This is a genomic window from Zunongwangia endophytica (assembly GCF_030409505.1).
GTDB classification, from domain to species: Bacteria; Bacteroidota; Bacteroidia; order Flavobacteriales; family Flavobacteriaceae; genus Zunongwangia; species Zunongwangia endophytica.
The window spans coordinates 3,056,959-3,287,644 of record NZ_JAUFPZ010000002.1 but is presented as its reverse complement, the minus strand read 5'-3'; the positions used below and the strand labels follow the sequence as shown (position 1 = coordinate 3,287,644).

The window sequence follows — 230,686 nt, the reverse complement described above, 5'->3', positions numbered from 1 at the left end:
GAATCTTTAAAGGCCTTGGGGAAGCTGTATATCTGCGGAATCTCTTATTAGTTGCAACTTTTCTGGGTTTTACCCCGGCATTGTTAATTTCAGATTACTTCGGGCTGAAATTATACGCTATTTGGATCGCATTTTTAGTTTGGATGCTGATAAGAAGTGTAGGACTAGTTATTAAATTCCGAAGAAAATACTTAAATAAAGAGGTCTAATTTAAGCTATTTTGCTTTCAACATTTTGCGCTAAAGGCATTTTGAATGTAAAACAAGTCTCTCCATTTTCAGATTCCATATCCAGAGAACCATTATGTGCCTTTGCAATTTCTGAAGCAATATAAAGTCCTAAGCCAAGTCCATTTTCGTTGCTTTGTGCCTTGCTTTTAAAAAATGGCTTAAACAAATCTGCTCGATAGTCTTCAGGAATTGTTTTTCCCTGATTAATCACCGATAAACTAAATTCACTTTCAGTATTAGAAACAATTACCTGGATGGTTTCTTCTAACGTTCCATGTTTAATGGCGTTGCTCAATAAATTTGAAAATAATTGGGAAATCCGACTGCTGTCACAATTAACCGTTTCGGTAATTGATATTGCGGTAGTAATCTTATTTTCTTTATTCAGCGCTCTAAATTCTTCGACTACTTCACGAATTTCTTTTTCAAGCTTAGTGTTATTTTTAGAGCGGTTTAAATTGATACCATCTCCCAAATTTCCTTTTGCAAAATCCAAAAGATTATCAATTAGACTCTGCATCCGGTAAGACGTCGATTTAATAATTTCTGCTTGTTTCTTGGAGGCTTCCGGTAGATTTGCACTTAACAGCATATCGGCACAAATTCGTGCCGTTCCTACAGGATTTCTTAGATCATGCCCTAAGATAGCGATAAAAGTTTCTCTTAACTCAGCTACTTCTCGCTGTTTCTGTAGTTGTTTACTAGCATTTTGTAATTTTTGAACCGACTCTAAATGAAAAGAAATTAACTCAGCATACTGCTCAAACATTCCTTTTATATGCTCGTTATTCAATTTTGCAGGATTGGGATCTAGAGCACATAAGGTCCCAAAGAAAGATCCATCCCTAAGAAATATAGGATACGAAATATAGCTTTTAAAGCCATATTGCTTTGGTGTGTGATGATTTTTAAATATAAAATTATTCTCGACATCATCGATTATCACAGGAATGTGATGTTCTCGAATTTCGTTACAAATTGTAGAACCCACTTCCAACTCATCACCTGGTCGTAAACCAAACTCAATATCATCTTTAGAAACGGCAGTAATCCAACGATCTTCGGTAACTCTAGCTACAGCAACAAACTTCATTTTACAGGTGCTGCTAATTACATTTAGCAATGAGTGAATTCCGGGAATCTCGTTTACATCCTCAATATCCTTCTTAAGATTTAGTGCTAGTTCTTCGCTCATAAAATAATTGCTATGCCGAAATTTACAAAATTGATTAACGTATCTGCAAATATGGGAACTCTTTTATTAACTAAAGGTTCACTTGTATTTACTTTAAGAATCTTTAATTTTGAAAAAACACGTAATATGACCACGACAAGAGCAAACGGAAGCCTATTTTCTAAAGCTGAAAATGGTATAGGAATTATCGAATTTGGACATCCCGCAAGTAATAGTTTTCCCGGTGTGCTTTTAGATCGTTTGGAAAAAGCAATTTTAGATTTTTCTGAAAATGCTGAAGTAAAAGTGATCATTCTTAAGTCTGAAGGTGAAAAAGCCTTTTGCGCCGGCGCTTCTTTTGATGAATTAATGGCAGTTGAAAATATGGAACAGGGCAAAGTGTTTTTTTCTGGTTTCGCGAAGGTTTTAAATGTGATGCGTAACTGCAAAAAATTAATTATCGGTCGCATTCAGGGTAAAACAGTAGGCGGTGGCGTTGGATTAATTGCTGCCTGTGATTATGCTATGGCTACAGAAGCAGCAGCCATCAAACTTTCTGAACTAAGTATTGGTATAGGCCCGTTTGTAATCGCTCCCGCCATAGAACGAAAAATAGGTGTAGACGGGCTGGCTGAACTTAGTCTTGCAGCACACGAGTGGAAAACGGCATATTGGGCAAAAGATAAAGGTCTTTATGGTCGAGTTTTTGAAACCATAAAAGATTTAGATAAGGAAATTGAGATATTTGCTGAAAAATTAGCATCTTACAATCCCAATGCCCTACTCGAAATGAAAAAGCTTTTGTGGAAAGGTACAGAGAACTGGTCGACCATCTTAATAGAGAATGCTGCTATTAGTGGAGAATTGGTGTTATCTGACTTTACCAGAAACGCACTCTCTAAATTTAAAAATTAGGAATGACACTTTTATCATTAGACACTTTGGGCGATAAAGCAGAAATGCTGGGGTATTATACCGCTTATTTTCTCATAAATGCAATACCGTTTTTCATAATTGTCCTTATAGGATATTTCGCATTTAAATTTTTTAAAAAGAAAAAACTACACCGTGAATCACGCCAGTGAGTAAGACATAGGAATTCAGTTTAATAATCATTAGTTACTAATTATTCCAATCCTGGTCATTGGCTTTATAACTTTCAAAGTCTATCATAAAATAAGTAAAAATCTAAATCATGAAGTTAGTTAGTAAAGATCCTACAGTACAATCCGGTTATGAACTTGGTTACGAAATAGGAGCATTTTTAGGTAATATCACACCTTACATCTTAATATTGCTAGCACTCTACTTCGTTTATAAATATTTTTTAAAATATCGAAGAAACTAAAATTCCTTTTGTCCTCACAAATTACCTGAAAAGATGAGAAAGTCATTACTCATTTTATTTTCGATAATGCTATTCTCTGATTGTGCCAAGGAAGATGAAGAGGATGTGACACTCCCTTTTGAATTAGATTTTGTGGGAAAAGTTAGCGGTTGCGGTGACTTTTCAATAATCCAGAAACTAGACTCGCTAAATCCTGATATTACCTTAAGCATCGCCGGGACAGGTAGAAAGGAATTAAATTTAACTACTGCTAAAACAACTTTTTCTTTACCAGATAGTGATCTCATTTGTAATATTAATATTCATGAAAGATCAATTGCAAGTAATTTTTGCAATGATGTTCCCTTAGAAATTCCTAAGCTTATTAGTCAATGGCAAGTTATTTCGGGCAACATAACACTTTCTGTATACGATATTGAAGAGACATAATTTGAAACATATTACAAAATGCAAATCTTGCTTGAAGATGTTGTGTTCCAAAAAAATGGTAGCGAAGAACGCAGAGAAATTTCGAGATTAGCCATAGACGATATTGGTCTTGGTTTCTTACCAGGCTAAATCTATCGATTATTTTTTTAAAGAACTAAACAAGATTTTTTTAAGCCGAAGCTTATCTAAAAATTACCATTTTATTGGCTATTCGAAAATTGCAATTCTCTACATTTATTTAAAATTGAAAGATGCTATTGCAACAACCTGAATTACCTAAAGATAAACCTGCATCCGAAACTCAGCAATATGGTTTTGAGCTTTCGGATTTTATCGCGGAAAATATTTGGTATCTGGTAATCTTGATTGTGATTGTAGCGCTTGTCATTTTCGATCAAAAACGTAGGAGAAAACGTAGAAAATAATGCAAAGCACTCTCCCTGAACATGAGGAAACTTTTGAATTCCTAAGCTTTCTTAGTGGTTATGGATTTTGGATGATTTTAGCGATCATTCTGGTTATTCTTGTATGCTATAAAAAGTTTAGAAAATAGCAATTAAACCTTCTATACTAAAATTAAGCGCGTTTTTTTAGAATATTAACTGCTAGTAAAAACTGCGTTAGGGATTGCAATGAAAATCGTTTGGCGCGAGAGCAGCCAAATATTGTAATGCAAAGCCCGGCCGAAGGCAACGCCCATATAAACGATATTCGCTAAAAAATTATCTTGTTTTTAACCAACCTGTAATGCTTAAGCGTTCAGAATTTTTTACTTCTTTGACTTCGTGTTCCAGCACCTGACTTTCGAAAATCACCATTCTTCCCGGCAATGGATAGATAATTTCTTCGCTACCGTCCTCTTTGTAAATTACCAGCTCGCCACCATTAGCATTTTCCCAACTATCATCGTTCAAATAGCTCACAATAGAAAGTTTGCGGCGAGAATCGTTCTGAAAAGTATCGAGATGCCGCTTGTAAAAGGTGCCTTTTGGATACACCGCATAATGAAATTCTTTATGCAGAATGCCCATAAAACAGGTTCTGTTTAGATAATAAACAAGATTCGTAATTTTACGGAAGAAAATATTTTCGGTTTCTCCAGCTTCTGCCTCGTTCATCCAAAGAATAAAATCACCCCGAATAGCTTTTTCGATGAGTTCGTTAATTCGATTTCCGATAGCCGATTTTTTGAACTGATCTTCTTCGTACTTGGCTAGTAAAGCCCTTCTAAGTTGGTTGATTTCTTCTGTATCAAAAAAATCGTCAATAATACTATATTGCTTTTCAAGTAGATCATCAATGATCTGCTCGTATTGCTGATTTACTTTAAAATCAAGCTGCTCAAAAAGTTCTTCTACCAATTCTAATTTTATAAAAACCGAGCTAAATTAGTCTATTTTTAGATACGAAGTTTGAAAATGTGTCAATTTGACAATTTGAAAATGTGTTAATACGATGATATGCTATTATCTAACGACTCTAGCCAACTCAAATGGGTCATTATTTCGAGTATTTTTTACTAAGGACACCAAACAAAAAATAGATCTGAATATTCCCCCTTCGGGGGTTAGGGGGATCTCAAAACTTCTCCCAATCTTTCCAAACCGGTTCGATTCCGTTTTTCAGTAACATTTCAGCAATCACTTCGGTGCTGCGCTCGTCTGAAATTTCGAATTGTTTTAAAGATTGTTTTTCCACTACATAACCACCGGGGTTGGTTTTCGATTCGGCGCTCATTGAGGTAATGCCTAAATGTGCAATATGATCGCGAAATTTTTCTTCTTCGCGAGTAGAGATCGACAATTCTACGTCTTCATCTAAAATTCGGTAGGCGCAAATCAACTGCAATAAATCAGGATCGGTCATTTCGACTTTAGGTTCTAATCCGCCGCTAAAAGGTCGTAACCTTGGAAAAGAGATAGAATACTTGGTTTTCCAATAAGTTTTCTGAAGATATTTAAGATGAAGCGCAGTAAAAAAACTATCGGCTCGCCAATCTTCTAAACCGAACAACGCACCAAGTCCTATTTTATGAATTCCGGCTCTACCTAATCTATCTGGAGTTTCTAAACGATAATCGAAATTCGATTTCTTTCCTTTTGGATGATGCGTTTTGTAAGTTTCCCGATGATAGGTCTCCTGATACACTAAAGTAGCGTACAAACCATCATTATCCAATCGCTCGTATTCATCTTGATCGAGCGGTTGTACTTCTATAGAAATATTCGCAAAATGTGGTTTTAATAACCGAATTGCATTGCTCAAATAATCAACTCCTACCGTGCTATTAGCTTCTCCTGTTACCAACAAAATATGCTGATACCCTTTATTTTTTAGAAATTCGGCTTCTTTTAAAATTTCAGCATCAGTTAAGGTTCGGCGCGGAATCTTATTGGTTAAACTAAAACCGCAATAGGTACAAATATTTTGGCACTCATTACTGAGATACATTGGCGCATACATTTGCATCGTATTCCCAAAACGCTTCTTGGTTCTAAGTTTGCTTTTGATTGCCATCTGTTCCAAATAAGGTTTGGCTGCCGGAGAAATTAGTGCCTTAAAATCTTCAAGATCGGGTTTAGCTGCGCTTAAGGCTTGCTCTACATCTATTGCTGTTTTTTGCTGAATACTTTCTAAAACGAGATCCCAATTGTATTCATCTAAAACTGTTTTAAAACTACTCATATAAAAATTGTGTTAGTGGACTACTCGCTTCAGCAAGTTGACCGGTTTCAGCAAGTTTTGCTTCGTAAGCCATTCGCCCAGATTCTACCGCCATTTTAAATGCTTTTGCCATTTGTACAGGATTTTTAGAAACCGCGATTGCCGTGTTTACCAGTACTGCATCTGCTCCCATTTCCATCGCAAAAGCAGCGTGAGAAGGAGCACCTATACCAGCATCTACAATAACCGGAACATTGCTTTGCTCGATAATAATTTCTAAGAAATCGAAGGTTTTTAATCCTTTATTGGTTCCTATAGGTGCGCCTAAAGGCATCACGCACTGTGCGCCAACATCTTCCAGGCGTTTGCACAAAACCGGATCGGCGTGTATATAAGGCATCACCACAAAACCTAATTTCACCAATTCTTCACAAGCTTTCAAGGTTTCTATCGCATCGGGCAATAAGTACTTAGGATCGGGGTGAATTTCGACTTTTACCCAATTGGTTTCTAATGCTTCCCGCGCCATTTGTGCCGCAAAAACTGCTTCTTTAGCATCTCGAACTCCAGAGGTATTTGGCAATAAACTTAAGTTTTCGTGCGACAAGTTGGTAATCATATCATCTTCTGTATTGCCAGCTTCTACTCTTTTGAGCGCAACGGTAACCAACTCACTTTCTGAAGCCAAAACCGCTTCCCGCATTAGTTTTGAATTACTGAATTTACCCGTTCCCGTAAATAACCGAGAATCGAAGGTTTTATCTGCTATTTTTAGTTTTTCCATTTTTAGATTTTTAGCTGTCAGCTTTTAGCCTTCAGCGATTAGCCATTTGAATTTAGTATTTAAGGATGCTAGGGTTCGTCGTTCCGGACTTGCTCCGGAATCCCACCCTAGAAAATGTGAAATACTGAATCAAGTTCAGCATGACGCGAGAAATAAAACGAGTTGAAATTTCACGAGAAATTTTCATCAGGGCACTTTTTTATTCATTCAACATTTAACATTCAAAATAATTTCTCATCTGTTTTCTCAAATCTCATATCTAAGATCTAACAGCAAAACGATTTCACTTCCATTGATGTTCTTTTCTTTTTTTAATTGCCGAAAAAAGAAACAAAAAAGTCTAGGCTTACGAACCTTGCTCTGAATTGTATGTTCGGAAGCTAAATTTTAGGAACTCACCCGATATCCATCGGGTTCAAACAGCCTAAAATTTAAACGCTCCTTTCACTACCATTTCTGCGAACAATCTTCGATAGGCCGTAATCTCTATCATTCAACTTTTAAAATCATTTTGCCTTGATTCCTGATTCGATCCAATTCATTTTAAAATCAGCACATTAGCAAATCATCAAATTGTCTATTTTCTATTGTCTAAATTCTAACCTCTACCACATCATCGTATTTTCTCAAGTCTAACTTCTAACATAAAAGCGATTTAAAATCTGCTGAATTTCTTGGTCTGGTTTTTCCGAATGCGTTAATAAACCAGAAACGGCGATTCCGTTTAATCCAATTTTTTGAAGTTTTTCGATATCGTTAAATACAATTCCGCCAATGGCAATAATCGGAACAGTTTTTTGATGCTCTGAATATCGCTTCAATACATCTTGATAACCTGAAAAACCTAACACAGGGCTCAGTTTCTTTTTAGTTGACGTAAACCTCAACGGCCCCAAACCAATATAATCGACTCCGTTTTGAAGATGATCCAAACAATGTTGCAACGTATTTGCGGTACCGCCAATAATTTTATCTTCTCCTAAAATTCGGCGCGCTTCTAAAACATCAATATCTTCCTGACCCAAATGAACGCCATCGGCATTACAGGTTTTTGCAACTTCTACGTGATCGTTTATAATCAGTTTTGCTTGATAAGCTGAGCACATTTCTCGAGCAGCAATTGCGGTTTCCAATACTTTTTTTGCTGAAGTTTCTTTTAAGCGTAACTGAATCCAATTTCCGCCGGCCTGTAACACACGCTCTATATTTTCTAAATGTGCTTTAGTATTTTCTCCCTGAGAGATGTAATGCAAGCAAGAAATTTCTTGTTGCAAACCGACTGAATTTTTAGTTGAAAACTGATTCATATTCTTGCTGAATTTTAATAAAACTATTTGTTGGGTTTTCCTGCATCCAAACCGCTCCAAGCACGGCAGCGCCGCTAAATCCCTTCTGCTTAATTGCTGAAATCTTTTCTGAATCAATACCACCAAGCGCAATCACTTTTTGCTGAAGTTCATTTACCTGAAACTTTTTACCCGGATAAGCTGCTTTTGAAATCGAGTTAAACACCGGACTTAAGAAACAGTAATCAAAAATGATAGATTCTGAAAGCATTTCTTTTTGATGCACCGATGTACTTACTGTAAATTTCTTTTGCTGAAAAGAGTTCACATAATCTTCTATATTTTCAGCTAAATTGGTTCTGAAATATTCTGTTAGATGAATACCTTTTAAATCAAATTCCTGCGCTAATTTATGATGCTGATGCAATACCATTTTAGAACGATGTTGAGGATCAAACTTTTCTAGCCACGTTTTTAGCGCTTCAAAAGAAACATTAGGCTTACGAATATGAAGAACTTCTAAACCTTCATCAAGCATAGATTTCAGTTGAAATTCTTCATTTTCGATAAACTTTTCCGTAGAAATTACAATCAGCATTATTTCAAATTAAATTTTGATATTCTTATGTTGTACTATTTATTAGTTCCGTCATTCCGCCCCGATAGCTACCGGGAGATCCGGAATCTCATACCGCATTTAAAAACATCATCAGGATGAGACCCTGAGTCAAGTTCAGGGTGACGCCCATATTTTATAATTACTAACTATTTAATTATTAAGTGATTATAAATAAACTTCGCTTCCTTTTTTCTTAAACTCTTCCGATTTTTCTTCCATTCCTTTGATAATGGCTTCTTCGCTGTCGAGTCCGTTTTCCTTGGCGTAATTCCGCACATCTTGTGTAATTTTCATCGAGCAGAAATTAGGACCACACATCGAACAGAAATGAGCCACTTTTGCATTATCTGAAGGTAAGGTCTCATCGTGATACGCTCTGGCAGTATCTGGATCTAGCGCTAAATTGAATTGATCTTCCCAACGGAATTCGAATCTTGCTTTACTCATCGCATCATCACGATGTTGCGCTCCCGGATGTCCTTTCGCTAAATCTGCGGCATGGGCAGCAATTTTATATGTAATTACACCTTCTTTTACATCTTCTTTATTAGGTAAGCCTAAATGTTCTTTTGGTGTTACGTAACACAACATCGCGCAACCGTACCAACCAATCATTGCAGCGCCAATTCCACTGGTAATATGGTCGTAACCCGGCGCAATATCTGTGGTTAATGGTCCAAGTGTGTAAAATGGAGCTTCGCCACATTCTTCCAACTGCTTATCCATATTTTCTTTAATCATATGCATTGGGATATGCCCTGGACCTTCGATAAAGCATTGTATGTCGTGCTTCCAAGCGATTTTGGTTAGTTCGCCAAGGGTTTCTAATTCGGCAAACTGTGCATAATCATTTGCATCTGCAATACTACCGGGACGTAATCCATCGCCGAGAGAGAAAGCGACATCGTAGGCTTTCGTGATTTCACAAATATCCTCAAAGTGCGTATATAAAAAACTTTCTTGATGATGCGCTAAACACCATTTTGCCATAATTGATCCTCCTCGAGAAACGATTCCTGTAACTCGTTTTGCGGTATGTGGTATATATTTTAAACGAACCCCGGCGTGAATGGTAAAATAATCTACCCCTTGTTCTGCTTGTTCAATTAAGGTATCTCTAAAAATTTCCCAGGTAAGATTTTCTGCTTTTCCGTTTACTTTTTCTAAGGCCTGGTAAATAGGAACCGTACCAATAGGCACGGGAGAATTCCGAAGAATCCATTCTCGGGTTTCATGAATGTTTTTTCCGGTAGAAAGATCCATTATGGTATCGGCTCCCCAACGGCAAGCCCAAACTGCTTTTTCTACTTCTTCTTCAATAGAAGAACTTACGGCAGAATTCCCAATATTGGCATTGATTTTCACCAGGAAATTTCGACCTACAATCATCGGTTCACTTTCAGGGTGATTAATATTACTTGGTATAATCGCACGTCCTTTAGCGACTTCTTCTCGAACAAATTCTGGTGTAATTACTTTTGGAATACTGGCTCCAAAACTTTCGCCCGGATGTTGCTGAGTAATTTGATTGATTTCCTGAAGTTTCTGATTTTCACGAATAGCAATAAATTCCATTTCAGGAGTAATTATTCCTTTACGTGCATAATGCATTTGGGTAACATTTTGTCCCGGTTTTGCTTTTAAAGGTTTCCGAATTCTTTTAAACCGAAGTTCATCTAACTTTTCATTCTCTTCTCGCTCTCTTCCATATTCTGAAGAAAGTCCACTCAATTGCTCTACATCTTCCCTACCTGAAATCCATTGCTGACGGATGGGTTTTAAACCCTGACGCACATCAATTTCAATATTGGGATCGGTAAAAGGGCCACTGGTGTCGTAGACCAAAACAGAATCGTTAGCAGTTTTGGTACCGTTAAATTTATCGACGGTATCTTCAAGGTTAATTTTTCGCATTGGGACATTTACATTTTCATGCAGTTGTCCTTTTACATAAATTTTTTCTGAATTTGGGAAAGGCGCTCTACTGATGGCTTCTTCCCTCGGTAATTGGTTAGGTTTCATGCTTTACGGGTTATAGTTGATATTTGTTAATTTGATTGCTATAATCTGTAAATCAACCACCTTGCGTAGCACGAATCACCAAGACCTTATTACCTTCTTCCAATAGCGTATGTTCCCACTTTAGTTTAGAAATAATTTCGTTGTTGATCGCAACAGCAACTCCCGAAGCTTGAATATTCAATTGCTCCAAAAGCTCAAGAAGTTTTACGGGTTCTTTAAAAGAATGATTTTGGTTGTTGACGTTTACAGTTATCATATCGTTTCGATTTTAATAGCCGTAAACCAAAGAGGATAGTCTTTGAAGAAAAGTAATATTGTATAAAATTCACCCCTATTTTAGATAAACTAGATACAAAATTTTCTAACTTTTCCCTTCGCAGATGCTAATCTGAATCAGGTTCAAAGGGTTTGTCTCAGCCAAAATCAATTGGCACCCCTAAAGTTTACTCTCTCAAAGTTAAATGAAATAATCCGAATTAAAAAAATGCTAAAGGCTTATTATTCTATTTTGAATACACTTTTAATACCTTTGCACTAAAATTTCCCGAAAAGTTTCCGAAGCAATTTTTCATAATTTCAGCTTTAAAAATTTTAGGGAAAACCAAATTATATACGGCAGACTTAAAATTTCGGTATGGCAAAAATCAGGATTACCAAACAATTTTCTTTTGAAACAGGACACGCACTTTATGGCTACGACGGTAAATGTCGCAACGTCCATGGCCATAGTTACAAACTTAGTGTAACCGTTATTGGAGAACCAATTAGCGATACTGATAATGTGAAGTACGGAATGGTAATCGATTTTGGCGACTTAAAAAAGATCGTAAAGTCAGAAATTGTAGACCAGTTTGATCATGCCACAGTTTTCAATAAAAATACACCACATATAGAACTGGCGAAAGAATTAAAAGATCGTGGTCATCACGTGATTTTAGTAGAATATCAACCCACCAGTGAAAATATGGTAATCGATTTTTCTCAAAAAATAAGCAAACACTTACCAGATCATATTAAACTACATTCGTTAAAACTTCAGGAGACTGAAACTAGTTTCGCCGAGTGGTACGCTAGCGATAATTAGGGCGTTCCCCTGTCGGGTCGGGCTATACGCTCTATCTTTTTTATTTGCATTTTAAATATGTTCTTAACATTTAGAGATGCGGACTGGCAAATAAAAAAGGATGCCGCTACTATCCCTAACGCAAAACATCTTTGTAGAAATAAGTATATTAGATTTATATTTCATCGTATGCAACTTCCTAACGGTAAAAAAGTTTACTTCTCTAGTGATAATCATTTAGGTGCTCCCACCAAAGAAGCCAGCAAAGTACGCGAAGCGATATTCGTTAAATGGCTGGATGAAATTAAAGAAGATGCAGCGGCTATTTTTTTACTAGGCGATCTATTCGATTTTTGGTTTGAATATAAACATGCTGTACCAAAAGGATTTGTTCGGGTTTTAGGGAAACTCGCTGAAATTAAAGATAGTGGGATTCCGATTTATTTTTTCGTTGGAAACCACGATTTATGGATGGAAAATTATTTTGAAGAAGAACTTAATATTCCAACTTTCCGAAAACCACAGGAGTTTGAATTCAACCAAAAGACATTCTTAATTGGTCATGGTGACGGACTTGGCCCTGGTGACAAAGGCTATAAACGCATGAAAAAAGTGTTTACCAATCCGTTTTCAAAATGGCTTTACCGATGGTTACATCCTGATATCGGCGTGCCGCTTGCGCAGTATTTTTCAGTAAAAAATAAACTGATTTCTGGAGACGATGATGCTAAATTCTTAGGAGAAGATAATGAGTGGTTGGTGCAATATTGCAAGCGAAAACTCGAAACAAAACATTACGATTACTTCCTTTTCGGCCATCGCCATTTACCAATGGAAATTAAACTGAAAGAAGATTCAAAATACATTAACACTGGCGATTGGATTAATTTCTACACCTACGCAGAATTTGATGGAAATGAATTGTATTTAAAAAAACATCCCGTTAACGGTTAATAGTTTACAGAAAAGAGCTTTCGGCTATCAATATTCAGCAAAAAAATAGACGCTAAAATCATAGAATCTTGACTCTTGATTCCTGACTGCCGAGTTCAACTCATATTCAGCATTTAAAATTCAACATCCAAACAACTAGATTATAACATCTAACAGCAAAGCGGTCTAAAATCTTATCTCTCAACTCTAACCATCAGATGCTGAAACAGTACGCCGGACGGACTGTAGTGCATAAACAGTTATCAAAAAAAATCAATCCAAAAATGATCAAAATCGATATTTTGAAAACTAATTCTACTCATCAGGATGAGATGCTGAAACAAGTTCAGCATGACGGTAATGCAGGTTTATAATTCAAAATAAATTCTTGAATCTATTTTCTTCAGTCTATATTCTAAAATCTCATATCTCAGTTCTAACTGCTAATTTCTCGAGACAAGCTCTACATAATTATGAAGTTTCATTTTAAAAATCGTTCCTTCTACCAGATCGCAGATTTCATTGAGTTCGAAAGCATTTACAACAAAATCCATTTTTTTGAGCGGAGATTTTAGTAAGATTTTACGCTCACATAATTCAGAATGAGGGCACTGCTTACAGTTTGTTTTATTATTCTTTGCTACTCTGATATTTTTGGAAAACACATTCACTTCTTCAGGAGAAAGATAAAAACCCATATCCTTAAATACGAGTTGAATTCGTTTTTCACCAGCATTAGCAATTCCGCTTTTCCACTTAAAAGAAATCCCGGTATTATTATGATAAATAATGTCGACGTCCTCCATACTTTGAGTGCATTTATCTCAAATATAAGAATATTATTTAAAATCAGTCTAAATAGTTATGAGTTTTGTTTGCTTTTGCTAAAGTCTTTAGTCAAAAGTTTACATTATTTCTTTAGCGTTTTCCTTTGAATAAGAAACATCTTTCGGGAATTTTCGTCATCCCGGACGGAGATCCGGGATCTCATTATGCTTAGGTTTTCGGTTGAAAAAATTTCAGTTGAAAAATGACGAATTTGAGTTAGCTCTAAGCCTTTTGTTTCATCTGAAATTTTTAGTATTATTCTGATGAGATACTGAAACAAGTTCAGCATGACGGTGGCGCAGGTTTACAATTCAGCATTTATATTCAAAATAATTAGAAGTGAATTGTTCTGCTTCTTGACTCATGATTCTTTTCTCCCGAATCCAAATCAAAATTCACAATTCACAATTCAAAATAAATCCTTGAATCTCTTTTCTCTAGTCTAGATTCTAAGATCTAACAGCAAGGCGATCTAAAATCTCAATTCAAGCTTCTAAACTTCTTTTAAATCCTTCAACTTCAATTGTAAAGAAACATTACCATTCCATTCATTTTCATCTACAGAATATACTGCGCTAAACGGCTTTTTATTTTGAATGCAGTCGATTTTTTTTCCGAGGTTAAAACCAATCACATTGAAGGAAGATTTATTATCCACTTGTGATACCCGGCATTTTAAATGCGCTTCTTCATTCCCTACACATTTTCCAAAACCAGAATCAGTTAAATTTCTAGACATAAAAACCGGAGACATATTGCCGGGACCAAAAGGCGCAAATTGTTTCAGGATTCTCCAGAATTTCGGTGTGATTTCATCTAATTCTATTTCAGCATCTATAGAAATTTCAGGAGTCAGTAATTTTCTATCGATAGTTTCAGTAACCACCTCTTCAAACTTTCTTTTAAAGTTATCGTATTCTTCTTCTTTGATCGTTAAACCCGCAGCATACATGTGTCCGCCAAATTGTTCGATGTGTTCCTGGCAGGCTTCCAAAGCATTGTAAACATCAAATCCTTTTACCGATCGTGCTGAAGCTGCCAGCTTATCGCCACTTTTTGTAAATACTAAGGTGGGGCGATAATAGGTTTCGGTAAGTCGGCTTGCTACGATTCCTATCACGCCTTTATGCCAATGTTCCGCATAAACTACCGTACTTAATCGTTCCTGCTCTTTTAATTCTTCAATTTGATCTAAAGCTTCTGCTGTAATCGCTTTGTCGGTATCTTTTCGGGTAGAATTGTGCGATTCTATTTCCGAAGCAAAATGTTCTGCCTGGGTTTCATCTTCTTCTGTAAGCAACTCCACCGCATGTAGACCGTGTTTCATTCTTCCGGCGGCATTAATTCTTGGTGCCACTACAAAAACCACATCGGTGATGGTGATGACTTCTTTTTTAATCTGACTCAAAATTGCTTTGAAACCAGCTCTCGGCGCTACGTTAATTACATGCAAACCATGGTACGCTAAAATTCGATTTTCTCCGGTAATAGGTACAATATCGGCACCAATAGCGGTGGCGACCAAATCCAGATACGGCAATAATGCCTGTATGGTATCGCCTCGTTTTGATGCCATTGCCTGGATCAATTTGAAACCAACACCGCAACCGCATAATTCTTTGTAAGGATAATCGCAATCCTCTCGTTTTGGATCGAGCACAGCAACCGCTTCAGGGATTTTCGCCCCAGGACGGTGGTGATCGCAAATCACAAAATCAATTCCTTTTTCCTTGGCGTAAGCGACTTTATCGATGGCTTTTATCCCGCAATCCAAAGCGATAATTAAACTGATATCATTATCGGCCGCAAAATCGATTCCCATATAAGAAACTCCGTAACCTTCTGCATAACGATCTGGAATATAAGTAGCTACATTAGGATACAATGTTTTTAGATACGAAGACATCAAAGCTACGCTGGTCGTACCGTCTACATCATAATCGCCATATACCATTATATTTTCACCTTCGGCTAAAGCTTGTTCTATCCTGGCCACCGCTTTATCCATATCTTTCATCAAATAGGGATCATGCAGATCGGCAAGTCTTGGACGAAAGAACTTTTTAGCTTCTTCGAAACTTGTAATATCACGTTGTGCAAGCAATCGGGCAACAGGTTTCCCAACGCCAAGTGATTGCATCAAGGTGTTTACAGTTTCAGGATTAGGATTTGGTTTTATGGTCCAGCGCGTATTCATCAGCATTTATCTATTCACAAAATTCGGTTTCCACATGAAGGTTTCACGGGTAAAAAATAGGGACTTAAAATCTCCAATTTCGCTTCAAAAATACGAAAAGATCTTACTTTTTAGGCTGTAAAGCTTCGGTATTAAAGGCAATCCCGCTCCAACCGCTCTTCATAAAATTCCGAATGTTTTGATGTCCCTCTCCTTCAGGATGTTTCAGAACATCGTCAAAATAATGTTTTCCAAAAAGCGCCAAAGTAGTTTCTTCATTTAAATCCTTCAGCAATCCTAAAGCGAAAATTTTACAGCTTCCGTTATTGCTTCCGGCTTCATTATAAACCGCTCCATTTTTAAAGGCAGCTGGCGTAAATTGATAATATTCATCAATTAAAGCTATAGTTTGATCGAAATTGGAGGTTTTTGGATTCGATTTTACCTGTTCTAAATATTCCTGAAGATTCATATTTCGATTTTTGGTTGCGTGTTTAATTGACTACTAAAATAAAAGTTCCCGATTTAATTTGTTACTTTTCGACACTCAAATTTTTCAGAATGAAGAGCGTTAAAGGCCAACTTGTTGATATCGAAAACCGCCGAATTTTCCCTGCGGAAGTTATCATAGAAAATAAGAAGATTGTCGAAATTAAAGAATCTCAGCATAACGAAAGACAGTTTATAATGCCGGGATTTATCGATGCGCATATTCATATTGAAAGTTCGATGTTAGTACCGTCTGAATTTGCAAAAGTCGCTACCATTCATGGAACGGTCGCTACGGTTTCAGACCCACACGAAATTGCCAATGTGCTGGGAATTGATGGCGTAAATTTTATGATTGAAAATGGTAAAAAAGTGCCATTAAAATTTCATTTTGGTGCTCCAAGTTGTGTTCCTGCAACTGCTTTTGAAACCGCTGGTGCAACAATTAATGCAGAAGCGATTAAAGAGTTGATGCAATCTCCAGACATTTTTTACCTGGCGGAAATGATGAATTATCCCGGAGTTTTACATGATGACCCTGAAGTACTTGAAAAGATCAAATGGGCGCAGCATTTTAATAAACCGGTAGATGGGCATGCTCCCGGATTGCTAGGAAAAGATGCAGAAAAATATATAAATTCAGGAATTAGCACAGATCACGAGTGTTTTACTTACGAGGAAGCTGCAGAAAAACTTGCCTTGGGAATGAAAATTTTGGTACGTGAAGGTAGCGCTGCTAAAAATTTTGAAGCACTTATCGACCTATTGCCGGAGCATTATGAACATATGATGTTTTGTTCTGATGATAAACATCCCGACGATTTGGTTTTAGGCCATATTAATCAGCTTTGCCAGCGTGCGGTAGCTAAAGGAATCGATGTTTTTAAAGTTTTACAGGCGGCTTGTATAAATCCTGTTAAACATTATAATTTGAACGTTGGTTTGCTGAAAGAAGGAGATGCAGCCGACTTTATTTTAGTGGAAAACCTGACCGATTTTAATGTTCTAAAAACGTATATCGACGGAAAAATTGTAGCCGAAAATGGCCATTCTGATATCGCTTCAGTTCATTTTTCTACACCCAATAATTTTAATATTTCTGAAAAGAATAGTGAAGATTTTAAGCTGAAAACAGACGCTGAAGATGTGAGAGTGATTGAAGCATTAGATGGCGAATTGATTTCTAATGAAATTGAAGCAAAAGCGATTTTAAAAGATGGCTCACTTTCTTCGAATATCGATGATGATATTTTAAAAATTTCTGTCGTAAATCGTTACGAAGATAAAGCGCCTTCAGTTGCATTCATCAAAAATTTTGGATTAAAAAAAGGCGCAATTGCCAGCTCAGTTGGGCACGATTCTCACAATATTATTGTGGTTGGAACTTCAGATGAAGAAATTTGTAATGCGGTGAACCTTATCATCAAAAATAAAGGCGGAATTTGTGCTGTAAATGGCGAAAATCAAAAATCACTACCGCTACCAGTAGCCGGAATCATAAGCGATAAAGATGGTTGGGAAACAGGAAAATTATATGAAGAGATAGACCAAATGGCTAAGGATTTAGGAAGCTCCCTAAAAGCTCCTTTTATGACCTTGTCCTTTATGGCTTTGCTCGTCATACCAGATCTTAAGTTATCAGATAAAGGTTTATTTAGCGGAAAGAAATTTGAGTTTGTCGGAGTAAATTTTTGAACTTTTTAGCGTTCAGCTATCAGCTTATCATATTCTAAATTCAATTTTTGAAGTTTTTCAATATTAAACTTTTCTCCTAGTTTTAACTGACTGTGAAAACCTCAAATAATTAAACTTTTCAGCTACTTTTTTCAATATCCAGCCTTAATTTTTTAAAATTATTAGCTGTTAGGTATTGATATATCATTTTAGACTCACCCTTTAATTTGCTAGTGAAAAGCAAATAAAATTACTATTACATCAACAATTTTCGAGATTGCTTTTAGTCTGTTCTCTTATTTCTACAAGCGAAGCCTTCTAGCATCTATTTGATAGTATTATCAAATCATCCTTCAAATATTAAAATATTCATAAATAAAAAGAATTTTATTTATAATCTGTAACATTCTAGATTTTCGCGCGTCTTTTAGGTAAACAATATTATCAATCATTAAAATCATTCATCATGAGAAAATCAACGTTTACCTTAGCCTTAGCTTTAGTACTTAATTTCGGATTCGCTAATGCAGCTGCAATCGACATCGATCCAAAAGACCCAGCAAAATTTTCTATCGAAAGTTTAGCCGCAACAAACTTAAATTCTTTTTGTAAAGCAATCGTTTCCGGAAATTACGATATGGTAGAACAACTTATCGAATTAGGAGAAGACATTAATCAAAAGTCTTTAGGAAGAACTCCCGCGATGTACGCAGCTCGTTATAATAAAGCTGAAATTTTATCGCTTTTAATTGAAAAAGGAGCAGATATCTCTTTAAAATCTGATAAAGAAAATAAGACAGCCGCAGAACTTGCAGAACTGTCTAATGCAAAGGACTCTATGAAAGTTCTAAAAGAGTTAGAGAAATAATTATATTATTTTGAATTAAGCCTGAAGTGCTATTCTATAAAAGAATAGCACTTTTTTTTATAAAATCTCCTGAACTATTTTTTGAACTTCGGGAATCATACTTTCTTCGAACCATGGATTCTTCATTCGCCAAAATCGATTGACTGGCGAAGGGTGCGGCAAAGGTAAATACTCTGGCATAAACTCTTCGAAATTAGCTACTTTTTGCGTTAGATTTTTATGCTTCGACTTGGGTAAGTAGTATTTGCTCGCATAAGAACCTATTAGAATTTTCAGCTTTACATTTTCCAACTTTTCAAATACCTGATGATGCCAAAGTGGAGCACATTCTTTTCTTGGTGGCAAATCTCCTGTTTTGCCTTTTCCGGGATAGCAAAAACCCATAGGTAAAACGGCAAAATTGGACGGATTGTAAAAGGTTTTTTCATCTACTCCCAACCAATCTCTTAGCTTTTTACCACTTTGGTCGTTCCATGCAACACCCGACTGATGAACGACTCTTCCTGGCGCCTGACTAATTAATATGATTTTAGATCCCTCGACCGCTTCAATAATTGGGCGAGGTCCTAAAGGCAAATGCTCTTTACAAACCGTACAGCTGCGTATTTCATTTAATAAATCCTGCATTATTTTTTGCCGGCTACAATGATTACGATTTCCCCTTTTGGTGGTTTTTGAGTATAATGTTTCAAAACCTCTTCCGCAGTACCTCTTATAGTTTCTTCGTGAAGTTTTGTAATTTCTCTGGAAACAGAAACCTGCCGATCGGCACCAAAATATTCAGAAAAATGATTGAGTGTTTTAATTAATTTGTGCGGAGATTCGTAGAAAATCATGGTTCTAGTTTCTTCTGCCAAAATCTTTAATCGCGTTTGCCGCCCTTTTTTGACTGGTAAAAACCCTTCGAATATAAACTTATCATTAGGCAAACCACTATTAACCAATGCTGGCACAAAAGCTGTAGCCCCGGGAAGACAATCGACTTCTATCCCTGCTTCAACACAAGCACGAGTTAATAAAAACCCGGGGTCTGAAATTGCCGGTGTTCCCGCATCGCTTATTAAAGCAAAAGTTTCGCCGGCTTGCAATCTTGCTACTAAGTTTTCTACTGTCTTATGCTCATTATGCATATGGTGACTATGCATGGGTGTAGAAATATCAAAATGCTTTAAAAGCTTACCACTATTTCGGGTATCCTCTGCAAGAATTAAATCTACTTCTTTTAAAACCCTGATGGCTCTAAAAGTAATGTCTTCAAGATTTCCTATTGGAGTGGGAACCAAAAAAAGTTTTCCCATAAATTACTGTTGAAATTTGTTTGCTATTACCTGTACAAATCGATCTTCGTACTGTTCTTTTCCTTCCCAATTATTATAGTCTGGCTTTACCACCATCTGAATAAATTTATAAGCTTCGGTAAAATCGCTAAATGTATTTAACTGGGATAACACTCGGTTATAATCTGCAGCATCACCATTAAAAAGATGTTTGATATAGGCCAACCGATCATTAAGACCAATACTAATTCCGCTTTTTAAGCGATCGTTTATCGATTTTGGACGATTTGATCCTTGTTTATTATTCAGCGGCTCAAAATCTGGAAGATTATCATAATCTACTCCTATTTGTCTAAAATCACCGGCGTCAGATTCTTCTGGTTTTTCAGGTTCAACCTCATCAAATAATTTCGGCTCTTCTTGCTTAGGTTTTGGAGTTTCTTCAGGTTCTGGCTTAGCACTTTTCTCTTCTTCCTTTGGTTCAAATACTGGTGGTTCAGCAAAATGCTCTTCAGGAATTTCTGGTGCTATTGGAGTTTCTGGTTCCTCAGGTTTAACTTCTGGTTCTGTGGTCTTTTCAGATGTTGGCCAATTGGGATCTGGATGCTCCTCTAATTCAGGTTTTATATTAGACCAGTCTTCGTTAATTGCCTGCATTAAGCGATCCAAACCTTCGGTTTCTGGTGGCATCTGGGCAACGATATCTTTAATTTTTTCCGTAGCAGGTTCGGTTATAGCATCGCTATCATTAAACTCTGTCCCGTCTGGCACATAGTAGTTGCCTTCTCTATTTGTAGTTTGTGATTGCGTTCTTGAAGCTTGCGGTTTTGAGGGAGCAGAAGTATCATCGGCATAACTTACTGTTGCTACAGGAGCCTGCTGCTCTTTAGGTTGATCCTCCTCTAAATTCGAAAATGTAAATTGTAATATTGTAAGTTTTTCATAAAGAACTTTAGCCTCCTGCTTCAGCTGATCCACATGCTTTTCTGCATCTCCATCAAGTATGTTTTGTGCCAGCTTTTTCAATTCAGCTTCTATTTTCTTCTTCATAACTTTAGTGATTAGCCCTACTTACAGGGTTGGATTTTTAATAAATTTGTTCCACCTTTATAGATAAAGAGGTTGTTTCCCATTTCGATCTGAAAATTACAAAATGTTTCTCGAAAATACAGTAAATCACGAAGAGCAATTTGGCTGGATAGAGGTTATTTGCGGTAGTATGTTCTCCGGAAAGACCGAGGAACTAATCCGTCGCCTTAAGCGAGCCCAATTTGCAAAACAAAAAGTAGAAATCTTTAAACCGGCGATCGATACTCGATACGACGAGGAAATGGTTGTCTCTCATGATGCTAACGAAATTAGATCTACACCTGTTCCATCTGCTTCTAACATAAGGTTACTTGCAGATGGTTGCGAAGTTGTAGGAATCGATGAAGCTCAGTTTTTTGATGATGAGATTGTAACGGTTTGTAACGATCTTGCGAACCGCGGAATTCGCGTGGTGGTAGCAGGTCTAGATATGGATTTTAAAGGAAATCCATTTGGCCCAATGCCTAACCTTATGGCCACTGCAGAATATGTAACTAAAGTCCACGCTGTTTGCACCCGCACCGGAAATCTTGCACAATATAGTTTTAGAAAAGCGGTTAGTGATGATTTAGTTTTTCTTGGTGAAACCGAAGAATATGAGCCGTTAAGTAGAGCTGCGTATTACCGAGCAATGAAGAATGAAAAAATTAGAAAACTTGAAGTGAAGGAAGCGGAAGAAGTTAAGCCCAATTTAAAAGAAAAAAATGCCTAAAGCTCAGGAGACTATTCTTGAAATCGATCTAAATTCTTTAGAACATAATTACCAATATTTAAGATCTAAAATTACGCCAGGTATAAAAATGCTTGGTGTGGTAAAAGCTTTTGCCTACGGAAGCGATTCGGTTGCTATTGCGAAGAGATTGGAAAAAATTGGTGTCGATCATTTTGCGGTAGCTTATACCAAAGAAGGAGAAACCATTAGAGTTGGTGGAATCACAAAGCCGGTATTGGTGCTTCACCCGCAAACGCATAGTTTCAAAACATTAATTGATCATTGTCTTACGCCCAGTTTATATAGTTTACATATTCTAAAAGAATTTATTGTTACAGCAGAAAAGCTTAATCTTGAAGATTATGCTGTCCATATAAATATAAATACAGGTTTAAATCGTCTTGGTTTTGATCCCGCGGATATAGATGAAGTTATTTCAGTTTTCCAAAATACTTCAGCCATAAAACTGGTAGGTATGTATTCTCACCTTGCGGCAAGCGAGGATATGGCTTTAAGAGATTTTACAAAATCTCAGATTGTAAATTTTATAGCCACTTCAGAAAAAATAATTGCAGCTTTTGATCACAAAATTATACGACATCTCTGCAATACTTCCGGAATTCTAAATTACCCTGAAGCTAGCTTCGATATGGTTAGAAGTGGCATAGGTCTTTATGGCTACGGTAATTCTACCAAGCATGATTCTAATCTAAAACCTGTTGCTACACTCAAAACAATTATTTCTCAAATTCATCGTATTAAAGAAGGGGAAAGCGTTGGGTACAATCGTGGTTACATTGCCAAAAGAGATACCACAACGGCAACCTTACCGCTTGGCCATGCCGACGGCATTAGCAGGATCTATGGCAAAGAGAAAACTTCAGTTTTAATTAATGGTAAAGAAGCGCCAATTATTGGTAATGTATGTATGGATATGCTGATGGTCGATGTAACTGATATCAATTGCAAAGAAGGCGATGAAGCAATTTTCTTCGGAAAAGAAAGAAGCGCTGAAAAATTTGCGAATAAAGCTGGCACTATTTCTTACGAGCTCGTAACCGCTATCTCCCAGAGAGTTAAAAGACACATAATAGAATAAATTCTTATTTATTTTTTCTGTAATATCGTAATACCTAAAACTATAATAATGAGTTTGTATTCCGATTTTAAGAAATTTATAATGAAGGGGGATATCGTTGCATTGGCTACAGCCGTTGTAATTGGTGCTGCTTTTAAAACCATTGTAGATTCTGTTGTTAAAGATGTAATTACCCCAATTATTGGCGTACTTACGGGAGGTAGAGATTTTACAAGAAAGTTTATTGCTCTAGACGGGCAAACCTACGCTAATTTGGATGCTGCAAGAGAAGCTAAAGCTGCAGTACTCACTTATGGTAATCTTATCCAGGCGATTATAAATTTTCTAATCGTTGCAATTTTCATATTTTTGTTTTTAAGAGCTTACGAAAAAACAAAGATAAAAGAAGATCCAAAACCTGTTGCTGCTCCAAAAGGGCCTTCACAGGAAGAGCTTTTAGCCCAAATTAGGGACGAATTGAAAAAACAAAACGGTACTACTCCTCAGTAGTATTTCAACAATAAGTGCACCGCTATACTGCACATTTTAAGTAGCAATATGTATAATCAAACCCCTCTATTTAAGAGGGGTCTTTTTTTTAACAAAAACTACAAATACGTTTAAAAACTTCATTTAACCTTAAAAAATTATCGTAATAGATCGATAGATCCCAACAGCTATGATACATTTGTAATAACATCTTAATTAATTACTAAAACCATCTGCGAAGGCAGATAAAATTGATAAATAATGAAAGTAGCAGTTGTTGGCGCTACCGGAATGGTAGGGCAGGTTATGTTAAAAGTACTAGCTGAAAGAGATTTTCCAATCACCGAATTATTACCGGTGGCTTCAGAAAAATCTGTTGGAAAAAAAGTAAGCTATAAAGATAAAGAATACTCGATTATTAGTCTTGCTGATGCTGTTGCTGCTAAACCAGAGATCGCTATTTTCTCGGCAGGAGGCGATACTTCTTTAGAATGGGCACCAAAATTTGCTGAAAACGGTACGACTGTTATCGATAATTCTTCAGCATGGAGAATGGATCCTTCAAAGAAGTTGGTGATTCCAGAAATAAATGCTTCAGAATTAACAAAAGAAGATAAAATTATTGCCAATCCTAACTGTTCAACCATTCAGTTATTAATGGCTTTAAAACCATTGCATGATAAATATAAAATCAAACGTGCAGTGATTTCAACATATCAGTCGATTACAGGTACTGGCGTTAAAGCAGTACAACAATTAGAAAACGAATACGCAGGTAAAGAAGGTGAGATGGCATATCCTTACCCTATTCACCGTAATGCTTTACCACACTGCGATGTATTTCAGGATAATGGATACACCAAAGAAGAAATGAAGCTTACTAACGAAACCAAAAAGATTTTAGGTGATGATTCAGTTTCAGTAACCGCTACCGCCATTCGTATTCCGGTTGTGGGAGGCCATAGTGAATCTGTAAATCTTGAATTCGAAACTGATTTTACCGAAGCTGATGTTCGCAGACTTCTAAATGATTTTCCTGGGGTAACCGTACAGGATAATCCAGATACCAACACCTACCCAATGCCAATTTATGCGGAAGGTAAAAATGATGTCTTTGTAGGAAGAATTCGTCGTGATTTTTCACAGCCAAATTCTCTAAATCTTTGGGTTGTTGCAGATAACCTTCGTAAAGGAGCTGCTACCAATGCAGTACAAATTGCTGAATATTTGATGGAAAACAAGCTGGTTTAAGTTAATTTTCTATCTCTTCATATTTGCGAGGTTGTTGTTTTTCAGCAACCTCGTTTTTTATTTATAAATTTAAGCTCTCCATAAAATCTCACACGTATGAAAAAAATAATGATTGGAGTTTTTACATTGGCAGCACTTGCTTCCTGTAAAGATTCTGAAAAAACCAAAAAAGAAAAAACTGCGTTGAATTATCCTGAAACTAAAAAAGTAGATACCGTAACCGATTATTTTGGTACAAAAGTAAAAGATCCATACCGTTGGTTAGAAGACGATCGTAGCAAAGAGACAGAAGAATGGGTGAGGGCTCAGAACGAAGTTACCTTTGGATATTTAGATAAGATACCATTTAAAGAAGACTTAAAAAAACGCCTTTCTGAAATATGGAATTATGAGAAAATAGGCGCTCCCTACCAGGAAGGTGATTATACTTATTTCTCTAAAAATGATGGATTGCAAAATCAATATGTGCTTTATCGTCGTAAAAACGATGAGGAAAAGCCAGAGGTCTTTTTAGATCCTAATAAGTTTAGTGAAGATGGCACAACTTCTTTAAGCGGATTAAGTTTTTCTGAAAATGGAAAAATGGCAGCTTATAGTATTTCTGAAGGCGGTAGCGATTGGCGAAAAGTAATTGTGCTGGATGCTGAAACGAAAGAGATTGCTGAAGATACCTTGAAAGATATTAAGTTTAGCGGAATTTCGTGGAAAGGAAATGAAGGTTTTTATTATTCCAGCTACGAAAAGCCTGAAGGAAGCGAACTTTCTGCAAAGACCGATCAGCACCGTTTATTTTACCACAAAATTGGTACGCCGCAAACAGAAGATAAAATGATCTTTGGTGGCAACGCTGACCAAAAACATCGATACGTTGGCGGTAGTGTTAGTGAAGACAATCGATATTTGTTTATCTCAGCTCGAAATTCGACATCTGGAGGGAAACTTTTTATGATGGATCTTACCAAAAGCAATCCTGAATTAAAAACGATTATCGGCAACGAAGATACTGATACGTATGTGATAGAAAACGAAGGCAGCAAACTTTATATTGTAACTAATCTTGATGCACCAAACCAACGAATAGTAACTGTTGATGCAGCAAATCCAGAGCCAGAAAATTGGAAAGATTTTATTGCTGAAACCGAAAATGTACTTAGTCCATCTACTGGGGGCGGATACTTTTTTACTGAATATATGGTCGATGCCGTATCTAAAGTAAAACAATATGATTACGACGGAAATCTTGTTCGCGAAGTAGAATTACCGGGATTAGGTTCTGCCGGTGGTTTTGGTGCTAAAAAAGAGGACAAAACTCTTTATTATTCTTTTACGAACTATGTAACCCCAGGCACGATTTACAAATATGATATTGAAGAGGGAACTTCAGAAGTTTACAACAAGCCAAATATCAAATTCAATCCCGAAGATTACGAAAGCAGACAAGTTTTTTACAAATCGAAAGACGGCACTAAAATACCAATGATAATTACTGCTAAAAAAGGCATTGATCTTAATGGTAAAAATCCAACGATACTTTACGGTTACGGCGGATTCAATATTAGTTTAACCCCCTCATTTAGCACTGCAAATGCAGTTTGGTTAGAGCAAGGCGGCGTTTATGCTGTACCAAATCTTCGCGGTGGCGGAGAATATGGTCGTGAATGGCATGATGCCGGTACCAAAATGCAAAAGCAAAACGTATTTGACGATTTTATCGCTGCTGCAGAATATTTAATTGAAAACAAATACACATCTAAAGATTATTTAGCCATTAGAGGAGGTTCTAACGGTGGTTTATTGGTTGGTGCTACAATGACGCAAAGACCAGATCTTATGAAGGTAGCATTGCCTGCTGTTGGCGTGATGGATATGTTACGATACCATACGTTTACTGCAGGAGCAGGATGGGCTTACGATTATGGAACATCTGAGGATAGTAAAGAAATGTTCGATTATATCTACAATTATTCTCCCGTTCATAATGTAAAGGAAGGAACAGAATATCCGGCAACTTTAGTGACTACGGGCGATCATGATGATCGTGTTGTTCCTGCGCATTCATTTAAATTTGCTGCAGAATTACAAGAAAAACAGTCTGGTAATGAACCCGTTCTTATTAGAATTGAAACCAAAGCCGGTCACGGTGCAGGAAAACCAACCAGTATGATTATTGAAGAATATGCTGATATTTTTGGTTTTACTTTATATAATATGGGATTTGAGAAGCTTCCGAGTAAAAACAAAGAATTAAAAGATTAAGGTATTGGATATCTGAATGCATTCTTACAAGCTGAAATATCGATATTCTTAAATACTGACATATTTTTTTCTGAAAGAATTCTACCGCTTGATTTTAAATGAATTTTAAAATCAGGCGGTTTTTTGTTTTTGGAAGATTTAAATTTAGGTATCTTCAAATTCCCTAAAATGAAGCCTTATTTATGCTGAAGCTTAAAAATGTATCTTTTACCTACGAGAATGGAGAACAGGTATTGGACCATATTAATTTCAACGCAAAACGCGGAGAAAACATTTCGATAATTGGTGAAAGTGGCTGCGGTAAAAGCACCTTACTTCAGCTTATCTACGGACTTTTACATACCGATGGTAAGATTTTTTGGGGAGAAGAAGAATTGTTAGGCCCAAGATTCAACCTTGTTCCAGGAGAAGATTTTATCAAATATTTGGCGCAGGATTTCGATTTGATGCTTCCGCTAAGTGTTGCCGATAATGTAGGAAAATATCTAAGCAACATGTATCCGGTAAAAAAGAAAAAGCGAATTCAGGAATTATTGGAGGTGGTTGAAATGGAAGATATGGCCGATAAAAAGACCAAACTTCTTAGCGGTGGCCAACAACAACGCGTGGCGCTTGCTCGCGCTCTTGCCAAAGAACCAGAACTGGTTTTACTCGATGAGCCTTTTAGTCATATTGATCATTTCAGAAAAAATAATTTACGGAGAAAAGTTTTTAAATACTTAAAAGAGCAGAATATTACCTGTATTATCGCGACGCACGATATCACTGATGCACTTTCTTTTGCTGATACTACGATGGTTTTAAAAGATCATAAAATCTATGCAAAAGCAAGTCCCGAAGAATTATATAACCGTCCACCAAATACGTATGTCGCTTCTTTGTTTGGCGACGTTAACGAAGTGATGCTAAAAGACATTGTACAAAATGAAACTTCAGAAAAAAAGATCATTCTTTACCCTGAAGAAATAAAAGTGAGCCGAAAATCGGCAATTAAAGCAACGGTTATTGAATCCTATTTTAAAGGCAGTAATTATTTAATTGAAGCAGATCTTAACGGTAACATTGTTTTTGCTGAACATAGTGCTGCTATTCCATCAGGTGCTCCTATTTACTTTCAGATTTCAAAGCTTTTGATACAAAAAAGAACGTTTTCTAATATGGACAGTCGCGGCTGATTAGTCAGACTTATCCACTTAAAAGAAATATAGCTAAAAACAGCGAATATGGATTAAGAATTTTGCCGCGATTGGCCTTTTGCATTTTTGCCAACTGGCTTTTTATTTTTATCTATATTTTCTTTCTTTATTATTTTCAATTATACTTTTAATTAGCACTAAAATCAATAGGAAACAAGGGATATGCCAAGAAATGATCTTTTTGTTCATTAAAACCATTCCAATAATTAGCAAACTCCAAAGTACGATATCGGTTAATTTTTTATTTCTTTTTTCTTTTTTCCACGTTTGTTTACATTTTAAATTTTCTGCGATATGTTTCTTTATAATGCGATTTGTTTCTTCTGTGTTATATTCTAAAGAGTTTGATATGTCTTGAATTAACATTTTTCGAGAATAAAGTTTTTCTTCGTCTGCATACAACACGACCGATTCACTCAAGTCAATAAGTCCGACTGAAATTATACTTATGCAAGCACTTACTAATTCATCAGAACCACTCGTAAATGAAATTCCAAAATCTTTGTCCGACAAATCTTTCTTTAGGTTCGGAAAATCAGAAATAATTTCTGTTGCTGGATTAAAATAAATTTCAACAAAGGTTTGATTTCCGTTTAGTACACAATCTATCGAGTCAATTTGGTTGAAATCATCAAATTTTTCAAAGTCATTTAAGAATTTAAAATCATAACCTATCTCCTTAATTTTATCTTCAAGTTCAGTTTTAGTCGGAAGTTTACTTTTCTGAACAAAATTTATTAATGTCATTGACATAGTTTCTTGCTTGATTTTTAGTATGTTGACAACTTCGAGATAAAAAGATATCCTTCGACAACATTGTATTAAGATTAGGTTTCCACTATAAATCGAAACTCTATAGCCTTAAAATTTATAGGCCACACTTAGCTGAAAGTTATTTGATTTTGCCTTAGCAGTAATATTATTAAGATTGTCTTCAGAGCCAACGCCTATCGGCATTTCTACAGAATTTGAAATACCAAGAATGTAGCGAACGTCAAATACAAAATGATTTATCTCTACACCCGCTTCGAACAAGGCTCCAAATAAAATATTTTCAAAATTATCTTTATAACTTTCAGTATTAGCAAGAATGGACAATTGTGGGCCAATACCTATGTAAACTGTTGGAATTGGATACCACTTGCCTATTAAAGGAATATTTATATAATCTACAAATTGATCTTTAACGCCTTCACGAGAATATAAGACTTCTGTCTGGGCATGAAAATGGGTATTTAATGCTAAATCTACAAAAGATCCAACATGAAAACCAGTTCCATTTTCTTCCGTAAATTTAAAATCATGAATGTTCTCTTCAAACTTCGTGGTAGAGAAATTCAGTCCGGCTTTTACTCCAAAGTTTATCTGAGAAAAAGAATAAAAGCTAACAAAAAATAATACAAAAGCGCATAAAGTTTTCATTTTCAAGGATTAAAATTATTAGCTAATGTATTATTTTTTTCAATTCACAGTTAAAATATTATTTCTGATATTGTTAAATTCGAATTCCTCTCCTTCTAATTTTCCCATAAGTAAACGGGCTACGGGAGAATTAGCACCAACTGCGTAGTAAATTTCATTATCTAACTCTAATTTACCCGCAGGAATACTAACAAAATAATTAGATGCTGAAGTTTTTACCAGGCTACCCAATTGCACATGTTGAGCATCCTGCCTGCTTTTGGCCAATTTTAGTGTATCTTTTTGCTGCTTAAATTCTTTTAGCTGATTGGATAATTTATTCCATTCTTCACTCATCATTTCTCTACCAGTTTCATATTTATCGCCGGCGCTATTTTTCCCTTCATTTTCCATATCCTCTTCAAGATCTTTTAAGGATTTTAAAATACGCTGAATGCGAGATTCAACATATTCGTCACACATACTATACAAATGCTGTTTTGTCGTCAAATTCAATATTATTTATCTTTAATTTCTTTCGGTTTATCTAAATCTAAAGCGCCGTAGAACTTCATTTGCTGAGTAATCCAGCTTTTTCTTCGGCTTATATAATTACTTGCAGGGTTGGCTCTATATTCACGCGGATTTGGCAAAATAGCCGCAATGGCGGCAGCTTCAGTTGCACTTAAATTTACCGCATCTTTTTTAAACCAAGATTGCGCTGCTGCCTGTGCTCCGTAAACTCCTTTGCCCATTTCAATACTATTCAGGTAAATTTCGAGGATACGTTCTTTGCTCCACAAAAGCTCTATCAAAAACGTGAAATAAGCCTCAAAGCCTTTACGAACATAATTTCTACCCTGCCATAAAAATGCATTCTTAGCCGTTTGCTGAGATATGGTACTTGCCCCGCGCACTCTTTTTCCTTTTCGGTTATTTTCTATTGCTTTTTGAATCGCTTTAAAATCGAATCCACTATGATTTTCAAAATTTTGATCTTCACTACAAATTACTGCCAATTGCAGATTTTTAGAAATTTCTTCTATGGGCACCCACTCGTGCTTAATTTCTTCTTCCGGATATTCAAAATATCGTATGGCCATTAATGGCGTAAATGGCAGCGGAACCCATTTAAAAATCAATACTAAGAGAAAAGAAATCAAGAAAAACCAGCCTATAAGCTTTGCTATAAATCGTAGTACTTTTTTTATCATCCGCTAATTTTTGCTAATTCTTTACCAACCAAACTTCCTATCGCAATCCCCATTCCGCCTAACTTCACACCGTAAAAAACATTAACCGATAATTGACCAATTTCAGGTTTTTTATGTTCGCCTATTCCCATAATTCCGCTCCAACGCTGATCGATCTCAATTTTATGATTAGGCAAAATGGTTGTTTTCAAAAGTTCTTCTAATTTTTGCTGAATAAGATCTGTTTGTCCAAATTGGGTAGTTTCTTCACCTTTTTCATCTAAATTTCTTCCGCCACCCAAAAGAATTCTATTATTAATATTTCTGAAATAATAAAACCCTCTATCCAGATGAAATGTTCCTTTAATCTGAAGGTTTTCTATTGGTTTAGTTACCAAAACCTGTGCTCTAGCCGGTTTTACAGAAGTGATTCCAAACTTTGAAGCAAAGCCGTTTGTTGCAATAAATAACTTTCTACACTTCACTTCGAAATTGGACGTTTTTACCAATACTTTATCGCCACAGTCTTCCATATTTTGGACGGCAATATTATTTAAAATTCGAATACCTTTTTTATAAACTTTTCGTAATAATTGAGACATCATTTTGCCGGTATCAATCTGAGATTCGAAAGGAGAGAAGATTAATTTTTCAGTAGTATTTTGGAAACCGAATTTATTTTCTTTAAGACAAAAACAGTCTTCCTCAAAAACCTGCTGCAGCATTTGATTAATCTTGGACATTTCAGCTAAGCATTTTTCCTGAAGCATTTTATCTTTTTCCAGAAACACTTCATAACCCCCATGATTTTTGAATCCGATAGCTTCATCGCCCAAATTCTTCCGAAGTAATTTTAAGCCATCTACTCGTTTTTGAATAAGATCAATCACTTCCTTATCTGGTAATGTTTTTAGATCTTCCAGAATTTCAGAAAGGCTCCCAAAACATGCAAAACCAGCATTTTTGGTACTTGCACCTTCGGGCAACAATCCTTTTTCTAAAATAAGAATAGTGGCTCCAGGATAATCTTTTTGCAGCTGAAGTGCACAATTAAGACCTGTGATGCCACTCCCTACAATTACAAAGTCTACATCTGTGAACCAGCTGTTTTGTTCCCAATAAGAAAAATTCATCTTTAGCAATTATGCAATGAAATTACATAAAGTTTTAGAGATTCAATAGGAATTACGGAAAAGACACTCGTTTTTCCGAAGAGAATAAGAAGAAGTGAAACAAAACTCATAAAAAAAAGCCCCGAAAAAATCGAGGCTTTTAAATATTATTATATGAATAAAGCTTATTCTGCCGGATTCATTTTAAAATCGTCCATAAATGCTGTTGTATAATCACCAGCAACATATCTTGGATCATCCATCAGTTGACGATGGAAAGGAATCGTTGTTTTAATACCTTCGATCACAAATTCATCTAAAGCACGTTTCATTTTATTGATGGCTTCCTCACGCGTTTGAGCGGTCGTGATTAACTTTGCAATCATTGAATCGTAATGCGGAGGTATAATATAACCACTATATACATGAGTATCTATACGAATCCCGTGACCACCCGGTGTGTGAAGAGTTTCAATCTTCCCCGGTGATGGTCTAAAGTTATTATAAGGGTCTTCGGCATTAATACGACATTCTATAGAATGTAGTTGTGGTTCGTAGTTTTTACCAGAAATCGGAATTCCGGCAGCTACTAATATTTGTTCTCTAATCAAATCGTAATCAATTACCTGCTCGGTAATAGGGTGTTCTACCTGGATACGAGTATTCATTTCCATAAAGTAGAATTTACGATGTTTATCAACCAAAAATTCTACAGTCCCAGCACCTTCATATTTAATATATTCTGCTGCTTTTACTGCTGCTTCTCCCATTTGCTTACGCAATTTTGGCGTCATAAACGGAGAAGGTGTTTCTTCAGTTAATTTTTGGTGACGGCGTTGTACAGAACAATCTCTCTCTGAAAGATGGCAAGCTTTACCGGTTTGATCACCAATCACCTGAATTTCGATATGGCGAGGCTCTTCGATAAGCTTCTCCATATACATCCCATCGTTTCCAAAAGATGCTCCAGCTTCCTGACGAGCAGAATCCCATGCTGCCTGAAGATTTTCTTCTTTCCAAACGGCACGCATTCCCTTACCTCCTCCACCGGCGGTAGCTTTTAACATGACAGGGAATCCAATTTCCTTAGCTAATTTTTGACATTCAGCGAAATCTTCTAAAATCCCTTCTGAACCAGGAACACAAGGAACTCCTGCTGCTTTCATTGTTGCTTTAGCAGTTGCTTTATCTCCCATTTTGCTAATCATATCTGCAGAAGCACCAATAAATTTAATATCGTGTTCTTCGCAAATCTTAGAAAATTTAGCATTCTCTGAAAGAAATCCATATCCCGGGTGAATAGCATCAGCATTAGTTATCTCGGCTGCTGAAATGATATTAGAAATCTTTAAATATGACAAATTACTTTGAGGAGGCCCTATACAAACCGCTTCATCTGCAAACCTTACGTGAAGACTTTCTGCATCGGCAGTAGAGTATACAGCAACCGTTTTAATACCCATCTCTTTACAAGTACGGATAATACGCATCGCGATTTCTCCCCTATTGGCAATTAATATTTTTTTAAACATACCTGTGGTTTTTCTTTACAGCACGATTAGGCACTGCATAAAATTGGTAAGAATTAAGAAGGATCTACTAAAAATAATGGCTGATCGAATTCTACCGGAGAAGAATCGTCTACCAGTACTTTCACAATCTTACCAGAAACTTCGCTTTCAATTTCGTTAAAGAGCTTCATTGCTTCGATCACACAAAGCACATCTCCTTCTTTGATTGTATTGCCAACTTCTGCAAATACAGGCTTATCTGGTGAAGGCTTACGATAAAAAGTTCCTATGATAGGAGATTTTACAGTAATATAATTTGCATTATCATCTTCAGCAGGTTTTGCTTCCTCTTTTGGCGCTGCACTTTCTTGCGGTGCCGCAGGCGCAGGTGCTTGTTGTTGTACCGGCATTTGTGGTTGTACCTGGCCACCCACTGGCACTTGTTGTACAACGGTAGTTTCTTTCTCGTCTGAGCCTGTTCTAATCGTGATCTTTACATCACCGGTCTCCAGCTTAACTTCACTGGCACCAGACTTGGCAACAAACTTTATTAAATTCTGAATTTCTTTTAAATCCATAATAACAAGGGTGTTTTTTTAAGAATTATAAGCCCATTTTAGATACGTAGCTCCCCATGTGAAACCACCTCCAAATGATGCAAATATTAGATTGTCTCCTTTTTTAAATTTCTTTTCGTAATCACTAAGTAATAACGGTAATGTAGCAGAAGTTGTATTCCCATATCTTTCGATATTCATGAGTACCTTTTCGTCTACAACGCCCATTCTACTTGCTGTAGCGCCAATTATCCTTTTATTAGCCTGATGCGCCACTAACCAATCAACATCTTCATTAGTTAAATTATTACGCTCCATTATTTGAGCGCTAACACCAGACATATTGGAAACAGCATATTTAAATACCGTTTTTCCGTCTTGTTTTACGTAATGTAGCTTTTTAGCAATAGTTTCTTCAGAGGCTGGTAAAAGTGAACCACCAGCTTCTATTCTAAGTGAATTTCTACCAATAGAATCACATCTTAAAATTTCATCCTGGAGTCCAAAACCATCTTCATTAGGTTCTAGCAAAACAGCGCCAGCACCATCACCAAAAATTATGCAGGTTGTTCTATCTGTATAATCAATAATAGAAGACATTTTATCTGCTCCTACCACCAATACTTTTTTGTAGCGTCCCGATTCTATATATGCAGCACCTGTAGACATTCCATATAGAAAACCTGAACATGCTGCCTGTAAATCATAAGCAAACGCATTAACAGCTCCAATTTCTGAAGCTACGTGAACTCCCGTAGCCGCCACCGGCATATCTGGAGTGGCAGTTGCAAGAATTACCATATCAATTTCTTCTGGATCTACACCGGATTTATTGATAAGATCCTTCGCTGCCTGTATCCCTAAGTATGAAGTTCCTTTATTGGGATCTTTTAAAATTCTTCTTTCCTTAATTCCAGTTCTGGTAGTAATCCATTCATCATTGGTTTCTACCATCTCCTCCAACATTTTGTTGGTCAACACATCTTCTGGCACATAGCCACCTACAGCTGTTATGGCTGCTGTGATTTTATTCATAGAATTGAATTTATACACCTTGTTTGCAGCTCATTACTGTACAAACAATTAGAGAAATGTACTAAAATTTCTGTAAACAGGGGTGTAAATTAAGGTCTTTTTGGGACTTAATCAACTAAAAACAAAAAACTCCCACGTTGTGAGAGTTTCTATATATTTTTGAAGCCCTAATCAAGATTAAGCTTCTACTTCTTCTGTGTTATCAATTAACACCTGACCGCGGTAGTATAACTTACCTTCGTGCCAGTGAGCTCTGTGATATAAATGTGCCTCACCAGTTGTAGGATCTGTAGCGATCTTTGGTGCAGTCGCTTTGTAATGAGTTCTTCTCTTGTCCCTTCTGGTTTTAGATATCTTTCTCTTTGGATGTGCCATGGCTTACTATTATTTAATCGTTTAGTAAATTTTTTAATTTATCCCATCGGGGATCAATATCGTCCCCATCTTTCTTTTCTTTTTTGCCTATGCTTAGCTCCTCCAGTTTATCCAACACTTCAGATTCTAAACTCCCGTCTTCTACCCCAGGATGAATCTTCTTTGCAGGAACTGCAAGAACAATAAGTTCATAAATGTATTGCTGTACGTTAACTTCAAACTCACCATGCGGCAAAATCAATAAATCTTCATTGTCATCATTAAACTCATCACCAAATTTTATAACCAGAAATAAACTACTGTCTATTGGCTGATCGTAAGGCTCGTTAGTCACATCACAATTTATATTCACTGTGCCTGAAGCTTCAAAAGTAAGCTCCATCATCGTGGATTTCTTGTCGAATAACAAGTCGACTTTTACATCGGCACTGTTAAACTCTTCGTACTCAAAATGCTCAAAGAACTCATTGTCAATCTCATACTCAAACTGGTGCTTCCCAAGCTTTAACCCCACATAAGGGATTGTATAGGCTTTCATTTTCCTCATATCATCCTCAGTTTTGAGTTTTCGCCCTTTTACAAAGGCGGCTGCAAAGATAAAAAATAAAATAAACTAAAAGCTTTTTATAAACAATTTTTTGTTTATATCTTTTTACTCTGTCTTTTTAATGGATTTTCGATTAGTTCCAAATACTCTTTTCTGCAGCTAGATATCTCAATTGCCTTAAAAACAGCTTCTTTAAAAGAGCTAATATTGGCTGAATTTGTTCCTGCTATTTCGAAGGCTGTACCGTGATCTGGTGATGTTCTTATTTTACTTAATCCTGCAGTAAAATTCACACCACGACCAAAAGAAAGTGTTTTAAAAGGTATCAATCCTTGATCATGATAAGAAGCTATAACAGCATCGAAATTTTTATAGTTTTTAGAACCAAAGAAGCTATCAGCTGAAAATGGTCCGTAAACCAACTCCCCTTTTTCACGAAATTCGTTAAGCGTAGGTTTTAAAACTTCTTCATCTTCCTTCCCAATAACACCATTATCACCGCTATGCGGATTTATACCCAGAACCGCTATTTTTGGCTTCTGAATTCTAAAATCCTGCTTTAAGGTTTGCTGAATAATCTTAATTTTCTTTTTAATTAATTCCGGAGTAATTACCTCAGCAATATCCTTTAACGCAACATGATCGGTAAGTAGACCAACTTTAAGGTCGTCAGTAATCATTAGCATAAGACTTTCTCCCTGTAATTCTTTTGCAAGGTAATCGGTATGCCCAGGAAAATTAAATTTCTCTGATTGAATAGTGTGTTTATTAATCGGCGCAGTTACAAGGGCGTCAATTTTATCTGACTTCAAAGCTTCGGTAGCAGCTTCCAAAGATTTAAACGCATATTCTCCAACTTTCAAATCTTCTTCACCAAAATTTATAGTCACACTTTCCTTCCACACATTTACGATGTTAATTTTACCATCGATAGCTTCTTCAGCATGATCTATACCCTGAAAGTTAATTCCGAGTTTATACTTTTTCTTTAAAAATGAAATAATCTTGGTAGAGGCAAATATGACGGGAGTACAAAATTCCAACATTCTTGAATCATCGAATGTTTTAAGTACAATCTCACTTCCAATACCATTCAGATCACCTATACTAATTCCTAGTTTTATCTTTTTAGGATGTTTCATACTTCCTTCAAATATATATTTTACTTTTACATAACAAATGTAACCAATATTATAGAATACATGTTTACTGGTATAATAGAAGAGGTAGGAAAAATAAAGAATCTGACAAAAGAAGGGTCAAATCTTCATCTTGAAATTGAAGCTGCAATGACTCCTGAATTAAAGATCGATCAAAGTGTTGCTCATAACGGAGTTTGCCTTACGGTCGTTTCCATAAAAGAACATAGCTATACTGTAACTGCTATCCAAGAAACATTAAATAAGACGAATCTTAAATCTTTAGCTGAAGGGGATTTTGTGAATTTAGAGAGAGGAATGAAGCTTGGTGATCGTTTAGACGGACATATTGTTCAGGGTCATGTAGATCAGACAGCAACATGCACTGAAATTAAGGAAATCGATGGAAGCTGGCAATTTACTTTTAAATACGATCCAGAATTAAACAATATCACTATCGAAAAAGGTTCAATTACTGTAAATGGCGTGAGTTTAACAGTAGTGAATTCTGAAAAAAACTCATTTTCTGTAGCTATTATTCCCTACACTTATGAAAATACAACTTTTGAATATTTTAAAGAAGGTTCACTCATCAACCTAGAATTCGATGTAATTGGCAAGTATGTTAAAAGGATTTCGGAATTATCTTAGATCCTCTCTCTTTGCTTGTAAATATAAGCTCCGCCTATTACAAATCCCGCTAAAACTGCAAATGGAATTTCTTGATCTATTGGAACGCTAAACCCTGGTGGTACCGGACCTCCAGATTGTTTAGATGGTGTGGGAGGGTCGTCACCACCGTTTGCAAAAACAGGAGAATTTAAACTTATGAGAAATAATGTTAATATCGCAAATACTCTTTTCATAATAATCCCATACATAAACAATATCTATTCAATGATATTAACGTAAAACGTGTACAAAAGGTTCTAACATTCGAATACAAAATTATTAATTAAAAACGGTTCTGACGGCTTTTTTCGTCGAATGCACGAGTTTAGTCGTCCAAATTCTACTATTTCGTTTTCTGTTGAGGTAAGTAAGAAGGTGTTTTAAAATATAAGAATGATTGAAGTTCCTTTCGTCTTTTCGCTATAAATTTGAATTTTACCCTTATGTAACATCATAATTTGTTTGCATAAGCTCAAACCTATTCCGCTGCCGTTCTTTTTAGTGGTGAAAAAAGGTACGAAAATGGTTTCCTGAATTTCCTGCGGAATGCCATTCCCATTATCGCTCACTTTTATAAGCGAACCTTCTGAGGTTGAATTTGCGGTTACCAATACCTCTCCTCCTTCAATTCCCTGAAGCGCATCGCGTGAATTTACAATTAAGTTAATTAAAACTTGTTCTATCAGATAGCTATCTGCTTTAATATGTAATTGTGTACTAGGAAGATCAAAAAGTAATTTTATCCCTTGAGATTTCAGTGAAGGTTTCATCAAACGTTCTATGGCAGAAAATAAATCCTTAACAAAAATCGTTTCACGATTAATATGAGTCACTTTGCTAAGACTACGATAAGTTTTAGCGAATTTCATTAAGCCCTCACTGCGTTTCTTTATACTACCAATCGCTTCGCTTAAATCTTCAATATCTAAACCATTTTCTTTAGGATTCTTAAGGTTTTCGGTTACCTGATATTGCAATGTATCGGCTAGTGAAGCTATTGGCGCTATGGAATTCATAATTTCGTGTGTCATTACACTCAAAAGCTTTTTCCATGCTTCAGATTCATTTTGGTTCAACGTTTCGTCGATATTCTGTAACAATATGATCTTAAAAGAATGATCATTTTCGTAAAAAACAGTTTCAGAAACAAGAACTTTTAGTTTTTCACCGTTTACATTGATACTAATAGAGTTTCCGGTAAGATGGCTCATCTCAAAAACGGTTTCGAACAATTCCGGTTTTCGGCTTTTCAGAAACTTCATATTCTTAAAAGATGGGATACTCAGCGTTTTTTTGATGGCTTCATTAGCCCAAAGAACATCACCGGTTTTTTGGTTATAAGAAATAATCCCTACATCAACCATTTCTAATATCTTTTGAAGATAAAGATACTGGGATTCCTTGTTCGAATTAATCTCACGTATCTTATCACTAATTAGATTAAACCCTACGTGAAGTTTTTGAAAATCCTCTGGCGCGTTTTTGCTTACAAATCGCCTTGAGAAATCGTTGTATTTAACCGATTCAAAAAAATCGTCTGTTGCGCTAAAACGTCGGCTTATATATTTATAAAGATTAAAGAAAATAAGTATTGCTGAAAAAAATCCAGCTGCCAGCAAAAGTAATAGACCCAGGCTTATCCCAAATGCCACAGCACATAATGCTGTAAGCAATAGTAAAAGCCTTAATAAAAGACCCAAACTGAATTTTTTATAAATCATATTTATGGAGTCTACGGTATAATGCAGCGCGAGTAATTCCCAATTCTTTAGCAGATTTAGAAATGTTCCCTTTGTTCTTTTCTATCACCTTCAAAATAGTTTGCTTTTCTACAGTTTCCAGATTGGTCTCTTTTAGCTCGATATTTTGAACTGTCGATTTTTCTAATACTGAAAACACCAAATCTTCAGCAGCAAGCACATCAGCCTCAGCCATAATTACCGCTCTTTCCAACACATATTGAAGTTCCCTAACATTCCCCGGAAATGAATGTGATTTTAATTTACTGAAAAAATCTTTTTCAAAAGAAAATGGCTCTTTAAAGTATTTTTCAGCATACATATCAGCAAAATACCGAGAAAGTAAGGTAATGTCGGTGCCGCGATCACGTAGTGGAGGCACTATTAGATCGACCGTATTAATCCTGTAGATTAAATCTTTTCTGAAGGTATTCTCATCGGCAAGGTCACTTAATTCTAAATTTGTAGCACAAATTAATCGAATATCGATTGGAATACTTTGATTAGCGCCTAAGGGAGTAATTGTTCGATTTTGAAGAACACTAAGTAATCTGGCCTGTTGTTGCAGACTAATGTTTCCAATCTCATCTAAAAAAAGTGTCCCACCGTTGGCAGCTTCAAAACGACCTTTTCGATCTTCACGAGCATCGGTAAAGGCGCCCTTTTTATAACCAAAAAGTTCGCTTTCAAACAAACTTTCTGTTAATGCTCCAACATCTACTTTTACAAAAGGCTTATTTTTACGCAAAGATTGATCATGAAGGGCTCTTGCGACCAGATCTTTCCCGGTTCCGTTTTCTCCCAGAATAAGAATATTGGCATCGGTTGGTGCTACTTTTTTCAACTTTTCAAAAACCTGCTGCATTTCTTCACTTTCTCCAACAATACTATTTCCGGCAGCACTAAGCTTTGATATTTGCGGTTTTACAGACTTTTTTTCAATGATCTTTTTTAAAGCTTCGATCATTTTCTCATTCTTCCAGGGCTTTACTATAAAATCTGAAGCTCCCTTTTTTAAGGATCGGATTGCCAAATCAATATCAGCATAAGCAGTAATTAATATGACATCAATTTTAGGATCGACCTGCTTTATTTTATTCAGCCAAAAAATGCCTTCGTTGCCTGTATTGACCACCCCGTTAAAATTCATATCCAAAATCACAACATCGAATTTCTCCTTTTCTAAGATCGAAATGATATTATTTGGATTCTTTTCGGTAATTACCTTATTGGTTAGCGATTTTAACATGATCCGTAATGCAGTTAATACATCTAGATCGTCATCTATAACAAGTATGTTGGCATTCTTCAGTCGCATACTTACAATATTACAACTTTCTGTTACCTATAAATAAAAATGTCTTCGGAAATTTAGCCTACGCTATAGTTGTATTATTTTCGAACATACAGTGTCTTAAAACCGAACACTTTTTGTTGAATACAAAATTATATATTACTAATTACTAGAGATTTATGATTTTGGCATCATTATGACAACCTAATAGAAAAATTAGCATCATAATCTTTAGAATTTCATTTTAAATGGATATACCAATACCAAAAAAACGATTTACTCCACAAAGAATTGCCATGTTTATTGGTGGAATACTTTTAGTAAGCCTAATTGTATTTGTACTGCTTTCCTCTAGTGGCAGCTCTAAACTAAATGTTGAAAAAGAACGTATTAGTATTAGCGCTGTTGCTCAGGATATTTTTCAGGAAAATATTCCTGTAAATGGTGTTGTAATGCCTATCACTACTATCTATCTGGATGCAATTGAAGGAGGACGAGTGGAAGAAAAATTTGTGGAGGATGGCGCCATGATGAAAAAAGGAGATCCCATTCTTAAATTATCGAATACCGATTTAGAATTGAGTTTAGTTAATCAGGAAACGACTGTTTACGACCTTTTGACTCAAATACAGCGGACTCAAAATGCTTCTCGTGAGAATACGATCAATAAATTAAATCAGTTAACCGAAGTAAAAAGTAGTTTAAGAGAAGCGGAAAGAAAATATAAATTGAATAAAAAGCTTTTTGAAAAAGGCGTAATAGCAGAACAAGAATATTTAGAAACCAGAAATAATTACAATTACCAGAAGGATCGCTTAGCCCTAACCGAAAGGGTACTCCAACAAGATTCGATATCTTCAAAACAAGAAAATATACAGGTACGTGAATCCTACGAAAAAACGAGAATGGCTCTAGAGCTAATGCGTAAAAAGGTAGAAGACTTAGTAGTAAAAGCCCCAGTAGACGGACAACTTACTTCTTTAGATGCTGAAATTGGCCAATCCAAATCTAAAGGAGAGCGCTTGGGACAAATCGATGTGATAAGTGGTTACAAGGTAAGGGTTGATGTTGATGAACATTATATCTCCAGAATCTACGCTGGGCAACAAGGAACTTTTAATTTTGATGGTAAAGAATATACACTCGAAATTAAAAAGGTTTACACGCAGGTAGCTAATGGACGATTCCAGGTAGATATGAGTTTTCTTGAAAATGCTCCAGAGAAAATAAGACGTGGGCAAAGCCTGCAAATTCGAGTAGCATTAAGTCAGGAAAAAGAAGCCGTTTTAATTCCGAAGGGCGGATTTTTTCAGGAAACCGGCGGAAATTGGATTTTTAAAGTTAGCGAAGATGGGACTACTGCCTACAAAACCGCTATCCAGTTGGGAAGCCAAAATACCGAATATTACGAAGTACTTTCAGGTTTAGAACCAGGAGATAAAGTAATTACTTCAAGCTATAGTAATTATGAAGATATTCAGGAACTGGTATTGAAAGATTAAAGTAATATTATAAAAATAAGATTCAGAACAAATACATTCATCATGATAAAAATTACAGATCTCGAAAAGTTTTATCGCACAGACGAAGTACAGACCATCGCTATTAATAAACTTTCTTTTGAAGTAAGAGAAGGTGAATTCGTTTCGGTAATGGGTCCATCGGGTTGCGGAAAATCGACCTTACTTAATATTTTAGGGCTTTTAGATGATCCCGATGGCGGAAGCTACATCTTCAACGGAATCGAAGTTGCGGGATTCAATGAGCGTAAACGTGCTAATCTTAGAAAGCATAATATCGGATTTGTTTTCCAGAGTTTCAATCTTATCGACGAGCTTAGCGTGTTCGAAAATGTAGAACTTCCGCTTATTTATACCGGCGTTAAACCGGCAGAGCGTAAAGAACGCGTACACCAAGTATTAGAGAAAATGCAGATTATGCATCGTAGAAAGCATTTCCCGCAGCAACTATCGGGAGGGCAACAACAGCGTGTAGCAGTAGCTCGTGCTGTAGTGAATAATCCAAAATTAATTCTTGCCGATGAGCCTACCGGAAACCTGGATAGTAGTAATGGTAATGAAGTAATGGATTTGCTTACAGAGCTTAACGAAGCGGGAACCACCATCATCATGGTAACGCACAGCGAACACGACGCAAAATACAGTCATCGTATTATAAGAATGTTAGACGGACAAAAAGTTACCGAAAATGTATTAGCAGAGTACAAACATTAATCGTCAATGGGTCATTCATCAATCGGCTTAAAACGGAATCAAAAAACAACAAAATTGGGATTTCATCATTCTCTTCAATTTATCTGATATGCTTAAAAATTATTTTAAAATCGCTTTTAGGAATTTGTGGAGACACCGTGGGTTTTCTTTTTTAAACATAGGTGGCCTGGCGGTAGGAATGGCTGCAGCTTTTTTAATCCTTTTATACGTAGGATTTGAACTGAGCTATGATACGATGTTTCCAAAAAAGGAACGTATTTATATGCTGGTAAGCGATTTAAAAACACCTTCAGATTCGTATCAAATACCTGTAGTAGACTGGAGCGTTCTTGGAAAAATAACACCGCAGTTCCCAGAGATCATCTATTCTACTCGAATTGATGATATGGATCTGAGTATCCAGAAAGGGGCTGAGAATTTTGTAGAAAAGCGCGCACTGGCTGCTGACTCTACTTTTTTTAAGATTTTTGATTTAAAGCTTTTAAAAGGAAATCCTGATGAGGCGCTTCGGGCACCCTTAAGTTTGGTATTGAGCCAGACAGGAGCTCAAAAATACTTTGGTTCAGAAAATCCTTTAGGTAAAAGTCTCAAGATAATGAATGGCGAGTATACGGCTCAGATAACAGGAGTCATGGAAGACCTTCCAAAAAACACTCAGATTCAGGCAGATTACTTACTATCGTTGTCAACCTTTACCAAAATCATAGATCCTAGCCTTGATGAATCCTGGGCGAACTACGAGCCCAGAGGCTATATGCTTCTATCAGAACAGGCAAACCCAACAAAACTAGTTTCAAAAATCAATGCGTATCTGGAAGAAGTAGATGGTGAAAAGATGAAAGCTTCAAATTTATTTATCAAGCAGGATATGGAGCCTATTGCAGACATCTATCTCTATTCTACTCGCATTGGAAGCGGAATCCCTAACATAAACAACGTTTACATCTTTGGTGTTGTAGCACTATTTATATTGCTTATTGCAGGCATTAATTTCATCAACTTGACTACAGCTAGATCTGTAGAGCGCGCTAAGGAAGTAGGTATCCGAAAAGTCATAGGGGCGCAAAAAAAGCAATTGATGTTGCAGTTTGTGGGTGAGTCTCTTATCATCACTATATTGGCATTTATACTGGGGATTGCACTTGCTACGCTGGCTTTGCCTTATTTTAATACACTCGCAGGACAAGCAGTAGCCCTTGGCATATTTTCAAACTGGAGTTATGTAGGACTATTTTTTGGGATTGCACTGGCAATTGGTTTAGCGGCAGGTACGTATCCCGCACTCGTCCTTTCCTCATTTAGACCAGTAAGCGTTCTTAAAGGCAAATTTTCAACTACCCGAAGCGGTGGGTTTTTGAGAAAAGCCCTTGTGGTAAGCCAGTTTTCGGTTTCAATTATTTTGATAATAGGCACCTTGATTATTTACAATCAAATGCATTTCATGCAAAGTCAGAATCTTGGTTTTGCTAAAGATCGCTTACTGGTTTTAGACACAGATAACAATGCTAAACAACAATTGCTGGCCGATTATTTAAAGACTAATCCCAATATCATCTCAATAGGAAAAGGATCAACTGTTCCCGGCGGCGGCGGGGAAAATAGCTCTGCATTATCAATTATGCAGAATAGTCAGGGGCAGGATCAAACCCTTACAGTAGACCGGTACGTCATTGACGACACCTATCTTGATCAACTGGATATAAACCTTATTGCAGGGAGAAATTTCTCAAGAGAATTTGCCAGTGACAGTACTCAAGCGCTAATTGTAAATGAAAAGGTAGTGGATTTATTGGGTTACTCCAGTGCAGAAAAGGCGCTAGGTGCATCTTTTGATCAATGGGGTAAAAAAGGTCATATTGTAGGGGTTGTGGCTAATTTTCATTCAGCTTCGCTACAAAATCAAATAGAGCCTTTAAGCTTTGTTTATGATACTAAGCAATCCAGATTATTAACGCTAAAAATTTCACCATCTAATGTATCAGAGACCTTAGCTTACGTTGAAAAATCGTGGAAACGTTTTATGCCAAATACCCATTTTGAGTATTACTTTTTAGATGAGTTTTTTGACAGACAATATCGTGCAGAACAGCGTTTTAGCAATCTCTTTCTAAACTTTGCGGTTTTGGCGATTTTTATATCATGTCTGGGGCTTTTGGGTCTGGCTTCGTATAGTACAAAACAGCGCCGTCGTGAGATTGGAATTCGCAAAATTGTAGGGGCAAGTGTACCGGGCATTGTCAATTTACTTTCTAAAGAATTTATAAAACTCGTAGGAATTGCATTCTTAATAGCAGTACCAATAGCCTGGTACGGCATGCAAAACTGGTTACAGGATTTTGCTTATAGAATCGATATACCGGTGTGGATTTTTGCCGTAGCAGGAATACTTGCTATTGGTATAGCCATGCTCACCGTAAGCTTCCAAGCCATAAAAGCTGCAATTGCCAATCCTGTAAAATCATTAAGAACCGAGTAAGTCATCAATCAAAACGTAAGATATGTTTAAAATTTATCTAAAATCAGCTTGGAGAAACCTTTGGAAGTCTAAGTTTTATAATGGCTTAAGCTTAGTAGGTTTATCGCTTGGGCTTTGCGTAGCTATTTTTATCGCGGTATGGATTAATGCGGAATTAAGCTATAATGAAATTGGTGAGGCCGATCATATCTATAGGGTTTCGAGTAATTTAAGTAGTGGCGAAAACAAACAAACCTGGGGAGTATCCGTTGGACCTGTAGCCTATTATGCAAAAAATGAAGTTCCTGAAGTAGAAAATGCAGTTAGGCTAAGAGATTTTTACGGTTACCGCATTTTCAGTAGTTCCTCTAATAAGTTTGAAGCCAACGGTGGAGCTATGGTCGATCCTGAATTTTTCTCTTTTTTTAATCTGAAGTTTATTGAAGGAAATCTATCTGCTCCATTTTCAGGAAATAATACAGTAGTCATTACAGAAAAAGCTGCTAAAAAATATTTTGGAACTATTAAAGCCATTGGCAAAACCATCACAGCCGATTATGAGAACCCTTTTATCGTAACAGGAATAATAGAAGATCTTCCCAGCAATACAAGTTTGGATTACGAGCTATTTTTTCCGCTAACTATTTTTGCTGAACAATATGAAGGAAACGTCTATTGGAAATCTATGGACAGTGATTGGGGAAACTTCAATTTTATTACCTATTTAAAGTTAAAGAATAAAGCTTCAGTTGAAAATGTGACTCAGAAGCTAACTCAAATTCAAAAAGCAAAAGATCGAAATGCTATTCAGTCTGAAAAAGGGGATGCCTATTATCTTCAACCCATTCAGCAAATGAATTTGTATAGCAATAGTGGAGATCCTACTAATATAAAAACCGTACGCATCTTTGGGATTGTTTTGATCCTAATTCTATGTATTGCTTGCATAAATTATGTAAACCTCAACACCGCGAGATCAATACAGAGAGCTAAAGAAGTAAGTCTTCGAAAATTGATAGGTGCAGACAGAAGTCAGCTTTTTATTCAATTTATTATCGAATCCTGCATTTTCTTTTTATTGGCTATAGTTTTAGCTATTGTACTAATCTATTTACTAGCACCTTCATTTAATTCGATTTCCGGAAAGCAAATTACCTTTAGCTTTATGGATGCCGAGTTGTGGGCCATGATTTCAATGGTATTCGTGTCCACCCTAATTGCTTCTTCTATTTATCCGGCGGTATTGTTGTCTTCCTTTAAACCACTGGAGGCAATAAAAGGAAATATTGTAACCGGTGTAGGCGCAGGCACATTTAGGAAAATTTTGGTTTGTCTTCAATTTTCATTTTCAGTAATACTTATTATCAGTACGATCATCATTGGGAAACAACTGGATTTTATTACTAGTAAAAACCCTGGTTATGATCGTTCTCAAGTTCTAACATTTAATATGCCTTCAGAGATGCGGTCGCATAAAGAGACTGTCGCTAATCAGGTTGAAAATTTATCTGGTATTGTTAGTGTAGCTTTTACCAGTGATAATATTGTGAATCAAGGCTCGACTACTGCCGATACGAATTGGGATGGCAAAGATCCCCAAACTGATTTTATCGTACATCCTATCGGTATCGACGAAAGCTTTATCCCAATCATGAAAATGAAGCTATTAGCTGGGGAAAATTTTAAAGGAAGGGCAGAAGATTCTGTACATTTTATTCTAAATGAAACGGCTGTTAAACAAGCTGGAATCGAAGATCCTATTGGTAAGAGTTTCGAACTTTGGGAAACCAAAGGCATTATTGCAGGAGTGGTACAGGACTTCAATTTTGCTTCTATGAAGCATCAAATTGCTCCTGCAATAATGTATTATGATCCCGATCCTTATCGAATATATATCAAAACTATTAATGGTGATATTTCAGAAAGCTTAGCTGCCATTGAAGATATTTGGAATATCTATAATCCTGGTTTTCCTTTTCAATATTCATTTTTAGATGCGCAATATGAAACCATCTACCGGGACGATATAAGAACAGGCAAGCTTTTTAAAATCTTCTCGATATTGGCCATTTTCGTTTCCTGCCTGGGCTTATTTGGCTTAACTACATATACTGCACAACTTAAAAAAAGAGAAATCGGAATTCGTAAAATTTTAGGTGCCTCGGTTAGCCAAATCACATCTTTACTTTCTAAAGATTTTTTAAAATTAATTGTGATCTCCTGCATTATTGCCATTCCTACTGGATGGTATTTCATGCAGTCTTGGTTGCAAAACTTTGCATACAAAACAAATCTCGACTGGTGGATTTTTGCAGGCGCCGGAACATTAACTTTATTAATAGCTCTTATAACAATTAGCTCACAAGCCATAAAAGCCGCTTTATCCAATCCGGTTAAAAACATTAAAACAGAGTAAGCTATGATCAAAAATCACATCAAAATAGCCTGGAGGAATCTACTTAAAAATGGCACCTATTCTATAATTAATATCGTTGGCTTAACGATAGGTTTAGCTGCATGTCTTGCCGTGACCACAGTAGTGATCGATGAATCTTCTTACGACCGATTTTGGTCAAAAAAAGATCAGGTTTTTAGAGTAAACACCATACGAACTCGAGATAGTCAACTACAAGAAAAAGGGGATTATGCTTTGTCTGGAACTGGTAGCGCTTTAAAAGATTTTCCTGAAGTTGAAAATATAACTACTATCGATATATTTGAGAAAAATTTTAGTTTTAGAAATCTTCAAGGAAAGGGCACAAAAACGACTGTAGTTTATACAACACCTTCTTTTTTAGATATTTTTGATGTTCAGATTACTTCAGGAAACCCAAAGAAGCTAATAGAAGGTTCTTCAAACATTCTAATTTCAGAAAAGTTAGTAGCAAAATATTTTAATGGAAATGATCCTGTAGGCAAAATAATAAAAGACTTACCTACTTATAATAACACTCCTAATGAATATGTAATCACAGGAGTCTTTAAAGATATTCCTGAAAACACACACCTAAATTCCGAAGTTATTTACTTGCATAGAGCCAGCACCGATGCTCTAAGCAAGAAACAGTTTGGTATGTTTCAAACGTACTATATCCATTTAAAAAAAGGAGTAGACAAATGCAATTTCGAAGCCAAATTTAATGACTGGTATTCTGATTATACTGAAGCTGAAAACCCATATAAATTCAGTTTACAACCTTTACAGGATATTTATTTAAAATCTGATTTTGCTCAAAATCAAAAATTTAAAGGCAGTGCCAAGAAACTCTATATCCTTGGGGGAATTGCCATACTACTTCTAATTATAGCTTGTATAAATTATGTAAATCTTACTACAGCAAGAGCATCCCACAAAATGAAAGAAAACGGAGTACGAAAAGTTTTGGGTGCCGGAAAATTACAACTCATTATACAACACTTATCAGAATCTGGACTGTTTTTCTTAATCGCAGGGATTCTTTCGTTTTTGATTTACTATTTAAGTTTAGATGGAATTACTTCATTTATTGGTCATCCTTTAGCTTTAACTTTTACAAATTCGATCTGGTTGTTTCTTTCAGCTTTCCTAATGATCTTCGTGTTAAGCATTATCACTGGATTATATCCAGCGCTTTTAATCTCTAGGATTAGCCCTATTGCATCACTTCAAAAAAAATTCAGAAAAAATGCTACAGGAAATAATCTCTTTATAAGAAAAACACTAATCGTATTTCAGTTCTCGGTATCCCTCATCGTTTTAATAGCTATGATTGTTGTAAACCAGCAGGTAGACCTATTAAAAAACAAGAGCGTAGGATTTGATTCTTCAAATTTACTAAGTATAAATTATACCTCTTGGCAAAATAAAGGTGCAAGTTTTAAAAACGAATTGCTCAAAAGTCCTTTTGTCGAAAAAGCAAGTATTTCTTCTTGGCTACCATCTAGAGGAGGAGGAAGCATGACTAAGAAAATTGAGGACCCAGCTAATCCTGATAACGAAATAGAAATATGGTATATATTCGCAGATACCGACCTAGCTGAAACACTAGGCCTAAGACTTCAAAAAGGCAGATTCCTAAATACCGAATATGGCAAAGATGCTATCGATAGAAGTATTGATTTAAGTTCGGATCCAACAAATTCAGAACCTGAAAAAAAGTCGGCTATTATCACCCTTCAAGCACAAAAACTATTAAATATTGAAGAGCTAAACGTATCAAATAAAGAGGTAGAAGTTACTCCTGTTGGGGTGGTTAGCGATTTCAATAATGAAGATCTAAGAACATCTGCAAAACCGATAATAATTCAGGCTGATAAAAATCCAGATCGAGGAAATCTTTTAGTTCGAATAAGGCCAGATAGCGAAGCAAAAGTTATAGCCAAAATCAACGAATTATGGAAAGAATTTTATCCTAACAAATTACTTGAAGTTAGTAATGTATCCCAATTACTAAAAGAACAATACGATGCTGAAACCAAGCTTTTGCAATTCTTCAGCTTTTTTAGTGCGCTTAGTTTATTTCTCGCAGCCTTAGGCGTTTTTGGATTGATCGTTCAGGTTACAGAGCAGCGAGTAAAAGAAATAGGAATTCGAAAAGTATTAGGTGCTTCAGTCCAATCAATTGTTTTACTGTTCTCCAAAGATTTTTTAAAAACCATTTCCATTGCAATTGTAATTGCTATTCCAATCGGCTGGTATGCGATGCAACAGTGGCTTCAGGATTACGCGCATCGTATAGAAATAAAATGGTGGGTCTTTGGACTTGCTGCCATGCTAGTGATAAGCATTGCGATGTGTACCGTGGGAATACAATCGGCTAAAAAAGCAATCATCAATCCTGCTAATAGCTTAAAAACAGAGTAATTCATCTTAAAACCTCATCAATCATGTTTAAAAATCACATCAAAATAGCCTGGAGGAATCTTATTAAGAATAAGTCCTTATTTTTTCTGAATTGTGGAGGTCTCGCTATCGGCATGGCCAGCTGTATTTTAATTGCGCTTTATGTTTGGGATGAGCTTAGCTATGATCGCTTTTACGATAATGCAGATCGTATCGCGAGGGTGGTACTTCGTGGTAATGTAAATGGTGAAGAACTTAAAGAAGCTATGGTTGCCGCTCCCGTTGCAAAAACTTTTAAAGCAGATTTTCCACAGGTAGAAAATGCTACCCGATTAAGTACACTCTATAATCCTGAAATTCGATATAATAACACCACTTTTAAAAATCTAAAAGCAGCTTATGTAGATCCTAATTTCTTCGATATGTTTAGCTTAAAGGTTATTGAAGGCGATGCTGAAGCCCCTCTTAAAAACCCTAATAGTATTGTCCTTACTTCTTCTGAAGCTCAGAAATATTTTGGTAATGAAAATCCTATAGGGAAACGTATAAAACTTCAAGGGATAGAGGAAGATTTAGAAGTTACCGCAATTATCCAGGATATTCCTCACAACTCTCACATTCAATTCAATGTTTTTGTACCGATGCAACATAATAATCGCAGCACTTCAAATTCGTGGGTTAGTTCTGGCTTTGCTACTTATTTACTAATGAAGCCTAGCAGCTCACTTACTGATATCGAAAAACAAATTCCGAATATTTTAAAAAAATATATGGGCGAACAGGTTCAAAAAGCCATTGGGATCTCCTACGAAAAATTTCAAGAAACTAACAATATCGGGTTGTTCCTACAGCCGCTTACCGACATTCATTTACACTCAGATTTCGCACCTAATACCGAGCTTTCTCCAGCCGGAGATATAAAATATGTATACATTTTTAGTGCCATCGCAATCTTTATGCTGCTTATTGCTTGTATTAATTTTATGAATCTTGCCACAGCCACCGCTACAAAACGTAGTAGGGAGGTAGGAATTAGAAAGGTATTAGGTTCTGCTAAAAAACAGCTCGTGGGACAGTTTTTAACCGAATCTTTTATCACCACAGTATTTTCTGCAATATTGGCTATAGCTTTAATTGCTATTTTCTTGCCTTCTTTTAATACGTTAGCTGGAAAAGAGTTAGATCTGCTGAAGTTCTTCAGCCTTCAAAATATACTTTTACTATTAAGTTTTGTTATTTTAGTTAGTCTTTTTTCCGGAGGATATCCTGCATTTGTACTTTCATCTTTTAAGCCTTTAATGGCGATTAAAACTAAATTCTCTGGTTCGGGAAAACAAAACATTTTGCGTAGTGGAATGGTTGTGTTTCAATTCGTTATTTCAGCAGGTCTTATTCTTGCTACTATCGTGGTCTATAAGCAGATGCAATTTATTCAGCATAAAAAATTAGGATACGAGAAAGATCAGGTGGTCATCTTGCGAGATGCCTATAAAATGGGAAGTACTAAAATAAAATCCTATAAAGAAGAACTGCTTAAAAACCCAAATATTGCCAGTGTTAGTCAATCGGCTTTTGTTCCGGCAGGCGAAACCGACAACCATACGCGTGGTATTTTTAAAAATGATGAATATCTACGGAAGTTTTTCTTTTATGATGTCGATGAAAATTATATTCCTACGCTGGGACTAGAACTTATAAAAGGACGGAATTTTTCTACGGAATTAAAAAATGAATCCAATAAGGCTATTATTAATGAAGAAGCAGCTAAAATCTTAGAATTAGGTGAAGATCCTATAGGAAAGACATTTAAACGTGCTGCAGATCCCGAAAATGAGCAATTTACTGTAATTGGTGTTATTAAGAATTTTCATTTTAAATCGCTACATCATGAAATTGATCCTTTGGTTTTAGCATACAATCCTTATGGCGGATTAATATTAAAAACCGACAATGCAAATATTACTGGGATTCTTGATTTTGCTAAAACAAAATGGGGAGAGTTTAGCCCTGATGAGCCATTTACGTATTCTTTTTTAGATGAATCTTTCTCACAGACATACAGCAAGGAGCAAAAGATGGGGGTAGTTCTTAGCATTTTCACGCTACTCACCATTTTCGTTGCTTGCTTAGGATTATTTGGTTTAATCACTTTCGCAACAGAACAGCGCTTTAAAGAAATTGGAATCCGAAAAGTTTTAGGTGCCAACGTAAGGGAAATCGTAAGTATGCTTGCTAAAGATTTTATCAAACTTATTTTAATCGCTTTTCTTATCGCATTTCCTGTTGGTTACTACTTTATGCAAAAATGGCTACAAGATTTTGCCTATAGAATTGATCTTAGTATTTGGCAATTTGTGACAGCAGCTTGCATTACGCTTGCCATTGCGCTAATCACCATAAGTTTTAAAAGTATTAAAGCAGCGCTAAGAAATCCCGTGATTTCTTTAAAAACTGAATAAAACATCTCCCAAAAGCTATTGGGACAAAATAATCAGCAATGTTCAAAAACTACATAAAAATCGCCTGGCGGAATATTATAAGATATAAAACCAATAGTGTTCTAAATATTTTGGGTTTGGCTATTGGTCTTGTATCAGTGATGCTTATTGCGCTGTATATACAAAACGAACTGAGTTATGACACGCAGTTTGATCAAGCGGAGCAGATATACCGGGTAAATATGAAAGGTAAAATGGGTGATAATTCGTTTTACGCTGGGTATACACCACCGCCTGCGGGAGATGCTTTAGTTGATCAATTTCCCGAGATCGAGAGCGCAACACGTATTTATCAACCAGACAATACCAAACTAACTTATGAAGGCGGTGCGCGTCCAAAAGTTTTTAATGAGTCTGAAATTCTTGCGGTAGACCCCAACTTCTTAGAAGTTTTAAGTTATCCGTTGCAAAGAGGCGATGCTGCAACTTGTTTGCAGGAGCCCAATAGTATTGTGATAACGCCGCAAATTGCTGAGAAGTATTTTGGTGATACAGATCCCTTAGGAAAAACATTGGCATACGGAGACGATAAAAAACCTTTGCAAGTGACCGGTGTGTTTGAAGATCTGACGCAGTATCCGGCTTCGGTAAAATTTGATGTCTTGATGCCAATGGCCAATTTTAATGATGTCACTTATTTCAACTGGAGTTGGGTATGGCTCAATATGGCTACGTATGTAAAACTTTTCCCACAAGCCAGCGTAAATCCTAAAAATTTGGCAAATCTGGAATCACGATTTCCCGAAATGCTCAAGGTGCAAGCCGCGCCGGCTTTTGAGCGCATTGGTCAACCTTTTGACGAATTTATAGAAAAAGGAAATTACTGGGAGTTGCACTTACAACCCTTGTCAAAGATACATTTGTATTCACAGGGTATTACTTCTTCAATCACCGAACAACACGATATAAAAAGCCTTTACATTCTTGGTGTCATCGCTTTGTTTATCGTCATTCTGGCCTGCGTGAATTTTATGAACCTTTCTACTGTTCAATCTGTAAAGCGCAGTAAAGAAATAGGCATTCGTAAGGTTTTGGGTTCGCAACGCAAACAGCTTATCAAGCAGTTTATGACCGAAGTCCTCTGTTACACCTTTTTTGCAGCAGGATTGGCATGTATTACCGTCGTATTGATTTTACCGGTTTTCAATGGATTGACGGGAAAAGATCTGCATATTCAGGCATTTTTCAACGGAAATATTATTCTATTACTAATTGGAATTATAGTATTTACCGCACTTTTAGCCGGGATGTATCCTGCATTCTTTCTTACTTCTTTCAATCCTATTAGAGCCTTAAAAGGAAAAGCCGCAAAATCCACGAATTCTAGTTTTATTCGTAACGGATTGGTTGTTTTTCAATTTTCAATCGCGATTACTTTAATCATCTGTACGCTGGTCGTATTTAGTCAGTTGAGGTATACACAGCAAAAAGATTTAGGCTTTGAGAAAGAGCATATTTTGGTAATTAATAATACTGAAAGTTTAGGTAATAGCGAAGCAAGTTTTAAAGAAGAACTCACTGCGTTGACTGGAGTTGAGACAGCAAGCAGTTCTAGCGGAATGTTGACCCGTGGTGAGTTTGGAGATTTTTATACTCCAAAGGCTACTGCAGATGAGCCCAATATTGCAACCGATATTTCACTGAGCTCGTATCTGGTAGATGATGTCTTTATACAAACATTAGATCTTGAAGTCAAGGCTGGTAGAGGTTTTGACAAACGTTTTAATGATTCGTTATCAGTCATTCTTAATGAGACTGCTGCAGCTCAGATAGGTTGGAAAAATCCCATTGGCAAGCAAATACGCTATCCCGGCGGAAATATGGAATATTATACGGTAGTAGGTGTTTTAAAAGATTTTAATTTGGAATCGCTACACACGCCCATTCAGCCATTTGCACTTTTTGCTCAAGCATCACAGAGTTACGATACCCGTACATCTTTTATTAGTTTGAAAATTTCTGGAGAAAACACCGAGATAGTGATCAGTGAGGTGCAAAATTTATGGGAAACTTATTCAGAAAGTACACCCTTTGAATATTCATTTCTAGATGAAGATTTAGCCTACGCCTATCAGGAAGATCAGCGTTTGGCCTCTTTATTTACGGTATTTACCATACTCGCCATTTTTGTCGCTTGTCTGGGATTATTTGGTCTCATCGCATTTACCGCGCAGCAGCGTACCAAAGAAATCGGTGTACGCAAAGTATTAGGTGCCAGTATAGGTAGCATCGTCAAATTGCTGGCGATAAACTTTTTAAAGTTGGTAGTGTTGGCCTTAATCCTCTCTGTGCCTGTCGCTTGGTTTGCGATGGATAACTGGCTTCAGGATTTTGCGTATCGCATAGATATACCCATCTGGGCATTTTTTGCAGCGGGTGCTTTGTCATTGGCTATCGCGTTGCTAACAGTGAGTTTTCAAGCCATTAAAGCAGCAGCAGTAAATCCTATTAAATCGTTAAGAACGGAGTAGCCCTTTTTGCCCGCTGGGCATCTCTCCCAGAGGGAGAGAAGAAGTTCATACGTATAGAATAATAATTGAAATAAAAATGACAATAGATTATGTTTAGAAACTACATCAAAATCGCCTGGCGGAATATCTGGAAAAACAAGCTTTTTTCAGTGATCAACATCATAAGTCTGGCTATTGGACTCAGTGCTTCGTTTGTCATCGGCTTGATGGTGTATTACGATTTTACCTTTGATAAATTTCATAAAGATGGAGATCGCATCTATAGGGTTGCCGTCGAATTTATAACTCCTGAAGAAACAAACTATTTTGGTGGGGTTAATGCGGTCTTGGCAGATGCATTAAAAATCGAAGTAACCGGACTTGAAAGTGTAAGTGCTGTTTTTAAATATGAACCTTTAAAAGTAGAAACTGAAAAACGTGATGAGGTATTTAAGGAACCAACACATGTAATCTATGCAGACAGTAGTTATTTTGACGTTATTGATTACCAGTGGATTGCTGGATTGAAGGCAAAAAGCTTGCAGCAACCTAATGAAGTGATACTTACCGAGGCCCGGGCGCTCAAGTATTTTCCGAATACTGCCCCGGAAAACATTATTGGTAAAAGTTTGATTTATAACGACTCTATACCCGCAAAAATCACGGGGATAGTAGCCAATTTTAAAGGGCGGACGGATATTATTTTTGAAGAGTTTATTTCTTATCCAACGGCCGACCAGTCAGATATCAAATCTTCGGTAACCAATACAAACTGGAACAGTTACAATTCCAATTCACAAGTATTGCTCAAACGCCATAAAGGGGTAGCGATAAGCAGCATTCAGAAACAGTTAGATAAACTGAGTAAAAGTCATGCAGACCCAGAAGAACTTAAAAGTGGGGAATGGATACGTTTTTACCCACAGCCTCTGGAAGAACTTCATTTTGATACGCGCTTCGGCACGTTTGATTATAGTGAGCCTCAGGCGAGTAAAAAAGTGCTCATTAATTTAGGCATTGTTGCCGTATTTCTTTTACTGCTGGGTAGTATAAACTTCATCAATTTAACAACCGCGCAAGCTACGCAAAGAGCCCGAGAAATAGGAATACGTAAAACACTGGGAAGTTCAAAAAAACAACTGGTCTCTCAGTTCTTGGGAGAGACCTTTTTGTTGACCTTATTTGCGGGAATTTTGTCGATTTTCTTAGCCTTCTGGTTATTGCGCTTTTTTGCAGAATTTACACCCTCTGGCCTTTCCTTCAAGCTTTTCGTAAATCCTTTAATTATTGGGTTTTCCATTTTACTTCTTATAGTTGTTGCACTGCTTTCCGGGACATATCCGGCATTTGTACTTTCCGGTTTTAAACCGGTTTCCGTATTAAAGAATAAACTATCTGAACAAAGCGGTAGTGCAAATTTTAGAAAAGGGCTTACCGTATTTCAATTTGTAATTGCTCAGGTTTTTATCATAGGGACCTTGCTGGTAGGAAAGCAAGTTCATTTTTTGATGAATAAAGATATTGGTATTCATATTGATGACATTGCCTACCTCCAGATTCCATGGAATGACGATTCGATGAGTAAGAAAGAGCTGTTTATGAACAGACTTGAAACAATCCCAGAGCTTTCTACAATTAGTCTTGGTGGCCCGCCACCAGCATCACGATATATCAATTCTACGGTGGCTGATTTTGTAAAAGATGGTAAGAGTATTGAAGTGGTTCTGGAACAACGCTTTGGCGACGCCAACTATTTTGACTTATACGGGCTAAAACTGTTGGCTGGGCGTAAACCATTAAATGACACGATCAGAGAATTTGTGATTAACGAAACCATGCTTGATTTGTTAGGGTTTAAGAATCCTACTGAAGCGGTAGGTACGCAGTTGACTCAAGGTGAAAATTCATATCCCATAGTGGGTGTTATGTCAGATTTTAATCAGAAACCCTTGACTTCTGAGATGAAACCTGTGGCATTTGTGGGTGACTTAAATAGAAGCCGGTATTCTCAGTTCAATACCCTTCACTTTAAAGTTGAACCAAAGACCGGGGATTTGTCTGCAACAATTGTCAAAGTTGAAGCTGTGTGGAAATCCATCTACCCCGAATCTGATTTTAAAATTCAGTTTATGGATGAGACAGTAGCCAATTTCTATAACTCACAACGCAGAACAGAACTGCTTTTAAATTGGGCAGCAGGTCTTGCGGTAGCAATAAGTGTTTTGGGCTTGCTTGCACTGGTGATTTTCACAACAGAGCGTCGCGTAAAAGAAATAGGCATCCGTAAAATACTAGGAGCTTCTCTAATGGAGCTTCAGGTGTTGTTGTGTAAAGATTTTATAAAACTTATAGCAATTGCATTTGTGATTGCAATACCCTTAGCGTACTGGCGGGTAACGGTTTGGCTGGAGGATTTTCCCTATAGAACCGAGATGAGTTGGTGGGTTTTCGCCTTAAGCGGAATCGGAATGTTTGTTTTAGCTCTGGCGATCATAAGCTTTAAAACCTTTAAAACTGCTCGTACAAACCCTGTAAAAAGTTTAAGGACCGAATAGATCCCCTAACCCCCCAAGGGGGAACTAATTGCGCTTGAATAATAATAGAAAAAATGCTAATAGTAATAAATCATGATTAGAAACTATATTAAAATCGCTTGGCGGAACATCTGGAAAAACAAGCTTTTTTCAGTCATCAATATTATTAGTCTGGCTATTGGACTCAGTGCTTCGTTTGTCATCGGCTTGATGGTGTATTACGATTTTACCTTTGATAAATTTCACAAAGATAGAGATCGCATATTTAGAATCACGACAACATTTAAAAGTTCAGAAGGCACTAACGGAAATGCCGGTGTCACGATCCCGCTCTATCAGGTGCTAAAGGAGGAAATCCCAGAGGTTGAAACAACTGCGGCTCTTTATACAGGGGGTTTTACCAATGTGATGAATCCTAGTAGCGGAAGCGTATTTAAAGACCCGGAATATACTGTTTTTACAAATCCTGAATATTTTAAAATATTCAACTATACGTGGCTTGCAGGCTCTGCAGAAAATGGACTAAATAACCCAAATGAAGTAGTGCTGACCGAAAAAAGAGCGCTTCACTATTTTCCTAAAACCAAACCTGAAAATATACTGGGGAAAGAGTTGATTTACAACGATTCTATAGTGGCTAAAGTAACTGGAGTTGTAGCGAATTTGGATAAGCGAACAGATTTGATCTTTGAAGAATTTCTTTCAAGAGAAACGGCCAAAAAAACAGATATGGCAGCCAGTGCGTTTAGTGAGGAATGGGGTAGCACCTCAAACAGTGCACAAATATTTGTAAAACTGGTATCTCCAAATGCAGCAACTGTACAGACTCAGTTAGATCAAATTGCCAAGAATCATCAATCTGAGTACGATAAAAAATTTGATATAAGCCGAACGTTTAATTTACAAGCTTTAAAAGACCTGCATTTTGATACTGATTATGGTATTTTTAGTTTTAGTAATTATACAGCAGACCGCTCTGTATTGATGGGCTTAGGTTTTATTGCTGGTTTTCTTCTTTTACTGGGATGCGTAAATTTCATCAATCTTAATACTGCTCAGGCATATCAACGGGCAAAAGAAATAGGCATTCGTAAGACCTTAGGAAGTTCAAAAAAACAACTGATCTCCCAGTTTTTAGGCGAGACTTTTTTACTTACACTAGTATCTGCGGTTATTTCGCTGGTTTTAGCGAGTTATTTGCTTAAAGTCTTTTCAGATTTCATTCCAGATGGTCTTGCCTTCTCGCTGTTTAAGGAACCCGTAATTCTTCTATGCTGTATAATGCTACTCATTACAGTCACCTTATTATCTGGATTGTACCCGGCCTTTGTGCTTACGGGATTTAAGCCCTACCGCGTATTGAGGAGTACAGCTTCCTCTAATTCAGGAAAATCAAATATGAGAAAATTCTTAACCGTTTTTCAATTTACCATAGCCCAGGTCTTTTTAATTGCAACTTTATTGGTAGGGAAGCAAATACGATTTTTGATGAATGCAGATATGGGGTTTAAAACGGATGCTGTTGCATATGTATCGCGCCCCTGGCGGTATAAAAGCGTTGATAAAAACGAAGTCTTATTACAAAAGTTTGAACGTATACCAGGTATTGAAAAAAGCAGTTTGGGTGGAATGCCACCAGCTTCTTTTAGCACGCATTCTTCTGGAGTAACTTTTCAAAATGAAGATCAGGAAATACAGGTAGATCTTGAAATTTTATATGGGGACCTGTCTTATCTTGATGTTTATGGAATCCCCCTGCTTGCCGGAAAAATACCGCTTAATGATACAATCAACGAATATGTGGTTAATGAGACTGCTTTAGAAGCTTTAGGATTTAAAGCCCCAGAGGAGATCTTAGATAAGAATCTTACTATAAACGAAGAGAACTACCGCATTGTAGGGGTGATGCAAGATTTTAAGCAACGCTCGCTTAAGACTGGTGTTCGGCCTATGGTTTTTGGAGGGGACACCGACAGGGGTTTTTGGAGTCGATTTAGAAATATTCATTTAATGTTACCAACGCATGATTCCCAGCTCCTCAAGCAAACCTTAGCGCGCATAGAAGATGCTTATCAAGAGGTTTATCCCGGGGAAACTTTCGAAATCAAATTTATAGACGATACCATCGCGCGATTTTACGAGCGGGAAAAACGCCTTTCTACCTTATTAGATTGGGCTACGGGACTTTCTATTTTGATAAGTGTTTTGGGGTTGTTGGGCTTGGTGATTCATACCGTTACGCGGCGTACCAAAGAAATAGGGGTTCGTAAAGTGCTGGGTGCAACAGTCGCCCAACTCAACCTGTTGCTATGCAAAGATTTTTTAAAATTAATAGCCCTTGCTTTCTTAATTGCAGCGCCATTAGCGTGGTGGGGAATGCATAACTGGCTTCAGGATTATGCTTATAAAACAGCTATGAGTTGGTGGGTTTTTGCATTAAGCGGAATCGGAATGTTCGTTCTAGCCCTCGCGATCATCAGCTTTAAAACATTTAGAACGGCGCGCAAAAATCCTGTAAAATCATTAAGGACCGAATAGATTACCCTAACCCCCAAAGGGGGAACTAATTGCGCTTGAATAGTAATAGAAATGCTAATAGTAACAAATCATGCTTAGAAACTACATTAAAATCGCTTTTCGGAATCTGTGGAAGGATAAAACATTCACAGTTCTAAATCTTGTAGGTTTGAGTACCGCTTTTGCCGTTGCTGTACTTTTGGGGGTGTATGCCTTTTTTGAATTGTCGTATGATAGTTTTCACAAAAATAAAGCATCGCTGTATCAGGTTTATAATACAAATCAGACTCCAGAAGGTATTGTTGCAGATACGCCACAATCTGTTCCATTTGCGCCTGCCTTAAGAGAAGAGGTTCCTGGTTTAGCAAAAATTTCGCGTTATAATGGAAAAGGAGTTTTGGTGATTTCCGGAGATAAAGAGTTGCGAATGAGTGCTGCATATGTAGATCCTGATTTTTTCTCTATGTTCAGTTTCCCTATACTTAAAGGAAAAGAGCAAAAACCAACAGCAGACAAGAGTACCATTAGTATTACCGAGCACGCCGCCAATCGAATTTATGGCGACGAAAATCCACTGGGCAAAACGTTGCGCATTATTACCGAAGGGGAAGAAAAACTTTTCACGGTCTCAGCTCTGATTGAAGATTTCCCAGATCAAAGCAGTCTTAAATTTGATCTGGCTTTGGATTTCAGCAATCAGGCTTCTTATTCCTATGCTGATATTAAAGACGATTGGAGTAAGGAAAATCATGAAGTATATGCGCAGTTGGAGCAAGGCGTAACTGCAGCTCAGTTTGAGAAAGCGACAGAACCATTCACTCAACTTCACTATCAGGAAGAGATGGATAATGCAAAACGGGACGGTGCACAACCAGACGAAAACGGACTTTACAAACAAATACGTTTGCTTCCATTTGAAGATGTTTCTTATGCCAATTTTGATAGTGGGATTGCACGAATAGAAAAGACGATGCCGTATTTGGTTCTGGGAGTTGGTTTTTTGATACTTTTTATTGCTTGTGTAAATTTTATCAATATGAGTATCGCAAAAAGCAGTCAGCGTTTGCGAGAGATTGGGATGCGTAAAACTTTGGGAGCAGGTAACGGTCAGTTGTTTTTTCAGTTTTGGGGTGAAAGTGTTTTGATATTTTTAGGAGCAGCAATTTTTGGAGGGCTGCTGGCGTTTTCACTTACAGATTCATTTAAGACCTTATTTTCAACAAGAGCCACTTTCGAAGCAATTTTGAGTTTCAAAATTCTCGTGGGAAGTGTTGTGAGTTTCCTGTTGATCACTTTTATAGCAGGTGGTTACCCGGCCTTGTTGCTTTCAAAGTTAGGAACCTTACAATCTTTAAAAGGCAAACTAAATCTTACTAGAAAAAATAGCACAAGAGATTTTTTGATGGTTGTTCAATTTGGGATTGCTATTTTGTTGATTAGCGGAACATTTATTCTTTGGCAGCAAATAGATTTTATGCGGAATAAAAACCTTGGGTACAATAAAGAACAGGTTATCTCGCTGCCACTAAATGGAAAACTTTCAGGATCGCAGGCTGTTGAACGTTTACGCAATAAACTACAGAATCATCCTGAAATCATAAGTATTTCTTCCGCAGATAATATATTGGGACTAGGTAAAGACGGTGGGCAAATGACAAGTCAGTTAGGTTTCGACTATAAAGGAAGAGGTGTAAGTACCCACAGGCTTACCATAGGTTATGATTATGTAGAGACTTTAGATCTTAAACTTATAGAAGGTAGAAGCTTTGACCGATCTTTCTCGACAGACAGCCTCGGGGTTTTAATTAACCAAAAGATGGCAGCGCAATTGCAAGAAGAGAATCCTCTAGAGACTCGTTTTATTTTAGGCGATAGCACCTATTATCAGGTTTTAGGTGTGCTGGAAGATTATAATTTTCAAAAGCTAAATCAAGAAGTAGAACCATTAAGTATATTTCTAGAGCCTGATTCTAATAAATATTACGCCTATATCAAAGTGGCACCCAACAAAGCCGCAAGCGCATTAACACTTCTAGAAAAGACTTGGAAAGACATCGAACCTAACGCTAATTTTCTAGGATCGTTTTTAGATGAAAATATAGATCGAACATTTAAAGCCGAAAAGAAAATGGCTACAATGATTACCAGTGGTTCTATCCTCGCAATAATATTAAGCTGTATTGGTTTGTTTGCCATTTCTTTACTTATAGTTGCTCAACGAAGAAAAGAAATTGGTGTACGTAAAGTAATAGGAGCAAGTGTGCTAAACTTAACGTTGATGCTTTCTAAAGACTTTTTAAAATTAGTAGGAGTAAGTTTTTTAATTGCCGCACCGGTAAGTTGGTGGCTGGCAAATAACTGGCTTCAAAAATATGCAAATCACATCAATCTCACTTTTTGGATATTTGTCGCTGCAGGCGTTACCGCCCTATTTATCGCATTGATCACCATAAGTTTAAGAACGATTAATGCAGCTCTACAAAATCCAGTAAAATCTTTAAGAACAGAATAAATTATCAATTAAAAACATTCATCATGACTAAGACTTATTTTAAAATCATAGCAATACTAAATCTTCTTTGGTTTAGTCCCTGCAACGCGCAATCAGAAACTATTGAAGTATCCGATTTTTCAGAAGTAATTATAAGTCCTCATATTCAGGTAAGATTTATTGAGTCGGAAAAGACCTCGGTAATTATTGAAAATTCGAAAATAGACCGAGAAAAAATTAATATCGAGAGTAGTAAAGATAAACTGCATATCTATCTTGAAGATGCTAAGATTACAGCAAAAGAAGAGAAAATTTTAATAAACGGACACAATCAAAATCACTCTATTTATAGAAATACTGAAGTTCGATTAACTGTATATTATAAGAGCTTGAATAAAGTTGAAATTCGAAGTGAAGAACGCTTTAATTTTGAAGATGTTATAAATACGGAAGAGTTTAAACTTGATATTTATGGGGCTGCGAAAGTTTTCTTTGAAAGTGTTACTGCAAAGAAACTGAAAATAGCAATGTATGGCGAAAGCTATTTAGAAATTAAAGATGGTAATGTCGATTATCAGCGGTATCGTTGTTACGGGGAAAGTGAAATAAATACTATTGAATTAAAATCTAATGAAACCAAAATTGCCGCTTACGGGAATAATCACGCGGTGATAAATGTTTCAGATAAATTAAAAGTTTCCGCTTTTGGCGAAGCCAATATTCAATATAAAGGAAATGCTGAAGTGAAAAACGGACTCAAAATTGGCGAAAATATAATTCAGAAAATCGATTAATTCTCTTTAAACACATCAGAATAATTTAATACTAATTACTCAAAATTTATATAATGTTAGAATTAAACCACATTTACAAATGGGTAACCACCGGCGGAAGAAGAACATTTCTATTGAACGATTTGAGCCTTAGCGTAGCTGAAGGTGAATTTATTTCGATCATGGGACCATCGGGTTCTGGGAAATCTACTTTGCTAAATGTAATTGGAATGTTGGACGGATTTCAGGAAGGAGAATATAAATTTCTGGATCAAAATATTCATGACATGAAAGAAAAACACCGCTCTAAATTATACAAAGAGTATATAGGATTTGTCTTTCAGCAATATCATCTTATCGACGAACTTACCGTTTACGAAAACATCGAAACGCCACTACTTTATAAAAAGATAAAATCTTCAGAACGTAAAGCGCTGGTTGCAGATATGCTAGATCGTTTTAATATTGTAGGAAAAAAGGATCTTTTTCCTAATCAACTCAGCGGCGGGCAACAGCAATTGGTTGGTGTGGCGCGTGCCCTAATTTCTAAACCTAAATTAATCCTTGCCGACGAGCCTACCGGAAACCTCAACTCTAAACAAAGCGACGAAATTATGCAACTTTTTAAGCAATTTAACGAAGAAGATGGCGTAACCATTATACAAGCCACGCATTCTGAAAGTAACGCAGCTTACGCAAATCGAATTGTGCATCTTTTAGATGGAAGTAAGACTAAAGCAGAGTAGGTATATAAAATGTTGTTATACCATTTACATGATAAGATATCACTCTAATTAAACAGTAAGCTCCAGATTAGCTAACATGTTAGGATTCTATTTTGTAACTTTAAGATAATGAGTTTTTTGAAGCTTAAACAGAATACGCTCATTATTCGATACGTATAATCCTAAATTTAATCGATGGCGCGAACTTTATCATTACTTATTTTTTTCAGTCTTTGTATAAGTCCGCATATTAGTTTTGGTCAGGAAGACACGATTGCTTCAACTTCTCGTAGTAATTTAGTTGTAGGTGTTACCAGCAAACCTCCTTATGCCTATAAAGATCAGGAAGGCAACTGGGAAGGAATTAGTATCCGACTCTGGAGAAAATTAGCGGAAGATTTAGACGAAAATTATACTTATAAAGAAATTGATCAGGTTGATTCGATAACTATTAATCAGGTTGATTTATTCGTTCTTGGTGATATTGCTGAAAATTCCAAAGAAAAATTAGATTTCAGCCACATTTACCATATATCAGAAATTGGTACAGCAACAAAGTCTGGAATGAAAATGAAATCTGTTTTAAAAGCCTTTTTCAGTAAGAAATTTTGGTACATAGCGGGTTCTTTATCGATACTTCTATTAATTGTTGGGTCGATAATATATTTCGTAGAGCGTAGGCATAATGAAGATAATTTTGGTGGTGAGCGTTCTATTGCAAAAGGTATAGGTTCTGGTTTTTGGTGGGCCGGTGTAACGATGACGACAATTGGTTATGGTGATAAGGCTCCGGTTACCTTTACAGGAAGAGCAATTGCGCTAGTGTGGATGCTGGTGGCGATGGCCGTGACTTCTGTCTTGACGGCTTCTTTGGTTTCAGCAGTAATGGGATCGGGAAATAATCAAATTCAGGTGCCCAATGATCTTCGTGATATGAAAGTTGCTGTTGTAAATGGTTCTTCAGCAGAAAGTTATTTAAATGCGGAAAGAATTGCTTTTAAAGGATATAACGACATTCCTTCCGCTTTAGAAGATCTCAAAACAGATGATATTGAAGTACTTTTACATAGTGTTCCGCAATTGCGGTATGCTATAAATAATAGGTCAAAATTCTCTGCAAAAGTACGTTCCGCAAACATCGACCCTCACTATTATGCCTTTGCATTTCCAGTTGATAGCGACTTGAGGTTACCTGTCAACAACGCCTTGATTGAAGTTTTAAGGTCTCCTGAGTGGCAAAAAGAACTTGATCGCTTTATTCCAGAAAAAAAATCACAATAGAAATAACAAAATTGCCTTTTGTTGGCTAATTCTTTTTAGAGGTTTCCGTCTGAATCACCTTTCCAGATTTGTCTATAGCAGGGACGCTGGTTTCGGTACGTTCAACAGTTTTTATAAGACCATCTTCGGTATATTCCAGCTTATCGATACTTACCGATCTTCTGAATACGCCTCCTTTAGGCAATTGTGCATTGTGATATACGAAATACCAGTTATCGCGAAATTCCACAATTCCCTGATGGTTAGTTGCAGATATAGGAAGAAGCTCATTAACAACTCCCTGATACGTCCAAGGACCGGTAATACTTTTACTTGTGGAGTACTCGGTTTTTGAAGGATATCCAGATCCTGCATAGGTCATATAGTAAGTATCTCCTTTTTTATGCACAAAAGGAGCTTCAAAGAAATTTTTAAGTTTCAGTGTCTGTACTTCCCCATCCATTTCGATCATATTGTCTTTTAGCTTAACGACACGCGCTTCGCCCCAAGAGCCCCAAAATAAATAGGCCTGCCCATCATCATCGATATATACGGCAGGATCAATATTTAGTGGGATTACATTTGGCGTTTCGTCTGTAACGATAGCCGAACCTTTAGCATCTTTGTAAGGACCAAGTGGATGGTCTGCCACGGCTACACCTATAGCAAAACCTTCTTTTACGCGAATATTTTTATGGGTAAGCGAAACATACCACCAAAATTTACCATCGCGTTCTATTACATGACTTGCAAAAGCATTACCGGCGGCCCAATCAAAATCTTCGATACTTAGTAAAGATCCATGACTGGTGTAGTCGTACATATCTGAAGTAGAAAACACCTGCCATTCATTCATTAGAAATCCTTCTTTGTCTTCCTTTTGCTCGTCACGACCAGTAAAAAGATAAAGTGTGTCATTATAAACAAGCGGACAAGGATCTGCAGTAAACATCCCTTCGATTACCGGATTACCACCATATTTTTGAGCCTGAATATTTTGAAAACTAAGAAAACTTAACCCTACAAATGCACTAAGTGTTGCTATTTTTCTAAAAGAATGAACTGATATTTTCATGAATATGAAAAGTTTATTTTGAATTTGAATTATGTAAATATAGGGTAAACGCATTATGTTTCAAAGCTTAGCAATTTTTATACTGAATGCTGAATAAATTTTAAAAAGCTTTATTCTGAAGTAAAATGTTTTTATTGAAAAAGGACATTAAAATTACTGTAGCTGAAGTTAAGAAAGCCAGTCAAAATTTGACTTTAAAGGTTTCCATGTTATCTTAAATTCTGTTCTCGAATTTGAATACTAAGCAATCTAAAATCCTATAATAAAAACCCTAATTTTTCCATACTTTTCAGTTTTAAAATAATAAGCTGAATGCAATTAGAAACCGAAAGACTTAAAATTGTAAGTTTTAAACCTGAATTATTTGTACCGCTCTATCAATTGTTTTGTGAGAATCAAACCGTAATGCAGTCTGCTTTTAAAGGTAGAGTGCTTTCTCAAAAGGAGTTTTTAGACGTTTTAGCCAATGATTTTATTTTAGATGAAAATGCGCAAATTGGTTTTGTATGCATTTTAGATAAAACTACAGGCAATTTTATAGGTTTCACGGGTTTGATTCCGTGTAACTTTCTTGGCGATGAAGATGATCTTGAATTCGGTTTTGTATTGCATCAGAATCATTGGGGAAAAGGATTCGCTACTGAAATTGGCCAATTTTGGATCGATTTTGCTGAAAATGAACTTCAATTAGATCGAATCTTGGCTGCTGCTAGTCCGGACAATCATGCTTCTATTAAGGCCATTAAAAAATTAGGATTAACTGAAGTAAAAGAAATTTCCACTGAAGATCGCGGATCACGATTGGTGTTTTCGAAGGAGTTTAAAAAATAAATTATAATCAGTATTAGCGAATTTTAGTCTTAATTTCTGATTTAATAAACTGAGTGAAAATAATTAAAAGCTTGCAGTTTCAATAAACAACATCGGCTTCGTTAACCCCAAAACCGATGCTTTTTCTTTTAATTTTCAGTTTCAATTTTTATCGTTTCTCCTTTCAAATTTTCGCTGCTAACTTTCAGTTTAATAGTTCCTGCTTCCATTCCCGATTTTAGGATGATCATTGCTTTTCCGTAGAATAAATCGACTTTATGATCCTGAAGCGGCTCGAAAGATTGCGGATCTCCGTTTCCTGCACCGGCTAATTCACCTGCTCCACTAACTTCAATTTCTAAACCTTCATTTGCTAAAGGATCCAAATTCCCGTCTTTATCAAAAGCTTCCACCAAAACATAAGAAAGATCCATTCCATCAGCTTTTATTATTTTTCGATCGGCCGACAATTTAATTTTGGTAGCTTCCGAGGTAGTTTTTAATGTTTTTTCGCCCAATTTTTCTCCTTGTTTATAAGCGACTACTTTTACTTCACCGGGCTCGTAAACCACATCCTTCCACATTAAACGAAAGCGCTCGGTTGAATTTTTAGAAGAGGGTGATTTACATTGTTTGCCTTGCGATTTTCCGTTTATAAAAAGTTCGGCACAATCACCGTTGGTATATACAAAAACCGGGATATTCTCGCCTTCCTCTCCTTTCCAGTTCCAATGCGGTAAAATATGTATCGTTTTCTCTCCGGGCTTCCAATAGCTTTTATACAAATAATATCGATCTTTTGGAATCCCCATAATATCTACAATTCCGAAGTAAGAACTACGCGCTGCTTCCTTATCGCTCATTCCCATACCTTTTACGGTTCGATTGGTGTAAGGTGTGGGTTCTCCCAAATAATCAAAACCCGTCCAGACGAACTCGCCTGCGATATAAGGTTCGTCCTGCTGCCACATAAAATCATCGTCGCCAATTTCTGCCCAAGATGGTGCATGAAAATCGTAAGAACTAACTTGAAGTGATTTGGTAAAATCTGTTTTCTTTTCGGGTAAAGGAAATTCATAAAATCCACGCGTACTTACTGTAGAAGCAGATTCTGAAATAATTACCGATTTATTCGGTTCCATTTGCCGAGCTAATTGATAACGCCTGCCATAATTCCAGCTATGCACATCGTAAAGATCAAAATGTCGTAAAGCCGCATTATCCTGTACATCGTTGACCATCGTAACCGGACGGGTATGATCGTATTTTCGAACATAATTCAACATCGTAAGTAAGCGACGAAAACCATTATTAGCATTGGCCTGTACATCGTGCATCTCGTTACCCACACTCCAAATAAATACTGAAGGATGATTACGATCACGCATCACAAAGTTGCGAATGTTACGTTCCGCAAAACTTTCAAAATTAGTGGTGTCTACTATATCGGCTTTCCGATCGTATTTATCAAAAACTTCGTTAAACATCAAAATCCCCATTTTATCGCACAATTCTAAAACTTCAGGAGCAGCAGTATTATGGCTACTTCGAATCGCATTCACGCCCATCGATTTCATAATTTCTAATTGCCTTTCCATCGCTCGAGGATAAAATGCAGCACCAAGCGGTCCATGACCATGATGCAAATTCACTCCTTTTAACTGGACTCTTCTTCCGTTTAAATGAAAACCGTCATCTGGTGTAAATTTTATGCTTCTTATACCAAAAGTGCTTTCAGACAGATCTACAATTTTTTCATCTGCACTAACTTCCGTAATTGTTTTGTAAAGATGAGGATGTTCGATATCCCATTGCATAGGATTGGTAAGCTGAGTATTTATTTCAAAATAATTTTCTTCTCCGGCTCGTAACTTATGCGAAATGCTTTTTTTCGCTACCTCATTTCCTTCAGGATTAAGAATACGCTGAGTCACGGTAATTTTTTTCGCTTCGGAAGTCTCATTTTTCACCAAACTTGAAATGCGAACATTAGCATAGTTTGGTTTAATAATAGGCGTAGTTACCTGAGTCTCCCAGATTTTTGTATGAATTGGTGCCATGGCAACCATGCGTACTTTCCGGTAAATTCCTGCTCCCGGATACCAGCGGCTATCATGCTGCCGGGTATCTACATGAACGGCCAAGACATTTTTAGCATTTTCAGTAAAATCTAAGTGATCTGAAATTTCTATATAAAATGAATTATAACCGTAGTCCCATTGTCCTGCTAGTTTCCCATTGATATACACTTTTGGAAAAGCCATGATACCATCAAAAATCAGGAAAACTTTATCACCTTTTTTTATTGCTGAAAGATCCAAATCGTGGCGATACCAAGCCTGTCCTTTCCAGGGTAATTTCCCGGTATTGCCATCCCCATCTTTAATAAAATCTTCTTCTACCGCCCAATCATGAGGAATACTTATGCTTTTCCAATCTGAAGTATTCTCATTAATTTCTTCTGCTCCTGAAGGATCTCCCTTCTTAAATTTCCAGTCGTTTTGAAGAATTACGGTTGTACGTTCTTGTGCGAAAAGAATTCCATTAAAAAACATAGCAAAAAATAGAACAAAAATGATCTTAGATTTCATTTGAAGATGACTTAGAAGTTTCAATCTTCTAATTTAATGTAAAAATTACGCTTATCTTTTATTTAGCTTATTTTTCTAGCTACCAATTTTTTACAAAAACGATTCAGCATTTTGAAATTCACATCCGTTCATAAAAAAACCTCTTCAATGAGAGGTTTTTATATTTTATTCCGAAGAAACACTAATATAAAACTGCTCCTCCTTCGGGTTGCAATTCTATTTTTAAAGTTCCGTTTTTCCTAATTTTAGAAGTTTTATACCCGGCTGTTTTATTTTTCTCATCAAAAAGATGTTTAAGTTCTTTTCCGGCAAGCATTGGTAATTCTAATTCAATTTTTCTTTTCTCCTTCTTCGCATTAACAACGGCTATGTACCATTTGTCACCTTTTCTACGCGCTAAGGCACAATAATCTTCTGGTTCTCCACCAATATAAATGGTCTCGTCCCAAACCGTAGGTACCTCACGGATAAAGTCTAAAACATAATCGGGCTGTTCTTCTAAATTATTAGGAGTTAAACCAAAATGCTGTATCGGTGAGAAATAGAGTATAGATGTTGCCAACTCAAAAGCATCGGTGGTACTTCTTATCGTTCCGTTTTGTTGATCTCTAGACATTTTCTGATTCAAAAATACCGGAGCAAAATCCATAGCGCCAATTGCGTTTCTCGTAAACGGTAAAATAGTTGCATTTAAAGCATGTTTATCTAATGCCTCCTGACCAAAAATTAGATTTTCTGAAGCCAATACAGCCTCTGAAGTTACGTAATTAGGATACATTTTTTCCCAACCTCTGGGAATTGTACACCCATGAAATGTAATACCCAATCCATACTCATTCGCATCGGTTAAAATATCTTCATACAACTTCATGGTGGTTTGTTTGTCTCCTCCAAAAAAGTCAACTTTTAAACCTTTCACTCCTATCTTCTGCAGCCATTCCATTTCCTTTTTTCTAGAAGCGATATTATTCATTTTATCCTGTGGTGTTTGCGGCGCTTCGTTCCAATACCCATTAGAATTATACCATAGCAGCACATCTACATTTTTGGATTGTGCATATTTTACCAGCTCTTCCATTCTTTCGTAACCGATATTATTATCCCACCAGTTGTCGATCAATACATACTCGAATCCTAGCATAGAAGCCATATCGATATACTTTATCTGGTCGTCGTAATTTATACTATTGTCTTGCCAAACGATCCAACTCCAGGTAGCGCGTCCCATTTGGTAATCGATACTTGGTTCATACTTTTGCTCTACTAAATCGAAAGCAACTGTAGATTCAACTATTGGTTTTAAAGTTTCACCAAGCGTGATTGTTCTCCACGGGGTTTTAGCAGGCATAGCCATAGCAGCAAAAGTATCGCCAATGCTATTATTTTCTCCTTTCTGCGGAAATTTGATACTGAATAAACCGTCATCTGTAGATTCACTTAATCGACTACCGGGATAACTACTGTCTACACCAGTTTCTGAAATTAAAATCCATCCTTTTTCACCTAATTTGAATAATGCAGGAAAGGTATAACCAACACCATATTCTGAAGCTTTTCCTAATTTTTCGCTTAGCGTGTATTCTTCTTCATAAGATGGTTTAGTTTCACTCCACCCCGTCATTGGTAACGCTTGCGGCGTAATATAGCTAGTAGCACCATCTGGCAAATGAAAACCCGAGATTTCTTCAAGAATCTTAATATTACTTCTCCCCGCTTTCGATTTTAGTTGATACGAATATGCCACATCACGATTAGAAACTCGAAAATATACAAAAAGGCTATCCTCGTTTTCATTTACAAATTTCGCTACTAATTCATTAGCTTTATAATCTACATGACTCACTTTTGCCTTCTTTAGCTCGTAAGAGTCTTCGATGCTATTAATTTCCGAAGAAACATATTCAAGATTTGATGAAAAATCCCCTAATGAGGTTTTCAAACCTAACGGAGAATCATCTAAAAACGAAGAGTCTGCGTAATAAATATCATAAGATATTTTTCCGTTGTTCTCATTTAATTTTAAGCTAATTTGCCCATCTGGACTTTTAATTTCTCCAATTTGAGCGGTAAGTAGATTACCTAAAAATACTAAAGCAAGAAATAGCTGAATTCGTAGTAATTTCATTTTTTAAATTTCGGTTGATTGCTAAGGTTTGATTTTTATTTGCAACTAAAGTTATTACTTCCGCTTTCTATTTCAATTTGTAAAAGGCGAAAGCGCTACTAAATAGCACGAAATCTAAAAATACTATTATTCTTAATGAATTAAAGGCAGTGTCCTAAAAATATATTTCAGAAAAGTGAAAATGTAAAAATTGGGGGAATTATAAATTTTGCTGAAATAGGAAATAGTAGTGGAGTGCTAGTTAAATACTATACACCCCCAATTTAGCTGAACTGAATATGAAGAATGACCACAAACATGATCATATAGTTGTAAGAATTTGAGCTGTTTCGATAGGGTAGATAAAATTGCTCCGTTAAGAGGAGAAAGAAACAATGTTATGGTAGATTATTGTAATAGATCATATCGAGAGTGAACCAAACAGCAATTGTGCTTAAAACAAGGATGATGAAAAAACGATTTTTATGTAAAAAAGATAGCATTGGTCATTAAAAGGTTTAGTTGGTGCTACTAAATTAAATAAATGACGCCTTTTTTAGCTAATTTCGTCTATATTTTTTTTGACTTCATCGAAAATTTAAGATTTTATTTGGATTTATAATTCTTTTGAATCTTGATCTTTTTTAATGTGAGTTACCTAGGATTGATAATAAAAGTCTAAGGTGTTTAATTCAGCAATAAATCAAATCAGCGTTTATTATAGTAGAAGAAAATAATAAATATTGCTATAACTTGTAGAATCGTAGCTAGAATAGAACCTTCAAGACCAAAATCACCTCCATTTAAAAAGTTAGTAGAATTATTGCTAATATTAATTAAGGAATACATATTTTGACCACTTACGTTAAATCCTAATAAACTCTGGAAAAAATTCCAACTTAGATGCAATGCAATTGGAAACCATAGGTTTTTAGTATAGACATAGGACAATCCCAAAAAAATTCCAGCAATAAAAATGTTTATTAATCCTAATAAACTGAGATTTGGGTTGAAAGAATGCATCAGAGAAAATATTAGCGCTGTTATCACTAAAGCAAAATACTTATTGAATGACGTCATTAGGTTTTTTTGAATATATCCTCTACAAAAAACCTCTTCCTCGATCGCAACAATAGTAAATAGTAATATAGCTATGAGAAATTCTTTAAAATTCCAATTAATAGCTTCAAAACTGATCTCTCCCAATCCTATTAAGATTCCAAAACCAATGATTATAATACCTGCTCCTACAACTAAACCTATTAGAATATCTTGAAGTCTATTCTTTAAATGCAATCCAATGTTTATAAACTTTTCTTTATCTACCTTAATAACAAAGGACGAGGTTACAAGCAATGTCCCTAAGAATGAAAATAGTGTAATAAGAAGGTCCTGTATCGATGTTTTTTTTGGTGTTTCGAATGCTTCTATATCTAAACCTGCAATTAGAGCACCCATTATTTGAAAAAATGCTACCACAAAAAAATACGGCAAAATGATTAAAAGTATTCTTGCCCATCCCGGAATCTTGCTTTTTTCTGACATTTAATTTTTTAATTCAATTCAAAAAGGTATTCTTCCTTAACCTTATAATGTTTAGACATATTATTGTCTTTTATATGAACATCTATAATTTTATCTTTTTGTAATGCAGATCGTGCCTTACAAAAATCATCGCTATTTTTTATAGCTATTCCATTGATGTCGATAACCTTTTGATCCAGCTGAATTCCAGCTTTTTGAGCTGGAGAATTTTTAATTACTGTAGATATAAAAGTTTCTTTGCTCTCTTCTTCAAAATTCATATTGAAACCTATAATTTTAGGCATAAAATCTAGAGAATCAATAGGGGACAAAATTAGTCTATTATCTCTCCAGCTTATTGTTGTTTTAAATTTTCGAAAGAACCCTAACCCTAATAAGTCCAAATGTCCTTTTTGCGAATTGATTGGTAAATTGTTGATTTGAAAATCAGTATCTGAAAACTTAAGGGTATCCATAAGATATATCTTTTCTTGAGCGACTGCTTCCTTTTGTTCGCCAAGACCGCCAGAGCCTTCTCCAAATATAGTTTTTGATTTTAATTTTAATGAATCTCTTAAAATTAGATTTTCATCTAAACTTAAATACCCACTACTTCCTAGATCTACACAGACATCGATATTTTTCTTTCCTTTCGATAAATGAACAGGAATATATAATTGATGTCCATAAGGATTCTGATCCAAGTCAAATTTTAAATCTGATGAGGCAATAGTTTGATCACTTAACTCTTTTGTAACTATTAGTATTTGTTCTTCGAAATCAATTTGCCAGACCAAATGTCTCATGACACCAATTCCTATAATACCATATGCCTCGATGCATTGGCCAGAAATAGATGAAACCTGAAAATTAAGATCGGTAAAGGCTAAGTTTCCTAATTTCAATCGATCTATTTCTTTAACCTCAGACCAAAAAAAGTTACCTAAAGATCCTATACTTGGTAAATAGCCATTATCTTCTAAATCGAAATCATCCGCAAAACGTGCAAAAATAGTATTAGAGGCTCCACTATCCAGTATAAAAGGATATGTATTACTTTCTTTACCAAACTTCACATCAATAAGCATATGACCGGAATTCGAAAAATAAAAAGGAATCGTATCATAGGTTGAAGAAAATTTAAATTTGGCTTCAGACATATCCGATAAACCAGAATAAATATAATAGACCGAACCTAGGATGGCAACGATAACGAACAGGGCTATTATCACCATCCATTTTAATAATTTTTTGAAAAATTTCATTATTGTATATTATTAATGCTAATTGAAAAGAGCTATACCTTAAACAATTCAGATTGCAAAAATTTCATATTAATCTAATACTGAAATGCCTCAGTGAAAGATGCTACTACAGATGAAAACTTATTTTTGAATTAAATATAACCACTCTTTCTAGCTTTTTCAAGCAGTGCTTTATTTCCTCCTTTTTCAACCTCCATCACTTCTTTTAATCTTCTTTTACGATCTTCCACCGCTCTTAATGATAGATTAACATGTTGAGGAATATCCTTGGTTTTGGTTCCCAAAGAAAGTTGGTAAAGAATTTGACGATCAATATCATCAATAATCTTAGTGCTCATTACTCCTGAATGCAATATTTTAGAAATAGTACTACCATAAAATGGAGGGCTCTTAATTACTTTTTTAAGACAGGTGACAAGTTCCTCGGAATTTGTTTCTCCTTTCACCAAGAAGCCATCAGGATTTACATTACGTAAAATATTATGTACCCTTAAGGAATCATCTATAACTGTTAAGATTACTAATTTCATCTCACTACCATACTCTTTCTTTATCGCAGCTCCCAAATCTTCTCCAGAAATAAATCTAGAGTTACCATCTATTGGAAAATTTATATCTAAAAACACGACATCATAATTTCCCGAGACAATTTTCTGCCAAGCTTCATCACATTTATCAGCGGTATCTATTATTAATTTAATTTCAGGAAGTTCTAATCTACTTAATACATTTTGATATCCTTCTAGTATTAGTGGATGATCATCTACAAGTAAAATTTTAATCATGCTCATAACTATTTAATTTTAACCGAAATTGAGATTTTAGTTCCTACGGTTAATTTTGAAGATAACGCAAAATCTGCTCCTATAGATTTACATCTTGATTTCATATTTTTTATTCCAATACCAATCGCTTTATCACTACTGAATCCTACACCATCATCTGCGATCGTCAAATACATAGTATTTTGCCTACGAAGAATCGAAATCTTCAATAGTTGTGCATTTGCGTGTTGATTGATATTGGTAAGCGCCTCCTGTAAAATTCTATAAATATTGATTTTGATATCATCACTGATTTTATCCCAATTTATTTCCTCATCTATTTCAAAATTGACTCTTAATCCGTGTACCTTCTGCTGATTTACAAGTTCTTCCAGGATTACTTTAAAATTGACTGTAACAAAACTGCTTACGTTAAGCTTATGAGAAATATTTCTTATTTCTTTAGCTACTTTTGCAATTTCTTCAATATAATTTTTTCTTTTCTGCTTGCTTTCTTTGGAATCATCTTCATTTAAAATATCAAGACTTAAGCGTAATCCAAAAAGTTGTCCCAATACCCCATCATGTAATTCTCTGGAAATATTTAAACGCTCTTTCTCCCTACCATCTTCAAAAAATTGTTGTTGGTTCAAAATCAACTTATAAATTTCTTTCCCTGCTTCCTCTTTTTGGCGAAATAATCTATTTCGAGATCTTTGATAAACTATAATCGATATCAAGATGAGAAAAATTATAATTATTCCAGTTATTGTAGATATTCTAAATATGCGCTGATTTAAGGTTTTTGTCTCATTTATATATTCATCCGTTTCAAATCGAATTCTCGCCAACTTATTACGAATGCCCCTTTCAACAAAATATAAACTATCAGATAATTTTATGTACTCTTTAGTGTAGTCTAGAGCCTTGTCAAGATCGATATCGGCCAAAAGCTTCAATGATTCCAAATAATTTTCGGTTGCATTTATCTTATCTGCTACCATTTTCGATTTGAGAGCCAAACTAATCGCGTTGGATGTATCCCCTTTCAAAATAAAATATTCTGAAAAATGTATATAACTCATAGACTGCCCCGCATAAAGTTCCTGATCTTCTCGAATCATTAATGCTTCAAGGTACTCTTCATAAATGCCTATGGTGTCAAGAAGATTTTGTTTAGCATAGGCTCGATTATCTATTAACATCGCCTTAATTTCCAAATCAACATCTTCACTTTTTAGTTTTCTTTGCGCTTTTAAACCCTTCGTATAATAATCAAGAGCTTTTTTATATTCTCCATTAGTGGTGTATACTAAACCTAAATTATTCCATAATGAAGGATATTCGTTCGCATCATCAACTTCCTTTAGATATTCCTCTGCTTTCTTATAGTAAATCACAGATCTTTCAAATTCTTTTAAGTTTCTGGAGAGCGTACCTAGATTGTTGTAAGCAAAATACAAACTTTTATTGGCGCCTTGATCCTTTAAATCGTTTATAGCCTCAGACAAAAGAATTTCACTTCCGGTGTAATTCTTATAATATCCCTGAATAACTGCCATATTTAGAAGTAATTGTCCAGCCCGCTTTTTATTTCCAATTCGAGCAAACCCCTTCTGAGCTTTATCAAAATAAAAATAAGCACTATCCATTACGCCAAAGTAGTAGTAAAACTGTCCTCTATCCCAGTAAGCGGTTGCCTTTCCTGTACTATCATTTATTTTGTTGGTAAAAGTAATAGCTCTGGAATTTGTTTTAAAGAAACGAACTGAGTCTTCATTTTTTAAGTAATAGTAGGAAGAGTCCAATAATTGCTTTTTAACAATACTGTCGTTTAATTCTATTTTATTTTTTTCAAAATCTATATCCGATTCTGTATTTCTTATCTGCTTGTCTTTACAACCAAGAAATATAAAGAGGAGAATGGATAAAATTTGAAAGTATGACTTCAAGGTTTATTAGACTTAAGGTTCAAGTAATCTTCTAAAATAATTCACTTCTTACAATATCAAATATGTATAATGGTTCTGATATAAAGAAGATTGATCCCTAAAACGTACTTTATATTTTTTACTTAGCATACTAGAATTCTCCTAAATTCAAGAAAATCTATCCTATAGTAACATTTAAAGCACTTTAAAAGGCTCAAACACTTCTTACCTAAACAAAGAAAGCAGTAGTTTTATTATCAATATTAGTATAAAGGATATCATCGGCATAAATTAATTATTATTCATATAAATTAAACAAATTATGTTTTTTGAATTTGCCTGATTAGCACTAAAAAAAATTCAGTCCTTTGCAATTAACTCACATTTAAAGAATGAACATTTAGCTTCTATTCGATCAAACAATTTGTCTTACAAACTTAAACCACGAAAGAGATAGCCCTGTTTGGTTTTATACCAAAAAATATGTGGGAAAACCACATATTTTAATTTAATCAATAGATAGGACTACATAACCAAACCTGATATCAGCGACTTTCAGATTCAACGTCGCCATGAAATGAGACAATGCCCAAAAATTGGATGTAAATAAAATAAGTCAGACTTTTGACTCCCTTAAAAAATAAAAAAACCCCTATAAATTAAATATTTATAGGGGTTTTACTGGTGGTCCCACCTGGGCTCGAACCAGGGACCCCTTGATTATGAGAAATGAAAAATTCAACTTCAATAAATTTCATATATTTTCATTAAACTGTAAATCAGTTCTTTAACTTGATTAATTTTTCCATTTACTTTCTTTAATTTACCTTTATCAAGCAATTTGTTGTACATATGTTGTACATAAAATAAATAATCTTATCATGGCATCAATCAAAACAATCCTACGAAAAACAGTATTGAAGAATGGAAAATATCCAGTTCTTTTACGTGTCACTAAAGATAGAAAATCAAAATTTTTTAGAACACCATTCGAAGTTCATTTGAATGAGTGGGATTCTAAGCTAGGCAGATTTAGTAAAAAGTACAATCAGCAAATTAAATCAAATAGATTGCTCGGAAAAATTGAAGACAGAGCTTTATCTGTAATTTCCGAATTAGAAATGAATCAGGATTTTTACACTCTAAATGATTTCGAAAATAAATTTAGAATTGAATCTAATCCAGAAGCTTCAAATATTTTTCCATTTTGGGATGAACTGATTGATGAAATGAAAATGGCTGGAAGAATGGGAAATGCGGACGTATATCACCATACTAAAAACTCAGTTCAGAAATTCGCAAAGAATAAGCCTATTCATTTTAAAGAGGTCACTCCTACATTTTTAGACAAGTATGAAGTTTATCTCAGAAACAAAGGAGGAACTGGCGGGGGAATTGGAGTTAAAATGCGCGCCATTAGAGCGATTTTCAATGTTGCAATTAAGCGTAATATTATAGATGAAAAAGTATACCCTTTTAAGCATTACAAAATTTCCAAACTAAAAGGAAAATCTATAAAAAAAGCGCTCAAAATCGAAGAGGTACACCGACTTCAAAACCTTGATTTAAATGACAAGCCACATTTAGTGAATAGTAGGAATTATTTCATTTTTAGTTTTTATACGAGGGGAATGAATTTTGCTGATATGATGAAATTAAGATGGGATAATATCTACAGCGATAGAATACATTATACGCGATCAAAGACAAAAGGGAACTTTATCATCAAAATTATGCCGCCTGTACAACGAATATTGAATTATTATAAGGGCAATAACCATTCTTACGTCTTTCCTATTATACTTCATGAAAACCTAACTCCAAGTCAACTAAACAACCGGAAAAGAAAAACGCTCAAAAAATTTAATAAGGATTTGAAAGAATTAGGAGAACTTGCGAAAATTGATAAGCCTATTACAAGTTATGTGGCCAGGCATAGCTTTGCCAATTGCCTAAAGCAAAAAGGCGCCGGTACAGATATTATTAGTGAATCCTTAGGTCATCAAGATGTTAAAACAACTAAAGCATACTTAAAAGAGTTGGATACGGCAATCTTGGATGAAGCAAGTGAATTATTGTTAGAAAAATAATTAATTTACAGCTTTAAATATATAAATTACTCAAAAGGTAAAAATTACATTGGTCTTACTTGGAAATTTAAGTATGAGATCTTAGATAAAGTCATAATCCAATAATATGGGGAAAACAGCAACTACAGTTGACGAACAAATAGATAAGCTTAAAGGTAGAAATATGACGATGGATTTAGGCGATGTCAAGGCCAAAGAAATCCTACTTGATATTGGTTACTACCGTTTAGGCTTCTATTGGAATCCTTTCGAAATAGATGAACATCATAATCTAAAAAATGGCACTAAATTTTCAGATGTAGTAAAGCTTTATTATTTAGATACAGATTTAAAACATATATTATCCAGAGCATTAAATAGGATAGAAATTAATTTTAAAACCCAATTAATTTATTACGTTTCTAATTATTATGATAAAAACCCTACCTGGTTTGCTGACAAAAAAATAGTTTCCCATCAATTTGTGAAAGGGTTTCCCAAAATCTACACAGAGAGTTTTAAAAAAAATAATAAGCCCATAAAAAATCATCATAGAAAGCACTCAAATGATATTTATGCTCCTGCTTGGAAAACATTGGAATATTTAACTTTCGGTAGTGTTATAAAATTGTACTTATCACTACATAATCAAGATTTACAAAAAAAGATAGCAGAACAATATGGCATAAAAAGCTTAGGGGTTTTCGAAAATTACCTTACTACTATTTTATTTATTCGCAATATTTGCGCACATAGTGATTTACTATTTGATTCTTATACACCTTTAGGGATTAAATCTACTCCCATAATTGATATAGACAGAAATAAAAGACATTCCTTATCTTCATCTATAAGAATTATATGCTATTTTTTAGAAAAAATATCTGTTAATCGATGTAAGGAAATCACTAAAAATATCAATGACCTGTTTGCGCAATTTAACGATAACAAAGCAATTAGTGAGATTATTGTAAACAAGATTGGATATGAATTATAACCTGTTTACAGATGGCTATAGTTCATAAAATTGTTAATAATCTTGTGCATAAGTAGGCATATACCTATATTTGCAATAGAAATAGTGCCCAGCCAATCATCATGCATTGGTTCTGCACTTTAAAAAATTGAAAAACAAAACCCGGACAAGCTCCCGGGTTTTTTTATTAGATTTAAGATTTTGGTTGGAATAGCTCAGCAATACTTACTTGAAGCTCATTGGCTATTTTAAATAAAGTTTCAAAAGTTGGATTAGTATTCCCTCTTTCAATTTCACCAATCGTCTTTTTTGCGTTTCCTGTTCTCAACCCTAATTCTTCCTGCGAAATAGGTTTATTTGTTTCTGGATTAATAACTTTTTTTCTGAGTTCAGCAATTTTCAATCCTAGTGCTTTCTTTGCTTGTATGAGCTTTTTATCTGACATTAGAATAAAAGTCTCATTTTCTGAAATAAAAAAAGGATACATATATGTATCCTTTTTGATTTTTTTACTATATTCGAGTCTTATAAGCTTATATGTAAGGAATTCTGACTTACCCCTTGCTTAATTTTATTTTCGATTTAAGAGATAAAAATAAAGCTAGGTAGATAAATTAAAAATGAATTTTTTAACCAAACCTATAAGAAGAAACAAACCACCGTTTAATGAATTAGCCATTTAGCCTAGGCCAGAAGCCAGAAAGCCTTTCCTTAAACTCGTAGTCTTCCCTAAAGTTTAACGGCAGTTTGGGAAGGCCTATGGTTTCATGAACTAATTAAAGACAAACAAAACCACACCAAACTATGAAAATTATAGACCATACCGAGAGACTGGTATTAATTATTAATACAATACCCATTCGAAGATCCGATCCAGCACTAAAACCTGTTGGCAATGGAACGTGAGTTTAAACTTTTAAAACAAGGACATCCTGATGCCATGGAGTTTATCTATGCCAGATATCATCATAGGCTTTTTGGGTTAGGAAAGAAATTAATTCGGGACGAATTTGTCATTGAAACCATCCTTCAGGATACATTCTTAAAACTATGGCAGAAAAGGGAACGGATACAGGAACCGGAACATATTTTCTTTTTCCTCCGCTTTGTGATGAAGAGGGATTGTACATATTATTATACACGACCTAAGCATAATTTTCAACGGAATATAGGCAGATTAGAATATTTTGAGAATTATCAGGAATATATGCACGGTTATGACCCGCAAAAAGAGGATGATCACTTACAGGTTCAGAAAGCCGACCAAAAAGCCTTTGATCGGATAAGCCGTATTTTTCCTTTACTCAGACCGGAAAGAAGATATTTAATTGAACTCTGCTTAAAATACGGTTTTCAATATAAAAATATTGCTGAGCTTATGGGAACAAGCACTACCTATACTAGTAATGAGATAAAAAGAGCGATTGACGATATTAAAAAAATTATTCATAACGGGAGTAATTTGGGTTCAAAACCTGATCAAATTCAAGTAAAGAAAAATACTAGAATAACCAGGGAACAAGAAAAAGTCTTACAGCTACGGAATGAAATGCACTATTCTTTTGCGGCTATTGCAGAAGAACTCCAACTATCCCAAAAAGAAGTCCACAAGGAATTTGTGACTGCTTATAAGCTTTTACAAAGTAAACACAAACAACAACAATCGGCTTAGTCATGAGAAAAGAAACCATAAAACTTACCCGAAAGATCCAGCTACGGGTCGACGCCCCTACCAAAGAAGAAAGAAAAGAGGCTCTTGATACTCTATACCGTTGGCAGAACCGAAGCTATAGGGCAGGTAATCTCATCGTTACCCACCAGTATATTCAGGAAATGATTAAGGATTTTTTTTATTTATCTGAAGGGATAAAATATAGGCTGGTCGATGATAAGAAAGCTGAAGATGGCATGCTCAATCGTTCAAAGAGCAATTGTACCTACCGGGTGGTATCCGATCGTTTTAAAGGTGATGTCCCAACCAACATTTTAGCCAATATGAATTATAATATCATGAATAATTTTGGTAAAAACTTAGCGCAATATAGGAGGGGAGAGCGCTCTCTGGCAAATTTTAGAAGGGATATTCCTTTTCCATTTGGAACGATAGGTATTCATGGATTATCCTATAAAAATGAAAAAAAAGCATTTTGCTTTCGACTATTTTCCATCCCTTTTAAAACCTATTTAGGCAAGGATTATACGGATAAACGGAGCTTGCTGAAACAGGTAGTAGCCGGCCAAATCAAACTCTGCGCTTCTAAAATTCAACTGAATAAAGGAAAAATTTATTGGTTGGCCGTATTTGAAGTCGCGAAAGAAAAACATAGCTTAAAACCGGAAGTCATTGCAGAAGCTTCTCTATCTCTTGAATATCCAATTATAGTGAAATCTGGTAAAGCAAAGCTTAATATTGGTAGTAGAGAGGAGTTTTTATATCGAAGATTAGCCATACAGGCTGCTTTACAAAGGGCGCAAAATGCTACGGCCTACTGTAGATCAGGAAAAGGTCGTAAACGCAAAACAAAAGCAGTAGAAAGATTTCACGAAAAAGAAAAAAATTATGTAGGTAACCGTTTGCATGTATACAGTCGGATGCTTATTGATTTTTGTATCAAACAGCAAGCAGGTACACTCATTTTAATAAATCAGGAAGATAAAATGGAGATCGCCAAAAAGGAAAATGGATTTGTTTTAAGGAATTGGAATTACTATGAACTGATGACCAAAATAAAATATAAGGCTGAAAAAGCCGGAATAGAACTTATCGTGGATTAAATTAAAAATGAGGGTGCTTGTACACCCGTAAGGTGAGGTCTCAGTAGCTCTCACTAAATGCGCGCAGCATATACAACAAAAGCCTTCCCGCGATAAGATAAACTGGGAATTATGGTAAACAGAAATATTTATATGTAGTCATTAAAAATTAACTACAATCTAAGGTTTTTGGTGTAAGTACACTTGGGATAATTAGAATACCCGTAAGGTGAGGTTTAGATCTTTAATGACACTCACTAAAAGCACGCAGTATTTACAACAATTAAGCTTAGAAAATTTAGATCTGAAGGCTGAAAAATACAGGAATTATGGGCTGACCAAAATAAAATGTACCATGATTATTTGGTCTTTAATCCGTCTTTTAATCTGCGTGTTAGGGTTTTTCCGATCCTTTCTTTTTTTTTAAATTTTGAATTGTGGAGTATTCGAATTAGGAGGAGTTAAAGGCTTATTTATTTTTAACATGACAGACATAGGAAAATCAACTCCCATTAAAATTGCTTCACCAGCACCTAAAACCGGCAGAAAATCTAATGTATTTCGATTGGCAGAAGAACTTGCATTAGCTATTGCTTCTTTGTCATAATGATTGATTAATCTATGTATGATAAACGTACCAATTTGACTAAGAGTACCAAGAGGTATATCTCTTGGCATCTGAGTTGCTATTGTAAGAAAAAGCCCATATTTTCTACATTCTTTAGCAATAGAATCAAATGAATTTAATTGCGTCAGTTCAAAATATTCATCCTTAACACTTTTGTTTAAATATTGATGTGCCTCATCTACAAATAATACTAAGGGCTTTTCATTAAATTTACCTTTTCTGGCCATTTCTAACAAGTATTTCCCGATAGCATTTGCAACTATTTCTCTCGCTTGAAAATCAAATCCTACATTTTCGAAACCGATTCTTAGAATCTTTTTATCCCCATTTAAAAAATCAGATATCCTAGTGGCCAACTCACCTTCATCGGTTTTCTGCTTTCCAAACCCAAAAATATTTTTGAAAGATTCAGTTTGAATAAGATTCTCTGTTCTAAGAAAAAGACTTGTGCTATTTTCAAATTTTCGCTTGTCTAAGTCGCCCCATCTTGTTATATCTTCTCCAAATTTGTGACTGTCATAAACACATTCCCTTCTTAATTGCTGAGTCAATTTTTGTATATCGAAATCAGCATTACTTTTTTCAATTTCTTCAGAGAATTCATTGTATAAATCAAATATTGGTCTTTTTAAGGCTTGTTTTTTAATTAAGATCCCATCTTTAATTTGCTCCAAATTCCTATTTTCTCTTTTAGCAATTTGAACAAGTTTTAATGAATGGATTGCATCTAAAAGTACTGGTTGCTGGACTTGACCAGAAGGTCTTAACAAGACGAATAAATCTCCAACTGTAAGGTTAGAATAATGAAAAAAGGAATTAGTGGATAATGTGGCCGGAATATCAGAATAACTGTTTTTATCATGGGTAGAATATTCACCAGTAGCATCAACTATAATAGCTTTTCCGTTATTAGATACAATACCTTCTAAAAGTTTACTAACAGTATAACTTTTACCGCCGCCGGTTGTGCCAACAACGGCACAGTGACGTCCAAAAATCGCTTGTTGTGATACTTCAATTGGCGCGGATTTGTCAAAAGTTAATTTTCCTAGTTCAAAAACTGGACTAGTTTGTAAATGCTCATGTTTAATTCCGAATTTTCTAAAATAACTTCTTATAAAATTAGATGAACAAACGAAAACTTTTGCTCCGATAACAGGTAGTGCATTTAAACCCTTATCAATTTTAGTAGGTTCAAATAAATCAAAAGATAGTAATATTTCTATCTTACCAGTCGGGTGGAAATCACTATTCTTAAAAGATTTTTCGCTGAATTCTAATCTTTCTTTTTCAGGCAATGACAATTCTTGAATCTTACCTAAAAATCCGAATTGTTCTCCTTCAATGACAACAAAGTTTCCAACTAATCCACCATTTAGATTTTCTCCTTTAAATGTAAAAGATTGGAGAAGGGTGGAGGAAGGAAAGTGGACTTTTACAAATTGTGCTGAAACGTAATTAATATATCCAATGAAATAGTTGTGCTCAAAAGGATTTCTATTCTCCATCTGTGTCATTTAGGTTAATAGTAATTCTTTTATACTCATCTTGGTTATATGATTTTAGCAAAGGATATTGCTCTGCAAAATCTGAGAAAAGTTCATCAATTAGTAGAATATTGGAATGTTTATGAGCTAATTCCAAAAGCCATTTTAAATTATCTGAAGTGTCAATCCCTTTATTTATAACCATTAATTGAAATCCTGAATTTTGTTCGAGAGCTTCTTGGATGGCAGTAACTATATGTTTATCATTAAAGCTAAATCCAATACAAATTAGCAGAATATTATCTTTCCTTAGGTTTTGTTGAAACCGTGACATCATTTCAAAAAATGGTTGCTCATATGAGCTTTCATATTTGCTGTCTTTTGGATAGATCATTAATGCTTTTTTTACATTATCAGATTGAATAATGTCTTTTTTTACTTTTTCCCAATCTACGGAGCCATGTGGTTTGTAAAGGTGAAAAACCCTTTTTTTGAAATTATCTTCTTCTTTTAATCTACTTTTATCCCTTAATACAATATCGTAATCGAAGTTTCTTCCACTAAAATATCTAGGAAATGAGAATGAAAAGCCATCGATGATTGTGAAGTTTCCCTTTCTCCCAGCTTGTTCAAAAAGAGTGTCATAATTTAAATTAAAAATTTTTGCTCTTGGAAGCGTTACTTTTCGGCGTGTTATCTTTTCTAAAAAAGTATGGTGAGGAGCATCTTTAGGTAAAACTAATTCACATTTGGATTTAATTAGTTTTTCTATTTCTTTTATAGTTTTCGGGATATTAATTTCCTTCGTAGAAGCAACAAAATCTTTAGCTGCGTTAGCAATCGATAATAATTTTTCTAAATTTTTTACATAATTTCCATTTTCATCTTTGGAATTGTAATTAACTAATTCACAGAAATGATTAAGTTTTTCTTCACCTAATTTTTCTTTCGTGTCATCCCATAATTGTGATAAAAGTCTTCCCTTATTCTTTTCTCCAATTCCAACTGAAGAACCTGCGCCAGTTAAAACAATTAAATTTTCAAATTGCTTATTCAGGAATTTTTGGTATTTATTTCTCTTCGTTTTTATTGCATATTCGAGCTTATCTTGCTTGTCCTCTTCTTCAAATTCTACTAAACTATCATCAATATAAACTTCTTCTACTTTTGAATTATCCTCGGAGTATTTTATGGAAACTTTACTAGATCCATTAATGTAAATGTAATTCATCTATTACTTGTTAAAAATAAGGCACAACTCATTATATATTCATAAATATAACTATTTATCTGGAGTATGTTTCGGATATCTGGAATTATAGTATCCACTATAATTGGATACTTAACTAAATAACAAAAACGCTATACCAATAATATTAAGACTCAAAGAAACAAAAAAGACAACCAGCGCCCATTTCGGATAGATCTTTGCCTCTTTAATCGTGTTGGATAATTCCGTAGAAATCCTTTCATATTCGTTCTTTTCAAAATCCAGCGTATCTTCAAGACTTGAAAGTCGTCGTATGAGGTCTTTGGTATCCAGGTGAATCCCTTGCGAGTGAATTTCTTGCAGTCGTTTCATATGCTGCTCAAAGCTTGCCAGCTCGGCGCATAATAATTCCGATAGTTCATCAATTTTTGCCATAATTATAGAGATTTAGTATCCGATATCCATGCCTTTGGATATGGACTTTTTAATAACTTTTTGTGCGATTTCTTTTAATAGTTTTAAGCTGATTTGCACCGGTTCCGGGCTTTTCGCCAGGCTAATTGCTTTATTGAGTTCTTTAAATTTCTCGATGCCATGTTCTCTGGCCATTTGCTTTCCGATATTGGACATGCTCATCGAGCGATGAACTGCGCTACCTTTAAGGCTATGCCCATCAAATTCAAATCGAAAGCCCTGCAATTTTTGTTGCTTATTGATAAAGGGAATGGCTTTTACACCATTGGTTTCCATTCCGCGCATGTAGGCTTTATAAGTTTCTGGTTTGAACTGTTTCATGGTCAACTCATGCCGGCGTTTTATTTCATTTCGGATGTCAGTTAAATTTATATCTCGCATCATTTGCACCTGGCGAACGGTGGTCAGCTGATGTTCATGGGCTACGCGCTCGGCAGCATGCTGACTACGTTTACCTATAAAATTATCCTTGTAGGCGCGCCCATCAAAATCAATCCGATTCACATATAGATGCACATGCTTGTGCTCTTTATCCTGATGCACAAAGGCAATCGCCTGCCGCTGGCCCAGTTTCATCTCCCGCATGAAGTCTTTGGTCAGTTCTCCTAGTTTTTGCTGATCCAGTGTCCGTCCATCTTCAATGGTCGGACTCAGGACAAACGACAGCGTATTTCGCTCACAATTTTCATTTAGCTTTTGGATCTGTTCAAACTCGCGGCTAATTTCCTGCGGAGAATCTCCCACTATATTTTGAGCGTATATAATTTCAGCCTGCTTTTCCTGGTTCCATCCATACTTCATGGAAGCCTGGGTATGACTAATGGATTTTCCTTTACCAATCATAGATCCAGTTTTTTAAGATGTTGCTTCATGGCCTCAGCCAGTTTATAAACTTCAGCTGATAATCTAGGATCCCGTTTTCGAAACATATTTCCGATCGACTTAAAGTTGTTATGAAATTTCACCAGGTCTTTATAGATAGCAATATGATCATCGCTCATCCGCTCATTGATGGGCAGATTCATGGCTGATTTTCGACAAAATTCACTAAGGCTTAATCCCGATCGTTTCGCCTTAATGTTCAGTAGTTTTTTTTGGTACAACGTACACCTGAATTTGATTAAGGAGGTCTTCCCCTTAAACATCTCTTTTTTTTCATTGCGACCGTGGGGAGCAATCAAGATTGTGTCCACAGACACACATCTTGAATTAGGATCTATATTAGAATTTTCCGTTTGATGGGAACCCGTGTCCCCATCATTGGAAATCCTCGTTTTCCCCTCCCTTTTTTTTAGCTTTTCAAAGCTTAAGGAATAGGATGATTTCTTTTCGTTTTCAAAGGGTATTTTCTCGTCAAACATGGCAGCGTTTTTCGTTAAGATCTTTATGTGGATAAAAGCGATATCTCAGGTCAATCGCCTGAGCAAAATGTTCTAGTAAATATGAAGTCATACGATCTCCGGCAGCATCATTATCCAGAAATAATAAGATTGGATCAGGATAGCCGTCAAAACGTACTATGATTTCCTGAATAAAGGATAGGGAGTTGAGTATAATATGATCATGGGTAAAGAATAGCTCAGAATCTAATAGCGCTAAAGACAGGTAATCAAATAATCCTTCGGTAATGATCAGTCCATTCCTATCTTGTTGGAGATAGCTATACGATTTAGGTGTACTTGAGGCTTTATAAAAAGCATTCCGAAGCTCATAACCTCCCCGTCTATTTTCTAGACCAATAGCATAATATGGTTTTCCATATAATTCAAAATGTACTTCACTGGTCAATTCTCGAATCAGTCCTCTAGGGATACCTCGATTTTTAGCATAACGGAGTAATTGAAAATTTGAGAGTTCCTGAACACTAAGTATATTAATACCCTCCTTTTCCTTTTTAGAAATCTGCTTATGAAAAGACAAACCAGGTTTTGTAAGATCTGTAATTAATGGATACTGATCATTGGCCAGAAATTGTAAAGCTTCAGTAATAGAACATTGTTTTAAGGCAATAATCAGATCCAGACAATTTCCTCCTTTTCCCAATCCGAAGTCGTACCATCTGTTTTTATGATAAGAGACATGGAAAGAGGCCTGTGTTTCTGACCGCAGGGGACTCAGAAACCAGGCTTCTTTCACCGTTGTTTTGCTGGGATAATGACCTAATTTAGCGAGTACGTGTACGATGTCTAAATTACGGGCATGTTCACAGCATATTTTCTTTGTTTTCATAAGCGTTCTATTTTCTGAATTTTTTTGATGAATTGATGAGCCCCCCTTCTAAGCCCTTGTAGATATTGAGCTGAGGCTGTCATCAAAAATTCATCAATTCATCATTTTTATTTTCAATAGCAGGTTTTTATTCATCACTTTTATTTTTGATGAACATTTGATGAATAAATGATGAGCCATTAAAACCCTATAAATACAGGGCTTAATCTTCAGCGTTCATCAATTCATCAAAATTCTCGATCAGAAACGACCTTGAAATGTTAAAATAGCGGCCTTTCGCTTCCCGCTGCTCTATCGATCCATCTTGCCACCATACCAATCTTTGATAGCAAAGCGTATTCTTTTGATTCTCTAACTTCCAGGAATTCTTCAGCAGTCGTCTAAGCTGGGTAAGATCCGTTTTAATCCGTGTCCGATTCAGTAATTGTAATGCATCAATCGGGCAGAGTTGAATGTCATCGATATTAAAATGGTCCATACCCATTAGTAAAATGGTGGCCAGTTCCTTTTCTACCCGGTTTCGATTATTAGCAAGCAATTTTTTTAAGGCTGGTGTTTTTAACTGGGAAGGATGGAACCACATCCTGGTCAAATTTTTCGAATGCAATTGACGGTGTTTTAAAAAATGCAGAAAGGCCGGAACTTCCCGGTTGAGATGGTTGAGATAATCCGTTTCTTCAGTCGTAATTTTAGGCACTTTAAGCACCCAGAACCGTGTTTCATTACCATCAATCTTGATAAAGTTATCCTCATTATTACTGCATAGGATAAACTTTCCAAAAAACTCCACTTCCCGTTTGTCCTTTCCTTTAGCCTCCAACTTGTTTAATGTTTGTGGTACTAAGGTATTTGATCCGCTCGGTTAGTTCCTCTTTATTAAAAAGCACTTCATCAATACAGATCAGTAGCTTATTCGCCCAATCCGCATTAAACTGACTACTAAAACTATCATTGGTCAGATAGGTCATGTTATTTTCAAAGATGCTTTTCAGCCATTTCAAAAACGTACTTTTCCCAGTGGATCGTTCTTTTGAAACCAAACAAAGGATTGGTAAGGTTTGCACCGGTTTGGTATATAATAGTTGTAGATAGTCCAGTCCTAATTCAAAATGCGTTCCAAAAATATGTTGGACAAAATTCAGGCTAAAACCTAATTCGCCCTGCATCGGGATATTACTTAAGGGAGAATAGATGTTGTAGAATTTATAATAAACCGGTTTAAAATTCAGGTGATCGGGAATACAGGTAAAACCATCATATTTTGCAATTTTACTCAGGTATGATTTGCCATGATCCTGTCGAATGGTCTCTACACTCCAGGGAAGCAATAGCTCATTGAAGTGCCCGGCAATGGTAGGTGCTTTGACTTTTTTGTAATACGAAGTCCCTACCCGTAAATACGGTATACTCTTCATAGTAGATTGATTTAAGTGAATAGGTTACTTCTTGTTTTTCAATAATGTTTTATTGAATTTCTCCTCGATATGTTGATCCGATAGATCAGGTTTCCCTAACAGCCAGGCATCAATTTTATCCCTATCAAAAAACTTTTGACGAATATTAGGATTGCTCCCCATTGGGATAAGCTGAAGGTGGGTAAGTTTATAAATTTTACTTTTGGAAAGTCCGGTATAAACAGATAGGTCTTCAACATTCATAACTTTCTTCTTATGGGATAACAGTACTTTAATTTCCTGTAGTAAATCCACCACTTTTTCTTGCTCATTCATAAGTATTTACTTTAAAATTAGAACTCCATAAGAGGCCTCTTATAATTTTAGCTAAAGCAAACCTAAGAAAGCAAATACCTGTAAATCAATACCATAATTTAAAGCAATAAGATATTATTCATTAATTATGCTATATTTTGACCGTCAGATGAAAAAAGAAGAAAGAAGTAACGCTTATAGGTAGAAGATCTGGAAAAATCAGGAATAATAGAATTGAATTTCAGTCTTTCCGTAGCACCTGTTTAATTAATTTTCGCTGATTTCGGGAGTTTATTTTTTCCTGATCTCCCTTCCATGCCGAAAAACTGGTTTTTAACGTGGAGGCTTTAAGCGGAGCATTATTCATTAAAAAAATGATTCCATAAGTAAGTCAAAAAAATATTGCTTACGTTCACCAGCAAGATCCTGAATCCCTCCTACTAATAGTTCGTCAAAAAGAACAAAGAGGATCTTATGATTGGCCGAATCTCCACTTTTATTCCCCATGGTAAAGTTGATTCTTTGATTGACCCGTTTTCCTTTCATAAGCCTTATGAACTCTTTTTGAGAAGCTTTATCCAATTGAATATGATCAAAACGGATACGGCTTTTATTGATGGGTTCGATCTTAAAGTTATGATGTCCTTTAGTAAGATGTCTATTAGACTCGTAGTAAATAGCTAGTCCCACAAGAATAACAAGCATGATACCTGCTAAAACTGCAATAATGAAAAGGATTTGGGCAATATTTGGAAACCCTAGAATAAGGCTGAAGCTTAGCAAAAATAGAACAAAGATGGACAGAAGAAAAAGAATTAAGTTAGTAGAATTAGCCTGAACTTTCTCTTCCAGAAAATAGTTGAATCCAGACCTCAATTGAGCCAATGCCTTTGCTGAGATCTGAATGAACTTCTCCATAATTCAAGTTTTGTGTTATTAAATATAACCAAAAGAATATTTATTAAGTTCAAGTATAAAAATTCTACATACTAAAATTAAATTTTGATCATATTTTCAGATTTAATTTTATTAGTAATTGCTGTATAAATATTATTGATGCCCTCACGAGTTTTTGAACCCTTAGGATTCTATGAAAAATTTCTGCAAAGATAACCTAAGTAAAAAAAGGTAATAGAAATATATCCTATTACCCTCAATTGGTAGAAATTATTAATCGATTATTTTATAATGTCTAATTCGTTAAAATCATTTTCCGTTGCTTTCTTTATGCTGATGGCCAAACCGCCTCCTCTGGCTATAAATTTATCTAAAATAGTTTCTGAGCTTATAAGAACTGTTTCAATAGTGTAATTTTGAGGGTTTTGGTCCCAGCTGGCGTCTTTAGCATCAGCATATATGGTAGCGACAAAATTTTCTCCTTCCGGTAGAAAGCTAAAATCAATTGTTGCTTCCCTTTCGTTTTCATCAGTCATACTTCCTACAAACCATTCATATTTGTTCTTTGCTTTCCTGGCAATAGTAACATAATCTCCTGGCTCGGCTTCTAAATACCAACTATTATCCCAATCGACTGCCACATCCTTGATAAATTGAAAAGCATCCGGGAATCTTTCGTAATTATCAGGTAAATCAGCTGCCATTTGTAAAGGGCTGTACATCGTTACATAATACGAAAGTTGCTTGACTAAAGTTGTATTTACGCGTTGTTGATTATCCCCATAGTAAGATAGATCTGTTTGAAAGATACCAGGCGTATAATCCATAGGACCACCAATTAAACGTGTAAATGCTAAAATACTAGCGTGTTCCGGCGCAAGACCTCCCATAGCTTCAAATTCTGTTCCTCGCGCAGACTCTTGCGCTAACCAATTAGGATATGTTCTATGTAACCCAGTTGGACGCACTGCTTCATGACTATTGATCATAATTTCGTAATCTGCTGCCCGTTTAGCTACATGGATAAAGTGATTTACCATCCATTGCCCTTTATGGTGCTCTCCCCTGGGGATAATTTGACCAACATAACCAGTCTTAACTGAATTATAGCCATATTCCTTCATGAATTCGAATGCTCGGTCTAAACGTCTTTCATAATTCGTTGCTGAAGCTGAAGTCTCATGATGCATCATAATTTTAACTCCTTTAGAATGAGCGTAGTCATTGACTTCTTTCACATCAAAATCCGGATAAGGAGTGGTAAAATCGAAAACATTTTCTTTCCAGTTTCCAATCCAATCTTCCCAACCTATATTCCAGCCTTCTACCAATACTGCATCCATGCCGTGTTTAGCAGCAAAATCTACATATTCTTTTATGTGTGCTGTATTAGCCCCGTGTCGACCACTTGGAGTCAGTTTATTAAAATCCTGGTCAAGCTTCACATTAGTTTCAGTACCGTAAGCCCAGGTACTCTTGCCTTCCACAAAATATTCCCACCAAACACCGATATATTTCATCGGGGTAATCCAAGAGGTATGTTCATACTCCGTAGGTTCATTTAAATTTATTATCATATTAGAGGCCAGCACATCCGTAGCGTCATCACTTACTATGATAGTCCTCCAGGGAGTTGTGGTATTGGTTTGCATATATCCTTTATTACCCACGGCATCAGGAGCAAGATGAGCGCTAAAAACAAAATTATCAGGATCCACATTAAGATCCATGGCAGCATAATTTGTCAATGCTGCTTCGTGAATATTTATATACAAGCCATCATCAGTCTTCATCATAGAAGGGGTTTGAATAGCCAGGTTTTCTATAGGGGTTTGGGCATTAATATTTACAGTAGCCCCGTCCATCTTTTCGGGAATCTCCGAAATCTTTGATGTGGTATATGAATATTCATGAGTATCATAATCTCCCGGGATCCAAAAAATTTTATGATCTCCTGCCAGGGAAAATTCGGTAATCTCTTCCTCAATAACGAAATAATTGAGTGTGTTTTGTTTGGGAAATTCATACCGAAATGCCAGACCATCATTGAACAGCCTAAAACGTAAATAGATATATCTGTTTTGATGTTCAGGTTGAACCAATTTAATTTTTAATTCTCGATAATGATTTCTAACGGTTTTTTGTTTTCCCCAAACCGGATTCCAACTTTCATCTACTTGATTCTTCTCGGTTTCTTCAATTTCAAAACCTTCGATCATAGAAGGTTGATTCTTAATTTGTAATCCCAAATCACTAGACTCTATTACGGATTTTCCCTTATAGCTTAAAGCATATTTTGGAGTTCCTTTGGAATCTAGCTCTAAATTCAAAATTAATTTACCATCGGGTGATTTCAACTCTTGAGATTTAAGCTCAGACGTGAAGCTAATTAGCGCCAAAATTAATGTGACAGAGATTTTGCTGATAATTTTATTTACAGTCATCTTTAATTTTTAAAGTATATATTTCTTTTTAGAGATTATTTAAAACATTATTTTAGAGGCTTGGATTATATAAAAAGTTGCCTGATTCAGAATGATATCATAAATCAGGCAACCAAAAATTAGGTAATCCAAACTACTTTTTTAATACCAAATATGAATACGAGTGAAGACTAATTTGACCTTCAAGATTTTGTGTGGAACCTTCAAAAACATTTTGCCACTCCCCCTGCAAATTTTGGGGAATTAAAAATCCGGTTTCCTTATCTCTAATGTTTGAGAGCACTAGAACTGTTTCTTCCTCACTTTCCATAGTAAAGGCAACCATATCATTACTACTATATCCTTTATATTCACCTTCCTGAAGTGCCTCGCTATTCTTTCTAAAATCTATAATTTCCTGATATTCATCAAAAACCTGCTGATCGCCTGAAGACCAGTCAATAGGTGTTTGAGTAAAAAATTGCAATCGTTGATCATAACCAATTTCCTGTCCGTTATAAATCATAGGAACAGATTTCATATAGGCTGCCACTACAAAATTAGCTATTGAGCCTTCTATGCCTCCGAATAATTCAAGAGGAGTGCCATCGCTTAAATTTACATCATGGTTAGTGGTATAACGCACCACTCTTTTAATGTCATTATAGACGTTCTGGTATTCTTCTGCATGAGTTATTTGAACCTCACTTGCAGGTGCGCCTTCGTGGATTTCTTTTAGGGTTTCAAAAAAATTAAACCCGAAAATATAATCAAACCCAGATCTTAGGTGCCTTTGTTCTCCACCTTCAGCCAGCATTAACATCTCTTGGTCTTTTATACCTCTGATTTCGGTAACAGCATCTGTCCAAAAGCCTTCAGGTACATAATCTGCTGCATCCATTCTAAAGCCATCAATATTGGCATTATAAACCCAGTATGCCATAGCATCGATCATGGCATTCTGAAGTTCAGGATTTTCAAAATCAAGTTGTATAACATCACTCCAATTTGTACCAGTTGGGGGCATAAAATTTCCTTCCTCATTCCTTTCGTAATATTCCGGATGTTCTGTAACCCAAACATTATCCCAGGCGGTATGATTGGCCACCCAATCTAAAACCACAGCCATATCTCTATTATGTGCCTCTTCGACAAGGGTTTGCAGATCTTCAAGGGAACCAAATTCTGAACTCACCGCTTTGTAATCCCTTACGGCATAAGGGGAACCCAGCCCTCCTGCAGAGTTTTCTACACCAACAGGATAAATTGGCATTAAATAAACAACATTGGCGCCCAATTCCTTTATATAATCTAGGCGTTGCGTCACTGCGTCTATTGTTCCTTCTTCGCTAAAAGCCCTCAAGTTTACCTGATAAATTACAGCATCCTCAGGGTCGGGTACATTATCGAAATTTTCTCCATACTGTTCGTATCCAAAATCAGTTTGGTCATTCAAGTTATCATCGTTATTATTACAACCCGTAGTAAAAACTGAGATAAAAATTGCTAAAATTATATACATGGTATTTTTCATAAATAAGTGATCATTTTATTGTCCTTCTATAGTATAATATGCCATACTATTATCTTCTTCGTCTATTTGAAATGTAACCCGATAAACACCAGCAGAAGAAATGTCATGAGCACCGGGATCATCTAAGTATGCAATAAAGTCAGTGCTATTTCGGGAGCCATAGTTTATAGTCCATTCATCGTTTAGTCTAAATTTTAAAGCTCCAGACATCAATTCTCCTGTATACTCCCAAAGTTCTTCCTCGTTGTTATATATCATATCAGTATCACTGTCCCAACCACTGGGAGTAGCGGGACCAATAATTCCCCAGGAATAAGGTTCGGCCATCCAGGTCATTTCATTAAAGTTTACGGTTATCTTATAAGACCCAACAGATGGTACTGATAAATTATTTCCATCAAAAACAAGATTACCATTGTCATCACCTCCGTAATTCTCATTCCAGTTAGGTTCTATGGTGAATTTAAACTCCAATGCTGCTGGATCAGTAAACCCAATAATTCCTTCAAATACTCCTGTTGTAGCAGTTTCTTTAAGACTAGACGCAGTTGCAGGATCCCATCCCTGATATGCCCCGGGAACATATATGGAAGCACTACTTGAAACCTGATCATAGGGAGTTACCTGAAATACTCCAGCTTTTGAAAAAACCGGATGGTCTACATAAGCCCTAACGCGATACACAATAGTTCCCTCCTCATCAGCTACTAGGCCCAAATCTTTTACCATTTCATTTAGGTCTGTTACAGATATTTCCTTACTAAGCACATCATCCCCAGCCGTCATACTGGTTGCATTTCCCCACGCTGTTTCCCCCAGGGTATCTGCCGGAGTTGCAAATTGTAAGCTATAGTTTACCGGAGCTTCTTCTATAGGAAAACTTACTTCACTCCAGGAAATATTAATTGCAGGTTCATTTGCTGCCTCTTGCTCCAGCATTAGGGAATTCGCTGAAACTTGCGGAGTGGCTGTAAAATTCACTTCCTGTAAATAGGTTAAATCTGCATCATCTTCACAAGAGATAAATCCAAGGCCTAAAATGGCAAATAGTAAATAATAAATTTTATAATACTTCTTCATAATCTTTTTTTTAATAACCAAGGTTTTGTTGCAAATTAGGATTAGCATCTAACGCCGAAGTAGGTATTGGGAATAATTTCCTATGATTTTCTGATGCACCTCTAAATTCATTGGCTTCCAGAAAAGTTCCAAACCTAATCATATCCTGTCTTCTATGGCCTTCCCAGTTTAGCTCAAAACCCCTTTCATCATAAATATCTTCCAAGGTTGGATCGCTATCCAGCGCTGAAAGTCCAGCGCGTTCCCGTATAGCATCAACTAATGGTTTGGCTGCTCCTGAATTACCCAACCTGATGTAGCATTCTGCTTTCATTAACATAAAATCGGCATATCGATATATTGGGAAATCATTGGAAGCTCCCCCCCCATCTAAAGGTGTAGCGGGATAAAATTTTATATTTCTTACGCCTGCGAAAGGATCAGCACCAGGGTTATCTAATGAATTCACCTGTGGACTATAACTTACCCCTCCTGGCTGCTCTCCTAGTAAAAACTGTTCTTTCCTTATATCTCCATCTTCGTAGTTATTATAGTACTCTTGAGGTACGATAGATCCATTCCAGCCACTCACACCGAATAGCTCCATGGCGTGAGGGCCACTTAAACTTCTAATAGTGAAAATATTTCTGGATACTACGTTGGCCGTAGCAAACATTGCCAAAATAGTTTCATCACCTGGAAGCTGATCTCCAAATAATTCATAGTACTGATAGCCATTAGGACTGGCCTCATTTGCTAATCCAGGATGTAAAGAAAACCCACCAGTTTCCAATTCTTCAATTGCTTCAACACACTTTTGCCACTGTGGAGTACCTGTATAAACTTCAGCGTTTAAATAAACTTTAGCTAAAAGCCCGTATCCGGCCCACTTATTGAACCTTCCGTAGTACTCTCCACCTTTTGTCTCTGATAAATTTGGAACGTTCTCTTGCAATTCAGCAACAATAAAATCGTAAACCTCCTGTCTGCTTGTCTGTGGCAGTTCTTCAACTGTAACATCATTGGTTGTATAGAATGGGACGTTCCCATAATCATCCATCAATAAATAATAAAAGAATGATCTTAATACTTTGGCTTCAGCTATTTTTGATGGAGCTGCTCCCGCAGTTTCCAGTTGTTCTACGGCAAGATTTGCACTAAAGATTGCTTCATAAAGCCAGTTCCAGGTATTGTTTACAATTAAATCTGTAGGCAACCACTCGTGTTTATAAAGTCTTGCAAAATCTAATTGCCAGGCTCCATCTGTTCTATGGGGAATTACCTGTTCATCTGCACTCATACTGTTTAGATCATACCATCCATTATCGGCACCGGCATAACCTACACCACCCCAATTACCGGCTACATTGGCATAAACTGCAGCCAGTGCAACATCGGCACCTTCAGTAGAGGAGTAAAATTCATCAGCTTGATATTTATCATAAACTTGTTCTTCAACATCCCCTGTACAGGAGAATAAAACTGAAATCACAAATAATCCGACTAATTTTATATATAATTTTCTCATAAGTCTTATTTAAATGTTACTTGTAAACCTAATGCGACACTTGTAGTTCTCGGATAAATTCCGAAGTCACCGCCAAAACCATTACCTCCACTGAAATTGATTTCTGGATCTATTCCGGAATAGTCTGTAATCAGCAGCAAGTTATTTCCAGTAATGGAAAATCTTACTGATTCTATATACTTAAAAGTATCCAACTGCCAGTTATAGCCGGCATTTACATTTTCCAGTCTAACAAAATCTCCATCTTCCAGCCATAAGTTTGAACTATACTGAGAGGTAAACAGATCTAAATCGACAGCGCTTTCCAGTACATTGGCATTACCTAAGCTTTCCATCAAACTCAAATTTCTTCTTAAGCCGTTATAAATTTTATTTCCACCGGAACCTCTCCAAAGCATTGAAAAATCAAAATCTTTGTATCTAAATCTTGGATTGATGGCAAAATTATAGGTTGGTAAAGCTAAGCCTTCTATTTGCCTATCTGGACTTCTTACCCCCTGGTCTATGGTTCCATCACCATTGATATCTCTCACAACTTCAGCTCCTACACCATCTATACCTTCGTGCTGTAGAATAGAATATGTCCCAACAGGCTGACCTTCGATCAAATAAGAGTTAGTTCCCCAGGGAACAAAATCGGTATTCAATTCAACTCCTTCAATACTACCGCTCAAATTAAGGACTTCATTATCAAGCAATGACATATTACCTCCCAGGCTTAAGGTCACATCATTATTCCTTATAAAATCGTAGTTTAATGCAAGTTCTATCCCACGATTTCTTATACTACCTACATTAGCAGCCACCGTGTTATAAGGAAATGGAGGTTGAGGAACTGTATAATTAAATAATAAATCATCGGTGGTTGCCGTATAAGCATCGAGTGAACCACTTAGCCTACTATCGATTAAACTGAAATCTACTCCGATATTGGTTTGTTTTTTTCGTTCCCATTTCAAATCTTCGTTAGAGTTCTGGGATATTTCAAAGTTACGTATTTGCTCCCCTCCAAAATAAGTAATCCCTCCAGGGCTTACCAGGGACAGCGATTGTTGCGGAATTAGACCTTGTTGATTTCCTGTAATTCCATAACCCGCCCTTAATTTTAGTTGATTGAATATGCCATTCTGCATAAAATCTTCTTCATCAATCCTCCAGGCGACAGAGGCTGCCGGAAAATTTCCCCACTTGTTGTTCTCTCCAAAAACCGAGGAACCATCCCTACGATAACTTAAGGTAAGCAAGTATTTATCTTTTAAAGTATAGTTTAACCTACCCAGGAATGAAACCAGGCTACGATCATTTTTATAAGAAGAAATATCTCCCGATCTTACATCAGATAGGTCGCCAGATTGTAATGAGTTGTAAGTTGTTTCATTATTGAAGAAACCGCGTGCCTGTCCATAATTACCTTGATAGGATTGTTGTTGCCACTCATAAAGTGCCAAAGCGTTTAGCTTATGTTCCCCAAAAGTATTTTCATAAGACAAACTTAGATTAGTAAGTTTTTCATCTTGCCTGCTATTACTAATATTGGCAAACCCATTTTGATTTATAGCATTGGCATCTGTCGATTCAACAGGTAAAAAGAATCCGACAGTATTATTGGTTTTTCTCCAGCTACCAAACCATCCTAATGTTATGCCCTTGTATACATCTAAATCTGCATTCAAACTTACAAAGAGGTTGTTATTCTCTCGTTCATCTACCGTAGTTTGAGCCACAGCATAAGGATTTAAATATTCAAAAACATTAGGATCTGTATAATAACTTCCATCAGTGTCAAAAACAGGATCTGTTGGTCTTAAAAAATAAGAGTTAGTAATCAAATTTGAAGTAAAAGCCGCATTACCTATACTTTGTACGCTATTACTTGTTTCAAGAATTCCTGTATTGATATTCAAGGTGATATCCAACCTTTCATCCAAAGCTTTTTGATTTGCGGAGAGCCTGGCTATATATTTATCGCTGTTAGAATTAAGTACTACACCCTCTTGTAAAATCGCACTTACAGAAGCCCGATAATTGAAAGTATCGGTACCTGCTCCAAAAGATATCGTATGATTTTGAGTATATCCCGTTTGAGTAAGTATATCGTACCAATCGGTACTGGAACCGTGATTGGCTGAAGCTGGAACACCATAACGCTGTGCTTGTTCCCACCATTGATTTGCATCTAATACATCCAATTCGTTGGAAAGAACATCTATCGAAGCAGTAGAAGAATATTCAAGTGTAGAAGTTCCCCTCTTATTTTTCTTGGTAGTAACAATAATTACCCCAGGAGCACCTCGGGAACCATAAACAGCTGTTGCGGAAGCGTCTTTTAAAATATCTACCGATTGAATTTCGTTAGGTGGAATCTGGTTAAGCAAATCCATATTGCCCTGAACACCATTTACAACTACCAAAGGATCATTTCCACCTATAAGAGAAGTTATTCCCCTTATTCTAACACTTGGTGTAGAGCCGGGCTCACTCCCTACCTGATTAATATTTACCCCGGGAGCCTTTCCTGAAATTTGCTGTAAGGGATTTGTAATAGCTCCCTGGTTAAATTCTTCATCGGAGATGCTTGCTACTGCACCTGTTACATCTCTTTTAGTAGAAGTTCCATATCCCACAACAACAACTTCATCTAATCCAGCAACGGAAGTCTGCATGGTAACTTTAATATTTTGTGTGCCTTCAACTGGAATTTCCTGAGTTTCAAAACCAATACTAGAGAAAACCAAAATTGCTTTTTCCGAATCAACTTCAAGGGAAAAAAGACCATCTATATCTGTCATGGTGCCATTTGATGTACCCTTTTCAACAACGTTGATCCCTAGAATGGGTAATCCCTCAGAATCTACCACTTCTCCAGATATAGTGTACTGAATATTCTTGCCGATAAGATCCTTCATTGGAGTTGCCTCTGCCTGTCCAGTACAAAACATAATTGCCAATCCAAATAGAATTGAGAATGAATTCAGAATTAATGAAGTGATATTGGGCAGAACTTTTTCTTGTAAAATTTGCTGCATAGAATTTATTTTTATTTGATAGTAAACCTGATAAAAAATTTATGAAAACGTTTTCGGTTAATTAATTGTAAATGTAAAGGGGGTATTCTTTCTATTATATTGTTCCATAAAATATCAAGTATTTTCAACTTCAAAAAAACACATATAAAACTGTTTATTAGTATTTTATATATTTTTACAGTATAGAAAAATCAAGTGATAATAAAGCTTGATAAGTAGGCACGCGCGTAATGTTTTAAGTTTTTATTGCCTATTATTGTTAAATTCTCAAATAATAAACTTCTTAAAATCCATTTCATAAAATATGGGCGCTAAAACCAAAATTTCTAAAATCTTCTTCCTTTTATCACTATTCCTTTTTTGTACATCAACATATGCACAGAAGATAGATTCACTCAGTTATAGTGATTTGGATAAGATGGTTATAGATAGAGAACAATATGAAAAGAAAAAAGATCAAAGAATTAATTTATTAAAAGAAGACCTTGAACGGAAACAGCTACTGGGAGATTCCACCAATATTTATAAAGCAAATCTTGAGTTATTCAAAGAGTATGAATCGTATAAATATGATTCCGCATATTATTTCTTAACGAATGCAAAAAATTTAGCAATAAGAATAAAAGATAGCAGCAAATTGGCTCATTCAAGAATCAATGAAGGATTTATATTGCTTTCCGCCGGCCTCTTTAAAGAAGCTGCCGACACACTTCAAATTATAAGCCCCGAAACACTAATTGAAAAAGACAAATACCAATACTATTATACATATGCTAGATTATATTTTGACCTTGCCGATTACAATGACGATAAAAGGTTTCAATTAGATTATGTTAGAAAAGGAATAGCTCTATTAAAGGTATCTCTCAAATACTGCACTGCTAATTCCTCAAGATATTGGCAGTCAAAAAGTTTGATAAAACTTAAGGAACAAAACTGGAAGGGAGCAGAAACTTCATATCTCAAATGGATTGAAAATTTTGATTTAAATCCTAACCTATATGCTATCGCTACATCTAGCCTTAGTTATATATACGACCGGTTAGGAAATGATAACTTGGCCAATAAATATCTTATTCTTGCAGCAATTTCAGATATAAAAAGTGCTACTAAAGAAAATACTGCTTTAAGAAATTTAGCGGATAAACTTTTTCAAAAAGGATATTTAAAAAAAGCTAACTATTATGTAAAAATTGCTCTAGATGATGCAAATTTTTACGATGCCCGGCATCGAAAGAACCAAATATCCTCTATTCTTCCCATAATTGAAAGTGCTCAGCTTCTTAAAGTAGAACAAAAAAATGAAAGTTTACGCACAACAGTATATCTGCTTGCATTCTTAACCTTAATAACATTAATTTTTATAGCCTTAACCTTCAAACAGCTAAAGGAAAAGAAAATTGCTAGAAAGGAATTGGCAAAAAATAATGAACGCTTAAAAAAAGTAAATCTTAGTTTGCTTGAATCTGATACTATAAAGCAGGATTATATTACCTATTTCCTACGCATAACTTCACATCTCATTGGCAAAATAGAAAGTTTACAAAAAACCACTATTTTAAGAATTCAAACCAAAAAATCAGATGAACTACTTAAAATGATGAAAAATTATAGTGTAAAACAAGAAAGGGTAGCACTATTCAATCAGTTTGATGAAGTTTTTCTACAATTATTTCCTGACTTTATAGAGAGCTTTAATAAACTTTTTCCTAAAGATCAACAAAGAAATTTAAAAAAAGAAGAGCTGTTAAATACCGAATTAAGAATTTTTGCTCTATATAGATTAGGCATCCAAGACAATAAACAAATTGCAGATTTTCTAGATGTTTCTCTATCCACAGTTTATTCATACAAAACAAGGCTTAAAAGCAGCTCCAACTACAGAGAAAGCTTTGAACAAAAGGTAATGGAGATAAAGAGATTATAACATTTATAGTTTTTTATCGTTTTAGAAATATTAGATTTAGTATAAGTTGTAATAAAGATTCGCAACAATAATTTTTAAAATGAAATATAAGGTAGGTCTATTGCTTCCTATGTTACAAAGTATGTAATTAATAAAAACTCCTAAATCAAATAGATATTATTTTATTCTGAAAGAAAATCTTTAAACTCAGTAGAATTAAATATGGCATTTGCATAGTGCCCTATATTGAAATTAATATACAACTGTAATAGTTAGGATTCGAATACTATATTCAATTTTTTCATTATACTATTAAAGAGGTTGCCTAAACATTTTTTCAATTTTTAAACAACCTCATGGCTAATCAATTTGCAAATTGGATAAATACATGCTGAACCTTGAGTATAAGTAGTTACAGCGGTAAAATCTATGTCTCCACTAGTCCCGAGTAAAACTATTAAGGATATTGAAGAAGATAAGTGTTGATGGAGATTCTACCGAAATATTTTTCAGGTCCATTCATAAATTCATCTTCACCAATATTCTGTCTTAGCAATCTCAGGACTCCATCATCGGTTATATTAGTTCATCATTTAAATAAGCCGGGAAAACCGAGAAAATGTAGACCAAAACACTATAACTTAAAAGTACCCTAGATTAGATTTATAATAATTTTCATTACCTATTAATTTTGAGAGAATTGAACTAGATTATGGTTTTTGGGTAATAAATTTTTCATTGTATCCTAAGGGGTCAAAATCCCATACAAACGGTAATAATAAATAAACTGCCGTGGTAAGAATCAGAATAGATATTAAATTCATCCAAATCCCAGTTTTGACCATGTCTGGTATTCTAAGATATCCTGAACCAAATACTACAGCATTTGGTGGTGTGGCAACAGGTAGCATAAATGCGCATGATGCCGCAACCGTTGTTGATACTAAAAGCATATAAGGGTTCAAATCTAACTTTAAAGCAATAGGAGCCAGAATTGGCAAAAGCATTGCTGTGGTTGCCAGATTTGAAGTAAGCTCTGTTATAAAATTCACACTGAATATGACAATTAGAATTAGCAATAATAATGGCAAGGCATTAAGTAAAGTCATTTGAGTACCAAACCATTCTGCAAGTCCGGTAACCTGAAATCCTGAGGCCAAAGCCATACCACCTCCAAAAAGTAATATAATTCCCCAAGGTATTTTTACAGCTTCTTCCCAATTTATAATAGGTTTGCCTTCTTTGCCTGAATTTAAAGTGAAAATTGTAATTCCAGCAATTATAGCGATAATTGTATCATCTATCCCCGGTAGAAGTTTTTCCAGAATAAAAGACCTTGTAATCCAGCATATTGCCGTTATTACAAATACACTCAGGACAATTTTTTCTTCCCGCTTCATTGGTCCTAATTCAGTAATAAGCCGATCAATTTCCTGTTGTCCTCCCGGAAATTCTTTTTGTTTAAAGTTGAAAGCTACATGTGTTATATAGAACCAGGCAATCAAAAGTAGTAAGATAGAAATAGGAAGTCCAAATTTAAGCCATTGAAAAAAGGAAATGTCAATATTATAGACCTCTTGAATATAACCTGCAAATACCAGGTTAGGAGGAGTACCAATTAAGGTAGCAATACCACCAATAGATGCACTATAAGCAATGCTCAACATCAGAGCTTTACCAAAGAGCTTATTCTCATCCATTTTTGTAGACGGATTATCTTTTAACTGCGAAACAATAGACATCCCAATTGGAAGCATCATTACTGAAGTAGCTGTGTTAGATATCCACATAGATAAAAATGCGGTCGCTACCATAAAGCCGAGAATGATGTTCTTAACATTGGTTCCAATAACTTTTATAATATGAAGTGCCATGCGTTTATGTAGATTCCACTTTTCTATTGCAATAGCCAGAATAAATCCTCCCATATACAGGAAGATATATTTATGGCCATAAGAAGCTGTTGTCGTTGAAAGATCAAGAGCTCCTGTTAATGGAAACAAAACTATGGGAAGTAGGGCGGTAACAGCTATAGGGACTGCTTCTGTCACCCACCATAATGCAATCCAAATCGTAGCGCATAGTACATCATAAGCGGTTTCTGGCATTCCTTTCGGACCACCAATGCTTTGAAGGACTAAAAAAAGGACTGGCCCAAGGATCAAAAATATATTTTTACCTACCTTCATTAATGTGCTTTTTTAAACGATTCCATATCGAAATCATCCACTAGTTGCCTTAGAAATACTCCGGTTTCCGGTAGCACAAAACTTAGGTATAATTGGTCTCCTTCCGAATCTTCTGTTACTAGGCGGTTTGGAATATCCTTCACCGAATTGCCAGTTAAATACTTGTAATAAATAAGGGCTATTAGATAAGATCCATCAGAAGAAGGATGCTTATCATCAAAGTATATTTTAAGATTTGGTCTTGCTTTTTGAGCCTGCATAAAGATAGTCCCGACTGGAACCACTTTTACACCTGTTTCTCTTCCCAATTCTATATAAGAAGAACTAATACCCTCCTGCATTAGCGGGTTAGAATCATAAGCCCAGGTCATAGAAAGCAATGGTTTTGCGTCATTTTCATTAATAAGGTCGATAAGTTTAGTCGAGTAAGTTGTAAACCTTTCAGGAGCCTCGATGGTACTCATGCTATGGTCCTGTAATACCACAATATCAAATTTCTCTTTATCAAGAATCTTTCTGGTTTGAGTACCTTTTTGTTTTTTCCAGTGTTGTTCCAGGTTGCTTCCTCCAACTGTAGACTGCGAAGTCTCAAGATTTATATCCTGATGTTCTGCCATGGCTTCAACCATTTGAGGCATATTCCAGAAATAAGTAAAACTATTACCAACCATCAGCACTTTATGGGGCTCTTCAATTTGAGAAAAAAGAGAAATAGGTATTAAAAAGATTATTAAAATTCCTTTTTTAAGAAGTTTCATTTTTGAAATTTTTGAAAGTTAAATTAGTAACCAGGGTTTTGCTCCATAGTAGATCCCGTATTAGAGTCTATAACGGATTGAGGTATGGGCCAAAAAACATGATAATCTTTTAGGTGGTAAAACATGTACCTATTATGGGCTCTAGCTCTTTCTAAAAATTTACCTGTCCTAATTAATGCATGCCTTCTGGGCACTTCACCAAAGAGCTCTCTAGCGCGCTCATCTAGAATGAAATCTATGTCTACCATACCGGTATATTCAGAAGCGCTGGACCTATTTCTTAAAATATTTAGAGTTTTACGGGCAGCTTCTGGCTCTCCATTCCCCAATTGCGCTTCGGCTAATACTAAATACGTTTCGGCTAATCTTAGGTATATAAAATCATTGTAAGAGTTCACCCCTTTAGGATCGGAGAGGTTGACATAATCCCACTTCTTTGTGAAAGGCCATTCAGCACTTGCGCCTCCGGTTCCCTCTTCCTTTTCAGTCTGAAAAAACTGATCTTCAAAAATGGTGGTATGGGTATAAAGGAGTGTATCAACTTCTGAGGAATTATTCAAATTGGGAAAAGTGATATATTTTGCCATTGAAAATTCATCTGATCTTATATCTTCACTTTCATATAAGTCATATGCCCACGGGGTTATAGCCGCTCTTTGTGCTCCTTTTCCGCCATTGTATACATATACTTTCAACTGATTATCTGTAGAGACGTTATTATTATTCATATAGTTCTTTACAGGAGCAGCATTACTATAGTAGGAATAATATTGATCTCTAATTCGGTTAGGGAAGTTTCCTTCAGGGTTCACATCCTCTTCAATATTTAAAAAACCCCATAAAGTCTCTGTATTCCCGCTTGCATAAAAAGGTTCACGAAACATATCGATAAAAAGATTTCCAGGATTGGAAGCATTTTCTCCAAAACGGCTTGTTACCAATGAATAGTTAGAATTATTTATAACGTTCATAGCTTCAGTAACGGCTTTTTCATACTGGTTCATAGCGCAGTAGGTTTCTGCTAAATAATGCATGGCTACTGCTTTGTTAGCTCTGCTCGGATTAGGGTATCGCCACGGTAAATGATCCTTTGCGAAAATTAAATCCTCTATCATCTGAGCTCTCACCTCAGCAACTGGTTTTCTTTCCCAATCAGTCTTATAATTGGATCCGTCAATTTCGTCTAGATTTAAAGGAACATCATTATAAAGATAGGTAAGATGCCTATAGGCCCAGGCTCTTAATAAACGAGCATGGGCAATAATTTCGTTCTTCCTTTTGAGATCTTCATTTTCATCCGCTCCTTGCCAGTCTATATCAGGATTTTCGGCTCTGGCAATTATTTTGTTGACAGAATTAATTTCTCGGGATAACCACATAAAAATGTCTTCTATTGCATCGTTATCGGGAGATAAATCAGTACTCCAGTTTAACCAATCTGAATCCGTGCCACTTGTATTGGGACTCCAGGCAATGTCTGTTCCGGATAACATATAGACCTGTGTTGCTAAAGAAGTGTTAGGTGTTGAGGAAAACTCTTCCCTTACCAACGCATAGGAAGCATTAAGAGCCATTTGAAATCCTTCATAGTCCTTGTACAACTGATCGGCATATATATCGTCTCTGGGTTCTTCAGTTAAGAACTCTTCTTCATCGCAGGATATACAAATACTGAAAAGAAGGATTAAAAATAAATTTTTGAGTAGTTTCATTTTAAGTTTTTTTTAAAATTATATATTAATTTTCCCTTATATATTATAGATTTGCTTTTAAACCAATTAAATAGCTCTTCGGTATTGGACTTCCTTCATTAGAAACATGCTCGGGATCAACTCCCACCCAATCTGTCCAGGTTTTCACGTTTTTTAAATTTATATATACTTGAAAATTATCCATTCTAATTTTATCCAATAAGTTTTGTCCAAAGTTGTAACTTAACGTTATATCTTGTAGTCTAACGAATGAAGCACTATCAAAAAAATCAGTGTCATATTTATTAGATCCAGGCGTATTTTTAGGATATATAGTATTGGTATTGTCTTCCCGCCAATAATCTACTATGTTATAAACATTTTGTAATTGCGGTATAAAATTATTAAGGATTGGGTTTCTTCTGTCTATACCAACGATACTGTTTAAGAAGAAACTAAACGAGAAGTTTTTATATGAAATAACGTTTGTCAGCCCGGTAGTAAATGAAGGAACTGCACTCCCTATTATTGTCTGGTCATTGGCATCTACATCACCATCCCCGTCTACATCTCTGTATCTCATATCTCCTGGTCTGTAGCCTTCTTTCATGCTATCGGGAATACTCGCGTCATTGAAATCATCAACTTGCCATACCCCGTCAATTAAATAATCGTAGTTCACACTTATCGGCTTCCCTATAAACCATCTACTAGCTTTATCATCAATATAATTCCCACTCTCGTCCGTCAGGCCTACGTTAACGATTTCGTTTTGATATCTAGAAAAAACAAAATTGGTTTTCCAAGAGAAGTCGAGGGTGGAAATATTTAATGTGTTTAAGTTTATATCCAGGCCTCTATTCTTGGTTTCACCCACATTTTCTGTTATTTGGTCTGTACCATTTAAAGCAGGTATCGATCTATTCAACAACAAATTGGAGGTTTTAGAAAAATAGACATCAATATTTCCAGAGATTCTATTATTCCATAAAGAGAAATCTGTACCAACATTAAAAGAACGGGTTGTTTCCCAGCTCAATTCAGGATTGCCTAGCTTCTGCGGATAATACCCAACAAGCGTTTGGTGGTTCTCATCCAAATTTGCTAATGGATATAATGGAGCTAATGAACTGTAAGGGGCTATGGCCTCATTACCATTTTTCCCGTACGAAAGACGTAGTTTGAGTTGAGATAAAAAATCTAAAGATTCGGAGTTTTTTATAAACCCTTCGTTGGAAAGGTTCCAGCCAAGAGCAAAAGAAGGAAAAACTCCAAATTTATTATTTTGTCCAAACCCTGAATAACCATCTCTTCGTATCGTAAAGGTCATTAAATATCGGTCATCATAGGTATAATTACTTCTAAACATTTGGGACACATAGTTCCGCTGAGAATAATTAGCATCTCCTGATAAAGAATTAGCATTGGACTGCTGATAATACCCTAATAAATCATTTGGAAAACCTCTTCCCGTAACCGTATTAAATTGGTAAGTACTCTCCTGGTTACTATACAGCCCGGTTAGAAAAAGTTTATGTTTACCAAAGGTCCTATTATAGCTTAGAATATTTTCTATCACCCAGTCCTTATCATATTGATACGAATTGTATAACTCTCCATTTACTTTATTTCCTATTCTAGTGTCCATTCCGTAATAACGTTCATATTGACGATGGCTATAATTATAACCTACATTCAATTTATATGAAAGACCTTCTATAAAAGGAATTTTAATATCAAAATAGTTATTGGTGATCACCCTCCAGGTATCATTATTATTTTTTCCATTAGTATCCACTAAAGGATTAGCTGCCCAAAAGGCATCTTCCCAGGAATCCAGAGTATAGGATCCATCTTCGTTATAAGCATCTCCCAGGGGATTGGAGTCAAAGGCCTTGCCAACATCCGCTGAAAGACCATCTCTGTCGTAAAATCCCAACTGTGTGGATGTTCCAAAAGTTAACCAATCATTAATTTCAGTTTCGACATTGGTTCTTAAACTAATTCTTGTGAAATCATCTCCAACCACTATTCCCTTATTATCGTTTATGCCGGCGGATATATAGTAATTGACCCTTTCCGAAGCCCCCCGAACTGAAAGGTTATGTTGTTTAGATTCGCCAGTTCTTGTAGCAAGGTCCATCCAATCTATGGTATGTCCGGCATCATAATTTTTCCGCTCAATATTAGTTAATGGTTCACCATATTCTATCTTAGCCTCACCGAATCTTTGACCGTCCATCATTTCGGGGTAATGGCCAACAGCATCTAAGCGGTAATAAGTATCATAGGTTATGGTCGGTTTTCCTATTCTTCCCTTTTTGGTAGTGACTATAATTACACCATTAGCGCCCCTAGATCCATATATAGCGGTTGAAGATGCATCTTTAAGTACGTCTATAGACTGAATATCTACAGGATTAATTTCTGATAGGTTTCCATAATAAGGTATACCATCTAAAATTATCAAGGGAGAATTAGAGGCAGAGATGGAGTTCCGACCTCTAATCTGAATACTCGTTCCCGAACCTTCAGCATCACTGGAGTTAGTCCTTATGGATAATCCAGCAACCTGTCCTTGTATAGCTTCAGCTGCATTAGTTGAAGGAAAACGTTGCAATTGTTCTGAACTAATGGAAGACACAGCACCTGTAAGATCACTTTTTTTCACTTTTCCGTACCCTATTATAACCACTTCATTGAGTGATTCTTTGTCTTCTTTAAGGGTCAAATTCACCTCACTCTGACCTCCTACTGGAACAGACCGATTTTTGAAACCTATAAAACTAAAATTTAAAACAGGTTTATCTGTTTCAAGTTTTAAGGAGTAAAATCCATCAAAATCAGTAACTGTTCCATTTTTAGTCCCTTTTTCCAATACAGTCACGCCTGGGATTGGGATTGAATTTTCGTCTAATACTGTTCCAGAAACTTGCTTTTGTCCCCAAACACTTCCGGTAGCAATAAATAGTAAAACAAAGGTTTTAATAATATAATATTTCATTGAATTTGGTTTTATTTTAATTAAATTATTTAAAATTTTTCCCTTTCATTTCTGTTCGAAATTCAGATTAAATGGTAATCTCTTTATGAATTTATTTTCTGTTAAATACTCCATACTTCCCAGTTTTTATAATCTTTTTGTTAATAAAGTGTACCTTTGAAAATCAGTCCCTATAAATGATTTCCCAACAATTATATGATATAAATAAATAAATGATATTATTTCATTATTTTTTATCAATTTTTATCAATTTTTAGCGAAATAAATCAACAATGCATCAAGAAGATAAGATTGAAAACCATCAGGAATTTATTTCAAAGCTTGAAACAAGCTATGGTAAATTTAATTCAGAAAATAAAAAGTTCGAATCCACAAGCAATTCTAAAATTGCGCGAGATCTTTGTTATAGTGATTCCCAATTTTCCAGACTTATTAACGGTACAGCTTCTGAAGGGGAGTTTAAAAGAGCCTTAAGAAATGTTAATCGACTTTTAAATGAAAATAGTCTTCAAAAGAAAAATATATTATCTGAGAAAGCTGGAAATAGAAATTATAAGAAGTGGGCGATATACCTTTGTTTATTATTACTAGTGGGAATTATAGTACTTCTTGGAATACAATTTTTAAAAGAAGAACCAGCAGATACTACCGTAACTAATACAACCCGGTATGACATGTTGAAATGGAGTTTTGAGAATAATTATATCCAGCCCTATATCAAGTTGAAAGACCTACCTGCAGATTGCAATTTTCCATGTTATAAATATCAGGGCAAATGGAGTTTAAAGGGTCAATATAAAATTCCCTTTTTCAGAGAAAGAAACGGCTTTCATTATGTTGCGAAAGAAGCCAAAATGTATACCAGGTGTATGGATGAAGAAAATCAAGGGGGCGAGCTTTTTGAAGGCTATGAATATCAAAAACACGAAATCTGGTATGATAAAAGAGAATTTACCATTGATTCATTTTTAGTCGCAGATGACAAATCAAAAATTAGGGAATCTTATAATAATTCAGATTTTAGTGAAAACGAGAATTTTGTAAAGGTTGCCTATGTACATACATTTTTTAGAAATGAATTTACTATAGATAGTAATTTGGTTTTTAGGAAGGGCAAAACTATTGGAAGAGACATCGAATTTCTTGTTGAAGAAAAACTAATCAAGGATTTAGGTTCGCAAAAACTAGTAAAAGAATTGAAAAGTGAAATTAACTCCATCGCGCGAAATAGACTTGAAGATTTTTCTAAACCCATAAATTGTGAGCCATCAAAAGTGCCAAATATCAACTTTAATTATGTAAAAAAAGGTGATGAACTGAGTTTTGAATGTCAATTCACCACCGGTAGATTCCTTGTTGATTATGAAAAAATATTTGTTTTAGAAGAGCAATACATAAACAACATTTGCAGGTAAATTAAAAGTCGAATCGCTGCGGTCCTCCGCGGCGAATTTCCTCATTTGCATAAGATTCAAATTTCGCAAAATTTATTCTAAAGGCATTAGAAAGCTTAAAGGCAGCGGTATAATATGCTTCATCATTATCCCAGGTCGCTCTTGGACTTAAAACTTTATCCGGAACGCCCGGACAGGATCTCGGTTGTGCGACTCCAAAAACGGAGTGGATGTGGTATTTTTCATAAGAATAAGTCTTATCCAATTTGCCATCCAAAATAGCATTCACCATTGCCCTAGTATATTCTAATTTTATTCTTGATCCAACCCCGTAAGCTCCTCCAGTCCATCCAGTATTAATAAGCCAGACATTCGCATCACTTCTTTCGATTTTTTCACTGAGCATTTCCGCATAGATCGTAGGGTGCAACGGCATAAATGGTTCACCAAAGCATGCAGAAAAGGAAGGTACAGGTTCATTTATGCCGGCTTCAGTTCCTGCAATTTTTGAGGTATAGCCAGAAATGAAGTGATAAGCTGCCTGATTTTTAGTAAGTTTAGAAACAGGAGGTAAAACCCCAAAAGCATCTGCCGTTAGAAAAAATATATTTTCAGGATTCTCTCCTACGGATGGAACCTGAATGTTATCAATATGGTTGATGGGGTAGCTCACACGTGTATTTTGAGTGATAGAGATATCCTTAAAATCAACTTCTCCGTTCTTAATGATCACATTTTCCAGTAAAGCCCCTACATGGATAGCATTATAAATATCAGGTTCAGATTTTTTATCGAGATCAATAACCTTAGCATAGCAACCACCTTCAAAATTGAAGATTTGACCTTCAGGTGTCCAGCCATGCTCATCGTCCCCAACTAATTTTCTATTAGGATCGGCTGATAAAGTAGTTTTTCCTGTTCCCGAAAGTCCGAAGAAAATAGCTGTATCCTTATTTTTTCCAACATTAGCCGAGCAGTGCATCGGTAAAACATCATGTTCTGTTGGAAGGATAAAGTTTAAGGCTGAAAATATGCCTTTTTTGATTTCTCCAGTATACCCTGTTCCACCAATTAAAACTGTTTTTTCTGAAAAGCTTAGTATCGCAAAATTTGACTGCCTGGTTCCGTGCACTCCAGGATCTGCCATAAACCCGGGTGCATCAATTATTGTCCAGTCTTTCCTAAAATTCTCAAGTTCTTTTTCTTCAGGTCTGATGAACATATTATAAGCAAAAAGATTTGACCACGCATATTCAGTGATCACTTCAAGTCTTAGCTGGTATTTTTTCAGAGCGCCGGCATTGGCAAACCTTGTATAAATTTCTTTACCCTCTAAGTATTTGAGAATATCATCTTTTAATTTCCTATAATTTTCAGAGGAAATCGAAATATTTATTTCTCCCCAATTCAATACGCCTTTTGTTATATCTTCTTCAACAATAAAACGATCTTTTGGAGATCGACCAGTAAATTTGCCGGTGTTTATGGCGAGGCTTCCTGAATTGGTCAATTGCCCCTGCCCCTTTTTTATAGTAATTTCCACTAGTTTTTTGGGGGTCATTTGCTGAAAATAATTGGAGTTCGAAGTATTTAAGCTCATATGTGATATTTTTATAATACCAAAATGACTATAAAAATTTATTAATCTTATACTTTAAAAAAATTTATTAAATTCTATTAATTTTTATTGATAAAAAATAATAAACAGGCTGTTAAAATTAAAATTTTTGCTTCATCTAGTAAACCTAAGATTATCCTGCCTAGTGCCACTGAAATTTATAGTTTAAGAAAAATGAAAGTAGTAATACCTATTAAGAATGCTCACGCTTTTTATAAGGTCTACGCATTTCTTGAGTAAAGTTTTCAACTCACCTTATGCAATTAAAAGAATACTAGATATTAATAATCTGTTGTTTTAAATTAATCTTTCTTACTTTTATTCTATAGTTTTTCCATCTAAAAACTTTATTGAGAGATGTCCATGCTTTGTATATGCTAAGTGCATTTAGTAAGTGAATTGTTCAGCTCACCTTGTGGGTATAAAAGCACCCTCAAAATGTTTTAACCAATTATCAGTTAAATACCGACTTTTTGTGATCATTAGATCATAATATCCCCCAGTCTCTTAGTACAAATGTTTCTTCCTTGATGATTTCATTTTTTGCTTCTAGTCTACTATAATGAGTGTTCCTGCCTGGTGTTTTAAATAGAAATCTCTTAGCTCCCTACTATACACGTGCAGTCGCTGGTTCCCAGAATTGCGCTCCTTATCCTTAAACCTGGCTAAGGCTTTTATTTTCCGTTTACGTCCATTTCCCGAATGGGCATATCGAACCCTTCTAGGGTTCTACTAATGCCGGCTTTTATAGCTAACCTTGATAAAAAAATGTTGTGCATATGTTGTACCCAAGATGAAACAAAAAAGCCTTACATCTCTGTAAGGCTTGATTTTACTGGTGGTCCCACCTGGGCTCGAACCAGGGACCCCTTGATTATGAGTCAAGTGCTCTAACCAGCTGAGCTATAGGACCAGTCCATAATTTTACTTATGGGTGCGCAAATTTAGATAAATCTCTGTTATGTGCCAAACATTTTTTTAAATTAGTGGATAGCCAACAGCCAATCCTTTGAAGATAAAGTACTTTCTCTAAAAATTTACTGTATTTCTTGGCAAAGCTCGATCAAAACTCCGTTGGCTTCTTTGGGATGCATAAAGGCAATTAGCTTATTATCCGCTCCCTTTTTAGGTTGATCATTTAATAACCTAAAGCCTTCACTTTGTAATCTTTCTATCTCAGCTTCAATATTATCAACTGCAAAAGCAATATGATGCAAACCTTCACCTCGTTTCAAAATAGATTTTGCAAGAGCACTGTCATTAGAAGTTGCTGCCAATAATTCGACTTTACTTTCTCCAATTTCAAAAAAAGAGGTAATTACCTGTTCACTCTGCACTTCTTCGGTTTTATAATGAGATTTTCCCATCACCGCTGCATAAGTTTTATTGGCTGCTTCTAGATCGCTAACGGCGATACCTATATGTTCAATCTTTTTCATCTTCAAATTATTTAAAATCGATACTAATTTCAGTAAACTACGTAGGGCAAGTAGAAAAGGTGTCTATATAGTAAATAACTTTTTATCTAGAGACCTGCATCAGCGCATTTAATTTCGATAATCGAGCAAAGATTCAACTAAAATAATTATTCTTATCTTCAATAAATCTACAGCTAAGTTTAAAGTACTATTTTTGCACCATGGAAACAAATAGACAGAAAAAAATAGGAGGCGTACTGCAAAAAGATCTGGCCGAAATCGTAAATAATTTTTTACGCGATGCCGGAATTAATGGAATTTTAATTTCTGTTTCTAAAGTTAAAGTAACGACAGATCTTAGTATAGCCAAAGCATACCTTAGTGTTTTTCCGCAAAAACATGCCGAGGAGATTCTTAAAGAATTAAACGAAGTAAAGTACAAGATAAAGCACGAGATGGCGATGCGTACCAAAAATCAGTTGCGTAAAATGCCAGATTTGAGCTTTTTTATAGATGACTCTTTAGAATATATCGAGAATATCGATAAATCTTTGCAAGGCGAAGAAGACCCAATTAACAATCCAGATCTTCTAGAACGTAGGAAAAAGTCGTAAGCTTGAAGTTCCCCTTATATATCGCCAAGCGTTATCTGTTTTCTAAAAGCAGTAATAATGCGATTAATATTATCACGATAATCGCTGCCATTGGTGTTTTTGCTGGGGCTTTTTCTCTATTTATCGTATTGTCGGGATTTTCGGGGTTGCGCGAGTTTAGCCTTGCCTTTTCTAACGAGTTTGATCCCGATCTAAAAGTGATTCCCAAAACAGGGAAAACGATTACATTTTCTAAAGATCAGGAGGACGATTTCAGTAATATCGACGGAATTGCCAACTACACGAAAACTATCGAAGAGCGTGTTTTCTTAGAGTATCAGGAAAAAACGGCCTGGGCTTTTATTAAGGGTGTGGATGAGCGTTACCAGCAGGTCACACAAATCGACAGTTCGGTAGATGGTACTTGGTTTACTTCTTCTGAACCTCAGGTGGTGATCGGAGCCGATATTTCGAGAAAACTAAATCCCGGAATATTCAATTATAATCACTTAATGCGCTTGTTAGTTCCTAAACCAGGTAAAGGACAAATTACAAATCCGGCAGATGCTTTTAATCAAAAAAGTGTTATCGTTAGTGGTATCTACAACATCAATTCAGATCTTAACGGGAAATATATTTTTTCTAATATCAACTTTGCACAAAGTCTATTGAACTTAGATGAAAACACCTATAGCGCTATAGAAATTAAAATGACTTCGGAAGCTGACGAAGAAACTCTAAAAGAGCATATTCTGAAGTTTTTTGGCGATAATGTTGAAATAAGAACTCGGGCACAGCTAAATGAAGTACTCTATAAAATGCTCAATACCGAGAATTTAGCGGTATACTTAATTTTTACATTAGTACTAATTATTGCACTTTTCAACGTAGTAGGTTCAATAATTATGGTGATTCTGGATAAAAAAAGCAATATAAAAACGCTGCAAAGCCTTGGAGCAACACCCAAACAAATTAAAAATATCTTCTTTACTCAGGGAATGTTGATGTGTACCATTGGCGGCGGTATCGGACTAATATTCTCACTGCTTCTTATCTACTTACAAATGCAATTCGATCTGGTAATGATCACTCCCAGCCTACCATACCCGGTAAGTATTGAAATTAGCAATATTTTAACGGTAATACTCACGATTGGAATATTAGGTTTATTCGCATCTTTTCTCGCCGCTGGAAGAAGTAAAAAAGCCTTGGAAGAATAATCCTCAGTAGCTAGTAGGCAGTCTTCAGAAGCTGTCAGATATTAACGCTCAGCTTTCAGAAAAAAATTATCTCCCAAATTGTGCAATCTTGATTCTGAATTTCGAGAATTTATTAAATATAAATACCGCTTCTCGATAGAATTTTAGCTCCGTTATCACTTCAATAAAATAACTCGAAGTGACATCTTTTTAATTCAATATTCAAAATCCAGCAATTAAAATTCAACATTTTAATCCTGATTTATAGATCTGTATATTTTCCCTAGTCTATTTTCTATGTTCTAAACTCTAAAGTCTATCAGCGAAGCGATCTAAAGTCTACATTCTTTCTACTAGCCAAACTCGTAACCTGCGAACTCGCGTTCAACCTCATCGAAAGCAGCAAAAACATCGGCAGAATCGTCGCTTGTTACCATTTTCATTCGGTAATCTTTAAAATGCGGAATTCCTTTAAAGTAGTTTGTATAATGTCTTCTGGTTTCAAAAACGCCAAGTTTCTCCCCCTTCCAATCAATTGACATTTGTAAATGTCGCCTTGCAGCTTCTACGCGTTCTTGCAAAGTGGGTGGCGCTAAGTGCTCTCCGGTTTCAAAATAATGCTTTACTTCTCTAAAAAACCATGGATATCCTATACTTGCTCTTCCTATCATCGCACCGTCCAAACCGTATTTATCACGCATTTCCATCGCTTTTTCAGGCGTATCTACATCGCCGTTTCCAAACACCGGAATATGCATTCGGGGATTGTTTTTAACCTCAGCAATAGGTTTCCAGTCGGCTTCACCTTTATACATCTGTGCTCTGGTACGCCCGTGAATAGAAATCGCTTTACAGCCCACATCTTGTAAACGCTCTGCAACTTCAAGAATTTTAATCGAATCGTGATCCCAACCCAAACGCGTCTTTACGGTTACCGGTAAATTGGTATGTTTTACCATAGCTTCGGTTAACGAAACCATAAGGTCTACATCTTTTAAAATCCCGGCACCAGCACCTTTAGAAACTACTTTTTTTACAGGACATCCAAAGTTGATATCGATAATATCTGGTCCCGATTTTTCTACGATCGCCACAGATTCTAACATCGATTCTAGATTTGCTCCAAAGATCTGAATGCCAACGGGACGTTCTTTCTCGTAAATATCCAGTTTCATTACACTTTTGGCAGCATCTCTAATCAACCCTTCAGAAGAGATAAATTCAGTATACACCACATCAGCGCCTTGTTCTTTGCACAACGCTCTAAACGGTGGATCACTCACATCTTCCATTGGTGCTAGCAACAATGGAAACTCTCCTACATCTATATCTCCTATTTTCGACACAATCTTTTATTTTAGAAAGTGCAAAATTAGTAAATAAGATTGAAGAATTTAAAATTCATGCAAACTACCTGAAAATGTGAGTTATGCTACATATTTCAGGCAAGCTATATACTTCAGAAAAATTATACTTCAAAATGAGCAAAATCGAATGTAATTATTGTTCTCGTTCATTCATTAATCTAAAACCTGTCGCTCCTTAAGTCGGTTTTCCTCTTCAGCATTAACCGCACGACTGTTATCATTTAATCTGAAGTTTCCGAAGTTATAACGCAAACTGAAGGTAACTCTTCTTGTTTCAGAAATCGCATAAAATCCGTTGTCCTGATTTAAATACTGACTTTGTAATGGAATATTCATGGTTCTAAACAAGTCTTCAGCATTTATAGCCACTGAAATTTTCTTATTCATAAAGGTTTTTCGCAAACCGATATCTAAACCAAATTGCGGATCTTCATATTTATAAGAACCCGCCAAAATATTAGGAAGAAAATATGTATTTATATTTCCGCTAAAAGTGCCATCGCTTCCAAAGTAAAAATAGTTCGCGATGTTCAAAAAGGTACTTAAAGTGTCGATTTTGTAGGTTTCCGCAGCGCTTTCTCGTGCATAAAGCTGGTTCTCCATATAAAATGCTGAAACGTATCCGTAAAGATAGTACCAGTTGGTTACGTAATTGGCGTAAGTGATATCTAAGCTGAATTGCTGAGTATAATCTAAATTATCATTTAAAGTTCTTAAAATGTTATATTGGTTATCCTGAAATGACAAAACTGAAGGTGAATTATCTACACGATCCCAGTACAAATCAAAAAACAGAAAACTTTTATAGGTATAATTAAGTGTCACCTTATTTGCAATTCCCGGCACCAAGCTAGGATTTCCTTCTTTTACATTATTCTCGTTAATAAAATATTGAAAAGGATTTAAACTCTGAAATCTTGGTCTTTCAATTCTTCGGTTATACTCTAAACTAATTGAATTAGACTCTCCCAGGCTGCGCATGGCATAAAAGGTTGGGAACAATTGAAAGTAATCCTGATCGTTTACCAAACCGTTTTGATCAGAAATTCCGGTAATATCGGTGTACTCTCCGCGTAGACCAGCCTTTAAACTCCAATTTCCCAAATCTTTAGCAGTACTAAAATAAGCGGCATAAATATTTTCATCGTAATCGAAAGCATCAGATAAATCGCCAACCTGGGTGGCCAAACTTTTATTATAAAAATCTAATGCGCTATTAGACGTTATTCCAGAATATTTTAACCCGGTTTCTATTGGCAAACTTCCCATATTTGCTGAAATATCTACTTGCCCGGTGTAAATATCTGTATTTTGAACGCCCTGAGTGAAAATCATATTATTTCTAATCTCATCATCATTACCGTCAAAATAAGTAGTGTTTAGATCCTGATCCTGATCATCGTCATACCGAATGTAGTTTGCCTGTGCAGATAAAGTTGCGCCATTTTCGCCCAAACTTGTAGAGTAATCTGCATTAAACAATAAATTTTTCGATTCATTTTCTACTCGGCTATTAGTCGTAAATAAAAAATCTAAGTTATCTGAAGGATCGTAAATATTGGTTCTTCCGTTTAAATCGGAATCGTTTTTTGGCGTAAATAACAAATTGGCACTTAAACTTAATTTACTTTTTTCTGAAAGTGTAAAATCTAAGATCGTGTTTAAGCTATGCGCATAGTTTTTAGTATCACGCTCAAAATCGCCAAGCCAAGTTGAGTTTTCTGAACCATCTGTTTCAAAATAGGTTACATTACTTTCATCATTCTTATAAATATTCCTTGCATTAAAATTATAACTGGCGAACGCATTTACATTATTGGTTTTGTAATATTGGCTTGTCCCGACACTATATTTTGGAACGACAGCAATAGTATTGGAAGCATTTAAACTTCCCTTATAACCAATCGATGGATTTTTAGACATCACAATATTCAAAATAGCTCCGCTACCTTCGGCATCATATTTTGCAGGCGGAGTCGTAATTACCTCAACAGATTGAACATTTTCACCACTTAATCCAGATAATAATTGTTCTAATTCTGCACTAGATAGGTACACTTTACGATCGTTGATGTACACCGTTGCCGGTCGGTTTTTCACCAATAGTTGCCCCTGCGTAACAATTACACCCGGTGTTCTTTTTAAAATATCGTAAGTGTTTAAACTCGAGATTACTGAATTTTCTACATTAAAAGAGATGCGGTCGATCTTTCTTTCAATTCTAGGCTTTCTGGCAGTTACGGTAACTTCACCTAAGTTTGCATTAGATGCTTGCATTTCAATTTTACCAAGATTGGTATCTCCAGCAACTTCGATCTGCTTCAAATATTCAGCATAACCCAAAAAACTAACTTTTAGAAGATAGGTATTATCGGAAACTTCTTTGATAGAAAAACGCCCATCATCTTCAGAAACAACACCTTTGACTACAGTGGTTGAATCTTCAGCATTCATTAAAATTACATTCGCAAAACTTATAGGTTCGTTTTGGTCATCTATTAAACGCCCCTTTACTTCGTGCTGAGACAATAAACGGTTAGATATAAATAGAATAAGGGTAAGAGGTAGGTAGTGTAGTAGTTTGTTCATTCAAATTCTTTTTCATGGAAGATCAATAACAAATTTAATTTTTTACCTGTAATTACCTAACCAATCATAGAATTCTTTAAAAATAAACTAATTTTTTATAGCATCATACAACACTTGTTGCATTTGCGTACGCGTATTTAAAGTGTATAATCTGCGGTTCTCGCGGGAAGGTAAAACTCGGTTTGATAAAAAAACAAAAAGTAGATTTTCAGCAGGATCCATCCAAACCATTGTCCCTGTAAATCCCGTGTGTCCAAAACTTTTTGTACTCGCATCTTTTGCCGTATTATTATCTAAACCCTGATATTCTAAATTCGGTTTATCAAATGCTATAGCGCGACGATTATTATTATCTGGAAACTGCGTTTTTGTCCATTCTTTAAAAGTTTGCTCTTCGATATAACGCTCTCCTCCATATTTTCCCATATTTAAATACATCTGCATCAACTTAGCCAAATCGTTCGCATTCGAAAAAAGACCGGCATTAGCAGAAACTCCACCCATCATAATGGCTCCTTCATCGTGCACACTTCCGTGTATTGGTTCATGTCTAAATGCAAAATCGTTCTCTGTAGGTACAATTCTAGTAACAGGAAAATCTTCAGTAGGCTTGTAGCCTAAAGTTGTTGCTCCTAATTTGGAATAAAAATTTTCATTTAAATACGTTCTATAGTCTTCACCACTTATATTTTCTACGATCTGCGGAAGCAAATAAAAAGCAAGCCCAGAATATTTATATTCAGCTTTGTCTTCTAGTGGCGACTTTTTAATGGCTTTATAAATTTTCTTTTTGTAATTGCGATGAAGCCACATGTTGTCACTAATTTTTATAGGAAAACGTGCTGAAGAATCTTTTTTAAACGTATTCCATTTATAGCTTCCGTTCTTCCGTAGTGTATTTTGCCAATAGGCAATCCAGGGTTTAAATCGCGCCTGATGTGCGAATATTTGCTGAAACGGAATTCCTGCTTTATTTGAGTTTTTGAAATACGGCAAATAGTCATCAATCCCATCTTCTAAACTAAACTTTCCTTCGTCATGCAACTTCATTAAAGCCGGTAACGCTGAAGAAACTTTTGTTACCGAAGCTAAATCATATAAATCTGATGCCTTAACTTTAATGGTATCGCTATACTTATGTAAACCATAAGCTTTCTGAAATACAATTTTTTCATCTTTCGCGACCAAAACGACACCACCCGGAATCGCCTTTGCATTAATAGCTTGATGCATTAAAGAATCGATACCGTTTTGTAGAAAATCAGCATTCATCCCGGCATCTTCTGGTCTCGTGTACGAAAATCTGATTTTTTCTGAAGTTTCTAAACCATCGCCGGCCTTAAATTTTTTCCCTACACTAACCGGAAGTTTACCATCTGCTTTAAATCCTCCAAAAATAAGCTGTGCTGCTTTTTGCTGCGTTAGTTCGGAATCTTGATAGGCTTCAATTAACACGGAAGCTTCTTCAATTTTATTGATCTTATTTAACGAATATGGATTTTTGAAAACACTAAAAATAGTATGTTCATCTTGGGTAATTTCAGCAATAAATTTTAAAACCTGATCGGAATACCGAATAACATTTCGAGGAAATCGACTATGATCGTGAAGTCCTGCAATGACCACATTATAATTCTTCAATTTCTTTTTTAATGCTGAAATCTGACTGGCCGTCGCCTTATTTTTTATCTGAAAATGATCGATTTTGGTATACCAGCCTAAACTTTTCTGAAATTCGGTTTGCTTCTCTGCTCCTATTGAAATACTTGCTATTTTCAAAGTATCTAATCTGCGAAGCGGAATCATTTCCTCGTCATTCTTCAAAACCGTCAGCGATTTTTCGACTAATTTCTGCTGAAGATATTTGGCATGCGAGTTATTCAGCTCTTTATCAATATTGGCCGTTTTTAGCGGTTCATAATTATTTAAGCCTACCCATTGTTTTACCGCAAGTACTTTTCGACATTTTTCATCGATAGCTGCCTGAGAAATAATACCCTGATTTATCGCTTTTCGAACTTCAGCAATAGCTTTAGGCACATCCTCGGTAAATTCTAATAAATCGTTTCCGGCGATAATGGCTTTTTTATCGACAACACCGGGTTGGTTTCCGGTAGTTACACCTTTCATATTCATCGCATCGGTAACGATCAAGCCTTTAAAACCTAATTTTTCTTTTAAAATTCCGCTGATAATCTTTTTGGATAACGTTGAAGGCACACCGCTACTATCCAGCGCCGGAATATTTAAATGCGCCACCATTACCCCGCCAACACCAGCATCGATTAATTTCTTAAAAGGATACATCTCTAAAGTATCTAGCCTTGTGAAGGGATGGTTTATTTGTGGCAAGGCTTTATGCGAATCGGTATCGGTGTCGCCATGACCGGGAAAATGCTTTGCTGTGGTCAATATCTTTTGGTCTTGCATTCCTTTCATATAAGCAATACCTTTTTCAGCAACCTTTATTTTATTCTCGCCAAAACTTCTATAATTAATTACCGGATTATTCGGGTTATTATTAACGTCGACCACAGGAGCAAAATTCATGTGTAAACCTGTACGTTTTACTTGGCGCGCTACTTCTTCTCCCATTTTATACAAAAGCGTATCATCTTCTATCGCTCCTAATGCCATTTGGTACGGGAAACTGATGGTATTATCCAGTCGCATTCCCAATCCCCACTCTGCATCAATGGCTCCTAATAATGGCACATCTGAAACTAATTGATAATCATTCATCAATTCTACCTGCTTTTTTGCAGTTCCCTGGAAGAAAATGAGTCCCCCGATTTTCTGTTCCTTAACCAGTTTTAGAATTTCATTCTTATGTTGCGAATCTCGATTAGAATAGGCTGCCACCATTATAAGTTGAGCAACCCGCTCATTGGGGCTTAATTGCTGCATCACAGAATCTACCCATTTACTATTGGTATATTCTAAAAACTCAGGTTGTTGCTGCGCAAAGGAACTCCATTGTATTCCGCAGAAAACAATAGAGCAAAGAATTACACTTCTTAGGGAAAATAGTCGCATTAGTTTAGATTTAAACTTTTATATAAATTTTCTTTTTATCCAAAATATAGGCAATAAGCCACATTACTATCAAAAATAACAACGCATATAAAAAAGATGCATTGTAAAATGATATTATTTATAAGAAATAACCTTTATTAATTCATATAAATCTACAAAATTTAATAAAACAAAACATCTTAATTAAAATTTTACATTAAGTCTTTTCTAAACTAGATTTTTTATATACTTTTATTTTTCAGAAATTTAGTTTCTTGCAAGAAGAATTAAATTTTTAACGAAAGGCATAAAGACCTGACATTTTTTGACGAATATGAGTCTACATTTAAAGGATTTTCTAATTGAAGAAGCTCTTATCAAAGATATGAGCAATGTTGAGCGAAAAAAAGTACATCAAAAGACTAGAATCATAAAGCACATGTTTCTAAATGGTGATACTTCTAATGCAGAAATTTGCTCAAAATTTGGCATAAGTCTCCCAACTTCTATGGCCCTTGTTAACCAACTGCTAGAGGACGGTATGGTCATTAAAAAAGGAAGAGGAAAATCTGAAGGTGGTCGTAAACCCGATCTTTACGGATTAAAAGAACATTCCTTTTTCGTATTGAGCATTCACATAGAGCGCTTTAAAATAAAATTGGCGCTTATCGATAATAACCACAGTATTGTTAAAGAGGAGACTTTAGAAACACAAATCTCTCCAAATTCTAATATTGTAGATCTACTTTATGATTTCTCAGAAGAGTTTTTAAAAGTATCAGAGGTAGATGATGCAAAAATAATGGGTGTCGGTATAAGTATGCCGGGATTGGTTTCTTCCGAAGAAGGAAAAAATTACACGTATTATTTAACCGAACAGGATCCTGCTTCCCTCCGCGATAAATTCGAAACCAGATTTAAAAAACCAGTTGCGATTCTTAACGACGCAAAGAGTGCTTCTTTAGCTGAATTTCATTTTGGATTAGCTAAAGAAAAAGAAAACGTACTGGTGATCTCTATGGATTGGGGTGTTGGACTAGGCATTATAATGGGCGGAAAAATCCACTCTGGGGTTTCCGGTTTTGCTGGTGAATTTGGGCATATCCCAATGGTAGAAGATGGTATGTTATGCCACTGCGGAAAAAGAGGCTGTTTAGAAACAGAAGCTTCTGGTTTAGCATTGGTTAGAAAAGTAAAAGAAGGACTTCAGCAAGGGCAAACTTCAGTTTTAAATAGCCTTTCTGCGGAAGCTTTAGAAAAATTAGAGCCAGATACAATTGTTGAAGCTGCCAACAAAGGCGATCAATTCGCTATAAATTCACTTTCTGAAATAGGAATGAGTTTAGGAAAAGGAATCGCAATTCTTATTCAAATTTTTAACCCTGAATTAATTGTTCTTGAAGGTAAGATCGCCAAAGCAAAACAATTTATAACCACTCCAATTCAGCAATCCATGAATATTTATTGCATGATGCAGCTGAAGGAAAAAACAAATATAGAATTATCGAATCTTGGAAATAACTCTAGCCTTTACGGTGGCACTATCGCAGTAATGGACAGTATTTTTAAAGATCAGATTTCAATTATAAAATCACATTTAAGTTAAAATAAACACTCATGGCCAGATTAAATCTCTTAGAAGAAACACGTTTTGAGAAGCTTCCCGTTAAAGTTTATAAAAGCGAGGAAACAGCATCTGTAAAAGTTGCAAAGCGTATTGCTAAGATTATTAAAAAAAGACAGGAAAAAGGTAAAAATGCTGTTTTAGGTCTTGCTACCGGAGCTACTCCTGTAAAAGTTTACGAAGAGCTTATTCGCCTTCATAAAGAAGAAGGACTTAGCTTTAAAAACGTTATTACTTTTAATCTGGATGAGTATTATCCTATGCAGCCAGATGAGAACCAGAGCTACGTAAAGTTCATGGACGAGAATCTGTTTAATCATATTGATATTCCAAGAGAAAATATCAATATCCCAGATGGAACATTGGCTAAAGAAGAAATCGCAGATTTTTGTCTTGAATATGAAAGAAAAATTACTGAGGTTGGTGGCTTAGACCTTCAGGTTCTAGGTATTGGTAGAACAGGACACATTGGTTTTAACGAACCTGGATCTGCTCCTAATAGTGGTACCCGTTTAGTAACGCTAGACGATCTAACCAGACGTGATGCCTCTCGTGATTTTGGTGGAAAAGAAAACGTTCCTACCAAAGCCATTACCATGGGAATTGGTACCATCTTTAAAGCTCGGGAAATCATTTTAATGGCATGGAGCAAAAAGAAAGCTTCGATCATTAAAAAAGCGGTTGAAGGTGAAATTTCTGGTAGTGTACCGGCAACTTATCTTCACTTAAACGATCATGTAGAATTTATTTTGGATGCTGATGCAGCTTCAGAATTAACAAGATTCGATACGCCTTGGTTGGTAAAAGACTGTAGTTGGGATAAAGCGCAAATCAAAAAAGCTGTAATCTGGTTATCTAATGAGGTTGGAAAACCAATTTTGAAACTAACCGACGAAGATTACAATAGCCACGGAATGGCACAGCTAGCCACAGAAAAAGGGCCGGCTTACAATATCAATATCGACGTATTTAACCAGTTGCAACATACCATTACCGGTTGGCCTGGTGGAAAACCAAAAGCTGACGATACGCAACGTCCCGAGCGAGCTGAGCCTGCTAAAAAACGAGCAATTATATTCAGTCCGCATCCCGATGATGATGTAATTTCTATGGGTGGTACATTTATTAGACTTGTAGACCAGGGACACGATGTGCATGTCGCTTACCAAACTTCTGGAAATACAGCAGTGTGGGATACCGATGTTTTACGTTATGTTGAGTTTGCGATCGACTTCAATAAAAGTATAGGAGAAGACACCACTAAATTAAAGGAGACTTATAATAACATCAATAAGTTTATTACTGAAAAACGTCCAAACGATATCGACCTTCGGGAGATTATGGATGTAAAAGGATTTATACGTAAAACCGAAGCCATCGCAGGTGCACGTTATGCTGGACTTTTAGATCAGAATATTCATTTTATGGCATTACCATTCTATGAAACTGGTAAAAAAGTAAAAAGCCCGGTAACTGAAGAAGATGTGAAAATAACGATGGATTTACTTCAAAAAGTACAACCTCATCAGATTTTTGCAGCAGGAGATTTTGCCGATCCGCATGGGACACATGTGGTTTGTTTTGATATTATTATTGAAGCGATGAATCGTCTTCGTAAAACCGAAGAATGGACCAAACACTGTTGGTTATGGATGTATCGTGGTGCATGGCAAGAATTTGATATGCATGATATCGAAATGGCCGTACCGCTTTCTCCACAAGAAGTGGCAAGAAAACGTGAAGCTATATTTAAGCACCAATCACAAAAAGATACTCCGGTATTCCCTGGTGATGATGAACGCGAATTCTGGGTACGTGCAGAAGAAAGAAATAGTGAAACCGCACTCTCTTATCATAATTTAGGATTGGCTAATTACGAAGCTATAGAAGCTTTTGTTCGATGGAAATTCTAGTTCTTTTCTAACCAATATTGCGTATTTTGGTTAGAAATTGCGACTATGAACTATTTTAGGAAAATTTTGATTTTAGGAGGTTTGGGTTTGATGATTTCATGTTCTTCAAACCCTTACCGAATAAGCAATAAAGTATATAAAAAGAAGGCTAAAGCCTACGCAAAAGAACTTAGTAAGTTCCCTCTGGAAGATCGCCAGAAAGACTCCGCACCCAATTATGGTGAGTATCCGGTGGGAACTACTAATTTTAATCTACGCCGCCCCAATTTTGTAGTCATTCACCATACTGCACAGGATTCTACCATACAAACTCTAAACACTTTTACCATTCCCAGAACTCAGGTGAGTTCTCACTACGTTATTGGTGATGATGGAAAAGTTTTTCATATGCTGAATAATTATTATCGTGCATGGCATGGTGGTATTGGCCAATGGGGACACACTACAGATCTAAATTCATCTTCTATAGGTATTGAGCTTGATAATAATGGTAAAGAAGCATTTTCTGAAGCTCAAATTTCAAGTTTACTGGAAGTTTTAAATCAACTGAAAGAAGATTACAAAATTCCTTCGGAAAACTTTATAGGGCATCTTGATATCGCCCCAGGAAGAAAAGTAGATCCTAGTGCAGATTTTCCTTGGAAGCGCTTAGCTGAAGAAGGCTACGGAATATGGTATGATGAAGACAGTATCAAAAATATCGAATTTGAGCATCAATTTTTTACAGAAAACCCACTGAAAATCGCCAATATTGATCCTGTTTTTAAACAGCGTATCACATTATTGGATCGTTACTTATTTCCTAATGTGATTCCGGCAAACTTCAATATCGCGGAAGCCTTAAAAATTATCGGATATAATATCGAAGATCTGGATGCAGCAATTAAAAGTTTTCAAATTCATTTCCTTCAGGAAAAAGAAAATGTGGACGGAATTTTAAATGCTGAAGAAATTAAAATTCTATATAATTTATATCAAAAATCGCTAAATAGAAGTTAGAATATGGAGAATAGAATCAATAGCAAAGAATCAGGATAAAATATTGAACGCTCAATGTTGAATTTTGAATGCAAAAGTTGTCATCTCGACCTTGTTTTTTAGTTAGAATCTAGAAAAGAGAGAATAGAACTAAGAGGCAGGATAAAATTTTGAATGCTGAATTTTAAATTATTTTCTAACTGAATTCTGTAAATCAATAAGAGAGTTTTTCACAAGTAAGGAAAGATTACAATATAACTTTAGTTTGTCATTTCGACTGAAGCATAGCGCAACGGAGAAATCTTTTTAAATCGAAAATCAAGACAAAAATGCTGAATTATTTGGAGCTAAAATCTCTTCTTTAAAACATGAACTTTCCATCCCTATTGAAAAACCATTCTCATTTCGAGTAATTTCGAGGAACGAGAAATTGTGTCGAGAAGTACAAGAAGTTAGATATTAACGGATTCAATTCTAGAATCTAGAAAAAAGACTTTAGAGGTAAGACGCAGGGTGAAATTTTAAATGTTCTTTTTGCTTATAGGCGACAACATTAATTTTAAAAATTCTTTCCAATTTAAAAGAGTCTGACCTCAAAAATCCTATCCTTTTCTGTTTCGGATTAATTTTCTCCAATTAATAAGTATTATCGCGAATAAAATGATAACAATTCCTAACCATTGTAGTAAAGAGATTTCTTCATTTAACACCAAATAAGCACTAAACACAGAGACTGGTATTTCTAAAGCTGCAATTATACTTCCTAAACCTGTTCCTATTTCAGGGAAACCTTTATTAAATAAAATAGGAGGCAAAATAGTTCCAAAAAATCCTAAAAAAGCACCCCATTTTAAAAACACCTCCGCATTGAATTCTTCTAATATTTGAACATTCCAAAAAGCAACGACCACTAAAAATCCGCCATATACTAAGTATTTACTACGTATAATTACAGGCAGTTCTAGCGATACATTATTAGATGCATACATAGCACCGGTATAACTTAAAGCTGCCAATAACCCAAAACCAATACCGATAAAATTGATATTCATATCAGCTTCAAAAATTTGAGCGGCAAAAACAGTCCCCACAATCGCAACAAGGGCTCCTAGTACTTTTGTTTTGGTTATAAGATGCCTAGCCATAAAATATTCTAAAACCACTCCCATCCAAATAGTTTGCATTAGTAAAATAATCCCTACAGAAACCGGCACATATTGTATCGATAGATAATAGAAACTGCTTGTAAGCCCTAACGTGGTTCCAAAAAGTATTAATTTAATTTTTGGAAATTTAGAAATGGTATGGCTTTTTGTTGAAGATTTAGAATTCTTTGAAAAAATCAAAGAAATAATACTTAACAACAAAACCCCAAATAAATACTGAGAAAATGCCAAACCCGCCGTGCCAAAACCATTATTATTAGCGTATTTTACAAAAGTAGCTAACACGCCATAGCATGAAGCTCCTACTGCTATAAAGAACATTCCTTTTAGACTACTATTCATTACTTTTAAATATATTGTCTATTAAAAATAGTTGATTTTTAGCCGCCTCAGACCAATAAGCAGCATCGTGTTTTCCTGGACTTTCTATGTAAAAGTGAGGAATGTTTAATTCTATTAGTTTCTTATGGAGTTTTCTATTTTGTTCGATTAGAACATCATCGTATCCACAGCTTATAATTATTTTTTGGGAGGAACTTTTAAAGTTTTCTAATTGTGAACTAGCAGTATAAGTCTTCCAATTATTTTTATTAGCTCCTAATATTTTTGGAACACCATAATTCTGCCCATAAGGAATCATATTAATTGCCCCGCTTATGCTTCCAATGGCCAAAAATATTTCAGGATGGCGAGCGCCTAGATATAGCGCACCATGACCACCCATACTCCACCCCATAATTGCTTTTTTAGAGTGTTGTGTATGGTATCTATTATCTATAAATTCAACCAACTCGGTAGTTATAAATGTTTCGTATTTTGAATTTTTGATTGGACTATCGATATACCAACTATCATAATTGCCATCGGGTAAAATAAAATTCATATTGTACCTTAAGCTAAGTTCTATTAAAGAGGGAATATCTTTTTTAAGGGTTCGTTCAGGATAACCACTATACCCGTGAAGCACATAAACAGTGGGGAGATTTTCCTCTTCTGAAGGAGTTATAACAATGGTTTTCACTTGTTTTTGCATCGATTTACTAAACACTTCTAAAGTATCTATTTGCTGTGCAATTGTCTTAGTGCTAAATATTATAAGAGCAGAAAAACCCAATAGCCAATTTTTCATTTTAAGTATATTTTAAATTATCATGGCAAAATTATAGCGTTTCTTTATCGAAAACATCTACATATGTTGAGAAAACCAATTAATTTTTAAGAGACTTTCTAATTCGGCTTAATTGTGTAGGGGTAATCCCCAGATAAGAAGCAATTTGATGTTTTTTTAGTCGATTTTCGATATTTTTATATTCCTGCTGAAATTGCACGTATCTTATTGTAGCACTTTCATATTTTAAATTAATCTCTAGAGGTTCTTTAGCTACTACCCAATTTTTCTCTAAATAATTAATATAAAAAAAGGCGATTTCTGGAAACTTCTGTAGTAATACTCTAAAATCGCTATTTTGATACACTAAAACATGGGTTTCTTCTAAAGCTTTAATTGTAAAAAGACTTGGTTTTTCCTGAAGAAGTGCCGAGGTAGAAGCAATAAAAGAGTTTTCAGAGAAAAATTTTTTAATTACAATATCGCCATTTTCAAAAGTGTGGAAATAAGAAAACAAACCACGATCGATATAGGCATAAGATTTTGGTGTTTGTCCCTGTCGCAAAAAAATAGCTCCTTTTTGTATAATTTGAGGTGTCACAATTCCCAAAAAGGCTGCAATGGCTTCTTGAGATAAGATATTATATTCTTGTACTGCTTTTATAAACCGCTGTGTCATTTTTTAAGAATAAATGCGTTAAAATGGCTAAGCAAAAATAAAAACTAAAAACCTCACAGTTTTAAAAAACTGTGAGGTTCTTGTTTTCGTAAAAAAGATAATAGGGTTGATTAATCTAAATTAAGATGTAATCTGGCAAACAAATAACGTCCGCCGATACCAAATTGGGCATTTCTAGGCCAATCGAATCTTCCGCTACTTCGGTTATCTTCTACTCTATTTTTATCGGGATATAAATCAAACAAATTATTAGCTCCTATTGTTACATTAACCGATTCTGAAAAATTATAACCTACCGAAAGATCGGTTACTACTTTCCCTGAATAAATTTCTTGATTCGCTAGCGTATTTGAAGGTTGGGTTACCTCACCAAAATACACATTACGAAGGAAGAAATTAAAATCGTTTACAGTTAACACATTAGTAAGATTAATCTTCGTTCTTGGCACGGCTTCTTCCAAATAAATCCTGTTATCTTCAGAAAAATAGGTATCTAATTTGTCTTCTAATAAAGGAGAAGCGTGGATTTCACCAACTCTTTTGGTCTGAGTAAAACTTCCTGCAAGATCATTTTTCAGTTTCCAGCCGTTATTAAAAAATGTATTTTGTGTGATAACCACGTCCAATCCTTTAGATTCGGTATCAATTGCATTAGCAAAAAAAGCGGCAGATTCGGCATTTGCGCTTCTAAGAATCTGACTTATTTCAGAATCTGAATCGTCATCACTAAAACGTCCTGTGTACACTACCCTGTCATCAATTGCTACAAAATAAGCGTCGGCAGTAATAGTTAAATTCGCATCTGGAATTTTAGCAGTTACTCCTAAGCTGGCACTTTTAGAGGTTTCTTCCTTTAAATTTGGGATTCCCAATAAATTCGCTGCCCTGCTATCATTAGAAAACGTTCCCACATGTACCGGGTTTCCTGCATCATTAAAAACCGTAGAGGTAGAGTTATAATAGATTTGGTGTAAAGACGGCGCTCTAAAGCCTGTGTTTACCGCAGCTCTTAAATTTACGTTATCAGTAAGTTTATATCTTGAAGCTACTTTAAAATTTAAGGTCGATCCAAAATCAGAATAGTTCTCAAATCTTCCGGCAAAAGTTAACAGAAACTCTTCGGTTACATCTGCTTCAAAATCGGCATACGCAGCTACACTGTTTCGTTGTCTGGAAATAGCATTATCTGGCGTAAAACCTGGGAAAACCTGTGCTCCTCCTGCTCTTGCATTTCCGAAGAAATCGGTAGTAGGTTGTTGGGTGGCATTAGTTATTACTCTTCCGTCTTCTGTATACTGCGCATAAGATTGCTCTTCTCCCGCATTTATACCGTAATTTTCTAATCGATACTCGGCACCAAAGGCTACATTAAAGCCTTCAAACAAACCATCGAAAAACTGAGAAACATCAAGGTTTGTTGTGTTTTGTGCGAATGAAAATCCACCGGCATCAAAACTGGTAGGGCTCGTTCCTTCTAAAGAAGCATTAGACGTATTTGAAATTATATACATAAATTCATTTTCTCCCCATGTATTACTAAAATCTACATCCCAATCTCCCACATTTCCACGTATTCCAGCAGCTATAGATTTATCGGTAATTTTAGAATTGATTTCTGGTAAAAATCCGTTAATGTAATACGGAGTGTACGTTCGACTTTGATTCGGTAATCGGTAAAATCCTGCTGCATTTCCTTTACGTGAACTAAGTCCGCTAAACGCATATAACTCGGTTCCATTATCATCTAATGGCAAAGCAAAATTGGCAAAGAAACGACCGCCTCGTAATTCCGATTGGCCCACTCGCATATTAAAATCAGATCGATTTAAACCACGTGCAGCCAACTCATTTTCAGTAACATCGCTACCTAAAAGACTTTGTAATGTACTACGATCTGTCGCCTGAGCTATTTCGCTTTTAAAATCGTTAGAAAAATAATCTACCCGTTGTGCGTAATTCTGAATTTGTTGATTAGACAAATTGCTAATATCTGTATTGTCTTGATAAGCTTGCCATTCTACGGCATTATAAGCATTAAAAACACCGCCTTCCCAAGCTTTCATTCGATTGTAAGAATCTCTATAATCAAAATCTCCTGAGAAATTTATAAAACCGCCGTTGTCGCCTAATGGAATGCCATAACTAGCCGCTACATTAATACTTTCGCCGTCCATACCGCCTGTTTGTTCATTGGCATTTCGGGATACATTAGCACCGGTTGTTACATTAAAATTAAGGGTATTTACCTCATCCTTTAAAACTACATTTATTACTCCGGCAATTGCATCCGATCCATATTGGGCTGCAGCTCCATCTCGTAATACTTCAATTCGCTTAATTGCTACAGCAGGAATTGCATTTAGATCGGTACCTACACTACCTCTACCAAAAGTTCCGTTTACATTAATTAAAGAAGAAGTATGACGACGTTTCCCGTTGATTAATACCAATACCTGATCGGGCCCTAAACCACGTAATGAAGCCGGATCGATATGATCGGTACCATCTGATAAAGACTGAGTTGTAGAAGTAAATGAAGGGGCTACATAATTAAGAATCTGGTTTACATTTACCTGGGGCACTGAAACCTGAAGCTCTTCAACATCTAAAACATCTACGGGAACGGCAGATTCAGTAACCGTTCTACTTCGGTTTCTGGAACCTATTAAAACCACTTCTTCTAAATTACTACCACTTACCAATTGAATTTGTAAATCGGTTTTCGTTATTTCTACTTCTTTTTTATCAAAACCTACAAATGTAAAAATCAGTGTTTCCCCCAAATTTGCATCGATTAGAAAATTTCCATCAAAATCGGTTACTGTTCCTCTTTGGGTACCTTTAAGCTGGATACTTACTCCGGGCAGCGGTTGGGAATTTTCATCTACAACCGTCCCGATAATTTCTTGCTGTTGGGCTTGCGAGACCAATCCCGCCAACATTATTAAATAAGTAAAAATCTGTTTCATTGCTTTATTATTTTAAATATTAAAAACCTACTGCGGTATCATCTCCTCGTGGATCTGCACCTCCTTCAAGCTTTCCGTTAGGTAATACTCTAATGGCATCTACTTTACCGATAATCCTGGATTCACTTTGATTTATTTTATATCCTTTTTGCTGAAGTTCTTCTAATGCTTTTTCTTCAAATCCTGCTGGTTCCATCATAATTTCGTCGGGTAACCACTGGTGATGAAATCGTTTTGCTGAAACTGCTTCCTGCATGTTTAAATCGAATTCAGCAACGTTTAAAAATGTTTGTAATACTGAAGTTATAATGGTCGAACCGCCGGGAGAACCTACTACCATCCATAGTTTATTATCTTTTTCGATAATAGTTGGCGTCATTGAGCTTAGCATTCGTTTTTCAGGTGCAATAGCATTAGCCTCGGCTCCTATTAAACCGAACATATTGGGTACTCCAGGTTTTAAACTAAAATCATTCATTTCATTATTCATAAAAAAACCTAGTTCAGGAATATATAATTTTGACCCGTACGCACCGTTTAAAGTGGTGGTTACAGAAACTGCATTACCCTCTGCGTCTACTATAGAATAATGAGTGGTTTCGTTACTCTCATAAAAATTCGATAGCTCTCCATGGTTTATTGCTGAAGAAGAAGTCGCCTGTTCAAAACTGAAATTAGCCATTTTTGCTTCCAAATAATTTGAATCTAATAGACTGTCCTGAGGTACCTCATAAAAATCGGAATCACCCAAATAAAAGCTACGATCGGCGTATGCACGACGCTCAGCTTCCGTTAAAACCTGAATATATTTTGCTGAATTATGAGCATATTCATTAAGCGGATAAGGTTCGATCATCTTTAAAATCTGCGCTAATACAATTCCGCCGCTAGAAGGAGGCGGCATAGAAATTATTTGATAATCTTTGTATTGAACTTGAACTGGATCGCGCCATTTTGCGTCATATTTAAGTAAATCTTGCTCAGTTATGATCCCTCCTCGCTCTTGTAGAAAATTAAGAAGTATTTTTCCGGTTTCGCCTCCATAAAACTCACTTCTTCCATTGGTAGCTATGCGACGCAAAGTATTGGCTAACGCTTTATTTTTTAAGGTATCTCCCGCCTTGTAGCTTTTGGTAAAAAGAATCGTATCCTCATTTACTTGCATTAATACATCGCGATATTTTTGTAAGCGATCTTGCTGTTTTTGGGTAACAACAATTCCTTTTTCAGCTAACGCAATAACTGGTTTTAGTAATTCCTGAATTGGTAGGCTGCCAAACTTTTTATGCACTTTAAAAATCCCTGCAATAGTTCCCGGCACTCCGGATGCTAAGGCTCCCATGGTACTTTTTTCTGAAATTACCTCTCCATTTTCATCCAGATACATATTTTTTGAAGACGCCAGCGGTGCTTTTTCTCGATAATCTAAAGTTCCTACTTCTCCATCTGCCGTACGATACACCATAAAACCACCGCCGCCTAAATTACCAGCAAATGGATAACTTACCGCCAATGCCATTTCAGTAGCGACCATAGCATCAAATGCGTTCCCACCTTTTTTCATAATTTCGGCACCAATACGAGATGCCTCGCTTCTTGCTGAAACGATCATCGCCTTGTCAGCTATTTCAGCTTTACTAGCTGAATTTTTAAATTGATGCTTCTCGGTCTTACAAGAAAATAAAAATAAAACCGATAGAATTACTAGGGTATTATAACGAATGATTTTTAGCATTTCCTATCTATTGTGTTTAAAGAAGAAGCAAAGAACCAAATTAAAAACTGAAAAAAGAAATTCAGTCACAAGATTTCCTCTATAAAATTATAAAACCTATCTATTAAGTAGGAATTATTATGTTGAAGATAGCCGAGAATTCAAATTGGCAGGAAACCTATAAAGGAAAAGATCAACTAAATCAAGTTCAGTTGCTCGTTCCCTTTATAAAATAATACTCAACGTATTACTTAATTGACTAATCAGTAAGCAAAAATTGAACATCAACTATTTCTATCGATTCGGGTATTTCCTTATCTAACGAATCCTCCTCATCAAAAATTAAAACACAGCTAGAATTTGCGCCGATACTGTTACAAGAGTTTGAAATACTATTAGAGAAAGTACTGGTTACTTTCGTTCCATCAGCATACTCTAAAGTTATAAATGGAATTCCGGTAATACTATAGTCATTAGGATTATACAATTTAATTTCGAAATATAACCGTACGGTATTATTTCCAGTATCAGTAGTAGTTTCTAAAACTAAAACTTCATAATTAAAACTTTCTAATACCGGTGGCTCAATCTCTTCTGCTTCTGTGGGTTCTGGGGTATCGCACGGCACTTCCTGAGTAATATCGTAACTATACGACTGATTATTGTAAAAATAATACTGCGATAAGGTTATGGTTTTCATACAATCCTCATCATCACTATCATCATCAGATGAACAAGCAAAAAATAAAAGTGCAATAATTGCTAAGATATTGAATTTCATAAATCTAAACATCTTCATATTTATAAAAGTAAATTAATCCTAAATAAAACTATTTAAACAATAATAGTTCTTTTCAATTATACTATTTAGTATTCATCAAATTATTTCTTTTCCAAAATATCAATAAAATCCCAGCGACAATAAACGGTAAGCTTAAAATTTGCCCCATATTTAAAGTAAGGCTATCTTCAAAAGCGACTTGATTTTCTTTAAAGAATTCAATAATAAAACGAGCTAAAAACAGCAAAATTAAAAATAAGCCGAATAATTGCCCATTTTTGACTTCAGTGCGTTTTGAATTATAGATGCTATACAAAATCACTGAAATTAATAGATATGAAAATGCCTCGTAAAGTTGCGTTGGATGTCGAGGTATTAAATCGTCTCGCATAAAAACAACTCCCCAGTTTCCATCTGTAGGCTTCCCATAAATTTCAGAATTCATAAAATTCCCGAATCGTATAAAAGCCCCTGTTACCGAAGTTCCGATTGCAACTCTGTCCAATAACCATAAAATATTAACCTTATATTTTTTACAATAAAGAAAAATCGCAATTAAAACACCTATTCCTCCACCATGACTTGCTAATCCTTGATACCCTATAAATTGATATGAGGTCCCGATTTTTTGAATGGGTAAAAACATCTCTAGTGGCCTACTCAAGAAATAGTCGGGTTGATAAAATAAACAATGCCCTAAACGAGCTCCTATAAGTATTCCTAGAATAATATAGGTTAATAAACTATCTAGATCCTGAACCGGTATATTCTCTTTTTTGTAAATAGCTTTTACAATAAAATACCCAAGAAAAAGGCCCGTCATAAAGAACAATCCATAATATTTCAACGGAAAAGAATCGGTAATCCAAAAGATTACGGGATCTATATCCCAGTATATTATGCCGTCTTTCACAGATTTATTTTGTTTCTAAAAGTTACTAAGATTTTATTTAGGGAATAACAAAATAAAGATCTACTCCGTAAAAATATCCTGTTCTTTTAAATACTGTAATCCTTTGTCTTTTTCGTTTAAAATTCTTTTGGTTCGTAGATAACGGTTATAGTTATATTCATCAAAATCTTCAGCAACAGTATCCATTGTGCTAATATGAACATCTCCCATAGCGTGAATAAATTTGTCATCTCCAATCCACATTCCCACATGAATTACGCGCTCTTTAGTAGAATCAGTTTTTGGTTTTCCGAAGAATAGTAAATCACCGGCTACCAGATTATCAAAATTTTTGGTAGAATCGACCAAAACTCCCGTATGAATTTGTTGCGAAGCATCACGCGGAATCACCATTCCGTTTAAAAAATAGACGGTTTTAGTAAAACCACTACAATCTACTCCTTTTGGCGAAGTTCCTCCCCATAAATAAGGAAGTCCCATTAATTTCTCGCCTGTTGCAACTAAGGTTTCCCCATCAACATCTAGATTTTCTAACCAGCTTTTGTAAGGCTTAGCATCTGCTTTAGGAACAAAAGCTGTTCTTCCGTCAGGATACGAAATACCGTAGAAATTGCCTTCTTCTGAAGTTAATTCTAAAATATCTCCGGCAACAAGATCTGAAACCACTTCAGCGTCATTTTTAGCCAATTTTAAGGATTTTCCGTAGGGATTTAAATAGATAAGCTTTTCCGTAGACTTCCATTCAGAAAACTCCTCTGAAGTCATATTCTGAACACCACCGTAATCTACCCAAGCTAAGTAACCTTCCGGTGTTTGGATGTGATACCAGCTTCCCTCCTTTTTATACACTTTTACCGGCATTCCTAATGTTGCCTGAGTTACCAATTGCGAAGCATGAGCGGGTTTTTCACGAAGATTCGCTACCGAAATTTTAATCACTCCCCTAGTTTTGTTTTCCAGACCTTCCGCGTCTGGCAGGGTTTTTATATTCGATGCAAATTTTATGTTTTTTTGCTTCAATACTTTTTCTAGATCTTCAGTCGCTTCAGGCATATTGGTTTCGCCTTCAATCTTAAAAGAATCCGCATTTTTTTCAGCTTCAATATCAAACAACGCCACTCTACCATCTGGTGCATACACATTCTCTAAGCTATCAATGACTACTTGTGCCTGATTTTTTTCTTCGGAAGAATTCTCTGGTTTCTCGTTACAGCTCACTAAAACTGTTGTTAAAACCAAGGTCCAAAAACTATATTTTTTTATCTTCATTTTAGATATTATTAATCGATTCTTTACTATCTCTCAAGCCATATTGGATGAGATTCTGAATCTATTCCGATAGCTATCGAAACAGGATGAATTACTCAAATTTAAACAATTTTACTCCGGTTCCGTTTTCTGTGGGATAAATGACTTTTTCTGAAGTAATTTTTACTCCGGTTGCAGTATCATTTTTCAATAATAAAGCACCATCCATATCAACAAAATCGAGCATCGGTGCTAGTTGCGCAATTGCTGAAATTCCTACGGTCGACTCGGTCATGCAACCTACCATTGTTTTTAAACCAAGTGATTTTGCTTTTTCAATCATTCGTAATGCCGGTGTAATTCCGCCACATTTGGTGAGTTTAATATTTACGCCATGAAAATAATCGGCACATTTTTCAACATCGGTTTCTACGATACAGCTTTCGTCGGCAATTATCGGTAAAGCTGAATTTTCGTAAAGCTTCTTTTGTCCTTCATAATCATCTACCGGCAACGGCTGTTCTAAAAACTCTACATTTAATTCCTTTAAAATATGACTATTTTCAATTGCCTGATCGGCAGTCCACGCCGCGTTAGCATCGATCCTAAAAATCGATTTTGTATATTTTCGAAGCTCTTTTATTATCTCAAGATCATGATCGGTTCCCAACTTGATCTTGTATAATGGCCACGGAAAATCTTTAATCTTACGAATCATTTCTTCAGTTGAAGCAATTCCAATCGTATAACTGGTTTGCGGGACTTCAGCAGGATTCAAATTCCAAAGTTTGTATAGCGGTTGTTGCTGTCTTTTTCCGAAGAGATCGTGTAGCGCCATGTCTAACGCACAAAGCGCAAAAGTTTCGTTCTTTAATTCAGGATAAAGCTTTTCCCAAATTACTTCCGGAGGTTCTTCGATATGATTTTCGACAATTTGCTCTACTTTTTTTAAAGATTTAATCATCCCTTCTACCGTCACTCCGTAATACGAAGTGGCTGCAGCTTCCCCAAAACCTGTAAAACCATCGTGCGAGACAGAAACCACCAAACTTGGCTGCACATCACGAGAAGCATGGCTAATCCTGAATGTGTCTTTTAACTGCAGTTGATATTGGTGATATTCAATCTTCATTTTATGATTTATTCTAAAATAATTTCTTTAAAATCACTTTGATTCCCGGTACGATCTACCGCTGTGATTCCGATTTTCGATAATTTCACTTTCTTTTCTCCGACCAAATAAGAAAGCGTTGTTTTTAATGCTGAAAATTGATCTGCATTCAGGATTTTAAAATCCCACTTACTGCCTTCGTACTGAAAATATAACACCCATTTAAACACCTCATTTGGGTTTGGATGCGTCCATGAAATTCGTAATGTATTTGCATCAAGATTAGTTGAAACTTCAGGTGATTTTGGAGCTTTATCATCCATCCAAGGACTTGCTGGTACCAAGGCCGGTTTCCTGAAATAGTTTTCAGCTAAAGCTTTTTCAGCTTCTTTATCATTCATCAATGTTTTTAAATCCCACAACACCGCTCCGGCATCTTTAGAAAGCATTCCGCGAGTAATCATTAACTGATTGAATAACTCATTTTCATAACCTTCTTCTTTAATTAATCCGGCATTAATTCCCGGCCAAATATGTCGATTTTGAGTATTCTCCTCTTGCCACCAATTTAGCAATACCGGGAAACTTTGCGCGGTTTGCGCGGTTTTCCAATACAATTGCGGTGTAAGATAATCTACCCAGCCTTCGTTTAGCCATTTTTTAGCATCGGCATACAACTTTTCGTATTGATCGTAACCGGCGATAGATTGTGGATAACCGGGACGCCAGATCCCAAAAGGACTAATCCCGAATTTCACAAAACGTTTTTCATTTTTAATCATTTTGGCTACACGCTCAATAAAATCGTCGACATTTTTACGTCGCCAATCTCCCCTACTTAACTTTCCGCCACTATTTTTATACGCGTTCCAACTTTGATCGTCCGGAAAATCTTTGCCACCATTGTAAGAATCATACGGATAAAAATAATCATCAAAATGAATTCCGTCAACATCGTATCGTTGTACCAAATCCTGAACTACCGCTGCTGTACGATCCTGAACGTCTTCGCGAGAAGGATCCATCCAGTACATTCCGTTTTGTAATTTCACCACCATTTCTGGATTGGTTTTTACTACGGAAGCTGCTCCAATTTCGCCACCAGTGGTGTGATACGCTCGATATGGGTTTAACCAAACATGCAATTCCATACCACGTTGATGCGCTTCTTTGATCCAAAAGTTTAACGGATCGTAATACGGGTCTGGAGCTTTACCCTGCTGCCCAGTTAAAAAATATGACCAAGGCTCTAATTCGCTTTCATATAAAGCATCGGCTTGTGGACGCACCTGAAAAATTACCGCATTATAATTGTGATTCGCTAAAAAATCGAGCAATTTTATCGCTTCTTGTTGTTGCTGCGCAGTTGGTAACCCTGATCGAGATGGCCAGTTGATGTTAGCAACAGTTGCAATCCAGGCTGCTCTAAATTCGGCCACATCGATTGGTGGCTCATTCTTTAAAACCTCTTTTTCTATCGCAACGGTATCCGGTAATTCTTCCGGAGTTACTTCAGCCGGTTTTGTAGTATCTAATTCCTCTACTTTTTGTTCCGAAGGAATTTCGGGTTCTACGACTTCTGGAGTTTCGTCTCCATCAGAATTGTTTGCTGTTTGCTGTGTTTTACAGGAGAAAATTAAAAACAAACTAAAAGCAGCTAAACTTTTTTTAAGTAGGGAAGATCTTTTCATTAAAGATTGCATGCGCATAATATCGGTTAAATTCACTAAGCTGAATTATAAAATAATAAAGCTCGCTCAAAATTAGTTAATCCTGAACAAGCTTTATCAAACTAACCTGAAATTATTCTTCGGTATCCCACCAAACCGGCGTAGTTAATCGAATTGATGGATCGTTATTTGGCATATTTTCATAATTACGATCTTCTTCATTATACTCATACATCATTGCTCTAATCCAGTCGTTTTCGTTTGGAAAGATGCTTACATTCACATTTTCTGGACGTTCTAATCCAGGATAGATATCATCACTGTAATCTACTCTTCTAAAATCTACCCAGGTTTCTGGATTCAGCATATTTGCAATATACTTCTGAACGAAAATTTGAGATAAATCAAAGTCGGTTTGTCCAATTTCAGAATCAATTTTAGCCAGATAATCAGAAATTTCTTCCGCAGGTACATTTAGTTTTTGTAAATCTGCTTCTACACCGGTTTTATAAGCTGTATAAGCTCCGGCAACATCTCCACTTCTAAATCTTGCTTCTGCTTCAATAAATTTTACTTCACTATAAGTCATCATATAAGTTGGAGAATCAGGTGAAGTATAAAAGCCACCGTTGCCAACAGAGTAGTTATCTCCTTCTACATCCTCATTATCTACTCCAGCTCCTGATGGTACTCCCTGATACCCTCCATTAACGGCTTCTGGTACTATAATCGATAATCGTGGATCTTCAAAATCATCACTAATATTTAATGGATCTTGTAAAAGCTGTACAAAAAACTCTGAAAAATAATCGAATCTTGTAGAACCATAACCGCTTTCACTAAAAGGCTGATTGTCATTACTCGCTTCTCCACCACCATATTGAATTAGCGCATTATCTTCATTAGAATTAAATCCATTTTCGGCTGCGCTAATTACAGCTTGAGGATCATAAGCATGCTCGCCTGAAGATTTCTTAGTTAAATGATTTAAATATCTTGCTTTAATTGAATTTGCAAAACGCTTCCATTGCTCGAGGTCTCCGTGGTATAAAATATCACCATCTTCATCATCTAAACCAAGCTCACTTTCCATATCCAGCTCTTGTAATGCTTCATCTAGTAAAAGGAATATTTCTTCGTATACTTCTTCTTGAGATACAAATTCTGGCTCCAATTGTATGGTCTGTCCAGGATCATAACTATCATCTGTAACAATAGCACCGTATTGATCGGTCGCCATCCCAAAAAGATAAGCTCTTAAAATTTTACCTACCGCTGTATAATGTGGTGAATTGTATTCTTCACCAAGAAAAATTAAATCGGCCGTATTTGGTAATGCATATACGTATACATTTTGCCACAAAAAATAACTCCCTGTTGTAAGAAAAGTATTCCACGATTCTGAATAGTATGCTGCTGTATTTTGCGAACCATACTGAACTACGCCTAGCACTTCTCTTACTCCGCGATACTGAGCAGTAGCTACAGTGTTCTCTATCGCTCCTTCAATTCTATACTGCGGAGCCAAACCAGTATTTGTTGGTTGTGTTTCTGAGCTATTGACATCAAAATAGTCGTCACTACATGACATTGAAAAGCTCACCAATGAAACCAGTATTATATAGTTATATATCTTCTTCATATTTTCTAAAATTTAAATCGTAATCCTACATCAAATCCTCTGGTATTTGGTGTTCCAAGGTTATCTATACCCATAGAACCAGCTCCCTGAATACCTGCACCATAAGTATTAACTTCTGGATCTACTCCTGAATAATCGGTAATTGTAAATAAATTTCTTCCTGTTACCGAAAGTTGTGCTGAAACAATTTTTAGTTTCTCCAGAAAATCTGTTGGCAGATCGTAAGAAAGTGTTACATATCTTAATCTTGCGTAAGAGGCATCTTCTATAAAGTTTTCAGCGTTTTGTGACCAATATTGCTGAAAATATTGTTGATCACTTACCTCAACTGTATTTGGACTTCCATCTGCTGTTACACCTTCTACAACCCGTGTACCACCGGTAGATCTCCCTAAAGTTTCTTCAGCTAAACCATAATATGAAAATGCAGATTTGGTAGCATTATAAGCTTCCTGACCCTGAACTATATCTAGTAGAAAAGTAAAATTGAAGTTTTTGTAAGAAAAAGTATTCGTAATTCCCAAAGTCCAATCTGGCAATCGATTAACATCATCAAAAATAACAGTTTCTAACTCTGGTAAGCCATCTGCTCCTATAATCAACTCTCCAGCATCATTTCTTACCGCTTTGTAACCTCGCAAACCAAAAAGTGATCCTCCTAAAATTGCTGCACCTGCTGCTGTATTTCCAAAAGTCCATGAGTCTGAAAGGTAAACCTCATCTAATTGTCCAGGTAGTGCTATAACATCACTTTGATTTACGCCCAGGTTATACGTCATATCCCATTGAAAATCATTTTCTCTTGGGAAAATTCGAGCTGTAAGTAAGGCTTCTACTCCTTTATTTTCTATAGAACCCCCATTAAGTGTTGCATAGAAAGTTCCTGCAGATGGTGGTACTCTTATATCTTCCAGAATTTGATTTTCAGATTTACTATAATAGAAACTCATATCTAGGCCCACTCTATTCTGAAAGAATCTAGAATCAAAACCAATTTCATAACTGTTTGTAAACTCTGGCTCTAATTCAGGATTACCAATATCAACACCATTATAAGTATAAGCCGAACTTGCAAGTGAATTAATATTAGTACCTAAAAAACTTTCTAATGCACCAATTGGTGCATCTTTACCTACCTGCGCCCATGTAGCTCGCAATTTCAAAAATGATAAACCATTATCTGAAGTAATATCATTACCACCCTGACTCAATAAATCTGTAAGTACGGCAGAGGTTCCTATAGAAGGATAAAAGAATGAACGATCTTCTTTTGGTAGTGTGGAACTCCAGTCATTTCTTCCTGTAAAGTTTAAAAATAAAGCATCTTTCCAACCAAACTTAACTTCTCCAAAAACACCAACTGCTCTTCTTCTTCTAACAATTTCTGTAATAGATTGGTTTTCTTGAGATACATTCCCAATACTATAAATACCTGGAGCCTGGAAACCGTCACCATAAGTATAAACCGTATGGACTTTTAGATCTTCAACCATATTCCCTACTAAAGCATCGATAGAGAAATCTTCTGTGATGTCCTTGTCATAACTTATAATTAGGTTTGAGGTTGTTCTTCTATTCTCTCTTTCAAACTGACTAATATAGCCTTCTCCCCTATTTTCGATCAGTGAGCCCGTACCTATAACTTGCTTACTAAATTCTCTAAAGTAATCTGTACCCACTTTATAAGAAATATTGAAGTCGTTTAAAAAATCATAGCTCACATTTATAATACCCAAAAGCCGATTTACTTTATTATCATTTGGACTATTTTCTACGCTCCAATAAGGATTATCAAAACGTTGGTCATTATAGAACATTCGTTGTGATCCATCTTCATTATAATAATCCTGAATATCAATATTTACGGGATAAGAAAGCAAACTACTATAACTACTTCCGCTTGCATTTCCCTGTCTGGTACTTCCTATCTCGCTAACAATATAATTCGCAGAAGCGCCTACCGTTAGTTTATCACTTACTTGTGAAGAGGTATTTATCTTAAATGAAGTTTTATCGTAACTGGTTCCATCAATAACTCCATCTTGGGATAGATCTCCTATCGATAAATACATCGTTCCTTTTTCGGTACCGCCAGAATAACTCACATTATGATTTTGAGTAATAGCAGTTTGATAAAAATCATCTATATGATCGTAAGTTTGAGTTCCCGAAGAAACCGCAGGTCCCCAACTGAATGGTGATTCAGTTTCATAACTAAATCCATCTGTACTCAAGATTTGTGTTCCCTGCCCATATTGTTGTTGCGCATCTGGAGTTCCCAAAACCTCATCCACAGAAAATGATCCAGAATAAGAAATCGTACTGCTTCCTGCCTTTCCTTTTTTAGTCGTAATAAGTACAGCTCCTTCCGCGGCCTGAATACCGTATAGTGCTGCTGCTGCTGGTCCTTTAAGTACAGATATGCTTTCTATATCCTCTGGATTCAAATCGGCAGCACGGTTAATACTTGCTACTGTTAAACTAGAACCTGTTGAATTATCTATAGGGATACCATCTACCACAAACAAAGGTTGATTGTCCCCGGTTATAGACGTTCCTCCCCGAATTAAGATTACCGAAGATGAACCCGGTGCTCCACCAGAATTACCAATGGTAACCCCAGAGACTTTTCCCTGAAGACCGCTTACTACATTTTGCTGATTTCCTTCAAGAACTTCTTCTGAAGAAATTTCTTGTACCGCATAACCTAAAGCCTTTTTTTCCCTTTCAATACCAAAGGAAGTTACTACCACTTCATCTAAACTTTCGGTATCTACTTCCATTGAAATAGCAAAGTTGTCTTTATCCTCAACCCCTATTTCTTGGGTGATAAAACCTATAGAAGAAAATACCAAAATCGCATCATTGTTATCCGGAATGGATAAACTGAAGTTACCGTCAAAATCTGTTACTGTACCGACATTCAAATTTTTCAACCGCACATTTACGCCCGGCAAAGGAATTTGATTTTCATCTACTACAGTTCCTGAAACCTCTTTCTCCTGGGCCCAGCTGCTTATCGAAAAAAGCAAGAGCAAAATGAAGAAAGGTCTACGTAGTTGTTCTTTCATAAGAAATTAGTTAACAATTGGTTATAAACAAACTTATCATATAATAACATTAAATGCAATAAAAAATGGCAATTATTATAATTAAATGCGTTAATTAAGAAAATAAGACTATATTTTTGCAGTTTTTAATCGCATTACTAGTAATAATTAGAATTTATACATATTTTCATTTTTATTACTTTTTTAACAAATATGAAATCAAATTATAAAGGCATTAACTGGCTAAGCATCATTGCTGAGAAATTATGAAAAAGACAGAGCGACACGATATTATTCTAAACGAGGTTCATTTACATAACAGAGTGCTATTAAGTGATTTGACCAGCATATTAAATGTATCTATGGATACCGTCAGAAGAGATTTAATTGAGCTAGATACAGGAAAATTCTTAAAAAAAGTTCATGGAGGTGCGGTTTCTAATGGGTTCAATATTCATTCAGATCAAAACAGAGAAATTTATGAGTATGAGAATAAGACAATTATTGCTAAAAAAGGGATTTCTCTTTTGAACCCTGGTGATGTTGTACTTATAACGGGTGGGTCTACTAATTTGGAACTGGCTAAATTATTACCAAGAAAAATGAATCTTACATTCTTTACGCCAAGCCTCCCCATGGCAGTAGAATTACTGAATAATTCGTCTAATTTTACCGAAGTTCACTTAATTGGCGGAAAATTATCGAAAGGGTCTCAGCTCGCCACCGGTGGTAGTTCTATAAATACTTTAGCTGAAATTACTGCAGATATCTGTTTTTTGGGAACCGGCTATATGGATCTTGATAAAGGAATTACTGAAATCGACTGGGAAATTGCTCAAATGAAGAAAGCTATGGTGAATTCGTCTAAAAAGATCGTATCCTTAAGCATTTCTAAGAAGCTGAATACGGTAAATAGATATAAAATATGTGATCTTACCCAAGTAGATACGTTGGTAACCGAATTAGATCCTACTGAAAAATCACTTCAAAAATATCAAAAAGCAGGTTTAAAATTACTCTAAACTAAAATCAACATTCGATATTATTTGAGCTCTTTTTTATAATTAATAAGAACGTTTCTTACACTACCGTGTTTTAGTAATAACTCTTTAGCTTCAGATTGGGCAACTTTTAGTTCTTCCATGATCATTTGCGTACCGCGTCCCACAAGCTTTTTGTTAGAAAGCTGCATATCTACCATTCGGTTTCCCTTTACCTTGCCTAATTTTATCATGGTACTGGTAGAAATCATATTCAAAACTAATTTTTGGGCAGTTCCTGCTTTCATTCTGGTGCTCCCGGTTACAAATTCGGGACCTGTAACTACTTCAATAGGAAATTCTGAAACCTCGGCTAAGGGACTTCCGCTACTACAGGTTACACATCCGGTTGAAATTCCTCGTTTTCTGGCTTCTTTTATTCCGCCAATTACATAAGGGGTAGTTCCTGAAGCTGCAATACCTACCAAAGTATCATTATCCGAAATATCAAATTCCTGAAGATCTTCCCAGGCTTTATTTTTATCATCTTCGGCATTTTCAACAGCATTTCTTAGTGCTGTATCTCCACCTGCTATCAAACCAATAACCATATCTGCAGTCACCCCAAATGTTGGCGGACATTCTGATGCATCTAAAACACCTAATCTCCCGCTAGTTCCTGCGCCAATATAAAATAACCGACCTCCTTTTTGCATATTTTCAACAATCACATTTACCAAGGATTCTATTTCCGGTAATTGCTTTTGTACATTTTCAGCAATCGTTTGATCTTCTTTATTAATGTTTGCCAGCAATTCTGCTGTATTCATCTTTTCAAGATCATTATATTTCGACTGCTTTTCGGTATCGGGTTTATTGATTTCCATTTTATAAAATTACGTCTTGCAAGTTCTGATTAATTTTCAAATGTAGAAAATCATTATTCTTTTTTTGTAATATTCCAATCTACCTCTGGCGTATTATAGAAATCAACCTCTAATTCAGACAGCCTTTTTCCGTGCCATCCCAAACGATCGACAAATTCAGTATAATTCTTTTTTTCAGGAGCTGTCCAGCCTACTTCAGCCACAGCAATACTTCTTGGCCAAAGACGATCATCTGCACTCTTATCGTTATGTACAAGTTCACTCCACATCGCTCCTTCTACACCAATTGCTTTTCGGTTTTCAGAAATAAAATCATAGACATTTTTTAAAGAAACGCCATCTTTTTTGCACCAGCTGTAGGTATTTGGTTGATCGGGAACATTACCGTGATCTAGATAAAAGTTTTTGCAAATCGACTCGATTACCCGAGTGTCAACAACACTTTCTGTAGTGCCTGTCCAACGCTGACTAATAAAAGACACATCTACTTTTGCCTGAGTTACTTCTTCCCAACCAATGGCCGATTTCCCGTTTAAACGAACAAGTTTTTCAGCTTTGATCACAAATTCTTTGTAGTGTTCGTCTTCAATTTCGTCTCCTCCAATATGTAAATAAGGACCGTCGGTGATTTCAGCAAGTTCAGCAATAACATCTGCTACAAATTCGTAAACTATTGGTTTTTCCATACAAAACTTACTCCAGCCTACTTCTACGCCGTCATAAGCTTCTGGTGGTGTGGCACGTTTTGGATCGAGATTTGAGAAATTCTCACAACTTAATTCAGGATAACCCTGCAAGGCTGCATAGGTATGACCGGGTAAATCCACTTCAGGAATAATCATTACATTTCTTTCTTTAGCATAATGCTGTAATTCTTTAAACTGCTGCTGTGTTAAGAAACCTGATTGGCCGTTTTTAACTGCCGACTGCCCTCCTATTTCGGTTAATTTTGGCCATTTTTTAATCTCTATTCTCCAACCCTGGTCGTCACTTAAATGTAAGTGAAGGCGATTTAATTTGTATAAGGCCATACGATCGATATGCTTTTTTAAGTAATCTAAGCCAAAAAAGCTGCGTGCCATATCGATCATTGTTCCGCGCCATTGATAGTGAGGTTTATCTGAAATTTCTACCGCAGGAATATGAAAAGCTGAAGTTATTTTACCGCTTTCTACTTCAGCTGGAAATAGCTGTCGTAGTGTTATAATTCCGTAGAAAAGTCCGCTATTCTCTGCCGCTATAATTTCTATTTTTTCTGAAGTTATTTTAAGTTGATACCCTTCTGTGCTTAATTTCGAGGCAAGATTTTTATCAATTTTTAGAGAAACATGAGCCTCTTCTTCTGAAGTTTTTTGCAGTTCACTGCCAGTAGTTTTCAGTAAATCTTCTAATCGAGTTAAATTTTTATCAGCTTCAGGATTCGAATAGTAATTTATTGTCGAAGAAAACTGAAACTCCCCATCGGTCCATTCAATTTTATTAGGCTTTGGGATAATTGCCGGTTTATCCTGAGCATTAAGATTGAAGGTTATTGAAAAAACAACTACAACCGAAAAGAAAAAAAGCTTCATAGATTAAATTTTATCTTATTTTATGTCCTTTTACCGCAAAGAAAAGAATATATAAGTAACAAGGGATCACTACCCAATATGCTTGCTGAAGACCAATACTATCTGCCAAAGATCCATAGGCCAAAGGTACAATAGCTCCACCAGCAATCGCCATAATTAAAAATGAAGATGCTATTTTGGTAAATCTTCCTAAACCATCTAAAGCCAAAGGCCAGATTGCAGGAAAAACCACCGCATTTGCTAAACCAAGCATAGATATACAAACTACCGATACAAAACCGTCACTAAAAATTGCGGCAAGGCCTAGAACGATTCCTAAAATTGCTGAAATTTGAAGGGCTTTCGCTTGACTTATAAATTTAGGAATAGTTACTGTACCAATCAAATATCCAACAATCATTGCTACCAGCGTATACGAGGTAAAGTTCTTAGCCACTTCAGTTGCGATTCCCTGTCCATCCTTAGCATAAGTAATTACCGTATCACCAGCAATAACCTCCACACCAACATATAAAAACATAGCAAGAGCACCTAAAAGCAAATTAGGAAATTGTAAAACACTCGTTTTATCTTTATTTGCTGCGGCTAAAGTTTCGTCTTCTTTATCGGTTTCAATTTCTGGTAAAGAGGAAAAATAAATTAGCACTGCCAGACCAACTAAAACAATTGCCATTACAATATAAGGCATTTCTACCCTAGAAGAAAGAAGATCCAATTCGGCCTCACGAGCAGCACCAGTTAGTTGGCTTAATCGTGCTTCTACCTGATCCATGTTTTTAAGAAGGATCGCACCTAAAGTTAATGGCGCAAGCGAGCCAGCAACCTTATTACAAATTCCCATAATACTAATACGCTTTGCTGCACTTTCTATAGGTCCTAAAACCGTGATATATGGATTTGCCGCCGATTGTAATAATGCCAATCCTGTTCCCTGTACAAACAATCCTGTAAGAAATAATGCGTATGTTCTAGATGCTGCTGCCGGAATAAAAATTAATGCGCCAACTGCCATCACCACTAAACCTAAACTCATTCCTTTTTTAAATCCTGTTTTTTCTAAAACTTTAGCTGAAGGAATAGCCATCACGAAATAAGAAATATAAGAGGCAAAAGCCACAAAGAACGATTGAAAGTTATTGAGATCGTTCGCTGTTTTCAAATAAGGAATCAACACTGAGTTTAACCAGGTTACAAAACCAAAGATGAAAAATAAGACCCCGATGATGATGATCGATCTGCTTGTTCCGGAAGTATTCGAGTTATTGCTCATAATATTTATTTACTCGTGTTTTAAATTAGCATTTTAAAAAAGCTTAAATTCAAATCTTTAGAATTTTACAGGAAAGCTTCTTTACAAAAAAAAGAAACTTTTTTATAAAACTTAAACACTTTATTAACTTTTTTTATAATTAACAATAACATTATCTAATTTTTTAGTTAGAATTGTTAAATAAATCATCTCATTTATCATATTTTTAAAGAGCTATTTAAAGTTTCTATCAGGTATTTGAAATACACTATATTTGCAGCCCAAAAATTTTATAATTATACTGCGGAAAACTATTTTTTCTTCGGAATTAAAATAAGATAGAATTTTGAGAAGTTGCTAATACTTAAAAAATTAGCTTTTTAAATTGAAAAATTTGAGGATAGTTCCTTAATAAACCTTTTAGAAGGTATAAACCAATTAACGTTCGCAATTGCATGAAACACATACGTAACTTTTGTATCATCGCCCATATCGATCATGGTAAAAGTACACTGGCAGATAGACTTTTAGACTTTACAGGATCGGTAACAGAAAGAGAAAAGCAAGCACAGCTTTTGGATAGTATGGATTTGGAGCGAGAGCGTGGTATCACTATTAAAAGTCATGCAATCCAAATGGATTATGTTCACGAAGGTGAGCAATACACACTTAATCTTATAGACACCCCAGGACACGTAGATTTTTCTTACGAAGTTTCTCGTTCTATTGCTGCGTGTGAAGGTGCTTTACTGGTGGTCGATGCAGCGCAAAGTATACAGGCGCAAACAATTTCTAACTTGTACCTGGCTTTAGAAAATGACTTGGAAATTATTCCCGTTCTAAATAAAGTTGATTTGCCTAGTGCAAATCCTGAAGAAGTAACCGACGATATTGTAGACCTTTTAGGCTGTGATCCAGAAGATGTAATTCCTGCAAGTGCTAAAACCGGTATTGGTATCGAAGAAATTCTACATGCCATCATTACAAAAATACCAGCGCCAAGCGGTAAAGTTGATGCTCCTTTAAGAGCATTGATTTTCGATTCGGTTTATAATCCTTTTCGTGGTGTAGAAACCTTCTTTAGAGTAATAAACGGAAGTATTAAAAAGAACCAGCATATTAAATTTGTTGCTACACAAAAAGATTATTCGGCAGACGAGGTTGGTACGCTAAAACTAATACAACATCCCAAACAGGAAATTAAAACTGGGGATGTTGGGTATTTAATTACGGGCATTAAAGATGCTCGAGAAGTAAAAGTAGGGGATACTATTACCGATGCTAAAAATCCGACTACAGAAGCTGTTGCCGGTTTCGAAGATGTAAAACCAATGGTTTTTGCAGGAATTTATCCGGTAGATACCGAGGAATACGAAGAGCTTAGAGCTTCTATGGAAAAACTTCAGCTTAATGATGCTTCATTAACTTTCTTACCAGAAAGTTCTGCTGCACTAGGCTTTGGTTTTAGATGTGGATTCCTAGGAATGCTTCACCTAGAAATTATTCAGGAGCGATTAGAGCGAGAGTTTAATATGACGGTTATTACTACGGTACCTAACGTGTCTTATTTTGCTTATACCAATAAAAATCCTGATGAACTTATTTTAGTAAATAATCCATCAGATCTACCAGAGCCATCAAGCTTAAATAGGGTAGAAGAGCCTTTTATAAAAGCTACTATAATCACTAAAGCCGACTATGTAGGTAATGTAATGTCACTTTGTATTGAAAAACGTGGTGAGATTACCAACCAGACCTATTTAACAACAGAGCGTGTAGAGCTTACTTTCGATATGCCTTTGGCAGAAATTGTGTTCGATTTTTACGATCGTTTAAAAACTGTTTCACGTGGTTACGCTTCTTTCGATTATTCTCCTATCGGTATGCGCGCTTCCAAATTAGTAAAAGTAGATGTACTACTTAATGCTAATAAAGTAGATGCACTTTCAGCCTTATTACACCAGGATAATGCTTACGACATTGGTAAGAAAATGTGCGAGAAACTGAAAGAATTAATACCAAGACAACAGTTTGATATTCCTATTCAGGCAGCGATTGGTGCTAAAATTATCTCTAGAGAAACCGTAAAAGCGCTTAGAAAAGATGTTACCGCTAAATGTTATGGTGGAGATATCTCTCGTAAAAGAAAGCTCTTAGAAAAGCAGAAAAAGGGTAAAAAACGTATGCGACAAGTAGGTAATGTTGAAATTCCTCAGGAAGCTTTTATGGCCGTTCTAAAACTGAACGATTAAAAATATAAGCTAAACTTATTTATAAAAAAATCCTCCTAGTTTTTAAAGCTAGGAGGATTTTTATTATTGTTTCTCGAGGGTAATATCCATAACTTCTACATTTGCCAAATCGCCCATTCCCCTAGTCAAAAAGGAAGACCCAGAAGCGTTCAAGACTAATTGATCTGAAGATATTTCAACAATGTCGATCTCTTGAATTTCATCGTCTGTTTCCAAAAATAATGTATTACGTTCTATTGCATAAAATCCCGATGCAGAGGCAAAAGGAATTTCCTCTTGTGATTCGTTTTGTTGCCCATCAATAATCGTAGTAATAGCTGCTGTATAGGATCCTGATAATTTATATGTTCCACCTTTACTAAAATTGAATGTATAATTATCAAAACCTATTGATTGCCCTACAAACTCGTAGTTTACAGTGCCTAGATCCATAATTCCTCTGCAATAGATATCTGAAACTTTCCAAGTCCCATTTATTTTATTGGTCATTTTTATTTTTTCATCATCGCTCGAGCAAGAAGAAAATAATATACATAACGCTAAAAGAGAAAGGGAAATTAATTTCTTCATATTCTATTTGATTGATTTTGAGGTAACAATATATAATAATTTATGATTTACTCTAGCTTAATTTTCAAAAAAATGGTACTAATACACCCAATTTCTTATTTGCACCGCAATTTCTTAAATTTGTAAATATTGCTTCATTTTTCAGCAAAATCGACTTTAATTGAGGCAAAACTGATTAAAAAACGCTAAAAGAAGAGGAAAATGGCAGGACATAGCAAATGGGCAAATATAAAACACCGCAAAGGAGCACAGGACAAAAGACGTGCAAAACAATTTACCAGAGCAATAAAAGAAATTAGTGTCGCTGTTAAAGAAGGAGGAGGGCCAGATCCCGAATCTAACCCTGGTCTGCGCAATGCTATAAGCAATGCCAAAGGGGTAAATATGCCAAAAGATACCATCACCAGAGCCATTAAAAAGGCAAGTGGGGCAGATGCCGATAATTACGAGCTGGTTACTTTTGAGGGTTACGGCCCTAACGGAATAGCGATCTTTGTAGAGTGCACTACCGATAATACGAACCGTACAGTATCTTCTGTGCGATCTATTTTTTCTAAAAATGGGGGGAGTTTGGGAACCAATGGTTCATTAGAATTCTTATTCGATAAAAAAGGAGTTTTTGTTCTTGAAAAAGAAAAGATTGAAAGAAACCTAGAAGAATTTGAGCTTGAACTTATTGAAGGTGGCGCTACCAAAATTGAAAAAGAAGACGATCTTATTTCTGTTTATACCGATTTTGAAGATTTTGGCCTGATGTCTTCAAAATTAGAAGAACTGGAAATTGAAACTAAATCTTCTGAAGTACAGCGAATTCCTTTAAATACCGTAGAACTTCCGGTTGAAGATGCTAAAAAAATCCTCAACCTTATTGAAAAATTTGAAGACGATGATGATGTTCAAAATGTATATCACAATCTTGAAATCACCGACGAATTAATCGATGCGATGGAGGAGGAATAATTAACTAAATAAACATCATAAAAAAGCCCAATTTCGATAATTGAAATTGGGCTTTTTTATACGAATTTGAATTTATTTCTCTTCTTCCTCTTCAGTATTTGTTTTAGTATCTTCAGCATCGCCGGTATTAGAATCTTCTTCAACTTCCATTTGTTTTCCTAAGTAAACAAGTTTAAATTCTTCTTCGATCTCTACTTCTTTACTGTTTGAAGGAATGATACTAAGATTACCTTCTACATTTTTAACGAATAGCGGAATGATATCTGGATCGGTTTTCGAAATTTCAATTAATCCTTCGTAATGTTCTTTAGAGTTTAAAGTAATTTCATGCACCTGCGAATACTTTCTGGCCAGGTTTGTTAGTTTCACATAATCATCTGTTTGCGAGAACAAACCTTCTTTTGGATTATTTTCAGGATCAGACATTTCTTCAGGAGAAACCACTCTAAAAGATCCATTTTCACCAAAATGCTTTCTAAATTTGTTGATAGCGTTCTTATTGATTTCACTGTTACTGGTCATCGCCATTAAATAACCAATATCATTAAGTTCAATATTATTAATCAAATCTTCAGAATATACATTTTCTTCGATAGCATCTAAGCCCATGCTTTTTGCTTTTCTAATGTTCATACCGTTGTTATCTACCAAAACAACATGTCTGCCATTATCTTCCATGTATTTACCGATTATTCTAGAGAAAGATGACGCACCGATAATAAGAATCCCTTCAGAATTCTTTAAAAATACACCTACTAATTGAGCGAATAAGCGTGCTGTGGTTGCGTTTAAAAGCACCGTTCCTAATACGATCATAAATACCAGCGGCGTGATATATTCAGCACCCTCTATGCCTTGTCTTTGCAACTCGATACCAAATAGGGATGCAATACCTGCCGCAACAATACCTCGCGGACCAACCCAACTAATAAATAGCTTTTCATTAAATTTTAGTGATGAATTTATACTACTCACAAACACTCCAAGTGGTCGCACTACAAAAACAATAACAGCAAATAACCAAATAGCTTTACCGGTAAAGATTAAGTATAAATCCTCCATATTGATATTTGCAGCAAGCAGAATAAACAATATGGAAATTAAAAGAATACTTAAAGATTCCTTGAAATATAGCAGTTCTTTTAAGTTTGGAAGATCGATATTTCCCATTACCATTCCCATCACAACTACAGCCAAAAGTCCGCTTTCGTGGGCAAATTGATCTGAAAGTACAAACACTCCTAAAACTGCTGCAAGGGTCAATACGTTTAATAAATAATGCGGAATTATATTCTTCTTGATACTGTAGGCTAGGGCATGGGCAAAAGTGAATCCGAATGTGAATCCAAAAAGCACAATTTTACCAAATTCTAATAGTACCGTTGAAGTATATTCTTTCCCTTTCCCAGCAGAAATAAACTCAAAAACCAAAACTGCAACAAGTGCTCCAATAGGATCGATAAGTATACCTTCCCACTTCAGGATTATAGAGACATCTTTCTTTAATGGAATATTCCGAAGAATTGGCGTAATTACCGTTGGTCCCGTTACAATAATTAAAGAAGCGAATAAGAACGATATTTGCCAGCTAAGATCAAAAATATAGTGAGCTGCGATCCCTGCACCAATAAAAGTTACAATTACGGCGATGGTAATTAGCTTCACAATTACAAAACCAACATTAAGAATTTCGCCCTTTTTGAGTGTTAAACCACCTTCAAATAGGATCACACCTATGGCTAAGGAGACAAAATAAAACAGACTTTCCCCGGGAAATAAACCAGATTCACCATTCCAAATAGGTTCAATTAGTTTATTACCGTTTTCTGTAAACAAAGTTGCAATCGGTCCTACGCTTAAGCCGATTAAAATTAAAGGCAAGATCGCAGGAATTTTAAATTTCCAAGCAACCCATTGTGCCAATATTCCTAGTATAATGATTCCTGCTAACTCTAACATTGTTTCGGTTTGATTTGAAGGCTAAAAATATTAAAAATAGTTTAGTTTGCTCACAAGCTCTTCTTAAACTCAATTTATTTCTAATCTGGTGTTAAATGAGCGCAATTAAACGCTTTTAATTTATGGATTTAATAATTTGCGATATATTGCTAAAATTTGATAATTTATGAAATTATATCCTATCGAAGCGGGAAATTTTAAGTTAGATGGCGGGGCCATGTTTGGCGTTGTGCCAAAAAGCTTATGGCAACGCACAAATCCTGCAGATAGTAATAACATGATCGATATTGGCGCACGCAGCCTTTTAATCGAAGATGGTGACAAACTAATCCTTATTGATACAGGACTAGGTGACAAGCAAAGTGAAAAATTCTTTAGCTTCTATTATCCCTGGGGAGATGATTCTATCGATAAGTCATTAAAAAAGCACGGATTTCATCGTGATGAAATTACCGATGTTTTTACGACGCATCTACATTTTGACCATTGTGGAGGATGTATACAATGGAATAAAGATCGCACCGGTTACGAACCGGCTTTTAAAAATGCCAGATACTGGAGTAATAAAGATCATTGGGATTGGGCTACCAACCCAAATGCGAGAGAAAAGGCTTCTTTTTTAAAAGAAAATATTCTGCCAATCCAAGAAAGTGGACAGTTGCATTTTGTAGATCGAAAGGATAATGAAAGTTTCGCAAATATTCCAGATTTAGGCTTTGGCGTACTCTTTGTAGATGGTCATACCGATAAACAAATGATACCGCATTTGGAATACAACGGAAAAAAACTGGTTTTTATGGCCGATCTTTTACCTACCGCAGGGCATTTGCCTTTGCCTTATGTTATGGGATTTGATACCAGACCATTATTAACTTTACCAGAGAAGAAAAGCTTTTTGGATAAAGCTGCAGATGAAGAAATCTATCTTTTTATGCAACATGATGCGCACAACGAAGTTATAACCGTAAAACACACCGAAAAAGGTGTGCGACTTAATCAAACATACACGTTTAATGAATTATTTAATTAAAATGAAGATTCCATTTTATAAACCTTTATTGGCTGCTACCTCAGCAGCCATTCTTGCGTCTTGCGGTAGCAGCGCGCCAACAATCGTTTCAACTCCAATTGAGAATATTGATACCATTCCACTTAAAGTAACTGCGCTTACTGATGCTCAGTTTAAAAACTGGCCTGAAGCCGATTTGATTACCGATACCATTCCGGGAATGAGTATCAACAAAGCGTATTCAGAAATTATAAAAAATCAAAAAGGCGCTAAAGTTATCGTTGGTGTTATTGATAGCGGAACTGATATTGAACACGAAGACCTTAAAAATGTTATCTGGACTAATACCGATGAAATTCCGGGAAATGGTAAAGATGACGATAATAACGGGTATATAGATGATGTTCACGGCTGGAACTTTTTAGGTGATGCTGTAGATGAAAATCTTGAATTTGTTAGAATTTACAGAGATTTAAAACCAAAGTACGAAGGAAAGTCTGCAAGCAATGTAAGCGAAGCTAATCGCGAGGAATTTATTTTATACAAGGAGGCGGAAGCTGAATTTGAAAAGAAAATGAATGAAGCAAAGCAGAATTTATCGCAATATCAACAAATTAAATCGCAATTAGTTTCTGCACACCAGGCGGTTTCTTCACAACTAGGAAAAGAAGATTATACTACTGAAGAACTTCGCGCGATGCAGGCAACAGCACAGCCGCTAAATCAATACAAAGCGATGTTGCTTCAGATTCAGCAAAATGTAAATGAAAATATTCCTACAGCTATTGAAGAATTAGATGGCGCTTTAGATTATTATACAGATCAAGTTGAAGTTAATCTAAATCCAGACCTTAACGGAAGAGCTATTGTAGGTGACGATCCTAATGATCTTGACGATCGAAACTATGGCAATAACAACGTTATGGGCCCAGAAGCTGATAAAGAGAATATAAAACACGGTACACACGTTGCTGGTATTATCGCGGCTCAAAGAAATAATGGAATTGGTATGAACGGCGTTGCTAACAATGTCGAAATTATGCCGGTAAGAGCGGTACCTAATGGAGATGAGTATGATAAAGATATTGCTTTAGCGATTCGATATGCAGTAGATAATGGTGCAAAAGTTATTAATACGAGTTTCGGGAAATATTTCTCTACGCACCCAGATTGGGTAAGAGATGCCATTAAATACGCGGCCGATAATGATGTGTTAATTGTAAATGCAGCAGGTAACGAAAGTGTAAACCTGGATGAAGAAATGGTATATCCAAACGATCAAACGCCAGATATGCCTCAGGAAATTAGTGACAATTTTCTAACAGTAGGTGCTTTAAATTACGATTATGGATCTGATTTAGTAGCCGGTTTTTCTAACTACGGAAAGAAAAATGTAGATGTATTTGCTCCCGGAAGCAAAATCTGGTCTACCACGCCAAACAACGAATACGAATTTTTACAAGGAACTTCCATGGCTTCTCCAGCGGTTGCAGGAGTAGCTGCCATGATTAGATCTTATTTTCCTAAATTAACAGCTCCACAGGTTAAAAAGATTATTATGGATAGCGGTTTACCGGTAAAAACCAATGTAATTGTTGGCGGAGATCGATTAAACACTCAGCAATTTAGTGAGCTTTCAACCTCTGGTAAAATTGTTAATTTATATAATGCTTTAATATTAGCATCTAAAGTTTCTAAATAATAACCACATTTATGAAAAAACTGATTTTTAGTATGGCCTTTTTGGCCAGTGTTTTTGCACAAGCACAAAATAATACCGGTTACTGGCAACAGCATGTAGACTACGATATGGACGTAGATATGGATGTTGAAAATTATCAATATACTGGTACCCAAGAACTGGTTTATACCAATAACTCTCCCGATACATTAAACAGGGTTTTTTACCATATGTTTTTTAACGCATTTCAGCCGGGAAGCGAAATGGATAGCCGTTTACAGGATATCAATGATCCAGATGGTAGAATGGTAAATAACAAAGGTGATCGCCAAAATCCAGATTACGAAAGTAGAATTTCAAAACTTAATGAAGATGAAATTGGTTATTTAAGAGCCACTTCTTTAACTCAGGATGGGAAAGAAGTAACGATGGGAGATGAGGAAACTATTCTTATTGTAAATCTTGCTGAACCAATTTTGCCCGGTAAATCTACTACTTTTAAAATGGAATTTGAAGGTCAGGTACCCGTTCAAATAAGAAGATCTGGTAGAAATAATGCCGATGATGTTGCACTTTCTATGACGCAGTGGTATCCTAAATTAGCAGAATATGATTTTGAAGGATGGCATGCAGATCCTTATATCGCCAGAGAATTTCATGGGGTTTGGGGAGATTTTGATGTGACTATTAACATCGATAAAGATTATATTATCGGTGGTACAGGAGAGTTACAAAACCCAAAAGAAATTGGCTACGGTTACGAAGAAGAAGGCACTAAAGTAAAGCGTAAAGGCAAAAAATTAGCCTGGAATTTTAAAGCCGAGAAAGTTCATGATTTTGCATGGGCTGCAGATCCAGAATTTATTCACGACAAACTGGAAACAGAAAGTGGTGTAACTCTTCATTTTTTGTACAAAGATGATGCGAAGGTTAAAGATGCATGGAAAAGAATTCAGCCAGAAACAGCCAAATTATTAGCTTTTTTTAATGAACATATTGGTCCTTATCCATGGCCACAATACTCAATTATCCAAGGAGGTGATGGTGGTATGGAGTACGCGATGTGTACTTTAATCACTGGTGGTGAAGACTACAATAGCCTTCTAGGAACTACTGCTCACGAATTTGCACATTCATGGTTTCAGCAGCTTTTAGGAACTAACGAATCTGAGCATCCTTGGATGGACGAAGGTTTTACTACTTATATTTCTGGATTAGCACAAAAAACGATAAAAGGTACTTCTGGAAATCCGGTTTCTGGATCTTACAGAGGTTACAACTATATCGCGACTTCTGGAAAGGAGCAACCACAAACCACCCATGGAGATCGTTATGATATTAACACTGCATATTCGATCGCTGCTTATAGTAAAGGTTCAGTTTTCTTAGCGCAACTTGGTTATATTATTGGTCAGGAAAATCTTGCAAAAACTTTAAATCGTTATTATGATGAGTGGAAATTTAAACATCCAACACCAAACGATTTTATAAGAGTTGCTGAAAAGGTTTCTGGAGCCGAGTTAAACTGGTATTTAAATGACTGGACAAGAACTACCAATAAAATCGATTACGCGATTAATAGTGTTGAAGAGGCTGAAAACGGAACTAAAATTACTTTAGAAAGAAAAGGCTTAATGCCAATGCCTGTTGAAGTAACCGTTACAATGAACGATGGTAGCAAGAAACTGTATTATATGCCATTGCGCATGATGCGTTGGGAAAAACCAGCAGAAGGTGACGTAGACCGCGAAGTAAGAGAAGATTGGGCGTGGGCAATGCCTACTTACGATTTGAATATAGATACTCCTAAAGAGGCTATAAAATCAATTGAAATAGATGAATCTCAGCTTATGGCAGATATAAGCCGTAATAATAATACTTATGGTGAAGTAGATTCAGAATAAGATATTTTTATATCTAAAAGTAAAGTCCGGCCTAGTGCCGGACTTTTTTGTGTTATCCATTTAAAACATTGACTTTTTATTTCATAATATAGCGCAATTTCATAATTTTAATCAACCAATCTCACCACCATGAAATTAGCTTTTTTCAGCACTAAATCTTACGATAAAGAATTCTTTGATCATTATGACCAAAAAGAAATTCAGCTAAAATATTTTGAAGTAAGACTCTACAAAGACACTGCAAATCTGGCTAAAAATTACGATGGTGTTTGTGTTTTTGTCCATGATGATCTGGATGAAGAAACATTAGAGATATTAGCTGAAAACGACGTTAAATTTGTTGTCCTTCGTTGCGCTGGTTTCAATAATGTAAATCTTGCTGCGGCCGATAAAGTTGGAATAAAAGTCTATCGCGTACCTGCTTATTCTCCTGAGGCTGTTGCCGAGCATGCGGTAGCATTAATTCTAACGCTAAACCGCAAAACGCATAAAGCTTATAACAGAATTAGAGAAGGAAATTTTTCTTTGGAACGCTTACGTGGTTTCAATCTTCATGGTAAAACCGTTGGAGTAATTGGTACCGGTAAAATAGGAAGCATTTTTGCCAAAAACATGAGAGGTTTTGGATGTAAGATTATTGCTTACGATAAATTCGAAAATCCCGAAATACTAGAAAACGGCGGAACTTATGTCTCTTTTGAAGAATTAATGAGGCAATCTGATATCATTTCGTTGCACTGCCCATTAAATCCTGAAACAAAGCATATAATTAATGAAGAAAGCTTCCAATTAATGAAAGACGGTATGATGCTTATAAATACAAGCCGCGGACCGTTAATCAATACTCTGGATACCATAGAAGCCTTAAAATCTGGCAAATTAGGCTATTTAGGGATCGATGTTTACGAGCAGGAAGAGCAATTATTTTTTAAAGATCTTTCAGAAAGTATTATTAAAGATGATGTTATTTCGCGTTTAATTTCATTCCCAAATGTATTAATCACAGCGCATCAGGGCTTTCTAACCAAAGAAGCCTTGCAGCAAATCGCTGAGGTTACGATACAGAATATTAGTGATTTTCAAGAAGGAAGAGATACTAACAATCAGCTTAAGGTTTAGTTTGTATTTATCCAAATACAATACCTATTTTTGAAGCATGGAAGAAGGCTTTAAAAAACATGAAAAATTAAAGAGTAAAATTCTTATCGATAAGCTTTTTGCTGAAGGGGTTTCGATAAAAAATTATCCACTTCGGTTAGTCTATATTCCTATTACTTCTCAGGATACTTCAGTTGCTTCAGCTAAGAATCAATATTTTAAGACGGGTTTTTCTGTTCCGAAGAAATTTGTAAAAACCGCTGTACAGCGTAACCGCATTAAAAGATTGATGCGAGAATCTTTCAGAAAAAATAAGTATCTTGTAACGACCGGGGCTAAGCAACAATATGCTTTAATGTTTATATATCTTTCCCGCGAAGACATTTCTCAAATCAAGATGGAGCAATTGATGCTTAACTTACTAGAACGGCTAAAACGCAAAGAGCAAATTAGTGTGGAAAGTATATAGCTAAGCTAGACTTCATCTTTTAATTAGGACGAAGATGAAAAATAAATTCTATAAAAAAACACTAATCTTAGCTTTTGGTGGCGCAGTATTATTCTCTAGCGTCGGTTTTAAATCTGATTTTTTTGAAATCGCCAAACAGATTGAGATATTCACCATGCTTTTTAAGGAAATCAACATGAATTATGTTGATGAAACCAGCCCTGCAGATCTTATGGATACCGCCATAAAATCGATGTTAACAGATCTGGATCCTTATACCAACTTTTGGAGTGAGCAAGATGTACAAAGCTCACGTATAGACATGGCTGGCGAGTATACCGGCATAGGAGCAGTGCTAAAATCGAATGGTGATAACCTGTTGATAACTGAAATTTATAAAGATTATCCGGCAGACGAGGCTGGTTTAAAACCCGGTGACGAAATCACTAAAATCGGAGATACTAAGGTGTCTGATTTTACTGAAAATGCCGGCGCTTTATTAAACGGTTCTATGAACTCGAAAATCACTATAAATTATATCCGACAGGGAAAAACACAGGAAGCCAGTATTAAAAGAAGTGCTGTAGAATTAAAAGCAGTTCCATTTTATACGCTTTTGGAAGATCAAAGCGGTTATGTTGTACTAAGTAGATTTAATCAAAAAGCTTACGAAGAGACCAGTAGAGCGGTTAAGGATCTTAAAAGCAAAGGCGCCGAGAAAATAATACTTGATCTTAGAGGAAATCCCGGTGGTTTATTAAGTGAAGCTATTAATGTGAGCAATATTTTTCTAGATAAAGGAGAACTTATTACCAGTACAAAATCGGTTATAGAAAAATATAATAAAGAGTATTACACACAAAAAGAACCTATAGACACTAAAATTCCTTTGGTGGTTTTGGTGAATGGTCAAAGTGCTTCAGCAAGTGAAATTGTTTCAGGAGCTATTCAGGATTTGGATAGAGGAGTGGTGGTAGGTGCCAGAACTTTTGGAAAAGGATTGGTACAACGTCCAAAAGAAATCGCTTACGGCACGCAGCTTAAAATTACGATCTCTCGCTATTACACACCTAGTGGTCGCTGTATACAGGCTTTAGATTATCGCAAACGTGATGAAAACGGAAAGGCAGTTAGAACCAAAGTAGAAGACTATAATGCCTTTAAAACTAAAAACGGAAGAACAGTTTACGATGGCGGCGGAATCTTACCTGATGTTCGTTTAGAATCTTCAGAATACAGCAGTATTACCAGAGCTTTGCTAGAGAAAAATGCAGTATTTGATTTTGCTACGGAATACTATTATCATAACTCTCTAGAAGATCCTCTAAAATTTGAATTTAGTGATGCAGAATTCAACGATTTTAAAAGCTATTTAAAAACTTCAAATTTCAGCTATAAAACAGCTACTGAACAAGAATTGGAAGAATTGTTGATAACTGCACAATCTGAAGGTTTTCAGCAAGATATCCTTGATAGTTATAAACAAATCACTCAGGAAATCGATAAAAGTAAGGCTGCCGAGTTAGATGAAAAGAAAGAAGAAATTAAAGCAGTTTTACAAGACGAGATCATAAAACGGTATTTTTATCAGGAAGGCTTATACGAGAATCATGTTGCCAATAGTCGTGAAATAAAAAAGGCCAGGGAAGTTTTAAACAACCCGGGCCAGTATGCTAAGATTCTTGAAAATTAAGGACTATTTTACCATTGCGATATGCGGAATTCCGTCTTCCAGATAGCCTTCACCTTCAGTTGTAAACCCATGATCTTCATAGAATTTAGTTAAATATTGTTGTGCTGAAAGTCTAATTGCGTCCGTACTAAAATGAGTTTTAATCGCATTAATGGATGCTTTCATAATTTCGTGACCAAACCCATATTTGCGCTGATTCATTTTTACGACGACGCGACCAATAGCGGCTTCTTCAAAATAAAATCCTTTATCAAAACATCGTGTATAAGCTACAATCTCTTTATTCTCTATACCTATAATATGTAAAGCATCGGCATCTTTACCATCAATATCCTGATACACACAATCTTGTTCTACTACAAAAACTTCAGATCGAAGTTGTAAAATATCATATAACTCTTTTAAGCTAAGCTCGTTAAATTGTTTTACAAGTATTTCCATCGCTATTTTATAAAAAAATGAATCCCGATTTTGCACAAAATCGGGATGTATAATTCAGTTTAAATATTCCTACTTATTGACAAGGAATTTTATCTATTCGTGTTTTGTGTCTACCGCCTTGAAATTCAGCATTTAAAAATATCTTTACCATATCTACCGCTTGTTGTGTAGATACAAATCTTGCCGGTATACTTAGAATATTAGCATCATTATGTTCTCTACACAATTTGGTAATCTCACCCGTCCAACAAAGTGCACAGCGAATTTTTTGATGTTTATTGGCGGTCATGCTCGCACCATTACCGCTTCCACAGATAATGATTCCAAAATCTGATACTCCGTTTTCAACATCTTCTGCTACAGGATGTACAAAATCGGCATAATCTACGCTATCGTCTGTATTAGTACCATAATTTTTTACTTCTATACCGGCTTCATTTTCTAAATACAGCTGAATAATATTCTTATACTGCGTCCCGGCGTGGTCATTACCAATGGAGATTTTCATAATTCTGGTTTTATTAACTACTCACAAAGGTATAAAAAGTGCTTATTAACCCGGGAATAATACGTTGTTAATTACTTTTTAAATAACCTTTAAAATCAAGGCTTTAGAATTGACAATAACATGTGGATAACCTATGATGATTAAATTACAACCTAATTTGTTTTATCCAATTTAAATTACAATACCAGACATAGTGCTATACTTCCAAATTATAAGTCACTTATTTGTCTTCAAGTTTTCAGCAACTAATAACAGTTTATAAACAGGCTGTGAATTTTTAAATTTCAAGAAAACCTATGTTAATTAAATTTTTCAGAATTGTTAAGTAAACCTAAAAGTAATAAGATAATCAGTTACTTAAGATTTTAAACACCTGTTGATAAGTTGTTATCAAATAATCACAAGTCAAATTCCAAACTTTCGTTCACTATTTTATGCTACAAATTAACAAGCAATCATATACCATCATTTAAGTTTTAAAAAAAAGAAAAGAAAAATAATAGATATATATATTGTGAATAACTACTTACGATTAAACGATTCTTAGATGACTATTTGTTTTAAAAATTTGATCTAAAAGTTTTTTAGCTTTTGTTAGCTGAGATTTATGAATGTAAAGTTTAATTCCGCCAAATGCGAAAGAGGATAATGGTATAAGATCGATAAGCGTCTCATTTTTAAAGTGATATAAGATATTTTCGTTGTCTAATAGATGCTTAACAACGTGACATTCGAAGGTATACGTATAACTTTGGAGGTAGATATAGTCTTTCATGCACCTGATTAATAGGTACTTAAAGATACACTTTATTTAGTTATTGCTTTGAGAAATTTTTAGCTGGGACGCAGTAGTAACAGGAAGTACTTCAGATCTTTTATCTAACGAACTTTCGATGTAGGTAAAAAAGCCAATTACCCCAAATAAAAAAATGAGGAAGAATAATATAAAAAATCGCTTAGATTTTAAGGCTAACAAGTTCATAGTTATAAAACTAGCAAATAAGTTGGTTTGCTAACGTGTGGTAAAATTAAGAAATTATTAAGATAAGTTTTACATTTTAACGCAGGAAATTAAAAAATATTTTAGAGCAGTCCCGTTAGTATTTTGAGGTTTTTAAAAATAGAGGTTTATAGCACTTAACAAAACTTTACATTGATTTTGATCTTAAATCAGTTATATGCATTAATTTTAGCCTATATATGAGCATGAATAGAAAAAAAAGAAAAAATAAATCTGGCGATAAGCTGGGTAACTTAGATAAGAAGATTACCGACATTTTAAGAAAAAATGCCGGCAAAAGTTTCAATTACAAGCAGATTGCTGCTAAATTGGGTGTAGACGATCCCAGCAGTAGAAATCAAATCACGAAAAAACTAGCACAGCTTGCAGCAAAAAAAGAGATTATTGCAGTAGAGCGTGGTAAGTTTATGGTAGAAAAAGGTGCAAATTATTACACCGGTAAACTAGATATGTCTACCAAAGGTTACGGTTTTGTGATCGTAGAAGAGTTTGAGGATGATATCATGATTCCGCAGCCCAATTTAAATACGGCTTTTCATGGTGATGAAGTAGAAATCTATGTTTATAAACACCGCAGAAGAAAAAAATCTGAAGGTGAAATAACAAAGATCATTACTCGAAAACGCACTTCTTTTGTGGGTGTTTTACAGATGAAAAAGGATTTTGGATTTGTGGTAATCGACGATCCAAAAATGTATACCGATTTCTTTGTACAGAAAAATAAGATTGGTGAAGCCCAAGATGGTGATAAAGTTCTAGTAGAATTAGATGACTGGCCTAAGCGAGCAGATTCCCCTTTTGGAGTAATAACTAAAGTTCTTGGAAAGCCTGGACTTCATAATACTGAAATTCATTCGATTTTAGCCCAATATGGTCTTCCTGCCGAGTTTCCGGATGAGGTCGAAGAATTTGCGAATAAAATCGATACTTCAATTTCAGAAAAAGAAATTAAGAAACGTCGCGACATGCGCGATGTACTTTCATTTACAATTGATCCAAAAGATGCAAAGGATTTTGATGATGCGCTAAGTTTTAGAAAATTAGAAAACGGAAATATAGAACTTGGAGTTCATATTGCAGATGTTTCGCATTACTTGCAGCCCGATACTATTTTAGATGAAGAAGCTTACGAGCGCGCAACATCGGTATATCTTGTAGATCGAGTAGTGCCAATGCTTCCTGAAATTTTATCTAATGGTGCTTGTTCACTTAGACCGAATGAAGAAAAATATACCTTTTCTGCGGTTTTTGAGCTAGATAAAAATGCCAAAGTAAAAGATCAATGGTTTGGTAGAACGGTAACTTATTCTGATGCCAGATTCGCTTACGAAGAAGCGCAGCATATCATCGAGACAAAAGAAAATAAGATTCCTGAAGATATTTCGATCAGGGAAGATGGAGCGTATAGTGTAGATAATTCAATTGTTGAAGCGGTGCTAGAATTAGATCGCTTGGCAAAGAAAATGCGATCGGTTAGAATGAGAGATGGTGCGATTTCTTTTGACAAAGTGGAAGTAAAATTTCATTTAGATGAAGAAAATGAACCTATCGGAGTATTCTTTAAAACTTCGAAGGATGCCAATAAACTCATAGAAGAGTTTATGCTACTTGCAAACAAGAAAGTAGCAGAATTCATTGTAGCGCAAAAACCGAAGAAGACTTTTATCTACCGTTGTCATGATGAACCAAATGAAGAAAAATTAGCGTCGTTACAAACTGTTGTAGGCCGTTTTGGTCACTCTCTTAATCTTACCGATAGAAAAAGCGTTACAAGCTCTCTAAATGGATTATTAAAAGATGTACAGGGAAAGAAAGAACAAAACCTCGTAGATACGCTCGCCATTAGAACAATGAGTAAAGCCTACTACGGAACAGAAAATATAGGACATTACGGTCTGGCTTTCGATTATTACACCCATTTTACTTCACCAATTCGTCGTTATCCAGATGTTATGGTACATCGATTGCTTCAACATTATTTAGAAGGTAATGATTCTGCTAGTGAAGAAGTGTACGACGAAAAATGTCACCACAGTAGCGAGATGGAAAATCTTGCTTCTAATGCTGAACGAGATTCGATAAAATACATGCAGGTTAAATTTATGCAAGATCACAAGGACGAGGAATTTCTTGGCGTGATCTCTGGTGTAACCGATTGGGGTATTTTTGTGGAAATCGAGCAAAATAAATGTGAAGGTATGATTCGTCTTAGAGATTTATCAGACGATCATTACGAATTTAGCGAAGAGCATTACGCAGTGATTGGTAGAAAAAGTAAAAAAATGTATCAGCTTGGGGACGAGGTTTATGTGAAAGTGAAAAATGCTGATTTAGTGAAAAGGCATTTAGATTTCGAAATGCTTGGATTAAAAGAAGATATAGAAAAATAGAATAGAAATATTATGAAAAATATATTCATTGCTGTTTTTATGGCTATTGGTGTAGCTGTAACTGCGCAGGAAACAAAACATGATCTTGCAGATTTCGAGAAGATTTTTGTTTATGATGGTTTACCGGTTAAACTAGTACGAGCTGATGAAAATAAAGCAGTAGTAACTGGAGAGAGTAGAGAAGAGGTATATTTTGAAATCGATAAAAATACATTAAAAGTAAAGCTGGGAATCGATAATATTTTTGATGACGATGATGATACTCAGGTTTTAGTGTATTATAAGAGTATCGATGAAATTAGAGCAAAGCAAAATGCTTCAATACTAATCGGAGATAAAATTAATGCTGAATTTTTCACTTTGGAAGCTCAGGAAGGTAGTGATATTACCGGTGATTTTGAAGTAGATAATCTTATCGTTTTAATTAGAAGTGGTGGTGAAATTACCCCATCTGGAAAGACTAAACACCAGGAAGTAAATATTAATACCGGCGGAAAATACTACGCTAAAAATTTACAATCTGAATATTTAAATATAGATATTAAAGCAGGAGGTGTAGCCGATGTTACGGTATCCGGAAAAGTAACTGCAAAGGTAAAGGCGGGAGGAACTGTAAATGTCTACGGTGACCCTGAAGAAATTGATAAAAGCACCTTATTTGGTGGTAAAGTGGTTAGAAAAAACTAAACCTATATCTTTGTATTCTAAAGACAGCTTATGCTACACGATATTTTAGCAGCTATGCCATTGGGTCTATTTTTAGCTTTTATGCTTGGACCCGTTTTTTTTGTATTGCTGGAAACCGCTGCAATAAAAGGCTTTAGAGCTGCTATTTCTTTTGATTTAGGTGTGATTGTAGCCGATACGGTTTTTCTTTGTATCGCTTATCTTAGTACCACTAAATTATTGGAAAGACTTAAGGACGATCCTGCATTATTTATTTTTGGCGGTGTTATTCTTACTACTTACGGTGTAATGACGTTTTTACAAACAAAAAAATCTATTCCTCAGGAAGAGGATAGTCCGGATATTAGAAAACTAGGAAAAAGTGATTTTCTGGGGCTGGCTTTAAAAGGTTTCCTTCTTAATTTTATAAATATCGGCGTACTCGGTTTTTGGTTAGGACTCATCATAGTTTTTGGTCCTCGTTTAGAAATGCAAACCGATAGAATTATTGTCTTCTTCAGTACTGTTTTAGTGACTTATTTAATTGTAGATGTATTCAAAATTTTATTAGCTAAAAAGCTGAATCGTAAGCTTACACCCAACAGAATTTATAAGATGAAGAAGGGCATTAGTGTTATGCTAGTAATCTTCGGGATTGTATTGATATCTCAGGGAGCATTTCCAAGCGAAGTAAACGAAATAAGAGAGCAAATCGATAATATTACACCGGGAGAAGGTTTAGGATTTGGAGACTAAAAGCTGATATTCGTTATTGAAGCTATAACTTCAGCAATTAACCTTAAAAAATAAGACCATAAAAAAAGGCTTTCCAAATTTTGGAAAGCCTTTTCTTTTAGAGGCATCGAGCGGATTCGAACCGCTGTACATGGTTTTGCAGACCACTGCCTAGCCACTCGGCCACGATGCCCTTTTTAATTGCGAATGCAAATGTAATAAAAATTTTAAGTTCTAGACTAAAAATCTATCTGGTTTTACTTCTAGATACACTAACCATTGTGACATTGCCACCAATAGGCGGATTGATCTTCGAAACCCAAACCTTAACTTTTTGTACCATAAGGATTTCTTGGAGAACACGATTGTTTATACGCTCAGCTACCGTTTCTAAAAGTTTAGAACGTATAGCCATCTCTTCCTTCACGATTTTGTTTAAATGAACATAGTCAATGGTGTCGGCTAATTCATCAGATTTTGCTGAATTAGAGAGATCTCCTTTCACTTTTAGATCTACGCGATAGTCACTTCCAATCTTACCTTCTTCATCAAGGCAGCCATGATAAGCGAAAACTTTGATATTTTTTAATTTTATGCTTCCCACAATATAGTTTTTTGCAAAGATAGTGGGTGTTTTAGTGATATAAAATATTTGAGACTGAATACTTCCGGCTAACAATTCATTTCTACTTAATATACCCTATGCCATGCGCTAATTTTTGATAACTTTGCACTCTATTTTTAGGTATTCAGAATGAAACAAAAACTAGTCAGCAATGTAATTTTAAGCTATTGAGGACTATTTTTTAGAATCACTGGATATGTTGAAAACGTTCATTTCATCTTCAATTTAGATGAAATTTTATAGATTTTGAAATAAATATTAACTCAGTTCCCCAATTAGGGATCGTTGATTTTAAATATGGCTGAAGAAAAAAGATCACTCAATTTTATTGAGCAAATTATTGAAGAAGATTTAAAAGCAGATTATAAAAAAGAGGGTCTCAAGTTTAGATTTCCTCCAGAGCCCAATGGTTATTTGCATATTGGTCATGCTTCTTCTATTTGTTTAAATTTTGGTTTAGGAGAAACTTATGATGCTCCGGTAAATCTTAGGTTTGATGATACAAATCCTATCAAAGAAGAGCGGGAATTTGTAGAATCTATCAAGAAAGATGTGTCCTGGTTAGGCTACCAATGGGCCAAAGAATGTTATGCTTCAGATTATTTTCAACAATTATACGACTGGGCAGTAGTGATGATTAAGAATGGTGATGCCTACGTAGATAGCCAAACTTCAGAAGCTATTGCAGAGCAAAAAGGAACACCAACTCAACCAGGAACCGAGAGCCCTTATAGACAACGCAGTACCGAGGAAAACCTTGATTTATTTGAAAAAATGAAGAATGGGGAGACCAAAGAAGGTGCTCATGTCCTACGAGCAAAAATAGATATGGAAAACGCAAATATGTTAATGCGGGATCCTATAATGTATAGATGTGTACACAAACCACATCACCGTACAGAAAGTGAATGGAAAATTTATCCTATGTACGATTGGGCGCATGGAGAAAGTGATTTTATCGAGCAGGTTTCTCACTCTTTTTGTACATTAGAATTTTTACCGCATAGAGAATTATATAACTGGTTTGTAGACAAAGTAAGTAAGCCGGGAGAATTTATACCAAAACAACGTGAATTTGCACGTAGAAATCTTAGTCATACTGTGGTAAGTAAGCGAAAGCTTGCTCAATTGGTAGAAAAAGGAATTGTACAATCCTGGGACGATCCTAGAATGCCTACAATTTCTGGATTAAGAAGAAGAGGTTATACCCCAGAATCTATCAAAAATTTTGCTCAATCTATTGGAGTAGGGAAAAGAGAGAACATGATCGATGTTGCTCATTTGGAATTTTGTGCCAGAGAAGATCTAAACAAAAAGGCACCTCGAGTAATGGGTGTTTTAGATCCGGTAAAATTAGTAATTACTAATTATGCTGAAGGGGAAGAAGAGTGGCTGGAAGCCGAAAATAACCCTGAAGATGAAGCTGCAGGAACAAGACAAGTACCTTTTAGTAGAGAATTATACATCGAGCGAGAAGATTTTAAAGAAAGCGCCAACAGAAAATTCTTTAGACTTACTTTAGGAAAAGAAGTGCGTCTAAAAAATGCATATATCATTAAAGGTGAAGATGTTGTTAAAGATGAAGAAGGTAATATTTTAGAAATTCATTGTACATACGATCCTAAAAGTAAAAGTGGTAGTGGTAGCGAAGAATCTTTAAGAAAAGTAAAAGGAACGCTTCACTGGGTATCTATTAAGCATGCACTAAAAGCTGAGGTTCGCCTATACGACCGTTTGTTTACAGAAGAAGCTCCAGATGGGGTAAAAGATAGAGACTTTCTAGAATTTGTGAATCCAGATTCTTTAAATGTAATTGCTGGTTATGTAGAGCCAAGTCTTAAAACAGCTGAAGAATTAGAGCAATTTCAATTTCAAAGAATTGGCTATTTCTGCATCGATAAAGACAGCACTAAAGACCAATTGGTTTTTAACCGTACCGTAACTTTAAGAGACGGCTGGGCTAAAAAACAAAAGTAATTCTTGTATAAGTTATTGTTTAAGAATATTTTAGTACAGCTCAAATACATATTAACCGGTTATTAACAAGAGGTAACCGGTTCATAATGTATCTTTGATTCAAACTATTAATCAAATAACTTTATTTTATTATGGCAAATACAGGAAATACATTTTTAGCATTAGTAACCGGAGCAGCTATTGGAGCGGGAATCGGATTATTATATGCTCCAGATAAAGGAGAAAAGACAAGAGATAAACTTAGAAAAGATGCATTAGATGCTCAGGGTCGTTTTAACCAAAAGTACAGCGAAACTACTTCTAATCTAACAGAAAAAGCTAAGAAAGCTAAGTTTGACTTCGAAGAAAGATTAGAGGAAACTTTATCTAGCGCTAGTCACAAAGCAGATGATATCTTATCTGCAATGGAATCTAAACTAGAAGAGCTTAGAAAGCAAAATGCAAAATTGCAAAGAGAAGTAAAGAAAGAAGAAGCTGAAACGAAAGCTAATAAAGCAGTCGTATAATAACTATCTATGGCGTTTGAAAAACTAAGTAATAGTATTGACGAACTTAATGACAATGTAAAAGCATTTACGCATAGCAACGCTGAATATTATAAACTTTTAATATTCAAGCAAACCTCAAGGGCTTCTATCTCTTTGGTTACCTTTCTGGTGGTTGCTTTTTCTCTTAGTACAGCATTAGCTTTTGTATCATTAGGAATTGCGTTTGCGATAAGTGCTGCTTTAGAAGAACCTTCAGCGGGATTTTTTATAGTAGGTGGATTTTATCTTATTCTTATAGTGCTTTTTATGATTTTTGGTAGAAAACCATTAACTAAATTTATGCTGAAAAAGTTTTCACGTGAAATTTTTAATGAAGAGAACTAATGAGAGAATATACCAATTTTAAAGATATCGATAGAGATTTGAAGATTCTAAAACTTCAAACCAAAATTGATAGTGAAGAGATCAAACTTACTATAGATGAGGTAAAAGATTCGTTGTCGCCTTTGCACGTTCTTGGTAATGCTGCAAGCGCATTGGTTCAAAAAGCACTTGTTTTAAAGGCCGTAGGAAAGATAATAGGCGTAAAACGTACATAACTTCATCTTTTTGAAGATAATTGCGTAAAACACATAAAAAAGGCTTCCAATTTTGGAAGCCTTTTATTTTGATATAGATTTTGCCGAATATTAGCCCAGCGTTTCTGTTGCCTTTTTAATTCTTCTAATCGTTTCTTCTTTTCCGATAGCTTCAGAAATTTCGAAAAGATCAACACCTTGTAAAGATCCAACTAAAGCGATTCGGTAGGGTTGCATTATTTTTCCGAATCCTATTTCTTTAGATTTAATCCAGTTTTTTACATTTTCAGAAACAATTTCAGCTTTAAAATCTTCCGTAGCTTCTAATACTGTAATAAGTTCGTTCATTAAATCGTTAGTTCCTTCTTTCCATGCTTTTTTAGTATTTTTTGGATCGTAAGAAGTAGGGGAGACGAAGAAATAAAATCCCTGTTCCCATATATCTTCAATAAAAACAGCACGCTCTTTAACTAAAGTCACTACATGCTGCGTGTATTCTTTAGAAACTTTAATTTCTTTCTTCTCTAAGAATTTTGAAAATTCTTCTGCAATATGTCCATTATCGGCTTCTTGTAAATAATGTTGTTGAAACCATTTTGTTTTTTCAGGATCAAATTTAGCACCGCCTTTATGTACTCGTTTAAGATCGAATGCTTTAACAAGTTCTTCTAATGTAAAGAATTCCTGCTCTGTTCCTGGATTCCATCCTAAGAACGCGAGCATGTTAGTAACCGCTTCAGCAAAATATCCATCTTCGCGATATCCGGCTGAAATTTCTTTAGTTTCAGGATCTTTCCATTCTAAAGGAAATACAGGAAAGCCTAATTTATCACCATCACGTTTGCTTAATTTTCCTTTACCCTGTGGTTTTAGAATCAGCGGTAAATGAGCAAATTTAGGCGCATCCCAACCAAAAGCTCGGTAAAGCATAAAGTGTAAAGCCAAAGATGGTAACCATTCTTCACCACGAATTACATGTGAGATCTTCATTAAATGATCATCTACAATATTCGCTAAATGATAGGTTGGCATCCCGTCGCTTTTATACAAAACTTTATCATCCAGGATGCTTGTATCGATCTCCATATTCCCTCTAATTTCATCAGAAATTTTAAGAGTTTCGTCTTTTGGAGATTTGAAACGAACGACATAATGTTCGCCATTTTCTATTCTTTTTTTCACTTCCTCTTCAGGTAGTGCGATAGAATTTTCTAGTTTTTCACGATTGTGCCAGTTGTAAATAAACGTTTTTCCTTCCGCTTCGTGCGATTTTCTATGCTTATCAAGTTCCTCTGCACTGTCGAAAGCGTAATATGCATCTCCGCTTTCGATTAACTTATCGGCATAAGCTTTGTAAAGACTTTTACGTTCACTTTGGCGGTATGGCCCGCAATCTTTTTCTTTACCTGGTCCTTCATCATAAGGAATATTGCACCAGTTTAAAGAATCAATAATATACTGTTCTGCTCCTTCTACATATCGATTTTGGTCGGTATCTTCTATTCTAAGAATAAAATCACCGCCGTGTTTTTTAGCGAATAAGTAGTTATATAATGCTGTTCTTACCCCACCAATATGTAGTGGACCCGTAGGGCTGGGTGCAAATCTTACGCGTACCTTAGAAGACATAAATGCTTATTTTTGTGGCAAAGATACAACCTAAATCATGCAATCCTAAAATAACTGACTTATGGTTTTTTGAGATTTTTCAAAAAATCAATACACTTCATTTATGTTTTATATTGTTTACATTTATAGGAATCAATTTTCTACGGAATTGTGCTGAAATTTATTGCATTAGTAGTAGATGATTCAACATAGGAATGCAGAACATTATTCCGCAAAGACAGAATAATTTATGGCTGAATTTGAAGCAATAAAAAATCAATTAAAAGCTTTTATCAAAAAGTATCAATTAAACCAATTGATAAAGGGAATTGCTTTGTTTCTTTTTATTGGGATTTTCTACTTGCTCATATTATTGATATTTGAGAACTATTTATGGTTTGATGCTACGGTTCGTTTTTCCTTATTTATTTCTGTGATTTTCGTTGAAGTAAGTCTGCTGATCTTTTTTATCGGACTTCCTTTAATTAAATATTTGGATCTTAATCGTGCAATTTCAGATAAGGAAGCTGCAGCAATGATTGGAAATTATTTTCCTGAAATTGATGACAAACTGCTTAATCTTATTGAACTCAGATCTCAGCAAAATTCTACATTTCTTGAAGCTGCTATTCGGCAAAAATCATCCGAGCTAAAGTTCTATAATTTTTCCAAGGCGGTAAGTTTAATGGAATATCGAAATTATATGATTTTGGCTTGTATTCCGCTATTATTGATTTTAGCATTTTTGATTAGTGGAAGAGGGCAGTGGATGTTCAGTTCTTTCGAACGTATTAGAAATTATACTTCGGTTTACGAAAAACCAGCACCCTTTAGTTTTATGCTGAATAATGAACTGAAGGTTATTGAAGGTGAAGATTTTTTGCTTGAAGTAAATACAGTAGGAAAAGAAATTCCGCAGCAATTGAAAATTGAAATTGGAGATGCCGAATATTTTATGAAGGAATTGCAGCTTGGAAGATTTACCTATTTATTTTCAAATGTTACTGAAAATCAAGAATTTGAGCTAAAAACAGATAATATAAGCTCTAAAACTTATATTTTAGAAGTCATTGCCGTACCGGAGTTGATTAATTTTCAATTAAAACTAGAATATCCAGTGTATCTGAATCGTTCTAACGACTCGGTTAATGGTGATGGTAATTTAAATATACCTGAAGGAACTAAGGTCACCTGGTTATTTGAACATAGGAACACAACTGCAGTCAATTTTCAAATAAAGGATTCCGGTTATGCTGTTGATACTTCTTTCAAGAAAGAAGTTCATGAGAATTTGAAATATACTATTTCTACTTCAAATGAAAACATTACTAAATATCAGCCATTATCATTTCAACTGCAAGTAGTGAAGGATAAAAGACCGACTATAGAGGTAGAAGAAAAAGTTGATTCCTCACGAACTGATAGTAAATTTTATGGTGGGCGGATTAGTGATGACTACGGAATTTCAAATTTAATCTTACGCTTTCGTCAGTTAGGGGAAGATAAATTCCAAAGCAAAAAGATAGATTTTGGTGGAAAAACGATTAGTCAATTTTATGCTTCTTTCCCGGGTGAAATTCAGGTTGAAGAAGGTGAAAATTATGAATATTATTTTGTGGTTTTTGATAATGATGGCGTAAACGGTGCAAAGTCAGCTTTAACTGAAACGTTTACTTTTTATAATAGAACTTCAGAAGAAATTCAGGATAAAAATTTAAAAGATCAGGAACAGAATATCGATAATCTTTCCGAAGAATTCGAGAAATTTAAGCAAGAAGATGATCTAGAGAAATTATTAAACGATCAATTAGAGGATAAAGAATTTGATTATGAGCAGAAGCAAAAATTAGAATCGTTCATAAAAAATCAGGAAAGAGAAAATGCTTTAATGGAGAAGTTTTCTGAAGATATTAAAGAGAAATTATCGGAAACAGAAAAAGATAATAAAGAAAGTAAAGATCTAAAAAAGCGTCTGGAAAATGGCCAAGATAAGCTTGAAGATAACAAGAAACTTTTGGACGAATTAAAAGAATATTCAGACAAGATTAAAAATGAAAATTTACAGCAAAAGTTAGAAGAGTTATCTAAGAATAAAAAATCATCAAAGCGCAGTTTAGAGCAGTTGGTAGAATTGACAAAGCAATTTTATGTTAAACAAAAATTTGATCAGGTTGCTACGAAATTGGATAGGCTAGGGGAGGAGCAAAAAAATCTTGATAGTCTGGGTAAATCTCAAGAGGAGATTAATTCGGAATTCGAACAATTACGAAAAGAATTAGACGAGCTTGATAAAAAAAATGAAGCCTTAAAACGTCCAAAATCGCTTGAAAGAAATAAGGAAACTGAAGAAGAAATTGGAGACGATTTAGATAAATTAAATAAGGATGCTGGTAAGGATTCAGATAATTCAAAGTCTCAAGAGCAAAAGAAGGCAGGAGAAAAAATGAAGAAGTTGGCTGCAGAGATGAAACAAAGTATGTCTAGCATGGAGATGCAAACATTGGAGGCCGACATAGAAAGTCTTCGAAAAGTGTTGGATAATCTTGTAATATTCTCTTTTGAACAAGAGCATTTGATGGAAAGTTTTGCAGAGATAGATTCTAAAAGTCCTGAGTTTTCCAATAGATTGAAAGAGCAATACCAGTTAAAAGAGAACTTTGAACATGTTGATGATAGTCTATTTTCTTTAGGTTTAAAGAATCAATTTATTGCCGAAAAAGTATTCGAATTATTAGAAGATGTTTCTTTTAATATAAATCACTCCCTTGAAGAATTAGCAGAAGTTCGGTTGGCAAAAGCACTGTCTTCGCAACAATATACAATTACCGGAGCGAATGATCTAGCGGTCTTGCTGAATGAGATTTTGGATAATATGAATGACCAGATGGGTTCTGGTTCAGAGTCTGGTGGATCTGGTTCTGGTGAGCAACTACAGGATGTTATTCAGCAACAAAAACAACTGGGTGAGGAAATGAAGGAGCAAATGAATGGTGAAAGATCCGAACCTCATGGCAAAGAAGAAAATCAATCTAAGCTTTTTGAAATTTATAAACGCCAAGAAGAGATTAAGAGAAATCTTGAAGAAATTCTCAAACAAAACGGAATGAATATGGACGATCTTAACCCTAGTTTTGACCGTTTAGAGAATGACGTTTTGGAAGATAATATTAATAATAACTCCCTAGAGGTATTAGATCAATTAAATCAAAAGATGTTAGATCTAAATAATTCTATAAATGAGAATGGAGAGCGAGAGGAGAGGGAAAGTAAAACCAATTCTTTTGAATTTGAAAATGAGTCTAATACTAATCAAATAGAGGCTAAAGAATATTTTAATAGCATTGAGATATTAGATAGACAAATCTTACCTTTGCGCCAAAATTTGAAGAACCGGGTTAACACTTATTTCAATGAATAATCAAGAGGGCATTATTAATTTTTATTCTGAAAACGATTTTAGCTTAGGCGATGAGGAAACTTATAAATCGTGGCTTTCTCGTGTAATTTCTTCTGAAGAAAAACGACTAGGTGAGATAAGTTATATCTTTTGTGATGATGAGTATCTTTTAGATATTAATCAGCGTTTTTTAAACCACGATACATATACCGATATAATTAGTTTCGATGATTCTTTGGGTAATCTTTTAAACGGGGATATCTACATAAGTACAGAGCGAGTTAAGGAAAATGCAGAAGAATATAATGAAGAGTTCGCCACAGAATTGAAAAGAGTTTTGGTTCATGGTGTTTTGCATTATTGCGGTTATAAGGATAAATCTGAAGAAGATGCCGCACAAATGCGTGAAAAAGAAATGGAAAAAATAGAATTGTTCCACGTGGAACAATCTTAATTAGAATAAGATTTTTATGTTCAATACGGAGTATGATGTTATTGTTGTAGGAGCTGGGCATGCCGGTAGTGAAGCTGCAGCTGCAGCTGCGAATATGGGTAGTAGTACCTTATTAATTACAATGAATTTGCAGAATATCGCGCAGATGAGTTGTAATCCTGCTATGGGCGGAATTGCGAAAGGGCAGATTGTTCGAGAAATCGATGCGATGGGTGGTTATAGTGGTTTGGTAAGCGATACCAGCGCTATTCAATTTAAAATGCTGAATAAATCTAAAGGTCCTGCAATGTGGAGTCCGCGTGTGCAAAGTGATCGTATGCGATTTGCTGAGGACTGGAGATTACGTTTAGAACAAACTCCGAATCTTGATTTTTACCAAGAGATGGTTCATGGTTTGATAATCGAAAATGGAAAAATTAAAGGCGTTCGTACTTCGTTAGGAATCGAAATAAAAGCCAAATCTGTTGTTTGTACAAACGGAACTTTTTTAAATGGATTAATCCATATTGGAGATAAACAACGTGGCGGAGGTAGAGCAGGAGAAGCTGCCGCAACCGGAATTACCAAAGATCTAATTGATGCTGGGTTTGAAGCCGGAAGAATGAAAACAGGAACACCACCAAGAGTAGATGGTCGTTCTTTGGATTATTCCAAAATGATCGAACAGCCAGGTGATGAAATTCCAGGTAAATTTTCTTATTCAGATGAAACAAAACCACTAGCAAAACAACGCTCTTGTTATATGACGTATACTTCAAATGAAGTGCACGATATTTTGCGTTCCGGTTTTGATCGTTCTCCAATGTTTAATGGAAGAATTAAGAGTTTAGGACCGCGATATTGTCCTTCAATTGAAGATAAGATTAATCGATTTGCAGATAAAGATCGTCACCAACTTTTTGTAGAACCTGAAGGTTGGAATACTGTCGAAGTTTACGTTAATGGATTTTCAACCTCGCTACCAGAAGATGTTCAGTATAACGCATTACGATCTGTAGCAGGTTTTGAAAATGTGAAGTTTTTTAGACCAGGTTATGCAATCGAATATGATTATTTTCCACCAACGCAATTGCAACATACATTAGAAACAAAGTTGGTTGAAGGCTTATATTTTGCAGGTCAAATAAACGGAACAACCGGTTACGAAGAAGCAGCTTGCCAGGGAATGATGGCAGGAATAAATGCAGCACTGAAAGTTCAGGAAAGGGATCCTTTTATACTTCAAAGGAATGAAGCTTATATTGGAGTTTTAATTGACGATCTAATTACAAAAGGAACTGAAGAGCCTTATAGAATGTTTACTTCTCGTGCGGAATATAGAACATTGCTTAGACAGGATAATGCAGATTTTAGATTAACGGAGCGTTCTTATAATTTAGGTTTAGCTTCTGAAGATCGTATGCGTAAGATGGAAGAAAAGAAAGAGAAATCTTTAGATTTTGTTTCCTTTCTAAAAGATACTAGCGTTGTTCCTGAAGATGCAAATCCGGTTTTAGCCGATTATAATTCTTCTCCTATGAAGCAATCTGATAAGATTTTTAAAATCTTTTCCAGACCAAAAGTTGCTATGGAAGATGTTCGGAAATTTCGGGGGTAGAGGAATATATTCAAGAGAAGAATTTGGATACTGAAATGTTAGAGCAAACGGAAATTCAGGTGAAGTATTCGGGATATATTCAAAAGGAAAAAAATAATGCCGATAAGCTTAACCGTTTGGAAGATGTGAAGATCCCAAAGAATTTTGATTATTCTAAGATCAAATCGATGTCTTATGAAGCTCGTGAGAAACTAAATAAAGTACAACCTGCGAATGTATCACAGGCATCAAGAATTAGCGGTGTGAGTCCCAATGATGTTTCTGTTTTATTAGTTTATATGGGTCGATAATCAATAACGTTCCACGTGGAACATTTAGTGAATGAAATTAAAATTTGTAATCTTAGCAGGCGTTTTTTTAGTGTTGAGCTGTCGCGTAACTACACATTCAGTTCCCGATATTGAAGGCTCCAGAATTGTAGAAGATAATCAAGGTTTAACTAATTATTTATTTCAAACTAAACTTCAACGGCCAACGGTTAAAACCTGGTTTAAACAATATTTAAATCTGGAACGCGAAGATGATTTAGTGAGAAGCAAAGTCATTTTATTTCCTGAGTTGGAAAAAGAGTTTTTGATTACCGTTGAAGTGAAAGATGACCGAGAGGTTTATACTGATATTCCGGTTGCCGAGACTTTTTTCAATAATATTCTAGGACACGATGATGAATCTGATATTGATAATGACGATAATACCGGTCTAATTAAATTCTTTGTAAATATTCAGGTAAGTGATATTGATGGCGTAGATCATATTGCTACTTCATCATTATATTCTAGTCGTATAAGAAGCTATCTTGAACAATTAGAATATGACTTTTTTGAATATCAAAAAAACTTTAAAGCATTACCTTAAGTGAAGCAAGCAAATTTTTATTGTAAAGATTATTTAGTTAGTGGAGAAGAGTATCATTTAGAAAAATGGAAACATTATGAAATTTTAAAAACTTCTCCGGTTCCAGAAAATCTTTCTACCTATTACCAAAGCGAAGATTATATTTCGCATACTGATGCTTCAAAATCTTTTACCGATAAATTGTACAATGCGGTAAAATCTTATATGCTACAGAAAAAAGTAGGGTGGATCATAAAGCAAAAAAAGCAGGGAAAGCTTTTGGATATTGGTGCAGGTACTGGAGATTTTATAAATGCTGCTTCGCGCTATTTTGAAGTTGATGGAGTAGAGCCAAATGCTGTCGCAAGAAAAAATGCTGCTTTAAAAAATCTAGATCTTAAAAATGACATAGAAGAAATTTTAGAGCAGTACGACGTAATTACTATGTGGCACGTCTTGGAACATGTGTCAAATTTAGAACATCAGTTTAAAGAATTTGATCGTCTATTAAATAAAGATGGAATTATCGTAATAGCCGTTCCTAATTTTAAAAGTAAAGATGCTGAAATTTATAAAGAGCATTGGGCAGCTTATGATGTTCCAAGACATCTTTGGCATTTTTCTAAATTTGGCATTCAAAAGTTATTTTTGGAAAATGGTTATAATCTTATTCATTCTAACGGATTAATCTTTGATTCGTTTTATGTAAGTCTTCTTTCAGAAAAACACAAAACTGGGAAGCAAAATTTAATTCCGGCATTTTTAAATGGTTTAAAATCAAATTTGAGTGCCGCATCTACAGGAGAATATAGCTCTATGGTTTATTTCTTTAAAAAACACTAAAATTTCAATTTTAAGCCTTTTTGAGCTTGTTTCCGCCTTTAGAATGTATCATGGGGTTGCTTAATTGAGATTGTCGCTCTGAGGGCTTTTATTAGTTTAATTTTCTATAAAAAATATTGATTTTTATTTTAAAAACTATAGAGATACCAAATTCAGAGATTTTTCATTAAAAAACGTTTAATTTACTTCAGAATAAGAATTTTTAAGCAATTTAAAAATCTTGATTATCAAATGCCATTTTCAATTGTTTCGTTCTTTCTTGAATTTATCAGATGACTATAGAGAAGGATTAAGTTTGTTTCAGAGATTATCCTACTAACCTAAGAGGTTTCTTTTTCTTCTATTAAAAAGTTGGCACAAAATAGGATTCCTATAATTCCGACGATTAGTACTAAATTATTGTTTTCATATTTATTATTGTATAGCAAGTTTAGTCAGGTTTACTATTATTAGAATAATTTTCTGACAAATACACTAAGTGCTTGCTGTGGTTTAGTTTACTTTTTTAAATTTGCTCCACTTAAAATTTAAGAAGATGAAAAAAATAATCGCCATAGGTGCAGTCGCAATTTCTCTAATCTCTTGTAATCAGGAAAAAACCGCGTATGTAGATACTACTCGTGTAATTCAGGATTATAAAGAAATGAAAGATGTAGAATCTAAATTCGAAGCGCGTAGAGATTCATTAACTCAGCTTATCACCGGGCCGCAACAACAATTTCAGCAAGAAGTTCAGGAATATCAACAGGGAATGAGTTCGATGTCTGCTTCACAAAGACAAGCTAAAGAACAAGAACTTCAGCAAAAAGGACAACAATTACAGCAACAACAACAAATGATCGGTCAGCAGCTTAGAACTGATAGTGATTCGGCTATCGAGGAAGTTGTAGACAAGGTTAAAGATTTTGTAGCCGATTACGGAGAAGAGAATGGTTATACTTATATCTTCGGAAGTAATGAATCTGCAAATATCATGTATGCTAAAGAAGGTTTAGATATTACCGATGAAGTTTTAGAAGAATTAAATAAGACTTACGGCGGAGGTTCTACTGAAGCTTCAACAGAAGAAAAAACAGATTCTATTTCCGTAGAGTAAATTATTCAGTTTATAAATTCTAGAGCCCGATTTTTCTAATCGGGCTTTTTTATGTTCGATTATTAAGGTTTAAAAATCTTACTCTATTTTACACAATCTTATAATTGTAGATGCCGGAGTAAGTTTTACCAGTTATTGTAGCCCTAACAAAAACAATCCAATCACCACGAGGATAAAATAAATAGTGATTCCTGCTGAACTTTGGTAATCTTTCGCAACACGTTGCCCAAAAAGAAGCATCATCAAGCTTAAAGCACAACTTATAAGCGAAAAACGACTGAAATTGAAGCTACTGAAGCTGAAAAAGTAGTTTGAAATCGATAATAATAGTAAAATAACTGCTAAAAGCTCTATAATCACCAATATTGGTAAAAGAAAGCTAATTTTATCAGCCAGAAATGTTTTTTTGAAGTGGGATTGCATAAACGCTTTTGTGCCCGAATAATCGCTAATCTTTTCGAAAAAGGACATAAAAAAAGTGATGAGTAAAAACACCAATAGTAATAGCAAGGCTATTTCAAAATCGATATTCCTCATTTTAAGCAGATTTTATGTGTAAAAATCGAGTAAGCCGGATAGAAAGATCGGTTAGAACTATTTTTGCATTTCCGTTTCTTTCGATGTGATAAATAGCATCTTCAAGCGCTTTGGTTATTGGCAAAATATTATTACCATGAACAAAGGGAGCAAATTTTTGAAGCTGAAATCCTTTAGTTTTTGGTGAAAGAAAAACAAGATTTTCAGCCTTATAATTCATCATCAAAGCCTGTCTAAAAAAGTCGAGACAATACAATAAAAAGCTCTTTTGCTTTTCACGCCCCATACCGGCAATTTCTTCGCTCCAGCTAATTAATTCTAAAACTGTAGCTTTATTTCCTTTGGCCTTAAAAGCGGTACGTACCCAATTGATAAACCATTCTTCATATTGGTCGTCTGCCGTATTATTTTGTAAAAGGTGCAAAGCTTTGGTAAAACTTCCATTTGATTGATGCGCTACTAATGCAGCTTCCTGAGCATCCATGTCGTTAATAGCAATCAATTTTTCAGCAATATCAGCTTCTGCAAGAGGAGGGAAGCTAAGTGTCTGACATCTGGATTTTATAGTCTGGATAATCTGCTCTTCATCTTCAGCAATTAAAATAAAAATGGTCTTATTAGGTGGCTCTTCAATAAGTTTCAGCAATTTGTTGGCAGCCGCGCTATTCATACGATCGGCTCTCCAAATAATCATCACTTTTAGACCACCTTCATAAGCTTTCAAAGAAAGCGCTTTTACAATATCCTGTGCTTCATCAACACCAATTTGTCCCTGTTTGTTTTCAATACCAATATGTTCGTACCAATCGGTTAAACTTCCGTAGGGATTATTTTTTATAAAGCTTCGCCAGTTTTCCATGAAATTTGCGGAAACAGGATGGCTTTTTATGGTTTGATTGGTAGCCACCGGAAATGCAAAATGGAGATCGGGATGCGAAACATTATTAAATTTCACATTGCAGGATGCACTACCATTATTATTTTCCCCATTCGTGTTCTTACAAAGCAAATATTGGGCATAAGCAATGGCCATAGGTAAGGTTCCGCTTCCGCTACTTCCTACAAATAATTGCGCGTGTGCTATACGGCTGTTATCGGCCGTAGTAGTAAGGTGATTTTTTATATGTGGTAATCCAACGATTTCTGAAAAAAGCATGAGCAAATATAAAATTTATATGCGCTTTTATATCTTCGGAAAAAATTATATTTGTAATAAACCAAAATTATGAAAACAATAGACGATTTTAATTTTAAAGATAAACAGGCTTTAATTCGTGTAGATTTTAATGTGCCACTAAATGACGATCTAAAGGTTACCGATACCAATCGTATAGAAGCTGCCAAACCTACTATTTTAAAAATATTAGAAGATGGTGGTAGCGTTGTGTTGATGTCTCACTTAGGGCGCCCAAGTGGTAAAGAATCTAAATTTTCTTTAAAAAATATCGTAAGTAAAGTTTCTGAAATTATTGGCGTAGAACCAAAATTTGTAGAAGATTGTGTAGGTGCTGAAGTAAAAAAGGCAGCTGACGATTTAGAATCTGGAGAAATACTATTGCTTGAAAATTTACGTTTCCATGATGAAGAAAAAGCAGGAGACGAAGAGTTTGCTAAGCAATTATCAGAACTTGGGGACATCTATGTAAACGATGCGTTTGGTACGGCACATAGAGCACATGCTTCTACCACAATAGTGGCTAAGTTTTTTGAAGACAAATGCTTCGGGTATTTATTAGCAAAAGAAATCAAGAGCTTGGATAAAGTATTAAATAGTAAAGAGAAACCAGTAACTGCAGTTTTAGGTGGAGCCAAGGTTTCTTCTAAGATTACTGTTATTGAAAACATTTTAGATGCCGTAGACCATTTAATTATTGGTGGTGGTATGACGTATACTTTTATCAAAGCACAAGGTGGCCATATTGGTAATTCTCTTGTAGAAGACGATAAGCAGGAATTAGCTTTAGATATTTTGAAAAAAGCAAAAGAAAAAGGAGTGCAGGTTCACCTTCCTGTAGATTCTATTATTGCAGATAGTTTTTCAGAACAGGCAAGTACGCAGGTAGAAGCTGTAGATAACATTCCAGATGGTTGGATGGGATTAGACGTAGGTCCAGAAACATTAAAGCATTTTGCAAATGTTATTGCTGAATCTAAGATTATCCTTTGGAATGGACCATTAGGGGTTTTCGAAATGGAAACTTTCGCTAACGGAACAATTGAGCTAGGAAAAGCGATTGTTGAAGCTACTAAAAATGGAGCATTCTCTCTTGTTGGAGGTGGAGATTCTGTTGCAGCAGTTAAACAATTCGGTTTTGATGATAAAGTAAGTTATGTTTCTACCGGTGGTGGAGCAATGTTAGAGATGCTAGAAGGTAAATCGTTACCGGGTATCGAAGCAATTAGTAAATAATAAAAAGGAACTATCCTTAAATATTTTAAATCTCGATTTTCGAGAAAATAAGGAATACTTTTTGATCATATATTATTTAGTTCAAGAACCTCGAAACTCATTTTCGAGGTTCTTACTTAGAAGTAATGATTAAAAATTTTTACAATTAATAATTCCTAAATAAGGTAAACAGGATCTTATATATGAAGAAGCAAGTATGTTTATTACTGGTGTTATTTGCAGTATTTGCTGTGAATGCTCAACAGAAAGAAAAATCTAAAAAGCAGGTTGAAAAAGCTAATTTTAGAGTTCAGATTTTTCAAAAAGTAGATAGCACAGAGATTATACTTGCAGATCCAGATCCAGAATTTCAGCAAAAATTACCTATTTCTGCAGTAATAAGGGATTCTTCTAAAGTATCGTTATCAGATTTGCCACAGGCTGCTAAGATTGATTCGGTTTGGCGTGTAGAGCTTACCAGTTCAGATCTTTTCGAAACCATGCAAAAATCTATTGCAGAACAGGATTACGAGCAGGTAGTTTTCGATGATTTACCAACAGATACGCTAAAAGCCCGTTTGGCTCATTTAAATTCAAGAACGCCTTTCAACATAGAATATAATCCAAGTTTAGAAAGCGTTATCAAAATGTATTTAAAGCGCAATAAACACGCTATGGAGCGCTTAATGGCACTTAGTGATTACTACTTTCCAATGTTTGAGCAGGAATTGGATAAATATGATATTCCGCTAGAACTTAAATACCTGGCTATAGTAGAATCGGCTTTAAATCCAAGAGCAAAATCTCGAGTTGGTGCTACCGGATTATGGCAATTTATGTTTACCACAGGGAAAATGCACGATTTAAATGTAAGTTCTTATGTAGATGAAAGGATGGATCCTTTAAAAGCTACAGAGGCTGCCGCACAATATTTATCTAGACTTTACAAAGTTTTTGGAGATTGGGATTTGGTACTGGCATCTTATAACTCTGGTCCTGGTAACGTTTCTAAAGCAATTCGAAGAAGCGGTGGTTCTACCGATTACTGGGAAATAAGAAGGTATTTACCAAGAGAAACGGCAGGCTATGTTCCTGCATTTTTAGCAACACTCTACATCTTTGAGTATGCTGAAGAGCATAATTTTCAACCAAAACGACCTGAGATTCCTTATTTTCAAACAGATACTATTCAGGTTAAAGAAATGTTGACCTTCGATCATATTTCAAAAGTAAGTGGTGTAGATAAAGAGTTATTACAGTTTTTAAATCCAAGTTATAAGCTGGACATTATTCCTTTTGTAGAGGATAAAAATTATGTGGTTCGCTTACCTAGAACAAAAACGGGAGCTTTTGTAAATAATGAAGCTGCAATTTATAAGTATGCCGAACAGGAAATTGCCAATAAAGAAACCTTACCCAAATATGTAGAAACCGAAGATCGTATTCGCTATCGCGTACGAAGCGGTGATTATTTAGGAAGAATTGCAGAAAGGCATGGAGTAGGAGTGAGTAGTATTAAGCGCTGGAATAATTTAAGAGGAAATAATATTAGAGTAGGCCAATACCTAACGATATATCCAAGAAAACCAGTTACACAAACAGCTAGTGCAACGGCAACTAAGAGCGCTAAGAGTACAGGAAAAAAGAATACTAAAGTTTATATTGTAAAGCAAGGAGACTCGTTATGGAGTATTTCTAAGAAGTTTCCTGGCGTTACGGTACAGAATTTGAGGACATGGAATGATATGAGCAGTACACGCCTTAAACCAGGTATGAAAATTAAGGTGTCTAAAGGCTAATAACCAAACTTAAATTCAATCCAGAATCATGAAAAAACTAGTATTCCTCGCATTATCATTCCTAACGATTTTATCCTGTAAAGACAAATCTGAAAAACCAGAACAACGAATACTAGCAGATTCTTCTGGAAATATCAATCAGTTAACTGTAATTATGGATAATGGCTTGTGGGAAGGCCAGGTTGGTGATGCAGTAAGAGATTATCTTGCAGCGCCGGTAGAAGGTTTACCGCAGGAAGAACCGTTATTTAGTTTAAGTCAGATCCCGCCAGAAACCTTTTCTGGTTTTGTACGTCGTAGCAGGATTTTTCTAAAAGTAGAGAAAGGCACCGATAGCCTGGCGATCATGAAAGATGAATTTGCAACTCCGCAAACAGGGATTGTAATTAGCGGCCAAAGTCAGCAGCAAATTATTGACAGAATTAAAGCATCTTCAGATAGTATTATTGATGTTTTAAAAGCTACAGAAATTAAAGAAAAGCAACGAAGAATAGGAAAATCCATAGAATCTGATGAAGATTTAGAAGAAGCCTTTGGTGTTTCCCTGAAATTCCCAACGGCTTACAGATACGCCGCGAAAGAGGACGATTTTATTTGGATAAGAAAAGAAATTCCTAAAGGTTTGATGGAAATTCTAGTATACGAAGTTCCGTTAAGCACCATCGATAATGACTCTAGCGTAATCGCGAATATTGTAAAAATGCGTGATAGTATAGGCGAAAAATATATTCCTGGTCCGGTGGATGGAAGTTATATGATTACAGAAGAAGCTTATGCGCCTTATTTATTTGAAACTAAAATAGATGGTCATTTTGCGTATGAAACTCGTGGAACCTGGGAGGTTAACAACGCTTTTATGGCGGGACCTTTTGTAAATTACGCGATTAAGGATGAAGAAAATAATCGTTATATAATTGCTGAAGGATTTATCTTTAGACCAGCCAGCAGCAAGAGAGATCACGTATTTGAGCTGGATGCAATTTTAAAAACACTTCAATTCAAAGATAATTAGGAAGTAAAAAAAACACAGCTATAAAAAAAGCCCGTTCAATTAAGAATGGGCTTTTTTATTAAATATTTTTAAGACTACTTAGTGTCTTCAACTTTTTTAGCGTCTGAAGCGGAGTTTGTTGTAGGCTCTTCATCATCCTTAGAGGCATCTTTAAACTCTTTAATTCCACTTCCTAATCCTCTCATCAATTCAGGGATTTTTCGACCTCCAAATATCAGTAAAACCACGATTACAATTAGTACAATCTGTGGCGCTCCTATAGCTAATGGTAAAATAAATGCATTCATAACTCAGTATTTATATTACAAACTTAACAAGAATAAACCAATATTAGCGTTAATATCTGTGTAAAATACATAAGGTTTATTAATTGAATAACTCATAAAGCAGAAATTTATTAATTAAAAACTATAGATTGTACTTCAAAATTTAGTCTTTCATAATTTAAAATAAATACGAAATTATTAGGAAGCATAAATTTTCCAGTATCTTTGTTTAAGGTTTTATGTATGTCGAAAAAGAAAAAAAATAAGAAAAAGTTCACCAAAAAGCTTCTTCATAAATACCGAATGGTAATTTTAAATGAAGATACTTTTGAAGAGCGATATTCATTAAAATTAACTCGATTAAATATTTTTGTTTTTGTAACAACGAGTGCAATTTTATTGGTGGCGGCTACAACATTTATTATTGCATTTACACCATTAAGAGAATATATTCCAGGCTACTCTTCGCCTAAATTAAAAGAGCAAGCAGCTCAACTTGCTTATAGAACAGATTCTTTACAAAATGTTTTAAAACTGAATAATCAGTTCTTAGGATCTATAAAAGGAGTTTTATCGGGAGATTTACAAACCTCAAATCTTAATAAAGATTCGATTATTAAATTTTCTCAGGATAACCCCGAAGTTGAAGTAATCCCGCCATCAAAAGCAGATAGTTTGTTAAGAGAAGAAGTAGCCTTAGAAGATAAGTATAACATTTTACCGGGAGCTACAGATAATATCGATTTTTCGCTGTTTCCTCCGGTTAAAGGAAATATTTCTGAAGGGTACAATGCAGAGGATAAACATTATGCCGTAGATGTTGTAGTGGCCCGAAATTCGCCAATAAAATCTGTTGCAGAAGGTCGAGTAATATTTTCTGAATGGACTACAGAAACCGGTTACGTGATTATAATAAAGCATGATTATGGTCTAATATCTGTCTATAAGCACAATGCTTCTTTAACTAAAGAACAGGGTGATTTTGTGAAAGCTGGAGAAGTAGTTGCCACTGCCGGATCTACCGGAGAATATACCACAGGTCCTCATCTACATTTTGAATTATGGAATGAAGGAAATCCTGTAAACCCAACCGATTATATTGATTTTGAATAGCTTATGTCATTAAAGTCTTTTGCTGCAAAAATATTCGCTAAAACTGTAAAAAAGAAAATGGATGCCTGGTCGGCTAGTCCTATAGAGACCCAGCATAAAATTTTCCAGGAACTTATATTAAAAGCGAAAAATACCGAATTTGGAAAAGATCATCATTTTGAGAATATAAAAACTCATAAAGAATTTATCCAGAATGTGCCGGTAAGAGATTACGAAGCCTTGCGATCTTATGTAGATAAAATGGTAGCGGGGCAAGAGGATATTTTATGGCCTGGCAAGCCGTTATATTATGCAAAAACTTCTGGGACGACCAGTGGCGCAAAATATATTCCTATTACCAAGGAGAGTATGCCAACGCATATTGAAGCGGCACGAAATGCGATTCTCTGTTATATCGCCGAAACCGGAAATTCGAAGTTTGTAGATGGTAAAATGATTTTTCTACAGGGGAGCCCAGAGCTTACCGAGAAAAACGGAGTGAAATTAGGGAGATTATCGGGAATTGTGGCACATTACGTACCGGGGTATCTTCAGAAAAACAGAATGCCAAGTTGGGAAACCAATTGTATCGAAGATTGGGAAACGAAAGTTGATGCCATTGTCGAGGAAACTCGAAATCTAAATATGACAGTAATCAGCGGAATTCCAAGCTGGGTGCAGATGTATTTTGAAAAGCTTCAACAGAAAACCGGTAAAAAAGTAGGTGATATTTTTAAGAATTTCGATTTATTTATCTACGGAGGCGTAAACTACGAACCTTACCGTTCAAAATTTGAGAATTTAATCGGAAGAAAAGTTGATAGCATAGAATTGTATCCTGCTTCGGAAGGGTTTTTTGCCTTTCAGGATAATCAGCAGGCTAAAGGAATGTTGCTTCAGTTAAATAGTGGTATTTTTTACGAGTTTATTAAGGCTGAAGAATTTTTTGATGAAATCCCACAACGATTAACTATTGGAGAAGTAGCACTAGGGGTAAACTATGTGATGATCATTAGCAGTTCTGCCGGATTATGGGCTTATAATGTTGGTGATACGGTACAGTTTACCAGTTTGAAGCCATATCGATTGATGGTTTCAGGAAGAATAAAGCATTATATTTCTGCTTTTGGAGAACATGTTATTGCGAAAGAAGTAGAAGAAGCAATGCAAGTCGCTTCAGAAAAAACAGGCGCAAGAATTAACGAATTTACGGTTGCACCACAGGTAAATCCTTCAGCAGAAGAATTGCCTTATCACGAGTGGTTTATTGAGTTTGAAAAAGAACCCGAAGATATTACGAAATTCAGGGATAGTTTAGATCAATCACTTCAGCAGCAAAATTCCTATTATTTCGATTTAATTGAAGGGAATATTTTGCAACCTGTAAAGGTCACTAAAATACCGAAAAACGGTTTTCAGGAATATATGAAATCGATTGGGAAATTAGGTGGACAAAATAAATTACCAAGGCTTTCTAACGATCGTAAAATAGCTGAGGTTTTAGAAAAGATAATTAAGAAATAAAAAGTATAGAATTTGAAATTAGAAGGTAGAACAAGAGCACAGGAAAGTACCAACGCCATCGAGCGTATGTACATTACTATGAGACATTTGTTTAATCGTGGTTTTTACAAACCGATGGGTGTTTCTGGAGAAACATTGCGAGAAGGTTTATTGGCTTTACGGCCAGAAATTTATGGTTCTGTTGCAGAAGATAAAGCAGAATTAAATGGATTATTATACGTTTTAGAGCGTCTTCCTATAGGTATTGAACAATGTCGCTATATTAATCTTACTAGTGACGAAGGTTATGGAGATTCACATTTTCAGCCAATTGTTCCGCCTAAACGTCGTAGAAATTGCTACCGTATCGACGAGGAGCAGATGAATATTGAAATTACCAGAGGAAGATCTGAGATCTATGATATATTAACGCACCTTACTTTTCTCTTTGTAGAATCTCATAAAATTATGAGACGCGTAGTTATCGATGAAGATGGTAGTGTTACTAGAGATTGGAAGAAGTTAGAAGCTGTTGTACTTTCTAAAGAAGAAATTGATAAATCTGAACGGGAGGTTGCGCTTACCCACGCTGCAAATATTTTAGGTCGAACCTTTTACGAAGTTTCTACAATTTACCCTAAGTTTTCTACCCGAGAGAATCCAGAGCAGTTTTTGCATATCATCTATTGGATGGGGAAACTGGCGATCGAAGAAACAGTAAATAACGATAAAAGAATTATCACGTTCAGTCCGATTTTAAGAGAGCGTTTAGGACATCATATTCATGGTGAAGTTTGGGCAGATAAGATTAAAAGAAGTCTCGTAGATAGTGATTTGGTACAGCGTCCTATCCATATAATAAGCGCAAACATGCATAGTGTAATGAATACGCTTTATGCTCCTTTAGCGCTTAAAAATGAGATCAAGAAAAAAGATATTCTTCAGGTTTACGAGATGCTGAGTGATTCTTCCAGCGGTAATGTGCGCCAAAAAGTATCGAAAATGGCGTTATCTAGCGGGATGAGGTTTTTGGAAGATGAAAGCGGTACCAATATCGATGTTCAGATTTTTGATACAGCGATGCTGGAAGAAGGCTTTAGAAACGAAAACTTCAAAAGCTTAAAAGAAGAAGAGAAGCCTGTAATTATAGTTATGGATTATGCATTTGGTGAGCAGGCTTACGAAACGATGGACGAGCTTTTGAAGCCTTATATTCTTGATGGTAAAGAAATAAAGATGAATGTAAGATCGGTTTCCATTATGGGTAAAGCTGGTATTTTGGAAGGTGGTAAAGGAGATATTATGATTCCTTCGGCACATATTTTTGAAGGTACAGCAGATAATTATCCTTTTAAAAATGAACTTAAAAAAGATGATCTAGAAGGCCACGGAATAAAAGTAGTGGATGGTAGCATGATTACCGTTTTAGGTACGTCACTTCAAAATAGAGATATTCTTAAGTTTTTCCATGATTCTACCTGGAATGTAAGCGGATTAGAAATGGAAGGCGTGCATTATCAAAAAGCAATTCAGGCTGCAAGTAAGCTTAGAAAAAGTATTGCTGAAGATGTACAGGTTCGATATGCCTATTATGCATCAGATAATCCGTTAGAAACGGGAAGTACATTGGCGTCTGGCGGTTTGGGAACTACTGGAGTAAAACCAACCTATTTAATTACTGAAAAGATATTAGAGCAAATTTTTAATTCTTAGGGCGCTAGTGCTTAACTTGTAACTGAGAGAAGAATTTTATAGAAGTCAATACAAAACAAATGGGCAAAACTGTATTAATTACAGGAGCAGCAGGATTCTTGGGATCACATTTATGTGATAGATTTATAAAAGAAGGATATCGTGTTTTAGGAATGGATAATCTTATCACTGGTGATATTCGAAATATAGAACATCTATTTAAGAACGAGAATTTCGAGTTTTATAATCATGATGTTACTAAATTTATCCATGTGCCCGGTAAGCTAGATTATATTTTACATTTTGCATCTCCTGCCAGCCCAATTGATTATCTAAAAATTCCTATCCAAACATTAAAGGTTGGTTCTCTAGGAACACATCATTGTTTAGGTTTAGCAAAAGAGAAAGGCGCTAGAATTTTGATTGCTTCAACTTCAGAAATTTACGGTGATCCTTTGGTACATCCGCAATCTGAAGATTACTACGGAAATGTAAACACCATAGGTCCAAGAGGAGTTTATGATGAAGCAAAACGTTTTCAGGAATCATTAACGATGGCTTATCATCGATTCCACGGAATGGAAACAAGAATTGTTCGAATTTTTAACACCTATGGTCCCCGGATGCGCTTAAACGATGGGCGCGTTATTCCTGCGTTTATTGGGCAGTCTTTAAGAGGTGAGAATTTAACCGTTTTTGGTGATGGTACGCAAACAAGATCCTTTTGCTATGTAGACGATCAAATAGAAGGAATTTATAGACTATTACTCAGTGATTACAGTCAGCCAGTAAATATTGGTAATCCGGATGAATTAACCATTAATGATTTTGCTGAAGAGATTATAAAGCTCACCGGTACAGACCAAAAAATAGTTTATAAGAAACTTCCTAAGGACGATCCTATGCAAAGACAGCCGGATATTACACGGGCGAAGGAAATTCTTGGCTGGGAACCAAAAGTTAGTAGAGAAGAGGGCATGCGCATCACTTATAATTACTTCAAAAATCTATCTAAAGAAGATCTACTGAAAAAAGAGCATAAGGATTTTAGTAAGCATAATCGCCGATAAAATCAGTTTTAAGCACTAATTAATGTAACAACGCAATTAATTTCTTCATCTGAAGTTCAAAATCGAAATATTTTGCTGCGGTTTTTCGTATTCTTAATTGATTTTTTGTAGAAATTATATCAGAATTTAAATGATTAAGTTGTGTATTTAAAGCATGATAGTCTTCAGGAGCAATAGTATAGCCTAATTCGTATTTTGCAACAAGATCTCCACCTTCGCCACCCGCAAAATATATAGTGGGGATGCCCAATTTTGCATATTCAAATATTTTTGAAGGAACTGATCCATAAATACGTTTTACAAGCGGAACGATGGTGAAATCATATTTCAATAATTCAAGATGTAATTCGGTACGGTCTAATTTACCGTGGTAAAAAATAGGTAAATGCTTATTTTTAGCGATATATTCTTCTATTTTTTGCTTTTCGGCTCCATCTCCATAAATATGAAATTCAATAGTGCTGTAATCTAATTTTGTACATAATTTATAAATTCCCTGTGCCATACCTACTAAGCCCGCATAAACAATTTTGATTTTTGAATTTGGCTCGTTATTAGTTCTTTCCTGAATTTCGGGAATCTCAAATTCTGGATAATTTCGATATAGAAATGTTTTTTTCGGAGTTGATTTTTGATAGATATGAGCAATTATTTCTTCACTTTGTCCTAGAATAATATCTGCTCTTTTATAAATTATGCTTTCAATTTTTTCTAGGCATTTATAGGTGAAATTACGTTTAAAAGCGCCTAGTTCTAGTCCAGCAAGTGGCCATAAATCACTAATGTTTACTATTAGATCTTTTTTTTTGTTTTTCAGAAATAATACGCAGGTAAATGCCACTAAAAGTGGGGGAGATTGTATCACAACTTTGCTAGGTAATTTATGAGTGGCAAAGAATAATAATAAACTTATGCTATAAGAAAGCATGGCTAAAAGCCGAAAAAGAATATTCTTAGAGTTACTCGCAAAAATCCAAAGTCGATAAATTTTAAGATTATTTTCTTCAGCGATATCTTTCCATTTTCCTTTGTAAGCAGGGAAAACCTTTCCGGTAGGATAATTGGGTAAAGGTGTAATCACAGAAACCTTAAAATTATTAGCTTCGAAGCCTTTCGCCAACGAATAGATTCGGTTTGAGGCTGCTCCGGTTTCTGGAGGGAAATAACTGGTAATAATACAAACTTCTTTCTGCACTAGAGCTTAAAGATTTCAATTAAAGAAGCCGTTATTCGATCGGCTGTTTTTCCATCCCATAATATGGGAATTTGACCTTTTTTCCGCTTATTATTCTGAATATTATCAATTTCCTTAGTAATCTTTTCTAAATCAGTTCCAACCAAGACATTGGTACCAATTTCGCAGGTTTCAGGGCGTTCTGTGTTTTCACGTAATGTAATACAAGGTACATTTAGCACGGTAGCTTCTTCTGTAATTCCGCCAGAATCGGTAATAATTCCTTTGGCATATTTTACTAAAAAATTAAAGGATAAATATCCTAAAGGATCGATTAAATAAAGGTTTTCAATTTCAGAAAGTTCTTTATCCAACATTTTGAAGGTTCGCGGATGCACCGGAAAAATTAGCGGCAATGGATAAATTAAGGAAGCAATTTTAGAAATGATAATGGTCAATTTTTCTTTTGAATTTACATTTCTAGGACGGTGCATTGTAATTACAAAATAATTGTCATTTTTTAATTTTGCTTTTTCCCAAATGGGAGGCTGTTTCAAATTTGCTTCATGAGCTCTTAAGGTATCGATCATTATATTTCCAACAAAAAATATCTTTTCGTTATCGATACCCGATCGTTTAAGGTTTTGATTGGCGTAATGAGAAGTGGTAAAATAATAGTCGGTTAAGCTATCGGTTACAATTCGATTAATTTCTTCTGGCATAGCTAGATCTCCAGAACGTATCCCAGCTTCTATATGAGCAACTTTGCAACCCTCTTTTTTAGCCACAATGCTGCAAGCCATGGTAGAATTAACATCGCCAACGACAATTACCAAATCACACGGATTTTCTAAAAGCTCTTTTTCAAAAGCAATCATTATTTTTCCGGTTTGCTCGGCTTGGGAGCCACTCTTTACATCCAGATTAGTATCTGGAAAGGGAATATTTAATTCTTCGAAAAAAGTGTCACTTAAATTTTTATCGTAATGTTGCCCGGTATGCACTAACCGAAATGTGATAGGAAATCCTTCTTGCTGTCTTTTTTTTATTGATTTGATAAGCGGTGCAATTTTCATAAAATTGGGTCGAGCACCGGCTATTATAGTAATTTTCATGGCTATTAATTATTGACAAAAGACGAAAATTGCTTTAGTTTTCCACTTTTAGAACGCTTTAACTCCTCCTTTTTCTCGAAAGTTATTTGAAGGTTGGGTTCTAAATAAGTTTTTATTTTATCTTTAATTTGTTGCTTCTTTTTTTCTGATAGCGTTTGATTGGCAACATACAAAACTTTAAAGCTATCTAGCGACTTTTGATGAATTACAAATTCTTTTACATTACCGTCGTTTTCGATAATACTTTTGGTAACATAGTAAAATGATAGTCCGGCTGCTTTTTTACCACTCGGTAACAATACCACATCGCTAGTTCTACCTGTAAGTTCCTTTAAAATGGTATGTTTCGCTTTGCTTTTTTCTGAAAGAGTACCAACATCTCCAATTTCGTATCGTATAAAAGGATGGGCTCTATTGTAAAGAGATGTTATAACGAGTTTACCTTTTTTTCCTAAGGGCAAAGCCCTATTATTTTCATCCAAAACTTCAACAAAAAGAGTTTCTTCATTTATTCTCCAATCATTCTCTCGATTTTGGAAGGCAATAATGTCGAGTTCTGAAGCGCCGTATTCGTTAATCACTGGCAAACCAAAAGATTTTTCTATAATTTTTTTATCTTCTTGAAAAAGAATTTCAGAAGTTGTAATGCACAATTTTAATTTTGAACACTTGTCTTTTAATGTAATTCCTTTTTTATCCAAAAACTTAGCAAATAAAAGAATTGCGCTGGTGTAGCCATAGATATACTCAAAATTCTGCTTTTGTAATTTCACAAGGTATTTTTCCAACATAACGTCACTGAGATCGAAAACAGGAAAACGATAGCGATTACTAAGCAAATCTTTTAAACGTCCTTTGCAATAGCCTAAAATATCGTATGGGATACCATAAAATCGTGCTTGCCTTGAATTTTCTAAAGAAATATTGTAATGTGAATAACAGCGTTCTATTACAGACCAGGTAAAAGCATGGCATAATTTATCTTTAGCAAAAGCGAAGGGATGTCCACTACTGCCCGAAGTTTTACCTATATAGGTATTTTTTAAATTAAATCCTTTACTAAGTCTATCGTTAAGAGGTGTTTGAAGGTCTTTCTTAGTCATGATAGGAATATCCTCCCAATTTTCTATAGACCGATCCCCAATGAAATTTTCATAAAATTCATTATTCTTTAAATGATAATTTACAATTTCACGCTTTTTCTTTGCTATAAAGTTTTGATAATCTTCTTCAGGAATTCTCTCAATCTCGTCAAGCATCTTACGAGCCTGATTTACAGGGAATTTATTGAGTTGAAGCGAAAGTTTAAACCAGTCCAAAACTTATCGGTGTTTTTTTCTTTGATTTTATTGGTGCTTCAATTTACAAACAATTATTTTTGAAGTCCAAAATAAATAATTCTTAAAAATGAAAATCTTAATACTAGGTTCAGGTGGTAGAGAGCATACTTTTGCTTACAAGATTGCACAAAGTCCAAAATGCGAAAAACTATATATAGCTCCCGGAAATGCCGGAACCTCAAATGTTGGGGAAAATGTGAGCCTAAATGTAGGAGATTTTTCCGGTATTAAAGATTTTATTCTTGAAAAAAATATAGACTTATTGATTGTAGGACCAGAAGATCCTCTGGTAAAAGGAATTACTGATTTTTGTAAGCAGGACACTCAATTAAAAAAGCTTTTAATAGTAGGTCCTTCCAAACGCGGAGCATTGTTAGAAGGAAGCAAGGAGCGCGCTAAAGAGTTTATGCTAATTCATCAAATTCCAACTGCTGCTTACGAGAGCTTTACGATAGAAAGTTTAGAGGCAGGAAAAACCTTCTTAGAAACCTTAAAGCCACCTTATGTTCTTAAAGCAGATGGTTTGGCTGCCGGAAAAGGCGTGTTAATTCTTAATGATCTTGCTGAAGCTAAAGCTGAATTAGAGAATATGCTGAAGAACCAAAAGTTTGGTGAAGCCAGCGCAAAAGTAGTGATCGAGGAATTTTTGGATGGTATAGAACTCAGTGTTTTTGTTTTGACAGACGGTAAAAACTACAAAATTTTACCAACAGCAAAAGATTATAAACGAATAGGTGAAGGCGATACCGGTTTAAATACAGGGGGAATGGGAGCAATCTCACCAGTACCTTTTGCAGATGCGCAGTTGATGCAGAAAATCGAAGAGCGTATCGTTAAACCAACCGTAGATGGTCTTGCTGAAGAAAATATAGATTACAAAGGATTTATTTTTATCGGTCTTATTAAAGTTGGAGATGAACCTTATGTGATCGAGTATAATGTAAGAATGGGCGATCCTGAGACTGAAGTGGTTTTACCAAGAGTAGAATCAGATTTAGTTGAAATGTTAGCTAAAGCAGCAGAAGGAAAACTCGATGAGGTAAACTTAGAGATCGACGATAGAGCAGCTACAACCGTAATGTTAGTTTCTGGAGGTTATCCTGAAGCTTACGAAAAAGGTAAAGAAATCACGGGTATCGAGAATGTAGAAGATGCAATTGTTTTTCATGCAGGGACTACATCAAAAGATGGTAAAGTAGTAACTAACGGTGGTCGAGTAATTGCAGTTACAGCTTTTGGAGAAGATTATAAACAGGCACTAAAAAAATCTTACCAAAATGTAGAAAAGCTACAATTTGATAAGATGTATTTTAGAAAAGATCTAGGATTCGACTTAGATTAACCTAAGTACGGTTTAGATCTTGTGTTTTCGTCATCAGCGTCTTGGAATATTTTAAGTTGCTTACACCAGTAGGCAAATGCAATCATTCCAATGATAATAAATACAAAGTTGATGGCGTTAGCACCCCACCAGGTGTCTAGTTCCAAGGAACGTAACCAGTCTAGTGGCTTAAGAAGAACTTCTTCAAACAGCCATGCGATTCCATTAAAAAATTCATTCATCGTTTAACATTGTTAGTTTAACACTACAAAAATAGAAAAAAGAGCAATGCTAACAAGCTTTTTTGCCAAATCAAAGCCAATAAATATTGCGCTTGTCATCTTATTGCTCGCTGGATTTTTTATTTCAGCAAATTTTCAGAACTGGTTTTTGGATTTCGAGATCCTTAAATTTTTCAAGATTCTTGGGGTTTTCTTATCCTTAATGTTCGCGCTTTTTTTACTGAATTTTGTTGCTAAAAAGAACGATTTAACGCAGCGAAGCGCATATAAGGTTTTGCTATTTTCGGTGTTTTGTGCTTCTTTTTCTTCGTTGCTGAAAGATTATAATATTATCATTTCAGCAACATTAATTTTATTGGCTTTACGACGTATTATAAGTTTGAAGTCACAAATCTCCGTTCAAAAAAAGATTTTTGATGCAGGGTTATGGATTTGTATTGCTTCGCTCTTTTATTTTTGGTCAATTTTATTTTTACTAATCGCTTTCGTAGGAATTGTTATCTACAGTCCCAGACCAAAAAACTGGCTAATTCCTGTAATTTCCGCGGTTTGTGTATATATAATTTACTGTTCTATTCATCTTTTGGTTAAAGATCAGTTCTATTTATTTTCTGATTGTTATCAGGCATATAATTTCAATTTTTCCAATTATCAGTCCTTTAAATTTCTAACACCTATTAGTATTATTCTTGCACTTACTGTATGGTCGTTAGTTTATTATTTTTCTATAATTCAGAAAGCCGGTGTAAGTCTTAGGCCTTCTTTAAATCTAATTTTATTTACCTTAATTATAGGAATTTCAGTAGGTATTTTGGCTCCAAGTAAGAATGGTAGTGAATTGATCTTTTTCTTTATTCCGCTTAGTATTATTGTTTCAAATTATTTTGACACTGGTAGGGATAAGATCTTTAGAGAAATATTGCTAATCATTTTGATTTTAATGCCTTTCGGCGTTTTATTTATTCAGGATTAATACAAGAGAGTACATTTTTTAAGAGTCATAGATTTTATAATATCTTTGCAATTCATTTTATAATATTCAATAAAAACGTCTATTATTTCAATTTTCTAATATTAATGGCGTTTTAAACTATTTAGTTTTAAAAATCAATATAATGTTTACAGATAAAGCAAATAAGATCTTTCAGGAAGTGATTGAAAAATATCATGAAATGGACAATGTAGATCAGCCTTTTACAAATCCATACGATAGTGATACACAACTTATCGAGCACCTTCTTTATAGAAAATGTTGGATAGATACGGTACAATGGCACTACGAGGATATCGTAAGAGATCCAAATATTGATCCTATTGCTGGTTTGAAATTGAAACGACTTATTGATGCATCAAACCAGGATCGTACCGATACGGTAGAGTATATTGATAGCTATTTTCTTGAAAAGTATAAAGATATAGCACCTAAAGAGCATGCGACGATTAATACAGAAAGCCCTGCTTGGGGAGTAGACCGGTTATCGATTCTAGCGCTTAAGATATATCATATGCACGAAGAAGCAACTCGCGAAGATGCTTCAGATGCACATAGAGAAAAATGCCAGGCAAAATTAGATGTTTTGGTAGAGCAACGAGTAGACCTTTCTTCAGCAATCGATCGTTTTTTAAAGGATATTGAAAGCGGAGATAAATACATGAAAGTCTATAAACAGATGAAAATGTATAATGATGATGAATTGAATCCGGTTCTAAGAAATAAGTAAACAAAAATGAGCACTAAAGATCTACATATTCCAGAAGTGAATAGAGAGAAAAGTGCTCATGTTCTTGCTATTCGATTATCAGCAATGGGAGATGTTGCCATGACGGTTCCGGTTATTCGGACTTTTATGGCGACTTATCCTAATTGCAAAATTACATTTCTCACCCGGCCTTTCTTTGCGCCAATGTTTAAAGGAATCCCCAATATCGAGATTTATAAAGCCGATGTAAAGGGCGAGCATAACGGGGTGATGGGATTGGGAAGATTGGCTAGAGAATTGAGGAATCATGAGATCGAAATGGTTGCTGATCTTCATAATGTACTTCGCAGTAATGTATTAAAATCGGTTTTTTATTTATACGGAATTCCGGTAAAACAAATTGATAAAGGTAGAGCTGAAAAAAAGAAACTCACCCAGGAAGACCACAAGCGATTTAGGGAATTAAAAAGCACCCACCAACGCTATGCTGATGTTTTTACTGAATTAGGTTTTCCGCTCGATTTTAGCAATCATGTTTTCCCAGAGAAGCAGCAAATTCCGACGAAAATCGATGAAATTGTATCGAATTCTTCTAAAAAATACTTGGGAATAGCACCTTTTGCACAACACGACTCTAAAGTGTATCCAGCAGATTTGATGGAAAAAGTTCTTGAAAAGTTGAATACTGAAGATAACACTCAGATCTTTTTATTTGGTGGAGGAAGTGCAGAAACCAAGAAACTACAATCCTGGGAAAAGCAATTCGAGAATTGTATAAGCGTCGCCGGACTTTTATCTTTTGAAGAAGAGCTGGCATTAATCTCCAATCTTGATGCGATGCTTTCTATGGATAGCGGAAACGGGCATATGGCAGCTATGTATGGGATACCTGTAGTTAGTATTTGGGGTGTTACGCATCCATTTGCTGGTTTTAAGCCTTTTGGGCAGCCTTTAGAAAATTCTTTAATTCCAGATTTAGAAAAATTCCCCAAGATTCCTACTTCTATCTACGGAAATAAATATCCAGAGGGTTATGAGTTTGCCATTAGAACGATTACACCGGCGAGAGTCGTAAAAAAAATAAATTCAGTATTAAATTAACTGAATATCCGTAATGAATCATAATAAGCTTTCGTCACCCTGAACTTGATTCAGGGTCTCATTCACAAGACAATGTTTTTCAATACCCTATGAGATTCCGGATCAAGTCCGGAATGACGAAAATAAATAATTATTAAAGATTACGGATAATCAATTAAATTAAAAATAAAAGGCCTTTAGAATCAACTAAAAGCCTTTTTATATTTCATTCTATAAATAAAGATTAAACATCATCGTAATCTACTTTGATATTAGTAGTAAGCGGATGTGCCTGGCAGGTTAAAATTAAGCCTTCTTCAATTTCATCATCTGTTAGAATCTGATTTTTACGCATTTCAGCTTTACCTTCAGTAATTCTGGCAATACAGCTACTGCAAATTCCGCCTTGGCAAGAATATGGAACATCAAGATCCTGTTCCAATGCAGCGTCGAGGATAATATCGTTTTGATTCATCACAAAACTTGTTTCCTCATCATCCACTAAAATAGTGATTTGAGACTGTCCTTCCAGATTTGCTTCTACTTCTCCGGTATCATTGCTGGTAAAGAGTTCGTAATAGATATTTTCTTCAGCAATATCATTACTAGTCAGTACTTCGCTAACGTGATTAATCATTTCTTCCGGGCCGCATAAATACACCGCATCAAAAGGATGATCTTTAAATTTATTCTTCATCACAAAATTTACCGTACTAGTTTCTATACGGCCAAAATGTGCATTATCCTGTCGTGCTCTACTAAATACAAATTCTACAAATAAACGATCTGGATAAGTTGCCTGAAGATCTAATAGCTCTTTAAAAAAGATGGTGTCTTCTGGAGATTTATTTCCGTAGGTAAGGATAAAGCGGCTATGAGTTTCCTTGTTAAGCACCGTCTTAATAATCGATAAAATAGGAGTGATCCCGCTTCCTGCAGCAAAAGCCGCATAGTTTTTGGAAGTTTCAGAAGGTTCTAGAATAAATTTTCCTTCAGGTGGATGAACCTCTAACGTGTCTCCTGCTTTTAGGTTATTGTTAGCCAATACAGAAAACTTACCGCCTTCTACCTCTTTAACTGTTACTTTAAAATCTTGCGAATCTGGAGCTGAACAAAGCGAATAGGCTCTTCTTAGTTCTTTACCTTCAACGTCTGCTTTAATCGTGATATATTGTCCTGCTTTGAATTTGAATTCTTCTTTCAATTCAGCCGGAATCTCAAAGGAAAGACTTACCGCTTGTTCAGTTTCCCTAATTACTTCCTTTATTTTCAGTTTATGAAATGTACTCATCAAAAAATAATTTGTCTGCAAAAATACAAAGTAAGCTGCGTTTTAAAAGACATAAAATTTAAAAATACATACCTAAGTATTTTATGCATAAGAATATTATGTATATTTATTGAAGAAATAATAGCGCTTAAATGTCAAATTCGAAGTTATACAAAGGAAGTTTATCTACGATTATCCTAAAGCTTTTAGCTGAAAGTGATAAAATGTATGGCTATGAAATTACTCAGAAGGTAAAAGAAATTACCCAGGGAGAATTAAAGATAACCGAAGGTGCACTTTATCCGGCACTGCATAAGTTAGAAGCTGATGGATTTTTAGAAGTTGAGGTAAAAAAAGTAGATAATCGTCTTCGGAAATACTACAAGCTTACCGAGGCCGGAAATAAAGAGAAGGTGAATAAAATCAATGAATTGGAGCAATTTATAGAAAATATACAAGGGATCATAAATCCTAAATTCAGTATTTAAGATGTTAATAATGAACTTTTTAATAGAAGAATTCTTCTGCAAATGTCACTAATTTATGAGAAAAGTGAATCAAAATCAAACAGCTAGACTGTACCGCTTTACTCGCGAGCATTTTGTAGAATATTATGATGTGCAAACCGAGTTGGTAGATCATTTAGCATCTGCTATAGAAGAAAAATGGAAGATCAATCCTGAGTTGGAATTTGAAGAGGCGCTTCAGCAAGAATTTAAAAAGTTTGGTGTATTTGGCTTTTTAGAAGTTGTGGAGGCACGACAAAAAGCGATGACAAAAATTTACTGGAATTTCGTCTTAAACGAAGCTTTAACTTTCTTAAAACTACCGAGGGTTCTACTAGTTCTTGGTATAGTTTCCTTTATATTCTGGAGCCTTACAAAGCTAGAGTTCGGGAGAATTATAATTGGCTCTATTGTTCTCTTGGAAATGATTCTTCTTTTATACCAACTTATTAAACTGAACCGTGAGAAGAAAAAACGGGCAAAAAGGGATGAAAAAATATACCTTTTAGAAGATATGATTTCCAATATTGGCCAAATTGGGGCAGTATCATTTTACCCAGGGTATTTGCTAATTCATTTTGATAAAATTCTTCCGATAGATATTGGATCGATTATTATTGCACTACTGATCGCATTTTCGTTTGTAATCCATTATGTAGCAGTAGTTGTACTTCCTTCAAGAAAAGAAGAAATCTTATTAAAAACATATCCCGAGCTTAAGTTAAATTATTAGATCGCCTGTAACAAAAATCTAAATTTAGACACAAGTAAGTAAAGCATTCTTTTTATGATTGGTAAATTACTCAGCTTAGAGTGGAAATCTTTTACTCGTAGCGCTAGTTTTGGAAAAAGCCTTGGGGTTAAAATTCTACTTGGTTTTTTGGGGCTCTATTTCGCAGTTATTTTTTTAGGAATTGGTGTTGGCTTACATCCTTTTCTAAAAGAAATGTATCCAGATGAAGTTCCTCTTTTAAAATTCAATGAATTTGTGCTGGCTTGGCTCGGGTTCGAATTGATTTTTAGATTTTTTTTACAGAGCTTACCGGTGCTTAAAATCAAGCCTTTACTTCTTCAGGATATAAGAAAAAAGAAGTTAGTTGATTTTGTACTATATAAATCACTATTTTCTTTCTATAATCTTTTTCCAATACTTTTCTATGTGCCATTCGCTATTATGAATGGAGTAAAATCAGATTACAGTACCATCTCACTTTTAGCGTGGTGCGCAGCAATGCTTTTTTTCAGTTTTTCTTTAAACTTTTTAAACTTCCTTATTAAAAAGAAATTCGCTGAGAATATTAAATCTTTTTTGCCATTTATCTTTTTGATTTTGGTCTTAGCAGGCTTAGAATATTTTGATATTATTTCGTTAGGGGAACAATTTGGACTGTTTTTGAACTTTCTATTAGAAATGCCTTATTTGGCAGTACTACCACTACTACTTTGTATAGGTTTGTTTATGCTGATTCGAAATATTCTTCTTGATAAATTTTATCTGGATGCTGGTTTAAAAGCTAAACAGCAAGTGGCTAAATCTCAGGATTTTGAATGGACTAAGCGTTTTGGTGATATCGCTCCTTTTCTTCAGTTAGATATGAAAATGATTTGGCGAAATAAACGGCCTAGAACAACCGTGTTTCTATCTTTTATCTTTTTGCTATATGGCTTGATGTTTTTTACGAATTCAGCATTCGAAAAAATAAGCATTATGCCGGTTTTTGCAGGAGTGTTTATGACAGGTATGTTTATAACTAATTTTGGACAGTTTATACCAAGTTGGGATTCTTCGTATTACCAAATGATAATGGCTCAAAATATTCCTATGAGAAAATATCTTGCTTCTAAAGCAGCATTACTTAGCTTCAGTATTATTGTCCTTACAATTTTAAGTACACCTTATCTTTACTTTGGGTGGAATGTGATGCTGATTATCGTGATGTGTGCTTTGTATAATCTAGGTGTTAATGTTCCATTTTTAATATTTATGGGATCGCTTAATAAAAAAAGAATCGATCTGGAAAAAAGTCCTGTGATGAATTATCAGGGAATGGGCGCAGCACAATGGATTATGGCATTGCCGATTTTATTTGTCCCACCGGGAATTTTTTACTTATTCTTTAAATTATTCAGTTATAATATTGGGCTTCTGGCGTTGGGAATTTTAGGAGTTATCGGACTTTTACTTCGGAATTACCTGATGGATAAAATCACACTTCAGTATAAAAAGAAAAAGTATATTATGATTCACGGCTTTAAACAAACTGATGCATAGAACTTAGCTAAGTAAAAAAGCAACTCAAGAATCAATTTAAAGCGAAAGCATATTCAATCTCGATAACCGAGTAAATAAAATAGTATGATAACAGCAACCAACCTCTCGAAAGTATATAACGGTACTAAAGTTTTAGATATCGACCATTTAGAAATTCCACAAGGACAAAATTTTGGATTAGTAGGAAATAACGGCGCCGGAAAAACCACATTCTTTAGTATGTTACTAGATTTAATTCGGCCAACTTCAGGTAGTATTTTTAATCATGAAATTACCGTAAACGAAAGTGAAGATTGGAAGCCATTCACTTCATCCTTTATCGATGAGAGTTTTCTAATAGGATATCTTACGCCTGAAGAGTATTTCCATTTTGTGGGCGAACTTCGCAATCAAAACCGAGCTGATATTCAAAGTTTTTTGAAACAATTTGAAGAATTCTTCAACGGTGAAGTTATTGGGCGTTCAAAATATCTTCGCGATTTATCTAAAGGAAACCAAAAAAAAGTAGGTATTGTAGCCGCTTTAATTGGTGAACCAAAAGTGGTGATTTTAGATGAACCTTTTGCGAATTTAGATCCTAGTACCCAAATTAAGCTGAAAAAAATTATTAAAGAACTTTCTGAATTTTCAGGAACTACCGTATTAGTTTCCAGTCATGATCTTATTCACGTAACTGAAGTTTGTGAGCGGATTGTAGTTTTAGATAAAGGGGCAATTGTTCGCGATATTAAAACTTCAGAAGCAACCTTAAAAGAATTGGAAACCTACTTTTCGGGAAACACGGCACCACAAGAAAATATAGAACCTGTAATAAAAGAAGACACCGAAAATACTGTGGAATAGACTCTCTATCTTCCTAATTTGAATCGCAAATCTTTGTATTTGTAAAAAGAAACTTATTTTTACACACTAAACGTGGCGTAACTGAGTTATGATGGTATTAAGAAAGGGTTGATTTTGAGGAGATTTACACAAGTTTTTTTCATAGCTCTTCTTCTTGGAGCAGTAATTTCCTGTTCTCGTAAGAAGGATAATTTTATTAGCCGAAGCTGGCACTCGGTTACTGCGGAATATAATACGCTTTATAACGGGAATCTGGCTTTAGAAGCCGGGCGTAAAGAACTCAACCAAAATTATAGTGATAATTATTGGGATTTGCTACCTATCGAGCGTATGCAGATCGACGAAGAAATTTTGCTACCCGATAGCGTAAGAAATCAAAATTTTGGGATAGCAGAACAAAAAGCAGCAAAGGCCATCCAGCGGCATTCGATGTTAATCGGTGGGAAAGAAGAAAATCCACAAATAGATGAAGCTTATATTCTACTTGGGAAAGCTCGCTATTACGATCAACGTTTTATTCCTGCCTTAGAAGCTTTCAACTATATTTTACAAAAGTATCCTGCGAGTAATAGTATTAGAACGGCCCAAATTTGGCGAGAGAAAACCAATATTCGGTTAGAAAATAACCGGATTGCCATCAAGAACTTGCAGCGGATTCTTGATAATGCACAATTCGAAGATCAGGAATATGCCGATGCCAAAGCTGCGATGGCGCAAGCGTATATTAATCTTCAGCGTCCAGATAGCGCACTTGCGCCTTTAACTACCGCTGCCAATTTCACCAAAAAAGATGAAGAAAAAGGACGTTATTACTTTATTATCGGCCAGTTATATAACTTATTAAACCAGCCAAAAAACGCTAATCTTGCTTTTGATGAGGTTATTGATTTAAATCGAAAGTCACCTAGAATTTATATGATTAATGCCTATATCCAAAAGGCAAGAAATTTCGATCCTGAAGAAAATGACGATCAACAACTAAAAGAATTGTTGACTGATCTAGAGGAAGATCGTGAAAATCGACCTTTTTTAGATAAAATTTATTTTCAGATTGGCGAATATTACAATCAGCGTGATTCTGTAGATACAGCAATAACCTATTATAACAAGTCGCTTAGAACGCCAGGAAGCAGCGATCAATTTTTAAGATCAATTAATTATGAAATTCTGGCCAATATTAATTTTGATCGTTCAGAATATCAAACGGCTGCAAGCTATTTTGATAGCACACTATACGAAATGCCTGCTAATTTAAGGGAATATCGAACGATAGAGAAAAAGCGTAAAAATCTAGATGATGTTATTTTCTATCAGGCGATTGCGAATAAAAACGATAGTATCTTAAATCTTATCGATTTACCGAGAGAAGAACAAATTGCATATTATACGAAGTACACCGATAAGCTTAAAGAGGATTATAAAAAAGAAATAGAAGCAGGCAAAACTGAAGAAGCTTTAGCTTTGAATAATGCCGGTCCCGGAGTTCCAGACGTTAGTCTTCCCGGCGGAGAAAATACCAGCAATTTTTATTTTTATAATGAAAGCCGAATCGCAAGAGGCGCACGCGAATTTTTAAAAGTTTGGGGAAACCGAAAACTAGCTGATAATTGGCGTTGGATGGCATCAGGAAATACCGGTGCAATTGCAGCTAATGAAGAAGAATTGGATGAATTTGATTTTTCTAGTGATCCAAGATTCGACCCGGCAACTTATGTAGATAAACTGCCAACCGATAACTTGGTTATCGATAGTCTTTATAAAGATCGAAACTACGCCTATTACCAATTGGGTCTTATTTATAACGAGAAATTTGGCGAATATCAATTAGCAACAGACAAATTAGAAGCATTGTTGGCCAGCGATCCCGAAGAGCGATTAATTTTACCTTCAAAATATAATCTTTACAAAGCTTACGGTAGATTAAATATGAATGCCAAGCAAGAGACAATGAAAAATGATATTGTGTTTAGTTATCCTGATTCGCAATACGCTATTTTTATTCAGAATCCTCAGCAATTAGCTTCAGGAGAAAGTTTGGCACAAAGGAGTTACGAAAAGACTTATGGCTTGTACGAAGATCAAAAGTTTGCTGAAGTAATTTCAGAAAGTAATAAATTTATCACCCGATATTCTGGCGAAGAAATTATTCCGAAGTTTGAATTGCTAAAAGCGATGGCTATAGGAAGACTTAGAGGTTTGCAAGAATACCGAAAAGCACTTAGCTATGTTTCTTTAACTTATCCGCAATCTGCAGAAGGGGAACAGGCAAAAAACATGATAAATGGTAGTTTACCTAGATTAAGCAGGCTTCAGCTTCAGGAAGATAGTTTAGCTACCAATTACAAACTCATTTACCAGTTTAAAAGTGAAGATCGAGAGGCTGCGCTTGCGCTTCAGCAAAAAATTGATTCCGCTTTGGTAGATTTAGAGTATACTAGTTTTTCTACTTCTATAGATATTTATACTGAAGAAACTATTTTTGTGGTTGTGCACGGTTTGCAGGATCGAATACGAGCTTTAGGTTTGGGAGAATTATTGCGAGAAAATGATGAATATGAGTTAGAAAATGATTTTATTGCGATCTCAACAAGCAATTATAGAGTAGTTCTTTTAAAGAAAAAATGGGATGATTATTTACTCAATAATATCTAGCTCTAGCCCTAATAGTTATAATTACGCTTTTAAAATTCAGTAGTAAATAGAAAAGTATTTTTCACCATGAAAGACGATCAGCGTAACAAGTATCTTGTATTTGTAAATATTGGCTTCCAGATGGCCATCATAATTGCAGGAGGTGTCTTTCTTGGGATTTGGTTAGACGGGAAATTTCCGAATAAATTTTCAGCATTTACAATTTCATTATCGCTTTTAGGCGTTTTCATTGCTTTGTATCAGGTAATAAGAAGTGTAAAAAAGATAAGTAAAGACGACGAATAGATGGGACGTCCATTTTTAAATTTTCTAAAGGTATTTGTGCCTTTTTCTTTGGTTTTATTTGCCATACAGTATTACATAACCTTTAATTATGTTGAGGCCACCCTATACTACAGTACGGTTTCTAATTATTCCTTTCATATTTTAGCAACTTTAGCAATTTATGCGACACTGCTTTTTATGAATCAAAATTATCAAGATAAGACCGGTTTTGTTTTTATGGGATTAGGCTTGTTAAAAATGCTTGCTGCAGTATTATTTTTACTGCCAGCATTGCTAAATGATGAGGTAGCAATTTTTGCCCAGGTTATCGCTTTTTTTGCGCCATATTTCATCTTTTTAATATTTGAAACCACTTTTACAATAAAATTGATTAATGGAAACAAATGATTGTCTATCAATCACTTCAATATATTTTGAAAATTGAGACAAAAAAATAAACGGGGACTTTCACATAAAAAATAAAAGTATACCTTTGCACCGAAATTTAGAGCCCATAATTTTATAAGTAGACCAGGTATTATGATAGCACAAAAATCGTTAAAGATTATAGTGACATTTGCACTAGCCTTACTTCCGGTTTTTTCTTTTGCATCAAAAGAGGACTCTTTAGCAGAAGCTGAGAAAGAATTTAATGCTACAGAAATGATTCTTCACCATATTGGTGATGCCCACGGATGGCATTTCTACGGAGAAGGAGAAAATTCTTTCACTTTATCACTTCCAGTGATCCTTTACACGGATAATGGACTGGTTACTTTTATGTCTAGTGAATTTCACCATGATACTGAAGGTCATCATGTTGTTGAGAAAGACGGAATGAGCTTTGTTAATCTTCACGAAAAAATCTACAGATTAGAAGATGGTGCAACCGAAATTGAATTTGATGCTGATCATCATCCTTTAAATGCAGAGCGACCTATTGACTTATCGATAACTAAAAATGTAGCGGCTATATTTTTGACCGTTATAATTATGCTTATCATTTTCACTAGTCTGGCTGCACACCATAAAAAACATAAACACGCTCCAAGTGGTTTTAATAACATGCTGGAAACTTTCGTTTTATTTGTTAGAGACGAAATTGCGATACCGCAAATTGGAGAGAAAAAATACATGAAGTTTATGCCATTTTTGTTAACGGTATTTTTCTTCATCTGGATTACTAATATGATTGGTTTATTACCTGGAGCAGCGAATGTAACAGGGAATATCGCAGTTACTGTTTCTTTAGGTTTATTTACACTAATTTTAATTATTGTAAACGGAAATAAAGATTTTTGGAAACACACATTGTGGATGCCTGGGGTTCCTACCTTTGTAAAGCCTTTGCTTGCAGTTGTAGAATTATTAGGGATCATTATTAAGCCAGCAGCACTTATGATTCGTTTATTTGCGAACATTACTGCAGGTCACATTATTATACTAAGTTTAATTGGATTAATATTTATATTAGAAAGTGTTGGAGTAGCTGGAGTTTCAGTACCATTTGCACTTTTTATATCGATATTAGAATTGCTTGTTGCATTTTTACAAGCGTTTATATTTACCATGCTGTCGGCTCTATTTATAGGGATGTCAGTTGAAGAACACGAACATCATTAACTTTTAATTTTAAATCTTTCAGTTATGGAATTATTGTATGTAGGACTTGCAGCTTTAGGTGCTGGTTTAGCGGTTATTGGAGCAGCTATGGGAGTTGGTAAAATTGGTGGTTCTGCCATGGATGCTATCGCTCGTCAGCCAGAAGCTTCTGGAAAAATCCAGACAGCTATGATTATTGCTGCGGCTCTTGTAGAAGGTGTTGCTCTTTTTGGAGTAGTAGCAGCTTTACTTGGAGTTCTTAAATAATTGAATTCTTTTTTATCCATTCGTAACGGTTGGTTACGAATGGATATTATTTAAATTTAAAAAACACTATGGATTTAATCACTCCTGAAATTGGGTTACTTTTTTGGCAAACGATAGTTTTCCTAGTACTTATTTTGCTTCTTGCAAAATTCGCATGGAAACCTATTCTTGGTGCTGTTAAAGAAAGAGAAGACTCTATAAATAATGCATTATCTTCTGCTGAAGAAGCTAGAAAAGAAATGCAAAATCTTAAAGCAGATAACGAGCAGCTGATGAAAGAAGCTCGTGCTGAAAGAGATGCTATTCTTAGAGAAGCTCGTGAACTGAAAGAAAAGGTAATGGCAGATGCTGCAGAAGAGGCACAAGGCAAAGCAGGTCAAATAGTATCACAAGCTAAAGAAAGTATTGAACTTGAGAAAAAAGCTGCAATGGCACAAATTAAAGCTCAGGTAGCAAGCCTTTCTATAGAAATTGCAGAAAAAGTAGTTCGTACAGAATTATCAAGTAAAGAAAAACAACACCAGATGATTGATAACATGCTTGGTGATGTTACTTTAAACTAATACTTTGTGATGAAAGGAACCAGAGCAGCACAACGTTATGCAAAAGCCATTCTTGAATTAGCTAACGATCAAAAAGTAGCTAACGAGGTAAAAGAGGATATGCTTAGTATTTCTAAAACTATCGCAGCTAGCGATGATTTAAAATCTACTTTAGCAAGCCCTATTATTAAGTCAGACCTTAAGATGCAAATCTTAAACGAGATATTTAAAGATATCAATGGTTTAACTAAGGGTGTTTTCAATTTACTGGTAGAGAATAATCGTATTAATATTTTAGGTATTGTTGCAACACAATACTTATTGTTATTTGATGATTCTATTTTAGTACAAAATGCTGTTGTTACTACTGTAGTTCCTTTAACTAAGGAGCTTGAAATTAAAATTCAGGCTAAAATAAAAGAGCTTACCGGTAGGGAAGCCACTATCAAGAATAAGATTGATGAAAGTATTCTTGGTGGATTTGTTTTAAGAGTTGGGGATCTTCAGTATGATGCAAGTGTAGCCAACAACTTAAACAAGTTGAAAACAGAATTTATAAAAAGCAACGCATACGTTTCTAAAATTTAATAAAAACCGCCCGTAGCTAACGAGGCATTTTATCTTAAATAATTATGGCAGAAGTAAATCCTGCTGAAGTTTCAGCAATATTAAAGAAACAACTTTCCGGATTCGAGGCAAAGGCTTCTTTAGACGAAGTTGGTACCGTACTTACAGTTGGTGACGGTATTGCTAATGTTTATGGTCTTTCTAACGCTCAATACGGAGAACTAGTTCAATTCGAAGGTGGTCTTGAAGGAATGGTGCTTAACCTTGAGAAGGATAACGTTGGGGTAGTACTTTTAGGATCTTCAAAAGAAGTTAAAGAAGGTTCTATAGTTAAAAGAACACAAAGAATTGCTTCTATAAATGTTGGAGAAGGTATTGTTGGAAGAGTAGTTGATACCTTAGGAGATCCAATCGATGGGAAAGGACCTATCGAAGGCGAAACTTTCCAAATGCCTTTAGAGCGTAAAGCACCAGGAGTAGTATTTCGTGAGCCGGTAACAGAGCCAATGCAAACAGGAATCAAATCTATCGATGCCATGGTGCCGGTAGGAAGAGGACAGCGTGAGCTGGTAATTGGTGACCGTCAAACAGGTAAAACTACTGTTTGTATTGACACTATTCTTAATCAAAAAGAATTTTACGATGCCGGTAAGCCGGTATATTGTATATATGTAGCTATAGGGCAAAAAGCTTCTACAGTTGCAGGTATTGCTAAAGTACTTGAAGATAAAGGCGCTTTAGCTTATACTACCATTGTTGCTGCAAATGCTTCAGATCCTGCTCCAATGCAGGTATATGCTCCGTTTGCTGGTGCTGCAATTGGTGAATATTTTAGAGATACAGGTCGTCCTGCTTTAATTGTTTATGATGATTTATCTAAACAAGCAGTAGCATACCGTGAGGTTTCTCTTTTATTACGTCGTCCACCGGGACGTGAAGCTTATCCCGGGGATGTTTTCTTCCTTCACTCAAGATTACTAGAGCGTGCAGCAAAAGTGATTAATGATGATGATATCGCGAAGACAATGAATGATCTTCCAGAGTCACTTAAAGGAAAAGTAAAAGGTGGTGGTTCTTTAACAGCATTACCAATTATCGAAACTCAGGCAGGTGATGTATCTGCATATATTCCAACGAACGTAATTTCGATTACGGATGGTCAGATTTTCTTAACTTCAGATTTATTTAACTCTGGTGTACGTCCTGCAATTAACGTTGGTATTTCGGTATCGCGTGTAGGTGGTTCCGCTCAGATTAAGTCGATGAAGAAGGTTGCTGGTACACTTAAATTAGACCAGGCACAGTTCCGTGAACTTGAAGCTTTTGCTAAGTTCGGATCAGATCTTGATGCTGCTACGATGAGTGTAATCGAGAAAGGTAAACGTAACGTAGAGATTCTTAAGCAAGGACAAAATGACCCTTATCCAGTAGAAGATCAAATTGCGATTATTTTTGCTGGTTCTAAGAACTTACTTAGAGATGTACCGGTAGATAAAATTAGAGAATTCGAGAGAGATTATATCGAATTCTTAAATGCGAAGCACAGAAACATTTTAGATACGCTTAAAGCAGGTAAACTTACCGATGAAGTTACAGATACATTAGCATCTGTAGCAAAAGAGCTATCAGCAAAATATAAAGGATAACATTTTATAAGCAAAGAGTGCAAAATAGCATTGTACTCTTTGTTCTATTTAGTATTTAGGCTAGTCCAATTTTAAAAATATGGCAAACTTAAAAGAATTACGTAGCAGGATTACCTCGGTTTCTTCAACGATGCAGATCACCAGTGCCATGAAAATGGTATCTGCAGCAAAGTTGAGTAAAGCTCAGGATGCTATTGAGTCTATGAGGCCTTATTCTCAAAAGCTATCACAGCTTTTGCAGGATCTAAGTGCTAGCTTAGATGATGATAGCAGCAGTAAATATGCAGAGCAACGTGAAGTTGAAAAAGTACTTGTAGTCGCTATTTCTTCTAACAGAGGTTTGGCTGGTGCTTTTAATGCGAATATCATCAAAGGAGTTAAATATGCAGTAGCAAACCACTATGGGGATAAAGATGTTCATCTTTATAGCATAGGGAAAAAAGCTAATGACATACTAAAGAAGAGTTTCGAGGTTTATAAAACTAATACTGAAATCTTCGATGATCTTAGTTTTGAAAATGTTTCTGTTATTGCTGAAGACTTAATGGAACAGTTTCTTGAAGGAAACTACGACAAAATTGTTTTGGTTTATAACCACTTTAAAAATGCAGCGACACAAGCTGTATTGACTGAGCAGTTTTTACCAATTCCTAAGTTTGAAACAGAAGAGGAAGTACAATTAGATTATATCTTTGAGCCTTCAAAACTGGAAATTGTAAAAGATTTGATTCCGAAGTCTTTAAAAATGCAATTGTATAAAGCTTTAAGAGATTCATTTGCCTCTGAGCATGGTGCCCGTATGACGGCGATGCACAAAGCTACAGAGAATGCAACTGAACTTAGAGACTCTCTTAAATTGTCTTATAACAAAGCAAGACAGGCTTCTATTACTAACGAAATTCTTGAGATCGTTGGTGGTGCGGAAGCGCTAAATAATTAAAAGATTTTTATTTCATATATTTAAAAACCCGGCTAGTCCGGGTTTTTTTAGTTTTAAATTTAGCCTTTATAAAAAATCTCTGTTTGGCATTCAATTTGATTTCTAATATGAGACAATCAAAACTTCAATTATGAAACCAGCTTATCTATTTTTCAGCATAATTTTTCTTTCTATGTTTACCAACTGCAGAAGTCATAAAGATCTACAGGAAACACCACCAGCGCAATTTCAGCAAGCTTACTATACTTCAGATAAAGGTCAAATGACTTTTTATCTTCCGGTAACCACTATTCAGAAAAACCGTGTAGAATTAAAGAATATCTATTTTAAGGGATTAAAATCCCCGGTTGTTCACGACGAAGATGAGGAGAATCGCTACACTGCGATATTTGATGTAAAGCAATCTGATTTTGTAATGAGTTCTGATCCTAAAGAAGAGTACGGTAATAAAATGCCGCAACGCCCGGTCGATAGCCCGATAAAGATCGAGAAAGATCAGGCACTTTTAGAGTATCAGGAAAGCGGAGAAACTAAATATTATCTAATAGATGATATCGAGGAGCGTAAATAGTCGCTTTCTTCGTAATTATTAGGATATTTGCAGGAAAACTAAAGCCTGTTGAGTACTTTAAAGCGATTTTTTCAGGATACAATCATTTACGGTATTGCCACTGTTGTACCAAGGCTTCTAAATTTTATTTTAGTCCCTTTACATACCGGTATTCTTGGTACCGGACATTATTCCATAAATACAACATTCTATATTTGGGCGGCATTTTTTAATGTTTTGCTTACGTATGGAATGGAAACTTCTTTCTTTAGATTTTTTAGTAGGGCAGACGATAAAAAGAAAGTTTTTTCGACTTCATTTATGGCGTTAACGGTAACAACCTTGCTTTTCTTTGGATTGGGAATGCTTTTTAGAGATTCATTTATGAATTTTCTAGATTTAGATCCTTTCTTTTTTAATATTCTTTTTTCTGTATTAATATTAGACACGCTCGTGGTTGTTCCTTTTGCTTATTTAAGAGCAACGAATAGACCAATTAGATTTGCTTCCATAAAGCTTTTAAATGTTTGTATTGTTTTTGCAGTTAATCTTTATCTATTGTGGCTCGTACCAAAATTCCCTGCGATTGCGCCAGAATATATTTTAAATCATTTTTCTGAAAAGGATATTTTAGGCTATATTTTTCTGGCAAACCTGGCTGCTAGTGTGGTGACGTTTTTAATTCTTTTGCCCTATTTCTTTAAAACTAAAATTCAGTTTAGTTTTTCACTCTTAAAGCAAATGTGGAAGTACGGTTGGCCAATCATGCTTGCGGGAATTTCATTCATCATTAATGAAAACCTGGATAAGCTTTTACTAAAAGATATCCTTTCCGAAGAAATTATGGGCGCATATTCGGGCTGTTATAAGCTAGCCGTTTTTATGATGATTTACATACAGGCATTCAAAATGGGAGCAGAGCCTTTTTTCTTTAATCATGCCAAAGAAAAAAATGCAAAAACAACCTATGCTAAAATCCTTAATTACTTTGTCATTACTGGTGGATTGATTTTGTTAGTTTTGGTCAGTTTTATAGATATTTTTAAGGAATACTTAATTCGGGACGAGGATTATTGGGTTGCAATGTCTATCGTTCCTGTGATTCTTTTAGCCAATTTATTTTTAGGTATTTATCATAATCTATCAGTTTGGTACAAGCTTACCGATAGAACAAGAATGGGAATGTATATTTCAATTTTTGGTGCGCTCATAACAATTGTGCTAAACGTTACGCTAATCGGTAAATTTGGTTTTATGGTCGCAGCGTGGGCAACTTTGGCTGCTTACGGGAGTATGATGCTTATTTCATATTTCTTCGGAAGAAAATACTACCGTGTACCTTACAACGTTAAGAAAATAGGATTTTATTTACTGCTTTCGATAGCATTATCGGCGGTAAGTTTTATATACTTCAGGCAAAATTATATAGTTGGAGCCTTATTTGTTCTCATATTTGTGGGAATTACGTACTTTAAAGAACAAGAAGACATAAAGAAAATTTTAAAACGATCATGACTATTAAAATAATCAACAAAAGTTCACACGATTTACCTAGTTACGCTACAGAAGCTTCCGCAGGAATAGATCTTAGAGCCGAACTTGCAGAGCCGGTAACTCTTAAACCATTAGAGAGAGCGATCGTAAAAACAGGATTGTTTATTGAGCTTCCTGTAGGTTACGAAGCGCAGGTACGACCAAGAAGTGGCCTTGCTGCTAAAAAAGGAATTACTGTGCTTAATGCTCCTGGTACCATTGATGCTGATTATCGAGGTGAAATTGGTGTAATTTTAGTGAATTTATCTAACGATGATTTTACAATAGAAAATGGAGAACGTGTAGCGCAATTAGTAATTGCCAAGCACGAGCATATTGATTGGGAAGAAGTAGAAGTACTTACAGAAAGTGTACGCGGAGCTGGCGGGTTTGGCAGTACAGGAACAAAATAGTTCTAACCTTTCTTTAAAATAGAATACTAAAATCAAACAAACGAATCCATGAAGATTATTGTACCCATGGCGGGAAGAGGTTCACGCCTTAGGCCACATACATTAACTACTCCAAAACCTTTAATTCCTATTGCTGGTAAACCTATTGTGCATCGTTTGGTGCAGGATATCGCAAAAGTATTAGATGAAAAGGTCGATGAAGTTGCTTTTATTATTGCTGAGGATTTTGGAGAAAAGATAGAAAACGATCTTAAAGATATCGCAGAAAGTTTAGGCGCAAAAGGAACAATCTATTATCAGGATAAACCATTAGGAACTGGCCATGCGATTATGTGTGCTAAAGATTCATTAAGCGGCCCCGCAGTTATTGCTTATGCAGACACTCTTTTTAAAGCAGATTTTACATTAGATAAAGATGCCGATAGTGTTATTTGGGTAAAGCAGGTAAAAAATCCTTCAGCTTTTGGTGTTGTGAATCTGAATGAGAATAGAGAAATAACCGAGCTTGTTGAAAAACCAACCGAATTTGTTTCAGATCTCGCGGTCATTGGGATTTACTATTTTAAAGATGTAGCTATCTTAAAAGCTGAACTTCAAAAAGTATTAGATAATAATATCGTTCATGGTGGCGAATATCAAATAAACGATGGTATTAAAGCTATGCAGGCAAACGGACTTCGATTTGTGCCCGGCAAAGTAGACGAATGGATGGACTGCGGAAATAAAAATGTAACCGTAGAAACCAACGGCAGAATGCTTAACTTTTTACATAAAGACGGTGAAAAATTAATCGCTGATAGCGTAAAAATAAAGGATACTGAAATTACCGAACCTTGCTTTATAGGCGAAAATGTAGAATTAATCAATGCTAAGATCGGTCCTCATGTTTCTATTGGGAACGGAACAAAAATTGAAAATTCAACAATAAAAAATAGTCTTATTCAGACTTTTGCTGAAGTAAAAAATGCAAAATTGGATAACGCCATGATTGGTAATTTTGCTAAATTCAACGGAGAATTTACCCAAATCAGTATCGGTGATTATTCTGTATTGGAATAGTTATTGAACCCAAATCCTAAAACCTATTTTGCTGAAAAATATATTCATATTGGTCTTTCTTGGAAACCTTTTTCTGTTACCGGGAAAGGCCTTTGCTTTTTTTCAGCAAGAAGAAGAAAATAGCGCTACAGTAAATACTGATCTTGGCGAAGTAGAGGATGCTTTTCAGGAATATTTTTTTGAAGCTCTAAAACAGCGAGGCATCGAAAATTACGAAAAGTCGAATAGCGTCTTACAAAAATGCCTGGCAATCGATAATAGTAAAGCGATTGTGTATTACGAAATGGCTAAAAACTATTATTCGTTAGAAGAGTTCGAAAATGCAAAACCGAATTTTATAAAAGCCTTAGCGCTTAAGCCAAAACAGGAGAATATTCTTAGAGATTATTACGAGAATGAAATTGCAGCTGTAGACTACGAAAGTGCGATAGTAATTCTGAGGGATTTAATCAAAATCGATAAAAAATATAGAGAAGATTTAGCCGATTTATATATTCTAAGCGATCATTATGATAGTGCTTTAAAGCTAATCGATAGTTTAGATCAGCAATACGGCAAGAATAATTACCGAACTAGGATGCGACGCCAAATCTATGCGCGTACCAACAATACCGATGCTCAGATCTCCAGTTTAGAAAAAGCTATTCAGGAAAATCCCGAAGAAGAACAAAATTACCTCAATCTTATCTACGTTTACAGCGACGAGGATATGGAGGAAGAAGCTTTTGATACGGCACAAGAACTTTTAAAATATAGTCCCGGTTCCAGTCTTGCTCATTTAGCGCTTTATAAATTTTTTCTGAATAAGGAACAGCCGGAAGATGCGGTAAATTCAATGGAAATTGTGTTTAGATCTGAAGAGATAGACGCAGCTTCAAAATATAAAGTTCTAAACGACTTTTTACTTTTTGTAAATGAGAATCCGCAATGGGAAAGTGAACTTATGAAAGTAAGTCAAATTCTTTCCAATTTGGAAAATGAGCCCTCACTTTATAGAAAATTAGGAGAGTATTATTTAAAAGGTGATAATAAAGCAGATGCTTTGCGTTATTTTGAAATGGGCTTGAAAGAAGATCCTGCTAATTTTGAGATGATAAAAAATACGCTGATTTTAAGAATCGATCAGCAACGTTTTGAAGGCGCTAAAGATCTTGCCTCAGAAGCTAGAGATATCTTCCCGGCACAACCAATTTTTTATCTATTAAATGGCGTAGCCTTAAATAAACTTAAAAATTATTCTGAAGCGGTCGAAATTCTTACTTTTGGACTGGATTTTTTAATTGAAAATCCAAGAATGCAAGCCGATTTCTATCAGCAGATTGCTGTTTCTTATACAGGTATGGAGGATAAGGAAAGTGCTAATGAGTATAAAGCAAAGGCAATTAAAATTTTAAAAGAAGAAACTAAATGATCAAACGTATAATAATTGTTGTCTTAATAACCATCACCACTGTTGCATGTGGAACAAAAAAAGCTGCAACTGGTTTTGAAAGGAGCAACGCGAAAGCATCTGGCGTTATTAAAAATCACTACGATAAGGCAGTTGATTTCAATACCATATCCGGGAAACTTAGAGCGACTTATCAAAACTCTGATAGATCACAATCGGTAAATCTAAGTTTTCGTATGGAAAAAGATAAAGCTATTTGGATGAGCGCCAGTATTCTTGGTTTCCCGATGGCAAAAGTTTACATCACTCCAGAGAAAGTAAGCTATTACGAAAAAGTAGGAAAATCATATTTTGATGGTGATTTCAGTTTAGTAAGTAAATGGTTAGGGACGCCGCTAGATTTCGATAAACTTCAGAATTTATTGATTGGCCAGGCGATTTATGATCTTAGGACAGATGGTTATACTTTAAGCGAATCTGCAAGAGGTTTTCAATTACTTCCGAAGAAAGAATCTGATGTGAAAAAAATGTTTATGCTAGATAGCAAAACTTACAAAGCTAAAGCACAGCAGTTGGCTCAGGAGGATAAGAATAGAAGTGTAACGGTAACTTACGATGATTATCAAACTATTTCTGGAAGAATTTTTCCTGAAACCATTACCATCATCGCAAACGAAAGTAGCGAAAGCACTAATATTACCATCCAGTATCGTTCGATTGAATTTGACGGTGACGTAAGTTTCCCCTTCAGTATTCCTTCTGGTTACGATGAAATTTCTGTAAAATGAAATTGAATTTCTTTAAATATCTCGTTGTTGCTGCAACCTTTTTGGTGGCTACCAATTCATTTTCTCAAAGCACAAGAGAAGCTTTGGAGAAAAAAAGAATGGAACTTCAAAACGAAATTCGTCGAATATCCGATCTTAGAAGTAACAACAAGAAAAAGGAAAAATCAATTCTGAATGAAGTTCAGGATTTGAATCAGCAAATTAAAAGCACCGAAAATTTAATACAGGTAACCAACAGGCAGGCAAGTCTTCTCACGCAGGAAATGAATGAGAATGAAAACAAAATTTCTAGTTTAAGGAAAGAATTAGAAAGTTTGAAAGCTGATTATGCGGTGATGATCAAAAAGTCTTATCGCAGCAAATCGCAACAAAGCCGGATTATGTTTTTACTTTCTTCGGAAAGCTTTTTACAGGCGTATAAACGGCTGGAATATTTAAAACAATACACAGAGTACAGAAAACAGCAAGGAGAGCAAATAAAGATCCGTACGGTCGATTTGCAACGTTTAAACACACGCCTTGCCTACCAAAAAGAAGAAAAAGATAAGTTAGTAGCTGAGAATCGCAAAACCAGAGCACGATTAGAAGAAAATAAGAAATCTCAGCAGGAATTAATGAAAACCATCACGGCTAAAGAAGGTCAGTTCGCTTCGCAAATTAGAAAAGCACAGCAGGAAATTGACGAAATTGAGCGTAAGATCGATGCGATGATTAAAGCTTCGATCGCTGAAACCAATAAAAAATCGGGTTCAGCAAAACGTGACGTTTTTGAATTAACTCCGGAAGCTAAAGCTTTAGCTAAAGATTTCGCCAGTAATAAAGGAAAATTACCCTGGCCTGTAAAAACAGGTACAATAAGTATGAAGTTTGGGAAACAACCACACCCTGTGGTTAGTAATATTTCAATTAACAATAGCGGTATAAATATCGATACCGATAAGGGTGGTAAAGCCAGAGCTGTTTTTGAGGGAACCGTTAGTGAAGTTCAGATCTTAAAAGGAGCAAACAAAGCGGTAATGCTAAGGCATGGAGATTATATCACGATTTACGATAACCTGGAAAGTGTTGCTGTACGAAAAGGAGATTATGTAAGCATCGGGCAGGAACTTGGTGTGGTGGCTACCAGTAAAAGCTCTGGTAAAACAACTTTACACTTTCTAATCTTTCAGAACACCAATAAATATAATCCAGAAAGCTGGATTCTAAATCGTTAAATTTCAGGTTTAAAGCAACCATTTTTAGTATTTAGCATCTATTTGATGTAATATTAGATTATGAAAAAAATAAGTGTTGCGATTATATTTATAATCGGGTTTTCCGCTTGTACCAGCGATGATGTGCTCGTCACCGAAAATCAGCGATTGGCAGTATTTGCAACTTTAACCGATTCCAATAGTGTTGCTTTAAAAAATATTCCGGTAAATGTAACTACCGATAGAGCATTAGAATATCATGTTTTAGGCGAAGCCAAAAGTAAAAATTTAGGAAGAGTAGATTTTGTATCGCTGGTTTCCTACAATCGCGGTCTAATCATCAATTTTAATCCAGAATATTCTAAAGATTACGTTCCCGGTTATTCATCGCTTAGTTTTATTGATTCCCTAAATATTGAAGGAAGAGATGGAATCATTAACCTTAAGCTTGTCCAGTTAAGTAAGATTAAGAACATAAGTCTGAATATCGCTATGGGAAACCAAACCGATAGCCTTGAATTTGTGTTGGAATATCGTAAGAAAAATCAATCTTTAGGGTTGTATGATGCTGAAGAAACCAATTTCTTCTCTAAAAATTATATTAGAAATTATCTAAGCTTAGATGAAGAGAATCGAAATTTTAAGGATACAATTTCAGTTCCTGAAGGCACTAGCATAAAAATCAAATACACGGCAAACACTGAAGTAGAAAAGGATACGATTGTAAAAGTGACTTCAGAAATCAACAATTTTAATTTTGAATTTTAGTTCCAGTACCATCCTTTTTTATATGAAAAAGTTACTATTCATATTCGGCATTTTTAGCTACACTTTTCTTCTGGCGCAACAAAGCGATGTTGAGGTAGTTGCACATCGAAACTGGTATCAACCAGAAGATCCTGAAACAATTTATTTTGAGCTATCTACTTTTTATCCTTTAGGAATGAGTGACTCTAGTTTTGGCAACGATTATCAACTAGATCAGGGAATTCAGTTTGGTGTACACGTGTTTATTGTTCCCGAATTTACTATTGGTCTTTATGGAAAATGGCATGGGAGCGAAGTCACTAATATTGAAAAAATAGGAAATATAAGCGAAACAAGATTCAACGAATATGGCCTTGAATTAGGATATTACTACGCTATTGATCGGCAAATGAATGTTCAGCTAACAGGAGCTATTGGAAGTGTAAATCTTAGAAATTTGGTGGATTTTTCTTCAAACTCTTTTTGGGAAAATGGGATAAGTTATAAGCTAGGAGTAGCCTTTGGTTATCGCTTCAATCAAACCTTGGCGATTTTCGCAAAAGTTTCCCCTTATTTTTTAAAATTGGATATAAAAAATGAGGCCTATGACGATTATTTAAACGATCATATTTTAATGGATTTTGGAGTTGGGTTACGCATTCATTTGCATAACCCTAATGGCTAAACTTAGTCCTTAAACAATGCTTTTAATTCAGTAGCATCGTTAGGCTTCAATTTTCCTGCAAGTACAAGGCTTAGTTGTTTTCTTCGTAAAGCGGCTTCAAAGCGATCTTTCTCTAAATCGGTTTCCGGTTTAAGGGGAGGCACAGGTACCGGAGCTCCTGTTTCATCTACGGCTACAAAGGTATAAATTGCTTCGTTTGCTTTGCTTCTAAGACCACTTTCACGATCTTCTACCCAAACATCTATAAAGATTTCCATAGACGATTTAAAGGCTCTAGAAATAGCTGCTTCAACGGTTACCACACTTCCTAGAGGAATAGCTCTATTAAAAGCAACATGGTTTACAGAGGCAGTAACTACAATACGGCGACTATGTCTTCTTGCTGCAATACTTGCGGCACGATCCATACGCGCTAGCAATTCACCACCAAATAAATTATTTAGGGGATTAGTTTCGCTTGGTAAAACAAGGTCGGTTAGTGTAGTTCTAGAATCTTTTGGGTACTTTAAATCCATATTTGCCAATTTTTGGCAATAATAGTGAGCTTTTAGGTAAATATCACTAAAAAAAGATTAAAGTTCCTGTACCAGCAACCAGGCTGCTTTGTCTTCACGCTTTAGTTTGTTAAGCGCATTTACTGCATCACGTCTGGTTTTATGGCTAGAAAATACCACTTGGTGAAGTCCGTATTTGTTTGCTCCGATAAGTCGAGCTTTATAACCTTCCTTCCTTAGTTCGTCTACTTTTTTCTCGGCATTTTCTTCCACTCTAAAAGCTCCTGCAACTAAATGAAAGTCGCCAGATTGCTTTTCTACATTAAAAGTAATGGCCGGTAATGGATTATCAATAACAAAAGTAGCTTCCTGAATTTGCTGTTGTAACTGGTTTTCAGCTTCCTGTTGTTCAGCAATATTATGTTCTGCAACCTTATTGCTATAAATATTTAATCCAGCCATTCCCGAAAGTCCAAGGAAAAGAACTCCTACAGCAGCATATTTAAGAAAAGCAGCTTTTCTATTTCTTCTTTCCGGAGTAAAGTGGATAGGTGCTTTTTCTTCAATTTCCTGAACCTGAGTTTTGTAAACTTCACGTTGAATTTTACTTGAATTCACAACATCAAGACCAAAAGAATCTGCCAGATAATTCACTTTATTAAAAGGCTCAAATTGAAGTGTAAAATCTTCAGAAACAGTAAACTGCCCAATATTAGGAATTTCAGCTTTATCCTGATCTTTTAGCGAAGTTTCTAACTGATGTACAAAATCTGCAATCTTGTTAAGCGCTGTCGTATAATTAATGCTTTCAGCATCAGCAACGTAATTTGCTAATAGGCCGTCGTTTTTAACTAACTGACGATTAAAGGATACCGTTTTCTTTGGTGGATAAAGATTATTGGTTTCAGCATCAAGAAACGCCGACTCTCTCTGAGATAAAAATGCACCAAATCCCGGTACGATAACGCACTCGTAACGGTAAAGTAAATCCTGTATGTAGTTAGCTATTATCATAATTGCAAAAATAACACGAAAGTGAAGTATATAAAAATAGAGAAACAATTTTTATTAACAAATGTTTTTTTGTTTAATTTTAGAGGAAAGCGATGGGATGAATTTTAATGATCTAAAATACGTCTTAGCACTGCAAAAAGCTCCTAATCTGGGAGATAGGACCGCAAAGAAATTAATAGCGAGGTTAGGAAGTGCTAGGGCTATATTCGAAGAAAAGCGACAAAATTTATTAAAAATTGAAGGAATTGGAGCGCTTAAACTGAAAGGATTATTAGATCCTACGAACTTTGAAGCGGCAGAAAGCGAACTCGAATTTATCCAAGACGAACAATTAAAGACCCATTATTTCTTAGAAGATAACTATCCTGAAAAATTAAAATACTGCCATGATGCTCCAATTTTAATGTTTTCTAAAGGAAAAATTCAGCTTGAAAATCACAGAATTATAAGTATTGTAGGTACACGAAAAATCACCAGCGCTGGCAAATCTTTTGTCGAACAATTTATCGAAGAGCTGAGTCCGCTTAATCCCATAATTGTTTCTGGATTTGCATACGGAGTCGATATCGCGGCGCATCGAGCAGCTGTCGCCAATAATTTACAAACTATTGGTTGTTTAGCACACGGTTTTAATCAAATTTATCCAAAAGTGCACGCAAAATATGTAGATAGTGTTTTAGAAAATGGTGGGTTTTTTAGCGATTTTTGGAGTACCGATAACTTCGGAAGAAATAATTTTCTAAAGAGAAATCGAATTATTGCTGGCTTAAGTGAAGCTACGGTAGTTATAGAAAGTGCCGAGAAGGGCGGAAGTTTGGTAACTGCGGATATTGCAAACTCTTACAATCGCGAAGTTTTTGCCGTCCCCGGTCGTCCCGGTGATAAATACAGTAAAGGTTGTAACGAACTTATTAAATCGAACAACGCCCATTTGTTAAGTAGTGCAGCCGATCTAGTCTATATGCTAGGATGGAAACTTCAGGAAGAAATAAAGCCCGTCCAGCAGCAATTATTTGTCGATTTAGATTCTGAAGAGCAGCAAATTTACGATCATTTAAAAGAAAAAGGGAAATCACAATTAGATACTATAGCGCTCTACTGCAATTTCCCAACTTTTAAAACGGCTTCAATTTTACTGAATATGGAACTTAAAGGTGTTATTAGACCTTTGCCTGGTAAATTATTTGAAGCTATTTAGTATCCTAATTTTGTGCGTACACGTTTTAAAACATCATTCGCTACTGTGGTTGCTTTCTCTTTACCAACGGCTAGCGCTTTATCAACTTCTTCAAGATTGTTGATGTAGTACTCATATTTTTCGCGAGGTTCAGCAAAAGTTTCTTTTACTAATTCGAACAAAGCTTGCTTTGCATGCCCATAACCAAAGCCACCAGCTTCATATTTTTGGCGTAAGTCGGCAGTTTGCTTTTTAGAACCTAATAATTTATAGATGTTGAATACGTTACAAGTGTCTGGATTTTTAGGTTCTTCAAGCGGAGTACTATCGGTTTGAATTCCCATAATTTGCTTTCTCAGTTTTTTATCGGTCTGGAAAATATTAATGGTGTTTTCTTGCGATTTACTCATTTTAGAACCATCGGTACCGGGAACGTACATGGTATTTTCTTCTACTTTTGCTTCAGGAATTACAAAGGTTTCGCCCATTTTTGTGTGAAAACGAGAAGCCACATCGCGCGTAATTTCTAAATGTTGTAATTGGTCTTTCCCAACAGGAACCACTTCAGCATCATATAAAAGAATATCTGCAGCCATAAGCATAGGATACGTAAAAAGTCCTGCATTTACATCTTCTAAACGATCTGATTTATCTTTAAACGAGTGGGCTAAAGTTAAACGCTGGTAGGGAAAAAAGCAGCTCAAATACCAGGTAAGCTCACTAGTTTGTGGAATATCACTTTGTTTGTAAAAAACTGTTTTTTCGATATCAAGACCGCAGGCAAGCCAGGTGGCAGCAACAGAGTAGGTGTTGTTTTTTAAAGTTTCAGCATCTTTAATTTGCGTTAGAGAATGCATATCTGCAATGAAAATGAAGGATTCATTTTCTGGGCTGTTTGCCATTTTTATTGCAGGCATAATAGCTCCCAACAAATTTCCTAAATGCGGTGTTCCTGTACTTTGTACTCCCGTTAGTATTCTAGACATGTAGTAATTAAATTTTTATACAAAGGTACTTTTTTTGTGGAATTGACTTGATTGTATTTACTACTTTTGGAACCTATGCGTTTTCTAAAAAATATTGCTATTGCAGTATGGAGAATCTGGTTCTATGTTTTACTCGTAGTGCCAATAATCATTATGTTACCGATATTGATTGTATTTACTTCATCCGAGCGATTTTATCCTCAATTCTTCTTTTGTGCAAGAATCTGGGCTAAGTTTATCATTTTCGGTATGGGGTTTTATCGTAAAGTTGTTGGTCGGCAGAAATTAGAAAAAGGCTATAGCTATATGTTTGTCGCCAATCACTGCTCTATTATTGATATCATGCTAATGCTTTCTACCATAAACCATCCTTTTGTTTTTGTGGGAAAAAAAGAACTAGTGAAAATTCCCATTTTTGGATTTTTCTATAAACGAACCTGTATTCTTGTAGATCGCAAAAATCCACAAAGTAGGCAAGCAGTTTTTAATGAAGCGCAAAGAAGATTAAAGCAAGGCAATAGCATTTGTATTTTTCCGGAAGGTGGCGTTCCCGACGATGAGAGTATTGTCTTAGACGAATTTAAAGAAGGAGCTTTTAAACTGGCTATAGACCACCAAATACCTATCGTTCCGCTAACATTTCATGATACTAAAAAGCGTTTTTCCTACACTTTCTTTTCTGGAAGTCCCGGCAAGTTGAGAGTTAAGATTCACGATTTTATATCGACCAAAGGGAAAACTCAGCAAGACCGTAAGGCATTAAAGCTGGAAAACAGAAAGGTTATTCTTCAGGAATTAAACAACCCAACCGTAACTTAATTTTTTAAAATTCGAAACTAAATCCTGTGTAAAGTCCGAAGAAAAAAGGATTCACCCCATCTACATTATTAAAACTATTTAATTGGTATTTGAATGTCGGCTCTAAATTTAGACGAAAATGATCGCTAAGTTGATAATCTACTCCCATCCCAATATTCGTGGTAAAACTCAGTTTTTCTAAATTATTTGCTTCTCCCAGCTCAATTTCCCCATTTTTAGAAGTAACACTAACCGAGTTTTCGTCTAAAAATAAACTACTGGCACCGCCGATTAGTTTTAATCCAATTTTTTTGTCGATTAGGTTGTATTCGATTTCAAGCGGAACTTCAATATATCCAAAACTTTGATTTATGGAACCCGATTCTACAGGGACATTCAACATAGAAAAATTATTAGCTTCAGGAGAAGTCACAGGGCTATCAAAAACATAACCACCATTACCTCTCGAATTGGTGCTCGTAATTTTGATATTCTCGCTTCCGTTTTCGTAATTAATATTAGCAAGATTGTTAGAAGCCATAGCATAATTATAAACGATATCCTGGGTTTTATAATTCATATTCACTTTGTTAATACCCGAACGTATTTTTACTTTTTCAGAAATAGCGTAGGCTAATTTGATTCCGTAAGACATCGTTACCTCGCTATTAGTTTGGTTGCCGGCTAAATCTGGATCTAAAGGACTACCAGTTCCTAAATTATCGTAATACACAGGAGCTGCAAAAGGAGAAATACTAATTTTCCCTGTTTTATTGGATGCGATTTTTATTTCTTCAGTAGTAGCATCTTTGTTTTGATCTTGTTCAAGAATCGCTACTGCTTTTTCATATTTTTCCTGATCATTAAACTTAGTAGAATCTGCAATAGCAATTTGATTCTCTTTTTTCTTTTTTGCTGAAGAAGTCACCGCTTCTTCGCTTATTCGATCTTGGGCTTTTTCCTTAGGATTATCCTGAATTTTATTCTCAAGATT

Annotated in this window: 192 protein-coding genes, 2 tRNA genes, 1 pseudogene and 1 riboswitch (2 of these 196 running past the window's edge); of the genes and pseudogenes, 99 read left to right on the top strand and 96 right to left on the bottom strand. The window is 35.4% G+C overall.

Features of this window, described 5'->3' with window-relative positions; all coding sequences use genetic code 11:
- Positions 1-209, top strand: partial view of an MATE family efflux transporter gene (locus QWY91_RS14315; protein ID WP_290236181.1) — the final stretch only. The gene continues 1,132 nt to the left of window position 1, outside the view; 209 of the gene's 1,341 nt are visible here — the last part of the coding sequence; its start codon lies beyond the left edge, outside the window; it ends in the stop codon at positions 207-209.
- A gap of 1 nt (position 210) precedes the next feature.
- Here QWY91_RS14315 and QWY91_RS14310 read toward each other — a convergent pair whose 3' ends face one another.
- A complete protein-coding gene (locus QWY91_RS14310) occupies positions 211-1,425 on the bottom strand; it encodes a GAF domain-containing sensor histidine kinase (protein ID WP_290236180.1) in 1,215 nt (404 codons plus the stop codon).
- Between the two features lie 126 nt (positions 1,426-1,551).
- Between QWY91_RS14310 and QWY91_RS14305 the strand changes: the two genes are divergently transcribed.
- From QWY91_RS14305 to QWY91_RS14290, 4 genes are all read left to right on the top strand, one after another.
- Positions 1,552-2,319: an enoyl-CoA hydratase/isomerase family protein gene (locus tag QWY91_RS14305; protein WP_290237109.1), complete on the top strand. Its 768-nt coding sequence runs from the start codon at positions 1,552-1,554 to the stop codon at positions 2,317-2,319.
- 280 nt (positions 2,320-2,599) lie between these two features.
- On the top strand, positions 2,600-2,752 hold the full coding sequence (locus QWY91_RS14300; RefSeq protein WP_290236179.1) for a hypothetical protein: 153 nt from the start codon (positions 2,600-2,602) through the stop codon (positions 2,750-2,752).
- A gap of 33 nt (positions 2,753-2,785) precedes the next feature.
- Positions 2,786-3,181 carry a hypothetical protein gene (locus QWY91_RS14295; RefSeq protein WP_290236178.1) on the top strand — a complete coding sequence of 132 codons (396 nt, stop codon included), beginning with the start codon at positions 2,786-2,788 and terminating at the stop codon, positions 3,179-3,181.
- A 251-nt stretch (positions 3,182-3,432) separates the two neighbouring features.
- Positions 3,433-3,606 carry a hypothetical protein gene (locus QWY91_RS14290; protein ID WP_290236177.1) on the top strand — a complete coding sequence of 58 codons (174 nt, stop codon included), beginning with the start codon at positions 3,433-3,435 and terminating at the stop codon, positions 3,604-3,606.
- 297 nt (positions 3,607-3,903) lie between these two features.
- Here the strand turns inward: QWY91_RS14290 and QWY91_RS14285 are convergent, their stop codons facing one another.
- The 7 genes from QWY91_RS14285 to thiS form a co-directional block, all read right to left on the bottom strand.
- Positions 3,904-4,542: a 2OG-Fe(II) oxygenase gene (locus tag QWY91_RS14285; RefSeq protein WP_290236176.1), complete on the bottom strand. Its 639-nt coding sequence runs from the start codon at positions 4,540-4,542 to the stop codon at positions 3,904-3,906.
- Between the two features lie 217 nt (positions 4,543-4,759).
- A complete protein-coding gene (gene thiH, locus QWY91_RS14280) occupies positions 4,760-5,866 on the bottom strand; it encodes a 2-iminoacetate synthase ThiH (RefSeq protein ID WP_290236175.1) in 1,107 nt (368 codons plus the stop codon).
- The gene (locus QWY91_RS14275; protein ID WP_290236174.1) at positions 5,859-6,629 is read right to left on the bottom strand and encodes a thiazole synthase; all 771 of its coding nucleotides are present in this window, start codon (positions 6,627-6,629) and stop codon (positions 5,859-5,861) included. Before QWY91_RS14275 ends, thiH begins: the two co-directional genes overlap by 8 nt.
- A gap of 632 nt (positions 6,630-7,261) precedes the next feature.
- Positions 7,262-7,936, bottom strand: coding sequence for a thiamine phosphate synthase (locus QWY91_RS14270; RefSeq protein ID WP_290236173.1), 675 nt, complete (start codon positions 7,934-7,936; stop codon positions 7,262-7,264).
- Positions 7,917-8,513, bottom strand: coding sequence for a thiamine phosphate synthase (locus tag QWY91_RS14265; protein WP_290236172.1), 597 nt, complete (start codon positions 8,511-8,513; stop codon positions 7,917-7,919). The genes QWY91_RS14270 and QWY91_RS14265 overlap by 20 nt, the downstream gene beginning before the upstream one ends.
- A gap of 186 nt (positions 8,514-8,699) precedes the next feature.
- Positions 8,700-10,556 (bottom strand): phosphomethylpyrimidine synthase ThiC, encoded by a 1,857-nt coding sequence (gene thiC, locus QWY91_RS14260; RefSeq protein WP_290236171.1) that lies wholly within the window; start codon positions 10,554-10,556, stop codon positions 8,700-8,702.
- Between the two features lie 52 nt (positions 10,557-10,608).
- Positions 10,609-10,812 (bottom strand): sulfur carrier protein ThiS, encoded by a 204-nt coding sequence (gene thiS, locus QWY91_RS14255; RefSeq protein WP_290236170.1) that lies wholly within the window; start codon positions 10,810-10,812, stop codon positions 10,609-10,611.
- Positions 10,813-10,908: 96 nt separating this feature from the next.
- A riboswitch (TPP riboswitch) is annotated at positions 10,909-11,004 on the bottom strand.
- Between the two features lie 186 nt (positions 11,005-11,190).
- On the opposite strand from thiS, the gene QWY91_RS14250 reads away from it, so the two are divergent.
- From QWY91_RS14250 to QWY91_RS14240, 3 genes are all read left to right on the top strand, one after another.
- The gene (locus QWY91_RS14250; RefSeq protein ID WP_290236169.1) at positions 11,191-11,640 is read left to right on the top strand and encodes a 6-pyruvoyl trahydropterin synthase family protein; all 450 of its coding nucleotides are present in this window, start codon (positions 11,191-11,193) and stop codon (positions 11,638-11,640) included.
- 168 nt (positions 11,641-11,808) lie between these two features.
- The gene (locus QWY91_RS14245; protein WP_290237108.1) at positions 11,809-12,573 is read left to right on the top strand and encodes a UDP-2,3-diacylglucosamine diphosphatase; all 765 of its coding nucleotides are present in this window, start codon (positions 11,809-11,811) and stop codon (positions 12,571-12,573) included.
- A gap of 197 nt (positions 12,574-12,770) precedes the next feature.
- The gene (locus QWY91_RS14240) at positions 12,771-12,926 is read left to right on the top strand and encodes a hypothetical protein (protein WP_290236168.1); all 156 of its coding nucleotides are present in this window, start codon (positions 12,771-12,773) and stop codon (positions 12,924-12,926) included.
- 69 nt (positions 12,927-12,995) lie between these two features.
- Here the strand turns inward: QWY91_RS14240 and QWY91_RS14235 are convergent, their stop codons facing one another.
- The 3 genes from QWY91_RS14235 to QWY91_RS14225 form a co-directional block, all read right to left on the bottom strand.
- Positions 12,996-13,358 (bottom strand): DUF6686 family protein, encoded by a 363-nt coding sequence (locus QWY91_RS14235; RefSeq protein WP_290236167.1) that lies wholly within the window; start codon positions 13,356-13,358, stop codon positions 12,996-12,998.
- A gap of 515 nt (positions 13,359-13,873) precedes the next feature.
- Entirely contained in the window at positions 13,874-15,577 is a 1,704-nt protein-coding gene (gene recJ, locus QWY91_RS14230) for a single-stranded-DNA-specific exonuclease RecJ (protein WP_290236166.1), read from the bottom strand.
- A gap of 103 nt (positions 15,578-15,680) precedes the next feature.
- Positions 15,681-16,028, bottom strand: coding sequence for a HopJ type III effector protein (locus QWY91_RS14225; RefSeq protein ID WP_290236165.1), 348 nt, complete (start codon positions 16,026-16,028; stop codon positions 15,681-15,683).
- Between the two features lie 89 nt (positions 16,029-16,117).
- Here QWY91_RS14225 and ade point away from each other — a divergent pair, with 89 nt between their 5' ends.
- Both ade and QWY91_RS14215 read left to right on the top strand, forming a co-directional pair.
- Complete coding sequence (gene ade, locus QWY91_RS14220) at positions 16,118-17,740, top strand: adenine deaminase (RefSeq protein ID WP_290236164.1); 1,623 nt, start codon at positions 16,118-16,120, stop codon at positions 17,738-17,740.
- A 445-nt stretch (positions 17,741-18,185) separates the two neighbouring features.
- Complete coding sequence (locus QWY91_RS14215) at positions 18,186-18,587, top strand: ankyrin repeat domain-containing protein (protein WP_290236163.1); 402 nt, start codon at positions 18,186-18,188, stop codon at positions 18,585-18,587.
- Between the two features lie 57 nt (positions 18,588-18,644).
- Here QWY91_RS14215 and QWY91_RS14210 read toward each other — a convergent pair whose 3' ends face one another.
- The 3 genes from QWY91_RS14210 to QWY91_RS14200 are packed head-to-tail and all read right to left on the bottom strand — an operon-like array spanning position 18,645 to position 20,914.
- The gene (locus QWY91_RS14210) at positions 18,645-19,214 is read right to left on the bottom strand and encodes a uracil-DNA glycosylase family protein (RefSeq protein WP_290236162.1); all 570 of its coding nucleotides are present in this window, start codon (positions 19,212-19,214) and stop codon (positions 18,645-18,647) included.
- The gene (gene rsmI / locus QWY91_RS14205) at positions 19,214-19,885 is read right to left on the bottom strand and encodes a 16S rRNA (cytidine(1402)-2'-O)-methyltransferase (protein ID WP_290236161.1); all 672 of its coding nucleotides are present in this window, start codon (positions 19,883-19,885) and stop codon (positions 19,214-19,216) included. Before rsmI ends, QWY91_RS14210 begins: the two co-directional genes overlap by 1 nt.
- Positions 19,886-19,888: 3 nt before the next feature.
- Positions 19,889-20,914 carry a DUF8457 domain-containing protein gene (locus QWY91_RS14200; RefSeq protein ID WP_290236160.1) on the bottom strand — a complete coding sequence of 342 codons (1,026 nt, stop codon included), beginning with the start codon at positions 20,912-20,914 and terminating at the stop codon, positions 19,889-19,891.
- A 103-nt stretch (positions 20,915-21,017) separates the two neighbouring features.
- Between QWY91_RS14200 and QWY91_RS14195 the strand changes: the two genes are divergently transcribed.
- The 6 genes from QWY91_RS14195 (at position 21,018) to QWY91_RS14170 (ending at position 27,914) form a co-directional block, all read left to right on the top strand.
- Positions 21,018-21,665 (top strand): thymidine kinase, encoded by a 648-nt coding sequence (locus QWY91_RS14195; RefSeq protein WP_290236159.1) that lies wholly within the window; start codon positions 21,018-21,020, stop codon positions 21,663-21,665.
- The gene (alr, locus tag QWY91_RS14190) at positions 21,658-22,764 is read left to right on the top strand and encodes an alanine racemase (RefSeq protein ID WP_290236158.1); all 1,107 of its coding nucleotides are present in this window, start codon (positions 21,658-21,660) and stop codon (positions 22,762-22,764) included. The genes QWY91_RS14195 and alr overlap by 8 nt, the downstream gene beginning before the upstream one ends.
- 48 nt (positions 22,765-22,812) lie before the next feature.
- Positions 22,813-23,253 (top strand): large conductance mechanosensitive channel protein MscL, encoded by a 441-nt coding sequence (mscL, locus tag QWY91_RS14185; RefSeq protein WP_290236157.1) that lies wholly within the window; start codon positions 22,813-22,815, stop codon positions 23,251-23,253.
- Positions 23,254-23,493: 240 nt separating this feature from the next.
- The gene (locus QWY91_RS14180) at positions 23,494-24,483 is read left to right on the top strand and encodes an aspartate-semialdehyde dehydrogenase (protein ID WP_290236156.1); all 990 of its coding nucleotides are present in this window, start codon (positions 23,494-23,496) and stop codon (positions 24,481-24,483) included.
- A 96-nt stretch (positions 24,484-24,579) separates the two neighbouring features.
- Positions 24,580-26,739, top strand: a complete 2,160-nt coding sequence (locus QWY91_RS14175) for a prolyl oligopeptidase family serine peptidase (protein WP_290236155.1) — start codon at positions 24,580-24,582, stop codon at positions 26,737-26,739.
- Between the two features lie 182 nt (positions 26,740-26,921).
- Complete coding sequence (locus QWY91_RS14170; protein WP_290236154.1) at positions 26,922-27,914, top strand: ABC transporter ATP-binding protein; 993 nt, start codon at positions 26,922-26,924, stop codon at positions 27,912-27,914.
- A gap of 108 nt (positions 27,915-28,022) precedes the next feature.
- On the opposite strand, the gene QWY91_RS14165 is transcribed toward QWY91_RS14170, so the two are convergent.
- From QWY91_RS14165 to pdxA, 11 genes are all read right to left on the bottom strand, one after another.
- Positions 28,023-28,688: a hypothetical protein gene (locus QWY91_RS14165; RefSeq protein ID WP_290236153.1), complete on the bottom strand. Its 666-nt coding sequence runs from the start codon at positions 28,686-28,688 to the stop codon at positions 28,023-28,025.
- A 108-nt stretch (positions 28,689-28,796) separates the two neighbouring features.
- Entirely contained in the window at positions 28,797-29,357 is a 561-nt protein-coding gene (locus QWY91_RS14160) for an outer membrane beta-barrel protein (RefSeq protein ID WP_290236152.1), read from the bottom strand.
- A gap of 39 nt (positions 29,358-29,396) precedes the next feature.
- The gene (locus QWY91_RS14155) at positions 29,397-29,819 is read right to left on the bottom strand and encodes a transcription elongation factor (RefSeq protein ID WP_290236151.1); all 423 of its coding nucleotides are present in this window, start codon (positions 29,817-29,819) and stop codon (positions 29,397-29,399) included.
- A 35-nt stretch (positions 29,820-29,854) separates the two neighbouring features.
- On the bottom strand, positions 29,855-30,550 hold the full coding sequence (gene mtgA / locus QWY91_RS14150) for a monofunctional biosynthetic peptidoglycan transglycosylase (RefSeq protein WP_290236150.1): 696 nt from the start codon (positions 30,548-30,550) through the stop codon (positions 29,855-29,857).
- Positions 30,547-31,662, bottom strand: a complete 1,116-nt coding sequence (locus QWY91_RS14145) for an NAD(P)/FAD-dependent oxidoreductase (protein WP_290236149.1) — start codon at positions 31,660-31,662, stop codon at positions 30,547-30,549. The genes mtgA and QWY91_RS14145 overlap by 4 nt, the downstream gene beginning before the upstream one ends.
- Positions 31,663-31,826: 164 nt before the next feature.
- Complete coding sequence (gene accC / locus QWY91_RS14140; protein WP_290236148.1) at positions 31,827-33,173, bottom strand: acetyl-CoA carboxylase biotin carboxylase subunit; 1,347 nt, start codon at positions 33,171-33,173, stop codon at positions 31,827-31,829.
- Positions 33,174-33,226: 53 nt separating this feature from the next.
- Complete coding sequence (accB, locus tag QWY91_RS14135) at positions 33,227-33,730, bottom strand: acetyl-CoA carboxylase biotin carboxyl carrier protein (RefSeq protein WP_290236147.1); 504 nt, start codon at positions 33,728-33,730, stop codon at positions 33,227-33,229.
- An 18-nt stretch (positions 33,731-33,748) separates the two neighbouring features.
- A complete protein-coding gene (locus tag QWY91_RS14130) occupies positions 33,749-34,744 on the bottom strand; it encodes a beta-ketoacyl-ACP synthase III (RefSeq protein ID WP_290236146.1) in 996 nt (331 codons plus the stop codon).
- A 177-nt stretch (positions 34,745-34,921) separates the two neighbouring features.
- Positions 34,922-35,119, bottom strand: a complete 198-nt coding sequence (gene rpmF, locus QWY91_RS14125) for a 50S ribosomal protein L32 (RefSeq protein ID WP_270062772.1) — start codon at positions 35,117-35,119, stop codon at positions 34,922-34,924.
- Between the two features lie 13 nt (positions 35,120-35,132).
- Complete coding sequence (locus QWY91_RS14120) at positions 35,133-35,666, bottom strand: YceD family protein (RefSeq protein WP_290236145.1); 534 nt, start codon at positions 35,664-35,666, stop codon at positions 35,133-35,135.
- 95 nt (positions 35,667-35,761) lie between these two features.
- Positions 35,762-36,808, bottom strand: a complete 1,047-nt coding sequence (gene pdxA / locus QWY91_RS14115; RefSeq protein ID WP_290236144.1) for a 4-hydroxythreonine-4-phosphate dehydrogenase PdxA — start codon at positions 36,806-36,808, stop codon at positions 35,762-35,764.
- 60 nt (positions 36,809-36,868) lie between these two features.
- Between pdxA and QWY91_RS14110 the strand changes: the two genes are divergently transcribed.
- Entirely contained in the window at positions 36,869-37,456 is a 588-nt protein-coding gene (locus tag QWY91_RS14110) for a riboflavin synthase (RefSeq protein ID WP_290236143.1), read from the top strand.
- Here QWY91_RS14110 and QWY91_RS14105 read toward each other — a convergent pair.
- From QWY91_RS14105 to QWY91_RS14095, 3 genes are all read right to left on the bottom strand, one after another.
- On the bottom strand, positions 37,453-37,686 hold the full coding sequence (locus QWY91_RS14105) for a hypothetical protein (RefSeq protein WP_290236142.1): 234 nt from the start codon (positions 37,684-37,686) through the stop codon (positions 37,453-37,455). The genes QWY91_RS14110 and QWY91_RS14105 overlap by 4 nt on opposite strands.
- Positions 37,687-37,857: 171 nt before the next feature.
- A complete protein-coding gene (locus tag QWY91_RS14100; RefSeq protein WP_290236141.1) occupies positions 37,858-39,198 on the bottom strand; it encodes a sensor histidine kinase in 1,341 nt (446 codons plus the stop codon).
- Complete coding sequence (locus tag QWY91_RS14095; RefSeq protein WP_290236140.1) at positions 39,188-40,534, bottom strand: sigma-54-dependent transcriptional regulator; 1,347 nt, start codon at positions 40,532-40,534, stop codon at positions 39,188-39,190. The genes QWY91_RS14100 and QWY91_RS14095 overlap by 11 nt, the downstream gene beginning before the upstream one ends.
- Before the next feature lie 224 nt (positions 40,535-40,758).
- Between QWY91_RS14095 and QWY91_RS14090 the strand changes: the two genes are divergently transcribed.
- From QWY91_RS14090 to QWY91_RS14030, 13 genes are all read left to right on the top strand, one after another.
- Complete coding sequence (locus QWY91_RS14090; protein WP_290236139.1) at positions 40,759-42,012, top strand: efflux RND transporter periplasmic adaptor subunit; 1,254 nt, start codon at positions 40,759-40,761, stop codon at positions 42,010-42,012.
- A gap of 42 nt (positions 42,013-42,054) precedes the next feature.
- Positions 42,055-42,744, top strand: coding sequence for an ABC transporter ATP-binding protein (locus QWY91_RS14085; RefSeq protein WP_290236138.1), 690 nt, complete (start codon positions 42,055-42,057; stop codon positions 42,742-42,744).
- Positions 42,745-42,832: 88 nt separating this feature from the next.
- Positions 42,833-45,220: an ABC transporter permease gene (locus QWY91_RS14080; RefSeq protein ID WP_290236137.1), complete on the top strand. Its 2,388-nt coding sequence runs from the start codon at positions 42,833-42,835 to the stop codon at positions 45,218-45,220.
- A 22-nt stretch (positions 45,221-45,242) separates the two neighbouring features.
- On the top strand, positions 45,243-47,615 hold the full coding sequence (locus QWY91_RS14075; RefSeq protein WP_290236136.1) for an ABC transporter permease: 2,373 nt from the start codon (positions 45,243-45,245) through the stop codon (positions 47,613-47,615).
- Positions 47,616-47,618: 3 nt separating this feature from the next.
- Positions 47,619-50,042 carry an FtsX-like permease family protein gene (locus tag QWY91_RS14070; protein WP_290236135.1) on the top strand — a complete coding sequence of 808 codons (2,424 nt, stop codon included), beginning with the start codon at positions 47,619-47,621 and terminating at the stop codon, positions 50,040-50,042.
- Between the two features lie 23 nt (positions 50,043-50,065).
- Positions 50,066-52,480: an ABC transporter permease gene (locus tag QWY91_RS14065; protein ID WP_290236133.1), complete on the top strand. Its 2,415-nt coding sequence runs from the start codon at positions 50,066-50,068 to the stop codon at positions 52,478-52,480.
- 38 nt (positions 52,481-52,518) lie between these two features.
- Positions 52,519-54,990, top strand: a complete 2,472-nt coding sequence (locus QWY91_RS14060) for an ABC transporter permease (RefSeq protein ID WP_290236131.1) — start codon at positions 52,519-52,521, stop codon at positions 54,988-54,990.
- Positions 54,991-55,079: 89 nt separating this feature from the next.
- Positions 55,080-57,524 carry an FtsX-like permease family protein gene (locus QWY91_RS14055; RefSeq protein ID WP_290236129.1) on the top strand — a complete coding sequence of 815 codons (2,445 nt, stop codon included), beginning with the start codon at positions 55,080-55,082 and terminating at the stop codon, positions 57,522-57,524.
- A gap of 72 nt (positions 57,525-57,596) precedes the next feature.
- Positions 57,597-60,041, top strand: coding sequence for an FtsX-like permease family protein (locus tag QWY91_RS14050; protein WP_290236126.1), 2,445 nt, complete (start codon positions 57,597-57,599; stop codon positions 60,039-60,041).
- 70 nt (positions 60,042-60,111) lie between these two features.
- Entirely contained in the window at positions 60,112-62,532 is a 2,421-nt protein-coding gene (locus QWY91_RS14045; RefSeq protein ID WP_290236124.1) for an FtsX-like permease family protein, read from the top strand.
- A gap of 23 nt (positions 62,533-62,555) precedes the next feature.
- On the top strand, positions 62,556-63,305 hold the full coding sequence (locus QWY91_RS14040) for a head GIN domain-containing protein (RefSeq protein WP_290236123.1): 750 nt from the start codon (positions 62,556-62,558) through the stop codon (positions 63,303-63,305).
- A 50-nt stretch (positions 63,306-63,355) separates the two neighbouring features.
- Complete coding sequence (locus tag QWY91_RS14035) at positions 63,356-64,030, top strand: ABC transporter ATP-binding protein (RefSeq protein WP_290237107.1); 675 nt, start codon at positions 63,356-63,358, stop codon at positions 64,028-64,030.
- Positions 64,031-64,204: 174 nt separating this feature from the next.
- A complete protein-coding gene (locus QWY91_RS14030) occupies positions 64,205-65,290 on the top strand; it encodes an ion channel (protein WP_290236122.1) in 1,086 nt (361 codons plus the stop codon).
- A 25-nt stretch (positions 65,291-65,315) separates the two neighbouring features.
- Here QWY91_RS14030 and QWY91_RS14025 read toward each other — a convergent pair whose 3' ends face one another.
- A complete protein-coding gene (locus QWY91_RS14025) occupies positions 65,316-66,344 on the bottom strand; it encodes a glycoside hydrolase family 43 protein (RefSeq protein WP_290236120.1) in 1,029 nt (342 codons plus the stop codon).
- Between the two features lie 312 nt (positions 66,345-66,656).
- Between QWY91_RS14025 and QWY91_RS14020 the strand changes: the two genes are divergently transcribed.
- Positions 66,657-67,175 (top strand): GNAT family N-acetyltransferase, encoded by a 519-nt coding sequence (locus QWY91_RS14020; protein ID WP_290236118.1) that lies wholly within the window; start codon positions 66,657-66,659, stop codon positions 67,173-67,175.
- Between the two features lie 128 nt (positions 67,176-67,303).
- On the opposite strand, the gene QWY91_RS14015 is transcribed toward QWY91_RS14020, so the two are convergent.
- From QWY91_RS14015 to QWY91_RS13990, 6 genes are all read right to left on the bottom strand, one after another.
- Positions 67,304-69,745, bottom strand: a complete 2,442-nt coding sequence (locus QWY91_RS14015; RefSeq protein ID WP_290236116.1) for a glycoside hydrolase family 2 TIM barrel-domain containing protein — start codon at positions 69,743-69,745, stop codon at positions 67,304-67,306.
- Positions 69,746-69,926: 181 nt separating this feature from the next.
- Positions 69,927-71,870 (bottom strand): glycoside hydrolase family 97 protein, encoded by a 1,944-nt coding sequence (locus QWY91_RS14010; protein WP_290236114.1) that lies wholly within the window; start codon positions 71,868-71,870, stop codon positions 69,927-69,929.
- Between the two features lie 687 nt (positions 71,871-72,557).
- Positions 72,558-73,394, bottom strand: a complete 837-nt coding sequence (locus QWY91_RS14005) for a CPBP family intramembrane glutamic endopeptidase (RefSeq protein WP_290236112.1) — start codon at positions 73,392-73,394, stop codon at positions 72,558-72,560.
- A gap of 8 nt (positions 73,395-73,402) precedes the next feature.
- Positions 73,403-74,638: a PDZ domain-containing protein gene (locus tag QWY91_RS14000; protein WP_290236110.1), complete on the bottom strand. Its 1,236-nt coding sequence runs from the start codon at positions 74,636-74,638 to the stop codon at positions 73,403-73,405.
- A gap of 131 nt (positions 74,639-74,769) precedes the next feature.
- Positions 74,770-75,429 (bottom strand): response regulator, encoded by a 660-nt coding sequence (locus QWY91_RS13995; protein WP_290236108.1) that lies wholly within the window; start codon positions 75,427-75,429, stop codon positions 74,770-74,772.
- A 2-nt stretch (positions 75,430-75,431) separates the two neighbouring features.
- Positions 75,432-77,210 (bottom strand): tetratricopeptide repeat-containing sensor histidine kinase, encoded by a 1,779-nt coding sequence (locus QWY91_RS13990; protein WP_290236107.1) that lies wholly within the window; start codon positions 77,208-77,210, stop codon positions 75,432-75,434.
- A 1,004-nt stretch (positions 77,211-78,214) separates the two neighbouring features.
- Here QWY91_RS13990 and QWY91_RS13985 point away from each other — a divergent pair.
- Together QWY91_RS13985 and QWY91_RS13980 are read left to right on the top strand one after the other, a co-directional pair.
- Positions 78,215-79,423 (top strand): site-specific integrase, encoded by a 1,209-nt coding sequence (locus QWY91_RS13985; RefSeq protein WP_290236105.1) that lies wholly within the window; start codon positions 78,215-78,217, stop codon positions 79,421-79,423.
- A gap of 106 nt (positions 79,424-79,529) precedes the next feature.
- The gene (locus QWY91_RS13980; RefSeq protein ID WP_290236103.1) at positions 79,530-80,399 is read left to right on the top strand and encodes an Abi family protein; all 870 of its coding nucleotides are present in this window, start codon (positions 79,530-79,532) and stop codon (positions 80,397-80,399) included.
- A gap of 172 nt (positions 80,400-80,571) precedes the next feature.
- Here QWY91_RS13980 and QWY91_RS13975 read toward each other — a convergent pair whose 3' ends face one another.
- Positions 80,572-80,823: a helix-turn-helix domain-containing protein gene (locus QWY91_RS13975; RefSeq protein ID WP_435433331.1), complete on the bottom strand. Its 252-nt coding sequence runs from the start codon at positions 80,821-80,823 to the stop codon at positions 80,572-80,574.
- A 450-nt stretch (positions 80,824-81,273) separates the two neighbouring features.
- Between QWY91_RS13975 and QWY91_RS13970 the strand changes: the two genes are divergently transcribed.
- Positions 81,274-82,050, top strand: a complete 777-nt coding sequence (locus QWY91_RS13970) for an RNA polymerase sigma factor (RefSeq protein ID WP_290236099.1) — start codon at positions 81,274-81,276, stop codon at positions 82,048-82,050.
- Between the two features lie 2 nt (positions 82,051-82,052).
- On the top strand, positions 82,053-83,153 hold the full coding sequence (locus QWY91_RS13965; protein WP_290236097.1) for a hypothetical protein: 1,101 nt from the start codon (positions 82,053-82,055) through the stop codon (positions 83,151-83,153).
- A 402-nt stretch (positions 83,154-83,555) separates the two neighbouring features.
- On the opposite strand, the gene QWY91_RS13960 is transcribed toward QWY91_RS13965, so the two are convergent.
- From QWY91_RS13960 to QWY91_RS13895, 15 genes are all read right to left on the bottom strand, one after another.
- Positions 83,556-85,268 (bottom strand): ATP-binding protein, encoded by a 1,713-nt coding sequence (locus tag QWY91_RS13960; RefSeq protein WP_290236096.1) that lies wholly within the window; start codon positions 85,266-85,268, stop codon positions 83,556-83,558.
- Positions 85,258-86,478 carry an SIR2 family protein gene (locus QWY91_RS13955; protein WP_290236095.1) on the bottom strand — a complete coding sequence of 407 codons (1,221 nt, stop codon included), beginning with the start codon at positions 86,476-86,478 and terminating at the stop codon, positions 85,258-85,260. The genes QWY91_RS13960 and QWY91_RS13955 overlap by 11 nt, the downstream gene beginning before the upstream one ends.
- Before the next feature lie 111 nt (positions 86,479-86,589).
- Positions 86,590-86,892, bottom strand: coding sequence for a DUF6730 family protein (locus tag QWY91_RS13950; RefSeq protein WP_290236094.1), 303 nt, complete (start codon positions 86,890-86,892; stop codon positions 86,590-86,592).
- A gap of 12 nt (positions 86,893-86,904) precedes the next feature.
- The gene (locus tag QWY91_RS13945) at positions 86,905-87,774 is read right to left on the bottom strand and encodes a relaxase/mobilization nuclease domain-containing protein (RefSeq protein ID WP_290236092.1); all 870 of its coding nucleotides are present in this window, start codon (positions 87,772-87,774) and stop codon (positions 86,905-86,907) included.
- Positions 87,771-88,292: a mobilization protein MbpA gene (mbpA, locus tag QWY91_RS13940; protein ID WP_290236090.1), complete on the bottom strand. Its 522-nt coding sequence runs from the start codon at positions 88,290-88,292 to the stop codon at positions 87,771-87,773. The genes QWY91_RS13945 and mbpA overlap by 4 nt, the downstream gene beginning before the upstream one ends.
- Positions 88,285-89,160: a DUF8464 domain-containing protein gene (locus QWY91_RS13935; protein WP_290236088.1), complete on the bottom strand. Its 876-nt coding sequence runs from the start codon at positions 89,158-89,160 to the stop codon at positions 88,285-88,287. The genes mbpA and QWY91_RS13935 overlap by 8 nt, the downstream gene beginning before the upstream one ends.
- 202 nt (positions 89,161-89,362) lie before the next feature.
- Positions 89,363-89,980 carry a hypothetical protein gene (locus QWY91_RS19380; protein ID WP_353958652.1) on the bottom strand — a complete coding sequence of 206 codons (618 nt, stop codon included), beginning with the start codon at positions 89,978-89,980 and terminating at the stop codon, positions 89,363-89,365.
- Positions 89,970-90,575 carry a primase-helicase family protein gene (locus QWY91_RS19375; RefSeq protein WP_353958651.1) on the bottom strand — a complete coding sequence of 202 codons (606 nt, stop codon included), beginning with the start codon at positions 90,573-90,575 and terminating at the stop codon, positions 89,970-89,972. The genes QWY91_RS19380 and QWY91_RS19375 overlap by 11 nt, the downstream gene beginning before the upstream one ends.
- 24 nt (positions 90,576-90,599) lie before the next feature.
- The gene (locus QWY91_RS13925) at positions 90,600-90,890 is read right to left on the bottom strand and encodes a helix-turn-helix transcriptional regulator (protein WP_290236086.1); all 291 of its coding nucleotides are present in this window, start codon (positions 90,888-90,890) and stop codon (positions 90,600-90,602) included.
- Positions 90,891-91,235: 345 nt separating this feature from the next.
- A complete protein-coding gene (locus QWY91_RS13920) occupies positions 91,236-91,787 on the bottom strand; it encodes a hypothetical protein (RefSeq protein ID WP_290236084.1) in 552 nt (183 codons plus the stop codon).
- Between the two features lie 260 nt (positions 91,788-92,047).
- Entirely contained in the window at positions 92,048-94,210 is a 2,163-nt protein-coding gene (locus QWY91_RS13915) for a glycoside hydrolase family 97 protein (protein WP_290236082.1), read from the bottom strand.
- Positions 94,211-94,343: 133 nt separating this feature from the next.
- Complete coding sequence (locus QWY91_RS13910) at positions 94,344-95,723, bottom strand: alpha-amylase family glycosyl hydrolase (protein WP_290236080.1); 1,380 nt, start codon at positions 95,721-95,723, stop codon at positions 94,344-94,346.
- Between the two features lie 15 nt (positions 95,724-95,738).
- Positions 95,739-96,803 (bottom strand): SusE domain-containing protein, encoded by a 1,065-nt coding sequence (locus tag QWY91_RS13905; protein ID WP_290236077.1) that lies wholly within the window; start codon positions 96,801-96,803, stop codon positions 95,739-95,741.
- Between the two features lie 10 nt (positions 96,804-96,813).
- Positions 96,814-98,310, bottom strand: a complete 1,497-nt coding sequence (locus QWY91_RS13900; RefSeq protein ID WP_290236075.1) for a RagB/SusD family nutrient uptake outer membrane protein — start codon at positions 98,308-98,310, stop codon at positions 96,814-96,816.
- 5 nt (positions 98,311-98,315) lie between these two features.
- Entirely contained in the window at positions 98,316-101,336 is a 3,021-nt protein-coding gene (locus QWY91_RS13895; RefSeq protein ID WP_290236073.1) for a SusC/RagA family TonB-linked outer membrane protein, read from the bottom strand.
- Positions 101,337-101,640: 304 nt separating this feature from the next.
- Here QWY91_RS13895 and susR point away from each other — a divergent pair, with 304 nt between their 5' ends.
- Positions 101,641-103,263, top strand: a complete 1,623-nt coding sequence (gene susR, locus QWY91_RS13890; RefSeq protein WP_290236072.1) for a SusR family glycan utilization regulator — start codon at positions 101,641-101,643, stop codon at positions 103,261-103,263.
- Positions 103,264-103,952: 689 nt separating this feature from the next.
- Here susR and QWY91_RS13885 read toward each other — a convergent pair.
- Genes QWY91_RS13885 through QWY91_RS13870 form a run of 4 tightly spaced genes read right to left on the bottom strand, consistent with a single transcriptional unit; the run spans position 103,953 to position 110,884 of the window.
- Positions 103,953-105,431, bottom strand: coding sequence for an SLC13 family permease (locus QWY91_RS13885; RefSeq protein ID WP_290236070.1), 1,479 nt, complete (start codon positions 105,429-105,431; stop codon positions 103,953-103,955).
- The gene (locus tag QWY91_RS13880; protein WP_290236069.1) at positions 105,431-106,189 is read right to left on the bottom strand and encodes an SGNH/GDSL hydrolase family protein; all 759 of its coding nucleotides are present in this window, start codon (positions 106,187-106,189) and stop codon (positions 105,431-105,433) included. The genes QWY91_RS13885 and QWY91_RS13880 overlap by 1 nt, the downstream gene beginning before the upstream one ends.
- A 23-nt stretch (positions 106,190-106,212) precedes the next feature.
- Positions 106,213-107,901, bottom strand: coding sequence for a RagB/SusD family nutrient uptake outer membrane protein (locus QWY91_RS13875; protein ID WP_290236067.1), 1,689 nt, complete (start codon positions 107,899-107,901; stop codon positions 106,213-106,215).
- Positions 107,902-107,944: 43 nt separating this feature from the next.
- On the bottom strand, positions 107,945-110,884 hold the full coding sequence (locus tag QWY91_RS13870) for a SusC/RagA family TonB-linked outer membrane protein (RefSeq protein ID WP_290236065.1): 2,940 nt from the start codon (positions 110,882-110,884) through the stop codon (positions 107,945-107,947).
- 272 nt (positions 110,885-111,156) lie between these two features.
- On the opposite strand from QWY91_RS13870, the gene QWY91_RS13865 reads away from it, so the two are divergent.
- Complete coding sequence (locus QWY91_RS13865) at positions 111,157-112,299, top strand: hypothetical protein (protein ID WP_290236064.1); 1,143 nt, start codon at positions 111,157-111,159, stop codon at positions 112,297-112,299.
- Position 112,300: 1 nt separating this feature from the next.
- Here the strand turns inward: QWY91_RS13865 and pckA are convergent, their stop codons facing one another.
- The 3 genes from pckA to mce form a co-directional block, all read right to left on the bottom strand.
- Positions 112,301-113,878 (bottom strand): phosphoenolpyruvate carboxykinase (ATP), encoded by a 1,578-nt coding sequence (gene pckA, locus QWY91_RS13860; protein ID WP_290236062.1) that lies wholly within the window; start codon positions 113,876-113,878, stop codon positions 112,301-112,303.
- 854 nt (positions 113,879-114,732) lie between these two features.
- Positions 114,733-114,809: transfer RNA gene (locus tag QWY91_RS13855), tRNA-Ile, on the bottom strand.
- 124 nt (positions 114,810-114,933) lie between these two features.
- On the bottom strand, positions 114,934-115,335 hold the full coding sequence (gene mce / locus QWY91_RS13850; protein ID WP_290236060.1) for a methylmalonyl-CoA epimerase: 402 nt from the start codon (positions 115,333-115,335) through the stop codon (positions 114,934-114,936).
- Positions 115,336-115,535: 200 nt separating this feature from the next.
- On the opposite strand from mce, the gene rbfA reads away from it, so the two are divergent.
- Both rbfA and QWY91_RS13840 read left to right on the top strand, forming a co-directional pair.
- Positions 115,536-115,928 carry a 30S ribosome-binding factor RbfA gene (gene rbfA / locus QWY91_RS13845; RefSeq protein WP_270062830.1) on the top strand — a complete coding sequence of 131 codons (393 nt, stop codon included), beginning with the start codon at positions 115,536-115,538 and terminating at the stop codon, positions 115,926-115,928.
- Positions 115,929-115,930: 2 nt separating this feature from the next.
- Positions 115,931-117,127 (top strand): ABC transporter permease, encoded by a 1,197-nt coding sequence (locus QWY91_RS13840; RefSeq protein WP_290236055.1) that lies wholly within the window; start codon positions 115,931-115,933, stop codon positions 117,125-117,127.
- 332 nt (positions 117,128-117,459) lie between these two features.
- On the opposite strand, the gene dusB is transcribed toward QWY91_RS13840, so the two are convergent.
- From dusB to QWY91_RS13825, 3 genes are all read right to left on the bottom strand, one after another.
- On the bottom strand, positions 117,460-118,452 hold the full coding sequence (gene dusB, locus QWY91_RS13835) for a tRNA dihydrouridine synthase DusB (protein WP_290236053.1): 993 nt from the start codon (positions 118,450-118,452) through the stop codon (positions 117,460-117,462).
- A gap of 174 nt (positions 118,453-118,626) precedes the next feature.
- Positions 118,627-121,062 (bottom strand): outer membrane beta-barrel protein, encoded by a 2,436-nt coding sequence (locus QWY91_RS13830; RefSeq protein WP_290236051.1) that lies wholly within the window; start codon positions 121,060-121,062, stop codon positions 118,627-118,629.
- A gap of 87 nt (positions 121,063-121,149) precedes the next feature.
- Positions 121,150-124,098: a serine hydrolase domain-containing protein gene (locus tag QWY91_RS13825; protein WP_290236049.1), complete on the bottom strand. Its 2,949-nt coding sequence runs from the start codon at positions 124,096-124,098 to the stop codon at positions 121,150-121,152.
- 313 nt (positions 124,099-124,411) lie between these two features.
- Between QWY91_RS13825 and QWY91_RS13820 the strand changes: the two genes are divergently transcribed.
- The 3 genes from QWY91_RS13820 to QWY91_RS13810 are packed head-to-tail and all read left to right on the top strand — an operon-like array spanning position 124,412 to position 128,613.
- Entirely contained in the window at positions 124,412-125,683 is a 1,272-nt protein-coding gene (locus QWY91_RS13820; protein WP_290236047.1) for an ROK family transcriptional regulator, read from the top strand.
- Between the two features lie 11 nt (positions 125,684-125,694).
- Entirely contained in the window at positions 125,695-127,614 is a 1,920-nt protein-coding gene (nagB, locus tag QWY91_RS13815; protein WP_290236045.1) for a glucosamine-6-phosphate deaminase, read from the top strand.
- Positions 127,615-127,659: 45 nt separating this feature from the next.
- Positions 127,660-128,613 carry an N-acetylmuramoyl-L-alanine amidase gene (locus QWY91_RS13810; RefSeq protein ID WP_290236044.1) on the top strand — a complete coding sequence of 318 codons (954 nt, stop codon included), beginning with the start codon at positions 127,660-127,662 and terminating at the stop codon, positions 128,611-128,613.
- Positions 128,614-129,194: 581 nt separating this feature from the next.
- Here QWY91_RS13810 and QWY91_RS13805 read toward each other — a convergent pair.
- The 12 genes from QWY91_RS13805 to QWY91_RS13750 form a co-directional block, all read right to left on the bottom strand.
- Complete coding sequence (locus tag QWY91_RS13805) at positions 129,195-130,100, bottom strand: EamA family transporter (protein ID WP_290236042.1); 906 nt, start codon at positions 130,098-130,100, stop codon at positions 129,195-129,197.
- On the bottom strand, positions 130,093-130,887 hold the full coding sequence (locus QWY91_RS13800; protein WP_290236040.1) for an alpha/beta hydrolase: 795 nt from the start codon (positions 130,885-130,887) through the stop codon (positions 130,093-130,095). The genes QWY91_RS13805 and QWY91_RS13800 overlap by 8 nt, the downstream gene beginning before the upstream one ends.
- A 79-nt stretch (positions 130,888-130,966) precedes the next feature.
- Positions 130,967-131,545, bottom strand: a complete 579-nt coding sequence (locus tag QWY91_RS13795) for a Crp/Fnr family transcriptional regulator (RefSeq protein ID WP_290236038.1) — start codon at positions 131,543-131,545, stop codon at positions 130,967-130,969.
- A gap of 110 nt (positions 131,546-131,655) precedes the next feature.
- The gene (locus QWY91_RS13790; RefSeq protein ID WP_290236037.1) at positions 131,656-134,514 is read right to left on the bottom strand and encodes a TonB-dependent receptor; all 2,859 of its coding nucleotides are present in this window, start codon (positions 134,512-134,514) and stop codon (positions 131,656-131,658) included.
- Positions 134,515-134,533: 19 nt separating this feature from the next.
- Complete coding sequence (ggt, locus tag QWY91_RS13785; RefSeq protein ID WP_290236035.1) at positions 134,534-136,249, bottom strand: gamma-glutamyltransferase; 1,716 nt, start codon at positions 136,247-136,249, stop codon at positions 134,534-134,536.
- Between the two features lie 238 nt (positions 136,250-136,487).
- On the bottom strand, positions 136,488-137,027 hold the full coding sequence (locus tag QWY91_RS13780) for a hypothetical protein (protein WP_290236034.1): 540 nt from the start codon (positions 137,025-137,027) through the stop codon (positions 136,488-136,490).
- 64 nt (positions 137,028-137,091) lie between these two features.
- Positions 137,092-137,922 (bottom strand): prolipoprotein diacylglyceryl transferase, encoded by an 831-nt coding sequence (lgt, locus tag QWY91_RS13775; protein ID WP_290236032.1) that lies wholly within the window; start codon positions 137,920-137,922, stop codon positions 137,092-137,094.
- Positions 137,923-137,982: 60 nt separating this feature from the next.
- The gene (locus tag QWY91_RS13770) at positions 137,983-139,191 is read right to left on the bottom strand and encodes an SH3 domain-containing C40 family peptidase (RefSeq protein WP_290236030.1); all 1,209 of its coding nucleotides are present in this window, start codon (positions 139,189-139,191) and stop codon (positions 137,983-137,985) included.
- Positions 139,192-139,282: 91 nt separating this feature from the next.
- The gene (locus tag QWY91_RS13765; protein WP_290236028.1) at positions 139,283-140,302 is read right to left on the bottom strand and encodes a dipeptide epimerase; all 1,020 of its coding nucleotides are present in this window, start codon (positions 140,300-140,302) and stop codon (positions 139,283-139,285) included.
- Positions 140,303-140,310: 8 nt separating this feature from the next.
- The gene (locus QWY91_RS13760; RefSeq protein ID WP_290236026.1) at positions 140,311-142,008 is read right to left on the bottom strand and encodes a glycoside hydrolase family 10-like protein; all 1,698 of its coding nucleotides are present in this window, start codon (positions 142,006-142,008) and stop codon (positions 140,311-140,313) included.
- Positions 142,009-142,084: 76 nt separating this feature from the next.
- The gene (locus QWY91_RS13755) at positions 142,085-143,593 is read right to left on the bottom strand and encodes a SusD/RagB family nutrient-binding outer membrane lipoprotein (RefSeq protein ID WP_290236025.1); all 1,509 of its coding nucleotides are present in this window, start codon (positions 143,591-143,593) and stop codon (positions 142,085-142,087) included.
- Positions 143,594-143,598: 5 nt separating this feature from the next.
- Positions 143,599-146,664 carry a SusC/RagA family TonB-linked outer membrane protein gene (locus tag QWY91_RS13750; RefSeq protein WP_290236023.1) on the bottom strand — a complete coding sequence of 1,022 codons (3,066 nt, stop codon included), beginning with the start codon at positions 146,662-146,664 and terminating at the stop codon, positions 143,599-143,601.
- A gap of 245 nt (positions 146,665-146,909) precedes the next feature.
- On the opposite strand from QWY91_RS13750, the gene QWY91_RS13745 reads away from it, so the two are divergent.
- The gene (locus tag QWY91_RS13745) at positions 146,910-147,665 is read left to right on the top strand and encodes a DeoR/GlpR family DNA-binding transcription regulator (RefSeq protein WP_290236021.1); all 756 of its coding nucleotides are present in this window, start codon (positions 146,910-146,912) and stop codon (positions 147,663-147,665) included.
- A gap of 20 nt (positions 147,666-147,685) precedes the next feature.
- Here the strand turns inward: QWY91_RS13745 and murQ are convergent, their stop codons facing one another.
- Genes murQ through QWY91_RS13730 form a run of 3 tightly spaced genes read right to left on the bottom strand, consistent with a single transcriptional unit; the run spans position 147,686 to position 151,351 of the window.
- Positions 147,686-148,510, bottom strand: a complete 825-nt coding sequence (murQ, locus tag QWY91_RS13740) for an N-acetylmuramic acid 6-phosphate etherase (RefSeq protein WP_290236019.1) — start codon at positions 148,508-148,510, stop codon at positions 147,686-147,688.
- 53 nt (positions 148,511-148,563) lie between these two features.
- Positions 148,564-150,081: a beta-N-acetylhexosaminidase gene (locus QWY91_RS13735; RefSeq protein ID WP_290236017.1), complete on the bottom strand. Its 1,518-nt coding sequence runs from the start codon at positions 150,079-150,081 to the stop codon at positions 148,564-148,566.
- 10 nt (positions 150,082-150,091) lie between these two features.
- On the bottom strand, positions 150,092-151,351 hold the full coding sequence (locus tag QWY91_RS13730) for a sugar MFS transporter (protein WP_290236016.1): 1,260 nt from the start codon (positions 151,349-151,351) through the stop codon (positions 150,092-150,094).
- Positions 151,352-151,785: 434 nt separating this feature from the next.
- Here QWY91_RS13730 and lepA point away from each other — a divergent pair, with 434 nt between their 5' ends.
- The gene (gene lepA / locus QWY91_RS13725) at positions 151,786-153,582 is read left to right on the top strand and encodes a translation elongation factor 4 (protein WP_290236014.1); all 1,797 of its coding nucleotides are present in this window, start codon (positions 151,786-151,788) and stop codon (positions 153,580-153,582) included.
- Between the two features lie 63 nt (positions 153,583-153,645).
- Here the strand turns inward: lepA and QWY91_RS13720 are convergent, their stop codons facing one another.
- A complete protein-coding gene (locus QWY91_RS13720) occupies positions 153,646-154,071 on the bottom strand; it encodes a lipocalin family protein (RefSeq protein WP_290236012.1) in 426 nt (141 codons plus the stop codon).
- Between the two features lie 282 nt (positions 154,072-154,353).
- On the opposite strand from QWY91_RS13720, the gene QWY91_RS13715 reads away from it, so the two are divergent.
- A complete protein-coding gene (locus QWY91_RS13715) occupies positions 154,354-155,112 on the top strand; it encodes a YebC/PmpR family DNA-binding transcriptional regulator (RefSeq protein WP_290236010.1) in 759 nt (252 codons plus the stop codon).
- A gap of 72 nt (positions 155,113-155,184) precedes the next feature.
- Here the strand turns inward: QWY91_RS13715 and QWY91_RS13710 are convergent, their stop codons facing one another.
- Positions 155,185-157,071, bottom strand: a complete 1,887-nt coding sequence (locus tag QWY91_RS13710; RefSeq protein WP_290236008.1) for a cation:proton antiporter — start codon at positions 157,069-157,071, stop codon at positions 155,185-155,187.
- Positions 157,072-157,237: 166 nt separating this feature from the next.
- Here QWY91_RS13710 and QWY91_RS13705 point away from each other — a divergent pair, with 166 nt between their 5' ends.
- The 6 genes from QWY91_RS13705 (at position 157,238) to QWY91_RS13680 (ending at position 164,904) form a co-directional block, all read left to right on the top strand.
- Positions 157,238-158,101: an MBL fold metallo-hydrolase gene (locus QWY91_RS13705; protein ID WP_290236006.1), complete on the top strand. Its 864-nt coding sequence runs from the start codon at positions 157,238-157,240 to the stop codon at positions 158,099-158,101.
- A complete protein-coding gene (locus QWY91_RS13700) occupies positions 158,085-159,782 on the top strand; it encodes a S8 family serine peptidase (protein WP_290236005.1) in 1,698 nt (565 codons plus the stop codon). Before QWY91_RS13705 ends, QWY91_RS13700 begins: the two co-directional genes overlap by 17 nt.
- A gap of 11 nt (positions 159,783-159,793) precedes the next feature.
- The gene (locus tag QWY91_RS13695; RefSeq protein WP_290236003.1) at positions 159,794-161,665 is read left to right on the top strand and encodes a M1 family metallopeptidase; all 1,872 of its coding nucleotides are present in this window, start codon (positions 159,794-159,796) and stop codon (positions 161,663-161,665) included.
- A 129-nt stretch (positions 161,666-161,794) separates the two neighbouring features.
- Entirely contained in the window at positions 161,795-162,784 is a 990-nt protein-coding gene (locus tag QWY91_RS13690; RefSeq protein ID WP_290236000.1) for a 2-hydroxyacid dehydrogenase, read from the top strand.
- 37 nt (positions 162,785-162,821) lie between these two features.
- Positions 162,822-163,232: a ribonuclease P protein component gene (gene rnpA / locus QWY91_RS13685; protein WP_290235998.1), complete on the top strand. Its 411-nt coding sequence runs from the start codon at positions 162,822-162,824 to the stop codon at positions 163,230-163,232.
- A gap of 34 nt (positions 163,233-163,266) precedes the next feature.
- Positions 163,267-164,904, top strand: a complete 1,638-nt coding sequence (locus tag QWY91_RS13680) for a S41 family peptidase (protein WP_290235996.1) — start codon at positions 163,267-163,269, stop codon at positions 164,902-164,904.
- Between the two features lie 3 nt (positions 164,905-164,907).
- Here the strand turns inward: QWY91_RS13680 and QWY91_RS13675 are convergent, their stop codons facing one another.
- From QWY91_RS13675 to QWY91_RS13665, 3 genes are all read right to left on the bottom strand, one after another.
- A complete protein-coding gene (locus QWY91_RS13675) occupies positions 164,908-165,345 on the bottom strand; it encodes a GNAT family N-acetyltransferase (protein ID WP_290235994.1) in 438 nt (145 codons plus the stop codon).
- Between the two features lie 73 nt (positions 165,346-165,418).
- Entirely contained in the window at positions 165,419-165,853 is a 435-nt protein-coding gene (locus tag QWY91_RS13670; RefSeq protein ID WP_290235992.1) for an RpiB/LacA/LacB family sugar-phosphate isomerase, read from the bottom strand.
- 532 nt (positions 165,854-166,385) lie between these two features.
- Positions 166,386-166,628, bottom strand: a complete 243-nt coding sequence (locus QWY91_RS13665) for a DUF2007 domain-containing protein (RefSeq protein ID WP_290235990.1) — start codon at positions 166,626-166,628, stop codon at positions 166,386-166,388.
- Between the two features lie 431 nt (positions 166,629-167,059).
- On the opposite strand from QWY91_RS13665, the gene rnr reads away from it, so the two are divergent.
- The 3 genes from rnr to QWY91_RS13650 are packed head-to-tail and all read left to right on the top strand — an operon-like array spanning position 167,060 to position 170,686.
- Complete coding sequence (gene rnr, locus QWY91_RS13660) at positions 167,060-169,264, top strand: ribonuclease R (RefSeq protein ID WP_290235988.1); 2,205 nt, start codon at positions 167,060-167,062, stop codon at positions 169,262-169,264.
- A 12-nt stretch (positions 169,265-169,276) separates the two neighbouring features.
- Positions 169,277-169,951 (top strand): head GIN domain-containing protein, encoded by a 675-nt coding sequence (locus QWY91_RS13655; RefSeq protein WP_290235986.1) that lies wholly within the window; start codon positions 169,277-169,279, stop codon positions 169,949-169,951.
- A gap of 30 nt (positions 169,952-169,981) precedes the next feature.
- On the top strand, positions 169,982-170,686 hold the full coding sequence (locus tag QWY91_RS13650; protein WP_290235984.1) for a LysE family translocator: 705 nt from the start codon (positions 169,982-169,984) through the stop codon (positions 170,684-170,686).
- 101 nt (positions 170,687-170,787) lie between these two features.
- Here QWY91_RS13650 and QWY91_RS13645 read toward each other — a convergent pair.
- Positions 170,788-170,858, bottom strand: a tRNA-Cys gene (locus QWY91_RS13645).
- A 54-nt stretch (positions 170,859-170,912) separates the two neighbouring features.
- Complete coding sequence (folB, locus tag QWY91_RS13640; protein WP_290235982.1) at positions 170,913-171,269, bottom strand: dihydroneopterin aldolase; 357 nt, start codon at positions 171,267-171,269, stop codon at positions 170,913-170,915.
- A 318-nt stretch (positions 171,270-171,587) separates the two neighbouring features.
- Between folB and QWY91_RS13635 the strand changes: the two genes are divergently transcribed.
- From QWY91_RS13635 to QWY91_RS13620, 4 genes are all read left to right on the top strand, one after another.
- Positions 171,588-173,267 carry a glutamine--tRNA ligase/YqeY domain fusion protein gene (locus QWY91_RS13635; protein WP_290235980.1) on the top strand — a complete coding sequence of 560 codons (1,680 nt, stop codon included), beginning with the start codon at positions 171,588-171,590 and terminating at the stop codon, positions 173,265-173,267.
- A 131-nt stretch (positions 173,268-173,398) separates the two neighbouring features.
- Positions 173,399-173,773 carry a YtxH domain-containing protein gene (locus QWY91_RS13630; RefSeq protein WP_290235978.1) on the top strand — a complete coding sequence of 125 codons (375 nt, stop codon included), beginning with the start codon at positions 173,399-173,401 and terminating at the stop codon, positions 173,771-173,773.
- Positions 173,774-173,782: 9 nt separating this feature from the next.
- On the top strand, positions 173,783-174,139 hold the full coding sequence (locus tag QWY91_RS13625) for a phage holin family protein (RefSeq protein WP_290235976.1): 357 nt from the start codon (positions 173,783-173,785) through the stop codon (positions 174,137-174,139).
- Complete coding sequence (locus QWY91_RS13620; protein ID WP_290235975.1) at positions 174,139-174,354, top strand: DUF6327 family protein; 216 nt, start codon at positions 174,139-174,141, stop codon at positions 174,352-174,354. Before QWY91_RS13625 ends, QWY91_RS13620 begins: the two co-directional genes overlap by 1 nt.
- A gap of 90 nt (positions 174,355-174,444) precedes the next feature.
- Here the strand turns inward: QWY91_RS13620 and gltX are convergent, their stop codons facing one another.
- Complete coding sequence (gene gltX / locus QWY91_RS13615; RefSeq protein ID WP_290235974.1) at positions 174,445-175,962, bottom strand: glutamate--tRNA ligase; 1,518 nt, start codon at positions 175,960-175,962, stop codon at positions 174,445-174,447.
- Positions 175,963-176,191: 229 nt separating this feature from the next.
- Between gltX and QWY91_RS13610 the strand changes: the two genes are divergently transcribed.
- The 6 genes and pseudogenes from QWY91_RS13610 (at position 176,192) to QWY91_RS13585 (ending at position 184,162) form a co-directional block, all read left to right on the top strand.
- Complete coding sequence (locus QWY91_RS13610; protein ID WP_290235972.1) at positions 176,192-179,359, top strand: DUF4175 family protein; 3,168 nt, start codon at positions 176,192-176,194, stop codon at positions 179,357-179,359.
- A gap of 10 nt (positions 179,360-179,369) precedes the next feature.
- Entirely contained in the window at positions 179,370-179,792 is a 423-nt protein-coding gene (ybeY, locus tag QWY91_RS13605) for an rRNA maturation RNase YbeY (protein ID WP_290237106.1), read from the top strand.
- Between the two features lie 16 nt (positions 179,793-179,808).
- Positions 179,809-181,679, top strand: a pseudogene (mnmG, locus tag QWY91_RS13600) (tRNA uridine-5-carboxymethylaminomethyl(34) synthesis enzyme MnmG).
- Positions 181,680-181,710: 31 nt separating this feature from the next.
- The gene (locus QWY91_RS13595) at positions 181,711-182,244 is read left to right on the top strand and encodes a hypothetical protein (RefSeq protein WP_290235970.1); all 534 of its coding nucleotides are present in this window, start codon (positions 181,711-181,713) and stop codon (positions 182,242-182,244) included.
- Positions 182,245-183,066 (top strand): class I SAM-dependent methyltransferase, encoded by an 822-nt coding sequence (locus QWY91_RS13590; RefSeq protein WP_290235968.1) that lies wholly within the window; start codon positions 182,245-182,247, stop codon positions 183,064-183,066.
- A 535-nt stretch (positions 183,067-183,601) separates the two neighbouring features.
- A complete protein-coding gene (locus tag QWY91_RS13585; protein ID WP_290235967.1) occupies positions 183,602-184,162 on the top strand; it encodes an OmpH/Skp family outer membrane protein in 561 nt (186 codons plus the stop codon).
- 132 nt (positions 184,163-184,294) lie between these two features.
- On the opposite strand, the gene QWY91_RS13580 is transcribed toward QWY91_RS13585, so the two are convergent.
- Positions 184,295-184,699: a DoxX family protein gene (locus QWY91_RS13580; protein WP_290235965.1), complete on the bottom strand. Its 405-nt coding sequence runs from the start codon at positions 184,697-184,699 to the stop codon at positions 184,295-184,297.
- Position 184,700: 1 nt separating this feature from the next.
- Entirely contained in the window at positions 184,701-185,855 is a 1,155-nt protein-coding gene (locus QWY91_RS13575; protein ID WP_290235963.1) for a DNA polymerase III subunit, read from the bottom strand.
- A gap of 69 nt (positions 185,856-185,924) precedes the next feature.
- On the opposite strand from QWY91_RS13575, the gene QWY91_RS13570 reads away from it, so the two are divergent.
- The 3 genes from QWY91_RS13570 (at position 185,925) to QWY91_RS13560 (ending at position 189,899) form a co-directional block, all read left to right on the top strand.
- Positions 185,925-187,109 (top strand): phosphoglycerate kinase, encoded by a 1,185-nt coding sequence (locus QWY91_RS13570; RefSeq protein WP_290235961.1) that lies wholly within the window; start codon positions 185,925-185,927, stop codon positions 187,107-187,109.
- Between the two features lie 182 nt (positions 187,110-187,291).
- The gene (locus QWY91_RS13565; protein WP_290235959.1) at positions 187,292-188,887 is read left to right on the top strand and encodes a lytic transglycosylase domain-containing protein; all 1,596 of its coding nucleotides are present in this window, start codon (positions 187,292-187,294) and stop codon (positions 188,885-188,887) included.
- 28 nt (positions 188,888-188,915) lie between these two features.
- Positions 188,916-189,899: a DUF4837 family protein gene (locus QWY91_RS13560; protein WP_290235958.1), complete on the top strand. Its 984-nt coding sequence runs from the start codon at positions 188,916-188,918 to the stop codon at positions 189,897-189,899.
- A gap of 74 nt (positions 189,900-189,973) precedes the next feature.
- On the opposite strand, the gene QWY91_RS13555 is transcribed toward QWY91_RS13560, so the two are convergent.
- Entirely contained in the window at positions 189,974-190,186 is a 213-nt protein-coding gene (locus tag QWY91_RS13555) for a twin-arginine translocase TatA/TatE family subunit (RefSeq protein ID WP_290235956.1), read from the bottom strand.
- A 222-nt stretch (positions 190,187-190,408) separates the two neighbouring features.
- Between QWY91_RS13555 and QWY91_RS13550 the strand changes: the two genes are divergently transcribed.
- The 4 genes from QWY91_RS13550 (at position 190,409) to QWY91_RS13535 (ending at position 195,522) form a co-directional block, all read left to right on the top strand.
- Entirely contained in the window at positions 190,409-191,278 is an 870-nt protein-coding gene (locus QWY91_RS13550; RefSeq protein ID WP_290235954.1) for a M23 family metallopeptidase, read from the top strand.
- A 3-nt stretch (positions 191,279-191,281) separates the two neighbouring features.
- Positions 191,282-192,781: a GH3 auxin-responsive promoter family protein gene (locus QWY91_RS13545; RefSeq protein ID WP_290235952.1), complete on the top strand. Its 1,500-nt coding sequence runs from the start codon at positions 191,282-191,284 to the stop codon at positions 192,779-192,781.
- Between the two features lie 66 nt (positions 192,782-192,847).
- Complete coding sequence (locus QWY91_RS13540; protein WP_386270420.1) at positions 192,848-194,473, top strand: DUF6909 family protein; 1,626 nt, start codon at positions 192,848-192,850, stop codon at positions 194,471-194,473.
- A 59-nt stretch (positions 194,474-194,532) separates the two neighbouring features.
- Positions 194,533-195,522, top strand: coding sequence for a UDP-glucuronic acid decarboxylase family protein (locus tag QWY91_RS13535; RefSeq protein WP_290235949.1), 990 nt, complete (start codon positions 194,533-194,535; stop codon positions 195,520-195,522).
- Between the two features lie 19 nt (positions 195,523-195,541).
- Here QWY91_RS13535 and QWY91_RS13530 read toward each other — a convergent pair whose 3' ends face one another.
- Genes QWY91_RS13530 through QWY91_RS13520 form a run of 3 tightly spaced genes read right to left on the bottom strand, consistent with a single transcriptional unit; the run spans position 195,542 to position 199,130 of the window.
- A complete protein-coding gene (locus QWY91_RS13530; protein WP_290235947.1) occupies positions 195,542-196,717 on the bottom strand; it encodes a glycosyltransferase family 4 protein in 1,176 nt (391 codons plus the stop codon).
- Positions 196,717-197,811: a non-hydrolyzing UDP-N-acetylglucosamine 2-epimerase gene (gene wecB, locus QWY91_RS13525; protein WP_290235945.1), complete on the bottom strand. Its 1,095-nt coding sequence runs from the start codon at positions 197,809-197,811 to the stop codon at positions 196,717-196,719. Before wecB ends, QWY91_RS13530 begins: the two co-directional genes overlap by 1 nt.
- A gap of 5 nt (positions 197,812-197,816) precedes the next feature.
- Positions 197,817-199,130, bottom strand: a complete 1,314-nt coding sequence (locus QWY91_RS13520) for a phenylacetate--CoA ligase family protein (RefSeq protein WP_290235943.1) — start codon at positions 199,128-199,130, stop codon at positions 197,817-197,819.
- Positions 199,131-199,218: 88 nt separating this feature from the next.
- Between QWY91_RS13520 and purD the strand changes: the two genes are divergently transcribed.
- Positions 199,219-200,493 carry a phosphoribosylamine--glycine ligase gene (gene purD / locus QWY91_RS13515; RefSeq protein ID WP_290235942.1) on the top strand — a complete coding sequence of 425 codons (1,275 nt, stop codon included), beginning with the start codon at positions 199,219-199,221 and terminating at the stop codon, positions 200,491-200,493.
- Here the strand turns inward: purD and QWY91_RS13510 are convergent.
- The gene (locus tag QWY91_RS13510) at positions 200,490-200,714 is read right to left on the bottom strand and encodes a DUF6341 family protein (RefSeq protein WP_290235940.1); all 225 of its coding nucleotides are present in this window, start codon (positions 200,712-200,714) and stop codon (positions 200,490-200,492) included. The two genes, purD and QWY91_RS13510, sit on opposite strands and share 4 nt — an antisense overlap.
- A gap of 46 nt (positions 200,715-200,760) precedes the next feature.
- Here QWY91_RS13510 and QWY91_RS13505 point away from each other — a divergent pair, with 46 nt between their 5' ends.
- The 3 genes from QWY91_RS13505 (at position 200,761) to QWY91_RS13495 (ending at position 203,515) form a co-directional block, all read left to right on the top strand.
- A complete protein-coding gene (locus QWY91_RS13505) occupies positions 200,761-201,687 on the top strand; it encodes a DUF6427 family protein (RefSeq protein WP_290235938.1) in 927 nt (308 codons plus the stop codon).
- 142 nt (positions 201,688-201,829) lie between these two features.
- Positions 201,830-202,435: a DUF4254 domain-containing protein gene (locus QWY91_RS13500; RefSeq protein ID WP_290235936.1), complete on the top strand. Its 606-nt coding sequence runs from the start codon at positions 201,830-201,832 to the stop codon at positions 202,433-202,435.
- Positions 202,436-202,441: 6 nt separating this feature from the next.
- Positions 202,442-203,515, top strand: coding sequence for a glycosyltransferase family 9 protein (locus QWY91_RS13495; RefSeq protein WP_290235934.1), 1,074 nt, complete (start codon positions 202,442-202,444; stop codon positions 203,513-203,515).
- Positions 203,516-203,738: 223 nt separating this feature from the next.
- Here QWY91_RS13495 and QWY91_RS13490 read toward each other — a convergent pair whose 3' ends face one another.
- A complete protein-coding gene (locus tag QWY91_RS13490; RefSeq protein WP_290235932.1) occupies positions 203,739-204,785 on the bottom strand; it encodes a ferredoxin--NADP reductase in 1,047 nt (348 codons plus the stop codon).
- A gap of 131 nt (positions 204,786-204,916) precedes the next feature.
- Between QWY91_RS13490 and QWY91_RS13485 the strand changes: the two genes are divergently transcribed.
- The 22 genes from QWY91_RS13485 to QWY91_RS13380 all read left to right on the top strand — a co-directional run bounded on the left by QWY91_RS13485 (position 204,917) and on the right by QWY91_RS13380 (position 225,223).
- A complete protein-coding gene (locus tag QWY91_RS13485; RefSeq protein WP_290235930.1) occupies positions 204,917-205,252 on the top strand; it encodes a PadR family transcriptional regulator in 336 nt (111 codons plus the stop codon).
- A gap of 55 nt (positions 205,253-205,307) precedes the next feature.
- Positions 205,308-206,003: a hypothetical protein gene (locus tag QWY91_RS13480; RefSeq protein ID WP_290235928.1), complete on the top strand. Its 696-nt coding sequence runs from the start codon at positions 205,308-205,310 to the stop codon at positions 206,001-206,003.
- Between the two features lie 54 nt (positions 206,004-206,057).
- Complete coding sequence (locus QWY91_RS13475; protein WP_290235926.1) at positions 206,058-207,542, top strand: DUF5687 family protein; 1,485 nt, start codon at positions 206,058-206,060, stop codon at positions 207,540-207,542.
- A gap of 84 nt (positions 207,543-207,626) precedes the next feature.
- The gene (locus QWY91_RS13470) at positions 207,627-208,385 is read left to right on the top strand and encodes an ABC transporter ATP-binding protein (RefSeq protein ID WP_290235924.1); all 759 of its coding nucleotides are present in this window, start codon (positions 207,627-207,629) and stop codon (positions 208,383-208,385) included.
- A 114-nt stretch (positions 208,386-208,499) separates the two neighbouring features.
- The gene (porW, locus tag QWY91_RS13465) at positions 208,500-211,037 is read left to right on the top strand and encodes a type IX secretion system periplasmic lipoprotein PorW/SprE (RefSeq protein ID WP_290235922.1); all 2,538 of its coding nucleotides are present in this window, start codon (positions 208,500-208,502) and stop codon (positions 211,035-211,037) included.
- 66 nt (positions 211,038-211,103) lie between these two features.
- Positions 211,104-211,322, top strand: coding sequence for an AtpZ/AtpI family protein (locus tag QWY91_RS13460; protein ID WP_290235920.1), 219 nt, complete (start codon positions 211,104-211,106; stop codon positions 211,320-211,322).
- 177 nt (positions 211,323-211,499) lie between these two features.
- The gene (locus tag QWY91_RS13455) at positions 211,500-211,709 is read left to right on the top strand and encodes a hypothetical protein (RefSeq protein WP_290235918.1); all 210 of its coding nucleotides are present in this window, start codon (positions 211,500-211,502) and stop codon (positions 211,707-211,709) included.
- Positions 211,710-211,841: 132 nt separating this feature from the next.
- Positions 211,842-212,924 (top strand): F0F1 ATP synthase subunit A, encoded by a 1,083-nt coding sequence (gene atpB, locus QWY91_RS13450; protein WP_290235916.1) that lies wholly within the window; start codon positions 211,842-211,844, stop codon positions 212,922-212,924.
- Between the two features lie 24 nt (positions 212,925-212,948).
- The gene (gene atpE / locus QWY91_RS13445) at positions 212,949-213,170 is read left to right on the top strand and encodes an ATP synthase F0 subunit C (RefSeq protein ID WP_084841957.1); all 222 of its coding nucleotides are present in this window, start codon (positions 212,949-212,951) and stop codon (positions 213,168-213,170) included.
- Positions 213,171-213,238: 68 nt separating this feature from the next.
- Positions 213,239-213,733: a F0F1 ATP synthase subunit B gene (locus QWY91_RS13440; protein WP_290235909.1), complete on the top strand. Its 495-nt coding sequence runs from the start codon at positions 213,239-213,241 to the stop codon at positions 213,731-213,733.
- Positions 213,734-213,742: 9 nt separating this feature from the next.
- The gene (gene atpH, locus QWY91_RS13435; protein WP_290237105.1) at positions 213,743-214,300 is read left to right on the top strand and encodes an ATP synthase F1 subunit delta; all 558 of its coding nucleotides are present in this window, start codon (positions 213,743-213,745) and stop codon (positions 214,298-214,300) included.
- 44 nt (positions 214,301-214,344) lie between these two features.
- Positions 214,345-215,925 (top strand): F0F1 ATP synthase subunit alpha, encoded by a 1,581-nt coding sequence (gene atpA / locus QWY91_RS13430; protein ID WP_290235906.1) that lies wholly within the window; start codon positions 214,345-214,347, stop codon positions 215,923-215,925.
- A gap of 79 nt (positions 215,926-216,004) precedes the next feature.
- A complete protein-coding gene (gene atpG / locus QWY91_RS13425; protein ID WP_290235905.1) occupies positions 216,005-216,865 on the top strand; it encodes an ATP synthase F1 subunit gamma in 861 nt (286 codons plus the stop codon).
- 172 nt (positions 216,866-217,037) lie between these two features.
- Positions 217,038-217,436, top strand: a complete 399-nt coding sequence (locus QWY91_RS13420; protein ID WP_290235903.1) for a hypothetical protein — start codon at positions 217,038-217,040, stop codon at positions 217,434-217,436.
- Between the two features lie 48 nt (positions 217,437-217,484).
- Positions 217,485-218,930: an oligosaccharide flippase family protein gene (locus tag QWY91_RS13415; protein WP_290235901.1), complete on the top strand. Its 1,446-nt coding sequence runs from the start codon at positions 217,485-217,487 to the stop codon at positions 218,928-218,930.
- Positions 218,927-219,361 carry a dUTP diphosphatase gene (gene dut, locus QWY91_RS13410; protein WP_290235899.1) on the top strand — a complete coding sequence of 145 codons (435 nt, stop codon included), beginning with the start codon at positions 218,927-218,929 and terminating at the stop codon, positions 219,359-219,361. The genes QWY91_RS13415 and dut overlap by 4 nt, the downstream gene beginning before the upstream one ends.
- A 48-nt stretch (positions 219,362-219,409) precedes the next feature.
- A complete protein-coding gene (locus tag QWY91_RS13405) occupies positions 219,410-220,420 on the top strand; it encodes a sugar phosphate nucleotidyltransferase (protein ID WP_290235898.1) in 1,011 nt (336 codons plus the stop codon).
- Between the two features lie 28 nt (positions 220,421-220,448).
- Entirely contained in the window at positions 220,449-221,831 is a 1,383-nt protein-coding gene (locus tag QWY91_RS13400) for a tetratricopeptide repeat protein (protein WP_290235896.1), read from the top strand.
- Entirely contained in the window at positions 221,828-222,598 is a 771-nt protein-coding gene (gene lolB1, locus QWY91_RS13395) for a lipoprotein insertase outer membrane protein LolB1 (protein ID WP_290235894.1), read from the top strand. The genes QWY91_RS13400 and lolB1 overlap by 4 nt, the downstream gene beginning before the upstream one ends.
- Positions 222,595-223,812, top strand: a complete 1,218-nt coding sequence (locus QWY91_RS13390; RefSeq protein WP_290235893.1) for a murein hydrolase activator EnvC family protein — start codon at positions 222,595-222,597, stop codon at positions 223,810-223,812. The genes lolB1 and QWY91_RS13390 overlap by 4 nt, the downstream gene beginning before the upstream one ends.
- Before the next feature lie 60 nt (positions 223,813-223,872).
- Positions 223,873-224,559, top strand: a complete 687-nt coding sequence (locus QWY91_RS13385; RefSeq protein WP_290235890.1) for a hypothetical protein — start codon at positions 223,873-223,875, stop codon at positions 224,557-224,559.
- Between the two features lie 22 nt (positions 224,560-224,581).
- On the top strand, positions 224,582-225,223 hold the full coding sequence (locus tag QWY91_RS13380) for a hypothetical protein (protein ID WP_290235889.1): 642 nt from the start codon (positions 224,582-224,584) through the stop codon (positions 225,221-225,223).
- Positions 225,224-225,225: 2 nt separating this feature from the next.
- On the opposite strand, the gene QWY91_RS13375 is transcribed toward QWY91_RS13380, so the two are convergent.
- Both QWY91_RS13375 and QWY91_RS13370 read right to left on the bottom strand, forming a co-directional pair.
- On the bottom strand, positions 225,226-225,738 hold the full coding sequence (locus QWY91_RS13375) for an acyl-CoA thioesterase (RefSeq protein ID WP_290235888.1): 513 nt from the start codon (positions 225,736-225,738) through the stop codon (positions 225,226-225,228).
- A 57-nt stretch (positions 225,739-225,795) separates the two neighbouring features.
- The gene (locus QWY91_RS13370; protein WP_290235886.1) at positions 225,796-226,731 is read right to left on the bottom strand and encodes an HU domain-containing protein; all 936 of its coding nucleotides are present in this window, start codon (positions 226,729-226,731) and stop codon (positions 225,796-225,798) included.
- Positions 226,732-226,828: 97 nt separating this feature from the next.
- On the opposite strand from QWY91_RS13370, the gene dprA reads away from it, so the two are divergent.
- The gene (gene dprA, locus QWY91_RS13365; protein WP_290237104.1) at positions 226,829-227,929 is read left to right on the top strand and encodes a DNA-processing protein DprA; all 1,101 of its coding nucleotides are present in this window, start codon (positions 226,829-226,831) and stop codon (positions 227,927-227,929) included.
- On the opposite strand, the gene trpS is transcribed toward dprA, so the two are convergent.
- Positions 227,926-228,894, bottom strand: a complete 969-nt coding sequence (trpS, locus tag QWY91_RS13360; RefSeq protein ID WP_290235884.1) for a tryptophan--tRNA ligase — start codon at positions 228,892-228,894, stop codon at positions 227,926-227,928. The two genes, dprA and trpS, sit on opposite strands and share 4 nt — an antisense overlap.
- Before the next feature lie 75 nt (positions 228,895-228,969).
- On the opposite strand from trpS, the gene QWY91_RS13355 reads away from it, so the two are divergent.
- On the top strand, positions 228,970-229,713 hold the full coding sequence (locus tag QWY91_RS13355; RefSeq protein ID WP_290237103.1) for a lysophospholipid acyltransferase family protein: 744 nt from the start codon (positions 228,970-228,972) through the stop codon (positions 229,711-229,713).
- A gap of 4 nt (positions 229,714-229,717) precedes the next feature.
- Here QWY91_RS13355 and QWY91_RS13350 read toward each other — a convergent pair whose 3' ends face one another.
- A protein-coding gene (locus QWY91_RS13350) for a porin family protein (RefSeq protein ID WP_290235882.1) crosses the window boundary here: on the bottom strand, positions 229,718-230,686 show its 3' portion. The gene runs 519 nt beyond the window's last position; only the last 969 of its 1,488 coding nucleotides appear in the window; its start codon lies off the right edge, out of view — the gene reads right to left on this strand; its stop codon occupies positions 229,718-229,720.

What these genes read in the sequence shown, in the direction of transcription:
- QWY91_RS14310 (WP_290236180.1), bottom strand. Translation starts at nt 1,425, where the DNA reads ATGAGCGAAGAACTAGCACTAAATCTTAAGAAGGATATTGAGGATGTA.
- QWY91_RS14305 (WP_290237109.1), top strand. Translation starts at nt 1,552, where the DNA reads ATGACCACGACAAGAGCAAACGGAAGCCTATTTTCTAAAGCTGAAAAT.
- QWY91_RS14300 (WP_290236179.1), top strand. Translation starts at nt 2,600, where the DNA reads ATGAAGTTAGTTAGTAAAGATCCTACAGTACAATCCGGTTATGAACTT.
- QWY91_RS14295 (WP_290236178.1), top strand. Translation starts at nt 2,786, where the DNA reads ATGAGAAAGTCATTACTCATTTTATTTTCGATAATGCTATTCTCTGAT.
- QWY91_RS14290 (WP_290236177.1), top strand. Translation starts at nt 3,433, where the DNA reads ATGCTATTGCAACAACCTGAATTACCTAAAGATAAACCTGCATCCGAA.
- thiH (WP_290236175.1), bottom strand. Translation starts at nt 5,866, where the DNA reads ATGAGTAGTTTTAAAACAGTTTTAGATGAATACAATTGGGATCTCGTT.
- QWY91_RS14275 (WP_290236174.1), bottom strand. Translation starts at nt 6,629, where the DNA reads ATGGAAAAACTAAAAATAGCAGATAAAACCTTCGATTCTCGGTTATTT.
- QWY91_RS14270 (WP_290236173.1), bottom strand. Translation starts at nt 7,936, where the DNA reads ATGAATCAGTTTTCAACTAAAAATTCAGTCGGTTTGCAACAAGAAATT.
- QWY91_RS14265 (WP_290236172.1), bottom strand. Translation starts at nt 8,513, where the DNA reads ATGCTGATTGTAATTTCTACGGAAAAGTTTATCGAAAATGAAGAATTT.
- thiC (WP_290236171.1), bottom strand. Translation starts at nt 10,556, where the DNA reads ATGAAACCTAACCAATTACCGAGGGAAGAAGCCATCAGTAGAGCGCCT.
- thiS (WP_290236170.1), bottom strand. Translation starts at nt 10,812, where the DNA reads ATGATAACTGTAAACGTCAACAACCAAAATCATTCTTTTAAAGAACCC.
- QWY91_RS14250 (WP_290236169.1), top strand. Translation starts at nt 11,191, where the DNA reads ATGGCAAAAATCAGGATTACCAAACAATTTTCTTTTGAAACAGGACAC.
- QWY91_RS14245 (WP_290237108.1), top strand. Translation starts at nt 11,809, where the DNA reads ATGCAACTTCCTAACGGTAAAAAAGTTTACTTCTCTAGTGATAATCAT.
- QWY91_RS14240 (WP_290236168.1), top strand. Translation starts at nt 12,771, where the DNA reads ATGCTGAAACAGTACGCCGGACGGACTGTAGTGCATAAACAGTTATCA.
- QWY91_RS14235 (WP_290236167.1), bottom strand. Translation starts at nt 13,358, where the DNA reads ATGGAGGACGTCGACATTATTTATCATAATAATACCGGGATTTCTTTT.
- recJ (WP_290236166.1), bottom strand. Translation starts at nt 15,577, where the DNA reads ATGAATACGCGCTGGACCATAAAACCAAATCCTAATCCTGAAACTGTA.
- QWY91_RS14225 (WP_290236165.1), bottom strand. Translation starts at nt 16,028, where the DNA reads ATGAATCTTCAGGAATATTTAGAACAGGTAAAATCGAATCCAAAAACC.
- ade (WP_290236164.1), top strand. Translation starts at nt 16,118, where the DNA reads ATGAAGAGCGTTAAAGGCCAACTTGTTGATATCGAAAACCGCCGAATT.
- QWY91_RS14215 (WP_290236163.1), top strand. Translation starts at nt 18,186, where the DNA reads ATGAGAAAATCAACGTTTACCTTAGCCTTAGCTTTAGTACTTAATTTC.
- QWY91_RS14210 (WP_290236162.1), bottom strand. Translation starts at nt 19,214, where the DNA reads ATGCAGGATTTATTAAATGAAATACGCAGCTGTACGGTTTGTAAAGAG.
- rsmI (WP_290236161.1), bottom strand. Translation starts at nt 19,885, where the DNA reads ATGGGAAAACTTTTTTTGGTTCCCACTCCAATAGGAAATCTTGAAGAC.
- QWY91_RS14200 (WP_290236160.1), bottom strand. Translation starts at nt 20,914, where the DNA reads ATGAAGAAGAAAATAGAAGCTGAATTGAAAAAGCTGGCACAAAACATA.
- QWY91_RS14195 (WP_290236159.1), top strand. Translation starts at nt 21,018, where the DNA reads ATGTTTCTCGAAAATACAGTAAATCACGAAGAGCAATTTGGCTGGATA.
- alr (WP_290236158.1), top strand. Translation starts at nt 21,658, where the DNA reads ATGCCTAAAGCTCAGGAGACTATTCTTGAAATCGATCTAAATTCTTTA.
- mscL (WP_290236157.1), top strand. Translation starts at nt 22,813, where the DNA reads ATGAGTTTGTATTCCGATTTTAAGAAATTTATAATGAAGGGGGATATC.
- QWY91_RS14180 (WP_290236156.1), top strand. Translation starts at nt 23,494, where the DNA reads ATGAAAGTAGCAGTTGTTGGCGCTACCGGAATGGTAGGGCAGGTTATG.
- QWY91_RS14175 (WP_290236155.1), top strand. Translation starts at nt 24,580, where the DNA reads ATGAAAAAAATAATGATTGGAGTTTTTACATTGGCAGCACTTGCTTCC.
- QWY91_RS14170 (WP_290236154.1), top strand. Translation starts at nt 26,922, where the DNA reads ATGCTGAAGCTTAAAAATGTATCTTTTACCTACGAGAATGGAGAACAG.
- QWY91_RS14165 (WP_290236153.1), bottom strand. Translation starts at nt 28,688, where the DNA reads ATGTCAATGACATTAATAAATTTTGTTCAGAAAAGTAAACTTCCGACT.
- QWY91_RS14160 (WP_290236152.1), bottom strand. Translation starts at nt 29,357, where the DNA reads ATGAAAACTTTATGCGCTTTTGTATTATTTTTTGTTAGCTTTTATTCT.
- QWY91_RS14155 (WP_290236151.1), bottom strand. Translation starts at nt 29,819, where the DNA reads ATGTGTGACGAATATGTTGAATCTCGCATTCAGCGTATTTTAAAATCC.
- mtgA (WP_290236150.1), bottom strand. Translation starts at nt 30,550, where the DNA reads ATGATAAAAAAAGTACTACGATTTATAGCAAAGCTTATAGGCTGGTTT.
- QWY91_RS14145 (WP_290236149.1), bottom strand. Translation starts at nt 31,662, where the DNA reads ATGAATTTTTCTTATTGGGAACAAAACAGCTGGTTCACAGATGTAGAC.
- accC (WP_290236148.1), bottom strand. Translation starts at nt 33,173, where the DNA reads ATGTTTAAAAAAATATTAATTGCCAATAGGGGAGAAATCGCGATGCGT.
- accB (WP_290236147.1), bottom strand. Translation starts at nt 33,730, where the DNA reads ATGGATTTAAAAGAAATTCAGAATTTAATAAAGTTTGTTGCCAAGTCT.
- QWY91_RS14130 (WP_290236146.1), bottom strand. Translation starts at nt 34,744, where the DNA reads ATGAATAAAATCACAGCAGCCATAACAGCTGTAGGTGGCTATGTGCCA.
- rpmF (WP_270062772.1), bottom strand. Translation starts at nt 35,119, where the DNA reads ATGGCACATCCAAAGAGAAAGATATCTAAAACCAGAAGGGACAAGAGA.
- QWY91_RS14120 (WP_290236145.1), bottom strand. Translation starts at nt 35,666, where the DNA reads ATGAGGAAAATGAAAGCCTATACAATCCCTTATGTGGGGTTAAAGCTT.
- pdxA (WP_290236144.1), bottom strand. Translation starts at nt 36,808, where the DNA reads ATGAAACATCCTAAAAAGATAAAACTAGGAATTAGTATAGGTGATCTG.
- QWY91_RS14110 (WP_290236143.1), top strand. Translation starts at nt 36,869, where the DNA reads ATGTTTACTGGTATAATAGAAGAGGTAGGAAAAATAAAGAATCTGACA.
- QWY91_RS14105 (WP_290236142.1), bottom strand. Translation starts at nt 37,686, where the DNA reads ATGTATGGGATTATTATGAAAAGAGTATTTGCGATATTAACATTATTT.
- QWY91_RS14100 (WP_290236141.1), bottom strand. Translation starts at nt 39,198, where the DNA reads ATGATTTATAAAAAATTCAGTTTGGGTCTTTTATTAAGGCTTTTACTA.
- QWY91_RS14095 (WP_290236140.1), bottom strand. Translation starts at nt 40,534, where the DNA reads ATGCGACTGAAGAATGCCAACATACTTGTTATAGATGACGATCTAGAT.
- QWY91_RS14090 (WP_290236139.1), top strand. Translation starts at nt 40,759, where the DNA reads ATGGATATACCAATACCAAAAAAACGATTTACTCCACAAAGAATTGCC.
- QWY91_RS14085 (WP_290236138.1), top strand. Translation starts at nt 42,055, where the DNA reads ATGATAAAAATTACAGATCTCGAAAAGTTTTATCGCACAGACGAAGTA.
- QWY91_RS14080 (WP_290236137.1), top strand. Translation starts at nt 42,833, where the DNA reads ATGCTTAAAAATTATTTTAAAATCGCTTTTAGGAATTTGTGGAGACAC.
- QWY91_RS14075 (WP_290236136.1), top strand. Translation starts at nt 45,243, where the DNA reads ATGTTTAAAATTTATCTAAAATCAGCTTGGAGAAACCTTTGGAAGTCT.
- QWY91_RS14070 (WP_290236135.1), top strand. Translation starts at nt 47,619, where the DNA reads ATGATCAAAAATCACATCAAAATAGCCTGGAGGAATCTACTTAAAAAT.
- QWY91_RS14065 (WP_290236133.1), top strand. Translation starts at nt 50,066, where the DNA reads ATGTTTAAAAATCACATCAAAATAGCCTGGAGGAATCTTATTAAGAAT.
- QWY91_RS14060 (WP_290236131.1), top strand. Translation starts at nt 52,519, where the DNA reads ATGTTCAAAAACTACATAAAAATCGCCTGGCGGAATATTATAAGATAT.
- QWY91_RS14055 (WP_290236129.1), top strand. Translation starts at nt 55,080, where the DNA reads ATGTTTAGAAACTACATCAAAATCGCCTGGCGGAATATCTGGAAAAAC.
- QWY91_RS14050 (WP_290236126.1), top strand. Translation starts at nt 57,597, where the DNA reads ATGATTAGAAACTATATTAAAATCGCTTGGCGGAACATCTGGAAAAAC.
- QWY91_RS14045 (WP_290236124.1), top strand. Translation starts at nt 60,112, where the DNA reads ATGCTTAGAAACTACATTAAAATCGCTTTTCGGAATCTGTGGAAGGAT.
- QWY91_RS14040 (WP_290236123.1), top strand. Translation starts at nt 62,556, where the DNA reads ATGACTAAGACTTATTTTAAAATCATAGCAATACTAAATCTTCTTTGG.
- QWY91_RS14030 (WP_290236122.1), top strand. Translation starts at nt 64,205, where the DNA reads ATGGCGCGAACTTTATCATTACTTATTTTTTTCAGTCTTTGTATAAGT.
- QWY91_RS14025 (WP_290236120.1), bottom strand. Translation starts at nt 66,344, where the DNA reads ATGAAAATATCAGTTCATTCTTTTAGAAAAATAGCAACACTTAGTGCA.
- QWY91_RS14020 (WP_290236118.1), top strand. Translation starts at nt 66,657, where the DNA reads ATGCAATTAGAAACCGAAAGACTTAAAATTGTAAGTTTTAAACCTGAA.
- QWY91_RS14015 (WP_290236116.1), bottom strand. Translation starts at nt 69,745, where the DNA reads ATGAAATCTAAGATCATTTTTGTTCTATTTTTTGCTATGTTTTTTAAT.
- QWY91_RS14010 (WP_290236114.1), bottom strand. Translation starts at nt 71,870, where the DNA reads ATGAAATTACTACGAATTCAGCTATTTCTTGCTTTAGTATTTTTAGGT.
- QWY91_RS14005 (WP_290236112.1), bottom strand. Translation starts at nt 73,394, where the DNA reads ATGTCAGAAAAAAGCAAGATTCCGGGATGGGCAAGAATACTTTTAATC.
- QWY91_RS14000 (WP_290236110.1), bottom strand. Translation starts at nt 74,638, where the DNA reads ATGAAATTTTTCAAAAAATTATTAAAATGGATGGTGATAATAGCCCTG.
- QWY91_RS13995 (WP_290236108.1), bottom strand. Translation starts at nt 75,429, where the DNA reads ATGAGCATGATTAAAATTTTACTTGTAGATGATCATCCACTAATACTA.
- QWY91_RS13985 (WP_290236105.1), top strand. Translation starts at nt 78,215, where the DNA reads ATGGCATCAATCAAAACAATCCTACGAAAAACAGTATTGAAGAATGGA.
- QWY91_RS13980 (WP_290236103.1), top strand. Translation starts at nt 79,530, where the DNA reads ATGGGGAAAACAGCAACTACAGTTGACGAACAAATAGATAAGCTTAAA.
- QWY91_RS13975 (WP_435433331.1), bottom strand. Translation starts at nt 80,823, where the DNA reads ATGTCAGATAAAAAGCTCATACAAGCAAAGAAAGCACTAGGATTGAAA.
- QWY91_RS13970 (WP_290236099.1), top strand. Translation starts at nt 81,274, where the DNA reads ATGGAACGTGAGTTTAAACTTTTAAAACAAGGACATCCTGATGCCATG.
- QWY91_RS13965 (WP_290236097.1), top strand. Translation starts at nt 82,053, where the DNA reads ATGAGAAAAGAAACCATAAAACTTACCCGAAAGATCCAGCTACGGGTC.
- QWY91_RS13960 (WP_290236096.1), bottom strand. Translation starts at nt 85,268, where the DNA reads ATGGAGAATAGAAATCCTTTTGAGCACAACTATTTCATTGGATATATT.
- QWY91_RS13955 (WP_290236095.1), bottom strand. Translation starts at nt 86,478, where the DNA reads ATGAATTACATTTACATTAATGGATCTAGTAAAGTTTCCATAAAATAC.
- QWY91_RS13950 (WP_290236094.1), bottom strand. Translation starts at nt 86,892, where the DNA reads ATGGCAAAAATTGATGAACTATCGGAATTATTATGCGCCGAGCTGGCA.
- QWY91_RS13945 (WP_290236092.1), bottom strand. Translation starts at nt 87,774, where the DNA reads ATGATTGGTAAAGGAAAATCCATTAGTCATACCCAGGCTTCCATGAAG.
- mbpA (WP_290236090.1), bottom strand. Translation starts at nt 88,292, where the DNA reads ATGTTTGACGAGAAAATACCCTTTGAAAACGAAAAGAAATCATCCTAT.
- QWY91_RS13935 (WP_290236088.1), bottom strand. Translation starts at nt 89,160, where the DNA reads ATGAAAACAAAGAAAATATGCTGTGAACATGCCCGTAATTTAGACATC.
- QWY91_RS19375 (WP_353958651.1), bottom strand. Translation starts at nt 90,575, where the DNA reads ATGAAGAGTATACCGTATTTACGGGTAGGGACTTCGTATTACAAAAAA.
- QWY91_RS13925 (WP_290236086.1), bottom strand. Translation starts at nt 90,890, where the DNA reads ATGAATGAGCAAGAAAAAGTGGTGGATTTACTACAGGAAATTAAAGTA.
- QWY91_RS13920 (WP_290236084.1), bottom strand. Translation starts at nt 91,787, where the DNA reads ATGGAGAAGTTCATTCAGATCTCAGCAAAGGCATTGGCTCAATTGAGG.
- QWY91_RS13915 (WP_290236082.1), bottom strand. Translation starts at nt 94,210, where the DNA reads ATGACTGTAAATAAAATTATCAGCAAAATCTCTGTCACATTAATTTTG.
- QWY91_RS13910 (WP_290236080.1), bottom strand. Translation starts at nt 95,723, where the DNA reads ATGAAAAATACCATGTATATAATTTTAGCAATTTTTATCTCAGTTTTT.
- QWY91_RS13905 (WP_290236077.1), bottom strand. Translation starts at nt 96,803, where the DNA reads ATGAAGAAGTATTATAAAATTTATTATTTACTATTTGCCATTTTAGGC.
- QWY91_RS13900 (WP_290236075.1), bottom strand. Translation starts at nt 98,310, where the DNA reads ATGAGAAAATTATATATAAAATTAGTCGGATTATTTGTGATTTCAGTT.
- QWY91_RS13895 (WP_290236073.1), bottom strand. Translation starts at nt 101,336, where the DNA reads ATGCAGCAAATTTTACAAGAAAAAGTTCTGCCCAATATCACTTCATTA.
- susR (WP_290236072.1), top strand. Translation starts at nt 101,641, where the DNA reads ATGGGCGCTAAAACCAAAATTTCTAAAATCTTCTTCCTTTTATCACTA.
- QWY91_RS13885 (WP_290236070.1), bottom strand. Translation starts at nt 105,431, where the DNA reads ATGAAGGTAGGTAAAAATATATTTTTGATCCTTGGGCCAGTCCTTTTT.
- QWY91_RS13880 (WP_290236069.1), bottom strand. Translation starts at nt 106,189, where the DNA reads ATGAAACTTCTTAAAAAAGGAATTTTAATAATCTTTTTAATACCTATT.
- QWY91_RS13875 (WP_290236067.1), bottom strand. Translation starts at nt 107,901, where the DNA reads ATGAAACTACTCAAAAATTTATTTTTAATCCTTCTTTTCAGTATTTGT.
- QWY91_RS13870 (WP_290236065.1), bottom strand. Translation starts at nt 110,884, where the DNA reads ATGAAATATTATATTATTAAAACCTTTGTTTTACTATTTATTGCTACC.
- QWY91_RS13865 (WP_290236064.1), top strand. Translation starts at nt 111,157, where the DNA reads ATGCATCAAGAAGATAAGATTGAAAACCATCAGGAATTTATTTCAAAG.
- pckA (WP_290236062.1), bottom strand. Translation starts at nt 113,878, where the DNA reads ATGAGCTTAAATACTTCGAACTCCAATTATTTTCAGCAAATGACCCCC.
- mce (WP_290236060.1), bottom strand. Translation starts at nt 115,335, where the DNA reads ATGAAAAAGATTGAACATATAGGTATCGCCGTTAGCGATCTAGAAGCA.
- rbfA (WP_270062830.1), top strand. Translation starts at nt 115,536, where the DNA reads ATGGAAACAAATAGACAGAAAAAAATAGGAGGCGTACTGCAAAAAGAT.
- QWY91_RS13830 (WP_290236051.1), bottom strand. Translation starts at nt 121,062, where the DNA reads ATGAACAAACTACTACACTACCTACCTCTTACCCTTATTCTATTTATA.
- QWY91_RS13825 (WP_290236049.1), bottom strand. Translation starts at nt 124,098, where the DNA reads ATGCGACTATTTTCCCTAAGAAGTGTAATTCTTTGCTCTATTGTTTTC.
- QWY91_RS13820 (WP_290236047.1), top strand. Translation starts at nt 124,412, where the DNA reads ATGAGTCTACATTTAAAGGATTTTCTAATTGAAGAAGCTCTTATCAAA.
- nagB (WP_290236045.1), top strand. Translation starts at nt 125,695, where the DNA reads ATGGCCAGATTAAATCTCTTAGAAGAAACACGTTTTGAGAAGCTTCCC.
- QWY91_RS13810 (WP_290236044.1), top strand. Translation starts at nt 127,660, where the DNA reads ATGAACTATTTTAGGAAAATTTTGATTTTAGGAGGTTTGGGTTTGATG.
- QWY91_RS13805 (WP_290236042.1), bottom strand. Translation starts at nt 130,100, where the DNA reads ATGAATAGTAGTCTAAAAGGAATGTTCTTTATAGCAGTAGGAGCTTCA.
- QWY91_RS13800 (WP_290236040.1), bottom strand. Translation starts at nt 130,887, where the DNA reads ATGAAAAATTGGCTATTGGGTTTTTCTGCTCTTATAATATTTAGCACT.
- QWY91_RS13795 (WP_290236038.1), bottom strand. Translation starts at nt 131,545, where the DNA reads ATGACACAGCGGTTTATAAAAGCAGTACAAGAATATAATATCTTATCT.
- QWY91_RS13790 (WP_290236037.1), bottom strand. Translation starts at nt 134,514, where the DNA reads ATGAAACAGATTTTTACTTATTTAATAATGTTGGCGGGATTGGTCTCG.
- ggt (WP_290236035.1), bottom strand. Translation starts at nt 136,249, where the DNA reads ATGCTAAAAATCATTCGTTATAATACCCTAGTAATTCTATCGGTTTTA.
- QWY91_RS13780 (WP_290236034.1), bottom strand. Translation starts at nt 137,027, where the DNA reads ATGAAGATGTTTAGATTTATGAAATTCAATATCTTAGCAATTATTGCA.
- QWY91_RS13770 (WP_290236030.1), bottom strand. Translation starts at nt 139,191, where the DNA reads ATGAAGATAAAAAAATATAGTTTTTGGACCTTGGTTTTAACAACAGTT.
- QWY91_RS13765 (WP_290236028.1), bottom strand. Translation starts at nt 140,302, where the DNA reads ATGAAGATTGAATATCACCAATATCAACTGCAGTTAAAAGACACATTC.
- QWY91_RS13755 (WP_290236025.1), bottom strand. Translation starts at nt 143,593, where the DNA reads ATGAAGAAGATATATAACTATATAATACTGGTTTCATTGGTGAGCTTT.
- QWY91_RS13750 (WP_290236023.1), bottom strand. Translation starts at nt 146,664, where the DNA reads ATGAAAGAACAACTACGTAGACCTTTCTTCATTTTGCTCTTGCTTTTT.
- QWY91_RS13745 (WP_290236021.1), top strand. Translation starts at nt 146,910, where the DNA reads ATGAAAAAGACAGAGCGACACGATATTATTCTAAACGAGGTTCATTTA.
- murQ (WP_290236019.1), bottom strand. Translation starts at nt 148,510, where the DNA reads ATGGAAATCAATAAACCCGATACCGAAAAGCAGTCGAAATATAATGAT.
- QWY91_RS13735 (WP_290236017.1), bottom strand. Translation starts at nt 150,081, where the DNA reads ATGAAGCTTTTTTTCTTTTCGGTTGTAGTTGTTTTTTCAATAACCTTC.
- QWY91_RS13730 (WP_290236016.1), bottom strand. Translation starts at nt 151,351, where the DNA reads ATGAGCAATAACTCGAATACTTCCGGAACAAGCAGATCGATCATCATC.
- lepA (WP_290236014.1), top strand. Translation starts at nt 151,786, where the DNA reads ATGAAACACATACGTAACTTTTGTATCATCGCCCATATCGATCATGGT.
- QWY91_RS13720 (WP_290236012.1), bottom strand. Translation starts at nt 154,071, where the DNA reads ATGACCAATAAAATAAATGGGACTTGGAAAGTTTCAGATATCTATTGC.
- QWY91_RS13715 (WP_290236010.1), top strand. Translation starts at nt 154,354, where the DNA reads ATGGCAGGACATAGCAAATGGGCAAATATAAAACACCGCAAAGGAGCA.
- QWY91_RS13710 (WP_290236008.1), bottom strand. Translation starts at nt 157,071, where the DNA reads ATGTTAGAGTTAGCAGGAATCATTATACTAGGAATATTGGCACAATGG.
- QWY91_RS13705 (WP_290236006.1), top strand. Translation starts at nt 157,238, where the DNA reads ATGAAATTATATCCTATCGAAGCGGGAAATTTTAAGTTAGATGGCGGG.
- QWY91_RS13700 (WP_290236005.1), top strand. Translation starts at nt 158,085, where the DNA reads ATGAATTATTTAATTAAAATGAAGATTCCATTTTATAAACCTTTATTG.
- QWY91_RS13695 (WP_290236003.1), top strand. Translation starts at nt 159,794, where the DNA reads ATGAAAAAACTGATTTTTAGTATGGCCTTTTTGGCCAGTGTTTTTGCA.
- QWY91_RS13690 (WP_290236000.1), top strand. Translation starts at nt 161,795, where the DNA reads ATGAAATTAGCTTTTTTCAGCACTAAATCTTACGATAAAGAATTCTTT.
- rnpA (WP_290235998.1), top strand. Translation starts at nt 162,822, where the DNA reads ATGGAAGAAGGCTTTAAAAAACATGAAAAATTAAAGAGTAAAATTCTT.
- QWY91_RS13680 (WP_290235996.1), top strand. Translation starts at nt 163,267, where the DNA reads ATGAAAAATAAATTCTATAAAAAAACACTAATCTTAGCTTTTGGTGGC.
- QWY91_RS13675 (WP_290235994.1), bottom strand. Translation starts at nt 165,345, where the DNA reads ATGGAAATACTTGTAAAACAATTTAACGAGCTTAGCTTAAAAGAGTTA.
- QWY91_RS13670 (WP_290235992.1), bottom strand. Translation starts at nt 165,853, where the DNA reads ATGAAAATCTCCATTGGTAATGACCACGCCGGGACGCAGTATAAGAAT.
- QWY91_RS13665 (WP_290235990.1), bottom strand. Translation starts at nt 166,628, where the DNA reads ATGAAAGACTATATCTACCTCCAAAGTTATACGTATACCTTCGAATGT.
- rnr (WP_290235988.1), top strand. Translation starts at nt 167,060, where the DNA reads ATGAATAGAAAAAAAAGAAAAAATAAATCTGGCGATAAGCTGGGTAAC.
- QWY91_RS13655 (WP_290235986.1), top strand. Translation starts at nt 169,277, where the DNA reads ATGAAAAATATATTCATTGCTGTTTTTATGGCTATTGGTGTAGCTGTA.
- QWY91_RS13650 (WP_290235984.1), top strand. Translation starts at nt 169,982, where the DNA reads ATGCTACACGATATTTTAGCAGCTATGCCATTGGGTCTATTTTTAGCT.
- QWY91_RS13635 (WP_290235980.1), top strand. Translation starts at nt 171,588, where the DNA reads ATGGCTGAAGAAAAAAGATCACTCAATTTTATTGAGCAAATTATTGAA.
- QWY91_RS13630 (WP_290235978.1), top strand. Translation starts at nt 173,399, where the DNA reads ATGGCAAATACAGGAAATACATTTTTAGCATTAGTAACCGGAGCAGCT.
- QWY91_RS13625 (WP_290235976.1), top strand. Translation starts at nt 173,783, where the DNA reads ATGGCGTTTGAAAAACTAAGTAATAGTATTGACGAACTTAATGACAAT.
- QWY91_RS13620 (WP_290235975.1), top strand. Translation starts at nt 174,139, where the DNA reads ATGAGAGAATATACCAATTTTAAAGATATCGATAGAGATTTGAAGATT.
- gltX (WP_290235974.1), bottom strand. Translation starts at nt 175,962, where the DNA reads ATGTCTTCTAAGGTACGCGTAAGATTTGCACCCAGCCCTACGGGTCCA.
- QWY91_RS13610 (WP_290235972.1), top strand. Translation starts at nt 176,192, where the DNA reads ATGGCTGAATTTGAAGCAATAAAAAATCAATTAAAAGCTTTTATCAAA.
- QWY91_RS13595 (WP_290235970.1), top strand. Translation starts at nt 181,711, where the DNA reads ATGAAATTAAAATTTGTAATCTTAGCAGGCGTTTTTTTAGTGTTGAGC.
- QWY91_RS13585 (WP_290235967.1), top strand. Translation starts at nt 183,602, where the DNA reads ATGAAAAAAATAATCGCCATAGGTGCAGTCGCAATTTCTCTAATCTCT.
- QWY91_RS13580 (WP_290235965.1), bottom strand. Translation starts at nt 184,699, where the DNA reads ATGAGGAATATCGATTTTGAAATAGCCTTGCTATTACTATTGGTGTTT.
- QWY91_RS13575 (WP_290235963.1), bottom strand. Translation starts at nt 185,855, where the DNA reads ATGCTTTTTTCAGAAATCGTTGGATTACCACATATAAAAAATCACCTT.
- QWY91_RS13570 (WP_290235961.1), top strand. Translation starts at nt 185,925, where the DNA reads ATGAAAACAATAGACGATTTTAATTTTAAAGATAAACAGGCTTTAATT.
- QWY91_RS13565 (WP_290235959.1), top strand. Translation starts at nt 187,292, where the DNA reads ATGAAGAAGCAAGTATGTTTATTACTGGTGTTATTTGCAGTATTTGCT.
- QWY91_RS13560 (WP_290235958.1), top strand. Translation starts at nt 188,916, where the DNA reads ATGAAAAAACTAGTATTCCTCGCATTATCATTCCTAACGATTTTATCC.
- QWY91_RS13555 (WP_290235956.1), bottom strand. Translation starts at nt 190,186, where the DNA reads ATGAATGCATTTATTTTACCATTAGCTATAGGAGCGCCACAGATTGTA.
- QWY91_RS13550 (WP_290235954.1), top strand. Translation starts at nt 190,409, where the DNA reads ATGTCGAAAAAGAAAAAAAATAAGAAAAAGTTCACCAAAAAGCTTCTT.
- QWY91_RS13545 (WP_290235952.1), top strand. Translation starts at nt 191,282, where the DNA reads ATGTCATTAAAGTCTTTTGCTGCAAAAATATTCGCTAAAACTGTAAAA.
- QWY91_RS13540 (WP_386270420.1), top strand. Translation starts at nt 192,848, where the DNA reads ATGTACATTACTATGAGACATTTGTTTAATCGTGGTTTTTACAAACCG.
- QWY91_RS13535 (WP_290235949.1), top strand. Translation starts at nt 194,533, where the DNA reads ATGGGCAAAACTGTATTAATTACAGGAGCAGCAGGATTCTTGGGATCA.
- wecB (WP_290235945.1), bottom strand. Translation starts at nt 197,811, where the DNA reads ATGAAAATTACTATAATAGCCGGTGCTCGACCCAATTTTATGAAAATT.
- purD (WP_290235942.1), top strand. Translation starts at nt 199,219, where the DNA reads ATGAAAATCTTAATACTAGGTTCAGGTGGTAGAGAGCATACTTTTGCT.
- QWY91_RS13510 (WP_290235940.1), bottom strand. Translation starts at nt 200,714, where the DNA reads ATGAATGAATTTTTTAATGGAATCGCATGGCTGTTTGAAGAAGTTCTT.
- QWY91_RS13505 (WP_290235938.1), top strand. Translation starts at nt 200,761, where the DNA reads ATGCTAACAAGCTTTTTTGCCAAATCAAAGCCAATAAATATTGCGCTT.
- QWY91_RS13500 (WP_290235936.1), top strand. Translation starts at nt 201,830, where the DNA reads ATGTTTACAGATAAAGCAAATAAGATCTTTCAGGAAGTGATTGAAAAA.
- QWY91_RS13495 (WP_290235934.1), top strand. Translation starts at nt 202,442, where the DNA reads ATGAGCACTAAAGATCTACATATTCCAGAAGTGAATAGAGAGAAAAGT.
- QWY91_RS13490 (WP_290235932.1), bottom strand. Translation starts at nt 204,785, where the DNA reads ATGAGTACATTTCATAAACTGAAAATAAAGGAAGTAATTAGGGAAACT.
- QWY91_RS13485 (WP_290235930.1), top strand. Translation starts at nt 204,917, where the DNA reads ATGTCAAATTCGAAGTTATACAAAGGAAGTTTATCTACGATTATCCTA.
- QWY91_RS13480 (WP_290235928.1), top strand. Translation starts at nt 205,308, where the DNA reads ATGAGAAAAGTGAATCAAAATCAAACAGCTAGACTGTACCGCTTTACT.
- QWY91_RS13475 (WP_290235926.1), top strand. Translation starts at nt 206,058, where the DNA reads ATGATTGGTAAATTACTCAGCTTAGAGTGGAAATCTTTTACTCGTAGC.
- QWY91_RS13470 (WP_290235924.1), top strand. Translation starts at nt 207,627, where the DNA reads ATGATAACAGCAACCAACCTCTCGAAAGTATATAACGGTACTAAAGTT.
- QWY91_RS13460 (WP_290235920.1), top strand. Translation starts at nt 211,104, where the DNA reads ATGAAAGACGATCAGCGTAACAAGTATCTTGTATTTGTAAATATTGGC.
- QWY91_RS13455 (WP_290235918.1), top strand. Translation starts at nt 211,500, where the DNA reads ATGAATCAAAATTATCAAGATAAGACCGGTTTTGTTTTTATGGGATTA.
- atpB (WP_290235916.1), top strand. Translation starts at nt 211,842, where the DNA reads ATGATAGCACAAAAATCGTTAAAGATTATAGTGACATTTGCACTAGCC.
- atpE (WP_084841957.1), top strand. Translation starts at nt 212,949, where the DNA reads ATGGAATTATTGTATGTAGGACTTGCAGCTTTAGGTGCTGGTTTAGCG.
- QWY91_RS13440 (WP_290235909.1), top strand. Translation starts at nt 213,239, where the DNA reads ATGGATTTAATCACTCCTGAAATTGGGTTACTTTTTTGGCAAACGATA.
- atpH (WP_290237105.1), top strand. Translation starts at nt 213,743, where the DNA reads ATGAAAGGAACCAGAGCAGCACAACGTTATGCAAAAGCCATTCTTGAA.
- atpA (WP_290235906.1), top strand. Translation starts at nt 214,345, where the DNA reads ATGGCAGAAGTAAATCCTGCTGAAGTTTCAGCAATATTAAAGAAACAA.
- atpG (WP_290235905.1), top strand. Translation starts at nt 216,005, where the DNA reads ATGGCAAACTTAAAAGAATTACGTAGCAGGATTACCTCGGTTTCTTCA.
- QWY91_RS13420 (WP_290235903.1), top strand. Translation starts at nt 217,038, where the DNA reads ATGTTTACCAACTGCAGAAGTCATAAAGATCTACAGGAAACACCACCA.
- dut (WP_290235899.1), top strand. Translation starts at nt 218,927, where the DNA reads ATGACTATTAAAATAATCAACAAAAGTTCACACGATTTACCTAGTTAC.
- QWY91_RS13405 (WP_290235898.1), top strand. Translation starts at nt 219,410, where the DNA reads ATGAAGATTATTGTACCCATGGCGGGAAGAGGTTCACGCCTTAGGCCA.
- lolB1 (WP_290235894.1), top strand. Translation starts at nt 221,828, where the DNA reads ATGATCAAACGTATAATAATTGTTGTCTTAATAACCATCACCACTGTT.
- QWY91_RS13390 (WP_290235893.1), top strand. Translation starts at nt 222,595, where the DNA reads ATGAAATTGAATTTCTTTAAATATCTCGTTGTTGCTGCAACCTTTTTG.
- QWY91_RS13385 (WP_290235890.1), top strand. Translation starts at nt 223,873, where the DNA reads ATGAAAAAAATAAGTGTTGCGATTATATTTATAATCGGGTTTTCCGCT.
- QWY91_RS13380 (WP_290235889.1), top strand. Translation starts at nt 224,582, where the DNA reads ATGAAAAAGTTACTATTCATATTCGGCATTTTTAGCTACACTTTTCTT.
- QWY91_RS13375 (WP_290235888.1), bottom strand. Translation starts at nt 225,738, where the DNA reads ATGGATTTAAAGTACCCAAAAGATTCTAGAACTACACTAACCGACCTT.
- QWY91_RS13370 (WP_290235886.1), bottom strand. Translation starts at nt 226,731, where the DNA reads ATGATAATAGCTAACTACATACAGGATTTACTTTACCGTTACGAGTGC.
- dprA (WP_290237104.1), top strand. Translation starts at nt 226,829, where the DNA reads ATGAATTTTAATGATCTAAAATACGTCTTAGCACTGCAAAAAGCTCCT.
- trpS (WP_290235884.1), bottom strand. Translation starts at nt 228,894, where the DNA reads ATGTCTAGAATACTAACGGGAGTACAAAGTACAGGAACACCGCATTTA.
- QWY91_RS13355 (WP_290237103.1), top strand. Translation starts at nt 228,970, where the DNA reads ATGCGTTTTCTAAAAAATATTGCTATTGCAGTATGGAGAATCTGGTTC.